Genomic DNA, 230,686 nt, shown 5'->3' with positions numbered 1-230,686 from the left:
TTCATGGCCCAGGATGGCCGGGAAGATGCCTTCCGGGTCGGCGCCCGACAGGGTGTAGTAATCGGTGTGGCAAATGCCCGTGGCTTTCAGCTCGACCAGCACTTCGCCGGCGCGCGGGCCGGCCAGGTCGACTTCTTCAATCGTCAGCGGGGCACCCGCCTTCCAGGCAATCGCGGCTTTGGTTTTCATGGGGTTTCTTCCTGCTCGGTTTCAGATGCGCCATTATCGGGCGCTTGCGGGCGCGGCAAGGCAACGGCTCCCACCCTTGTCTGAAAACGCGGCGCAATTGTCCGCTGCCGCCGTACCGTGCAGCAGCGCACACAAGCGCGGCAGGCGCGTGGCGTATGCTGGCGTCATTGCGATGTCCGTTTGCGCCTGCTCAATCTTCCCGGCATCCAGACGCGCATTCTTGGCACAAGCGACATTCATCGCGTAGCCGTTGCGTCGTTCCCGCAGGAGACTGACATGCGCAATCTATTTTCCCAACGCACGCGTATCTGGCTGGCCCTGCTGCTGGCATGCTGCCTGGCCCTGCTGGCCGCCTGTGGTGGTGGCGGCGACGACCCGCCCGGCGCGACCTCGGGCAGCCTGACGGTCAGCATCGGCGGCTTGTCGGCCGGCGTGGCGGGCGCCGTCACGCTCAGCGGACCCGCGTCCTACAGCAAGCTGCTGACGGCAAGCACCACGCTCACCGACCTGGCGCCGGGCGCCTACGCGCTCAGCGCCGCCAGCGTGGCGCACGGCACGGGAACGCTGGCGCCCACGCCCGCCACGCAGCAGGTGCAAGTTGATGCGGGCGCGACGGCCAGCGCCAGCGTCACGTATGCGGCCACAGCGCCGCTGGCCCTGGCCCTGCAAGAGGTGGTCTCCGGCCTGAGCGCGCCCATCTTCCTCACGGCGCCAGCGGGCGACAGCCGTTTGTTCATCCTCGAACGCCCCGGACGCATCCGCGTGGTGCAGAACGGCAACTTGCTGGCCACGCCCTTCCTCGATATCAACGCGCTCACCACCACCAGCGGCGAGCGGGGCTTGCTGTCGCTGGCCTTCCATCCGCAATACGCCAGCAACGGCTATTTCTTCATTTACTACACCGACCTGGCCGGCAATATCGTCATCGAGCGGCGGCAAGTGTCGGCGGGCAACGCCAACGTGGCCGATTCCCTGTCCGCGTTGGCCATCCTCACGATTCCCCATCCCACGTTCAGCAACCACTATGGCGGCTTGCTCAGCTTTGGCCCGGATGGCTATCTGTATGCGGGCACGGGCGACGGCGGCAGCGCGGGTGACCCGCCCGGCAACGCGCACAATACCAACGTCCTGCTGGGCAAACTGCTGCGTCTGGACGTCAACGCCAGCACGGTGGCCCAGCCATACGCCATTCCACCCGGCAATCCATTTGCCACGGCAGGCGGGCGCCCTGAAATCTGGGCCTACGGCTTGCGCAACCCGTGGCGCTACGCCTTCGACCTGACGGCCCAGCTGCTGTATATCGCCGACGTGGGCCAGGCCAACCGGGAAGAAGTCGATGTGCGGCCCGTGGGCCAGGCGGGCAACAACTATGGCTGGAACATCATGGAAGGCACGCAGTGCTACAACAGCGCCAGTTGTAACCAGGCGGGGCTGGTCCTGCCTGCCATCGAATACGGCCACGATATGGTCGGCGGCTGCTCGATCACGGGCGGCTATGTGTACCGGGGCACGGCCTTGCCGGAACTGACGGGGCACTATCTGTACTCGGACTACTGCAGCGGCTGGCTAAAAAGTTTCAGCTACAGCAATGGCACGGCCTCCGCAGTGACGGACTGGAACATCACCAACGTGGGCAACATCGTGTCCTTCGGCCAGGATGCGCAAAACGAGCTGTACATGCTGAGCGGCACGGGCAAGGTGTATCGCATCGTACACAAATAAGCGTACGCCAGTGTAGCGGAGCGGCGCATGCGGCTGGGGCGTTTTTCGACGGGGCGCGGGGAACCGGCTAGAATGGGTTTTTCCCGTCGCGCCCTGCGCACCAGCCCAAGAGAACACCATGGCCCGTTTGAAACTTGAATTTCCCGAAGACCAGTACTGCTATTCCTCGCAACTGACGGTACGCACCACGGACATCAATGCCGGCAACCATCTCGGCAACGATTCCATGATTTCCATGATTTCCGAAGCCCGCGCTCGCTTCCTGTTCGAATTCGGCGTGCGCGACATTGAAGCGGACGGCACCGGCATCATCGTCACCGACCTGGCCACCACCTACCGTGCCGAAGCGCATGCGCGCGACCAGCTGCTGTTCGAAGTGGGTGTCATGGATTTTAATAAATATGGCGGCGACATCACTTTTCGCATCACGCGCCCGCGCGACAACACGCTGATCGCGATGGCCAAGTCCGGCTTTGTGTTTTTCAACTACAAGCGCAGCCAAGTCGTGCCCATGCCGGAAGAGTTCGGCAGCAAATTCACGCAGGTAAACTGGATCGATTAAGGCAACGATCAAGCATGTCGCCATGCTGCATGTCTATCAGGAAAACATGAAAACTGGGGCGACAGGCAGGCAGCGATAAGGGCAAGAATGAGCCTGCCCTGACAAGGCGATGCAGGCAGCGGTGAATGCGCGCTTACTTGCGCGCCTGGCGCTGCACCTTGATACCGAAGGTGTCGGCATACCAGTCATCGATCATCAGCTTTTCATAGCGCAGCTTTTCATTGCTGAAGTAATGATTGATGCGGCTCAGGTACGCCATGTCGGACAGCGCTGCATCGGCACTGCGAATGACCTTGCCATCCTGTTCCAGCACGTAGTGCAGGCGCAGGCGCGGCCAGTCGACCCCACCATTCATGACGCGAATATCCTGGCCGGCACGCAAAGCGGGATTTTCACGGCCCGCCAGGTCCACGTCCGTGACATCGATCTTCAGGCTCTGGCCGGGCGGCAGCGATGCGCCCAGTTTCTCGAAATGCTGGCTCAGTTCCTTCAACACCTCATCGCGTTCCTGCGGCTTGAACGGGACATCGGTAAATTGATCCGGTTTGCTGAACTGCACTTGCGTTCCGGCCCAGGCCGCGCTACTGGCCAGCAAGGCCAGACCAGCGACCAGGGCGCGCGTCGTCTGCTTTTGCATGATGTCACCTTTTCAGTCAATGTGAGTGGTATGGAGCGACTGCTTACACCTGACCAATATAGCGCAGCGCATCCTACTTTGCTGCGCAATTCATACCTTGTTACTTTTTCGATTTGCTGCCAGAAAGGCGCTACGCGGTATTTTTTGCAGATTTATTGGTAATATTAATTAAAACAAAGTATTGTCTTGAAAATATAGTTGTCTAAGCGATCAATTTCAGATGATGTGAGGAGCCTGGATTTAGCATGCTTTTTTAGCATATATGTCGCATGATTTCAGTCAATTATTCTTGCTTATTGTTAATACTTAGCTGTCAGTCTACAATCGAAAAATGCGCCCGAAAAACGCGCAACGCCGTCAGTGGCGCACAGGCTAGCCTGGCGCAGGCGTCTCAGCATTGCGTCAGTTATGCCTTTTAGCGGAACTCGTCCTTATGTCATTTTTGTCTTCAGCCTCACCCACGTTACCGCCCTGGAAAGTCCTGCTCGTCGACGATGAACCCGACATCCACGACATCACCAAACTGACACTGAACCGTTTCCGCCTCGAGGGCCGCGCCCTGAGCTTCGTGCATGCGTATAGCGGCGCCGAAGCGAAGCAAGTGCTGGCGCGCGAAGAGGGCATCGCGCTGGTCTTCCTGGACGTGGTGATGGAACGCGAAGACAGCGGCCTGGAAGTGGCGCGTTGGATGCGCGAAGACCTGGGCAACCAATTTACGCGCATCGTGCTGCGCACCGGGCAGCCGGGACAGGCGCCGGAAGAGCGGGTGATCGTCAACTACGACATCAACGACTACAAGGAAAAGACGGAACTGGACCGCACCAAGCTGTTCACCACCACCTTTGCCGCGCTGCGCGCCTACCGCGACATCATGAAGGTCGAGGAAGCGCGCCTGGCCCAACTGCATTACCGCGAGGGCCTGGAAAGAGTCATCGCGGCCTCGGCGCATATTTTCAAGCAACGCAATCTGCGCGACTTTGCCAGCGGCCTGCTGCAGCAAGTCGTCGCCCTGCTGCGCCTGGAAACGAGCATGCTGCTGCGTCTGCGCGGCGCCAGCGCCATCTCGGGCGAACAGGATTATGAAATCCTCGCGCAGATCGGCGACCATGAAGCCGATGGCGGCATTCTCAGCCCTGCTCTGCTATCTCAGCTGGACCATGCGAAGAGCAATAAAATCTCGCGCCTGCACGGCGACACCTATGTCGGCTATTTCCCCAACAGCAGCGGCAAGGCTTCGGTGCTGATTTTAAAAGGCGTGGAAGAAATATCCGACCTCGACGCGCAATTGCTGGAAGTGTTCTGCTCGGGCGTGGCGATTGCCTTCGATAACATCCTGCTGACGCAGGAAATCACCGACACCCAGGCCGAGCTGATCCTGCGCATGGGCGACGTGGTCGAATCGCGTTCGCATGAAGGCGCCAACCACGTGCGCCGCATGGCAGAAGTGTGTCAGTTGCTGGCGCAGGCCTCCGGCATGTCGGAAGAGGAAACCATGGTGCTGCGCCACGCGGCACCCATGCATGACATCGGCAAGATTTCCACGCCCGACGCCGTGCTGCTCAAACCGGGCAAGCTCGACGCGGCCGAATGGGAAATCATGAAACAGCATCCGACGGTGGGCATGTCCATCCTCGACGGCTCGCAGCGCCCGCTGCTCAAAGCGGCAGCCGTGATCGCCCACCAGCACCACGAAAAGTACGATGGCAGCGGCTACCCGCAAGGCTTGGTGGGCGAAAACATCCACCCCTACGCGCGCATCGCCGCCGTCGCCGACGTCTTCGACGCCCTCATGCACAAGCGCTGCTACAAGGATGCCTGGCCCCTGGAGCGCGTGGTCAGCTATCTGCGCGAAGTGAGCGGCAGCCACCTCGACCCGCAATATGTGGAGTTGCTGATCGCGAACCTGGATGAGGCTCTGGCCCTGAACAAGCGTTTCCCTGATTAGGCGGCACATTTAACCCAAGTACGAATACTGGGGTCAGACCCTGAGGGTCTGACCCCGTACGCCGCGATTTCATGTGGCAAATCCGCGTCGCAAGAGCGCCTGAAAAACGTTCAGGGCAAGGCGCGCGGTCGCAGACAGTGCGAATAGCACGGCAAGACCAAGCAACGCAGCCATGGACGTTTTCTCAGGTGCTCTTAGGCTCCAGCGGGAACCGAATTTTATAATGTAGACCCATGCCTGGCGCGCTGACCACCTTCACCGTACCGCCCAGCGGCCCCGTTACCAGGTTGTACAAGATGTGCGCGCCCAGGCCACTGCCGCCCGAACCGCGCTTCGTCGTGAAGAAGGGGTCGAACAGCTGGCCCAGGGTGGCGCTGTCCATGCCCATGCCATCGTCACTGTAGTCGAGTTCCAGCATTTCGCCAGCCGTCCGGGCAGACAACTTGATCTTGCCCGGCTCGCCTTCCACAAAGCCATGCACCAGTGAATTGACCAGCATGTTCGTGACGATCTGCGAGACGGCACCCGGATAGCTGCGCAGCTGCACATCAGGTGGACAATCGATTTCCACCTTGATCGGTTTGCCCTTGAGCTTGGGCTGCAGCGAGAGCACGATTTCATCGAGGTATTTGCGCAAATTAAAGCTGCGCAATTCGTCCGAGGACTGGTCCACGGCCACCTGCTTGAAGCTGCGTACCAACGCTGCGGCGCGCTGCGTATTGGTCGTCATGATGCGCAGGGTTTGGTCGATGATATCGAAAAACTGCTGCAAGCCATCTGCATCGAGCTGGCCGCTGTCCAGGTCTTCGCGCGTGAGCTTCAATTCCTGCACCAGATGGCTGGTGGCGGTGACGCAAATGCCCAGCGGCGTATTGATTTCATGTGCCACGCCAGCGACCAGCCGACCCAGCGACGCGAGCTTTTCCTGGCGCACCAGTTCCGACTGCGCTTCCTGCAAGGCGCTCAGCGCGCTGTTCAGGGCCGCGTTCTGCACTTCCAGCGCTTCCTTGGCCTGGCGCATGGCACTGTCGGCCTGGATGCGGGCCATCGCCACGGCCACGTGGCTGGCCATGAAGGCCAGCACGTCGAGTTCCGCCTGGCCATACACGACAGAGCTGTCGTAGCTTTGCACGATGATCACGCCATACTTGCGCTCGCCCAACAGCATGGGCGCGCCCATCCAGCTGGCGATGCTCACATTGCCCAGTGGCTCGCCGATCTCGCCGCTGGCCACCAGCGCCGCATAGCTGTCCGCATCGAGCAGGCAGGCTTGGCGGCGCGCCAGCACGTACGAGCTCATGCCGATGCCGTAATGAAAGCGCTTCACCGGCGCCTGCGCATCTTTTTCATCGACAAAATACGGGATCGTGATGTCCTTGCTGTCCGGATGGTACAGGGCGATAAGGAAATTCTTCGCCGTGACCAGCTCGCTGATGATAGCGTGCAGGCGCGTATACAGAGTCGTCGCATCGGACGCCTGCGCCGACAGATTGGCGATTTCATACAGCGCATGCTGCAGGTTTTCCGCGCGGCGCCGCTCGGCCACCTCGTGCGCCAGCAGGGCCGTGCGCTCCTGCACCGCTTTTTCCAGACGGTCCATGCTTTGCATGCCTTGCAGAGCGCTCGACACGTGCGTGGCAATCAGCGCGAACAAGGCCTGGTCTTCCTGGCTGAAGCGGTGCTGCGCGTCGTAGCTCTGGATGACGATAACGCCCAGCCCCTGGTGTTGCTGGTCCAGCAGCGGACAGCCTATCCAGTGCTCGGCCGCCGTGCCGCCGCCCCAGGCGCCGCCATCGATGGCGCGCATGGCGTCGTCATCGGCCGTCATCACCAGTTGCTTGCCGTTGACGATGACCCATGCCGTGGGCGATTGCGCCGCGCTGGCCAGGCGCACGCCCACGTCCGGGTCGGGCGCGGCATCGAATTCATCGACAAAATACGGAAAGCGCACCAGACCGTCGTCGCGGTCGCTGAGCGCCACATAAAAATTGGCCGCATACATGATGCGACCTAGCGCCGCATGCACCGCCTGCAGGAATTCGCTGATATCGCTGCAGGTGCTCGAGCGCTGCCCGATTTCCAGCAACACGGTCTGGACAGCTTCCAGACGGCTGAGACGGCTTTCCATGGGTAGCTATATGCCTTGTGTCAATATATTCTGAAAATCAATATTATCAGTTCAGTCCAGCCTTGGCACGGCATAAAACGCAGAATCTTGCCTTAAGGCAGAGCAACACAGGCCATGCCAGCATTTGCCACGCTGGCAATACAGTGGCAGACTGGGCACCCTCCTACAGACCAGACCATACAGATGTCCGCCACGCTACGCGCCTCGCTACGCCCCTATACCCTCGCCGGCCTGCTGGCCTTTGCAGCGCTGGGCATGCCGCCGCTGTGCGCCGCGCCAGCCAAGACGCCGGCGGCCGAAACAGCCGATGGCGGACGCTATTTTGGCCCCCTCGTCGCGGGCAAGATGCATGGCAGGGGCAGGCTGGAATATGCCAGCGGTGCATTTTATGAAGGGGGCTTTGCACGCGGCGTGTTTTCCGGCCAGGGCACGCTGCGCCAGGCGTCCGGCGTCGAATACGTGGGTGCCTTCCGCCAGGGCGCCTTCGATGGCATCGGCCGCTACACCTCGCCCAAGGGCGAGATCTATGCGGGCACCTTCACCAAGGGCAGCTTCGAGGGCCTAGGCCACTTCCAGGGCGCCGATGGTGCCAGCTTCGAAGGCCATTTTAAACACTGGCGCCCGCACGGCAGCGGCAAGCTGACCGACACGGACGGCAGCGTCTTCGAAGGCGAGTTCGTCCAGGGCCAACTGCAGGGCAAGGCCAAGGTCAGCACCAGCGACGGCATCGACTACGAAGGCGAGTTGAAAGACTGGAAATTCGAGGGCGAAGGCGTGCTGCGCACGGCCGACGGCGACCAATACCGGGGCAGCTTCAAGAATGGCCAGTTCGACGGCAAGGGCGTGCTGCGTTACGCCGTGGCGCAGGCGGACGGCCGGCGCGAAGACAGCGGCAACTGGACGCAAGGCCTGTTGGACGACCCTGCCTTGGACAAGCTCACGCGCGACAATGTCGAGCTGGCCCTGTACCGCCAAGGCACCCTGCTCGACCGGGCCCTGGCGCGCATTGCGCCGCGCGATGCGGCAAAAAAGATCAATCTGTACCTGCTGGGCGTGGCCGGCGACGGCGCGCAAGAAGTATTCCACCGCGAAACGGCCTTCGTGCAGCACCAGTTCGACCGCGATTACGGCACCGCAGGCCGCTCCCTGGTGCTGGTCAACAGCCGTAATACAGTGGCGCAACAGCCGATGGCCACGCGCACCAGCATCAGCGCCAGCCTCGATGCACTGGGCGCAAAGATGGACAAGCAGAACGACATTCTGTTCCTATTCCTCACCAGCCATGGTTCGCCCGAACATGCACTGGCGCTGGCGCAAAACGGCATGGACTTGCACGGCTTGCCCGCGCAAGAACTTGCCTCCATGCTCAAGCATAGCGGCATCCGCTGGAAGGTCATCGTCGTCTCGGCCTGCTATGCCGGTGGTTTTATTGCGCCGTTGAAGGATGACAACACCCTCATCATCACGGCCGCGCGCGGCGACCGCAGCTCGTTCGGTTGCGACGACCAGAACGATTTCACGTATTTCAGCGAAGCGTATTTCAAGCAATCCTTGCCCAAGAGTGCAGGCTTTGCCGAAGCCTTCGAGCAGGCCAGGGGGCTGGTGCAGGCGCGCGAAGCGGCAGATTTCCGCGCGGGCGACATGGCAGCGCAAGAGCATTCCGAGCCACAAATGTTTCAGGGCAAGGCCATCGCCGCGCAATTGAAGGCGTGGCGCAGCCAGCAACGCTAGCCACGCCCGCCCTCTTTTCTGTACAATAGATCTCACCATGCGACGACTGTTCCTCATTTTGCTGCTGTTCGTGCTTCCGCTCCAGATGTCCTGGGCAGCGGCGAGCGCGTATTGCCTGCACGAGGAAGGCAAGGCGGCGCAGCACTTGGGCCACCATAATCACCAGCACAAGGCCGATGCGGACAAAAAACCTGTCGCCGATAAAGCTGACAAACAATCCAAAGGCCAGCCGCACAACGACTGCAACGTCTGCCATGGCATAGGCCATGCTTGGCTGCCGGCCGGCTCCAGCTTGCCCGTCGGCGACACGGCCTGCGTCAACGCCGACACCGCTCCCTTCTTCTACGCTTCCCACATCCCGGACGCTCCCAAGCGCCCTGACTGGTCGTCGGCCGCCTAGGCCGACGGGACGTCTCAATCACTAATCGCCATCGCTGCGCCGGATTAATCTTGGCGCAATGAGTCTGGCGCAAGCCTGCGCGTCCCGTCGAATTCTTTTTTCCTACCCTGGAGAATTCGATGTACCGTTCCATCTCTCTATTCTGTCTCTGCGCTGGCCTGCTGGCTGGCAATCTTACCCATGCGCAAGTACCTGCGGAGCCGGCTGCTCCTCTGACCTTGTCTGCCGCACTGCTGCTCGCCGAAGGCGGCAACGCTACCTTGTCGGGTGCACGTCATGAGCTGGCGGCGCAGGGCGGCGCCCTGCAACAGGCACGCGCCCTGCCCAATCCGGAACTGCAAACGGTGCTGGAGGATACGCGGCGTGGCGCGCGCACCACCACCGTGCAGCTCAACCAGCTGATTGAACTGGGCGGCAAGCGCGGCGCCCGCACGAGCGTCGCCCAACGCGGCGCAGACCTGGCGCAAGCGGGCCTGTCCCTGCAGCAAGCCGACACGCGCGCCGCCGTCGCCACCGCCTTTGTCGAGGTGCTGGCCGCGCAGGAAGGCTTGCGCCTCGCCGACAGCGCACAGGCGCTGGCGGCGCGCGCCAGCGACATCACGGCGCGCCGGGTCACCGCCGGCAAAGCCTCGCCTGTCGAGGAAACCCGTGCCCGCGTCGCCGAAGCGAGCGTGCGGCTGGAGCTGAACCTGGCCCGCAGCACGCTGTCGAGCGCCCGTCAGCGCCTCGCTGCCCTATGGGGCAATGCCACGCCCCGTTTCACCTTGGCTGAGGGACAACTGGAAACCTTGCCCGAGCTGCCAGCGGCCAGCGCACAAGCGGCGCGCCTAGAGCAGGCACCGGCCGTGCGCCAGGCGCGCAGCGCTCTGGCGCAGCGGCAAGCCATGTTGGACGTGGAACAGCGCCGCGCCACGCCCGACGTCACGCTCAGCATAGGCGTGAAGCGCTCGGAAGAACTGGGCCGCAACCAAGCCATCATCGGCCTGGCCTTGCCACTGCCCTTGTTCGACCGCAATGCCGGCAACAAGCTCGACGCCTTGCGCCGCAGCGACAAGGCCAGCGACGAGCTGGCCGCCGCCCGCATCGGCGTGCAAACGGCCGTGGCTGCCGCCAGCGAACGGCTGGCCACGGCCCGGCTCGACGTACAGAGCTTGCGTCAGGATATCTTGCCCGGCGCGCAAAGTGCCTACGACGCGGCTAGCAAGGGTTTTGAGTTCGGCAAGTTCGCCTTCCTCGATGTGCTCGACGCCCAGCGCACCTTGCTGCAAGCCAAAAACCAATACCTGCGCGCGTTGACTGAAGCGCAGCACGCCGCCACCGAGATCGAGCGCCTGCTTGGCGCCACCGCCACCCTGTAAGGAAGACCCGACATGCATATCAAACTCGACAAGAAACAAGCGATCGCCATCGCCTCCATCGCGGCCGCCGGCGTCGTGCTCGCTAGCCTCATCCTCGGCACGGGCAATTCCGACACCAAGAGCGCGCCGCCCGCCGCCGCAAAAACGCAAGCACAGGCTGAAAAGAAAGACGCAGACGGCCACGCAGCCGTGGAAGGCAGGCTGGAATTGAGCGCCGCGCAAAGCAAGGCGGCTGGCGTCGTCATCGCCACCGCCGCGCCCGGCCGCATCAAGACGACCGTCGCCCTGCCCGGCGAAATCCGCTTCAATGAAGACCGCACGGCCCACGTCGTGCCGCGCCTGGCGGGCGTGGTAGAAGCGGTACAGGCAGACCTGGGCCAGTTGGTAAAAAAAGGGCAAGTGCTGGCCGTTATCGCCAGCACGGAACTGTCGGAACAGCGCAGCGAACTGCTGTCGGCGCAGCGGCGTTTATCCTTGGCCCGCTCCACCTATGAGCGTGAAGAAAAGCTGTGGCGCGAGAAGATTTCGGCCGAGCAAGATTATCTGCAGGCGCAGCAAGCGTGGCGCGAAGCAGAAATCGCTGTGCAAAATGCGCAGCAAAAGCTCAGCGCGCTGGGTGCCAGTGCCAGTGGCAGCGGCACCGCGAGTGGCGCCGCTGGCGTCGGCAAAGGGCCGCTGAACCGCTACGAGATCCGCGCGCCGTTCGACGGCATGGTACTGGAAAAACACATCACCTTGGGCGAGGCCGTCAAGGAAGACGCCAACATCTTCGTCATTTCCGACCTCTCGAGCGTCTGGGCGGAAATCGCCGTACCGGCGAAAGACCTGGCCACCGTGCGCGTGGGAGGCAAGGCGGAAGTCAAGGCCAGTGCATTCGACGCCAGCGCGCAAGGCACGATCACCTATGTGGGTGCCTTACTGGGCGAGCAGACGCGCACGGCCAAGGCACGCATCAGCTTGCGTAACCCGGACATGGCCTGGCGCCCGGGCCTGTTCGTCAGCGTGGAAGTGGTGTCGGGCGAAGCGGACGCGCGCGTCACCGTGCAAAACACGGCCATCCAGACGGTGGAAGACAAGAGCGTCATCTTCGTGCAAGTCAACGGTGGTTTCCAGGCCACGCCGGTGGTGCTGGGACGCAGCGATGGCACGTTGACGCATATCGAACAGGGCCTGGCCGCCGGTACGCCGTACGCGGCGCAGGGCAGCTTCGTGCTGAAGTCCGAGCTGGGCAAGGACTCCGCCGGCCATGAACACTGATCACCTGACACCAAGGACACCAACATGTTTGAACGCTTGATCCGCTTCGCCATCGACCAGCGCTGGCTGGTGATGCTGGCCGTGGCCGCCATGGCCGGCCTGGGCATCTACAGTTATCAAAAACTGCCCATCGACGCCGTACCCGACATCACCAATGTGCAGGTACAAATCAATACCCAGTCGGCCGGCTATTCGCCGCTGGAAACCGAGCAAAGGGTTACCTTCCCCATCGAGACGGCCATGGCCGGCTTGCCGAACCTGGAACAGACGCGCTCGCTGTCGCGCTATGGCCTGTCGCAAGTGACCGTGATCTTCAAGGATGGCACCGACATCTATTTTGCCCGCCAGATGATCAACGAGCGCCTGCAAGAAGCCAAGGAAAGCTTGCCGGTCGGTATCACGCCCAAAATGGGCCCCGTTTCCACGGGCCTTGGTGAAATCTACCTGTGGACGGTGGAAGTGCAAGACGGCGCGAAAAAGCCGGACGGCACGCCGTACACGCCGACCGACCTGCGCGAAATCCAGGACTGGATCATCAAGCCGCAGTTGCGCAATGTTACGGGGGTCACGGAAATCAATGCCATCGGTGGCTACGCCAAGCAGTACCAAGTGGCGCCCTACCCGGAAAAACTGGCCGCCTACGGCATCAGCCTGCAAGAGGTGGTGACAGCGCTCGAGCGCAACAACGGCAACGTGGGTGCCGGCTACATCGAAAGGCAGGGTGAGCAGCTGTTGATACGCGCGCCGGGCCAGGTAGCGTCAAAGGACGACATCGCCAACATCATCGTCGCCAACGTGCAGGGTGTGGCGATCCGTATCCGCGACGTCGCCGACGTGGTGCTGGGACGCGAATTGCGCACGGGCGCGGCCACGGAAAACGGCCGCGAAGTGGTGCTGGGCACGGTCTTCATGCTGATCGGACAAAACAGTCGCGCCGTGTCGCAGGCAGTCGATAAAAAGATGCTGGAAATCAACCGAAGTCTGCCCAAAGGCGTGCATGCCGTCACCGTGTATGACCGCACGGTCCTGGTCGACAAGGCCATCAATACGGTCAAGAAAAACCTGCTGGAAGGCGCCGTGCTGGTGATTGCCATCCTGTTCCTGTTCCTCGGCAATATTCGCGCCGCCGTCATCACGGCCATGGTGATTCCGCTGGCCATGCTGTTCACGTTTACGGGCATGGTGCAATACCACGTGAGCGCCAACCTGATGAGCCTGGGCGCGCTGGACTTCGGCATCATCATCGATGGCGCCGTGGTGATCGTGGAAAACTGCGTGCGCCGCCTGGCCCATGCGCAGCAGAAACTGGGACGACCGCTGACCTTGCAAGAACGTTTTCATGAAGTGTTTGCGGCCTCGCAGGAGGCACGCCGCCCCTTGTTGTACGGCCAGCTGATCATCATGGTCGTGTACCTGCCGATCTTTGCGCTGACGGGCGTGGAAGGGCGCATGTTTACGCCGATGGCCCTGACGGTAGTGATCGCCCTGCTGGGCGCCATGCTGCTGTCGATCACCTTCATCCCTGCCGCCGTGGCGCTGTTTATTGGCGACAAGGTAGCGGAAAAGGAAAACGCCATCATGCGCGCGGCCAAGCGCTGGTATGCGCCGCTGCTGGACAAGGTGATGCGCAACACGCCCGTCGTGCTGACGGGAGCGGCGGTTGCCGTATTGCTGTCGGGCTTGCTGGCCACGCGCATGGGCAGCGAGTTTGTGCCCAGCTTGAACGAGGGCGATATCGCCATCCAGGCCCTGCGCATCCCCGGCACCAGCTTGACGCAATCGCTGGCCATGCAGCAGCAACTGGAACGCAAGCTGATCGACAAGCACAAGGAAATCGCCCGCGTGTTCGCCCGCACGGGAACGGCAGAAATCGCTTCGGACCCCATGCCGCCGAATATTTCCGACGGCTACATCATGCTCAAGCCGCGCGACCAGTGGCCGCAACCGAAAAAATCGCGCGAGCAATTGCTGGCGGAAATCGAAGCCACGGCCAACAGCTTGCCTGGTAATAACTACGAGTTTTCACAACCGATCCAGTTGCGCTTCAATGAACTGATTTCCGGCGTGCGCAGCGACGTCGCCGTGAAACTGTTCGGCGACGACATGGCCGTCCTCGACAGCACGGCGGCGAAGATTGCCGCAGTGCTGGGCAAGATCCCAGGCGCGACGGAAGTAAAGGTCGAGCAGACGACCGGTTTACCCATGCTGACGGTACAGATCGACCGCGAGCAGACGGCCCGTTACGGTCTCAACATTGCTGACGTGCAAGCAGCGATTGCCACGGCCATCGGCGGGCAAGAGGCGGGTACGCTATTCCAGGGCGACCGCCGCTTCGACATCGTCGTGCGCCTGCCCGACAGCCTGCGCAGCGACCTGGAACAGCTGAAACGCCTGCCCATCTCCCTGCCCCTGGGAACGGCGACGGATGGCCGCGCGCGCTTCATTCCGCTCGGCGAAGTGGCCAGCCTGCAAGTGGCACCAGGACCGAACCAGATCAGCCGCGAAGATGGCAAGCGCCGCATCGTCATCAGCGCCAACGTGCGCGGACGCGATATCGGCTCGTTTGTCGCCGACGCCACGCAGCAGCTGCAAGCGCAGGTGGCCATTCCCCCCGGCTACTGGACCAGCTGGGGCGGCCAGTTCGAGCAATTGCAGTCGGCCACGAAACGCCTGGAGCTGGTAGTGCCGGTGGCGCTGGCGCTCGTGTTCGTCTTGCTCTTCGCCATGTTCGGCAACGTGAAAGATGGTTTGCTGGTGTTCAGCGGTATACCGTTCGCCTTGACGGGCGGCATCGTCGCCCTGTGGCTGCGCGATATTCCCATGTCGATCTCGGCAGCGGTGGGCTTCATCGCCCTATCCGGCGTGGCCGTGCTGAACGGCCTGGTGATGATCGCCTATATCCGCCAGTTGCGCGAACAGGGCATGCCCCTGCAAGAGGCGATACGCGAGGGGGCAATCACCCGCCTGCGGCCTGTCATGATGACGGCGCTGGTGGCCTCGCTAGGCTTCGTGCCGATGGCCATCGCCGTGGGCACGGGCGCCGAAGTGCAGCGTCCGCTGGCCACCGTGGTGATCGGCGGCATCCTGTCGTCGACAGCCTTGACCTTGCTGGTGCTGCCGCTGCTGTACCGCCTCGCGTACCGCCGGCAAGAGGAGGTGGAGGAGGAAGAGGAATTAGGTCGGATTAGATCCGAAGGAGCGTAATCCGACACCACCACTGGCGCCAACAATAGGTAGGATGAGCGGAGCAAAGCCCCGCTCATCCGACCTACCTGGTCATGGTTTGCGGTAGCCGCCTTCGATCCAGTTCGCCGCAGATGTGGCGCTAAATTTGAAGGCGGCCGAGGTGCGCACCTTGGCAATCTGTTCGCCATCGGCGTCGTAGGCGCTCAGTTCCGCGTACGGGTGCTCTTCATCGGGCACGATGTCGAACATCACCTTGACCTGGCCGTCTTCGGTGGCGACGAACAAGTGCTTGTGCAATTGCGCATGCAGCTGCTGCTCGTGGCGGCGCAGCACTTCCGAGGCCGTCTTCACCAGGGTATTGAAAGCGTTGACATCGAGCGGCTTCGGATTTTTCTTGTCACGGCCCATGGTCCACGGCCCCACCAGCGCCGGCTCCGGTTCGCCATCCTTGATCATGGCCACGGCCCAGCCTTCATCTTCCTCGTTCTTCATCACGCGCGCCGTCCAGCCATTGCCTACCCACAGGCGCGGCTCCTGGATCGGGGCGTCATTATCGTGCTCGGCGGGTTCATCGGGAAAGGCGGGAAAATCGCTACGCATGGCGGTGCTCGTGTTGAAGGATCGGGGCTAGCATGATAGTCGAAAACGCCCTCCCGTGCCGCCTCACCAAAAGCGCGACGGCAGGTCACACGGCACGGGCCAGCCTGCCGCCACGGCAGCGCTCAACACAGCGACATGACAGGCAGCTTGGGCCAAGTCAGCGGTGGACCGGGTGGTACCCAGCGCGGGTCGATGGCTGGCAGCGGCGCATGGTAATGAAAGGGAGTAATGATGATCGGCGGTATCGCCGATGGCGCGCCAACGGGCTCGGCGCAGGACTGCGGGGCGCTACGCTGGCGCGTGGTTCGGTGGGGGGAAAGCGAGAGTGATTGATCCCCGGTATCTGCAAACAAAAGCATGTTGCCCTCCTTGCTCGACTGAGGTATTCAGTATAGGACGGCTTGCGCCTATTACAAGAAAAGAAATCTTGTTTCATATCAGCATTTTTTGTCCGTAGCGACCGTCCATGCCGTGAAAATAACCGCCTGTCGCACGCCGCTGGCTACGCCCGCCGCGAGCGCCTACAGTGTACTCATGCAACACCCGATCACCCACACACTGAGGCATCGCATGAAAAAATTACTCACCTTTATTCTCATCATCATGCTGGCCTGCCTGTTCCTCGACAAGGTCAGCGGCAGCGACATGCACATGCAGTTCCAGGGCGACGATCTCGATGGCCCGCTGGAATGGCTATTCGGCTTGGTGTTTGCGAGCGGCGGCTTGCTGGTCAGCGCCATTGCGCTGGTGTGCGCTGCGGTCGTCATGGGCGTGGTTCTGGCCGGCGTGGGCGTGGTGATGATCACCGCATTGGTGCTGTGCGTAGTGCTGCTGCTGGCGCTGAGCACGCCCGTGCTGCTGCCACTGCTGATTCCCGTCGCCATCGTCTGGCTGATCGTCAGCCGCAAGCGTCATGGCAAGCAGGCGCAAGCGCGTCAGCACAGCCTGTAATTACTGCGCCATGCACTTGCTGAGCACGCCATCGCTGCCGCAGTCGTTTTGTTCGACGCGGTTGCGCCCGCCCCGCTTGGCCCGGTATAGCGCTTCATCGGCGCGTGCCAGCACGGCGTCGCAATCGGCATCGGTGCCGGCCAGGGCGGCCATGCCGATGCTCACCGTGATACTGATCAAGATACCGCCATCGGTGGTCAAGGAACTGTCCGCCACGCGCCGGCGCAGCCGTTCGGCAAACACGGCCGCCGCAGCCAGGTCTGTGCCCGGCAGCAAGATGGCGAATTCTTCGCCGCCCATGCGGCCCGGCACATCGACCTTGCGCAGCGCCTGGCACATCAGCGCGCCCAGATGGCGTAGCACGGTATCGCCCACCGCATGGCCATACGCGTCGTTGACGCGCTTGAAGTGATCGATGTCTAGCATCAGCACGCTGGCGCAGCTGGCCAGTTCGCGCTGCAGCCGTGCATGCTCGTTTTCCAGCGCCGTCATGAAATGGCGCCGGTTCGGCAAGCCGGTCAGGAAATCGGTGGTAGCCAGCTGCAACAGTTCTGCATTCATGCGCTTGCGCTCGGTGATATCGAGGGTAGACACCATGACGAAGTCCAGGCTGTCCGCATGGCCGGGCATCACCAGCAAGCTCAATTCATTTTGACGCGCAGCACCATCGAGACGCACGAAGCTGCTCTCGCACTCGTACAGATGCGCGCCGCCCGCTAGTGCCAGTAGCGCATCGCCGAAGCGGGGCAAGGCGCTGTCATCGAAATTCTGCGCCAGGCCCAGTTTGCCGCGCCGCTGGTCGTCCTCATTGGCACGCACCTGTGCCAGTGCGGCGCCGTTCGCATCGATGATGCGCACCAGTCTGGCCAGGCGCCGCAGCGCGTCCGGATTGGCCTGAAAATAAGCACCCAGGTCGTGTACCCCCGCTTGCTCCAACGTATCAAGTGCGGCGCGCACGGCCGACCAGTCCTGTTCCCACAGGGCCACGGGTGCATGGTCGTACAGGCTGCGGAAACGCGCTTCGCCGGCGCGCAGGGCCAGTGCCACCTGCGCCTGTTCGATGGCCATGCCAGCCAGATGCGCCGCCTCGCTGAGCCGCGCCAGGTGCGCCGCGCCCGGCAAGGTGGGCTGGCGGTGATATGCCATCAGGACGCCAAGCAGCTTGCCCGAGCCGCCACGTACGGGCTCGGCCCAGCACGCTTGCAACTGGGCCCGCCACGCCAGCTCCATCGTCTCTTGCGCATCGGCAACGGCATGCAGATCGCCGACGATCACGCGCTGGCCATCATGCAGGGCTTGCGCGGCGATGCCATGCACGCCCTGCAGGCTGTCAAGGTCATGGCCATGGCTGGACAGATTGAAAAATGCGGGCAAGCTCGGCGCCGCGCCCAGCACCAGGCGGTGGCGGTTTTCATCGAGCAACAAGATGCTGCACAGCATGGCGGGATGGTCGGCTTGCACCCCCAGCACCACGCTTTCCAGCACCCGTTCCAGGGGTGCGCCCGTAGCCAGCATTTCCAGCACTTGCCGGCGCGTGTGCTCGCGCCGTTCCATCTGGCTGCGCTCGCTGATATCGCGGAAAGTCCACAGACGCGCCTGTTCGTTGCCCAGCTGCATGCTGCGCACATACTGTTCGACCACCCGTCCATCGCGCAGGCGCAGCACGTCGCGCCGCTCGCGGTGGCCGTGCGGCGTATCGGCGCGTGCTCCCAGGAAAGGCGCCGCCTCCTCCAGCTGGCCTTCCACATGGCGCACCAGCGCAGCGTCATCGGCTTGCCAGTCGAGCACGTCGGGCACTTGCCACAGGTCGCGGAAGCGCCGGTTCGAGGTGAAGATGTGGCCATCGATGTTGTCGACCAGAATGCCGTCGATCGTCGAATCGAGGATGCTGCGCAACATGGCCTGGCTGCGCTGCGCCGCCTCAGCCATCGCCAGCACGCTCGCCTGGCCCTGCTCGAGCTGTTCGGTCAGCTCGCTCGAGCGCGCCAGCGCCACCTGTGCGCGGGCGCGGCCCAGCGCCAGCCGCCAGGCAGCCAGCGCCAGCAAGACACTGGCCAGCACGCCGGTCCAGGCCACCAGGCGAGGCCGCGCCAGCAGCTCGCCATCGAAGCCAGGCTTGGCACGCACGCGCAGGGTCCACGCATGGCCGGCGATACTGATCGCTTGCTGCGACACCAAGCCGTCCGACGCGGCCAGCGACCAGGCACCGGGCACGCTGTCATGCATCAGCGTCGCCTCGGCCAATCGGGTGCCGTCATAGATTTCCAGGTCCAGCAAGCGCGCGCCCTCGCCGCCCACGCCCGCCATCAGATCGCCCATGCGAAATGGTGCAAACACCCAGGCCCGCAAGGCGGCGCGCCGCTGCGCCACGCTGGCATGCGGCAAGCCATTGTCATACACGGGCAATACCATCAGGAAACCGTGCGCCTGGACATTGCCGGCATCTTGCACCAGCGCGATCTTGCCCGTCATGGCCGCTTGCCCCGTGTCGCGCGCCTGTTCAAGCGCGGCGCGACGCACGGGGTCATGCCAGATGTCATAGCCGAGCGCCAGCAAGTTGCTCTCGCTCGAAGGTTCCAGATAGGTGATAGGCGCGTACCAGGCACGCAGGCCGGGCGGACGCACGGCATAGCCGGGATAGCCCTCCGCGCGCACGCCAGCTTCGTGCCGCGCCAGCCCGGCACCGGGCAACAGCGGCAGGTAGCCGATGCCATGGATGCCGGGAAAGAGCCGCTCCACCTGCAGCACCGCCAGATAGGCATGGAATTGGCTGCGCGCAACGTCCTGCGAACTGGCATACAGTCCCTGCACGCCTTGCAACACCTGGATGTAGGTCTGCATACGGACCACGATATTGCCCGCCAGTTGGCGCACGCGGAACTCAAAATCGGCCTGCACCTGTTGTTCGCTGGCGTCATGCGCATTGCGCCAGGCGCCATACGTCAGCCCCAGGCACAGCGACAGCACCAGCGCAGCTAGCACGCGCGGCCCCACCCAGTGCGACGCTGAGCGAACAAACCAAGACGGAGATGCGCGTGTAGGCATGACAGGCGGAAAAGCAGAACAGTTATCCAACCGCTACACGGCCAGCAGCATGACTGGCAGCGGGCTGCACGATTACCAGCGGTAGTCGATGTAAATGATAGTACGTTACAGCGGGCGCCCTTGCAATACTGAATATTGTATTAAAAAGACCACATATTTCGTGACTGCCATCACGTGTTCCGCGGCAAGTGCCGCGCTTCATTGACGAGCGCGTGCAGGTACAGCGCGGCGAAGAGAGCGTGCATGGCAAGGCGCTGGCGTGTCAAAAACACGGCATGGGCGCACAGCCTGCCGCACCGTTGGACGCAACGGCGCAAGCTTTCTGTGGCAGCCCCGCTTACTTCGCCGCCTTGCGCGCAGCGTATTGCTGGTAGCCGTTCGCGCGCAGGGCGCAGGCGGGGCAGGTGCCGCAGCCATAGCCCCAGTCGTGCAGTTCGCCGCGCTCGCCCAGGTAGCAGGTGTGCGTGCCACTGCGGATCAGGTCGACCAGCGGCTGGCCGCCCAGGTCTTGCGCCAAGTCCCAGCTTTGCGCCTTGTCCAGCCACATCAGCGGCGTTTCCAGTTTCAAGCGCGTGTTCATGCCCAGATTCAGGGCCACTTGCAGCGCCTTCATCGTATCGTCGCGGCAATCCGGGTAGCCGGAAAAATCCGTCTCGCACATGCCGCCCACCAGCACCGTCAAGCCGCGGCGGTACGCCACGGTGGCGGCCACTGTCATGAACAACAAGTTGCGTCCAGGTACGAAGGTGTTCGGCAAGCCATTTTCCTGCATGACGATCTCGACGTTCTGCGTCATGGCCGTATCGGAAATGGCAGAAATCAATGACAGGTCTATCATGTGATCCTGCCCCAGGCGGCTGTCCCACTCGGGCGACTGCTCGCGTATCTGTGCAAGCAGGCCGGGACGCACGGTCAGCTCGATCGCATGGCGCTGTCCATAGTCAAAGCCGATAGTTTCCACGCGGCTATAGTGCTTCAAGGCCCAGGCCAGGCAGGTGGTGGAATCTTGTCCACCGCTAAAGAGCACCAGTGCGGAGTCCGTTGCTAGCATAATTTCTTTCTTTTCAGTTTTACTCTGTTGCAATCGTGCGCGAGGAAACGTGATTCCCTGCGCAAAAAATACTTATCCGTCCGCCATCAGTTTACCTATTCCGGTAACATACAGTCAGCATTTACTCATCTGGAGCACCATGTTTTCTGCACGACGCATACGGCAAAGCGCTGCCGGCAAGGCGATACGATCACCAATTTTGGCACAAGTCGTGACAAAAGTAATGGGTCAACTGACACTGGCCGTCGCCGGTGGTGCGACCTTGCTGTTTCCCATCGCCGCAGCCCGCGCGCAAGAGGGAGCACAAGAGCGCGTACAAGAGCGCCCCCAAGACGCTGTCGCCGACACCAGCACGGAAGCGGCGCCCGCGCCGCTGCAGTATGAGGTCAAGATCAATGCGCCCGGCGATCTTGATGAATTGCTTGAAAAAAACCTGGACCTGGAACGCTTCCGCGGCAACCCGCGCATGGACCGCGAACAATTGCAGCGCCTCGTGCGTGATACGCCTGAGCAAGCCAAAAACCTCGTCGCCACGGCCGGCTACTACACACCCGTCATCACGGTGCGCGTCGATACGACGGGCGCCAAAACGCTCGTCATCGTCGACGTCGAAGCGGGCGCACCGGTCACTATCGACAAGGTCGAGCTGGAGTTGCGCGGCTTCGATCCCACGCCGCCGCTGGCAGCGTCCGCAGCATATGATACAGACGCGCTCAAGCGCAGCTGGCCGTTGAAGACGGGCAGCGTGTTTCGCCAGGCCGAATGGGAATCGGCCAAGCGCGCACTGCTGCGCGAAGTCGTGCAGACGCGCTACCCGCGCGCCCAGCTGGTCGATACGCAAGCTACCGTCGACCCGGAAACGCACACGGTGTCCTTGCTGGTGGTGCTCGACAGCGGCCCTGAACTGCGCTTCGGCGAACTGCGCATCGAAGGCCTGAAACGCTACCCGGAAGCGATCATCCGCAACCTCGACAAAATACGCGTGGGCGACTATTACAGCGAATCGGCGCTGCAATCGTTGCAGGCACGCCTGCAGGACACGGGCTACTTTGCCAGCGTGGAAGTGAGCACCGACATGAGTAGCATCCTGAGCGAGCAGATCGAAGCGGGCCAGGAAAGCCAGCAAGCCGAGGCCGCCGCCGCAGAAGCCAAACCCATCAACCGCGGCCCCGCGCCACTGCTGCCGCTGGTGGTGCGCGTGACGGAAAACAAGCAGCAAAACGTCAGCGCCGGTCTCGGTTTCAGTACGAATACGGGCAATCGCGCCCAGCTCAACTATGACAACCTGAATGTGTGGGGCACGCGCTTCAAGAGCGCCGTCACCATGGAAACGAAGAAACAGACGGCGCACGCCAACTTCTACTTCCCCACCACCGAACGCGGCTACAACGACAGCGCGGGCGCCTCGTTCGAGCGCAGCGATATTTCCAACGAAATCACGGCCGTCACCACCATCTCGGCCAAGCGCAACTGGGGCGGCACCAACCTTGAACGCAGCCTGACGTTCGAGTTCCTCAGCGAAGACAAGACCGTGGTGGGGCTGGAACAGACGCGCAGCAAGAGCTTGCCCCTGACCTATGCCATCACCAAGCGCAGCCTCGACAGCCTGCTGTTCCCTACCAAGGGCTATGTCATCAATGCGCAGGTGGGCGGCGCCCTGCTGCCGGTGCTGACGGACGAGCGCTTCGTGCGCGTGGCCGGCAAGGCCGTGTATTACCGTCCGCTCGGTGAAAAAGGCGAGCTGATCGTGCGCGGCGAAATCGGCGCGCTGGGTTCGAAGGAAAAACGCGGCGTGCCAGCCGTGTATCTGTTCCGTGCGGGCGGCGACCAGTCGGTGCGCGGCTATGCTTACCAGGAACTGGGCGTAAAGCAAGGCGATGCCATCATCGGCGGGCGCTACATGCTCACCGGCAGCGCCGAATACCAGTACTGGTTCCAGCCGAAATGGGCGATTGCCGCCTTCTATGACGCCGGCAATGCCGCCGACACCGTGAAAGCGGCCATGACGCCAAAATCGGGCTATGGCCTGGGCGGGCGCTACAAGAGCCCCATCGGCCCCATCAATGTCGACGTGGCATATGGCCACGCGGTCCAAAAATACCGTTTGCACTTCTCTCTTGGATTCACTTTCTGATGTCTGATATGCCTACCGAATCGCACGATGCCGCACCACCCGCAACACCAAAAAAACCACGCCGGGCGCTGCGCTATGTGCTGATCGCCATCACCAGCCTGGCCGTGCTGCTGGGCGCAGCCTTCTGGTTCCTGGGCCGCGAATCGACCTTGCAGATGCTGGTACAAAAAGTGGCCAGCGCCAGCGGCGGCGACATCGCAGTGTCGGGCGTGTCGGGCTCGCTGTACAAGCGCATGCACCTGGGCCACGTCAGCTACCGCAGCAAGACGCAGCACATTACGGCCGACAACATCGACATCGACTGGTCGCCGTTCCAGTTCTTCTCGGAAGGCATCGCCATCAGCGAACTGCACGTGGCCAGCCTGACCGTGGAAAGCACGGCGCCCTCCGAAGAGCCATCGACGATGCCGGCCAGCCTGGCTGCGCCGTTCAAGATCGGCATTTCCGACGCGCGCCTGGACAAGGTCACACTCATCAGTGCGGGCGGCAACACGGTATTTGAAAAAATCCACTTCACCTTATCGGGCGACAAGACGCAATGGCAGCTGGAAGCTGCATCAGCTCTGACGCCATTCGGCCAAGCCACGGCCAGCGCGACCATTGCCGCCACGCAGCCGTTCAAGCTCAGCGGCAAGGCGAGCTTGACGCAGCGCACTGCCGCCGCCGATGAAAAGCCAGCGGCCTTGAATCTGCAACTGGGCGGCGACCTGAACCTGCTGAACGTGACGGCCAAGGGCAGCGCGGGCGCGGCCACGGCCGATGCCCAGCTAGCGCTGGCACCGTTCGATCCCATCATCATCCTGCGCTCGGCCAGCATCCGTGGCCACAAGATCAATCCGGGCCGTTTTGAGGCCACCTTGCCGCAGGCAGACCTGAGCCTGGAGCTCGACGCCGCCATCGACACGCGCCCCAATGCGCAAACCGTGTCGGGCAAGCTGGCCATCCTTAACCACGCCACGCCCGGCCCCATCGACCAGCAAAAGCTGCCGCTGCGCCAATTCGAAGCGCGCCTGGGCGGCACCCTGACGGCGACGACTTTGGAATCGGCCATCATCGATTTCGGCAACGCAGGAAAATTCACGGGTAGCGGCAAGCTCAAGCGCAACGCCGCCGATGCGCCCATCGGCACCGCGCAGCTGACCTTGCACACAGACAAGATCGACTTGCAGCATATTGACAGCAGGATCAACAGCACAAAAATCGCGGGCGATATCGTGCTCGACAGCGACGGCAAGACGCAATCGCTGCGCGCCACACTGGGCGAAGCCAAGCTGCGCCTGGACCTGGAAGCCACCCTGGCAGATTCCCTGGTGCAACTGCGCAAGGCAAGCTTGCAAGCTGGCAAAAGCAGCGTCAACGCAACGGGCCAGATCAGCCTGAAGGACGCGCAGCCGTTCAAGGCCATGGCCAATGCCAGCCGATTGAACCCGGCCGACTTCGGCGCCTTCCCCGTGGCCGACCTGAACCTCGACGTGCGCGCCAGCGGCCACGTCACCCCGCAATGGCTGGCGAATGCGGACTTTACCGTCCGCCCCAGCAAGCTGCTCGACCAGCCTTTATCGGGCAAGGGCAAGCTGACAGCCGAGGCAAGCCATTTCAGCGGCATCGACGTGCTATTGGCGCTGGGCAAGAACAACCTGACAGCCAAGGGTAACTTTGGCGGCGCCGGCGAAAAACTCAACTGGAATGTCGATGCGCGCCAGCTCTCGGCCCTGAAAAACGACTTGCTGGGCGCCGTGCTGGCTAGCGGCGTGCTGCAAGGCAGCCTGCAGCAGCCACGCACGACGTTTGTTGCCGCTGCGAAAGGATTAGGCCTCGCCAGTGGCAAGCGCCCGGCGCCTGACAGCGCCATTCACGCCAGCGGCGAAGTGGGCTTGACGGGGCCGAAGAAGGAAGCGCAATTGAGCATGACGGGTTCCTTGCAAAAGATCAATCCGGCCGCCTTCGGCGCAACTTTACCCAACGGCAGCGTGAATGCGGACTTCAACGGCAGCAGCCGTCTAACCGGCGACTGGCAAGTGGCCCTGAACCTCAGTTTGCGCGAATCGACGCTGCAAAACGCGCCGCTGGCCGGCTATGCCAAGCTGTCGGCCAATGCGAAACGCGTCGACAGCGTCGATGCGGCACTGCGCCTGGGGCCGAACAGCCTGCTGGCCAAGGGCGCGCTGGGTGGCGCCACCGATCAACTGACGTGGAAACTCGACGCGCCGCAACTGTCGACCCTGGGTCCACGCTTTGCCGGCATGCTGCAGGCAGCCGGTTCCGTGAGCGGCAAGATGGATGCACCGGCCGCACAGTTGACGCTCGAAGGCCGTGACCTGACCTTCTTTGGCGACCAGCAACTGAAAGCCATCAAAGGCAGCGCCAGCGTAGGCGCCGGTCAAGGCGCACTCGACCCCATGGTCAGCAGCCTGGACATCGCGGGCTACAGCACCCCCACCTTCAAGCTGGCCAGCGCCCGCTTGAGCACGACGGGCACGCGCGGCAGCCATACGCTCAGTTTGACGGCGCGCAACGACGATGTCGATGCCAGCGCACACATCCGGGGCAGCCAGAGCGGCGCCAACTGGACGGGCACGCTCGATAGCCTGCAAAACAAGGGCCGCTATGCACTGGTGCTGCAAGCGCCCGTGCCTGTGAAAGTGGCCGGTCCCGCCGACAGCGGCGTGGCGGGCCTGGGCCAGCCTGAACAAATCAGCGTGGGCAACACTGTCATCAAATTACCGGCAGGCAGCATCAACATGCAAAGCCTGGCCAAGAACGGCACTCGCTGGAGCAGTTCCGGCCAGGCGGCCGGCGTGGCCCTGAGCTATCTGGCGCAAGCGATTCCGTCGCTGCAAGCCAATGCGCGCAGTGACCTGACCCTGGGCGCGCAATGGTCGCTCGACATGCAGGTAGCGACGGCCAAGCAAAAAGACCCGTCTTTGGCCGGCATGCTGCACATCTACCGCGAAAAAGGCGATGTGACGGTGGGCGTGGAACAGCCGCTGGCGCTGGGCCTGCGCACCTTCGATGCGCGCGTGGATGTGGCCAACCAGCAACTGCGCCTGGCCATGAAACTCGATGGCGCGCGCGCGGGGCAAAGCGATATCAATGCCAGCGTGCAAATGCTGGGCGGACGCATCAGCAACGACAGCGCCCTCTCCCTGACGGGCACGACCAGCATCGATACACTGGCATGGCTGGCGCCGCTGACAGGACAGCCGGGCCTGGAGCTGGGCGGGGCCTTGAAAGTGACCCTGACCGGCAGCGGCACCATCGGTGCGCCGCAATTGAATGGCGACATCAGCGGCAGCAAGTTGCTGCTGAACTGGGCCGACCAGGGCTTGAAATTGCGCAATGGCGTGCTGCAAGCAAAGCTGGCCGGCGATCAGTTGCAATTGCAGCGCCTGAGCTTTGACGGCGGCGATGGCAAGCTGCAGGCTGATGGCTGGGTACGTTTTGCCAATGGCGAAGCGAGCATGGAACTGAAATTGATGGCCGACCGCCTGCAGGCGCTGTCGCGTCCTGACCGCACCTTGATCCTGTCGGGCAACAGCAGCCTGGTGCGCAACGACAAGCGCTTCAGCTTCGAAGGCAAGTTCAAGGCCAACCGCGCGCTGATCGAACTGGCGCCGCAAGATACCCCCACGCAAAGCAGCGACGTGATCGTACTGGGCAAGCAAGTCAAGGGCAGCAAGGAAGCACCGTCGCTGCCGCTCAATATCGACCTTGAATTCGACCTGGGCAATGCCTTCCACTTGCGCGGCATGGGACTCGATGCCGACCTGGCGGGCAATGTGCGCGCCCGCGTCACCAACCGCGCCGCGCCGCGCGTGACGGGCAGCATCAAAGTGAGCAACGGCCAGTACGCCGCTTACGGGCAGAAGCTGTCGATCGAACGCGGCTTGATCGCCTTCACGGGGGCCTATGACAACCCATCGCTCAATATCCTGGCCGTGCGCAAGCGGCCCGAAGGCGAGGCGCTGTCGGAAACAAATGTGGAAGCAGGCGTGGAAGTGCGCGGCACGGCGCAGGCACCGACGGCCAAGCTCGTGTCCACGCCGAGCGTGTCGGACAGCGACAAGCTGGCCTGGCTGATCCTGGGCCACGGCGCGGAGACGACAGCGGGCGATGAAATGGCCCTGCTGACGACGGCCGCAGGCGCCCTCTTCGGCGGCTCCGGCGGCGGCTTGCAAGGCAAGCTGGCCAATTCACTGGGCCTCGATGAAGTCGGCCTGTCGCAGGCGCAAGGGCTGGAAAGCACGGTGGTCACGGTTGGCAAGCGGCTGTCGTCGCGCGCCTACCTGACGTTCGAGCAAGGCACGAGCACGGCGACGAGCCTGGTGAAACTGCGCTACAAGCTGAACCGCCGCATCACCCTGCAATTCCAGACCGGGACCAACAATGCGCTGGACGTGTTGTACACGTGGGCGTTTGATTAGAGTGGCGGCCAACAATGTTGTCGGATTACGCCCTTGCGGGCTAATCCGACCTACAGTCCATGTCCATGTCCATGTGCATGTGCATGTGCGTAGGTCGGATTAGCGGCGCAGCCGCGTAATCCGACACCACAGAAACAACAAAGGGCGCCTCGGCGCCCTTTTTCTTGATCGGCCGCAAAGGCGATCTTATTCAGCCACGTCGAGCCCCCGCTCGATCATGCCTTCGACATAGGCGCGCAAATATTGTTCCAGTGCGGGACCGGACAGCACGTTGGCCGTCAGCGTGCCGTAGGGCGAGCCTTTCAGTACGCCGTCGTGGTACACGCGCGCAATCCAGGCCACGTCCGCGCCCTGGGTGTGCTCGAGTTCATAGTTGAACGATTCTCCACTGACTTTGCGTGTGTAGACTTCCTTGAAAATTTCCATCTAAAACAGCCTTTCTTGACGAGGGTTACTGAGGATGCGGGTGCGGCACGGGATCGTCCTGCGGCACCGGATGCACGGGCCCCGGATGGTGCCCGGGCGCTTCTTGTGGCACCGGCGCCGGCATGGGTACATCGACAGGCGCCGGCTCGGGCGCGCGGTGGGCATGGATGACAGACATGGCTGGTCTCCCGGCAAACAAAGAAAGACCATACCACGAGATGCGCGCCACCTGTCCTGCGCGCCCCTTAATTTGCTGCCGGCTTGACGTCGGCGGCCGGTGGCACGGCGTTCTTCACATATTTCTCCAGCCAATTGTTGCTTTCATACAGCATCTGCATGATCGATTCGCGCGCGCGGTAGGCGTGGCTCTCGTTCGGCAGCATCACCAGACGCGCCGTGCCGCCCAGCCCCTTGACGGCCTGGAACATGCGCTCGCTCTGGATGGGGAAGGTGCCAGAATTATTGTCCTGCTCGCCGTGGATGATCAGCAGCGCGTCCTTGATCTTGTCCGCATAATTAAATGGCGACATGGCCTGGTAGACGGCCGGCGCCTGCCAGAACGAGCGCTCTTCCGCCTGGAAGCCGAACGGCGTCAGCGTGCGGTTGTAGGCACCGCTGCGGGCGATGCCGGCGCGGAACAAGCGCGTGTGCGCCAGCAAATTGCCTGTCATGAAGGCGCCATACGAGTGGCCGCCGATGGCGATGCGGTTGCGGTCAGAGACACCGCGCTTGACCACTTCCTCGACGGCCGCCTCGGCGTCGGCCACCAGTTGCGGCAAGTAGGTGTCATTCGGCTCCTGCTCGCCATTTCCCACGATGGGGAAGGATGGATTGTCGAGCACGGCGTAGCCCATGGACAGGAAGGCAGCCGGGCCCCAGTAGCTGACGGCATTGAATTTATACGGCGAACCCTTGGTCTGGCTGGCGGCACTGGCGGTCTTGAATTCCTGCGGATACGCCCACATCAGGGTCGGCAGCGGGCCGTCGCGGCGGGCGTCATAGTTAGGCGGCAGCATCAGCGTGGCCGTCAGGTCCACGCCATCGGCGCGCTTGTAGCGGATCAACTCTTTCTGCACATCCTTCAACTGCGGCAGCGGATGGGGGAAATGCGTGAGGGCCGTCAGCTGCGCGGCACCTTGCAGTTTCAGGTTACGCACAAAGAAATTTGGCTGCTCGGTCGGCGATTCGCGCGTCGACAGCAAACGGCTGCCATCCTCGTCCAGCACGGCCACCACGTTTTCATAGTAAGGCGCGGCGCTCTGGAACAGGCGCTGCTTATGTTTCGTCGCCAGGTTCAGGCGGTCGATGAAGGGACGGTCGCCTTCTTTCGAGGCACCCTGGCCGTCGAGCAGGATGGAACCGTCGGCAGCGATCAGCAAACGCGGCAAGCCGGCAGCGTCCGCGCGCATGACCGGTTGGCCCGGATCGTTGTAGCGGTCTTCGAAGGAACCGGCGTACACGAGGTCACCAGGCGTGCCCGCCACGGCGGACGGCAGGTCCGGCGCGATGCGCCACTGCTTGACGGCGCGCGTCTTGGACCACACTTCGCTGAGCAGGGCCAGGTCGCCACGGCCCCAGGCCACGCCCGCATAACGCGAACCGAGCTTGGCCAGCACGGCCGGCTTGTTGGCAAACGGCGCCGCCTGCGTGTAGACGATGTCACGGATCTCGGCCGCCCTGGCCGGGTCGCCACCATCTTGCGCCTCGGCCCACACCAGGGTGGCGGGTGCATCGACACGCCAGCTGACGGCGCGCACGCCGGCGGACACGGCATCATTACCCGGCGGCAAGCCTTCCTCCAGCGGCAGGGCCGCCACCGCATGCACCACCTTGCCATTCAGGTCGCGCACATCGATATGATGGCCGAAATCACGCGCCGGCACGCTGTAGGAGTACGGACGCACAATGCTAGTCGTGAGCAGGTGCTTGCCATCGGGCGAAGCCGAAGCGCGCGAGAACTGGCCCGGCTGGCCCACCAGGCGCTGCTTGCCCGTCACGTCGAGCAAGGCCAGCTGCACGGTGATGTAGTGTTCGAACAGCTGCGCATCCTGTTCGTTTTTCAGCAGGTCAGGATAGGTGCGCAATTGCTTGACGCCACCACCGGGTACGCTGTCCTGGATCGACGGGCCAGTCGGAATACCGCTCGGCACCGGAGCCGCACCCAGCTTGGCCGGCTTCAACTGCACCAGCAAGGTCTTACTGTCAGGCATCCAGGAAAAGCCCCGGCCATACACGGTCGACAGGGGGACGCTGGCCAGCTTGCGCGCCGCTTTCGTCTGTACGTCAAGCAGCCACAATTGAACGCCGGACTCCTTGACCCCCTTGGCCGGATCGGCAAAGGCGATATGCGTAAACGCCAGGTAGCGCTGGTCGGGCGACCAGGCCAGGTCGGCGATGCGGGGCGAGACAGGCAAGCCGCTGACCTTGATTTCCTTCTGCGTATCGATGTCGAGTAAACCCAGTCCCGTGTGGAAGCTGAAGCGGCTGGCCGAATACGTGCGCGGATTGATGCGCAGGCCCGCCAGCTTCAGTTCCGGCTGCGCCACTTCACTCATGCTGGGCAAGGATGGCGTGGCCAGCACGGCGGCCAGATTGCGTTTCGGGCTCAGGCTCAGGGTCGGCGCCCGCGGTGCATCGACGATGGCTTGCAGGGGAGCCGGCGGGGCTTGATATGCACTATCTTGCGCCATGGCGAGGGAAGATGAGGCCATCAAGCCGAGAGTGATGGGCAGCAAAGGCAAACGAGTAGACATGGAGCTCCGATGGATGAGAGTGGTAACAACAGGCGAGCGCACCGCACCGCTCATGGGGGGGGTGACAGGGCATAGTGCGTTCATGCCATGCAAATGTCAATAAGCAACCTTTACCGTTTGAGTAACGTCACCGCCTACCCCCATCTCGCTTACAATCGCTGTTTTACCCGTACCCGAATGCCGACATGGAAACCACCACCCTCGCCCTGCTGCTCCTGGTCCCGCTGCTGGTCTGGCGCATTTATTCGCGCCTGAAGAAACTGGTTGCGCGCCAAAAATCGCAACCGTGGAAGCACTGGAGCGTGGCGATCGCCTTTCCCGCGCTGCTGCTGTTCCTGGCCACGACGACGAAATTCGACGTCTTACCCCTGTCGAGCCTGGGCGCAGGCGCGCTGGCCGGTGGCTGGCTGGGCGTGCTGGGCTTGAAGCTGACCCGCTTCGAGCAAGTGGGCAAGGATTTTTTCTTTACCCAGCACCGCTATCTGGGGCCGGCCATCACGATGCTGTTCATCGCCCGCTTACTTTACCGTGGCATGGAAATCTACCTGAACACGCGCCTGGACGTGCCGGTGCCGCCACCGCCATTCGGCCAAAGCGCGCTGACCATGGCCGCCTACGGCCTCGTCATCGGCTACTACGCCGTGTATGCATGGGGCCTGCTGCGCTGGCGCCAGAGCAACAAACCGCTGCAGGCCGCCGAGTAAGGCTGGGGTCAGATACTAATGCCGCTAAGTTAGTGTTAGTGATGCTATTTTTAGCCCAAGAACAAGGACTGGGGTCGGACCCGGCGGGTCCGACCCCCGCTACACGTCAGCGCCAGCATGCTCGCGGCCAGCATGCTGACGCAGCGTATCACGCAGCCTTACTTGGTACGGGCTCGACTCTGCGCTGCAGCACGAAAATCGGTTGCGCCCATTGCATATCCTTTTTCTTCTTGCTGGTAATCAAAGTGAGCTCCGACGGATCGTAGACATCCGTGTTGTGCGTCAACGGCGTCGTCATCAGGTATTGCGCTTGCGTGTTCTTCAGGAACTCGCCCACCAACTGGATGTTGCGGATGTCGAGGTGGGCAAACGGTTCATCGATAAAGACGAAGCCGCCGGAACCGTCTTCCGATTTCAGCAAGCCGATCAGCAGCACCAGCGACTTCATCACCTGCTGGCCACCCGACGCTTCGCCATCATTCATGCCGATGATGCCCTTGCCATCGAACTTGAAACGCACGTGCAAGCCCGCCTGCGACAGCTGCACATCGTCATTTTCCAGGCGCACAGGGTCGGCATGCACTTCGATGCCGGCCAGTTCACCGAGTTCCTTGATGTTCTTGCTGTAAGTCTTGATGGTGTAGCGCAAGCGTTCCATATAGGCGCCACGCGCATTGCCCGTCGCTTCGATGGCGCGATTGTTCTGGTAGCGGCGCTCGTCCGTTTCCGACTGGCGGCCATGCAACTGCTCCGACAGGCGCTGGTGCTGGTCGATGACGGTGGCGTCGAGTTCCCAGTCGTCGCGCGCCAGGCTGTTTTGCAGGCTGGCTACGCGCAAGTCGACCTGGTGCGCATTCTGGTGTTCGGCCACGAGCGCCGCGCGGCGCGCAGGACGGCGCCAGCTTTTCGGCAAGTGGCGCCACGCATGGCGCAAGGCCAGCAAGGCACGCGCATGCTCGGCGCGCTGCTCGATTTGCTTCTTGTAGCCCAGACGCGCACCGGCTTCCGCTTCGGACAGGGCCAGGCGTGCGTTTTGCCACACGGTATCGGCGCGCGTGCGCGCTACGGTCGCGTTCTTGGTCAGATTTTGCAACTCGCCAAGGCGGCCTCCCACGTCCAGACGCTCTTCCTTGAGCGGCTTCGAATTGCGCAGCGCTTCGGCAAATTCGTCCTGGCGCGCACTGAGTTCCTTGGCCGCGTCGACGCCGGCGATGCGCGCTTTCAGGGCGCCCACGTCGGCCGCCAGTTTCGAGATCGCCAGCGTCAGCGTATCTTCCTGTCCTTCCAGGCCCGGCAGGGAGCGCAGCAGCGCTTCCAGGCGGCCGCTGCGGCCAGCCTGGCCGAAGCGGTAGCGCGATGCTTCGACGAACAGCGAGCGACCACCGCGGCGTTCACGGTGATACGCCTCGGGCGTGATCCACTCTTCATGGCTGCCCAGCTTGAAGCCCGCTTCGACGGAATCGACACGCGCAATGCGCGACAGCTGCTCGATCAGCCAGCTTGGCACGGGCGCGGAAAATTTCACCACCGCCAGCAAGCTCTCGTCTTTCGCCACCGGTGCCGTAACCAGCTCGGGCACGATGAAGTGGCGATAGCGTTCTTTTTCCGCCAAACGGTAGGCGGCAGCCGCATCCTTGGCCTGGTCCAGCAGGACCACCGAGGCGTAAGCACCCAGCACGCCTTCGACGGCGCCTTGCCAGCGGCTGTCCGTCACTTCGACGATGTCGGACAGCATGGCGTGGGCGATGCCCGCATCGCGCAGCGCGCGGCGCATGCCGCGCACATTGTCCGGTTCCGGCATGGCCGTCTTGCCTTGCAGCGCGGCGATGGTTGCCTGCTCGCCCGCGATGCGCGCCGACAAGGCGTCGCGCTGCTGGCGCTGCTGCAGCAATTGCGCTTCCTTCTGTTCCAGCTGCGCCGCCACTGCGGCGATATCGCTGCCCGAGTCCGCTGCCAGCTTGTGCAAACGGTCTTTTTGTTCCAGCAGGCTGTCGAGCGGTTTCAGTTTTGCATTGATCAGTGCGAGGCGACTCTGCAGGCCGATCGATTCCTGCTCCAGCAAAGTCTCATTCATCTGCGCGTCGGACAAGGCCTTCGCTTGCGCCGCCAGCGCATTGCGTTTATCCGTCAGTTGCTGGTCCGCCTGCGCCATCGGTTTGCGCGCATCGCGCAATTGCCGGCTGGCCGTGGCCGCCTTTTCGCGCGCCTCGTGATACTGCAGGCTGGGCAGCACTTCTTCCAACAGGTTGCGGCGCTCTTTATGCAGGCCTTCCCACTGGTGGTAATTGGCCACGCGCAGGCGCAAGCCTTCGAGGTTGGTCTTGGACGCTTCCAGTTCCGTCTCGAAGCGTTTCAGTTCCACTTCCGTATCGCGCTGGTGGCGCTTGGCTTCATCGTAGGCGTCCAGTACTTCCTTGTCGCCGAACACCTGAAATACCAGGTCGAGCAGCTGGCGCGGCGCGTATTCGCATAATTTGTCCGTTTCGCCCTGCTCCAGCGCCAGCACTTTCGACATGGCGGGCGACAGGCCCGCATTGGCCAGACGCTTGCGGTAATTTTCCACGCCGAGCCAGTCGTTGGCGTCCGTGATGTCTTCGATCTGTACATTGCCTGGACGCATCAGATACTGGCGCTTCCAGTCGCCGCCATTCTTCTGGATCTGGCAAAACAGGGTCACTTCATCGTCGCTGAAGAAGCCGGAACTGCGGAAGGGGCGATTCGACAACTGCTTGCCCACATTCTTGTTATCGACCACGGCGCGCAGCCAGGCCGTTTGCTGGCCCGAGTGGCGCGCATAGTGCTTATACGTGCGCCCCATCGAACAGTCGAGGCCGAACAGGGTGCGCAAGGCATCGAGCAAGGTGGTCTTGCCCGAGCCGTTCTGGCCCGCAATGGTGATGATCTTCGCGTCGAGCGGAATATTCTTGATGCGCTGCCAGTAATCCCAGTGCACCAGTTCAAGTGATTTGATATGAAACATGGGCGCTTTCAGTGAGGGAGGTCGGGCGAAGCTGCGTCGCCGGCATCGCCGGCGTCTGACAGGTCACCGCTATCGGCGGACAGCTCGTCGCTCAGGTCGGCATCGGGGTCGACGGCGACCAGGCGCGCGGGCGCCCGCTTGAACACGTCGGCCAGGGCGCCGTTGATGATGCGCTCTTTCAAGACGTCGGTATCCATCATCAGATCGAGCAGCGGGCCTTCCAGGATAAAGTCGCCGCGCCGCTCGATGAAGCCCAGCTTGGCCAAGGTGCCCAAATTCATGTCCATGCGCGTCTTCTTGCCCAGCTTGTCGCCGAAGTCAGATAGCAGTGCCTTGTAAGAAATGCCGATCGAGGCGTCTTCCGCGCGCGGCAGCGGTTTTTCAATGCCGAACATATCATTTTGATCATCGTCGGCGTGCTGGTGCGTTTCCTGGCGTTCACGCTTGGGCAAGATGATCTGCGCCCACAGCACTACCAGCAAGGCCACGCCATCGCGTGCCAGGCCGAAATTATTGTTTTGCCACACGTCGCGCGCGCCGAAAATCTTCGGTTCGATGGTGCGCGTCAGGGCCAAAGTCACATGGTCGGCATACACGTTGTCGAGCAGTTTCAAGCCGCAGGCCAGCAGGCGCGCATCGATCTCGGCGCGGAACAGCTCGTCGGACAGCACGCGCTTGACGAGCTTGTCGTCGCGGCGCAAGGTTTGATGCGTGAGCAGGCGCGCAATCAGGATTTGGGAATCGTCATTCATCAAAGGTGGCGCCATCTAAATCAAGTGAAACATTCAGTGAAAGCGAGGCGATCGACATGGCCGCCACGTGGGGGTCGGTCAATTGGACCATCTCGTCGGTCGGTGTAAAGGTAATCGGCAAACGTGCCAGTTCGGCCGTCGAGCCTTGCAAGCTCGCTTCGGATACATCACCGAGCAACGGCAGCATCGAGGCACGGTAGGACGCCACGGCAAAGCTGGCCGGCAGCAGCGAGTCCTGCACCGGCACGCTCTTCGGCCCCTCTTCGACGATGCTGGGGAAATTGCCCAGGCTGGCAAAGTTCGACAGGCGTTCGAGCAAGTCATCGAGTTCAAGCTGCATGGCGGGACCGTCGCTGATGGTAGTGGGCGCATCCTCGCCGCTAGGCAGGCCCGTGTTGGTGACGCCTGCCGCCCGCTCGGACAGCAGTTCCGTTTCTGCCACGTCGATCATCTCGGCCGGCGTGGCGAACAGGGGCACGACAGGCTGGTCGATGGCGCCCTCGGCCAGGCTGGCCAAGTCCTCATGCAACAAGAGCCAGCGCTTGATGTCGGTGGTCGACAAGCCTGACTGCCCCAGGTGCACGCGCTGGCGCTCGATCTGGTTCAGCGCACGCGAAAACATGCCCTGCATGTTCAGCAATTTACTTTGCGCGCGGCCGATCGCTTGCGCCGCTCTGTGCGTGGCGCTGTCCGCGTTTTCATCGGAGGTGATGGCGACGAGAATTTCCGAGCCTTTCTCGACCCAGTCGCAGGCCATATTCCATTTCGCTTGAGCCGTGCGCAAACGGAATTCGGAACCGGAGGCGATGGCGTCGGAAAACTCTTCCGTCAAGTCCACCAGGCGACCCAGCAAATGCTGGAGCTGCTCAACGGAAACGCCGCCGACGGCTTGCGCACCGGCCACCTGCGACAGCAAGAAACCCATTTCCGCTTCGTCTTCCGTCTGGCCCAGGCCCAGCAAGCTGTCGATGGCGGACAGCACATTGCGCGCCATCGGCGTGACGCGGTACACGCCCTGCTGCGCATCCCAGGCCAGCAACTGGTTCGAGCGCAAGCGCAGCAAGACCGTTTCCAAACTTTCCGGCAACAGATACGCAAGTTTCGTATTGATATCGGCGCGCGTATACGCGGAGGTGGCCGCATCGGACGCCAGCTCGCGCAACACCAGCAGACGCACCAGCACGCCATCAAAACCACCATGGAACAGGGCCGTAAACACTTGCAGCAAAGGCTGCGCCCGCTTCAAGTGAAAAACTTGCTCGATTTCATCGGCAGAAATATTGGGCTGAAAATGCGCCTGCAAGGAATCGTGATGCTCTTGCTCTGTCTGATTTGCATCCGTAGCCACGGCTGCACTTGCCATTATATCAATCATTCTTTTCCGGATGAGTGTTAAGCGGGCGGCGCAGCGGGCGAAAGCAGCGCTGCGGGGCGGGGGCGTCAGTATATCAGTTCTGACATGCAATTCGGCTTGTGGAAGAGGGGGATGGCGCTGTCGACAAATCGAGTGTTGCATCAGCAAAACAAGCAACAACGAAAATTCGGGGTCAGACCCGGCTGGGGGAATGCCTGCCAATGGAAGGCATTCCAATCCGTCAGGACTGACCCCGGCACTTGCTTTGGGGTAAGAAAATCGAATACAAGCAAGCGTAGAAACCTACTTCTTGACGATCTTTTGCAAGGTTTGCTCGACATAATCGCCGCCGTCCGCATCGGCAAACGTCACCTTCACCGGATACCATTCCAGCGACGGTGCCAGCCACAGGTCCACTTGCTGGCCCTTCTTGTCCGGCGGCGGCGCCTTGACCAGGTGAATCGCAGCAACCTCGCCCATGCCGGTGGAAACAAGCTCTTCCTTGATGACCTTGAAAGTCCACGCTTCCGCATCATGCGCGCCGGCCACGAAGAACGCCCATTCCGAGCCGGGGATGAATTTTTCGGGCACCGCACGCGCCACGCTGGCCAATTGCCAGACGGCGCTGTTGCGGTCCTGTTCGCCGCCTTTCAGCGCATAGCTCTCGTCGCCTTCGCCAAAGACGATGGTTTTGCTGTCGCGCTTGAAGGTAGTCGTGACGGCATCCTTGCGGAAGCGCTTTTCCACGAATTGCGCCGGTGCCAGGCCGAAATCGTCGACCGCGCCCTCGCTGCGCTGTTCCAATATCTTGCCGAACAGGGCAGACTTGGTTTCAGCCAGCAGCGAATACTTGCCGCCACCCACGCGCCAGTTGCTGACCGATTCGCCGGACAGCCCGATACCGCGCTGCCTGGCCTTGATCGAGTAGACGAGGTCTGCCGATGGCGCCAGCTTGTACGGGCGCTTGATGACGGGATGCTCCACGGGCGCGTCGGCCATCGCGGGAGTGAGGGGAGTGAAATTAGCGGCCAGCAAGCTGGCGAGCAAAACGCGTTTCAACGTGATCAAAGCAGTCATTTATTTTCCTGTAGCGTCATTGACGCGAATATGGGTCACGGTTTGCGTGGTCAAAGCCCCGCTCGCCTCAGTATTGCGTATTTGTACCGGATACCATTGCATGGACGGCGCCAGCCAGATATCGAGCTGCGACGAATAGGTGCCGGGCTTCGGTGGCCGGCGCAAATGCCAGGTCAGCAGACGGCCCATTTTGGTATCGAGCTCTTCCTCACCCACCAGCTGGAAGCGGAACACGGTAGCTTCCTTTTCCTCGCCGACAAGGATATCGATATTGCCAGCCAGCTGGTTGACGTCGGCGCGGCCGATGGCGGCCAGCTGGAACGGCACCGTGGCCTTGTCTTGCGCGCCCTCCTGCCACGGCGCCGTGGCCGTCGTGGCCGAAAACGTAATGACCTTGGCGTCGCGCTTGAAATGCGTTGCCGTTTGCGCGCGGCCCTTGCGTTTCTCGGTAGCCATGACGGGCACGATGCCGCTCGCATCGACCACACCTTCGCTGCTCAGCACCAGCAAGTTAATGCGCGTGATCAGCATGCTCAAGCCCACTTCCAGTGTCAGGTGGTAAGTATCGCCACTGTTTTCCCACGCCATGGTGGCCACGCCCTGCCACTTGGTACCATCCGCATCGCGCCGGTCCACGTGCAAGTCGAACTGGGCCGAGGCAGGCACATCCGTCCTGTAGTGCCGTACCTGCTCGACATCTGGCGGTGGCGCGCTGGTCGGCGCGGGCGCAGCCGCCACGGCGGCAGGCGCTGCCACGACGGCGGGCTCGGACGTAGCCGCGCCTGCCGGCACGTCGCTGGCCGGCGCCGTCCACTGTGGCGCTACGCTCGACGCCAGCACCGTCGGTGGTGGCGGTGGTGGCGGTGGTAGCGGTGGTAGCGGTGGTAGCGGTGGTGGCTTGGGCACGGGCGGCAGTTCGGGCGGCGGCGGCGGTGGCAGCGGCAAGGGCTTGGGTGGCTCGGCGATCAACACCATGCTGACCAGATGCGCATGGTCCTGCCCCGACGGCACCATGCCCGCATGCGAGGTGAGCCAATCGAGCGCCAAGTAATGCAGTGCGCCGATGAGCGCGACACAGATGACGCTGCGGCGACGCGATGGCGAAAAGAAGGAGTCAGGCATCATGAGCGGTAGTGTAACGCTTACACCCCACTTTCAGCTGCTTGCCCGCGCTCAACTCCTGATATTTTATGTAAGAAAATGTTGGCCTCTTTACGTCAGTTGCAAGCTGATATCTGCTACGCTAGGGACATCCACCTACCAGGAGATTTCGCATGGCAAACCCGCAAATGCCCCAAATGCCGGGCGCAGCAGTTGTGACCGACACCCTCGACTTCGTCAAGAACCTGTGGGGCAGCATGAGCGTGCCCGGCATGGGCATGCCTGGCATCACGGCGCCGACCATGTCGGTGGAAGAGCTGGACAAGAAAATCAGCGACCTGAAAGCCGTCGAAGCATGGCTGAACCTCAATACCAGCATGCTGCGTGGCAGTATCCAGGCGCTGGAAGTACAGCGCGGCACCATCGCCACCCTGAAATCGATGGGTGCATCACTGGCGGCGGCCATCACCCAGCCCGGCGCCAGCGAGAAAACCGTCTTGGAATCGGTGCCCTACGCTTCCGCATTTTTCCAGCAGGTGTCGCCTGCAGCACCCGCAGCACCCGCACCGGCACCAAAACCGGTGCCGGCCCCGGCGCCCGCTGCGGCGGCGCCCGGCGATGCCGGCAGCCAGGCAGCAGCCCAGCTGGCCAATCCGAGTGCCTGGTGGAATTTATTACAAGATCAGTTCAAACAGGCGGTGTCGACGGCCATGTCGCCCGACGCCGCTGCTGCGGCAGCGGCCAGCTTTGGCCAGAGCAGCGAGGCCAAGCCAGCCGCCAGCAAGCCTGCACAAACAGGCACGGCAGCCAAGGCTACGCTGCGCAAGGCGCCCGCGAAACGCGCAGCGCCCAAGTCCAAGGCACCAGGCAAGGCCCAGTAAGCGTCAGAAAATTATCGTGCCATCATGCGTCACAGCGCCCGATGCCATGCAAGGCGCTGCACAGCAGTGCGCGCACTGCCGGCAGTGGGCTCGCCTCGGCGCCATCTTGCAGGGCGCCGCTTGGGCTGGCCAGAAAGCGCAAGCATTTATTCGAGCTCACTGAATAGTCGGGCTCACTGAATAGTTCAAGCCGGCAAGGTAATCAGGCGATACGATGAATGCGGATCGCCTCGATCATGTTGTCGGCCTGGCGTTTTACGTCACCGATCGTGATCAAGCCTTCGTCGGCCAGCGCCTTGGCGTGCTCGTACGAAGACTGGAATGTTTCCAGCGTGTCTCCCTTGGCGGCGACCGGGCGTACCCAGGCAATACTGCCGACCTTCATTTTTTTGTACACTTCATTGACCACATCACGCATAGTTTCTTCCTTATTGTTGTAAAGCAACTCAGCACGGGATTACCCACGCTGACCCCTAGTTTATCATCCGGCACGCTCGCGCATGGATTTCCCGCCGTTTTCCGGCGCCGGTGGCGTTTTTCCCGGCAGCTCGGCAGCCGCTTCCACCCCGGACGGCGGCGTCAACTGCACCAGTTGCTCCATCAACTGTGCAAAGCGCTGCTGTCCTGGAGCAATTTTATCGACATACAACAACACTTCCATGGCTTCGGCCGCCAATGCCGCCTGGTAGCCGCGCTGTTCCAGGAAAGACACGATGATTTGCACAGAATTGAACAAGATGCGCAGGTTGTTGGGTAATTTTTCACGCGCCGTGCGCATCCAGGCGACCGCTTCGTTGAGCTTATCCGTCTTCCACAGCAGCACGCCCTTGTTCATCAAATCCGATGCTTCCTTGCGCGCAGCGATGATCAGGCTGCTGCCTTCATCGCCCATCTTCGCCTTGTCGAAGATTTTTTGCACCTCGTCTTGCACCACCTGGTTATCGTGGTTATTCTTCACCACATAGCACAGCAGGCCGGATGGCACATCCTTGACGCCGACGGCGAACAGCAGCGTAGCCAATTCCATGCAAATATTTTTTTCAGGCCGCGCCGGGTCTTCCAGCAGCATGGTTTCGAGTTCGTCGCCACACTTGCGCGCACGCCGGTAATCGCCGGTTTCGTGGTGCACCATGCCTTCCGTGATCTTCGCGCGCAAGCCAATTTGTTCAGGCGGAAATTCGCGCTGCGCCATCAGCAACCATTGCAGCGCCTCCTTGGCATCCTTTTTCAAGCCGCACACGCGCGCCAGCCCCAGGTAGGCGTCGGGCGTCTTCATGACGGAAAACTCGCCGATGGAAATACATTTGCGAAAAGCTTTCTCCGCCATGCTGACATTGCCGACTTTCAGGGCGGCCAGTCCCAAGTTACGCTGGCGCGGCACGGAATTGGGTGACAGGCGCGCCGCCTTTTCCAGCACCGCGCACGCTTCCTCGTGCTGGCCCATCAACTGGTAGGCGACGGCCATCTGGTCGTAAGCGTCGATGTAATACTTGTTTTCGACGATCACGCCCTGGAATATCTGTCGCGCCGCCTCATGCTCGCCGTTATTCATGCGGATCTTGCCCAGGCCCGCCCTGGCCCAGCTGTAATCGCGCTCGGCCAGCACTTTTTCATACACGGCGCGGGCCTTTTCCGGCTCGCCGCTTTTGAGCAGCAAGGATGCCTTCATGCGCAGCAATTCCAGCACGTGCAGCGCATGGACCTCGATCTGCGCATCGCATAATTTGGCCGCGCGCCGGTAGTCCTTTTCCAAGCAAGCCTGGTCGATTTCGCGAAATACCTGCTTCTTGTGCCACACGCGGTTCAATCGCGTCAGCAGCACGCCTTCCGTGATGGGCTTGATCAGGTAGGCGTCGGGCTGGTGCTCGGCCGCACCCATCACCGATTCCACGCTTTTTTCGGCCGACACCATCAGCCACACGCTGGACGGCGCGGTCAGGTTGCGCACGCGCGTCTCTTCCAGCACCTGCTGGCCATTCTTGCCTTCACCCAGGTTGTAGTCGCACAGCACCACGTCATAGCGCGTCTTGGCCAGCAGCTTCATGGCTTCGCCGCCACTGGCCGCCTGGTCGATATAGCGCGCACCCAAGTTGCGCAGCGATTCGCGCAGCAGGATGCGGATGCCGATGAAATCGTCGACCAGCAGGTAATGTTTGTCGGCCCAGTCGGTGCTACCGGCTTCGGTGGCTTGGCTGTCTGTCGTCATGGCATCCTCGTTCAGGGCAGGCGCACGATGAAACAGCCGCCGCCCAGCGCGCCGCCATTTTCCAGGGCGATGCTGCCGCTACTGCCACGGTGCTTGTGCATCTTCGCCACGACACTGGAAAAATACAGGCCCAATCCGGTGCTGTTAGTGGAAAAATCCACGCCGGCGGCCTTGCCATCCATGGCAGCGCTGCCCGCGTCGAGCAGCGCCTGCGAGTAGCCGTCGCCATTGTCTTCCACGCGCAGCTCCAGCAAGGCACCCACCTGCCGCACTGACAAGCGGATCGTGTCTTTCGTGTAGCGAATGGCATTGTTGATCGCATGCGCGAGCACGCCGATGATCAGGTCTTCATCCAGGGTCCAGATCAGCTCCGGCGGGCAGGCTATCTCCAGGCCGATGCCTTTCGATGCCAGCAGGATCTTTTCCTGGCCCACCACCTGCTCCACTACCTGGCTCACCAGTTGTGGCTGCACGTCGAAGGGGTAACCGGGCTTGCCCACTTCCTTGTACAGCGCCAGCAGCTGGATCAGGTTATCGTTGAGACGCTTGGTCTGGTACAGCATTTGCGCCATCTGCAGGTAGGCCGGGTCGGCCTGGGGCACGGGCTTGGCCTGTTCGGCCGCCAGCAAGGATTCCAGCGTGCCGCTGACCACGCTGATCGAGTTTTTCATATCGTGCACGGTCGACGCCAGGAACAGGAAAAGCTCGGGCGAGCTGTGTTGATCTTCCACCGGATATCTCCTTGGGGGCGATGCTTAAATATTGCCGAAGGTAAATTATACCGCCCGCATCTGGATGCCAGCCAGCCGCGCGCAAAGAGCGTGACATGACGCAACAAGGCCTTGCGCTTTTCAGGCGTTGCGGCGGCGTTCGCGTAACAAAAATCTGGCAGGGTCCAAAGCGGCGGCCAACTGACTCTCCAGCGGCAAGGGCTCGCCCTCTAGCTGGCAAGCGAGCAACTCGGCCGCCAGCGGTGCCCATATCAGGCCGCGCGAGGCGTAGCCGAGCAAGCCAAACAGGCCGGGCCAGCGCGGCACGTCGCGCAAGCGCTCGCAGCGGCCTGGCACGCCGGGGTCGGGCAAGGCGCCCGCCAGTGGCAGGCGGTCCGGTGCCATGCAGCGAAAGCCCGTGCGCCCGGCCAGCGGCGCCTCGAACGGGGCCACGCCAAGGATGTCGGCGATCTTCGCGATATTGTCGTGCTGGCTGGCCACGCGCAGGCTGCTGTCTGCATCGGCATCATAGGTCGCGCCCACGCATACGGCGCCCTGGTGCGCCGGCGTCATATAGGCTTCGCGGCAGACGACGAAGGGCAAGCCAGGCAAGCTGCCTTCGGCCAGATGCGTAACTTGGCCACGCACGGCGTCGAGCGGCAGGCCGGCCGCCTGTTCGAAATCCACGGCCCCCGTGCCTGCCGCCAGGATGACTGTGGGTGCCGCCGCGATCAAGTCACCGTCGGCATCGCGCACCAGCCATTGCTCATCGCCACGTTCGAGGCGCAGGGCGCTGCTGGAAAAGCGCCGCGTGAGCAAGGCGCCGCAGGCGTCGAGCATGGCCGCGCAGACGGAGGCTGGGCGCGCCCAGCCTCCCTGCGCAAACCACCAGGCGCCATCGGGCGCAGGCGCGCCCAGCATGGCGCTTGCCTCGGGTGCCTCCAGCCAGCGGGCGAACTGACGCGGATACACGCCGCTGGCGGCGATCTGCCGCTGCACCTGCGCATGCGCGCCGTCGCGCGCCAGGTGCAGCACGCCGCTTTGCACACCCTCGATAGCGGCGCCGATGCCGCCCAGGTCTTTCCAGCGATTCAGCGCGTACAGGTAAGCGGCGCGCACCAAGCGCGTGGGGATATTGTCATCCTTCGACATCAGCGGCATGAAGATGCCAGCCAGGTTGCCCGATGCCTCGCTGGCCGGCTCGGCGTGGCGCTCAATCAAGGTCACTTTCCAGCCGCGCGCGGCGAGCCGTTCGCAGGCAGCCGCGCCGGCCACACCCGCGCCGATGACGATGGCGCGACGTTCAGGCGCGGTGACGGCGGCATGCTCTGGACGCCGTGCATGAAACACGGCGCGCAAACGGCCCTCGTCGAAGACAAACCCGCTCTGTTGCAGCGCCGCGCGCTGCGCCTCGTCGAGGTGCACGGCCTGCAGCAGGCCGCCATCCACCATCAGGCGTGCCAGCACCGTCACGGCGGCGGGCACCCATGCCAGCAAGACTTCATCGATGCGCGCCGCTATCTGCGCCAGGCAGCTTAGGGCTTCGCCGATCATCAGGTCGAGGGTAATCAAGCCATCGCGCGAGACCATGCGGTGCAGGCCGGGCACGCAGGGCGGCCATTGCGTGCGCCATTGCTCGGGCAAGTCGCTGGCGTCGACGCAGCGCGGCGCCAGCGCGATGTAATGCAGGCGCCGCCCGCCATGGGCGGCACAGGCGGCGCCAAAGCGCGCGCCGTCGAAATCCGTGTCGAGCAAGACCTGCGCGCGGCGCATCAAAGCCCCGCGCGGCAAAAGCAGGTGGGCGCATGGTCGTTGACCATGCCGATACCCTGCATATAGGCGTAGACGATGGTCGAGCCGACGAACTTGAAACCCAGTTTGAGCAAGTCTTTCGACAAGGTGTCGGACAAGGCCGTCTTGGACGGGAACTGGCCCGGCTGCCAGCTGTTGACGATGGGCTGGCCATCGACATAGGCCCACAAAAAACTGTCCAGGGTCTGGCCTTGCGCGCGCAAGCGCAGGTAGGCTTGCGCATTCGTGATAGCCGCTGCCACCTTCAGGCGGTTGCGCACGATGCCGGGATCGAGCAGCAACTGCGCCACCTTGTCCGGGCCATACGCGGCGATTTTTTCGGCATCCCAGCCGTCGAAGGCGGCGCGGTAAGTGTCGCGCTTGTTGAGGATGGTTTCCCAGCTCAGGCCCGCCTGCGCGCCTTCTAAATTGAGCATCTCGAACAAGCGGCACTCATCGTGGCAAGGCACGCCCCACTCCGTATCGTGATAGTCGAGATAGCGGGGGTTGGCCGAATTGGCCCAGGAGCAGCGGGGTATGGCGGCAATAGTGTCAATAGTCGCAGTGGTCGCGGTGATCGTCATGGTCTTGGTCTTGGTGTGCAGGCAAGTGCCAGTATAGTTTATCGGCCGCGCAGGATGCGCCCCAGCTCCAGCAAGCCGTGCGCCATCTCTGCCGGGGGAATGGCGGCGAAGCCCAGCAGCAGCCCTGGTGGCGTGGCGCACGCAGGCCCCGCTGCCGGATCGGCATAGTGCCCCAGTGGGCGCAATTCGATGCCACGCTCCAGCCCCGCGCGCGCGACTATTTCTTCATCGTGGCCGGCGCGAAAATACGCACACAGCTCCAGGCCGCTATCGGCCGGGCCGCACACCAGTTGGTCGTCGAGTTCGCGCGCCAAGCCGCTCACCAGCTGGTCGCGCCGTTCTGCATTGCTGTCGCGCGTGCGGCGAATGTGCCGGCCAAAATGTCCCTCGGCGATGAAATCGGCCAGCGCCATCTGCGGCACGATGGCTGTGTGGCGGTCCATCACGGCCTTGGCCTGCACCAATGCTTCGGCCAGCGCGGGCGGCGCCACCATGTAGCCGAGGCGCAGGCCGGGGAACAGCACTTTCGACAAGGTGCCCACGTAGACCACGCAGCCAGCCCGGTCCAGACTTTGCAGCGAGGCCAGCGGCGCGCCCGTGTAGCGGTATTCGCTGTCGTAGTCATCTTCCACCAGCCAGGCTTTGTTTTGCGCGGCCCAGGCCAGCAGGGCCATGCGGCGGGGCAAGCTCATGCTCACGCCCAGCGGCATCTGGTGCGATGGCGTCACGTACGCCAGCTTCGCCTGGGGACAGTGCGCCACGCCGTACGCCACGTCCAGCCCCTGTGCATCGACGGGCACGGGAAAGACGCGCGCGCCAGCCGCGCGCAAGGGGCCACTGGCGCCCCGGTAACCGGGCGACTCCATCCAGGCCGAATCGCCCGGCGCCAGCAGGATGGTCGACAGCAAAAACAGCGCCTGCTGCGAACCGGAGGTGATGACAATCTGCTGCGGCGTGCACTGGACACCGCGCGAGGCCTTCAGGTACACGCACAGCAGCTCGCGCAGCGGCAGGTAGCCAGCCGGGTCGCTATAGCCGAAATGCTGGTCGGGCCGGCGCCAGCGCCGCGCTTCCAACCGGTTCCATACGTCGAACGGGAAATGATCGATGCGCGGCATGCCGACGCGAAAGGCGCGCAGCGGACCACGGTGGAACGCCACCTGGCGCATGGCCGCCACCACGCCTCGCCCGCGCGCCGACAGAGGTCGCAGCAGACCGGCTGCTTCGGCCTTGCCGGCCGGCGCGGCCACGGGCTGCGGCACATCGCGACTGACAAACGTGCCGCGTCCCACGGCACCGTCGAGATAGCCTTCGGCCGCCAGCAGCGCATACGCATTGAGCACCGTCTGGCGCGACACGGCCAGCAGACGGCAAAAGTCGCGCGTGGGCGGCAGCTGCATGCCGGCACTCATGCGGCCATCGAGGATGGCGGCCTTGATGGCGGCGTACAGCTGGCGGAACAGCGGCTCGGTAGCGCCGCGCTGCAGCGGCAAGGCGGCGATGATCTGGAACAGGCAGGAAGCTGACATGGCGGCGCTCTTAAATTGGTATCTGCAAAATAGCACTTATTGGCTGTTTTAAATAGCCAAGAGGGGCGCTAAGATGACACTTTCCCTCTTACTTTCGTGGAGCGCCCATGCAGCAGTTTTTCGCCACCGTGGTCTGGCAGCGCGACGGCCAGGATTTCGCCAGCCAGCGCTATAGCCGTGGCCATGCATGGCAGTTCGATGGCGGCTTGCACGTGCCAGCCTCATCATCGCCCCTGTCCGTGCCGCTACCCATGTCCGTGGCAGAGAACGTCGACCCGGAAGAAGCGCTGGTGGCCGCCACATCGAGCTGCCACATGCTGTTCTTCCTGTCGCTGGCAGCGCAGCGCGGCTACGTCATCGACGACTACCGCGACGACGCCGTCGGCGAACTGGGAAAAAATGCGGCGGGCCGCCTGGCCATGACGCGTATCGTGCTGCGCCCGCACATCGTATTTTCCGGCACGGCGCCCACGCCAGAAGCCTTGGCCAGCCTGCACCACGACGCGCACGAGCGCTGCTACATCGCCAATTCGCTCACGGCCAAGGTGGTCGTGGAAGGAGCAACCTAGATGTACACGCCCGCCAGCTTTCGCGAAGAACGCCTCGACGTGCTGCATGGCCTGATCGACGCGCATCCCTTGGGCGCGCTGGTGCGCCAGGGCGACGATGGTCTATGCGCCGACCATCTGCCGTTCGAGATCGCCGCGCCCACGCCCGAGGCCCCCTTCGGCATCCTGCGCGCCCATGTGGCGCGTGCCAACCCGCTGTGGCGCGCGCCACATGGACAAGAAGAATGCATGGTGATCTTCCAGGGGCCGCACGCCTACATCACGCCCGCCTGGTATGCGGAGAAGCAGCGCAGCGGCAAGGAAGTGCCCACTTTCAATTACGCGGTCGTACACGCACACGGTCCCTTGCGCGCCATCGACGATGCGGCGTGGCTGATGGGCTTGCTGGAGCGGCTAACGGCGCGCCATGAGGCGGATCAAGCTGCGCCCTGGCGCATCAGCGATGCGCCGGCCGAGTATATCGAGAAGATGTTAAATGCCATCGTTGGCATCGAAATTGCCCTCACGCGCATCACGGGCAAATGGAAGCTGGGGCAGAACCGCAGCATGCAAGACCAGGCCAGCATGGCGCATGGACTGTCGCTGGGGAAGCAAGCTAGTGCGGCGCGGGCGCTGGGTGCGCTGATCGCCGCCAACGTCACGCCAGCGCGCTGACGGCCGCCGACAACGTCAGGCACGATAGCGCCGTCGACACCAGAATGACGCGGCGCGCGGCGCGCCATGTTGGCCCCACAGCGCGCCGCCCACCTGCCGTCGCGCCTCAGGCCAGATGGCCTTCAGCCACCCAGCCACGGTTGGCCGGCGCGGCCTTCGGCTTGGGCGCGATGCCGCTGCTTTTCTCCGCATCGAGGATGATGCTGCGCATGCTGTCGCTGGCAGCCGGCCCTGGCGCGAACGCGTAATACTCATCATTGATGGGCAAGCCCGTCATCGCATCGACCAGCACGGGATCGGCAGCGAGGCCCGTGTCGCGGCTGGCGATGACGAGGCTGGCGCCTTCCGGCGCGAAGTTTTCATTACCCCAGGCAATAAAGGCTAGTAAGACAGGCTTGAAGGCGCGCCCGGACTTGGTCAGCACATAATCGTAGCGGGGCGGCTTGGCGCAATACAGGCGACGCGTCATCAAGCCGCCTTCCACCAGGTCAGCCAGGCGGCGCGTCAGGATAGTTGGCGCAATCTTGAGGCTTTTTTCAAATTCGTCGAAGCGTGTCTTGCCATAAAACGCTTCACGCAGGATGAGGATGCTCCACCATTCGCCCACCTTGCCCAGGCTGCGAGCGATCGGACAAGGCAAATTATTAAAGTTGGTATGTTTCATGACCATCTCCTCACATTAACTCAAGACAACAATCGAAAAATATCTCAGTTGCAACCCAAAAACTTGGCTAGGCCTAAAAGTAAACGGTGTCCGTGATAGTCGACTTGTCGCCGTCGGCGCAGGATGGGTGCGAGTGACACCCACGATCGTATTGACGTTCACGGCAATAGCCGCTACACCCTGACTTTGGCCGCAGTCGAGATTGGCCGTCGCAAGGGTGCAATTGGCGATGATTTTCAGGGCAGGGGCTATGGTCGCGGTGTTGCTGGCGTTCAAGTACACGGCTGCGTCGGCAGCGCCAGGCAAGAATGCCGTGCTGGCAAGCGCGACACTGGCGGCGGCGATACGGCGCAGGAAAATAACTCGCAACATGATACCTCCCGATGATGGAACATCATTCATGCGTCCCCTTGATATGCCGGGCGTCGAGGATCGTCACGGTGTTGCCGGCATTTTTTAAAGCACGCACACCAGAACAACACAATGTTCGCGCCGAGAGCCACGAACATCAGATCTTCAACTTTTTTGCTGCATTTACAAAACAGATTTTTTCATCATCGACGTTGCTTTAAGTCAATGGATGAATGAATTATTAGCGATCTGGGAAATCGCCGCTTCTGCTGGCGGAGAAAGCTCTTTTGAAACACGAGAAAAGCAGAAAAAAAAGAAAAAGCCGGGTACAATAAACAATAAATTGCTTTTTGGTTAAGTTATCCATGCCATGTCATTGACCAACGAAACCACCAAAAAAAACATCTTGATCGTGGACGATTCGGCGTTAGAGCAGCGCTTGCTAATGGAGCTGCTTAGAGAGCAGCCCTACCGTTTCAGCATCGCGTTCAACGGCTACCAGGGCTACCAGCTGGCATTGGCCACGCATCCCGATCTGATATTGCTCGATGTGCGCATGCCCGAGATGGATGGCTACACGGCATGTCGATTGCTCAAGGCCAACCCCGAAACGGAACAGATACCCGTGATCTTTCTCAGCGGTGCCGATAGCGCCAAGGAACGCATCACGGGCTTGCAGGTGGGCGGTGTCGACTACATTTCGAAGCCGTTCACGCCGGACGAACTGGTCGCGCGCATCCATATCCACTTGGGATTGATGCGTAAAAGCAACAGTACCTTGCCAGCCACGACGCTGACCCAAGACAGGCTGCAGCACCCCGACATGGTGTTCGTCAATGCGGTCAAACAGCTCATCGTCGACAACCTGGACAGCCTGCCCAAGCTGTCCGACATCGCCCGCAGCGTCGGCACGTACCGCGAAAAGCTGACCCACGTATTCCGCGAGCAAACGGGCATGACCGTGTTTGCCTTCATCCGCGAGGCGCGCATCGCCCGCGGCGTGGAGTTGCTACAGCAAACGGACATCGACGTGCAAGATATCGCCCTGCTGATCGGCTTTCACAACGCGGGCAACTTCGCCACCGCCTTTCGCGAACGCATGGGCGTCACGCCCAGCGCCTACCGCCAGCGCCTGCAGGAACAGACGCAGCGGCAGCGGCAGCAACAGGGTACTAGAACTTATAGTTCAACTTGAGCGATGCAAAGCGTCCACGCGGATCGGCCTGGGTAAAGTCAAAGCCGGTGGAAGCATAGTCCCAGGGCGCGCGTTTATTGGCCAGGTTTTGCACGATGAACGTGAGGTTCGCCTGCGGGGTCAGCTGCCAGCTGCTGGTCACGTCAAAGGTACTGAAGGCAGCCACCGATTCGTCGAGATGCTTCTGCTGCGCATAGCTGCCCACATGGTTCCAGGTCAGGGTCGACGACCATTTTCCCTGTTCCCAGGTGGCCGACGTAACGCCGCGCCATTTCGGGATGGAACCGAAGTAATTGCTACCGGCGCCATTGGTCAGTGGTGCGCCATCGGACAAGGGCTCGGCAAAGCGCAGCACACGGCTCAGTTGGCCAGCCAGGGTCAGCTTGCCCCAGTCCTGGTCGACAAAGCGCTGGCGCAGGTCGATATCGATACCCGACACTTCGCGCTGCCCCTGGTTGCGGAACTGACGATACAAGGTCGTGATGCGTCCGTCGGCACCGCGCGTGATCTTTTGCGGTGCCGTGTTTTCATTCGCGAGTATGGTGGTGGCGCTGGCCGTACCGATCACACCATCTTGCTTGATGCGGTAGTAATCGAGGCCGATGCTCGAGCTGCTGGTGGGTGAGACCACCACGCCCAGATTCAGGTTGTTCGAGCGCTCGGGGCGCAGGTTTGGATTGGCGATCGTCATGACCGTCACGCCGCGCGACTGCGTTGGCGTCAAGGGGTCGCGAGCATCGATCACGCTGGTGTAGCTGACGGCGGTGCTATCGGTGATTTCCGGCAGCGACGGGGCACGGAAAGCACGGGAAACGGTACCGCGCAACAACAACCATGGTGCCGCCTGATAACGGGCGCTGGCTTTGGGCGAAAACGCATTGCCAAAGTCGCTGTAATGGTCGGCGCGGCCGGCCACGTTGACGGACAAATCTTTCACCACCGGCACATTCAATTCGGCGAACAGGGCCGACACAGTGCGCGAGCCATTGATAATATTGAGTGCGGGGCGCAATTCCGTCCCCGACAGCACGGCCGTCGAGGTTTGCGAATCCATCTTCTCGCGACGCCACTGGACGCCAGCGGCAAACCCCAGCGGACCGGCGGGCAGGTGCCAGATATCCTTGGCCACCGAAAAGTCGAGCGTGTCGAGTGTCGATTCGGCCGGGCGCAGGGTCGACAGGCGCAGGCGCTGGCGCACCGCCTCGCTGTTTTGCGCTTGATCATAGAAATTGTAACTACCCTCGGCCAGTACTTTCTCGAATTCGTAGCGATTGACGAAGTTCTGCACCGTTTCCTCCAGCTTGCTACTGGAATGGGCAACGGCCGTATCCCAATCCCAGCCCGCCCAGGTACCCTTGGCACCGGCCAGCGCGCGGTAGAAGGTGACGCGGTCCTGCTTCAGGCGCGGCCCCAGGTCGAACAGGGTGGCCGTGAACGGCAAGGGCTTAATGCCCGGATTGTTCGGATGGCCCACCGGCAGCACCACGGCGATGGTATCGAGCAGCTTGGTGCTGTTGTTCCACACGCGCGTCGCGTTATTCACCGTCAGCGGCGCGCTGAAGGTTTGGTCGGCGCGCGAATAACTGTGCAGCAAGTCGACATACGCTTGCGTATCGGCGTTCAGCTTGAATGTGCCGCGCAACGCCGAGTGAATACGCTGGATGCCTGGAATCAGCGTTTTATACGGAGCCGGATTGTAGGCCAATACCTGGCCGTTGCGATCGGGATTGATGGCATTGTAGGGCACCAGTTGCAGCGGACCGCGCACGCCGCCCAGGGTCTGCGTGGGGTCGTTACCAGCGTAATTCGTGGCGATCCAGCCCAGGCTGCCGCGCTGCTGCTGGCGGTAATCGGCATCGCGCAGCCATGCTACGTCGCTTTGCTGCAGCTTGTCTCGCTGCTGGGCATCGGCCGAGAAGACCACGCTGTAGCCATCTTCCTCGAGCTTGCCGAAGCCCGTTTGCAGCGCCGCGCTCTTTTCATGCTGGCCCGTGCCTTGCGTCGAGCCGCCCCATTGCGCCGTGATGTCCGTGCCCGTGAATTGCTGGTACAGGATGATGTTAACCACGCCGGCCACGGCGTCGGAACCGTAGACGGACGAGGCGCCGTCCTTGAGCACTTCGATGCGCTGCACGGCCGCCATCGGCAAGCTATTGAGGTCAACAAAGGTTTGCTGCAAATCCTGCGCCGTGGCATAACTGGCCACGCGGCGGCCATTTACCAGGATCAGGGTATTTTGCTGGCCAATGCCGCGCAGCGACAGGCCCGAGGTGCCGGCCGAAAAGCTGCCCGTATATTGTTCATTGTAGCTATTGCCGCTGTTGGCGGAAATGGCGCGCAGCACATCGGCGACGCTGGTCTTGCCGCTGGCTTTCAATTCCTTGGCCGTGATGACCTGCACGGCGCTGGCGCCCTCCTTTTCGCTGACGCGGATATTCGATCCGGTGACGTTAACACGCAGCATGTCCTCTCCGGCGTGGGCGAGGACGGGGAAAGCGGGAAAGGCGGCGGCAATGGCAATACTGATGGCGAGTGGTTTAAACATGGTTTCCTCTTAGTGGGATTGCAGCCTTTTTTCGAAAAAAAGACCGAGCAAGGGCACGCGGACCGGTTGGGCCAGCGGGCAAACGACAACGGGATGGATGGATTGACTTACGCGATGCGTGGACGGGCACGCATCGGCATCGACTGGGCCATGCAGTGCATGGCCAGTTGGTGCCGGGCGGCGTAAAAACAGGCAAAAAGACTAAAACGCAACATAAAAAACACCGGTAAGCGGGGAAAGGCCACTATATCCCGGTGTCTTTATGGTGTGAACGAATTAAAAATTTATTGTATATACGATTTTGAATCTAAGGATTTAACATTTGGCAATATCAGGCATCGGCGATTGTCGCAGATGACGCCGTGGGCGCCGTGCGCGCCAGAGCCGCGCGGCGTGCCTGCATGCTCCACCCGTACCAGGAAATCAGGGCATTGACCCAGTAAGCCGCATACAGGACTGCCGTCAGGTGCAGGCCACGGCTGTAGTAGAGCGGCACGGCCACCGTGTTGACCAGCAGCCAGAAGGCCCAGGTTTCGATGCGCCGGTTCATCAGCAAGAATTGCGCGATGATGCTAAATACCAACACTGCAGAATCGATGAAGGGTGCATAGGCATTCGTAAAGCGGTGCAGCAGCATGCCGTAAATGACCACGGCGGCAATACCGGCCGGCACCACCCAGGCCAGGCTGCGCCAGCCCGTGCGCCTGATCGGCAAGGGCTGGCCACCGGCGCCGCGCCGCCATTGCAGCCAGCCGATGACGCAGGTGACGATGAAAAACAACTGCAGCATCACGTCGGCATACAGATTGACCTGGAAAAACAGCACAGCAAATAACACGCAGCCAGCAAAGCCAATCGACCAGGAATGAATATTATTGCGTCCGGCCAGAATGATGGAGGCGGTCATCAGTACATTGGCGGCGATCTCGAGCGGGGCAATCAAGCGGTCTTCCTTTGCGGGCAGTAGCGGTAGCGCACCACTATAGCCGATTACACCATACAGTATTCACGGCGCCGGGCGGCGGCACAGAAAATCGTTAAAAGCGTGCAAAAATCAAGTAAAAACACTGCTTTATCGGTCAAGTAGACCCTAAGCTCTTGACTTCCACGGGCATTCTGTCAAATTGAACATTAGTGTCACACCTTGGAAACACCTCTCGTATGCGCAAGCGCCATTTCTTATTTTTGTCAGTGCTCGGCATCTGCGCCCTGCCCGCCCTGGCCTGCCGCATGACGATGGCGCTCGAGCAATGGCCGCCCTACCTGTATCGCGATGCCCATGGCAAATATACTGGGCTGGACCTGGAATTGGTACAGGCTATTTTCAAAGAAGCGCGCTGCACCTTGGTAACGCTGCCGGAACTGCCCACGGTGCGGCGCCAGTTGCTGTTCCAGAAAGGCGAACTGGACATGCTGCCCGCCGCCTCCTACACATCGGAACGCCAAACATATGCGCGTTTCAGTGTGAGCTACCGCGACGAAACCGTGGGCATCTTCGGCAAGGCCGGCAGACCCGCCGTGCAGCATCCTGCCAGCAGCTTCGGCCAGCTGACGCGCGGCGCGTCCACCCTGCTGGCACCCAAGGTGGGCTGGTATGGGGCCGACTATGAAGCAGCCCGCATAGCACTGGAACAAGACGGCCGCCTGCATACTTTCGGCAGCTTCCACCAAGGCATCCTCATGCTCGACGCGGGCCGCGCCGAACTGCTACTGGGCGACGTGCTGGCCGTGCGCTATGAAGCACGCCAGCAAGGCGTGGCCCTGACCGCCCTGCCTTTCCTTGCCTTGCGCGCCCCCATTCACCTGATGCTCAATGCGCGCAACACTAGCGAGGCCGAGCTGGCGCGCCTGAACGCAGCCATCGTGCACCTGGAGCACCGCGGCGTACTGGCGGCGATACGCGCCCGCTATGAAACGCCATAGCGGCGATCAGCCCTCGATACTGACGACAATATTGTTACTTTGTCGCCTGCGCTTTTTCTTGTGCGATGCGCGCATCGAGCTTGGCTTCATTTTTGGCCGCGTAATTGCTGCACGCTTGCACATCGATGAAGGGATTCGGCGTGATGCCTTCCAGCAGTTGCGTCAGCTTGCGCTCGCCGTCGGAGTGGTCGGGGTGGGCCGAGATCAGGATATCGCACGGCAGCCTGGCAAAGTCCTGCATGACGCGGCGAAAGGCTGGCGTCAGGTCCGCATGGCGTTCATCGGCCAGGTAGTGAAAATCGTCGGCCGCCACCGGCGTGAGGCTGGCGCCAAACACCAGGTTCAAGCATTCCTTGCGCTGGGCATCCTCGCACGACACCCAGGTCCAGCTGGTGCTGCCCGGCGTATGGCCCGGCGTGTAGCGTGCCGTGATGCTCACCTCGCCCAAATGCAGGATTTCGCCATCGGCGATCTCGCGCACGTTCTCCACGGCGGGCATGGCGTCGATTTCGCCCGCTTGCGGATCCTCAGCGAGCACCGCGCCCGCGCGTAGCGCCTGCGCTCCCAGCGGGCTGGCGACGACTTGCGCGCCGCTGTCGCGGGCCAGCGCGGCAATGCCGCCCGAATGGTCGAAATGCGCTTCCGTATTGAGGATGAACTTGATGTCTTGCAGGCGAAAGCCCAGCTCGAGGATATGCTCCTTGATGGCGTCCACCGATTGCGGCAACGCGCCATCGATCAGAATCAGGCCATCGCGCGTATCGATCAACACCACGCTCAAGCCACCCACGCCCACGTAATAGGTGTCGCCATGGATGCGCGCCGGTTGCTGCGCGCGGTTCCACTGCGCCGCGTAAGGCGAGGCAATCGGCTGCGTCAGAGGGTCGATCGCGGGCGTGGCGGCATGCGTCGCCAACGGCAGCGCCATGGCGGCCAGCGCAAGGCTCAGCAAGGTCTTGGGGATGAAGAAAGGCGGCATGCGGCTCCAGGAGTAAGTATGAGGAAAGCGATGCCATAGGGTAACGTCGCCAGCGTAGCGCGGTCAAGCGGGCGGACGCAGCAACTTGCGCTACGATAGAGGCCGAATGATTGCCGCATCGTGTGCAATCGCTGCGGCGACAAACGGCCAGAAGGTACGCCGGGAAACGAGCGCTTTGACACCGGCTTCATCGTCGAACTCGCCCACACGGTTTAACTTTTTGAATAAGCCAGCTGCACCACGCCGCTGGGCAGCTGACGCGTTGCGTCCAGGCGCCAGTTGCTGCGCGGCAGCGCCGCATCGAACAGACGCACGCCCTTGCCCAGCACCACAGGCAGCATGGATAAGGTCAAGCTGTCGATGACGCTCTCGTGCAAGCCGGCGCGGATGACGGCGCCACCATCGAGATACACGTGGCGGCGGCCTTCCGCTGCCAAGCCGGCCAGCACCTGCGCCACGCAGCCTTCGCGGCGCTCTTCCCCATGGCGCGCCACGAAAGCGCGATGACTGAGCACCACCACGCGCTTGCCCGCATACGGCCAAGGTTCAAAGCCCAGCACGGCATCATATGTACTACGGCCGATCAGCAAGGTATCGACTTGCGCCATCAAGGCCGTATAGCCGGTGGCGTCAGGCGAGTCGGGCGCCAGCTCGGGCTGTGCGCGCTGTACCTGGAACTGATCAGCGCCACGCCCTATTTCGTGCGCCTGATGGCGCGCGCACTGGTAACGCAAGCCGATGTAGGCGAGCGCTTTTCTGCGCTATTCGAGTTGGCCCTGGAAGGCCTCGGCCTGGACAAGAAAACCCGGCTGCGCGGGCACGATACACTCGTCGATTTTCTGCACGGCTATACACTGGCGGGCATGGTCGCCGGAACATGCACCACGCAAGTGCGGCCTGCTCGCAGGCCGCACTAGGCGGTTATCAGGCCAGCAGCTTGAGCAGCGCCTGGGCAGCCGCTTCCGACGACGCAGGGTTCTGACCGGTGACCAGCAAACCATCGGTGACGGCGTACGGCTGCCAGTCAGCCAGCTTGGAGTAGACGCCACCGTTTTGCTTGAGCATGTCCTCGACCAGGAAAGGCACGATGGTGGTCAAACCCACGGCATCTTCCTCGGTATTGGTAAAGCCCGTCACCTGCTTGCCGCGCACCAGCGGCGTACCATCCAAGGCCTTCGCGTGGCGCAGCACGCCGGGCGCGTGGCAGACGGCGGCAACCGGCTTGCCAGCGGCGATCATTTGCTCGATCAGCGCGATCGAGTGCTGGTCTTCGGCCAGGTCCCACAGCGGGCCATGGCCACCCGGGTAGAACACGGCGTCGAAGTCGGCCGCCTTCACTTCGGACAGCTTGCCGGTGTTGGCCAGCACGGCTTGCGCAGCAGTATCGAGCTTGAAGCGGCGCGTGGCCTCTGTTTGCGAATCCGGCTCGTCGCTTTTCGGGTCCAGCGGCGGCTGGCCACCGTTGGGCGAAACCACGGTCAGCTTGGCGCCCGCTTCCTGCAAGGCATAGTAGGGCGCGGCAAATTCTTCCAGCCAGAAGCCGGTTTTCTTGCCGGTGTCACCGAGTTGATCGTGCGAGGTCAGTACCATCAGGATGTTCATGTTGTTTCCTTTTATGTCAGGGTTACAGTGCTGCTTCGAGGATACGGCGACTGCGCGCGAGGTCGATATCGCGATGTTCGCCAAGAGAGGTCATGCCATGTGCTTCCAGTTGCTGCAATACCGCTTCCACCGCTTCCTGGCCCAACTGGTAAGCGGACAAGCGGGTCGGGATACCCAGGCCCTCAAAGAAGGCGCGGGTGCGGGCGATGGCGGCGTCGATGCGCTCCTCTTCGCTACCGCTGGTGATATGCCACACGCGTTCTGCATACTGTAGCAATTTTCCGCGCTTGTGCTCGCGCTGCACGTCCAGCAGTGCCGGCAGCACCAAGGCCAGCGTGCGCGCATGGTCGATGTCGTACAGGGCCGTCAGTTCATGGCCGATCATGTGGGTAGCCCAGTCCTGCGGCACGCCGGCGCCGATCAAGCCATTCAGGGCCAGGGTGGCCGTCCACATCAGGTTGGCGCGGGTGGCGTAATCGTCGGGTACGGCGACTGCCTGCGGGGCAATCTCGACCAGCGTCTGCAGCAAGCCTTCGGCAAAGCGATCTTGCACCATCGCCTGCACCGGATAGGTCAGGTACTGTTCCGTGGTGTGGACAAAGGCGTCGACCAGGCCATTGGCCACTTGCGTGAGCGGCAAGGTGAACGTTTTGCTCGGGTCGAGCACGGAAAATTGCGGATACAGCAGCGGATTGCGAAAACTCAGCTTGTCATGCGTGGCTTTTTTCGTCACCACGCCGCCGCAATTCATTTCCGACCCCGTAGCCGGCAAGGTCAGCACCGTGCCAAACGGCAGGGCGCGCTGCACATTGGCACCGCCGCGCTCGGCGATTTCCCACGGCTCGCCGTCGTACAAGGCGGCGGCGGCGACGAACTTGGTGCCATCGATCACGGAGCCGCCACCGACGGCCAGCAGGAAGTCCAGCTTGTCGCCACGCACCTGCGCCACGGCGCGCATCAAGGTTTCATAGCTGGGATTGGGTTCAATACCACCAAACTCCTGCACACTGCGCTGGCCCAGCGCGGCCCGTACTTCGGCCAGGGTGCCGGTCTTTTCCGCGCTGGCGCCGCCGTACAGGATCAGCACGCGCGCATCGTGCGGCACCAGGGTGGACAATTTGGTGACAGTATCGGCACCGAACACGATACGGGTCGGGTTATGGAATTCAAAATTTCTCATGCTGCTGCTCCTTTATTATTAGACTGGTCGTCTATAGTGCAGTTCAAAAATACGCGAACAAGCATTATCCGCGCAGAGGGTGCCCGCTTAGTGATCGGGCGGCAGTTGCAGTATGGCCAAGGTCGCCTGCAAAGCCGTCTGCAAGGCGCTGGCGTCGCGCCGCAGCTTGGTCAGCATGGCCGCGCCCAGCCACAGCTGGTACAAGGTGGCGGCCATCTGCGCCGGATCGACAATCGCAGGCAGCGAACCATCCACCCTGCCCTGCGCCATGCACAGGGCCAGCCTGGCGATGATGCGGTGGGTGCCGTCGAGTAGCGCCACGCGCATCGGTTCAGACATGTCCGCCACTTCGCTGCTGAGCTTGACCACCAGGCAACGGCAGTCGCAGCCGCTGCCATCGAGACTCTCGCTGGTCCAGCTGGCCCAATACGCCATCAGCGACTGTGCCGCGCTCTGGCCCGGTTGGCCCAGCAGCACATCCATATCGGCCAGATAGCGGGTCACATAATCTTCCAGCATAGCCTCGCCAAACAATTCCTTGGACTTGAAGTAATGGTAGAAGGACCCCTTGGGCACATCGGCGGCCGACAAAATCTCGTTCAGCCCCACGCCGGCAAAGCCCTTGCGCGTGATGATGGCCTTGCCTTGGTCAATGATGTGCTGGCGCACGTCGGTGTATTCAGCTTTCATGCGATGATTGTAGCACAATTAGACCAGTCGTCTAGATTTAATTTAACCCAAAGAAAATGATGGGATCAGACCCTCAGGACCGCTGACGCAGAGGCTTGCCCTAACGGGCGCGGGGGGCGTGGCCCATCACACAAGTTGACATCTATACCGGTGCGGCCACTGGGCGCTTAGAGTTTACCGCGCACTGCGAAATGCCGTTGTTATTGACTTTCAGATCGCCGCGCAGCGTTGATTCGCGCTCGCGAGTAAGGAAAAATGACGCAGCCTGTTACGGACTGCGTCATTTGTGTCCAACTTTTTTAGTTATCGACATCTAGTACGAGCATGCACTGCTTGTGTTCGCAGGGATTTATCGCGACAGCGTCCTCAAAAATGCTGCGCGGGCCGCGACTGCCGTAGGCGTAAAGTCAGTGAAAATGCCGTCTACACCCGCTTGGAAGAACATCAGCATTTCGGCCACTGGGTCACCACGGAAGGCGCCAGCAAGATATTGTTTTTCGTTGCGAAACGTATAGACGTGTACAAAAAGACCGGCGCCGTGAGCGGCTGCAACCAAGCTTGTTGGTGTTGCCACAGTAGCAGATGAAAGTGAAGCGCTAGTCCTTTCTGCATCCTTAACTTTGACGGCGATCACGGCGGGCTTCCAGACGCCGATGCCGTCAGCGTAAGTCTTGATTGTAGCCAATCCCGCTGGCGTGAGCATGGCACTGTAATAGCGACCGTCACCGGCCACCGTCCAACTATAAGGGCGCCCCTCAACGAAACTATGAAAATCAGCCTGCGCATACAACACTTCGCCCGTCTTGTAGTCGACCCCGCTACCGTCTATCAACTGGACGGCCTTGGTGTGAAGACCAGCTGAACGCATATATTGGAGGCTCGCAGGGTCAAAACTCTGTATGTAGACGGGGGCGTTTTTTGTATTCAGACCATTGTCGTTAATTAACTTGATGATGGCATCTTCGAACGGATGGTTGCCGCTGCCGCAACCGTTGGCGACGGCTTGGGCATTGTTCCAATACGGATTTTTTGCCTCAGGGTAGAGCGAAATTGTCTTACCAGTAGCAGCACTTTTTTCCTTGGCGATGTCGATAATTTCCTGCATCGTTAAAATTGGATATTTGCCGTTCATCTCCGTAGGGCGTTGGTCCCCCGCATCGTAGGTCGTGCCACCTATCCATTGCTTCAGCTCGGCGACGGTGAAATCAGAAATAGACCAATCGCCTGTGTGATCCTCGCCATCGACGATCAATGACTTCAAGACAGATTTTTGTTTGTTGGGATCGCTTAGATCGCTCAAATACTGATCAGGGCCGCCATACATGGCAACCGCATATTTTACGGGCACGTATCTACCGGGGACAGTACGCTTGCGCGCGGCGACCTCGGTGTTGGTGAGTGCAACCTTAGCGATGTTGGTGTTGTCGCTCAGCCAGGGATTGTGGCGGGCGACCAGCACGCAGTCCTTGGAAAGATGAAGGTCCGCTTCGAGCGAATCTGCACCTGCGTCCGCCGCACCCTCATAGGAGGGCCGGGTTTCCTCCGGATAGAAGCCAGGCAGCCCGCGATGGCCGATGATCAGTGGTGCATTGCCATCAAGGGTCAGCAATGGAGATGACGCCTGACCGGCACTGGCTGGCTGCATGAATAAAGATAAAAGCATCATCAAGCCGAGACGATGCCGGTTTGAGAAAGAGTCGGTCATTTTTTGCATGGTGAGCCTTCGGTAAAAACAGAGGCAGTATCGCGCAGACGAGTGACTACTTCGTGACATGTCGCGCATGCGGGCTTGGCGACGACCCGTTCCAATAAATCGTTTTGGCCAGCGGGTCATTAGCTTGTCATATTCAATACCTACACTCCCGCTCTCATCTTGCTTCGTCTTTTACAGCAGCGCTGCTTTGCCGCTGGCAGTCTTTGTCTAACCTACAGGAATAAAAATGCCGATGTACTCCCGTTTGAAACCGCTGTCTTTTTTCGTCATGCAAGCATTGGCGTGCTACGCCCAAGCAGCAGAAGCTGTGAACGCGGGCGAAGCCAACGCGCTGATTACCGCGCCCCAAGTTGTCGAGGTGATGGGCCAGGGCCAGAGTCGCCAAGTTCAAAACATATCGCGTGCTGACCTTGCCAAGGCAATACCCGGCTCGAGCCCGCTAAAAGCACTCGAAAAATTGCCGGGCGTAAGTTTCCAATCGGCCGATCCGTTTGGCGCCTACGAATGGTCGACACGGATCAGCATCCGCGGCTTCAATCAGAATCAGCTTGGTTTCACATTGGATGGCATTCCGTTGGGCGATATGAGCTACGGGAATAACAACGGCCTGCACATCAGCCGCGCGATCTCGTCGGAGAATGTCGGTCGAGTCGCCGTGTCGCAAGGGGTGGGCGCGCTGGGTACGGCATCGACGAGCAACCTGGGTGGCACAGTCCAGTTTTTGACGCTGGACCCGGCACAAGAAATGGGCACCACGTTTGCCCAGACCATCGGCAGCGACCGCACATCGCGCACGTTTGTACGCGTGGACTCGGGTGAACTGGCAACGGGAACAAAATTTTATATCAGCGGCACACGCCAGCGCGCCGACAAGTGGAAGGGCTCCGGCGCGCAAGACCAGGACCAATTTAATTCGAAGTTCGTGCATGACTTTGGCGACAACACCATCAGCGGGTTCTTCAATTACTCTACGCGCACTGAAGTGGACTACCAGGATTTGTCGCTCGAAATGGCCAACCGTCTTGGCTATAACTGGGACAATTATGCCCCCGACTTTCAGCGCGCGGTCAATGCCGCAAAAGGTATATTTACCGGTAATGTGAACAGCCTGGATGATGCCTACTATCTAGGCGGCGGATTGCGCAAAGACAGCTTGGGCGGGCTGTCGCTGGACCTGCGACTGACACCTGCCACCAGCCTGAAGACCAGCATCTACCACCATGGCAATGAAGGGCAAGGGCATTGGTATACGCCATATAATGCGACGTCTGCGACGATGCCGATTTCAATTCGCACCACCGAATACTCGATCGGGCGTGACGGTGTGATCAGCAACCTGGCTTGGGAGTTCGGCAAGCATACCCTCAATGCCGGTTTCTGGGGCGAGCGCAGCTTGCACACCTTGACGCGTAATTTTTATGCGGTCAGCGGCCCGGAGGACACAAATCATTTCCTGTCAAATCCAACAAGCACAGGATTCAAGCAGGAATTTACGACCACGACCACGCAGTTTCATATCGAAGATACCGTGGTCTTGATGGATGACCGCTTGACCCTCAATGCGGGATTTAAAAGCCCCAAGGTAACGATTGATGCGATCAGTCTGGTCGGTACCCGTGCAGCCGGTTCGATCACTGCATCCAAAACCTTCCTCCCGCAAGCGGGCTTGCGCTATCAACTGAACAAGAACGACGAATTGTTTGCCTCGGCGGCGCAGAATATGCGCGCCTTCCAACCAGGCGTCAACGGTCCATTTTCACAATCTCAGACTGCCTTTAATCTGGGTACGCCCAACCTCAAGCCTGAGACATCAACGACGCTTGATCTCGGCATCCGCTTCAAGCGTGATGCCCTGCAGGGATCGCTTGCCGTCTACCACGCCGACTTCAATGACCGCCTGTTAAGTGTCGCAACTTGCGCCGGCATCGTTGGCTGCCCCAGTACCTTCGTCAATGTCGGCAAGGTTGCCACGAATGGGGTGGAGGCAATCGGAGTGTGGAAATTGTCACGCAACTTATCATGGTTCAATTCATTTACTTTCAATAACTCGAAGTACAAGTCGAACTATCTGGACAATGGCAAAACCATTGCTATCAGCGGCAAACAAGTCGTCGACGCCCCGCGCACGATGTTCGATACTGAGCTGACATATGACAACGCCACGTGGTTTACGCGGCTTGGCGCCAAACATACGGGCAAGCGCTATTACACCTATATGAATGACGGCGCTGTGCCGGCTTTCTGGGTCGGTACCTTGTCGGCAGGATACAAATTGCAAGCAATTGGCATGTTCAAGGAGATTTCACTGCAGCTCAATGTGAGTAACTTGTTCGACAAGCGATATTTCAGTACTGTTGGATCGAATGGTTTCAGCAATTCGGATCCGACCGGCACCAATCAAACGCTACTCACCGGTGCACCACGCCAGGCCTTCCTAACCATTTCCGGCAAGCTGTAAGTCGCCGGGTGCGCGCATTCGCATTCAGGACACTGAGAATTCCCGATGCGTTTGCGCGCTTCCTTTTGCGCGCAAACGCGCGTAACGCTGGATGACTCTTAAAAGGTAACTCGTGACGCACTCGCAATCGCACTCGCAATCGTGGCACATCGTTTTCGTCAGTTTTTTTGCTGTGCTTGGCTTGCCAGGTGCGCTGCATGCGGCACCTGTTGCCACCACGCCCATTGAGCACGTGATCGTGATCATCGGTGAAAACCGTACGTTTGACAATTTGTTCGGCACCTATTTGCCGCCCAAAGGACAGACAATTGATAATTTGCTGTCGAAGAAAATCGTCACGATTGATGGCTTGCCGGGTCTCAATTTTCGCGCCGCCGTGCAACGAAAAGGACTCAGCCGGGGCGCATACACCCCGACACCAGCGGCGGACGGTGAGTATACCTCGCTGCCGCAGCCGTATGCGACAGGTGCATTTGGTCAGCGTCACGACATCGCCGATCCACGTTTTCCGGCCGACTTGCCGAACGGGCCTTTTCAGATAACACGTCACGTCAGCTATGGAGCGCACACGGGCGATCCTACCCATCGTTTTTTTCAAATGTGGCAGCAAGTAAATGGTGGAAAAAACGATATGTTTGTCTGGGTTGCCGATAACACGGGACCCGGTGGCAGTAATCCTGTTCCTCTCTCCCCCGGCAAAACTTTTCAGGGCGGGGTTGCCATGGGCTACTACAACATGGCTAAGGGCGATGCCGCTTACTTCAAGCAGCTCGCCAAAGCGTACGCGATCAGCGACAATTATCACCAGCCGGTCATGGGCGGTACGGCGGCCAATTATCTTGCGCTGACTACCGCCGACGTATCGTATTACTCGGCGAAAGGCAGTCCAGCCACGCCTCCGGCCAAACAAATTGAAAATCCGGATGCCGCGCCGGGAACCAACAACTGGTATATCGAAGACGGTTATCGTGGCGGTACTTACGTGAAATGTGCGGATGTTACGCAGCCTGGCGTCGCCGGTATCCGCGATTTTCTCAGGCGCCTGCCATATCGGGCCTTTAACGACGGCAATTGTGCTGACGATACGTACTATATGGTCAATAACATGGACCCGGCATTCTCACCGCTCGGCGCAGCTTTACCGATTGATGAGGAAAAATTTTTGATGCCGCCATTGTCGATGCCGCATATTGGCGACGTCATGACAGCAGGCGGGGTGTCCTGGAAATGGTATAGCGGCGGACGCAACGACGGCATTCACACCGACAAGGAGTATTGCGGCATGTGCGACACGCCGACGTTCTTTACCTCGACCATGACCGGGCCGGATAAGGAAAAGCTCGTCGATTTGGGGCAGTTTTATGTCGATGTCAAGAATGAGGCAAGTTTCCCCGCAGTTTCGGTCATTGCGCCGTACGATAGCATCTCCGGCCACCCGGGCTACGCCGTGCAGCCAAGCTTTGAGCAGCTGGTGTCTGACGTGGTGGAGCGCGTTCGTTCCAACCCAGCACTGTGGAAAAACACGGTCATCTTTGTCACCTTTGATGAAGGAGGAGGCTATTACGACTCGGGCTATATTCAAGCGATCGACTTTTTTGGCGACGGTACCCGGGTGCCGCTGATCGCCGTGTCGCCATACGCGCGCAAAGGATACGTTGACCACACCTACTATGACCATGCATCGATTAGCAAGTTCATCGAACGCAATTGGACATTGCCACCGATCTCTGCACGCAGTCGCGACAATCTACCGAATCCGCTACACAGCGCCGACAGTCCGTACGTTCCCATGAATCGTCCCGCCATTGGTGACCTGATGAACTTGTTCGATTTTAGTAAGGGTGGACCTGCCAAGAATGCGGCCAAAGGGCGGGTTTCTATTCGCTGAGCTGTCGATGAAGGGCGCTGTCACCGCCCGTGCTTCCTCGCCGCTGACAGCGGTAGACGCCAGAGCGCCGATCTCGCTTGAGACGGCGCTCATGTCCATGAATAGCTCGAAGTGCTTAGTCCCGCCGCTGCCTTGGAACATGCACAATCGGCCCCACGAAACGTCAGGTGCAGTCAGTTTAGGCAAACTTCTTGAAATCCGGCTTCCTCTTTTCAAAGAAGGCCGTAAACGCTTCCTTCGCTTCGGCGCCACCCAGCATGGCGCTGAACAGTGTGTTTTCTTCCGCGATGGCTGTTTTCATCGGTTCCATGCGGCTCTGCTTCATCAGGCGCTTGGTGGCACGGATCGAGGCGGCGGGCAATGCCACCAGTTTGGCGGCCTGGCCTTGCGCAAACGTCATCAATTCGTACAGGGGCACGACCTTCGACACCAGACCCATTTCCAGCGCTTCGCTGGCCGGGAACGCTTCGCCCAGCATCAGCTTTTCCGCTGCGCGCGGGTAGCCTGCCAACTGCGTGAGCAGCAGGCTGGAGCCGAATTCCGGGCACAGGCCCAGCTGCGTGAACGGCATCGAGAAGCTGGCATTGTCGGCCGCGTAGACGAGGTCACAGTGCATCAGCAAAGTGGTGCCGATGCCGATGGCCGGGCCTGAGACGGCAGCGACCACGGGTTTGCTGCTGCCATACAAGGCGCGCATGAACTGGAACACGGGACGGTCATGATCGAGCGAGCCATCCTTCGGCCGCGCCGTCTTCATGAAGTCATCGAGGTCATTGCCAGCGGTGAAAATCTCGCGCTTGCCGCAGATCAGGATGGCACGCACGCCATCATCGGTCTCGGCCGCCACCAAAGCGTCGGCCAGGGTCTGGTACATGGCGCCGGTGATCGCATTCTTGCGTTCCAGGCGGTTGAATTCCAGGGTGAGGATGCCCTCGCTCTTGCTGCACAAAATATCCATGTCGTCTCCAAAAAGATAAAGGGCGCCGAGGTATCCCCAGCGCCCAAGCTTTGACCAATCTTATCTGGCCTCTTGCGTCACGACGCCTGTGTCATCAAACGCGCTCGAAGATGCCGGCGGCGCCCATGCCGGCGCCGACGCACATCGTGACCATGCCGTACTTCTGCTTGGTGCGCTGCAGTGCGTGGATCACGGTAGCGGCGCGGATGGCGCCCGTTGCGCCCAGCGGATGGCCCAGGGCGATCGCGCCGCCCATCGGGTTGACCTTCGATGGGTCCAGGCCCAGGTCGCCGATCACGGCCAAAGCCTGTGCGGCAAACGCTTCGTTCAGCTCGATCCAGTCCAGTTGGTCTTGCGTGATGCCGGCGGCGGCGCACGCTGCAGGGATCGCGAATTTCGGACCGATGCCCATGATTTCGGGCGGCACGCCGCGCACGGCGAACGAAGAGAATTTCGCCAGTGGGGTCAGGTTGTGTTCGCGCAGGATTTTTTCGCTGACGATCAACAACGCACCGGCGCCGTCGGACATCTGCGAGCTGTTGGCGGCCGTGACGGTGCCCTTGGCGGCAAATACGGGTTTGAGTTTGCCCAGCGACTCCATCGACGAATCGGCGCGCGCGCCTTCGTCGGTGTCGACGGTGCGGCGCGTCACATCAACTTGGCCGGTGGCCAGGTTCGGCGTGCGCGTGATGATTTCCACAGGCGTCGTTTCCGCCTTGAAGAAGCCCGCTTGCTGCGCGGCGATGGCGCGGCGGTGCGATTCAACGGAGAACGCATCCTGCTGTTCGCGCGACACTTTCCATTGCTGCGCCACTTTCTCGGCCGTCAGGCCCATGCCGTAAGCCATGCCGATGTTTTCATCGCTGAACATGTCCAGGTTCATCGATGGGTGGTGGCCCATCATCGGCACCATCGACATCGACTCGATGCCGCCAGCGATCATTACGTCGGCTTCGCCCACGCGGATGCGGTCAGCGGCCATGGCGATGGCCGTGATGCCGGACGCGCAGTAACGGTTAACGGTTACGCCACCCACGGTTTTCGGCAAACCGGCCAGCAGCACCGAGTTACGCGCAATATTGAAGCCCTGCTCCGCTTCCGGGAACGAACAGCCGATGATGGCGTCGGTGATCAGCGCTGGGTCGAGGCCAGGCGCTTGCGCCAGGGCCGATTGCAGCACGCGCACCAGCAGGTCGTCCGGGCGGGTGTTTCTGAACATGCCGCGCGGCGCCTTGCCGATCGGGGTGCGGGTTGCAGAGACGATATACGCGTCTTGAAGTTGTTTGCTCATTTTGTTCTTTCAAAGATGTTGAACGAAGTTCGTGTTCTGTCGAATGTCCGAAGTGGCGCTCTATCGCTTCTGCGACAAATACCAGTCCACCGTCACCTGCGCCGCCAGCGTGCCTTCGGAGTCGAAGATATCGACTTCCACGGGAAACGCCACCTTGCCATCCTGTGCCAGCTGCGCCTTCAATGCAGCCAGGTCGCCCGGTACCCGGCCTTCGGCGCGTGTCGCGCCTCGGGCCACCTTCTGGTACTGAATGCGCGACTCCTTGGCCACCGGGCGCAAACCCAGAATCAGCTCGGCGAAGCCGCCAGCCATGGCCGCGCCGGAAGCCGTTTCGGCCAGGGTGAACAAGGCGCCAGCATGCTGCGTTCCCAGGTGATTATTCAGTTTTGGATCTTCCGGCATCGACACCTTCGAGGTGCCAGCGCCGATGTTGTCGATGCTGACCCCCAGCAGCCGCACGAAGGGCAAGGTGTCCATCATCTGTTGTTTGATACGGTCATACACCATGCTTGGCCTCACGCGCAGTAATACTTTAAATACCAACGACAGGATCATCATCGACCTACGGTTTAGTTGCGTACCGGCTTACCGGTCTGCATCATGCCCATGATCCGTTCCTGGGTTTTCGGATGATTCAACAGCTCCAGGAATGCCTTGCGTTCCATATCCAGCAGCCACTGTTCGCTGACGAAACTGCCCTGGTCCACGTCGCCGCCCGATACGATCTCGGCGATCATTTCGCCGAGCTTGAAATCGTGCGCCGAAATGAAGCCGCCATCACGCATGTTGACCAGCTGCGCCTTGATGGTGCCCCAGCCGTAACGGCCCGTGACCTGGATCAGCGACGGCAGTTGCGCACGGAAGCCCGCGTCGAACATGGCGCGCGCTTCGACCTTGGCCACGTGCAGCAGCTCGTAGGCGTTGAACACGATCACGTCGTCTTCTTTCAGGTAGCCCATCTTCTTCGCTTCCAGTGCCGACTTCGACACGTTGGCGGTGGCCGCATTGGTGAAGCCGGTTTTCAGGAATTGCAGGATGTCGTTGCCCTTGGCTTCCTTGTAGGCGCGCTGCGCCGCTTCCTTCAAGCCGCCACCGGCAGGAATCAGGCCTACGCCCACTTCCACCAGGCCGATGTAGGACTCGATCGAGGCCACGCGCTTCGATGCATGCAGCGCCAATTCGCAACCGCCACCCAGCGCCAGGCCGGCCACTGCGGCGATCACCGGCACGTTCGCGTATTTCAGCGACATGAAAGTGTTCTGCAGTTCGGCGATGATAGGATCGACGGCTTTCACGCCGCCTTGCATGAACGCTGGCAGGGCCGATTGCAGGTCGGCGCCGGCCGAGAAGGCGCCGCCTTCGGCTGCGTCGGCGTGCCAGATCACCAGGCCCTTGAAGTTCTTTTCCGCTTCGGCCAGGGCCAGTTTCAAGCCATTGATGACACCTTCGCCGATGACGTGCATCTTGGTCTTGAACGAAATGATCAAGACGTCGTCGCCCGTATGCCAGACGCGCACGGATTCGTCTTCGAAGACGGTGGTGCCAAAGGTCTTGCCGTCGATGGCGCCGCTGCCCAATACTGGCGCGCGGAATTGCTGACGGTCGTACACGGCCAGCGACGAACGTGGCACGAAGCTGTTCGACACGGCCGAGTAGGAACCTTCCGGCGTATGCACGCCGCCTTTTTCAGCGACAGGACCTTCGAATACCCAGGCAGGCAAAGGTGCATTGCACAGCGCGTGGCCAGCGTCGATGTCTTCCTTGACCCAGTTGGCCACTTGCAGCCAGTTCGATGCCTGCCACGTTTCAAACGGACCGACGTTCCAGCCGAAGCCCCAGCGCATGGCGAAGTCGATATCGCGCGCATTGTCGGCCACGGTGTCGAGATGAATGGCGATGTAATGGAAAGCGTCGCGGAAGATCGCCCACAGGAACTGGCCTTGCGGATTGGTCGATTCGCGCAGCGCCTTCATCTTCTTGACCGGATCTTTTTCTTTCAGGATGCGGGCGATGATGTCGGCAGCCTTGGCGCCACCAGCCACGTATTCACCGGTGGCGAAATCGAGGCGTTGAATTTCTTTGCCGACTTTCTTGTAGAAGCCCGCGCCACTCTTCTGGCCCAGCGCGCCTTTTTCCACCAGCTTCGCCAGCACGGCCGGCGTCTTGTAGACGGCAGCGAACGGATCGTTCGGCAGGTAATCCTGCATGGTCTTGATGACATGACCCATGGTGTCCAGGCCGACCACGTCCGCCGTGCGGAAGGTGCCCGACTTGGCGCGGCCCAGCTTGGCGCCGGTCAGGTCATCGACGACGTCCACCGACAGGCCGAATTTTTCAGCTTCGTGCACGATGGCCAGGATGCCGAACACGCCAACGCGATTGGCGATGAAGTTCGGCGTATCCTTGGCGCGGACCACGCCCTTGCCCAGGGTGGTGGTCAGGAAGCCTTCCAGCTGGTCGGCAATCTCGGGCTTGGTGAACTCGGTCGGGATGATCTCGACCAGGTGCATATAGCGCGGCGGGTTGAAGAAGTGCACGCCGCAGTAGCGCGATTTCAGGTCGGCATCGAAGCCTTCAGCCAGCTTGGTGATCGACAGGCCCGAGGTGTTCGAGGCGAAGATTGCGTTCGGGCCGATGTGCGGCGCGACCTTTTGATACAGGTCGTGTTTCCAATCCATGCGCTCGGCGATGGCTTCGATGATCAAGTCGCAACCGGCCAACAGATCGAGGTTGTCTTCGTAGTTGGCTACCTGGATCAGCGCGGCGTCATCCTTGTTGCCCAGTGGCGCAGGCGAGAGTTTTTTCAGGTTCTCGATGGCGCGCAGCACGATGCCATTCTTTGGACCTTCCTTGGCCGGCAAGTCGAACAGCACGACCGGCACTTTCGCGTTGATGCAATGGGCGGCGATCTGCGCGCCCATCACGCCGGCGCCGAGGACGGCTACTTTTTTAACGATGAAATTAGTCATATTTTCCTCAAGTCTTAGAACAGGTCTGCGTCGAGTGCCATCAGGTTGGCCGAACCGGAACGCGCCTGACGAATCAGGGTTGCCGTCTCAGGCTGCAAGCGGGCGAAGTAGAAGCGTGCGGTAGCCAGTTTGGCGACATAGAACTTATCGCCTTGTGCCTCGGCAGCCGCTGTCTTTTCCAGGGCGATCTTGGCCATCTGCGCGAACAGGTAGCTATAGATCATGTGGCCGACGACGCGCAGATAAGGTACGCATGCAGCGCCCACTTCGTCCGGATTCTGGAACGCCTTCATGCCAATTTCCATGGTCAGCTTGGTGACTTTGTCGCCCAGGTCGCCCAGTGGGGTGACGAATTCGCTCATCGCTTCATCGGTGCCGTTGTCTTCCACGAAAGCCTTGATCTTTTCGCCGAACTTGCGCAACTTGGCGCCGTTGTCGCCCAGAATCTTGCGGCCCAGCAGGTCGAGCGACTGGATCGTGTTCGTGCCTTCGTAAATCATGTTGATGCGCGCGTCGCGCACGTACTGCTCCATGCCCCATTCCGAGATGTAGCCATGGCCACCGAACACTTGCATCGCCTCCGAGGTAGCGATCCAGGCATTGTCCGTGATGAAAGCCTTGACGACAGGCGTCAGCAGCGCCACTTCATCGGCAGCTTCCTTGCGCACGTCAGCGTCAGGGTGGTGCAGTTCGCGGTCGATCTGCAGCGCCACGTAGGAAGTGAAAGCGCGCGCGCCTTCGGCGTAGGCTTTGCCCGTCAACAGCATGCGGCGTACGTCAGGGTGCACGATGATGCGGTCAGCCGGCAGTTCCGGGTTCTTGATGCCGGACAGCGAACGCATTTGCGTGCGGTCCTTGGCGTAGATCAGCGCGTTCTGGTAGGCCACTTCGGTCAGGCCCAGCGACTGCATGCCGACGCCCAGACGGGCTGCGTTCATGAAGACGAACATGGCGTTAAGGCCCTTGTTCGGCTGGCCGATGATCCAGCCTTTCGCGCCGTCCAGGTTCATCTGGCAGGTCGAATTGCCGTGGATGCCCATTTTTTCTTCGATGACGCCGCAGGTGATCGGATTGCGCTCACCGATCTTGCCATCGGCGGTCGGCAGGAATTTCGGCACCAGGAACAGCGAGATGCCTTTCGAGCCTTCCGGCGCGTCCGGCACGCGGGCCAGCACCAGGTGTACGATGTTTTCCGCCATGTCGTGCTCGCCGGCCGAGATGAAGATCTTGTTGCCGGTGATGGTCCAGGAACCGTCTGCCTCAGGCAGCGCTTTCGAGCGCATCAGGCCCAGGTCGGTACCGCAGTGCGATTCGGTCAGGCACATGGTGCCGGTCCATTCGCCCGACACCAGTTTCGGCAGGTACACTTCCTTCTGATGGTCGGTGCCGTGTTCCTTCAGGCACTCGTAGGCACCGTGCGACAAGCCCGGGTACATCGACCAAGCCTGGTTCGACGAATTCAGCATTTCATAGAACGAATTGTTCAGCACCACTGGCAGGCCTTGGCCGCCGTATTGCGGATCGCAAGCCAATGCTGCCCAGCCGCCTTCGACGTACTGCTTGTAGGCTTCCTTGAAGCCCTTGGGCGTGGTGACGTTTTTTGTCACCGGATCGTGCTTGCAGCCTTCGCGGTCGCCGGAGTGGTTCAGCGGAAATAACACTTCCGAAGTGAACTTGCCGCCCTCTTCCAGCACCTGATTGATGATATCGGCGTCGACGTCGGCGTACGACGGCAGTTGTTTCAGTTCTTCTTCGACCTTCAAAAACTCATGCAGAACGAATTGCATATCCCGGATTGGCGCGACGTATTGACCCATTATTTTCTCCTGAAAGCGTTTAGCTAAAGTGTGATACTTGTGAACTGCGTGTGCGTTGCTGCGGATACAGCCTGACTGCTTATTTGCTTGTTACAGAATTCTGGTACGACGCCAGCAAGCGGACAAACCCTGCCTGCGCGCGTTCGATACTACCCGGCACGCGCAGAAAGCGCGCATCGTGATGCAGGGCCAGGATCAGGCCATACATCTCGTACACCAACTGCTGGGCGTCCGTGTCCACTTTCAGGTCGCCTGTGGAGATCGATTGCTCGACACTGCGCAGCAGCGCGCCCTGCCAAGCGCGCACCATCGCCACCAGCGAATCGCGGATGGGACCGGGGCGGTCGTCATACTCGACGGCGCCGCTGATATAGATGCAGCCGGAAGCGATTTCCACGCTGACCCGCTTGACCCAGCGCGCATACATCGATTGCAATCGCTGGATGCCGCGTGGTTCTTTCATGCTGGGGAAAAAGACTTCTTGCTCGAAACGATAGTGGTAAAGCTTCAGCACTTCCATCTGCAAGTCTTCGCGCGAGCCGAAGTGGGCAAACACGCCCGACTTGCTCATGTTCATTTTGTCCGCAAGCAGCCCAATGGTCAGGCCTTCCAGGCCGTCGCGGCTGGACAAGTCCAGCGCCACGTCGAGGATGGCGGCACGGGTCAGTTCGCCCTTGCGCATGAATTTGACTGAAGTATTCAAGAGGTCCGTTCTCAAAGTGATGTTGCCGGTTTGGCGGACTGAAGCGAGGGTAAAAAAGCACGCCTCGAAAAAATCCGAACGCTCGTACTATTATCCACTACCACGTAAAAGTCAAACGGGAACTTTAGAGCTGATATTCTATTGGTGCGCCGCAGCATTTTTTAGCTAAGTGTTTGTAGCGATTGCAGAAGAGCAAAAGCGGCGCGCGCCCTTGCTTTACAACAACAGACAGGCCTCAGGAAAGGTCGCCTGCCTTGCTCAGTTGACGGCGGTCGCGTTTGGTCGGTCGCCCTTTGATCGTGGTGCCTGGCTCGCGGAACAGCTTGCGCTCCTCGGCCAGCTGCTCGCGGCGGGCGATGCTGGCCGGTGTTTCTCCATACAGCAGGCGCGCCACGCTTGCCGCGCCGCGCTTGTCGGACAAGCCCAGCACGGCAACTTCCCACGTATCGTAGCCGTTGTCGATGGCCAGCTCGTCGCCCACGCGCAGGCTGCGCGCCGGCTTCACGCGTTCGCCGCCGGCTTTCACCTTGCCCGTGTCGACGGCCTCGCTGGCCAGCGAGCGCGTCTTGAAGAAACGCGCCGCCCACAGCCATTTGTCCAGTCTTACCGTTGTCATCTCGTTCATGCGTACTTGCCCACTGAAAAAATGCGCATCACCAGCCGGTAGGCGAGGAATGCGGCTTCGTAACCGATACGCCGGAAACGGCCGATGTGCTTGAAATCGTCCTGATGAATGACGATGCCGTCGGCCACGCCCTGCTCGATATGCCGGCGTAGGCTTTGCGCGAAAGCGACGTCCTTGATGACCACGTTCGCTTCCTGGTTCAGAAATAGGCTCAGCGCGTCAATATTGCTGGAACCGACCGTGGCCCAGTCATCGTCGACCACGGCCACCTTGGCATGCAGCTGCGTCTTGCGATATTCGACGATTTTCACCCCGGCAGCGAGCAGTTTCGGATAAAACGAGTGCGCCACGGCATCTTGCATGCGGAACTCGCCCACGCCGATCAACAGGACCACGTCCACGCCGCGCTGGGCGGCCTGGGCCAGGGCGTGGCGCAGCTTGTGTCCGGGTGCGAAATATGGATTGGCCAGCATCACGCTTTTGCGCGCCTGGCCCAGCGCCTGCAGGTAGGCGCGCTGGATGGTGCGACGGTTGCGCAAGTTATCGCGCACGACAAAGCCGGCCACCACAGGGTTGTTCGCCAGTTCATTGCTGACCACGCGCATCTTGCGATACAGCTTGATACGCCGTACCAGGTTCATCTTGCCCAGTCGCGCCCACTGCGCCTGCACCTCTTCATGGATGGCGGCCACCAACGGGCCTTGCACCTGCACGGCAAAGTCCCAGCGCGGCGCTTGCAGGCTGATGCTGTGGTCGTAGTCGCAAAACATGTCGTCATTGATATTGATGCCGCCTACCAGGGCGATCTCGCCATCGGCCACGCAAATCTTGCGGTGCGTGCGCGTGATGCCGCGCCGGAACCAGGGGTTGAAGATGCGGTGGTGCACGCCGGCCGCTTGCAGCTGTGCATGCATGGCATTCACGCGGCGATTGCCCGTGCCGAACCAGTCCGTGATCATGCACACCAGCACGCCGCGCGCGGCGGCCCGCTTGAGCGCATCGAGTACCAGGGTGCCGGTGCCGTCATCGGCGAAGATATACGTCTCGAAATACACTTCCGAGCGCGCGCCGTCGATGGCGGCGATCAATGCGGGAAAGTAATCGGTGCCGCAATACAGCAACCGGATGTCGTTGTGGGCGATGAAATTGACGGTGCGCATGCGAATAGTCTACGCGAGTTTCAAAGTTGCAACTATCGGCGCGTGGTCCGATAGTTTGGCCCACAAGGTGCCATGCATCACTTGCGCGCCTTCCACATGGAAACCGCGCACATAGATGCGATCCAGGCGGAACCACGGCAAGGCGGCGGGAAAGGTGCGCGCCGGCACGGGCACCGGAGTTTTCGTCTGGCGCCGCGCCAGGGTGCGCACCAGGTCGCCCAGGGCCGAGTTCGACGCGCGCTGGTCGAACACTTCCACTACCCCCAGCGCATTGCGCAGCTTGTCGCTGAGCGTATTGCGCCAGTCGTTGAAATCACCGGCGATGATGACCGGTTCGCCATCGGGCGCCGATGCCATGACGGCCTCAATCAGCGCCTGCGTCTGCCTTCCCCGTCCCGATTCGAACAGGCCCAGGTGCACGACATAACAGTGCACGTCGGCATGCGGCGTGTTGAGCACGCAATGCAGGATGCCGCGCTGCTCGTAAGCATGGTCGGACACATCGTGGTTGATGTGCGAGCCGATGGGAAACTTGCTCAGCAAGGCGTTGCCATGGTGGCCATGGTCGTACACGGCGTTCATGCCATAGGCGCTATGATGCTCGGCGCCAGCAAAAAATTCATGTTGCGACGCTTGCGGCCAATGCGCATGGCCGTTTTTCTCGGCGCCAAAGCGGGCCGCATTGCGATCATGCTTGCCCTGCACTTCTTGCAAAAAGGCGACATCCGCATCGAAGAGAGCGATCGCCTGCTTCAATGCATGTACTCTGGGCAAACCCCGCACGGAGGAGACACCCTTGTGAATATTATAAGTTGCTACGCGGATTTTCATGCCCTGATTCTACTCCCAGACGGGCCCCGTGCGGCAACGACTCAGGTGCGCGTGCGCACCTAATTCCTGGATTGGCTCGCCATCGGCGCCGCCAGGCTCAGGCAAACATGCGCGCCAGGCCGCTGGCGACGCTGACGCCGGCCGCCGCGATCCCGGCGGCCCACACTACCTTGACCAGCAACGGTGCGCCGCGCCAGGCCACGGTGCGCTTGCCCTTGGCAAAGGCGCCCGGATGTAGCAGCCAGCCGATCGCCATCAGCGGCAAGCCGACCGGCGGCGTGCGCTCGGGCGGCGTGTACAGACTGGCCGCCAGAATCACGACCAGGCACAGCGCCAGGCAGAATGTGCCGGCCAGTTTTTGTTGCAGCGAGAGATTAAACCAGTTCAACATGCCATGCTTTCTAGGGAAATCAGGTGGGGCGCGCCAGGCCCGTTATGGCCGGTAATTGCAAAATCGCTTCCGCGTTGGACGACGAGAAGCAGCGCTCGGCCGCCGCCAGGTAGGGCAGCCACGCGTATTGCAAGTGTTCGCGCGCACTGAGCGTGATGGCGATGTCGCGCGGCACCTGCACACTAAAGACATGCTCGGTGTTGTGCGTCACGCCGGGTGCATAGCGGTGGCGCCAGATGGGAAAAATCTCGTACACATTCGACAAGTTCCAGTCGCGCAGCACGATGTGCTGGCCATCGGCAATGATGCCGGTTTCCTCGCCCAATTCGCGCGCTGCCGTCAGCTGCAGCGGCTCATCGACGGCGTCGATGGAACCGGTTACCGATTGCCAGAAACCCGGTTGTCCGGCGCGCTCGATCAGCAAGACGTCCAGATTAGCCGTATGAATGACGACCAGCACGGAAACAGGAATTTTATCAGTCATATCAAGAATGAAAAAGGCGCCTCGTCAGCGCCTCTTGTTGCCCAGCATTATTAAACAGGGACCGCCGCAGCGGCCGCCTGATGCATTATGCTACTTTTGGCTCGGCGCCGCGCAAACGGATGTGCAGCTCGCGCAATTGCTTCTCGTCCACTTCCGACGGCGCTTGTGTCAGCAGACACTGGGCGCGCTGGGTTTTCGGGAAGGCGATGACGTCGCGGATGGAATCGGAACCCGTCATCATGGTCACGATACGATCCAGGCCAAACGCCAGGCCGCCATGCGGTGGCGCGCCGTATTGCAGGGCGTCAAGCAGGAAGCCGAACTTCAGCTGCGCTTCTTCGGCATCGATTTTCAATGCACGGAAGACCTTGCTCTGCACTTCTTCGCGATGGATACGGATCGAACCGCCACCCAGTTCCCAGCCGTTCAAGACCATATCGTACGCTTTGGCGATGCAGGCGCCGGGATTGGTTTCCAGCATGTCTTCATGGCCGTCTTTCGGCGCCGTGAACGGATGGTGGGTCGCCGTCCAGCGGTCCGCTTCTTCGTCGTGTTCGAACATCGGGAAGTCGACCACCCACAATGGCTTCCACACGTCCTCGAACAGGCCGGCTTTCTTGCCGAACTCGCTGTGACCGATTTTCACGCGCAGCGCGCCGATGGCGTCGTTGACAACTTTGGCCTTGTCCGCGCCGAAGAAGATCAGGTCGCCGTCTTGCGCGCCCGTCTGCTCGAGAATCGTGGCCAGCACGTCGGCAGGCAGGAACTTGACGATAGGCGACTGCAAGCCTTCAGGTCCCTTGGCTTTCTCGTTGACCTTGATGTAAGCCAGACCCTTGGCGCCGTAGATGGCGACAAATTGCGTGTAAGCGTCGATTTCCGAACGCGGCATGCTGCCGCCTTGCGGTACGCGCAGGGCCACCACGCGGCCGCCCTTCATGTTGGCGGCGCCGTTGAAGACCTTGAATTCGACCGTCTTCATGACTTCGGTCAAGTCCGTAAAGGCCAGCTTGACGCGCATGTCGGGCTTGTCGGAACCGTACAGGCCCATCGCTTCGGCGAAGTCCATCACCGGGAACGGGTTCGGCAAGTCGATGTTCAGGGTGTTCTTGAAAACGACGCGTATCATGTCTTCGAACAGGTCGCGGATCTCCTGTTCCGTCAGGAACGAGGTTTCGCAATCGATCTGCGTGAATTCAGGCTGGCGGTCAGCGCGCAAGTCTTCGTCGCGGAAGCACTTGGTGATCTGGTAGTAACGGTCAAAGTTAGCGACCATCAACAGTTGCTTGAACAACTGTGGCGATTGCGGCAAGGCGAAGAAGCTACCGGCGTTGACGCGCGACGGCACCAGATAATCGCGCGCGCCTTCTGGCGTGGACTTTGTCAGCATCGGCGTTTCGATGTCGATGAAGCCCAGCGCGTCGAGGTACTTGCGCACTTCCATCGTCACCTTGTAGCGCAGGCGCAGATTGTTCTGCATTTGCGGGCGGCGCAGGTCCAGCACGCGGTGCGTCAGACGCGTCGTTTCCGACAGGTTGTCGTCGTCGAGCTGGAACGGCACGGGCACGGAAGCGTTCAGCACTTCCAGTTCCGCGCAAACCACCTCGATCTTGCCCGATTTCAGGTTGTTGTTGATAGTGCCGTCGATGCGGCTGGTCACGACACCCGTCACGCGCAGGCAGAATTCGTTACGCACGGCTTCGGCGACCTTGAACATCTCCGCTTGTTCCGGGTTGCAGACGATTTGCACCAGGCCCTCACGGTCGCGCAAGTCGATGAAAATCAGGCTGCCGTGGTCGCGGCGGCGATGTACCCAGCCGCACAGGCTGACGGTTTGTCCCAGCATGGCTTCGGTGACGAGGCCGCAGTATTCAGTACGCATAGACATAAAATTCTCAGTTCAGGTTAGTGAGTGTTCAATCCGGCCACGTCCCTCATGGGACGCCTGCCTTTATTCTTTGGCTGCCGGGGCCGCTATAGCAACAACTTCCGCAGGCGCTACCACGCCCATCGAGACGATATATTTGAGCGCCGCATCGACGCTCATGTCGAGTTCAACCACGTCGCTGCGCTTCATCATCAGGAAAAATCCTGACGTCGGGTTGGGCGTAGTTGGCACATACACGCTGACATAGTCGCCCACCAGATGGTTCGCCGCATCGCCGCCCGGCACGCCGGTCAGGAAAGCGATGGTCCAGGAATTGTGGTGCGGATACGGCACCAGCACGGCCTTGCGGAAGGCATTGCCCGACGGGGAAAACAAGGTATCGGACACTTGCTTGACGCTGGAATACAGGGAATTGACGATGGGTATGCGTTGCAGCAATTTTTCCCATATTTTCACCACGTAATTGCCGACCAGGTTATTCGTCAGCAAACCGGTGAAGAAAACGATGAGTACCGTCAATACCGTCCCCAGGCCGGGAATGGAGCTCAGGGCCGGAACTTTGTGGCCGAACCAGACGCTGGGCTGTGTACTGCCGGGCACCAGCAACAGCGACTGATCCATCGTGCTGATGACCAGATTCAAGACCCAAGCAGTAATGGCCAGGGGCACCAAAATCAGTAAGCCGGTAATAAAATATTTACGCATCAATTTCTCGGTAATGGATCGTATCGGCGCGCTGCGCCTTTCAGTCCGCTTTCGCCGCAGCCGCAGCCGCAGGGGTCGCAGGCGCAGTGGCGGGAGCGCTCTCGGCCGCTGGAGCGGGCTTGGTGCTATCGGCCGGGCCCGTCGGTATCGCCGTGGTGGGCGCCGCGCCGCCGCGGAAATCGGTCGCGTACCAGCCAGTGCCCTTCAATTGGAAACCGGCGGCCGTCAATTGTTTCTTGAAACTGGGCTTGCCGCACGACAGGCACACCGTCAATACAGGATCGGAGATCTTTTGCAAGACATCCTTGGCAAAACCACACTCGTCACAACGGTAAGCGTAAATCGGCATCTCTACTCCGAGAAAATCATCAAAAACCCTGAATTATAAAGCTTTTCCGCCATTCCCAGCGGAAAATGCCAGCTCGCTCAGCCTGCCAACTCAGTGCGCCCGGCGACGCCAGCTCATCCAGCGCTCCTTGCCGGCAAAGACGGCGATGGAATCGTCCACGGCCTCATCGGCCAGGCAGTCGAAATGCGGTGCCAGCAAGGCCTGCAATCGCTCACGCGACATGCCAAACGGCGGCCCCTTGGCATTATCGTCAAAGAAAAAGTAACCGACCAGCATGGCGCCTGGTGCCAGCAACTGCGCCCAGCGGGCCGCCACCTGCGGCCACATGGCACGCGGCATCGCACACAGAAAGGCCCGCTCATAGATGAGGTCCAGCGGCGCAACAGCTTGCCAAGTGAAGAAATCGGCCTCGACCACGTGCCCTGCCCGCTCGCCTAACTGGCCGCGCGCGGCGGCCACGGCGGCCGGTGAAAAGTCGATGGCCGTGGCATCCCAGCCGTGATCGAGCATGCAAACCAGTTCATGGGCGCAACCACAGCCGGGAATCAGGCAGCGCAGCGGCGCCGGGCTAGCGGCAACGAGGCTGCGCAAACGCGACGGCGCGCCACCGCGGTCCCAGGGCATGAATTGCTTCTCGAAACGCTCGTCCCAAAAGGCGGGCGACAGCGGGTCGCGGGTTTGAAAGTCAGCCATTGCCTACGTCCTCAGTGCGTTAAAACGGTAGTTGATGCCAGCGCATGAACACTTGCAAGCCCAGCGCGCCAAGGGCAAAAGCGCCCACGAAGTAGACGATAAAGCTCAGCAATCGATTCGTCTGGCGTTGCTCCGCCAGCAAGGTTTTCATCAATTCCACGTCGTTTTCGCGCGGCACGCCATGCACCGTCAAGGCCTGGTGCAGCAAACGCGGCAGTTGCGGGAAGATGTGCGCATAACGGGGCGCCTCGGCGCGCAGACGCTCCATGAAGCCTTGCGGCCCCACCTGGTTGCTCATCCATTTTTCCAGATACGGCTTGGCGGTTTGCCACAGGTCCAGTTCCGGGTCCAGCTGGCGCCCCAAGCCTTCGATATTGAGCAGGGTTTTTTGCAACAGCACCAGTTGCGGCTGCACTTCCACGTTAAAGCGGCGCGAAGTCTGGAACAGGCGCAGCAAGACTTGACCAAAAGAAATATCTTTCAGCGGGCGATCGAAGATCGGTTCGCAGCAGGCGCGTACGGCCGCTTCCAGTTCATCGACGCGCGTGTCTTTCGGCGCCCAGCCCGATTCGATGTGCGCCTCTGCCACCCGCTTATAGTCGCGGCGGAAGAAGGCGAGGAAGTTTTGCGACAGATAATCCTTGTCGTAGTCATTCAAGGTTCCCACGATACCGAAGTCGAGGGCGATGTAGCGGCCAAACGATTCGGGCGCGATTGACACGAGAATATTACCCGGGTGCATATCTGCATGGAAAAAGCCGTCGCGGAACACTTGCGTGAAGAAAATCTCCACGCCATCGCTGGAAAGCTTGCGCAAATCCACACCGGCCTCCACCAGGCGGTCGATCTGCGACACGGGAATGCCTACCATGCGCTCCATCACGATAACGCTGCTGGAGCAATAATCCCAGTGCATTTCCGGCACCAGCAGCAAGTTCGAATTGGCAAAGTTGCGGCGCAACTGACTGGCATTGGCCGCCTCGCGCATCAGGTCCAGCTCGTCGTGCAGGTATTTGTCGAACTCGCCCACCACTTCGCGCGGCTTGAGGCGCTTGCTGTCGGCCCACAGGCGGCTGGTCCAATCGGCGGCGATATGCATCAGGGCCACGTCTTCGTCGATCAGCTTTTTCATGCCTGGACGCAAGACTTTCACGGCCACTTCGCGCCCGTCTTTCAAGGTGGCGAAGTGTACCTGGGCAATGGAGGCGGACGCCACCGGCTCGCGCTCGAAGCTGGCAAACAACTGCTCCGGGTGCGCGCCCAAAGACTTGACGATTTGCGCGATGGCCAGGTCGGAATCGAACGGTGGCACGCGGTCTTGCAGCCGCGCCAGTTCTTCGGCGATGTCGGGCGGCATCAGGTCGCGCCGGGTCGACAGCACCTGGCCGAATTTAACAAAAATGGGACCCAGCTCTTCCAGCGCCAAACGCAGGCGCACACCGCGTGGCGACGACAGGTCGCGCCAGAAAATCAGGGTGTCGATCAATTTGGCGGTGCGTGGCACTTTCAGACCAGAAATCGCTATCTCATCGAGGCCGTACTTGATGGAAACACGGATAATTTTAATCAGGCGCAGGAATTTCAATATCATGTAGGCAAATCCGGTGAGGAAGACTGCGGCTGGAGGGCGGCGGCCGCCTTTTCCAGACGGGCAAGGCGCTTGGCCAGGCGTTCGACGTCATCGCGCATGCGCGTCACGCCAGCCGAATACTCTTGCAAGGTAGAAGGACGGATCAGCATCGGCTGTTCGTCGAGAAAATATTCGGCCACGTTTTCCGCCAGCTTTTGCTGGCCCGTGCGCACAAAAGCGGCAACATCTTTCACACCGGAAACAAGCCGCGTGGCCAGCATGGGCCCTATCACCTTTTCCAGGTCGTGCTCGGCATCCCAGCGCAAGCCCTTGCTCAATTGCGAGATCGCATTGGCAAACTCGGCATCGCCTTCGATCTTCACATACGAAAATGCCCGTTCGCGGTTTTGCAGTATCAAGGGCACATCGGACAATTTGACGCCGATGGTGACATTGGCCTGTATCTCGGCCGTCGTGGGCGCCGCTTCCAGCATGCCGGCGCTGTCGACGCGCATGCGCAGGGCCACGGCGCCCGTATCGATGCAAGCCACCTTACCGGCGTGCAGCGCCAACTGCTGGCGCGCCCACGGTTCCTGCGCCAGCAAATGATTGATGGTCGCGATGACGGGCGTCATCAGGGAGAGATCGGAAAGTAGTGTCATCTGTGCCATCGGTGCCATCGGTGCCATCTATATACTGCGCGCTGCGCGCGCCCCCCTAAAAAGAAAAAACCGCCCGGAAAACAACGTGGGCGGTTTCGATCTTACCAGTTCATCAGGCAATAGCTGCTATGCATCATGCATGCACAGGAACTTAAACCACGATTGAGCAAGTTTTGACCATTAGTTCAATTGCTGTATGCCAGCCAATACCCAACCGCTATTGCCGCTGACGGGTTTCGACATATTCCATACTTCCGCGAACGGCTCGGCTGCGGCGCCCGGCGCCGAACGGATCTGGCCCGTAAATTTCACGCTGGCCAAGTAATCGTTGGCACTCGTCTCGATCCCCATCAGCTCGGCATCGATGGTAACGACATCGGTAAAGTCTGCCTGCGCACCCCGTTCCTGGATTTGCATGCGTAATTCCGCATACACTTCCGGCGACGTGAATTCACGGATATCGTTGACGTCCGCCTTATCCCAGGCCGCTTGCAGGCGAATGAAATTACTTTTCGCGTGGCGCAGGAAGGCGTCCTTGTCGAAGTCGCTTGGCACGCCCCATGGCGCAGCAAGCGGCGCCGAGACCGGGACCGGGACCGGCGCCGGCTTATCCAGGCCGACGCCGGACGAAACGGGCTGCAGCGGCGGCAGCGGCGCAATGGCCGAACCGATATCGGGCACGTTGCCGGCCGGTGCCGGCTGGTTGCCGCCAAAGCCCGCGAACGGCGTATTGCCGCTGGCATTGCCGTCACGCTTGCCGCGCACCATGCGGTAGATGAAGAAGGCTGCCCCAGCCAGCAAGGCCACCATCAGCAGCGTGCCGAGCATGCTGGCCATGGCGCCGCCCAGGCCGAAGTGCGACAGCAGCGCACCCAGCCCCAGGCCCAACAAGGCACCGCCCAGCAAGCCTTTCCAACGGCTCGGTGGCTTGGCGGCGGGTGCCGCTGCCGGTGCCGGCGCTGGTGCAGCTTGCGCCTGGCGTGGCGCGGCAGCCGGGGTCGGGGCCGGAGCCTGGCGGCCCACGTTTTGCGACTGACGACCTATCGAACGGCCACCACCCATCGGACGAGCCAGCGCTTCACCCAGCATGGATAGCGTGGTCGCGGCCAGCATCATGCCAACCATAAATTTCTTCAATTTCATTCCATCTCCTAAATTCACCGGCAACACGAAGTTAGCTCTTGCATTACATCTTGATGCCGGTATGCAAAGCGGCAATGCCTGCCGTCAAATTGTAGTACTGCACGCGCTCCAGGCCCGCCGTTTCCATCATGGTCTTCAGCGTTTCCTGGTCCGGGTGCATGCGGATCGACTCTGCCAGGTAGCGATAGCTTTCCGCATCGCCGGCGATTTTCTGTCCAAACCATGGCAAGACCGAGAACGAATACAGGTCATACGGTTTTTGCAGCGGCGCGGCCACCTTGGAAAACTCCAGCACCAGCAGCTTGCCGCCCGGTTTCAGCACGCGGCGCATTTCAGCCAGCGCCACATCCTTGTGCGTCATGTTGCGCAGCCCGAAGGCCACGCTGACACGGTCAAAATAGTTATCGGGGAAAGGCAGTTTTTCCGCATCACACAACAAGGTGGGGGTGAGCAAGCCGCGATTCAAGAGGCGGTCGCGGCCCACGCGCAACATCGATTCATTGATATCGGTCAACCAGACTTCGCCCGTGGGGCCGGCCTGCCTGGCAAACGCCTTCGACAGGTCACCTGTGCCGCCGGCAATATCGAGCACCTTGAAGCCGGGGCGCACGCCCGCGTTGGCAATGGTAAACGTCTTCCACAGACGGTGCAGACCGCCCGACATCAAGTCGTTCATCACGTCGTATTTGGCAGCGACGGAATGGAACACCTTGGCGACTTCGCGCACTTTGTCGTCTTCTGCAACTGTTTTGTATCCGAAATGGGTCGTATTGGTCATGGTAGCCAGTCTGTTTGAACTTGCGTGCATTATACAAGCGGCAGGCGCATTTTCCCCTGACGCCGGAGAAGGTATTGCCTTTCGACTGCATTCAACGCCAGCATTGCCGCCCGCGTATACGCGGCCAGCGCCAGCGCACGATGACAGCAGCCACACAGCAGGCGCAGCAGGATCAGGTCAGGCTCAGACGCTCCGCGCCTGCCTGCAAGGAAAGCCGCGGTGGCAATCCGACCACACTAGCGCATGATTTCTACTTAATGCTTGTGGCCGCAGCTCGGACCGTGGACGTGGCCGGAAGACTGCTTGATCGTCATGTCGGCCTTGGCATCGCGGCCGCTGTCGCCCGGGTAGCCGGCTGCCGTCAACTGGTCCAGGTAAGCTTGCCACAAGGTAGCCTTTTCCGCGCCCAGCTTGTACAAATAGGCCCAGGTGTACAGGCCGGAATTGTGGCCATCGCTGAAGGTTGGCTGCACGGCGTAGTTGCCGACCGGTTCCAGGCCCGTGATGCCCACCAGGCGCTTTCCTAACTGCAAGGTTTCCTGGCCCTTGCCATGGCCCTGCACTTCGGCCGATGGCGAATACACGCGCAGGTATTCGAACGGCAGCGTGAATGTGCTGCCGTCGTCAAAAGCTACGTCGAGCACGCGCGACTGGTTGTGCACGGTCAAGCCCGTCGGTTGGGGTGTTGCTGTTTTTTCAGTCATGACAATACTTTATGCGGATAAACGTTGAATGATGGCGGCGTACAGTGCCGGCAACCGGGCGCGGCGCGCGGCCAGCACCTCGGGCGCCGTCTCGCGCTGGATCACCGCCCAGCTGGGATGAGGGAAATGCGCATCGTCGCGATAACGGGGAATCACGTGCCAGTGTACATGCGGCGTCATGTTGCCGAAACTGGCCACATTGACCTTTTCCGGCTGCATCACTTCACGCACGGCCAGCTCGACTTGCCACACGGCTTGCATGACATCATGGCGCTCGCCTGGCGTCAAATCCGTCATTTCCTTCACGTGTTGGTGCCAGATCACGCGGCAAAAGCCCGGATATGCAGGCTCATCGACGGCCACCACGGACAAGCATTCGCTACGCCACAGCAAGGTCTCCAAACCCTGCCCGTTGGCGTAGCCGTCCAGCAAGTTACACAGATCGCAACTGATGGACATCACACGAGCACCCGTTCGATGCCGCCGTCGTTGGCGCGTTTGACGTAATCGGGCATCCAGTTCTCTCCCAGCAAGTGCTTGGCGAGCTCGACGACGATGTAGTCGGCCGTCGTGCCCGAATCATCATTGTAGCGCGACAGGCCTTGCAGGCACGACGGGCAGCTGGTGAGGATTTTCACATCACCGGTGAAACCATCGCCGCGCAGCTTGTCGGCACCCTTGAGCATCTCTTCTTCCTTGCGGAAACGCACTTGCGTGGAAATATCGGGACGCGTGACGGCAAGGGAACCCGATTCGCCGCAGCAACGCTCATTCTTCTCGATCTTCACGTTGTCTACCGTGCTGATCAGGGAATTGATGGTCTTGCCCGATTCCTGCAACTTCATCGGATTGTGGCAAGGCTCGTGATACATATAGCGCGTGCCGTTGACGCCTTCGAGCTTGACGTTTTTCTCCAGCAAATACTCATGGATATCCATGATGCGGCAGCCAGGGAAAATCTTTTCAAATTGATACGTCGCCAGCTGGTCATAGCAAGTGCCGCACGAGACGAGTACCGTCTTGATATCGAGGTAATTGAGCGTATTGGCCATGCGGTGGAACAAGACGCGGTTGTCCGTCATCATCTTCTCGGCCTTGTCGAACTCACCAGCACCGCGCTGCGGATAACCGCAGCACAGGTAGCCAGGTGGCAAGACCGTCTGCACGCCCACTTCCCACAGCATCGCCTGCGTCGCCAGGCCCACTTGCGAAAACAATCGCTCCGAACCGCAACCGGGGAAGTAAAACACGGCTTCGGTATCGGCCGTGGTGGTCTTCGGATTGCGGATGATAGGAATGACTTTATCGTCCTCGATGTCGAGCAGCGCGCGCGCCGTCTTCTTCGGCAGGTTGCCCGGCATCTTTTTGTTAATGAAGTGGATCACCTGTGCCTTGACGGCCGGCTTGCCCGTCGATGGCGGCGGCGCCTTGGTTTGCTTCTTGGCAAATTTCTTCAACAAATCGTGGCCCAGGCGCTGTGCCTTGTAACCCCAGCCAATCATGACCTTGCGCGTGGCATTGATAGTCACGGGATCGGTGGCGTTGAGGAACAGCATCGTCGCCTTGGTGCCCGGATTGAAGCTCTTCTTGTCCATCTTGCGCAGCAAGTTGCGCATGTTCATCGACACCTCACCGAAGTCGATGTTCACGGGGCAAGGCGTCACGCATTTATGGCAGACCGTACAGTGATCGGCCACGTCTTCAAACTCTTCCCAATGCTTGATGGAAATACCGCGCCGTGTCTGCTCTTCGTACAGGAAGGCTTCGATCAGCGATGAGGTCGCCAGAATTTTATCGCGCGGCGAATACAGCAAGTTGGCGCGCGGCACGTGAGTCGCGCACACGGGTTTGCACTTGCCACAGCGCAAGCAATCCTTGACGCTATCGGCAATGGCGCCGATATCGCTTTGCTGCATGATCAGCGACTCGTGGCCCATCAGGCCGAACGATGGCGTGTAAGCATTGCGCAAATCGGCGCCCATGCCTGGCAAGTTCAGCAATTTGCCTTTGTTAAAACGGCCCTCCGGATCGATGCGCTGCTTGTAGCTGCGGAATTCACCGATTTCTTCTTCCGTCAAAAATTCCAGCTTGGTGATACCGATACCGTGTTCGCCGGAAATGACGCCATTGAGCGAGCGGGCCAAAATCATGATGCGGCCGACGGCTTCGTGGGCATCTTGCAGCATTTCGTAATTATCCGAGTTGACGGGTAAATTCGTGTGCACGTTGCCGTCACCCGCATGCATGTGCAGCGCGACAAACACGCGCGAACGCAAGATGCGCGCATGAATCGCAGTCACCTCGTCAAGGATCAGCTTGAAGGCGGCGCCGTTGAAGATCTGGCGCAACTGGGCACGAATTTCTTGCTTCCAGGTAATGCGCACGGTGCGGTCCTGCACCACGTCAAACAGGCTGGCGCCCGGCTGCGTTTCCAGGCGCGCCTCGAACACGGGCAGCAAGCGCTCCAGGCCCAGTTCGGCCAGCTCGCCCTTCACGTCCACCAGCGGACGATCCAGCTGGGCCAGCAGATAGGTCCAGCGGCTGGTCACTTGGGCCAGCAACTGCCGTGCCTGCTCAGCGCGGTCGCCCAGCATTTCAGCATCGTCGATCCGCTCATCGGACGCATCGTCGCTCTTGCCAACTGGCAAATTACCCTTGGCAAAGAACTCGCTCAGGGCATCGGCCAGTTGCAACTTGTTCTTGATCGACAGTTCGATATTGATGCGTTCGATGCCATCCGTGTATTCGCCCATGCGATTGAGCGGAATCACGACGTCTTCATTAATCTTGAACGCGTTGGTGTGTTTGGCAATCGCCGCTGTGCGGGCGCGATCTAACCAGAATTTTTTGCGCGCTTCCGGACTGACAGCGACAAAGCCTTCGCCCACGCGGGTGTTGGCGATGCGCACCACTTCCGACGCCGCTTGTGCGACAGCATTTTCATCATCGCCGACGATGTCGCCAAACAGGGCCATCTTCGGCAGCACGCCCCGCTTCGACTTGGTGGCGTAGCCGACGGCGCGCAGATAGCGCTCGTCCAGGTGTTCCAGGCCCGCCAGGCGAATGCTCGTGTATTGCTCGCCCTTGGCCGGCAAGCCATCGAGGTAATCCTTGATTTCCACGATCGACGGGATCGCGTCGCGCGCCTGGCCGAAGAATTCCAGGCAGACGGTACGGGCGAATTTCGGCATTTTATGCAAAATCCAGCGCGCCGACGTGATCAGGCCATCGCAGCCTTCTTTCTGGATGCCCGGCAAGCCAGAGAGGAATTTGTCCGTCACGTCCTTGCCCAGGCCCTCTTTACGGAACTTGCGGCCAGGAATTTCCAGGATTTCCGTCTTGAACGGCGCGTTTGGCTTGGCCGCGTCGCGCGTGCTCGGATGACGCCATTCCAGCTGAAAGCGTGCGAGGGCGATATCGTGGATCTTGCCCAAGTTATGCTCGAGACGCGTGACCTCGAGCCAGTCGCCGTTCGGGTCGACCATGCGCCACGAAGCCAGGTTGTCCAGCGCCGTGCCCCACAGCACGGCTTTCTTGCCGCCCGCATTCATGGCGACGTTGCCGCCGATGCAAGAAGCATGCGCCGAGGTCGGATCGACGGCAAACACGAAACCGGCTTTTTCCGCCGCTTCCGAGACCTTGTTCGTGATCACGCCCGCGCCCGAATTGATGGTCGCGTAGGCATGCGTCAGGCCCGGCAAGACCGTCATTTCCACGGCGCCCAGGGTGATCAGCTTTTCCGTGTTGATGACGGCCGACATTGGCGTCAGGGGAATCGCGCCGCCCGTGTAGCCGGTGCCGCCGCCGCGCGGGATGATGGTCAGCCCCAGCTCGATGCAGCCCTTGACCAGACCGGCCATTTCCTCTTCCGTGTCGGGCGTCAGCACGACGAAGGGGTATTCCACGCGCCAGTCGGTGGCATCCGTCACGTGCGACACGCGCGTCATGCCGTCGAAGCGCACATTGTGTTTTTCCGTGTAGCGGCCAAGTACCTTGACCGTGCGTTTGCGCAAGTCATAGGTGGTGCGAAATTCGTCGCCAAAGTCAGCCACGGCCTTGCTGGCCGCCTTCAACAGCAATTCCACATTGGCGCTGCGCGCCTTGGCCATTGCCGGCGTTTCGCCGCCGGCGGCGACGTCGCCACCGGCAGCGTCGATGGACAGGCGGCGCTTGTCGACTTCGGCCAGGCGGTGATGCAAGGCATCGATCAAGCCCTGACGGCGCTTCGGGTTGTCGAGCAAGTCATCCTGTAGGTAAGGATTGCGGCGCACGACCCATATATCGCCCAGCACCTCGTACAGCATGCGGGCCGAACGGCCGGTCTGGCGGGCGCCGCGCAACTCGTCGAGCAAGCGCCAGGAATCCTCCCCCAACAGGCGTATGACGATCTCGCGATCGGAAAACGACGTGTAGTTGTACGGGATTTCGCGCAGGCGGCTTGCTGCGGAACCATTGGGCGTTTCTGCCAGTAAAGCTTGGATGTGTGCGGGAGCGTTCATGGAGTGTGGTGACGGTTTGGACTGGACCCTAAAGGACCATTTTATCTTATTGCGCCGCAGCACGCGGGAACAGCCTTAGACCGCCTAAGGTTTAAGCACAGCATCGGGCGCCATAGCAAATATGGAAAAGTTTACTTTTACATGAATAAAAAACCAGTTTTCATGATTTTTTTACGTGAAAATGCCAAGAATCAGACTCGGCCACAAACTATCACGCTGCCCAAATATAGGGCAAACAAGCGTTGCAACCACCACCATCGCCATCGCCATCGCCATCGCCATCATCCCAGCATTTGCCCGATGCGCTGCCATACGCCATCAGGCACGTATAACAGCAAAGCCGTCATGCTCAGATAGCGCGCGCACTTGCCGATGGCCATATAGGCCACGCTGGGCCAGAACGGCAGCTTGAGCCAGCCCGCCAGCGTGCACAGGGGGTCGCCCACGATGGGCAGCCAGGCCAGCAGCATGGTCTTGGCGCCATAGCGGGCCAGCCAGCGGAACCAGCGCGTGTCGCGCTCCTTGGCGAATGCCTGCTTGGCCCGGTAGCCGATCCAGTAGTCGACGATGCCGCCCAGAGTATTGCCCAGGGTGGCGACGCCGATGGCGGCCCAAAACAGCGCAGGATTGGCCTTGATGACGGCAAAGACGGCTGGCTCCGAGCCGAGCGGCAGCAAGGTGGCGGAAATAAAGCTGATCAGAAAGACCGATGTCAGCCCGACTTCCGGCGCTGCGATCAGCTGCAGCAGCCAGGCGATTGCGGATTCGATCATGGAACACTTCGCGATGCAGTAAGGCTCTCCATTATAATGAAGCGTAGCTTGCGCGCCGCACAATCGGTGCCAGGCAGCCAGGGCTCACCGGCCCCTAGTCTCATCAAGCATTATTTGTCGCCAGGCTATCCGCCGCCGCGCCACCGCTATCGACCGACACGCTCCAGACCCTTTCTGGCCCAGAATCACTTGCTAGCAGACTATGAACATCGACTACCTCAAGAAAATCCTGACCGCCCGCGTCTATGACGTCGCTACCGAAACGCCGCTGGAACTGGCCCCTGCGCTGTCGCAGCGTCTGAACAACCAGATTTACTTCAAACGCGAAGACATGCAAAGCGTGTTCAGCTTCAAGATTCGCGGCGCCTACAACAAGATGGCCCAGCTCAGCGATGCGGAACGCAAGCGCGGCGTCATTTGCGCCTCGGCAGGCAACCATGCCCAGGGCGTGGCCCTGTCGGCCGCGCGCATGGGTTGCCGCGCCGTCATCGTCATGCCAACCACCACGCCACCCGTCAAGATCGACGCCGTCAAGGCACGCGGCGGCGTGCATGTGGAAATCGTGCTGCACGGCGAATCCTATACGGATGCCTACAACCATGCGCTGACCCTGGAAAAGGAACAGAAGCTGACCTTTGTACACCCGTTCGACGATCCGGACGTGATCGCGGGCCAGGGCACGATAGGCATGGAAATCCTGCGCCAGCATTCCGGCCCCATCCATGCCATCTTCGTGGCCATCGGCGGCGGCGGCCTGATCGCCGGCGTGGCTGCCTACGTGAAACAGATTCGCCCCGACATCAAGATCATCGGCGTGCAAACGCTCGATTCGGATGCCATGGCGCGCTCGCTGAAAGCAGGCGAACGCGTCACCCTGCCCGACGTGGGACTGTTTTCAGACGGCACGGCCGTGCGCCTGGTAGGCGAGGAAACCTTCCGCCTGGCGCAGCAATATGTCGATGAAATCATCATCGTCGACACGGACGCCATCTGCGCCGCCATCAAGGATGTGTTTACGGATACGCGCTCCATCCTGGAACCGGCCGGCGCACTGGCCATCGCGGGCGCCAAGGCCTACGTGGAGCGGGCCAGCCTGAGCAAGCACCCCATCGTCAACCAGACGCTGGTGACTATTGCCTGCGGCGCCAACATGAATTTCGACCGCCTGCGCTTCGTCGCGGAACGTGCCGAGCTGGGCGAGTTCCGCGAAGCCGTGTTTGCCGTCACCATGCGCGAACAGCGGGGCAGCTTCAAACGCTTCTGCTCGCTCATCGGCGCGCGCAACGTGACGGAGTTTAACTACCGTATCAGTGACGAAAAAGCCGCGCACGTGTTCGTCGGCATCCAGATCGCCGACCGGTATGAATCCGGGGCGATGGCGAAGAAATTCGAAGAGCATGAATTCAAGACGCTGGACTTGACGCACGACGAACTGGCCAAGTCGCACATCCGCCATCTGGTGGGCGGCAAGAGCCGCCTGGCGCAAGATGAGCTGCTGTACCGCTTTGAATTTCCCGAACGCCCGGGCGCGCTGATGCGCTTCCTCGACAGCATGGCGCCGAACTGGAATATTTCTCTGTGTCATTACCGCAGCCAGGGCGGCGACGTCGGCCGCATCCTCGTGGGCTTGCAAGTGCCACCCGATGAGATGGGACAATTCGCCCGCTTCCTCGATACCCTCGGCTATCGTTATTGGGATGAAAGCAGCAATCCTGTGTATAAGCTGTTCCTCGGGCAATAAGCCCAACTGCAAATACTGGGGTCGTACCCTGCAGGGTACGACCCCAGTCGTCGCCGTTGGGTTGAAATAGGCTACCATGCGTCCTTGACTGAATTCACGCCACACGACCATGACCACCACCAACGACCTCGCCGCACTCTCGCCTCTGGGCAAAAGCTCCGCCTACCGCAGCCATTACGCGCCGGAATTGCTGTTTCCCATTGCGCGCCAGGGCAAGCGCGACGAGCTGGCACTACACGGCACACTGCCCTTCTTTGGTCTCGATATCTGGAATGCCTACGAACTGTCGTGGCTGAACCAGCGCGGCAAGCCGCAGGTGGCCATTGCCAAGGTCAGCGCGCCGGCCGATTCGCCGAACATCATCGAATCGAAATCGTTCAAGCTTTACCTGAACTCTTATAACCAGACCAAGCTGGACAGCCCGGAAGCCCTGCTGAGCTTGCTCAAGCAAGATTTATCGAACGGTTTTGGCGCGCCTGTGCAGGTGGAGCTGACGTTGCAGGAAGATTTCGGCAAGCTCAAAATGGGCGAATTCGATGGCGTTCTGCTCGACCGCCTGGACCTGGAAATCACGCAATACTCGCCTTCGCCGCAACTCTTGAAGGCCGCGCTGGATGCAGCACCGGTGGAAGAAAAACTGGTCTCGCACCTGTTGAAATCGAATTGCCTGGTGACCGGCCAACCAGACTGGGGCAGCGTACAGATCGAGTATGCAGGGCCGCAGATCGACCAGGAAAGCCTGCTGCGCTATCTGATTGGTTTTCGCGAACACAATGAATTTCACGAGCAATGCGTGGAGCGCATTTTTGTCGATATATTGCGCCAGTGCAAGCCGCAAAAACTCTCCGTCTATGCGCGCTATACGCGCCGCGGCGGACTCGATATCAATCCCTGGCGCAGCAACTACAGCACGGGCACCATGCCGGGCAATCTGCGCAATGCGCGACAGTAACACCGCGCCACAGCACAAAATCATGCTAACAGGAATGTTGGCTGTGTTTTAAAACAACGTAGCAGTCGTGCCACAGTGCATGCCAAAGACGCTGAAAAATTGGAAAATCGGCATTCGGCGGCGGAAAAACCTGTCCGCCGCGTGTTTTTAATCCAGAAATAGCCGATACACCATGGTGTTATTTTTTTACCAAAATGATGGCGGCATGGGCTGTCGCATACACTGCGCCCGCAACGGGCCTATACTGATGAGAATTGGCGTTACAGGCCGTGAAAACAGGCCTATAATTCGGCTCGCAAGCCCTCTGCGCATTGCACCATTTCATTGAGTGTCATGACTAATCTTAGCAAAATACTATCTCTCGAAAACGTCCTGCTGGACCTGGAAGTCTCCAGTAAAAAGCGCGCTTTCGAGCAAGCCGGGCTGATCTTCGAAAACAATTACGGCATCGCCCGCTCTACTGTTTCGGACAATCTGTTTGCCCGCGAACGGCTGGGCTCAACAGGCCTGGGCCATGGCGTGGCCGTGCCGCATGGCAGGGTCAAGGGTAGTAAAACCCTGAAAGCGCCACTCGGTGCTTTCGTGCGCCTGGCCGAACCGATTCCGTTCGAGTCGCCCGATGGTAAGCCCGTCAATCTGCTGTTTTTTCTGCTGATTCCCGATCATGTTACCCAGCAGCATCTGGAAATTTTGTCAGAAATTGCTGAAATGTTTTCCGACGATGCCTTCCGCACGGCACTGGCCACGGATCCAGATCCGAAATCGGTGCATGCGCGCATCGTCAATTGGCAACCCAGCCTGCAAGCGGCGGGTTAAACTTCAGGTATTCCTCCACTCCTGAAGAAGACTGCCATGTTGCAAACGCCACTGACGATACAACGCCTGTACGACGATAATCGTGAAAGTCTGCAACTGGGCTGGTTCGCCGGCTTTCCCGGCGGCGAACGCCTGATCTCGGGCGATGTCTCCTCGGCTGCCGACCAGGTGGGCCACTTGAACCTGATCCATCCGGGCCGCATCCAGGTCTTTGGTCATCAGGAAATCAATTACTATCAGCGCCTGAAGGTCAACACGCGCACCCACGTCATTGGCGAACTGATCGCTGGCGGTCCACCGGCGCTGATCATTGCGCAAGGCCTGGAAACGCCACCCGATATCCTCGCCATCTGCGACGAGCAAAACATCCCCCTGTTCTCGACCCCGCTGCCGGCCGCGCAAGTGATCGACTTCCTGCGCGTCTACCTGTCGAAAAAGCTGGCGCAGCGCATCATCATGCATGGCGTGTTCATGGACGTGCTGGGCGTGGGCGTGCTGATCACGGGCGACTCGGGCCTGGGCAAGAGCGAGCTGGGCCTGGAACTGATTTCGCGCAGCCACGGTCTGGTGGCCGATGACGCCGTGGAATTTTCGCGCATCGCGCCGAACATGATCGAAGGTCGCTGCCCACCGCTGCTGCAAAATCTGCTGGAAGTACGCGGCCTGGGCTTGCTCGATATCAAGGCCATCTTTGGCGAAACAGCCGTGCGCCGCAAGATGCGCTTGAAACTGATCGTACATCTGGTGCGCCGCAACGCGCTGGAAGAAGAAGTCGAGCGCCTGCCTTTCCTGTTCCCCACGGAAGACGTGCTCGGCTTGCCCGTGCGCAAGGTTGTCATCCCCGTCGCCGCCGGCCGCAACATCGCCGTGCTACTGGAAGCGGCCGTGCGCAACACGATTCTGCAGCTGCGCGGCATCGATACCTTGCAAGAGTTCATGGAGCGGCAGAGATTGGCAATGAGCGGCGATTAACAAGGTCGGATTAGCGGGGCAAAGCCCCGCGTAATCCGACGACATTGTTAGCGGGTGTCGGCAGGAGCCCTCGCTTGCAAGCGAGGACCGTTACGCAGGCACGCAGCCATGCTGCGTGAATTCCCTGCTGCACCGCTTTGCGCTAAGCCGACCTACGAAATACACATATGACATTGCAATAATTTGTAAAGAGAGTTGCCTCGGGGGCGCCATGCCGATCTTTATTGTATGATCGGGTTATGCATATCGTCCTTATCACCGGAATATCCGGCTCCGGTAAATCCGTCGCACTCAATGTGCTGGAAGATACCGGCTACTACTGTGTCGACAACCTGCCACCGGCATTGCTGCCCAGCCTGGTGCAAACGCTGCTCGACGAAGGCGCATCACAACTGGCCGTCGCCGTCGATGCGCGCAGCGCAGAGTCGCTGACCAGCCTGCCGCACAATGTCACCCTGCTGCGCGACCAGGGGCACGACGTCAAGGTCATGTTCCTCACGGCTACCACGCATTCGCTGGTAGCGCGCTTCTCGGAAACGCGGCGCAGCCATCCGCTGTCGCACGAATTGCGTCCGAATCAGAATCCAGCCAGCCGCCGCACCCTGATCGAATGCATCTCTGAAGAGCGCGAACGCCTGTCTGCCATCGAACAGCTGGGCCATGTAATCGATACCTCAGAGCTGAGCGCCAACAAGTTACGCGCCTGGGTCAAGGATATCGTCGCCTCGGAACGCGCGCCGCTGACCCTGTTCTTCGAATCCTTCGCCTTCAAGCTGGGCGTGCCGCTGGACGCCGATTTCGTCTTCGACGTGCGGGCCTTGCCCAATCCTTATTACGACCTGACGCTGCGCCCGCTCGACGGACGCGATGCACCCGTGATCGCCTTCCTCGACGCACAGCCCAGCGCGCTGGAACTGCTGGCCGACATCCGCGCCTTCATCGAAAAATGGTTGCCATCCTTTAAGTCCGACAACCGCAGCTACCTGACCGTGGCACTCGGCTGTACAGGTGGCCAGCATCGCTCGGTGTACATGGCGGAACGGCTGGCACAGTATTTCAGCCCGAACGAGCGCGTCGTCTTGCGACATCGCGAACGTGGGTAAGACGCGCATAAAATCTGTTGCGCATCGGCGCAGGTAGCGGGCAACGTTCACCGCCTGGGCCGCGCAGTGCCAGGCGAAGTTGCGCTACTCCAACACCTTTTCCTGCCGCTCGCCATGCTGTGATCCGGTATTCTTAATGCAGATGCGAGCCAGCAGGCCCGCCAGGCAGGAAAGAAGTCAAAGTGCACACATTCTAGCGTCTTCGGACGGAACTTTTCGCTCCCATGATGGTAGCCCGACAAGGGCGACAGGCGCAAAAAAGGGCGCAATGTGCGCCCTTAGTTGATCACAACCGTTTGGAAGTCGCGGGCCGCTTAAGCGGCGGCGATTTCTTCGTCCGAGTTGTCTGGCAGATGCTTGATCGCCTCTTTACCGTGCCCTTGCACTTTGGTTTTGTACTTCATCACTTGCCTGTCCAGCTTGTCGATCAGCATATCGATTGCGGCATACAGGTCTTGCGCCAGGCTTTCCACATAGACGGTTTTGCCACTCATACGCAGGTTCACTTCGGCCTTTTGACGTTTTTCTTTCTCTTTGAGGTTATCCACGGTCAGTATCACGGCAATATCGATAACTTGATCGAAATGCCGTTTCACGCGCTCCAGCTTCGTTTGTACGTATTCACGGATGGCTGGTGTCACTTCGAGATGATGTCCGCTGATGGTGAGATTCATACACACTCCTAAAGATGATCGGGTTCGTGCGGTCCATCCTATCCGGCCCGCAGAGGAACCGAAAAAAACTTACAAACACTTACGCAGACTCACTGGCGGAATTTTCAACGCTTCCCGGTATTTGGCAACAGTACGTCGCGCAATCACCATGCCTTGCTCGCCCAGCATGTCCGCAATCTTACTGTCGGATAAAGGATTTTTAGGGTCTTCTGCTCCTGTCAGTTGCACGATCAATGCCCGTATCGCCGTCGATGATGCTTCGCCCCCCGCTTCGGTGGCGACGTGGCTACCAAAGAAATATTTCAACTCAAACATGCCATGCGGGGTCAGCATGTACTTTTGGGTTGTTACCCGCGAGATAGTACTCTCGTGTAATCCCAGTGTATCAGCTATTTCACGGAGTACAAGGGGACGCATGGCAACGGCCCCATGCGAAAAAAAGTTCTTTTGTCTTTCTACTATCGCCTGCGCCACGCGCAAGATCGTGTCGAAACGCTGGCGCATATTCTTGATCAGCCACTTGGCTTCCTGCAACTGTGCGCCCATGGCGCCCTCGCCTTTGCCCTGCTTGAGCAAGTTGGCGTACATGGCGTTCACGCGCAGGCGCGGCATGACGTCGTTGTTCAGGGTGACTTGCCAACCATTGCGCGCGCGCTTGACGACAACGTCGGGCACCACGTAATCGGACACGTCAGAGGCGAACACGGCGCCCGGATGCGGATTGCACTGGCGAATCACCGTCTGCGCTTCGCGCAAGTCTTCATCATCGCAATTGAGGGCTTTTTTCAGCTTATTGAAATCGCGCTGGGCAAACCAGGCCAGGTGCTTTTCCACGATCACCAGGGCCATGCGCCGCGTCACCATGGCGATGTGCGGCAAGCGCCTGATTTGCAGTGCCAGGCACTCCGACGCATTACGCGCGCCCACGCCGGGCGGATCGAAACTTTGCAACAGCGACAAGGCCGTGCGCATCTCGTCGGCGTCGATTTCCAGCTCTTCCGGCAGGCGCGCCAGGATGTCGTCGAGCGATTCTTCCAGGTAGCCATTGTCATCGAGTGCATCGATGATCAGCTCAACGAGCGCGCGGTCGCGCAATTCGAGCACCGTCACGCGCATCTGCTCCATCAAGTGCTCGCGCAGGGTACAGTGATGGGCTTCGAGCTGCGGGCGGGAATCTTCGTCGTCGGGTGCCTTGCCCCGGTTCGCCTCGCTCCAGTCGCTGTCACCGGCGTCTCCAGCGGCAGGGCTGTCGCTGGCCTCGCCGTCAAAGGTTTCCGCTTCGACCGGCGCGGTGGGTGCCTCCTGGCTTGGAGGCTGCGGCGGCGCTTCGGCCGGCGCGGCCGTGGAACTCAAGGCGCCGTCGGACAGCAGGCGCAGCGAACGGTCGAGCGGATCGTCGAGGCGCTCGAGCAAGGGATTGTCCGTCAGCAGTTGCTCGAGCTCCTGGTGTAATTCCAGCGTAGACAATTGCAACAGGCGTATCGATTGCTGCAACTGCGGCGTCAGTGCCAAGTGCTGCGAAGTGCGCAGCTGCAATGATTGTTTCATTGGCTCACATGCGGAAGTGTTCGCCCAGATAGACCCGGCGTACCGACTCGTTCGCGATGATGTCGTCGGGGCGTCCCGACGCCAGTACCGAGCCCTGGTTGATGATGTAGGCACGGTCGCAGATACCCAGCGTCTCGCGCACATTATGATCGGTGATCAGGACGCCGATATTACGCTCCTTCAAGAAGCGCACGATACGCTGGATTTCGATCACGGCGATGGGGTCGACACCGGCGAACGGCTCGTCGAGCAGCACGAAACGCGGATCGGTAGCGAGCGCGCGGGCGATTTCCACGCGGCGCCGCTCACCGCCCGAGAGCGACAGCGCCGGGTTCTCACGCAACTTTTCAATCTGCAAGTCCGCCAGCAATTTATCGAGGCGTTCCTCGATCTCGGCCTTCTTCAGGGGGCGGCCTTCGACGGTCTGGATTTCCAGCACGGCACGGATATTGTCTTCCACCGTCAGCTTGCGAAATACGGACGCTTCCTGCGGCAGATACGACAGGCCCATCTGCGCGCGGCGGTGTATCGGCAGGCGGGAAATGTCCACGCCGCTGATATCGATGCTGCCGCCATCCGATGGCACCAGGCCGACGATCATGTAGAACGAGGTGGTCTTGCCGGCACCGTTCGGCCCCAATAGCCCGACCACTTCGCCGCATTCGACTTGCAGCGAGACGTCGTGCACGACTTGCCGCTTGCCATAGGATTTTTGCAGCCCGCGAACGATCAGGGTACTGCCGCAACGTGTATTGTCCATTATTTCTTTCCTGGCGCAGGCGTCGCTGGCGCTTTCTCCGCCGCCGCTGCCTTGGTCTTTGGCTGGATCACCATGCGCACGCTGCCGCCATCCGGGGTGCTGGTGCCGCTGTTGGAATTTTCCATCGCAAATTCTTCCTTGCGGCTGTCATACGAGATGAAGGCGCCATTGGCCACATCGGTCGGCTTCTTGCCTTCCAGGCGCGTCACCTTGGCATTGGAAAACAGTTTCACTACTTCCGTCTTGTTGTCGTATTCCACGCGCTCAGCTTCGCCTTCGACCCACAGGTCGCCCGCGCCATCGCGCTTCTGGCGGAAGGTGGCCAGCTTGCCAGGATCAGCCCAGAAAGTAATGAACTGGTAGCCTTGCGGATCTTCCGTGATCAGGGCCCGGCCCGCCTTCATGATCAAGCTCCCCTTGACCAGCACGACGTCGCCCGTCAGGGTACGAACCTGCTTGACGTCATCGACGTGACCGCTACGTGCCGTGATGACGGCTTCCTTCTCGGAATCGGCCTTCTCGGCATGCGCTGCGCCCATGACGGCCAGGGAAAATAGGCTCAACAGCAAGATCTTCTTCATAATATGGTTTCCTTGTTTCATTCTGTCATTTTGGCGCTGCGGCCGGGTGCGGTTTCGGCGGCAGCACTATGCGCAGGGCATTGTGCACTTCCACCACGCCGGTGGCGTTATTGGCTCGCATGCCTACGCCATTGATGCGCGAGCTGCCCGTCAGAATGTCGACAGGCACGTCCGTTTCCATTCTTTCCTCATCCGGGAACACCGTCAGCGCTTCCGTCTCGATCCTCAGGTGCTGCGCCTTCGCACTGGCCACGCGATCGATCACGACATTGCGGTGCAGTTGCAGCCGGGTGTTGTCCTGGTCGATATGCGCCAGTTCCGCATGCATATTGAGCGGCGGCATGCCTGGCGACAGCTTGCGCACGAAAGGCTGGTCGATATCGGATGAATCGTCCAGCGGATAATGCGTGAGCTTGCTGCCCGACACGATATAGCTGGGCTTGCCCGTCAAGTCCATGCGCACCATGCTGAAATTGGTGATGAAATAGTCTGGCTCGTCCAGATGCTTGCTAGCCGAGATGTCTTGGGCATTCTTGTTCATCACCGCCAGCAGCCAAAAGCTGCCCAGCGCAAAGATGATGGCCCCCAGCAAGGTAAAAATCATGCGCCAGCGATGGGCGCCTCCTGGCTTACGCATAGGGTTTCACTCTTTCAAATATCACTGGCGGCGAGGCGATGCGCCTCACGCAAGGAACGGCGCCATGACGCGCGCGTAGTTGTCCTGGGCACGCAGCAGGAATTCACAGATCTCGCGCACCGCGCCACGGCCGCCACCGGCCTGCGTCACATAGTGCGCCAGGCCCTGCACTTCGGGACGCCCGCCCGGCACGCTAACGGCAAAGCCCACGCGGCGCAGGATGGGCGCATCGATGACATCGTCGCCGATGTAGCCGCATTGCTCTTCAGTCAAGCCAGTCAGCGCCAGCAGTTCGCGAAATGGCGTCAGCTTGTCGTGACCGCCCTGGTGCACATGGGTAATGCCCAGGTCTTGCGCGCGGCGCGCCGTGATGGCCGAGCGGCGCGCACTGATGATGGCCGTCTGCACGCCCGATTCCTGCAGCAGCTTGATGCCCAGGCCATCATACACATTGAACGTTTTCATCATCTCGCCATCGGGGCCGAAATGCAGGCTGCCGTCGGTGAGCACGCCATCGACGTCAAAGATCATCAGTTTGACTTTGGCCGCGCGCGCCAGGTTGTCCGCTACGCTGTCCATCAGATCACCTTCGCTTGCGTCAGATCATGGATATGCAGGGCGCCCACCAGCTTGCCGTCGGCATCGACGACCAGCATCTGGTTGATGCGGAACTGCTCCATCACGGCCACGGCGTCGACGGCCAGGCGTTCGGGCGCGATGCTGCGCGGCTGCGCATGCATGACGTCGCGGATCGCCACTTGCGTGAAATCCTGCACACGCTCGAACATGCGGCGCAAGTCGCCATCGGTAAACACGCCCACGGGGCGGTTATCCGCATCGACGATGGCCGTCATGCCCATGCCCTTCTTCGTCATCTCTTCCAGCGCCTGCAGCAAGGAAGCGTCGACGGCTACCTTGGGTACCCGTTCGCCGCTGCGCATCACGTCATGCACGTGCGTGAGCAGGCGACGGCCCAGGGCGCCGCCCGGATGCGAGCGGGCGAAATCGTCTTCCTTAAAGCCGCGCAAGTCCAGCAAGGCCACAGCGATCGCATCGCCCAGGGCCAGGGTCACGGTGGTGCTGGCCGTCGGTGCCAGATTTAGCGGACAGGCTTCTTTCTCAACGGAAATATCCAGGTGCACGTCAGCCAATTGCGCCAGGCTGGAGTTCGGCTTGCCCGTCATGGAAATGAGCACGCCGCCCATGCGCTTGACGACAGGCATGATGGCCATCAGTTCGGTCGATTCGCCCGAGTACGATATGGCAATAAAAGCATCTTCCGAGGTGACCATGCCCAGGTCGCCATGGGCCGCTTCGGCCGGATGCACGAACATGGCTGGCGTGCCGGTGGAAGCGAGGGTGGCGGCAATCTTGCGCGCGATATGGCCGGACTTGCCGATGCCGGAGACGACGACACGTCCCTTGCATTGAAGCAACATCGCCACGGCACGGCCCACGCTATCGTCCGTGGCCAGGCGTTCACGCAGCGCAACGATGGCGTCGGACTCGATCTGCAAGGTAGTGCGGGCGAGCGCGACGGCACGCTCGGTGGTCGCTTGCATGTCAATTCGATCAAAAGCTTTCAGCATTGTTTTTTCATGGGTTACACTCATGCCCAAAGTATAAACGAATTAGGAAAGCAAAAAACTTGCCAGTCACAACAAACAACGATTTCCATTGACCGCACCGGGCAACCCATGTTTTCCTCCCTTGAACTGACCCTGATGTTACTTGGCAGCGCCGTGCTGGGCGTCGTCGCTTTCAGAATGCTGCATTTGCCGCCCATGCTGGGCTACCTGGCCGTCGGTATCGTCATCGGCCCCCACGCGCTGGGCCTGGCGGCGGAAAACGAGGCCAGCCACACACTGGCCGAATTCGGCGTTGTCTTCCTGATGTTTTCCATCGGACTCGAATTCTCGCTACCCAAATTTCTCGCCATGCGGCACATCGTTTTCGGGCTCGGCATGGCGCAGGTGGTCACCACCATCGTCGCCACCGTCATTTTCGGCTGGTTCGTCGGGCGCTACCTGTCTGCCTATATTCACCTGAGCTGGCAAGCCGCCTTCGCCCTGGGCGGTGCGCTGGCCATGTCATCGACGGCCATCGTCTCGAAAATGCTCACGGAACGGCTGGAACTGGAAAGCGAACACGGCCGCAAGATCATCGGCATCTTGCTGTTCCAGGACTTGGCCGTGGTGCCCCTGCTGATCCTGATTCCCGCCCTCACACGCGATTCGGACAACTTGGCCGAAACCCTGGTTTGGGCCGGCGGCAAGGCCCTGGTCGTCCTCATTTTGCTCTTGTTCATCGGCCAGAAACTGGTGCGGGGCTGGCTGACCATCGTCGTCAAGCGCCGCTCGCAAGAATTGTTCATGCTCAACCTGCTGCTGATCACACTGGGCGCGGCATGGATCACGGAACGTGCCGGGCTGTCGCTGGCCCTGGGGGCTTTTGTTGCCGGCATGCTCATTTCCGAGACCGAATTCAAGCACCAGGTGGAAGAGGATATCAAGCCCTTCCGCGATGTGCTGCTGGGACTATTCTTCATCACCGTCGGCATGCTACTCAATATCCGCGTGGTTTTGGATAACTGGTGGCTAGTGTTGCTGCTGCTGTGCGGCCCGGTACTGCTGAAATTCGCCCTGATCGCGGGGCTGGCCCGCCTGTTCGGGTCCAGCAACGGCGTGGCCTTGCGCACGGGGCTGGGATTGGCGCAGGCGGGCGAGTTCGGCTTCGTGCTGCTGAACCTGGCCGGCGGCATCAAGCTGATGGACCCGTTCGTCGTGCAGGTCGTGCTGGCCTCGATGGTGCTGTCGATGCTGGTGGCCCCCTTCCTCATCGCCAAATCGGATGCCATCGTCATGAAACTGGCCGCCAACGACTGGATGATGCAGTCGCTGGCCCTGACGAAAATCGCCACGCGCACCATGGCCTCGCAAAAACACGTGCTGATCGCCGGCTTCGGGCGCAGCGGACAAAGCCTGGCCACCCTGCTGGCAGAGGAAAAGATTGAATACCACGCGCTGGACCTGGACCCCGAACGCGTGCAGGAAGCGCAGCTGGCGGGCGCCCATGTCTCGTATGGCGACGCGGGCCGCCGTGAAAGCCTGGTGGCGGCAGGCATCTACCGCGCCAGCGCCGTGGTGATCACCTATGCCAACACGCCCTCGGCACTGAAGTTACTGCATTTACTCAAAGAAATGGCGCCGACCTTGCCCGTCATCGTGCGCAGCCATGACGACACCGACATCGACCAGCTGAAAAGCGCGGGCGCGGCCGAAGTCGTACCGGAATTGATGGAAGGCAGCCTGATGCTCGCGTCACACGCGCTGATCACGATGGGCGTGCCCCTGCGCCGCGTGGTACACCGGGTGCAGGCGGCGCGCGAGGAGCGCTACGCCTCGTTGCGCGGCTATTTTCATGGCTCCAGCGACGCGGACGACGATGCCGAGCTCGAACGCCTGCACACGGTCACCGTCAGCGAAGGCGCGCAGTGCGTGGGGTTGCCTTTGAGCACGATCGACGTAGCCAGCTGCGGCGCGTTTGTGACGGCCATCCGCCGCGGCCGCGGCCGCCTCGATGTCACCGAAGAAACGCAGCTGGCCGGCGGCGACGTGGTGGTGCTGCGTGGTAGCGCCGACGCCGTGGCCAAAGCCGAAACCATGCTCTTGAAATAATCAGACGATCTGCGTCAGCCGATCTGCGCCTGCCAACTGACGACCTTGTTGCGGCCGTCCGCCTTGGCCAGGTACAGGGCTTGGTCTGCGTGCGCCACCAGTTGTTGCGCCACCGTTTCGATGGCTGGCAGCACCGCGTCCGCCTCAAGGCTGGCCACGCCGATCGATACGCGGACCCAGGCTTGTGCGCCGCCCGGCAAGTCAAACATGGTGCCGGCGATGCTGGCGCGGATACGCTCGGCAACAAAGATCGCGCTGTCGAGATCAGCGTCGATCAGCAGCACGACGAATTCCTCGCCGCCGAAGCGGCCTAGCGCATCGGAGCGGCGCAATTCCGTGCGAATGCGCTGGGCCACTTCGCGCAGCACTTCATCGCCGCCCTGGTGGCCATAAGTGTCATTGACCCGTTTAAAATGGTCGATATCGATATACATGCATGAAATACAATAATTCTGCCGCCGCGCGCGCGCAATTTCTTCCAGCAACCGGCGGTCGATATAGCGCCGGTTGTAGACGCCCGTCAAGGAGTCGGTCAAGCCGATGTATTTCAGCATTTCATTGCTGATCACGTTTTCCAGGCAAATGGCGATAATGGAAGCCATGTGCTTGATAAAATCCGTGCCCAGCGCGGGCGTAAAGCGCGCCACGTCGCCGCTCGCCAGGTTCAGGCTGCCAATCAGGCGCTTGTTGCGCAGCAAAGGCACCAGTGCCACGCTGCGCAAAGGCGCGTCGATGCCAGGAAAGCGCGCGCCGTGCACGGATGCATCAAACTGCCCCAAGAGGGGCAACGGCGGCAAGGCCGCTTCCCCCTCGGCCATGCGCGCTGGCTGGGTAAAGCCCAGTTCCGCCACGGCATGCACGAACAGCAACTGCGGGAAGGCGCTGAAATCGACGCCCAGCTTTTCCATCACCAGCAAGATATCGTCATCCTCGTCGAGCAGGCTCAAAGTGACGCCGTCGAGGTCGGAAATCACGGGCAAGGTGCGAAAGATGGTGCCGATCAGTTCGGGAAACGTGGACGAACCGACGATTTCCAGATCGAACGCCTGGTGGCGGCACATGATGTCGTGATTGCGTTCAACCTGTTCCAGCAGGAATGCCATGCGCGCGCGCAAGGCCTGGTTTTCGGCTTCGAGGCTGGCAATGCGCGAGTCCGGCGGTATTGCTTGATTCATAGAAACCTTAAACCCTTGTGTACGAGCGCCATGCTTAAAATGCCAGTGCGAAACCAATATCTTGCCCCACCACGATACGCTCGTCTCCGCCTTCGGTGACGATGGCGTTCATGCCGAAGCAGATGGCGCCGTCAAGCTCGGGCTTGGCGCGATAGCCATGCATGACGTCGAGCGGGTCCGGTCCGGGCACGCCCGTGGCCTGGTCCACCGACGGGATCGGGCAGCGCGAGCACGGCTTGACCGGGGTTAACACGGTGGCGCCAAATTGCAGGAACGCGGCGTAATCTTCCTCGAAGGCGCCGATGTCGCCGATGACCAGATTAGGGCGGAAACGGTTCATCGGTAACGCCTCGCGGCCGGCGGCGCGCAGCTTGTCGTTGACATCGGCGAGCGAGGCACTGCCGGCGATCAGCACCGGATAGCCATCGGCAAACATGGTCGAGGCGGCAATGCCATTCGTCCATTCCGTGCTGGTGGCGCGCACCACGTCAGGATGAAAGCGCACCAGGCGGCAGGGCACGCCGATGGCCTTGGAAAACCAGGTGGCCGTGACCTCGTCGCAATCATAGGCGCGCACGGTATCGTCCCATACCTGTACGTCCAGCATGGGTGACAGTTGCGGATGCGGCAAGCCCAACGCGATTTCCAGGCGCAACATGCCCGGCGCGCGCAATTCCAGCGTGGTAGCCTTGATGGACGGCACGATCAGCGCCATGCACGGATGTTCGCGCTGGGTCAGGAAGCGGCCCTGCAGGTCCACCACCATCCATTCGCGATCAAACACGTGCTCGCTCATCAGCCCGGAATGCGTCAGCACTGCCTCCTGCAAGTGGATGCCGGCGCACGATTTGATCGGATACAAGATGATGTCGGACAGGATAGCCATGGACAGGGGACAAGGAACAGTGTTGCTGCTTCTGCCTGGAAGTTATTCAGAAACGCAGTATGGCAGCAAAGCGGGCATGCGTAAATCGGCCAACTCAGCCAATAAGGCTGAGTTGGCATAGCAGTGATCAATACGTGTAGAAAATACGCTGGATTTCTTGCGTGCTATTCGTTTTGGTCATGGCCAGCATCAGCAGGATGCGGGCTTTTTGCGGATTCAGGGTGTCGGAGACGACACTATCGAGTTCATCGTCGTTGGCTTCGCCATTGCGCGCAACGATACCCTGGCCAACGCGGCTAGAACGCACGATCAGCACGCCCTTCTGGCGTGCTTCCACCAAGGCCGGCTTCATTTGCGCGGCCACGCTGCCGTCGCCCACACCCGCGTGGATGATGCCCTTGGCGCCAGCGGCAATGAAGGCGTCCATGCCGATACGGTTCATATTGGCGTAGCCATACACAATATCGACTTGCGGCAGGGCATCGAGCTTGCTGATGTCAAATTCCGTTTCCAGCGTGTGCTTGCGCGTCGACTGGCGGTAAAAAAAGGCTTTGCTGCCCTGGATATAGCCAAGCATGCCCAGCTCCGGCGACTTGAAGGTGTCGGTCGTCGACGTATTCATTTTGCTGACTTCGCGCGCCGCGTTGATCTGGTCGTTCAAGGCCACCAGCACACCCTTGCCCACGGCTTCCTTGCTGCCAGCGAGCATCACGGCGTTGTACAAGTTGATCGGGCCGTCTGCCGAGATGGCAGTCGACGGACGCATGGCGCCCACCACCACCACCGGTTTATGGCTTTTCACGGTCAGGTTCAGGAAATATGCCGTTTCCTCGATGGTATCCGTGCCGTGCGTCACGACGACGCCATCGACATCGTTCGACGCCAGCAGCACGTTGATGCGCTTGGCCAGGGTCAGCCAGTGTTCATTGCCCATGCTTTCACTGGCGATCTGAAACACTTGCTCGCCTTTGACATGCGCCACTTTCTTCAATTCCGGCACGGCCGCGATCAGGCGCTCGACGCCCACGGTGGCCGAGGTGTAGCCCACGGTGGTGGTGCTGTCGGCGCCGCTGCCGGCGATGGTGCCGCCCGTGGCCAGGATCACCACATTCGGCAATTTGACGACCGCTTGCTGCGCGCGCGCGGGGGACGCGGCAATAAAGCCCACCAGAAAGGTCGCCAGCATCAGCTGTGCACAAGAATGGAATTTGCGTGAAAACATAGTGCTCCCGGAAAGTGTAGGGTCAAAAATAACAAAGTCGTGTACAAATTATATGTCATCAGTGCCGCACAAATCCCCAATTCACGCGTTCCGCGCAAAGGTGTGTGCGCAAGGTAGCTGGCGTTCACCGCCGGACAGGCACGCGCCACCCTCGCCGACCCGGGTATCGAGCCCCTGCGGCAAGCGGGAGATGATTTCGGCCACGCCCGCCTGGCGCGCCACGTCAAGCACTTCGGCATCGGTCGCATCCGGCTTACCGATGCGAATGTTATCCCAGATGCTGCCCTAGAACAGATAACTGTCCTGGAAGATCTGACTGATCTGGCCGGCCAATTGCTCGCTGAACATATCGCGCACATCGACGCCACCCACCAACGGCGCGCCTACGCTGGCGTCAAAGAAACGCGCAATCAGATGTATCAGGGTGGTCTTGCCGGAGCCGGAAGCGCCGATCAGCACCGTCATGCTGCCCGCTGCAATCTGCAGATTGATACCCGTCAATACGTCGGGCTGGTCCTCTGTGCATAGCGAAAATCCACGCCGCGCAACTTGAAATAGGAAAAACGGAAAAAACATGCATAAGTTTGATGGATAAGAGCGGCTCTCACCCTCTATCCCGAACGAGATGAAAAAACCTTCAATCAGGGCCGCAAAATTCTTAGACAGCACCCTGGATGATGGCTTGCACCGTCACCCAGTAGCGCGTGCGGGCAACGATCTGCACGGGCAAGGCCAGCGCCAGATTATGCAGCGCACGGTCCGTGTCGCGCAAGGAAAACACGCCGTTAACGGTCAGGCTAGCCACGGCCGAGTCGCAGCGCAGCAGGCCGGGACGATAGCGGGCCAGTTCCGCAAGCAGGTAGTCCAGGCGCATGTTATCGGCCACCAGCACACCCTGCTCCCAGTCCATCGCGCCGGCCGGCACGGAGGCGGCCGATTGCACGATGTGCGCCGAGAAGATGGCACTGTAGCAGGTGGCTATGCGCACGGCATGAGCGGGCGTATGCGCGAGGCGTATCTCGACTGCCCCCTCGAAGACGGCCACGCGCGTAGCATGTTCATCTTGCCGTAAAGTAAAACGCGTGCCTGGCGTCTGCACCGTGCCGTCGCGGCCCTGCACGCGGAAAGGCCGCTGCGCCGAGTCAGGATCGTGCGCCGTGGCGACGAGAATTTCGCCACGGCGCAAGACCAGCAAACGCTCGCTAGCGTCGAAGCGCACATCGATGGCAGTAGCGGAAGCGAGCGTCACGCGCGTACCGTCAGGCAAGGTCATCTTGCGGATCTCGCCCGTGCCGGTGCTATGGCCTGCGCTGGCCACTTGCCAGGTATCCGTAGCGCGCAGCATGTACGCCATGCCACCCACGGGCAGCAGCACAGCTAGCAGCTTCAGGGTACGGCGACGGTTCAGGTAGATGGCCGGCGCCAGTTCGCGCAGCGCGTGCCGGGCAGCATCGCGCGGCGCGCTATGCTGCTTGCCCTCGAACGCTTGTAAACGCTGCCAGGCGAGGTCATGGTGCGGATGTGCGGCACACCAGCGGGCGCAATCACCGCCTCCATGGCTTAGGCGTCCTGCGCGTGCAAGGCCTTATAGCAGGCCACCAAACCGCGGCGATGTATTTTTCGACGGACGAGACGGACACATGCAATGTAGCGACGATGTCGCGGTAGCTCAGGCCATCGAGTTTGCACAGCAGCAATCCACGCAGCCAGTGATGGTGGGCGGTGTACAGACTGCTGAATTGCTGCTGAAGCGCTAACTCGGCGATGCTCACGATGCCCTTCCTGTGACAATGCTCCTTGGTAAAACAGGCGCATTGAGATGCCAATGAGAATTATTTATATTAATTCTCAGCGAAAGGTCAACGTCATAACAGGCGATAGGCCTGGAGAGGTGAACCAGGCGAACATCGGGTAAGGGCCACAAGCAAGGTCGTGACCCATCTGGCGCGGCGACGCGCTTATTCCGCGTATCCGAAAGCCTGCATGGCTTCGCCAGCCTGGCGGCGACATTTCTCACGGCTCTCTTCAGTCATTGCTGTCTCGAACTGCCGCACAGATCCCGTATTAATCTCGTTATAAAGATTACTGTGATGACTGACGCCATGGTAACGGGTACTCCTGTTTTCCGGACGCAACATTCCATCGGTATATTTAACATCCATGAATTGCGCCACCCCCGTCAACACCCGGGCAGGATAGGCCACGAAGTCTTCGTAACGTATAAGCAGGTAATTCTCCGCCGCTTTTTCCATCTCGTATTTCAAGTACAGATTGGTCGACGACCAAATTCTGGGAAAATACTCGTCGAAATCTTCCGCCCACCCAGTCCGGTTCAACGACAGCATCAGATCACGAATATCGCGCACGACATGGATAACTTTGTCCGCACCGCCTAGCGTGCCAGACTCGATCAGCATGCGCATGGACATCAGGTCATTCGGTGACTTGTCGCCAGCCTTCTTTCTTCCGGCAGCCTCAGCCAGCTTGGCATAAATAACATTGACGATGGTGTTGGCATCATAGGCGGAGTCAAATACGCAAGCACGTATGTCCTTCTGGCTGACATATTGTCCTAGGCTGGCGGAAAAACGGTTCGAACTGACAATCATCTTGAAGATCAATTCCCGGCCAATGGCCTCATCCCTGACCCGGTTGATGAGAAAGGCGAGCGGCACAATGAAATCGGTTTCGTCCGGAACAACAAGATCGGGGTGGGAGCTGATGCATTGCGCCAGTAAGGTGGTACCGGAACGTGGGGAGCCAAATATATAAAACATGGGAGTGTCGCTTTCAACTTCATTGCGAGAATGATAGCCATAGAAGTGTAAAAGCCCATCGCAATAGGCTTTCCATTGCTAAGACAGATGACGAGTGTTCAGGATACCAGGGTAGACCCGGCACACTGAAGGCACTACATCATGCAACGGCAGCGTCTGTTACGTCACAACGCGCTCCCATGCTGAACCCACGCTGCACGAACGGCAGCGTGGGTTCAGTCTGGCCAGCGGTTCTCAAGCCGCTGACCTCATTGGAATTAGACGTTGAACAGGAAATTGAGCACGTCGCCATCTTTGACCACGTATTCCTTGCCTTCGGCGCGCATCTTGCCCGCTTCCTTGGCGCCGGCTTCGCCCTTAAAGGCGATGAAGTCGTCATAGGCGATGGTTTGCGCGCGGATGAAGCCGCGTTCGAAGTCGGTGTGGATCACGCCGGCCGCTTGCGGGGCTGTGTCGCCCACATGGATAGTCCAGGCGCGCACTTCCTTGACGCCCGCCGTGAAGTAGGTTTGCAGACCCAGCAGCTTGTAGGCGGCGCGGATCAGACGGTCCAGGCCAGGCTCTTGCATGCCCATATCGGCCAGGAATGCGCCCTTGTCGGCGGCATCTAGGTCGGCGATTTCCGCTTCCATCGATGCGCAGATGGCGACGATGGGCGCGTTTTGCGATTGCGCGTAGGCCGTCAGCTGGTCCAGCAGCGGGTTATTGGTAAAGCCCGTGTCCGACACGTTGGCGACGAACATGGCTGGCTTGGCCGTGATCAGGCACAAAGGCTTGATCAATTCCATTTCGTCAGCATCGAGGCCCATGGCGCGTACCGGCTTGGCATCGTTCAGGTAAGGCATCATGCGTTCCATGATGGCCAGCAGCTTGGCCGCGTCCTTGTCGCCCGAACGCGCTTTCTTGTTTTCGCGGTGGATGGCTTTTTCCACGGTGCCCATGTCGGCCAGCGCCAGTTCGGTCTGGATGACTTCGATATCGTCGAGCGGATTGATCTTGCCGGCGACGTGGATGACGTTGTCATCTTCGAAGCAGCGCACGACGTTGACGATGGCATCGGTTTCGCGGATATGCGACAGGAACTGGTTGCCCAGGCCCTCACCTTTCGACGCGCCTGCCACCAGGCCGGCGATGTCGACGAATTCCACGATGGCGTTGACCATGCGTTCCGGCTTGACGATGACGGCCAAGGCATCCATGCGTGGATCCGGCACTTCGACGACGCCGACGTTCGGCTCGATGGTGCAGAACGGATAGTTTTCAGCCGGGATGCCGGCTTTCGTCAGTGCATTGAACAGGGTGGACTTGCCGACGTTCGGCAAGCCGACGATACCGCATTGGAGACTCATGGAAAACCTTTAATAATCAAAGCACATGGCGCCGTCTATCGGCGTGCTTGCCGTGCTGTTAGGGAAAATGGGGCGCTGCTGCGCCATTTTCCGGGGATAGTGCGTGTGCTGCATTTCAAGGGGTCAATTGTACCCCTGACAGCCGCGCTTCAAAAGCCCGATGATGTCCAAATGACGCCAAAACAGCCGTATCGTGACGCCATCAGGCCCTACTCTCAGGCCGTATGCAGCTTCATGGTCGCTGCCTCGAACTTGCCTTCGACGATCTGCGGCATGAGCTGCAAGGATTTTTCAATCGCTTGCTCGATCAACTCCTGGTCTTCACGGCGCGGGCGGTGCAGCACGAAATCGGCCACCTGCTGTTGCAAGCTCAGGGTGCGAGGGTGACCGATGCCCAGGCGCAAGCGCCAGTAATCCTGCGTGCCCAGCGCTGCAGTGATATCTTTCAAGCCATTGTGGCCGCCGGCCGAGCCACCTTTTTTCAGGCGCGCAATGCCGGGCATCAGATCGAGCTCGTCGTGCACCACCAGCACTTCATCGGCGGCGATCTTGAAGAAGCGCGCCAGCGCGCCCACGGACTGGCCCGAGCGATTCATGAAGGTCAGCGGTTCGAGCAGCCAGACTTCCTTGCCGGCTATCGAGGTTTTCGCCAGCATGGCGTTATAGCGCGAATCACGCTGCAAGCGCGTGCCAGGCAAGCTGTTGGCAAGATTGTCCACCAGCCAGAAACCGGCATTGTGGCGGGTTTGTTCGTATTCGGGTCCCGGGTTGCCGAGGCCGACGATCAGGCGTATGGGCATGGCTGTGTCTGCAATGAAAAGGAAAACATTATCGGTGAAAACAGGCAGAAAAAAACCCGCGCGGCGAACCTGGCGGGTTTTTCCTTGCGACTACCGCATTGCTGCGGCGGCAAAATTACTTCTTGTCAGCGTCAACAACAGCAGCTGCTTCAGCAGCAACGTGGCCAGCCGGTACCGAAGCGGTAGCGATGGTCAGGTTGGCGCCGTGGGTGACCGCGGTCACGCCAGCTGGCAGGACCAGGTCGCCGATGTGCAAGGAGTGACCGACGTCGATGTTCGACAGGTCAACGTTGATGAATTCTGGCAGTTGGCCTGGCAGGCACGAAACTTCGATTTCGTTGGCAACGTGGCTGATGGTCGCGCCATGCAGTTTGACTGCTGGGGAAACGTCAGCGTTGATGAAGTGCAGCGCCACTTTCACGTGGACAGCTTGCTTGGAGTCAACGCGCTGGAAGTCAGCGTGCAGAACCAGTTGTTTGTATGCGTGGACTTGGAAGTCGCGCAACAGAACTTGCTGGGAAACGCCGTCGATTTCCAGATCCAGGATCGACGAGTGGAACACTTCTTTTTTCAGAGCGTGGTACAGAGCGTTGTGATCCAGCGATACCAGCACAGGGCCTTCAGCGCCACCGTAGACGATACCAGGGGTCAGGCCGGAAATGCGCAGGCGGCGGCTCGCTCCGGAACCTTGCAATTCGCGTTTAAATGCGATAACTTTCATGTGAAACTCCAAGAAGAACAAGGCTTGCGCCTTGTGTTATGAAGATTCCCGCGACCAGGAATCTTCGAAAATGGGCGCATGCGCGCCCCGAAAACTAAAACACTGCGGCGCAACAGGCAAAAAGCCGGTCGCGCCGCAGGCATTACGTCTGTTTCTATTGACCGTATCAGTCGATAAAGAGAGAAATTACCGAGTCACCCTTGATGATGCGCTTGAACGTCTCGGCCAGCAATGGCGCGCACGTCAGTTGGCGAATCTTGCCGCAGGCCAGGGCCGCTTCGGACAGGGGAATCGTATCGGTCACGACCAGCTCATCGAGTGGCGAAGCCGAAATACGTTCGATCGCCGGGCCGGACAGCACCGCGTGCGTGCAATACGCCACGACTTTTTTCGCGCCGCGCTCTTTGAGCACTTCGGCAGCCTTGGTCAGCGTGCCTGCGGTGTCGACCATGTCATCCATGATCACGCAGTTGCGCCCTTCGACTTCACCGATGATGTTCATCACTTCGGATACGTTCGCTTTTGGACGACGCTTGTCGATGATGGCCAGGTCGCAGCCCAGGCGTTTTGCCAAGGCGCGCGCACGTACCACACCGCCAACGTCAGGCGACACCACCAGCAAATCCTGGTAGTTTTTCTTTTGCAGGTCACCCAGCAAAATAGGCGAAGCGTAGATATTGTCGACTGGGATATCGAAGAAACCTTGAATCTGGTCAGCGTGCAAGTCCATGATCAGGACGCGCTCGACACCGGCTTCTTCCAGCATATTCGCTACCACCTTGGCAGAAATCGCCACACGCGCGGAGCGCGGACGACGATCTTGGCGGGCGTAGCCGAAGTAAGGGATCGCGGCGGTGATGCGGCCAGCGGAAGCACGTTTCAAGGCATCAACCATCAGCATGATTTCCATCAGGCTGTCGTTGGTTGGAGCACAGGTGGATTGCAAAACAAAAACATCCTTGCCGCGCACGTTTTCGTTAATCTCGACCATTACTTCGCCGTCGGAGAATTTCGAAACGTTTGCTTTACCGAGAGGGATGCCGAGGTTTTTTGCGACCCCCTCTGCCAACGCTGGATTCGCGTTGCCGGTAAAAACCATCAGGTTTTCGTAAGCCATGGGAGTCCCAAGAGGTGATATAGAAGTCTTGAAAAGCACTAACCGGGCATAGGCCCGGTCAGTCATTTTTTACAATATGCCGCGTGGCGACATATCTGCTTTTTCCCGCACTGGACGCTAACTTCGCATCGACAGACTACGGTGAATTGGTGGCAGGGGAAGAAGGATTCGAACCTTCGCATGCTGGAATCAAAATCCAGTGCCTTAACCAGCTTGGCGATTCCCCTACGTAACTGACTGCTTGCCGTCATGTTGGCCAGCATTATACCGACTTTTTGACGCTAAGCAAAATATTTTTTGCTACCTGCTTTTCTTTACAACAGCGTGAGCATCGGGTGTCGATTCAGCGCTTTTGCCTTCCAGGCGATCCAGACTGGTGGCACATTACTGAGCACCGCATCCGCTTCTTCCTGACTGCCAAACGCACAAAATACACAAGCACCGGAACCAGTCATCCTGGCCTCACCGTAAGCACTCAGCCATTCTACCGCATCTGCTACCGGCTTGAAAAGACCACATGCTACTTGCTGTAAATCATTTTTACCAAACCCGCCCGCATCGTTTCCTTCTGCGAGGTACCTGGAAAAGTCCGCTATTGTGACGGGTTCGGTATTTCTCGTCAAGCCTTGCGCGCAAAAAATTGCAGCGGTGGGCACTTGCACGCCCGGTTCGATCACCACATACCAGCATTCTGGCGTGCTAACCGGCTGCAAGGCCTCGCCCACGCCTTCGGCAAACGCATTCTCGCCAAAGATGAAAAACGGGATGTCAGCACCCAGCGGCAAGCCCAGCGCCATCAATTGCTCGCGCGTCAAGCCCGCTTGCCACAAGCGGTTCAGCGCCATCAGCGCGGTGGCCGCATCGGACGAGCCGCCGCCCAGGCCACCGCCCATGGGCAGCACCTTGTCGATGGCGATATCGACGCCACGCGGCAAAGCGCCCGTGCGGCGCAGCACCTGCGCCTGTAACAATCTGGCGGCGCGGATGATCAGATCCTGCTCCTCCGGCACGCCGGCCAGCGCCGTCACGCGGACAATCGCCGTGTCGTCGCGCAGCGAAAAGTGCAAGGTGTCGCCATGGTCGAGCAATTGGAACACCGTCTGCAGCAGGTGGTAGCCATCGGCGCGGCGGCCGTTGACGTGTAAAAATAAGTTCAGCTTGGCCGGGGCCGGGCAATGGTTCAGGGTCGTCAGTGTCATGGTGCAGTTGCGGAAGGGGTAGGATCGAGCACGATACGCAGCGAGACCGCATCGGCCTGCGCGCTGGCATGACGTTCGGCATCGATACGCCGCGGTTGGGGCAAGGTGCCAGCGACATTTTCGCCCGCATTTTGCCCTACTTCTTGCCACGATACATAGCGCAAACGCCAGCCGTCCTTGGTCGTCACGCTGTCATTGCCGGGGGCAGCGACAAAGCGCTTGCCGTCGGCAGCCACGGCATAGCCCTGCAGCCAGTCGCGCAAACCCGACACGGGCAAGGACCAGCCCAGCATCTGCGCGCTCAGGGTGTCGACGTCAGGCGCGCTGCGCGGCGCCTTGCCGCTTTGCGTCAACACCACCTGTTGCGGCGTGACGGCAATCGTCGCCAGGGTGCTGCCGACGGGCGAATACAGGGTCACGTCGGTGCGCTGCGCTGTCTGCTGCCAGTTGAAATTGACGGTGGCCGATTCAGGCTTGTCATCCTTCTGGTACACAACATTCAGGCGACCAGTCAGCTCCACCTGTTCGCGGTAAGGCGCGACGGTTTTACCCGATGGCGCGGTGTCGGACGAGAATGGGGAAGTCAAGGTCGAGCAGGCCGAGAGGGACAGGCACAGAACAGCGAGGGGGATGAAGTTTTTTGGCATGGGGAATTTTTTGAGTTCACCCCAAGTGCAAAACCCGGGGTCAGACCCTCAGGGTCTGACCCCAGAATTTGCCCTTGGGTTAACAATCACAAACTGACATTCAATCGCGCCAGCGTACTTTTTAGCGCGGCGTTTTTCGGGTCCTTGCTTTGCGCATCGCGCCACAGCTTTTTCGCTTCATCCTGGTCGCCCTTCTGCCACAGCACTTCGCCCAGGTGGACGGCGATTTCCGGATCACTGCGTACGGCATAGGCGCGGCGCAAGGCGTTTTCCGCCGCGGCCAGGTTGCCCATGCGGAACTGGACCCAGCCCATGCTGTCCATGATGAAAGGGTCGCCCGGCGCCATCTGCAGCGCCTTCTCGATCAGCGCATGGGCTTCCTGCAGGCGGATGCCGCGTTCGGCCAGCGAGTAGCCCAAAGCGTTGTACGCATGCTGGTTGTCGGGTGCCAGCGTCATCACGCGGCGCAGGCTGGCCTCCATTAAATCGAGTTTATCCTGGCGCTCTGCCAGCAAGGCGTAGTCGTACAGCAATTCGGGATTGTCAGGGAAGCGCCGCACAGCGTTTTCCAGCACCGTGTAGGCGCTTTGCACATAGCCTGCGTCGCGCAGAAATTGCGCATCGATCAGCAGCACCTGCGCCTGACTTGCCGGATCGTCCGTTTCGATTTCCGTCAGCGCCTTGCGGGCCGCATCGAGATTGCCGCCCAGGGCAATCAGTTGGGCGCGGCGCAAGCGCGCCTCGACATAGCCGCTTGACGCGCTGTTGTCGACCTTGTCCAGCCAGGCGATGGCGCCGTCCACGTCGCCGCGCTTCTCGGCGATCTGCGACAAAATCATCAGGGCCTTGAACGGATCGCGCGTGTCGCCAGGCGATTTTTCGAGCACCGCCAGGAAACGCTTGAAGTACTGCTCGGCGCCCTTGATGTCTTCCAGCTGCAGCGCCACGATACCCAGCGCATACAGGGCACCGACGTTATCGGGCGCACTTTTCAGCAGCAGCAGGAATTGATCGCGCGCCGGCTCCAGCTGTTTTTGCTCAACCAGCAGGCGCGCATAGGCGCTACGCACTTCGACGGCGTCCCGGTTCTTCTGCAGGAAAGTGGCCAGCAGCTTGCCTGCCGCCTCGGGTTGGCCCGTCACCTGCGCCAGCGTCAGCACAGCCAGTTCGGAATTGGGTTTGATCGCCAGTGCCTTGTTGGCTTCGCCGATGGCGCGCTCGCGCTCGTCGATCGACAAGGCACCTTGCGCCAGCACCAGGTGCGCTTCGAACATGTCCTGGTAGGGCTGCACCAGACGCGTCAGCATCGAGTAGGCATACAGCTTGTCATTCGAGCGCGACAAAATCTGCTGCATCTGGAACAGGGCCACGCCGCGCCCGCCAGCTGGCGCATTGGCCAGGCGTTCAGCAAAAACCGCTTCCGCCTCTTCGATCTTGTCCGTCAGCACGACGAAGCCGAGGAAGAACTGCGTCGCCTCGTCGGAATCGGGCGCCAGCTCGCGCCACAGGCGAATGGCCGCCAGCGCTTCGCCGCCCTGCTTGGCGGCCAGCGCCATCTCGGAAGCGCGCCGTGCCAGGCGCGGGTCGCGCGTCTGCTGCGCCGCCACCATCATCGTCACGTACGGCCCTTGCCACTGGCCGCTCTTGAATTCCATTTCAGCGCGGGTCAGCTTGTACAGCAAGTCGCTGCTCAATTCGACCTTGGGCAAGTCCTGCAACTTGGCATCGGCCTCGGACTCGGCCTCGGACTCGGCGCCCGCTTCCTGCGGCGCGGCGAGCCCGGCCGCCGAAGGGCGGGCCGCAGCATCGGCGGGGGCGACAGGCGTCTGGGCCAAGGCATGCGTGGCCATCAGGGCGGACAAGGTTACAATGGCGAAAGCGTTTTTCAAAGGCTGATCCTGGCTAAACGACAAAGTTTGATTTTACGCCCAACGCGACTATTGCGTACTTCGCGTATGTAACGAAAGTAACGAAAGTAACGAAAGTAACGAAATATTTATGGCGTGACCACATAGTCTGCCCGGACCAGCCATCTGCCGGCAAGCTGCCAGTTTTTACCCGGTTTTCAACCATGCGAGCCCTATGCCAGAATTGCCAGAAGTCGAAGTCACACGGCGCGGTGTTGCGCCCCACCTCGAGGGACGCGCCGTGCGCGCCGTCGTGCTGCGCCGCGACGGCCTGCGCTGGCCCTTCCCGCCTGCCCTGGGCGAACAATTGTCGGGGCATACCATCGGCCTGACGGGGCGGCGCGGCAAATACCTGCTGATCCATTTCCGCCACGGCACCCTGATCATCCACTTGGGCATGTCGGGTCACCTGCGCGTGCTACCGATGGGGACGGAGGCGCAAAAACACGACCATTTTGACCTCGTCGTGGAAACTGCAGACGGCGCCAGCCAGGTGCTGCGCATGACGGACCCGCGCCGCTTTGGCGCCGTGCTGTGGCACGACCAGGCCGACGGCCCGCTCGACGGCCATGCACTGCTGCGCGGCCTGGGCACGGAACCGCTGGAAGGCGGCTTCACGGGCCAACTGCTATACGAGAAAACGCGCAACAAGGGCAGCAGTATCAAGCAGGTGCTGATGGCAGGCGACATCGTCGTCGGCGTGGGCAATATCTATTGTTCCGAAAGCCTGTTTCGCGCGGGGATCAACCCGAAGACGCCGGCCCGGCGCATCGGCCTGGCGCGCTATGAGAAGCTGGCGCAGGCGATTCGCGACGTGCTGGCCGAAGCCATCGTGCAAGGCGGCAGCACCCTGCGCGACTTCATCGGCGTGAACGGCCAATCCGGCTACTTCCAGCAAACGTATTTCACCTACAATCGCGCAGGCAAGCCATGCCGCGTGTGCGGCGCGCCGATACGCCAAATCGTGCAGGGACAGCGTTCCACGTTTTACTGCGTGCACTGCCAAAAATAAGCACGCCTGACAAAACCGTCACGGGCGGCAGCCAATTATGGTCGAGAAGCGCAGCAGGTTTTGATCGGTGTTACACGCAAAGGGAGCCAGATGGTCAGGGACTTGGAACAATACAGCGCATGGCGCCAGGATGTGCTGGCCGCCTTGCAGGCATACCGGCAAGCCGCCAGCGCGGCGGGCCTGGTCGACGGCGCTTCCGCGCTACGCCTGGCACGCTGTGTCTCCCGCCTGCTTGATGATCGCCTGTCCGTGGCCTTCGTGGCGGAATTCTCGCGCGGCAAATCCGAGCTGATTAACGCCCTCTTCTTTGCCGGCTATGGCCAGCGCATCCTGCCTTCGGGCGCGGGCCGCACCACCATGTGCCCCACCGAGCTGCTGTACGACGCGGCATGGCCACCATCGATCCGCCTGCTGCCCATCGAGACGCGCGCGCAGAACCTGTCCACCAGCGACTACCGCGACCTGCCCGCCGCCTGGACCGTCCTGCCCCTGAACATCGATGCCGGTGGCGACATGCAGGCAGCCATCCGCCAGGTCAGCCTGACGAAAAAAGTCAGCGTGGAAGAAGCGGACCGCTACGGCCTGTACGACGCCGACGACGCGGATGCACCCGCCATGCTAGACGAGGATGGCCTGGTGGAAATTTCCATGTGGCGCCACGCCATCATCAACTTCCCCCATCCGCTGCTGAAACAGGGCCTGGTCATCCTCGACACGCCGGGCTTGAACGCCATCGGCACGGAACCGGAACTGACCTTGAACCTGATCCCGAATGCGCACGCGGTGCTATTCATCTTGGCGGCCGACACGGGCGTCACGCGCAGCGATATCGAGGTGTGGCGCAACCATATCGGCGCCGGCGTGGGGCGCCTGGTAGTGCTCAACAAGATCGACAGCATGTGGGATGAATTGCGCGGCGACGCCGAGGTGGCGCAAGCGATCGAGCGCCAGCAGGCCAGCGTGGCGCACCTGCTGACCCTGGACGCGGGCCAGGTGTTTCCCGTCTCGGCGCAAAAGGCCCTGGTGGGCAAGATCAACCAGGATGCGGCGCTGCTGGAAAAGAGCCGCTTGCAGGCGCTGGAAACGGCCCTGTTCGAGGAGCTGATCCCCGCGCGCAAAGACATCATCCGACGCCAGCTGGCGTTCGACCTCGATGCCATCGAAGCGGCGCAACAGGTACAGGCGGCGGCGCGCGCACGCGGCATCGCCGAGCAATTGCACGAGCTGCACAGCCTGCGCGGCAAGAACCAGAGCGTGATCGCCCACATGATGCGGCGCATCGATATCGAGAAGAAGGAATTCGACAGCAGCCTGTTCAAGCTGCAAGCGACGCGCGCCGTGTTCACCCGCCTGTCGACGGAACTATATACGAGCCTGGGCATGGACATCGTGCGCGACGATATTGACGGTGTGCGCGCGGCCATGCAGCGCAGCCGCTTTTTTACGGGCCTGCGCGAGGCCGTGCGCCAGTATTTTGAACGCATCGCCAGTAACCTGGAGCGCTCGGAAGGCAAGACAGCCGAGATCACGGAAATGATGCACGTGATGTACCGCAAATTCGCCGCCGAACACGGCCTGGCGCTAGCCATGCCGATGCCGTTTTCGCTGGCCCGTTACCGCCAGGAGATCGCCGATATCGAAGCGGTGTATCACAAGCAGTTCGGCACGGCGACCCTGCTTACCACCAGCCGGGTCGTACTGATGGAAAAATTCTTCGACACGATAGCGTCGCGCGTGCGCCGCTGTTTCACCAACGCCAACGACGACGCCAGCGCCTGGCTGAAAGTCATCATGGCGCCGCTCGAAGCGCAGATCGTCGAGTACAAGGAACAGCTGAAACTGCGCTTCGCCTCGATCCAGCGCATCCACGACGCCACCGACGGCCTGGAACAGAAAATTAGCGGCTTCGAGGCCAGCCTGGCGGCGCTCGAACGCGACAAGGTGCAGCTGGCGCAATTGCTGGCTGCCTTGCGCACCGCCAGCGCAACATAAAACAACAGAACACTGGAACCCTGCATGAAACGTTTGCTGCATCCGCTCTCGCCCGCCCCGGGCGCAGCGCACTTTGAAAATACGCTTGAAACTTATGTCGACCCGACTTTTTCTAACACCGTCATCGCCTGGCAAAAGCAGCATGGCCGCCATGCACTGCCCTGGCAAAACACGCGCGACGCCTACCTGATCTGGCTGTCAGAAATCATGCTGCAGCAAACGCAGGTCACAGCAGTACTCGGCTACTATGCGCGCTTCCTCGAACGCTTCCCCACCCTGCGCGATTTGGCAGCAGCACCGGTGGAAGACGTGATGGCGCAGTGGAGCGGCCTCGGTTACTACACGCGGGCACGCAACTTGCACAAATGCGCGCAGCGCGTGGTGGCCGAATATGATGGCATTTTTCCCAGCGACCCGGCCCTGCTGGCCGACCTGCCCGGCATCGGTCGCTCGACGGCCGCCGCCATCTCCGCGTTTTCCAGCGGCACGCGCGCAGCCATCATGGACGGCAACGTCAAGCGCGTGTTCGCGCGCACCTTCGGCATCGACGCCTATCCCGGCGAGAAACGGGTCGAGGACGCCATGTGGCGCCGTGCCGAAGCGCTGCTGCCTGAAACAGGCATCGAAGCTTACACGCAAGGCTTGATGGACTTCGGCGCCACCCTGTGCACGCGCAGCAGTCCCGATTGCGGCCGCTGTCCGCTGCAACCGCGCTGCGTGGCCTACGCCACTGGCCGCACCAAGGATCTGCCTGTGCGCAAGCCGAAGAAAACCAGTCCGGAAAAGCACGCCGTCATGCTTGCTATTATCGACGACGGCCAAGTACTGCTCGAGCAGCGCCCCGGCTCGGGCATCTGGGGCGGCTTGCTGTCGCTGCCCGAACTCGATGGCCATGTACTCGCTGATGCGCACTCGGCGCGAGAAATAGACCAGCAGACACTGACGCATGCCGTGGCGCCGTTCGGCGAGATCGAGACGCAGGAACGGCTGCTGCCCATCGTGCATGTATTTACGCACTACAAACTGCACATCGTCCCCTGCCGCATCACGCTTGCGCGCCGCCTTGCACTGGCCGGGGAAGCGACCCATGTCTGGTACGACGGCGCGAAAATTGCGGGCGCACCGCTGCCTGCGCCGATCAAGAAACTGCTGCTGGACCTATTCGGCGATACGCGTGCAGCGCAGCGCAGCATGTTCTAGTGCGCAGGCTAGTCGTACTGGCGCTGGCGCAGCCGGTCTACAACTCATCCAAAGAATACAGACGACGGTGCTCGCGGATCGCGTAGCGGTCCGTCATGCCGGCGATGTAGTCGGCGATCTTGCGCGCCTGCTGCGTGAGCTCACCCTCCTTGAGTTGATAGTCGGGTGGCAGCAGGGCCGGTTCGGCCATGAAGCTGTCATACAGTTCGCGCACGATGCGGCTCGCTTTGACGCGCATGCGATTGACCTGGTAGTGACGGTACAGGTTCGCTCGCAAAAAGCGTTTCAGGTCCGTCGCGTCACGGCGCATGGCGTCCGAAAAGCGGATCAGCGGGGCACTGGCGCGCACGTCGTTGACGTCGCGCGGCGCCGCATCGAGGATCAAGGCATTCGAGGTGACGATCAGATCGTCGGCCAGGGCGGTGATCAGGCGGCGCAGGGTTTCGTAGATGGCGCGCCGCCCCGACAGACCGGGAAATGCCTGCTGGACCTCGCGCCACAGGCGGCCGAAGAATGCTACCTCTTCCAGCTGCTGGATGGTGATCAGGCCGGAACGCAGGCCGTCGTCGATATCGTGGCTGTTGTAAGCGATTTCATCGGCCAGGTTGGTCAGCTGCGCTTCCAGGGTTGGTTGCGTGCGGTCGATGAAGCGCTGGGCCACGGGACCCAGTTCGCGCGCATGCGCCAGCGAGCAGTGTTTCAATATGCCTTCGCGCGTCTCGAACATCAGGTTCAAACCGTCAAAGGCGCCGTAATGCTCTTCCAGCGTGTCGACCACGCGCAGGCTTTGCAGGTTGTGTTCGAAGCCGCCGTGCTCGCGCATGCACTCATTGAGCACGTCCTGGCCAACGTGGCCGAATGGCGTGTGGCCCAGGTCATGCGCAAGGGCGATCGCTTCAACCAAGTCTTCGTTCAAACGCAAGTTGCGCGCGATCGAGCGTCCCACCTGCGCCACTTCCAGGCTATGCGTCAGGCGCGTGCGGAACAAGTCGCCCTCGTGGTTGAGGAAAACCTGGGTCTTGTATTCGAGACGACGGAAGGCCGAGGAATGGATGATGCGGTCGCGGTCGCGCTGGAACTGGCTGCGCGAAGCGTGCGCCGCTTCGGCAAAGCGACGTCCCTGCCCCTGTGCCGAATGGGCCGCATATGGGGCAAGGAAGTCTTCGGGGGTCATGCTTGCTGCACTCCGGCGGCCAAGGTGGCGAGCACCATTTCATGCGGCGCGGACGTGATGCACGGGCTGCCCAGTGGTTTCAACAAGATGAACTTGATGGCGCCGCCCTCGTTCTTCTTGTCCACTTCCATCAGTTCGAGCCAGCGCTCGACGCCCAGGTCCGGTGCCTTGACGGGCAGGCCGGCGCAAGCGACGAGTTTACGCACGCGCTCCACAACTGCCTGCTCGATATAGCCCATGCGGCAGGACAGGTCGGCCGCCATCACCATGCCGCAGCCGACGGCTTCGCCATGCAGCCAGTGGCCATAGCCCAGGCCCGCTTCGATGGCGTGGCCAAAGGTATGGCCGAAGTTCAGGATGGCGCGCAAGCCGCCTTCGCGTTCGTCCTGGCGCACCACGTCGGCCTTGATTTCGCACGAGCGGGCAATCGCATACGCCAGCGCGCCCTTGTCGCGTGCCATCAGCTTGCCCATGTTCGCTTCGATCCAGTCGAAGAAGTCGGCATCGATAATGGCACCATGCTTGATCACTTCGGCCAAGCCAGCCGACAGCTCGCGCGCCGGCAGGGTTTCCAGGGTCGACGTATCGGCAATCACGGCGCGCGGCTGATAGAAGGCGCCGATCATGTTCTTGCCCAGCGGGTGGTTGATGCCGGTCTTGCCGCCGACGGAGGAGTCGACCTGCGCCAGCAAGGTGGTGGGCACTTGCACAAAGCCGATGCCGCGCATATAGCTGGCGGCTGCATAGCCGGTCAGGTCGCCGATCACGCCGCCGCCCAGGGCCACCAGGGTGGTCTTGCGGTCACATTTATTGGCCAGCAGCGCGTCGAAAATCTGCATCAGGCTGGCCCAGTTTTTATATTCTTCGCCGTCCGGCAGGACGATGCAGATCACTTCGCGGCCATCGCTGGCGAGTGCCGCCTGCAGGCGGCCCAGGTACAGGGGGGCGACAGTGGTATTGGTGACGATGGCCACCTTGTGACCGCTGATATGGCGCAGCAGCGCATCAGCATCGGCCAGCAGGCCGGGACCGATGGCGATCGGATAACTGCGTTCGTCGAGATCTACGCTCAACAACATTTTGGATTGCTCGTTCATCGAAGGCTCTGCATGAATGACGCAGTTGGGCGAAGCCTCGCATTCAAGGCTGGCCAGCTGCATCAGGATGGTCTGAACCATTGATTGTACGTTAGGACGGCCGGTGTCGATCACAATGTCGGCCACTTCCATGTAATGGGGCTCGCGCTGTGACGTCAACTCTTCCAGTTTGCCGCGCGGGTCGGCCGTCTGCAGCAAGGGGCGGTTCTTGTCGTGGCTGGTGCGCGCCAGGATGTTGCTGACGCTGGCGCGCAGGTACACCACCGTGCCGCGCTCCTTCAGGTAGGCGCGACTGTCAGCATTGAGGATGGCACCGCCACCCGTGGCCATGACGATGCCCTCCTGCGCGCTCAGGTCGCGGATGACTTCGGCCTCGCGCCGGCGAAAGCTGGCTTCCCCCTCGATTTCAAAGATCCACGGGATGGTCGCCCCCGTGCGTGCCACGATTTCATGGTCGGAATCGACAAAGCGCAAGCCCAGCTTGCGGGCCAGGATGCGCCCGATCGTGGTTTTGCCTGCGCCCATGAGACCTACTAAAAACAGATTTTGCATGTGCTGCGACAATTATTTTGAATCACTACAAACATTCGCCTGCCCGTACGGACTAATCACGCCCGGTGGAGACACATCCTGGCGGTTAAAGTCCGAGAACAGCCCCGGAAGCAAAGTGTAACCGACATAAGTTGCCTCCGTCCCGGAACTATTGCCACGTATCGTCAATTCGACGTCCAGCCAGTTGGCCCTGTCGCGTGGATAAGTCAGCGTCACGGTGGTGGTGCCGCTGCTGTCGGTCTTGCCTCCGGTGGAGACATTGAGCGGAATGCCGGGATCGAGGTAGCCGTTTTTATTCTCGTCTTCGAGAGCATCAAGCATGCCGTTACGATTCTGGTCTTCATTCGTACATGTCACGCTCGGCCCACGAATCCAGCTTGTTGCCGCCGAGGAAAACTGCAGAGTGCCCTTGTAATACGACTTGGGCCAGGCAGCGGCCGTGATGATTACGTCAGGCACCGGATTGCCAGCGGCATCCGTCACAAACACAGTATAAGTCTTGCGATAGGTGCTGCTGTCCGTGCCATCGAGCACATTTCCGCTGCCGGCACTGATGAACAGCGATTTCTTCGTTACTGTCAGCCTGGCCTTGGCGCTGCTGCTCGATGCGCCCTGCAATTGGGCTTGGACGATCACGCCATCGACTCCCGTGCTGGCTTGACCGGCGATATAACTGACAGTGGCCATGCCATCGGCATCGGTATTGACCACCGATGGCGAGCTCAACGAGCCACCGCTGGCATCACTCTGGATGGTAAAGCCGACCTGAGCATTCTTGACGAGATTGTTTTGCGCCGTACCATCGCGCACGATGGCACGCAGGGCGCTGCGCTGGGAAGTGCTGCCTGCCGTATTGGCGCCGATTACTGCAGGGTCGGCCTGCAAGGTAATGGTTGCCTGTGGCGTCAGCGGGGCGACGAATTCCACATCGGCCTGCACCGACACACCCGTGCTCTCGTTCCTGGCAGTCAACGACGTCCGCCCCGCGCCATCAGCCTGCACATAGGCGATAGCATTGCCGCCAACGAGCGCCAGTGGCGCCAGTAATGGCGTGGCGCAGGCGGCGTCCCGGTAAATCGCGCCGCGCGAAGTACTGAAACGCACATTACCCGTTTGCGCGGTGCCGGCCACATCGTTGTGCACGGCAATCGCGTAGCAGGTCTGGGTTGCCAGTGTCGTCAAAGCCACACTGGCATCGGTGACGGCGTTGATCGTGAAATTGGCCGCATTGATCGCCACCGGCACTACCACGCTATCGCCCTGGCTCTTAATGGTGATCGTATCGCCGGTACCAGATTGGGCGTTGTAGCTCAATATCAGTTGGCCATTATTATCGGTCAGAGCGGGACTGCCGCCACCGCCCTTCACCATCAGCGGATTGGTTAGCGCGCTGAATGTCACCGGCTTGCCCACCAGTGGATTACCGCTAGAATCGACCAACTTGACCACCATATCCGTACTTGTCTTCAGATTCACGGAAGAAAAGGCACTCACAGCGAGCTTGGTGCCGCTGACGCCGATATCCGTGCTGGCTTTTTGCGCGCCGGCGCTGGCACTGACTTTAATCGTGCGCAAACTGGCATCGCCGCCCGTATTGAGACTGACTATCGCCTGCCCTTGCGCATTGGTACTGACCAGCGTCGCACCGAGCGCTCCCGAATCAGCGCTGAAGGTCACGCTGGCATTGGGAACGACGGCATTGTTGGCATCCTTGACAAACGCAATCACATTGACGGCCGTGCCGCCAGACGAGGCCAGCGAGCCGCCGGAAGACGTCAGCAGCAAGCTGGCAATACCCGAGGTAACAGGCACCACTTTCACCAACACCGGTGCTGAATCGATACCCCCGCTGCTGGCCTTGATGGTAATGTCGCGCAGAGTCGTGTCACCTTTCACGCTCAGCTTTTCCGTCACCGTGCCATTCGCGTCCGTGACACGAACAGTATTACTGATCGTGCCCGAACTGGCCGTAAAAGCAACAGTTTGACCCGTTATGGCATTGTTGCCGGCATTTTTAACCACGACCGTCAATGCCACTTCCGTGCCATCCTCCCCCGATGCCACTATGCTGCTCGCGCTGGCAACCAGTGCCACACTGGCAACACCAGAATTGGCGCCATCTTTGCTGCCCAGGGTCGGATCGCCGCCACCGCCACCACACGCGGCCAGCATGGTGCCCAGCGCCAGCAAGACCAGCCAATTCGATACAGCACGCCAAGAAGTATTGCCTAAAGAGAAATTTCGCATCGTCGCCATCCGTCCGTTTTCGTTTGCATTATTACTGAAACGTAAAGATGTGACATTAACGTGTTGCAGGCCGATCTGCCACTATTTTCGGCGTAATAAACACCATCAGTTCGGTTTTTTCTTGACTGCGGCCCGTGCTGCGGAAAAAAACACCGAGCAAGGGAATGTCGCCAAGAATCGGCCCCTTGCTTTCCGTACCGCGTTCGGACTGCTGGTAAATGCCGCCCAGCACCACCGTGCCGCCGTCTTCCACCATCACTTGCGTGCGCACGTGCTTGGTGTCGATGGCGAAGCCGGAGCGCGTTTCCTGGCCGACGCTGTCCTTGTTGACGTCCACTTCCAGCACCACGTTGCCATCCGGCGTGATCTGCGGCGTGACCTCCAGGCGCAGGTTTGCCTTGCGGAACGTGATTGAGGTGGCACCGCTGCTGGTGGCGACCTGATACGGCAATTCGATACCCTGTTCGATCAGCGCCAGCACCTTGTCGGCCGTCACCACGCGGGAGCTGGAAATGATCTTGCCCTTGCCGTCCGCCTCCAGCGCGGACAGTTCCAAGTTCAAAAAGCGGTTGGCAGCTGCCGAAAACAGACTCAGGGCGAAGCTGGCTGGCGGCAAGCCGTTGATGCTGGCGGCCGGCAAGTTGACGAATTGCGTGTTCGGCACGAAGGCGCCGGTGCCGGCCACCGTTTGCCCCGTCGCCTCGCCCACGCCCTGATACGTAGCGCCGACAGCCGCGCGGCGAGCGCTGCTGCCCAGCGAAAAGCCGGGCACCTGGCCCGCTGCCAGGCGCTGGTCGGTAAAACCCAGGCGCGCGCCCAGGTTACGGCTGAAACTGTCGTTCGCTTCGACGATGCGCGCCTCGATCATCACTTGTCGCGTCGCGATATCTGTCTTGGCGATCAACTGACGGATCTGCTCCAGCCGCGCCGGTACGTCAGTGACGAACAGCTGATTCGTGCGCGGCTCGATGATCACGCTGCCACGGCGCGACAACAAGCGGCTGCGCCCCTCGCCGGCATCCAGGCCGAACAAGGTGCGGAACGCTTCCGCCTTCTGGTAGTTGAGCTGGAAGATGGCTGATTGCAAGGGTTCGAGTTCCGCGATCTGCGCGCGCGTTTCGAGCTCCAGTTTTTCGCGCGCCAGCATTTCCTCGCGCGGCGCGATCCACAGCACATTGCCATTGCGCCGCATGTCCAGGCCCTTCGCCTGCAGCAGTACGTCGAGCGCCTGGTCCCATGGCAAGTCGCGCAGGCGCAGCGTCAGGTTACCTGCCACGCTGTCGCTGGCGATGATGTTTTGCCCCGAGGCGTCGGCCAGGATATGCAAGGCCGCGCGCACGCCCACGTTCTGGAAATCGACGGAAATTTTCTCGCCAGCATACAGGCGCGGCGCCGTTACCAGCACCACGGCCTCGTCCCCGGCCAAGGCGGCACCATGCAGCAATATCAAGCATAGCGAGTACATCGAGCACATCCACACCGACGCCTTCATGGCGTGGCCTCCGGCACGCCAGCTTTGGCCTCTCCCGACTTTTGCAAGGTCAGGCTGCCATGCCGTTCACGCCACTCGCCGCCCGCCTCCTGCAGCAACTCCCGGTACTGCAACGCCTGTTCGCTGATCTGTGTGACCAAGCCGTGGTCTGGCCCTAGATACTGGCCTACCGCCACCCGGTACACGCGCTGGCCCGCCATGAGCAGCGCACTCAGGCGCCCGGCCTGTTGCACGCTACCGACCATACTGATAGCCGGCAGCGCCACGTTTTCCAGCGCTTCGCGCAGGCGGCGCGGGTCGGGCCCGGCCACGCTGCCCCGCCGGCCCGGTGCGGGCGCAGGCGACAATGCGCCAAAAGGATCGGCCAAGGCGGCAGCCTCGTAGGGATGCGGCGCGACTGTGGCAAGCCGGTGCCATGCAGGCACGGCTGCGGCACCGCCCGCCTTGGGCGACAGGGCCGCTTGCGCCGCCCGTTCCCCTGCTTCGGGCAAGCGATACGCCTGCAGCACGGCATCGAGCGTCAGTACGCGATCCTTGCCCAGTGTCAAGGCAAGCTCATGCACTGTGACGATGCGCGGCAAGCGCGCCAGGTCCGCCAACAGCGCCCCCATGGCGTGGTAAGCGCCACGCAACTGTATGGCGATCGGCAAAGCGACATACTGCGCTTGCGGCCGCGCCGCGCCCGGCCTGAACAGTGAAAATTGCAAACCGCGCGACTGGCCTGCGGCGTTGATGTCGGTCAACAACACCGCCATCGCTTGCTGGTCGGGCAGTTGCTGTTCCAGCAGGGCCAGCTCGGCACCAGCCTGGCGCTGCTGCGCGCGCCACTGCGGCAACTGGCTCGCCCTGGCCTGTGCCGACAGATACTCGGCACGCAGGCGGCGCTCCTCGCCTTGCGCCACCTGTACTGCAGCCATCAAGCCATCGAGCCATGTGGCGTAAAACAGGGCCACTACCAGCGTAGCGGCCAGGGCGGCGCATGCGAGGCGCACAGGTAACGGCCACAGCGATGCGGTTTTCAAGCTCAGCATGATTGACCTCCAGGACTAAGATTGCGGAGCACCCGCCCCAACGCTTGCCAAAGCCAGCCGTATCGTCCATTCCACCGCGCCATCGACCGCGCCGCGTGCCTCCTGCCGCACTTCCAGCAATTCCGGTCGGGACCAGGGCGCTTCTCGCTCCAGCGCCAACAGCAATGCCGCGACCTGTTCCTGCGTGGCCGCGCGCCCTTGCAGGCGCACCATGGTCATTTCCTGGCGTACGCTGTGCAAGGACACGCCGGCCGGCATCGCCCGCGCCAGCACCTCCAGCATGCGCACCCAGGCATTGCGTTGCTCTTGCAAACTGGCAATGGCCTGCTGGCGCAGCAGCAATGCCGCCGTCTCGTCCTGCACCCGCTTGCCGCTGGCGAGGCTGGCATTGACCTGCAGCATGGCATTGCGCCAGCTCTCTTGGCGGCGCAGCTGCGCGTCGAGCCGGAGCTGCAGCCAGGCGCCCGCCGCCAGGGCCAGCAGCAAGCCCAACAACGCCCCGCCAGCCAGTTGCCACAGCAGTCGCTGAATACGCCGCTGCCGCGCCGCCTGCCGATGCGGCAAGAGGTTGATGCAAGGCACTTGCGCCACGCTCTTCATCGGACGTACCGGTGCAAGGCCAGCCCCCACGCCAGCTGGAATGCCAGGCCACTGTCCGGCAGGGCTTGCCATCCCCCTTGTGCAACGGCCGCTTCGCGCGCCAGCGCCTCGCTATCCATGACGACGGGCGTCAAACCGGCCGCCGTGGCCGCATCGAGACGGCGCTGCACGCTGGCGCGCCGTGCCGCCACCAGCAGCACTTCGATTTCCTGCCCCTTCTGGCCCGCAAGCGGTGGCACCGGCCCCAGCTGGAAAAAATCCAGGCTGGCGTCTTCCAGCGCAAACGGCATGTATTGCGCCGCCTCCAGCTCCACCAGGATTTCCAGTTGTTCCTCCGGCAAGCCCGCCTGCAGGCGTAGTACATGCGTGATCAGGGCCGTGGCCGGCATGGCCAGCGCCACGCGGGTGCAAGCACTGCCACTATTGCGCCATGCCAGGCGCACGGCGGTGGCCAGCCCCTGCAGATCTTCGACATTGCCATCAACCATGACTCCGGCAGCCAACGCCGCGCTGCCGCAATGCCGACACAAGAGCTTGCCCCGCCGGCGACTCAACTCGACCACGCGCACGGCATCGTCCGCCATGTCGACGCCCAGCAAGCCGATGCCAAGAAAACTGCGGATGGACATGTTTTTTATCGGGAAACGCGGCCGTGGGAGGGAGCCTGCCATACGCAAGCCTAGTGCTGACAACGCAGGCCTGTAAATGGATTTCACACCGGTGTTTGCGGCGCGCGGCAGCTATCTGGCCCGACTGTGATCTGGCGCAGAATAATTGTTACCAAATCCTGGTTGCCAACATGCCAATACATGCTTATATAGAGTGTCGACAAGTGTCGGCACGCTGCCCGGCAAGGGCCACGGCACGCTGCCATCGCGGCAAGCTCGCTTATAATTGGCCGGCATAATTAACCGAAAGACATACGACGCATGACATCTTCAAACTCCGCCGGCTCCGCTGGCTCGCAGCCGCCCGCCAAGGGCAGCAAACCCAAACGTTTTCTGCTGATGGCGCTGGTATCGCTGCTGGGCCTGGGCATCGTCGGCGTCTTGCTGGTGGTTTTTGGCCTGGCCATGGCATATCCAAACCTGCCGGCGCTCGATACCTTGACCGATTACAAACCGAAAATGCCGCTGCGCGTGTTCACGTCCGACAGTGTGCTCATTGGCGAGTTCGGCGAAGAGCGGCGCAACATGGTGCATATCAAGGATATCCCCGATGTCATGAAGAAAGCCGTGCTGGCCATCGAAGATGATCGCTTCTATGAACATGGCGGTGTCGACTATCTGGGCATCACGCGCGCAGCCGTGCACAACCTGATGGGCGGCGCCAAGCAAGGTGCCTCGACCATCACGCAGCAGGTGGCGCGCAATTTCTTCCTGTCCAGCGAACAGACGCTGAAACGCAAGGCGTATGAAGTCTTGCTGGCCTGGAAGATCGAGAAAAACCTCAGCAAGGACCAGATCCTCGAAGTGTATATGAACCAGATTTATCTGGGACAGCGCGCCTACGGCTTCGCCTCGGCTGCGCAAATCTATTTTGGCAAGCATATCCAGGACCTCACCGTGGCCGAAGCAGCCATGTTGGCCGGCTTGCCGAAAGCGCCATCGGCCTACAATCCGGTCGTCAACCCGAAACGTGCGCGCATGCGCCAGCAATACATCCTGCAGCGCATGGCGCAGCTGGGCTACATCACGCCGGCGCAGTTCGAAGTAGCGAAAAATGAAGAGCTGAAAGTAAAAACCGATAGCAGCGCCTTCGGCGTGCATGCCGAATACGTATCGGAAATGGCGCGCCAGCTGGTCTACGAGCAATTCAAGGAAGACACCTACACGCGCGGCCTGAACGTCTACACCACTATCACCAAGGCCGACCAGGACGCCGCCTACATTGCCTTGCGCAAGGGCGTGATGGATTACGAGAAACGCCACGGCTACCGCGGCCCGGAAGCCTACATCGACATTCCGAAAACCAAGGCCGAAGCCGATGACGCCATCGAAACGGAGCTGGCCGACCACCCGGACAGCGACGACATCATCGCCGCCATGGTGCTGCAAGCGTCGCCCAAATCGTTGCAGGCGGTCACGTCGGCCGGCGAGGAAATCACTATTACCGGCCCAGGGCTGACCTTTGGCGCGGCCTGGCTATCGGAAAAAGCGGCGCCGAACCGCCGCATCAAGCGTGGTGCCGTGATCCGCGTCATGCAGGAAAACAACAGCTGGGTCCTGACGCAGATGCCGGAAGTACAATCGGCGTTCGTGTCGGCCAGCACGACCGACGGCGCCATCCGCGCCATGGTGGGCGGCTTCGATTACAACCGCAACAAGTTCAACCACGTCACACAGGCCTGGCGCCAGCCTGGTTCGGCCTTCAAGCCCTTCATCTATTCCGCGTCACTGGAACGTGGACTGTCGCCGGCCACCATCATCAACGATGCGCCGATCTCGTTCGATGCGGGCCAGACCGGTGGACAGGCGTGGGAGCCGAAGAACTACGACAGCAAATACGATGGTCCGCTGAGCATGCGCAAGGGTTTGATGAAGTCGAAGAATATGATTTCCATCCGCATCTTGCACAAGATCGGCGCCAAGTATGGCCAGGAATACGCGACGCGCTTCGGCTTTGACGCCGACAAGAACCCGCCGTACCTGACCTTGGCACTGGGCGCGGGCAACGTCACGCCGCTGCAAATGGCGGGCGCCTACGCCGTGTTCGCCAATGGCGGCTACAAGATCAACCCGTATCTGATCGCCAAGGTGACCGATAGCGATGGCAATATCCTGTCGCAAGCCAAGCCGGACCTGGCAGGCGAGGAAGCCAACCGCGTCATCGACGAGCGCAATGCCTTCATGATGAACAGCATGCTCAACGACGTCGTGCGCTTCGGTACGGCGAACAAGGCCATGGCCTTGAAGCGCCCTGACCTGGCCGGCAAGACAGGCACGACCAACGACTCCATCGACGCCTGGTTCGCCGGATACCAGGCCAAGCTGGTGGGCATCGCCTGGATAGGCTACGACCAGCCGCGCAACCTGGGCAATCGGGAAACGGGTGGCGGCCTGGCCTTGCCGATCTGGATCAGCTACATGGCGAAAGCGCTGAAAAGCATTCCCGTCGAGGAACGCGCCGTGCCAGAAGGCCTGATCCGCGTGGGCGACGAGTATTACTATGCGGAAAATCCGCCGGGCACAGGCGTAGGCAGCCTGGAAGGCGCAGCGCGCGGCACGCCAGAGGAAGAAAAAGCCAAAGAAGCTGTCAAGAACGAACTCTTTTAAGATCTTTGATGCAAAAAGGGCAGACTGCAAAGTCTGCCCTTTTTTTATTCCCGTGGCGAAACGATTACTTCAGCACGACAGGTGCGCCCGCCTGCTCGCTGGCCATGCGGGACAAGGCAGCAAACAGTTCCGAGCCGTCGCGCGTGTTGAGCCAGACATCGCCGTCGCGCTTGTAGTGAAACCCGCCGGAACGGGCGGCCACCCACATTTCGCGCATGGGGGCCTGGCTGTTGACGATGATTTTCGTGCCGTTATCGATGAATTCGATTTCCAGCACATTACCGCTGCGGCTGCATTCGACGTCGAGCACGTCTTCATCGTTCAGCCGGTCCAGCGCCGCCTCGATCTGGGTCAGGGTGGCTTCGGCCAGGACCAGGAATTCCGATTCGCTCATGCTACACTCCAAATATCTTAATCAAACCGTGATTCTAATCGTGAAGTCATCCTCAGCGTTTTATACCGGCATCGCCATTGTGGTCTCTAGCGTCTTGGCCGGCTGCGGCCAGCCCGGCCCCCTGTACCTGCCCAAGCCGCCCACAGCCAAGGGCGCGCCAGCCAAAGTCCCGGTCGAACCGGCCACCGTGCCACCGCCACCCTTGATCGTGCCGGCAAGCTAAGTTGAACGTAGCGCGGTAGCGGCATGCGCCGCCCTGGCGCTCTTTACGCGCTTACTCCAGGCAAAATACACACGAATTAACAATAGTAGCGCGACGATGCTGCCAAAAATGATCGGTTGCGTGAAATTGTGCTTGCCCGCTTTCATCCACCAGAAATGCAGGATGGCCAGCGGCGCGATGAGGTAAATCAAGCGGTGCAACCACTGCCAGCGCTTGCCACCCAGGCGTTTCACCATGCCGTTCGTGCTCGTCACGGCCAGGGCAATGAGCAAGACGAAGGCGATGAAACCCACCGTGATGAACGGGCGCTTGAGCACATCGTTCCACATGGCCTGCACATCAAAAAAGTGATCGAACCACAGGAAGGTGGTGAAATGCAGCGCCGCGTAGAAAAACGCGAACAGGCCCAGCATGCGCCGCAACTTGATCAGCCAGTTCCACTGCGTGACGCGCCGCAAGGGCGTCACCGCCAGGCTGATGCAGAGAAAATACAGGGTCCAGTCGCCCGTGCCACGCGTGATGAATTCCAGTGGCTCCACCAGTTGCCCCGTGTACGTGAGCCATACCATGCGCGCAAACGGCAGCAGCGCCAGCAAAAAGACCAGGCTTTTCAGCAGCGACAATTGCCTGCTCGTGGGATGGATGGCCATGGTCTTTCCTTAAAAGAACTTCTTCAGATCCATGCCCGCGTACAGCGAGGCCACGTCGTTATAACCGTTGAACATCAGGGTCTTGCGCTTGCGCGCGAGAAAACCGTCTTCGCCGATGCGCCGCTCGGAAGCCTGCGACCAGCGCGGATGATCGACGTTCGGGTTCACATTCGAATAAAAACCGTATTCGGACGGTGCCGACAGATTCCAGGACGTGCGCGGCTGTTCCTTGACGAAACGGATCTTGACGATGGATTTGGCCGACTTGAAACCATATTTCCACGGCAAGACCATGCGCACGGGCGCGCCATTCTGGTTTGGCAAGGTTTCGCCATACATGCCCAGGGTCAGCAGCGCCAGCGGATGGTTCGCTTCATCGATGCGCAAGCCTTCCGTATACGGCCATTGCAGCACGCGGCTGCCCACGCCCGGCATTTGCTTCTTGTCGGCCAGGGTGATGAACTCCACATACTTGGCATTTCCCGTCGGCTCGACCTTCTTGATGATTTCCGAGAAGGAGTAACCGACCCAGGGAATCACCATCGACCAGCCTTCTACGCAGCGCAAGCGGTACACGCGCTCTTCCAGCGGCGCCAGCTTCAGCAGCGCGTCCAGATCCAGCGTCATGGGCTTCTTGATTTCGCCTTCTATACTCACCGTCCATGGCCGCGTGCGCAAGGTGCCAGCGTTTTGCGCCGGCTCGCTCTTGTCCGTGCCAAATTCGTAGAAATTATTGTAGGTGGTGGCGTCTTTGTAGGCGGTCTGCTTTTCCAGCGCCGAATAGGCGGGGTTGAGCTTGCCGGCCAACTTGGGATTGATGCCTTGCGCGAAGGCTTCGCGACTGGCCATTTCCAGCAAGGCCGCGCTGGACACGGAGCCCAACGCCACTTGCTTGATGAAGCTACGGCGCGATTCAAACACGGCGCGCGGCGTGATTTCGGAAGAATACGGCAATTCAATGCCGTTGGGACTGCGCTTGATCAACATGGCGGCTCCGGAAAAAAGGTAAGTGTTTATACCTTACACCAGTTTTCCCTCGCCGTTCATGACGCTTCCGTCATGCAGAAATCCATTACAACTTGCCGTAAGAATGCAGGCCGGAGAGGAACATATTCACGCCCAGAAAGGCAAACGTCGTCACCAGCAAGCCCACCAGCGCCCACCATGAGGCAATGCGGCCGCGCAAGCCCGTCATCAGGCGCATGTGCAGCCAGGCCGCATAGTTGAGCCAGACGATCAGCGCCCAGGTTTCTTTCGGGTCCCACGACCAGTAGCCGCCCCACGCTTCGGCCGCCCACAGGGCACCGAGGATGGTCGCTACCGTGAAGAAAGCAAAGCCGACGGAAATGGCCTTGTACATGACATCGTCGAGCACTTCCAGCGACGGCAGGCGGTCGACCAGATAGCCGCTCGATTTGAGCAAATACGCCGCCGCCACCATGGCCGACAGGGCAAACGTGCCGTAGCCGATGAAGTTGGCCGGCACGTGTATCTTCATCCACCAGCTTTGCAGGGCCGGCACCAGCGGCTGGATCTCGGCCGCGTCGCGCGTGACCGTGTACCACATCAGGAACACCACGGCCGCTGAAATGACCAGCATGACGAAGGCGCCCAGCTGGCGCGTCGCATAATGCTGTTCGTAATACAGGTAGAACATGGCTGTGATCAAGGAAAACAGGATGAACACTTCATACAGGTTCGACACCGGAATATGGCCCACGTCGGCACCGATCAGGTAAGACTCGTACCAGCGCACCAGCATGCCCGTCAGGCCCAGCACCACGCCGGCCCAGCACAGCAGGGAGCCGACGGACGAGCCGAATTCCGAGCGCGCCACCAGGCCGATCCAGTAGAACAGGGTCGACAGCACGAACAGGGTGCCCATCCACAGAATGGCGGATTGGCTAGACAAGATGTATTTGAGGAAGAATTTCTGGTTCGCCATCTCAAGGTTGCCGGCGTACAGCTCGATGGCGAACAGCGACAGCACGGCCGCCACAGGGATCAGCCAGCGCACGGGCTTCCAGTACCAGCCCAGCCACGCAAACGTGGGCGCCGCCGCCAGCAAGATGACTTTTTCATAGATGTCCATGAAGGCGCCAAAGCGCATCAGGCCGAACAGGGAGGCCGCCAGCAAGCCGGCGCCGTACAGCCAATCGACCAGGCTCAGGCGCTTGAAAAATCCTGGTTCCTGCGTATATATTTGCTTGTTTGCCAATTCCATATTTTCTCCATTCCCGGCGACGCGCAAGCGCCCCGAAACTCAGCCAATCGAACTCAGCGCAGCTTACGCCGATTGCGGCAGCTTTGCCTTCAAAGTCTCAAATTCTTTTTCAAAATCCAGCGTCTTGCGTTGCGTGCTCATGGCCATCAGGGCCACGCTGCCTCCTTCGCCATCCTTGATCCACACCCACAGGCGGCGCTCGCGGATATAAAACATGGAAAACACGCCGATCACCAGGAACAGGCAACCGAGATAGACCACGCCCTTGCCCGGCGAACGCGTCACTTGCAGCACGGAAGCCTTGATTTCCGTAAAGTCGTCGAGCTGCAGATACACGGGCGCGCCATAGAAGAAGCTGTCGGACAGCGCATTCGTGGCCAGTTGCAGGAAGCGGCCGTGCTTGTCATCAGCCTCGATGGCTGGCAAGCCATCGCGCGCGCGCGCCGCCTGCCACAAGTCCCACAGGCTGCCATTCAAGATCTTCATGAAGATATCGGCCGCTTTTTCTTGCTCGGCGGCAGGAACTTTCTCCAGGAAACGTGAAATGGCCAGGAAACCACCGTCTTGCCCGTTGCCGGCAAAGATGCCCAGACTTTTCGCCGCCGATTCCTGCAACTGGCTGCGCAGGGCTTGCGCGCCCGCCTGCGGCATGGCGCGCGCCGCATAGCCCGCTGCGGCCTGCTGGCGCAGCGCGGGATCTTGCAGCGCGGCACGCAAACGCATCCACTCGTTCACGCTGTAATTGTCATCGACGGGAATACGCAGATAGCTGAACGGGTCGCCGGGGTTGACGCGCATGCCGGCCAGGAACACCGTCGTGCCATCCACGGTGACCGGCTGCATATAGTTCTGGTATTCGCGCGCCTGGCCCGTCTTGTCGCGCAATTTATATTGCACCGAGGGACCGACGTTCTTGAGATCCTCGTTATTCACGTTCTTCGCGGCCGAACCGAGGCGCTTGTCCAGGCCGACGGCAAATTTATCGTTGAAACTGTCCGCCTTATTGACGGCGCGCACATCCTGGCCGGCGCTGAGATTTTCCACGTTGAAGGGACGGAAAGCCGACCATTCCACCGTGTAGGAATTGCCATCGCTACGCTCGAGCGGCGTGCTGCCGCCCACTTCACCGCCGATATCGAAGCGTTTCGTCGTCTTGCCCGTCATGGGAAAACCCGTCAACTTGAGCTTGCTGCCGCCATCTTCAAAGCTGGACTGGTACAGGGCCAAGCCCTTGTACAGCAGCGGCTGATTGACTTTGATGGTGGCAGGAAAGGTCTCGCCCGTTGCATGATCCGTGATGACGACGTCGCTGGCAAACAGCTTGGGCATGCCCGTGCTGTAGAAATCGATATGGAATTTTTTCAGCAGGATGGTGATCGGCAAATCCTGGATCAGCACGCCATCGGCCTGGGGAATGATGGCCGTATTGCTCGACGCGCCTTCCGGAATCATGGTGTTGCCGCGGAAAGTCGGGTTCGACAGGCTCAAACGGTGCTGGGCCGGAATGTCAGCGATTACGCCGCTACCGGCAAATGGCGTCTTGCCAAAGAACCATTGCTGTACGCGGATCGGCATTTCCGAATCGAGCAAGCCCCCCACGCAGATGATGACGATAGCGCCGTGGGCAAAGATATAGCCCCATTTATTGGCGGCGCCCCGCTTGGCTGCCACCAGGGTGGCGTTATCCTTCTCGACCACTTTGGCCGCATAGCCGCTGTCCTTCAGACGCATCACCATCTGCTGCGCCAGCACAGCAGGTGGCAGCGGCGCTTGCCATTCCATCTTGTGATGGAAATTGCGCAAGGATTGCTCGCGCACATTGTCGCGCCAGCTGCGCATATCCTTGATCATCTTCGGCGCATTGCGCACGATGCATAGCGAGGTCGAAGCGACGAGGAAGGCCATGATCACCAGGAACCACCAGGCCGAATACACGGAATACAGGCTCAGCTTGTCGAACACAGCGAACCAGAACGGACCGAACTGGTTCACATAATTGGGCATGGGCTCGTTCTGCTTGAGCACGGTGCCGATGATGGAGGCGACGGCGATCAGGGTCAGCAGACTGATGGCAAAGCGCATCGACGAGACCAGCTCGACGAATTCAGCCAGGCCGCGGCGTTGGGTCTTTAACTCGATTCCGGTCGTGCCTGTGCTCATACGTTGATATTCATACGGGATATGCAATCTTCAAGAAAATGAGGCATGGAGCAGATAGTTCTGCGCACCTGGCGGCAGCATACTCCTGTTCGGCCCCTACTAAAAAAGGGCAGCCCGTCGCAGCGGCCGCCCTCTTCATTTACACTGCTGCCCTTAGGGCAATATTAGCGCTATGGCAGTTATTTCAGGCCGGCGATATAGTCTGCGACAGCGGCGATTTCGTCATCCGACATGCGCGCCGCAATGGTGTGCATTTGCGCGCTATTCTTGCGCGCATCGGCCTTGGTGCTGCGGAACATGGTCAGCTGGGCCATCGTGTAATCCTGGTGCTGGCCAGCGATGCGCGGATACTGGACGGGCATGCCATTGCCCGTTGCGCCATGACAGCTGGCGCAGGCAGCAACTTGCTTGGAAGCAATACCAGCACGGTAAATTTTCTTGCCCAAGTCGATCGTATCCTTGTTCTTCGCGGCACCCGGCTTGGACAGCTGCGCGCCCAGGTAGGCGGCGATATTCTTCTTGTCGGCGTCGCTGAGCATCTTCGCGTACGTCGTCATGACGGGCTGGTTACGCTGTGGCGTGGTGAAGTCGACCAGTTGCTTGTAGATGTAGCTTTCGTGCTGGCCGGCCAGCTTCGGATTGATCGTGATGGTCGAATTGCCAGCCGCGCCATGGCACGATACGCAGGCAGGCAAGCCGCGCGCCGCATCGCCATCGGCGTACAGGGTAGCGCCCTTGGCAGCGTCGACATTGACGGCCGGTTTCGGTGCTTCGACCGCCGAAGCAGTTGCCGATACAGCCAGCAAAGCGAGCAGCATGGATTTGATAAACGGTGAAAACGCACGATTCATTCAGGCACCCTGAGACAGTGAGAAATTAGTGGTGGACATTGCCGCGCCCTGTGGATTTTTGCATTATTTTCAGGGCCGCAAGCCGCATCGCTGCTACGCCGGCAACAATAAACAACCCCTTATTGTACAATAGCTTCTTGGCGTTTTCGCTCCCTTATCGCTCCCTTTTGTTGCTTTACTACTCCCATGTCAAAACTCTGGCAAGCCCGCTTCTTTACGACCGTCAACCAATTGCGTGACCTGCCCGATACCACGGTGCCGGAAATCGCCTTTGCCGGCCGCTCCAATGCCGGTAAATCGACCGCCATCAACATCTTGTGTAATCAGAAAGGCTTGGCCTTCGCCTCCAAGACACCTGGCCGTACCCAGCACATCAACTACTTCTCCATCGGCGGCGCCCACGTGGCGCAGCACCGCAAGGATGCCACCATCGTCGAAGAGATCGAATGCCTGCTGGTCGACTTGCCGGGCTACGGCTACGCGGAAGTCTCGGGCTCGGCCAAATTGCACTGGCAGCGCCTGCTGGGTGACTACGTGCAGCGCCGCGAGCAATTGGCCGGGTTGATCCTGATCATGGATTCGCGCCGTCCGTTCACCGACCTGGACATTCAGATGCTGGAATGGTTCGCCCCAACGGGCAAGCCGATCCACTGCATCCTGACCAAAGTCGATAAGCTGAACCGTAATGAATCCGTCAATGCCTTGCGCCAGGCGAAAGCCAAGCTCGACAGCTATGTCGATGAAGACGGCATCGGCTTCCCATTCACCGTGCAACTGTTCTCGGCTTTGAAGCGCGTCGGCATCGACGAAGCCAACGACAAGATCATGGAACTGGCGGGCATCAGCGAAGATGGCGCCGCCCAGATGGTCGAATTGATCGACATGGAAGACGACGTCGAACCAGAAAGCGACAAACCGGCTTGATCTACATCAACGCTGCGTAAAAAAAAAGGCTGCCCGTTCATTCACACGGTGCAGCCTTTTTTATTGCACTCCGCGTCTAGCGCCGGCCCGGCCCGGGTCGCTTCTCCGAAAAGAATTCCTGGCGCAGGAAGGCAGTCAGCTCGGCCGTGTCTTCCACGCGGGCGCTGAGGTTGACGTTGCGCCCGAGGCGCCGCGATTCCCAGACAAAATCACCGGGTTTTTCGGCGCGGATCAGCTGGATCATCTTCTTGATAATGGCCGATTCGATATCGGGTTCATTGCCCAGTTCTACTTTTTCCTGCTTCAGCCAATTGCGCTTGAAGTTGCCATTCCAACCCTTGAACTTGACTTCGGCGCTGAATGAGCTCTGGTTGACGATAGAAAACACGCCACCCGAATCCTCGCGGTCGCTGCCGGAATTGCGTCCCTGCGCGCCGGCGATATTTGCCTTCGCCACGCGCATGGCGCGGTCGTTCTCGCTTTCCTCGGCCGGTGGCGCAGGATTGTTCGCCTCGCGCTGCTTGCGGCGCTGTTCGATCATCGAGCTCATGTCTTCGGCCGGCGGCGGCGGCAACGGCACTTTCGACACCAGCGGCGGCGTGAACGTTTCCAGTTTTGGCTTGTCGCGCGGTACGTCCTTGCTCACCACGCGCTTGCTCGGGGCCGGCGGCGGTTTCACCTTGGCTACTTTCGTGTCCTTCGGTTTCGGCGTGGGTTTCGGCTGCGGCTTCGGCTGCGGCTTGTCCTTCAGCGGCGCGATATAGACCATCGCGCTTTCCTTCTTCGGCGGCGGAATTTTGTCGATCGTGTCGCTGCGAAACAAAGCATACGCCGCCAGCAACACGTGCAGCAAGACAGATACGCCCAGCGCAACCTTGCGCATGGTGCTGGTCCTGGACCCGTAGGCCGGTGGTGGCTGGATCACTTGTCCGCAAGTGGGACAAACGTCGGAATCGGCAGCCATCAAATGGGTCATGTCATGCAAAATGAATCATGCTTTCTGTGTAGCGAAGAAATAACATTACAGGGCAGCCATAGTGCCAGAGTCCCCCGCTTTTGGGAACACTTCCTCGACATTTCCAAGCCGAAGCGTACACGATAGCGGCCTTCCTTGCCCTGCCAAACAGCGTACCCGAACCGCCGCTTAACGGTTGTTACCGTATGTATCACTGCCCATACAAAAACGGCGCCCCATTCACCCAGGAATGGCGCGCCGGCCACGGCTGGCGCAAACGCTCAAGCCTTGTTGTCGAGCGCGAGCAATTGCGCGTCCGTCACCGGCCCCGTGCCGCTGTACTTATCGAGGAATAAATAGATGACGGGTGTGATGAACAGGGTGATGACTTGCGAAAACAATAAGCCACCGACCACGGCCAGGCCCAGCGGTTGGCGCAGTTCGGCGCCGGCGCCCAGGCCCAGGGCGATGGGCAAGGCGCCCATCAGGGCCGCCGCCGACGTCATCATGATGGGGCGGAAACGCAAGATGCAAGCCTGGCGGATCGCCTCAGGCGGGCTCATCCCTTCATTGCGCTGCGCATGCAGGGCAAAGTCGATCATCATGATGGCGTTTTTCTTGACGATACCGATCAGCATCAAAATACCGATGATGGCGATCATGGTCAGGTCCATGCCGAACAGGCGCAAGGTCAGCAAGGCGCCCACGGCCGCCGACGGCAAGCCGGCCAGGATGGTCAGCGGGTGGATGTAGCTTTCATACAGGACACCGAGCAAGACATAGATCACGGCCAGCGCGGCGATGATGAGCATAATCTGGCTCGCCTGCGAATCCTGGAACACGGCCGCGTCGCCGCCGTAACGCGTGATGATGGAGGCCGGCAAGCTCATTTCCTTGCCCATCACGTCGATCTTGCCCGTAGCGATGCCGAGCGGCACGTCCGGCGCCAGGTTGAAGGCGATCGTGACGGCCTGCAACTGCCCCTGGTGATTGACGGCGGTGGGACCGATGGTGCGTTCCACATAGGCAATACTCGACAGTTTCACCAGCGCGCCCGTCTTGCTGCGCACGGACACGCGCGTGAGTGCATCGTCATACTGGCGGTCGGCCGTGGCCGCTTCCAGGATCACGTAATAGCTCGCTGCCGAGGAATAGATGGTCGACACCTGCCGCTCGCCAAAAGCGCTGTACAGGGCGGTGCGGATATCGGACATTTGCACGCCCAGCAGATTGGCCTTGTCACGGTCGATCCGCAGGGACGCTTGCAAGCCCTTGATCTGCGAATCGCTGGTGACGTCGCGGAAAGCAGGGTCGGCGCGCATGCCTGCAATCAACTTTTCCGCCCAGTCATTCAAGGCATCGGGACTGACGCTTTGCAAAGTGTACTGGTAACGGCTCTTGCTCTGGCGTCCGCCCAGCTGCAAGTTTTGCACGGGGCGGAAATACACGGCCATGCCCGGCACAGCCTTCGTCGCACGGCGCAGGTTTTCCAGCACCACGGGCATTTTCGGCCGTTCGCTGCGCGGCTTCAAGACCATGAACATGCGGCCAGTGTTACCACCGCCGACGAACGAGGTCACATCCTGCACGCTAGGGTCCGCCTTGAGCACGGCTGCCACGCGCGCCTGCAAGTCTTGCAATGCCGCCGAGGAGATATCCTCCGACGCTTCCGTATTCACCTGGATCTGGCCCAGGTCTTCCTCGGGGAAGAAACCTTTCGGAATGGTGGCATACAGCAACACCGTCAGCGCAAAAGTAGCCACGGCGATCAACAGCACCACGTTGCGATGCGCCAGGGCCTTGTCGAGCAAATGCACGTAAGCGTTGCGCAATGCGGTGAAACCCGACTCGAAGTGGCGGCCGATGAAGGACTTTTCGCCATGCGTGGGGTCGCTGTCGTTGTGTTCACGCGTATCGGCCGGCAGGAAGCGGCTGGCCAGCATCGGCACCAGGGTCAGCGACACGATGGCCGACACCAGCACGGCCAGCGAGACGACGACGGCGAACTCATGGAACAGCAAGCCGATCACGCCCGGCATGAAGAAGATGGGAATGAATACGGCCACCAGCGAGACGGAAATCGAGATGATGGTGAAGCCCATCTCCTTGGCACCCACCAGGGCTGCCTGGATCGGCTTCTTGCCCATCTCGATATGGCGCACGATGTTTTCCAGCACCACGATGGCGTCGTCGACGACGAGGCCGACGGCCAGCGTAATGCCCAGCAGGGAAACGTTGTCGAGGCTGTAGCCGAGCCAGTACAGCAAGGCCAGGGCGCCGAGCAGGGAAATGGGCATGGTGACGGCCGGAATGAAGGTCGCTGCCGCGCGGTGCAGGAACAGAAAGATCACCAGCACCACCAGCACCACCGTCAGGGCCAGGGTCAGGTTGACGTCGTGGATGGCTTCTCGGATCGAGACGGAGCGGTCATTGACTAGGCTGATCTGTATCGACTGGGGCAATTGTTCCTTGAAGCCCGGTAGCAAACGGCGCACGCCATCGACTACTTGCACGGTGTTGGCGTCCGGTTGGCGCTGCACCATCAGGCTGATCGAGCGCTCGCCATTGAAACTGCCGACGGCCTTGATCGATTGAAAACTGTCTTCCACCTCGGCCACGTCTTTCAGACGCACGGCTTGGCCATTGCGCGTCGCGACGATAAGTTCGGCAAAATCGGCCGCTTTCATCATCTGCGGATTGCCCTGGATGGTCAGCGTCTGGCTCGGGCCGTCGAGGATGCCCAGCGGGGAATTTGTGTTCGAGGTGCGCAAGGCAACAGCCAGCTCGTCCATCGTCAGGTTGCGCGCATTCATCAGGTCGGCACGCGCACGCACGCGCACGGCAAAGCGTTTCTGGCCATTCACGATGACCTGGGCTACGCCAGGCAAGGTCGACAGGCTGGGCGCGATCAGGTTTTCCGCATAGTCATTCAGATCCGACAAGTTCAGCGAGGGCGACGTCAGCTGGATGAACAGCACGGGCGCATCGGCCGGGTTGACCTTGCGGTAGGACGGCAAATCCGTCATTTCCGTCGGCAACTGGCGCTGCGCGCGCAGCAGGGCCGCCTGCACGTCGACGGCCGCCTCGTTGACATTGATGCTGGCGTCAAATTCCAGGGTCAGCGAGGTATTGCCCAGCGTGCTCGTGGAGGTGATCAGGCTGAGGCCAGAAATGGTGGAAAATTGTTTCTCCAGCGGCAAGGCTACCGACGAGGCCATGGTTTCCGGGCTGGCGCCGGCCAGATCGGCGCTGACGTTGATGACGGGTGTGTTATAGCTCGGCAAGGCCGCCACGGGAATGTGGCCATAGGCCAGTACGCCAGCGAGGATGATGGAGAGGGACAGCAACACCACCATCACGGGGCGGCGAATGCTCAATTCGGACAGGTTCATGCTGGCTTGCCCTGCGGTGCGGCGGCGCCATCGGCAGCCTTGTGTTTTTCCACCAGGCGTACCTTGCTACCCGGACGCAGGTTTTGCTTGCCATCGACGATGACTTTTTCATCACCGTTCAATCCGGTGACGACGGCATTCGGGCCGAACGCATACACGCGGGCAATCTTGCGCATCTTGGCCGTATTGTCGGCCTCCATCGAGTACACGAAGGTACCGGAGGTACTCATAATGATGGCATTTTGCGGGATCACCAGTGCATCCTTGAGCGTGCGCACGGTCATCTGCGTATGCACATATTGACCAGGCCACAGGTCGGTGCCAGCATTATTGAAACGGGCCTTGATCTTGATCACGCCGGTGGCGGGATCGACGGCATTGTCGATAAAGTTCAGTTTGCCATCGAGCTGTTTGCCGCCGGCATCGGCCAGCAGCGCCTTGACCGCCACCTCACCGGCCTTCTGCGCCGCCAGCAAACCCGACAGACTGCTTTCCGGCAAGCTGAAGACCACATCGATCGGGTCAAGCTGGGTAATGCTGGTCAGCGACGTGCTCGGCTGCACCAGGCTGCCCGCGTAGACACTGATGGCACCCACGCGCCCCCCCTGCGGCGCGCGCAGCACGGTGTAGCTGGAGTCGACCTGGGCGGCGCGCAAGGCGGCCTGGCTGGCGGCCAGCAAGGCACGCGCGGCATCGAGTCCGCTTTGCAGGGTGTCCACGGCGCCCTGGGCGATGAAGTTCTTGCTCAGCAAATCCTGGCTGCGCTTGAGCTGACGTTCAAGATCGAGTACCGCGGCGCGGTCGCGCAACACTTGCGCCTGCGCCTTGTCGACATTCGCGTGCTCGCTGCGCGCATCGAGCGTAAACATCAGCTCTCCCTGCTTGACGAACTGGCCTTCACGGATGTGCACCTTGCTAATCGTACTGGTCGTCTGCGGATGCAGATCGACGCTGCTGATCGGCATCACGCTGCCATTCGCTTGCAACAGCATAGGCACATCCTGGCGCAGCGGCGCGACGACGCTCACCGTGGTCGACACCTGTCCGCCCTTGCCGCCCTTGCCCCCTTTGCCATCTTGCGCATCGGCCGCCATGCCGGGCTGATGATTGAAATACCAGATGCCGCCACCGATACACAGGGCCGCACCAACGAGGATTGCCAAGCTAGTCTTTTTCATTATTCTGTCACGCTGTTGCAGCGCAAGGCTGCAGGTTGAATGTGGTTGCCAGGGGGCATAAAGCACAATATTGTCGCATGGAAAAGCTTACTTCCCGGCGTAATACTCTGGCACGATCAGGGTAACTTCCAGTCCACCGTCAACATGATTGGCCAACAAGAGCGTGGCACCATGCTGATCGGCGATATTGCGTGCGATGGTCAGGCCCAGACCGGTGCCGCCCGATTCGCGCGAACGCGAAGTCTCGATGCGGTAAAACGGTTCGAACACCTTGGCCAGTTGATCTGGCGCAATACCTTGCCCGCCATCACGGATACGGATGCGTGCCGCACCGTCGAGGCGCTCGACGCTCACCTGCGCGTACCGGCCATATTTGACGGCATTGTCGATCAAATTCACCAGACAACGCTGCATGGCGATGGGACGAGCCATCAAGGCCATGCCGGCCTGCCCGACCAGGGTCACATTTTGGCCGGCATCGGCGGCGTCCGAGCAAACGCTGTCAAGCAGGGAGTCGAGGTCGAGCGCCTGCATCGCTTCCGTGCTATCCATCGAGCGGGCCAGGTCGAGCCCTTCCTTGACCATGCTCTGCATGGCCGACAAGTCACCCACCAGGCGCTCATACAATTCGGTATCGGCCACCTTTTCCAGGCGCAGGCGCAGGCGCGTCAGCGGGGTTTGCAAATCATGCGTGATAGCAGCCAGCATTTGTGTGCGTTGGGAAATGTGCTGGCGTATGCGCGCCTGCATGGCATTGAAGGCGGCGCTGGCCTGGCGGATCTCGCTGGCACCCGACAAGGTCAGCGGCGGATGGTTGATGTCGTTGCCCAAGTCTTTCGCCGCCTGCGCCAATTGTTTGAGCGGACGCATGGTCATGCGCGTGACCAGGTAGGCGAGGATGGCAATGCTGATCAGGAAAGGCAGCAAGGTCATCCAGTCGTTATGTTCATTGAATGATGGCTGCTGGCGTGGCGGCAATACCATCAGGCGCAGCACGTGGCCGTCCTGCATGCGCACGTCGAGGTTTTCACAAGTGCCGCCCCATGGCTTGGCACCGAACTTGCCAGGCGACTGGCGCGGCTTGACGCAGGCAAGAGGGCGTTCGGCCAGCGCGCTGACCTTGAAGCCCTCGCCCAGCTTGGCTTGCAGGGCACTGGAAAACGCCGTCGCTGCGCCGGACGCCGGCTCTGTGTCGGGACGCAATTCCAGGCGCACGCTGCCCTTGTTGGCCACTTTCAGGTAAGCGGCGCGCGACCCCAGCGGCACCACGTCAGCCGCCATCACCAGCTGCTCGGCCCGCTCGACGGCGTGGTAGTCGCGGTATTGCTCGATGGCGCGCTGGCGTTCGCCCACAGCCAACCACTGCGTCAGCGCGGCCGAAGCGACGATGCCGATCAGCAGAAACATGAACACACGGCCCGTCATCGACCCCAGGAAAGCCTTCACGCGTGCGGCTCCACGTTAACTTGCCCGGCCAGCACGTAGCCGCCATTGCGCACGGTCTTGATAATTTGTGGCAAACGGGCATCTTCACCGAGTTTTTGCCGCAGGCGACTGATCTGGATATCGATAGAACGATCGAACGGGTCGGCGTCGCGCCCCTGTGTCAGGTTGAGCAACTGGTCGCGGTTGAGCACGCGGTTCGGGTGTTCCAGGAATACGCGCAGCAAGCGAAATTCCGCGCCCGACAGCATGATCACCAGGCCGCTGGGATTGAGCAGGTGGCGCGCCGTCAAGTCCAGGGTCCAGCCGGAAAAACGGATTTGCTGTGCCTTGTCGGGCGGCGCATTCGATGGCATCGCATGGCTGCGGCGCAACACGCTGCGTATGCGCGCCAGCAATTCACGCGGCTCGAACGGTTTCGGCAAATAATCGTCGGCGCCCATTTCCAGGCCCAGGATGCGGTCCAGTGGCTCATTGCGCGCCGTCAACATAATCACCGGCACCGTCGATTGGGCGCGCAGCTTGCGGCACAAGGTCAGGCCGTCGTCGCCAGGCAGGTTCAAATCGAGCACGATCAGGTCGGGCCGCGTCTCGTCGAGAATTTTCCACATGGCCGTGCCATCTGCCGCGCCCAGCGTGCGATAGGCGTTCGTTTCCAGGTAATCCGCCAGCAAGCTGCGGATGTCGCGGTCATCGTCGACGATGAGAATTGTAGAAGTGGGTTCCATAGTACGAATTATCCCCACTTCCCCCACCCTTGCACAACGCATTTGTATCGTCTTGTATATAGGCGAGCCGAAGAAACATATCGATACAAACTGTGTGGCAGCGGACACTTCGGGGAAACATGGCGCGGCCAACATAGATGCCTGTGCAGCAGTATGTACATCCCTCACTTTACAAAGGAATCCAGATGAACGCCTCAATGACAAGCTTGCGCAAGAATTTCATCATCGCCATGAGCGTACTGGGCATGGGGGCGGCATCGCTGGCCGTCCACGCTCAGGAAGCGGCCATCAGCGCGCCTGCTCCCAGCAGCAAGATGCAACATGATGGCCAACGCGGCCAACATGGCCAGCACCGCAGCGGCAATCCCGCCGAACGCATGGCGAAATACCAGGCCCGTCTGCACGACAAGCTGAAACTGACAGCCGCGCAGGAACCAGCCTGGGCCGCCTTCACGGCGGCCAACGCGCCGAACAAGCCGATGGGCGACTGGAAGGCCAGGCACGAAGCGATGGCCAAGCTGTCGGCGCCGGAACGTATGGAGCAATGGATCGCCATGTCGAAGGAACGCATCGTCGGCCAGGAAAGCCGTTTGGCCTCGCTGAAAACCTTCTATGCCGTACTGACGCCGGAGCAAAAGAAAGTATTTGATGACAACGTGCCTGGCGGCATGCATGGCGGCCATCGTGGTGACCACCATAACGCAGGCTGAGCGTAGGTCGGATTAGCGGCGGAACGCCGCGTAATCCGACAACATTGTTGCCGACGAACGTGGTGGTGTCGGATTACGGCCCGAAGGACCTAATCCGACCTACTCGCCGAGCTTACGCAGCGAGGTCAGGAAAGTGGCTGCGTTCTGGAAACCAATCACGCGCGACTGGGCGATCTCCTGCCCTTGCGGATTGAACATGATGATGCCAGGCGGGCCGAACAGCTGGAAACGCTTCAGCATGGCCTTGTCGTCGGCGTCATTGGCCGTCACGTCCACTTGCAGCAGCACGGCTTGCCCCATCTTCTCGCGCACGGCGGGATCGACAAAGGTCAGCTTTTCCATCTCGATGCAAGACACGCACCAGTCCGCATAAAAGTCCAGCAAGGCTGGCTTGCCGCCCAGCTGCGCCAGCGCCGCGTCGAGCTGCGCCACGGTTTTCACGCGCGTAAACGGTTGCGCATGTACCTGGCCACCACCCAGGTGCGCCAGCGGCGCCAGCGGGTCGCGGCCGCCACTGGCCACGCCAACCAGTTGCAGCACGCCCAGCACGGCAAACACCAGGCCGAAGGCCTTGGCCACCCAAACGTTCTTCGCGCCGCTCTTGCCGACCAGTAAATACATACCGTAAGCGATTAACAGCAGCATCCAGCCCAGCATTTGCACGGCACCCGGCAGCACGGGCGAGACCAGCCACCAGGCCACGCCCAGTTGCAGCACGCCAAAGAAGCGCTTGACGGCATCCATCCAGGCGCCGGCACGCGGCAACAAAGTGCCGGCCGACACGCCCACCAATAGCAAAGGCACGCTCATGCCCACGGCCATGGCAAACAGCGCGCTGCCGCCGATGACGACGTCGCGCGTCTGGCTGATGTACAGCAAGGCGCCGGCCAGCGGCGCGGCCACGCATGGCCCCACGATCAGGGCAGAAATAGCGCCCATGACAAACACGCCCGCCAGGCGACCCGACGATTGCTTATTCGAGACGGACGTCAGCTTACCCTGCAGGAAAGCCGGCACTTGCAGCTCATACAAGCCGAACATCGACAGCGCCAGGGCCGCCATCAGCAAGGCAAAAACTCCCAGCACCCAAGGATTTTGCAGCTTGGCCGCCAAGCCTTCGCCCGCCAGGCCGGCCGCCACGCCCAGCGCCGTGTAGACGATGGCCATGCCCAGCGCATAGGTGAGCGACAACAGCAAGCCACGCGAGCGGCTGACCTTGGTGCCATCGCCGATGATGATCGATGACAAAATCGGCACCATCGGCAGCACGCAAGGAGTAAAGGCCAGACCCAAGCCCAGCAGCATGAACAGGGGCACGATGACGAGCAGCTTGCCGCTCTTCAGCGCTGACTCGATCTTGCCCAGCTCATTTTGCGCCGGCGCCGGACTTGCCGCCATGGCGGCCTCAGACACCGGATCGGACACAGCCGTGATGGCGGGATCAGGGATGCTCATCACGGACACACCCGGCGACGCTTGCGCCTGCGGGCCGTTGACGGCCGCCGTGTCAATTGCCGGCGCGGCCGGCAAGGCAAACTTCGACGCCACGCCGCCCGCTGCCATGCTCTGGCCGCCGCCACCGCCCACCAGCTGGGCCGTGGCATCCTGCGGCGCATAGCACAGGCCTTTGTCAGAGCAGCCCTGTCCCGTCGCCTTCAAGGTAAAGGGGCCGACCGCCTGGACGGGAATCGTGATGGTGAGAGTCTTGCGAAACGTTTCCACGTTTTTTTGGAACGTCTCGTCAAACTTGACCTTGCCAGCTGGATACACGGGCTTACCCAGCTTGGCGCCCGCAGCGTCGAACTTGAAGCGCTCGAGATACATATAGTAGCCATCAGCAATCACATAGGTGACGGCGATGGTGGACGGGTCCTGCATGCGCGCTGAAAACTTGAAAGCCAGTTCGGGATCGAGGAATTCATCGTCGGCGCGAGCATGGCCGGCACCAAAAACGGCAATCAACAGGAAAAAACCGGCAGCAAACCAAGTGAGTAAAGGATGGCGTGGCGCGGCGCGCGCAGTGGCGCTGGAGGAGAAACGGGACATGAACTACCTTTTCGACCATTCGACAGAGGACGCGCGGAGCAGGCAGCGCTTGTGCCGGGCCGGCGCGAAAGAAGAATAGTACACCGCTGAAAGGATAGCTGCAGCAGAAAACAAAAAAGCCAGGCTAGGCCTGGCTTTCTTAGATGCAATTACTGGGATTACTCGCCAGCGATTTCAACTGCTTCGGTCGTATCTGGACGATCCATCAGTTCAACGAACGCCATAGGAGCGTTATCGCCGACGCGGAAACCCATTTTCAGGATACGCACATAGCCGCCGTTACGGTTGGCGTAACGTGGGCCCAGTTCAGCGAACAACTTCAAGACCATTTCACGATCGCGCAGGCGGTTGAAAGCCAGACGCTTGTTTGCCAGGCAGTCAGTTTTGCCCAGGGTCAGAATTGGCTCGACAACGCGGCGCAGTTCTTTTGCTTTTGGCAGGGTGGTTTTGATCGCTTCGTGACGCAGCAGCGATACTGTCATGTTGCGCAGCATTGCCAGACGGTGGGACGAGGTACGATTCAGTTTACGGAGGCCGTGACCGTGACGCATGATAAATCCTTTCGGTGAGTGTTTAAATTCCAGCTCTTCGATCGATGAAGCTAATGCAACATCGCGGGCCGGTTTGGTGCTTCAAAATAAAAGCCTGGGACACCTGTCCCAGGCAGTTTGCTACAAAGACTAATTACTTTTCCAGGCCTGCAGGCGGCCAGTTTTCCAGCTTCATGCCCAAGGTCAAGCCCCGCGATGCCAGCACTTCCTTGATTTCGTTCAGGGACTTGCGGCCCAGATTTGGCGTTTTCAGCAGTTCGTTTTCCGAACGTTGGATCAGGTCGCCGATGTAGTAGATGTTTTCCGCTTTCAGGCAGTTAGCCGAACGCACGGTCAACTCCAGATCGTCGACTGGACGCAACAGGATAGGATCGACCAGCGGAGCGCGCGATGGCGCTTCGGCGGCAGCTTCCGTGCCTTCCAAGGCAGCGAACACATTCAACTGGTCCACCAGGACGCGGGCCGACTGGCGGATCGCTTCTTCCGGCGAGATCACGCCGTTGGTTTCGATGTTGATGATCAGCTTATCCAGGTCGGTACGCTGTTCGACGCGAGCCGATTCAACGAAGTACGATACACGACGCACTGGCGAGAACGACGCATCAAGGATGATGCGGCCGATGGTCTTGTTCGTGTCTTCCGACAGACGACGCACGTTACCAGGAACGTAGCCGCGGCCTTTTTCAACCTTGATCTGCATGTCCAGCTTGCCACCGGCGGTCAGGTGGGCGATCACGTGGTCAGGGTTGATCAGTTCGACGTCATGCGGCAGGTCGATATCGGAGGCCAGGATCGCGCCTTCGCCTTCTTTTTTCAGCGTCAGGGTTACCGAATCGCGGTTGTGGACTTTGAAAACCACACCCTTCAAGTTCAGCAACAGATCGACGACGTCTTCTTGCACGCCATCGAGGGAGGAATATTCGTGGACGACGCCAGCGATCGTCACTTCGGTCGGCGCGTAGCCTACCATCGACGACAGCAGAACGCGGCGCAACGCGTTACCCAATGTGTGGCCATAGCCGCGCTCGAACGGCTCCATCACGACTTTGGCGTGACCTGGACCGAGAGCTTCAACATCGATAATACGTGGCTTTAACAAACTGTTTTGCATGAAATGTCCTTTTCAATACCCTCGGCTCATTACACCGATAAGGCTGATGGCATTAGTAAAACGCCCACTCATTTGAATTGAGTGGGCGGAGATGGTGCTAACTACTATTAACGCGAGTACAGCTCGACGATCAGCGATTCGTTGACGTCGTTAGCGATTTCATTACGCTCTGGCAGGGACTTGAAGGTGCCTTCCATTTTCTTGGCATCAACCGAAACCCAGCTAGGCATACCAACTTGTTCGGCCAGCGACAGCGCTTCAACGATACGCACTTGCTTTTTCGATTTTTCACGAACAGCAACGATGTCGCCAACTTTGACCGCGTACGAAGCGATGTTGACAACGATACCGTTCACGGTGAACGCTTTGTGGCTGACCAATTGACGCGCTTCAGCGCGGGTCGAACCAAAGCCCATGCGGTAGCAAACGTTGTCCAGACGCGTTTCCAGCAACTTCAACAGCGTTTCGCCGGTGTTGCCTTTACGACGGTCTGCTTCAGCGAAGTAGCGGCGGAATTGACGTTCCAGCACGCCGTACATGCGCTTTACTTTTTGCTTTTCGCGCAGTTGGTTACCGTAGTCCGAGGTGCGGGCGCCGGATTTAACACCGTGCTGGCCTGGTTTGACGTCCAGTTTGCACTTGCTGTCCAGCGAGCGACGGGCGCTCTTCAGGAACAGGTCAGTACCTTCACGGCGGGAGAGTTTTGCTTTAGGTCCGATATAACGTGCCACGATGCTTCCTTTTTTTTAATGATAACGCCCCAGCCACATGCATGATCAAACACACTGATGCGGTTAGGCGCTAGTCTGATTTGGTTTCAATCAGACGGTGGCTGAAAACGAAAAACCCGTCAAATTGAATTTGACAGGCAAGAACAGCCGGGCAGTATAACCGTTTCCGGCTCCCTGCTCCAGCGTTTTCACACAACTGTACTGAGTTACAACAGATAGCAAAGCAGCTGGCGCCGAAGCGCCCTCTGCAACACTATCTTAGATACGACGACGCTTCGGTGGACGGCAACCGTTGTGCGGTACCGGCGTCACGTCCTGGATCTCGGTGATCTTGATGCCCAGGTTGTTCAGCGCGCGAACGGCGGATTCACGACCAGGACCTGGGCCCTTGATACGTACTTCCAGGTTCTTAACGCCACACTCAACAGCCACTTTACCAGCGGCTTCCGCGGCGACCTGCGCTGCGAACGGGGTCGATTTACGCGAACCCTTAAAGCCTGCACCGCCGGAGGTAGCCCACGACAAGGCATTGCCTTGACGATCGGTGATGGTAATGATGGTGTTATTGAACGAAGCGTGGACATGTGCAATGCCTTCAGCGACGTTCTTTTTAACTTTTTTACGCACGCGTGCTGATGCGGCGTTATTTTGCGACTTAGCCATAATTATTCCCTAGCGGATTATTTTTTCAGCGATTGAGCGGCTTTACGCGGTCCCTTGCGGGTACGTGCGTTCGTACGCGTACGCTGGCCACGGCAAGGCAGACCCTTACGATGACGCATGCCGCGGTAGCAACCCAGATCCATCAAACGCTTGATGTTCATGGACAATTCACGACGCAGATCGCCTTCGACGATGAATTTACCTACTTCATCGCGCAGTTTTTCCAGTTCGCTGTCATCCAGATCTTTGATCTTTTTGTTGGTTGCTACACCGGTCGATGCACAGATTTTCTCTGCGCGTGGACGGCCCACACCGTAGATGGCCGTCAGGCCGATAACGGTATGCTGATGATTTGGGATATTAACCCCTGCAATACGTGCCATTTGTTATTCCTCGATTAACCTTGACGCTGCTTGTGACGTGGTTCCACGCAGATTACGCGGACTACGCCTTTGCGCTTGATGATCTTGCAGTTGCGGCAGATCCGCTTGACTGATGCGAGAACTTTCATTTTTGGGCTCTTTCTTTCGCTTCTTTGGTTTGATTCAGTGTGTTACTTGGTACGGAACACAATGCGGGCTCGGCTCAGGTCATACGGCGTTAACTCTACCGTCACCTTGTCTCCAGGGAGAATGCGAATATAATTCATCCGCATTTTACCTGAAATATGCCCGAGCACCACGTGTCCGTTCTCCAGCTTCACTCGAAATGTTGCATTTGGGAGATTCTCAAGAATCTCGCCCTGCATCTGTATGACGTCGTCTTTTGCCATTCGGTATGTTTACCGCGCTTAACGCGTCGGAATTCCGCCCTTGAAGTTTGCTTTGCGCAGCAGCGAATCATATTGCTGCGACATCACGTAGTTCTGTACTTGCGCCATGAAATCCATGGTGACAACTACAATAATCAATAAAGAAGTACCGCCGAAATAGAATGGTACTTTCCACTGGGCTTGCATAAATTCCGGCAATAAACACACCAGGGTGATGTAGACTGCGCCGGCAAGTGTCAAGCGTGTCAGGATCTTGTCGATGTAACGGGCTGTCTGCTCTCCTGGACGAATCCCGGGAATGAACGCACCGCTTTTCTTCAAGTTATCCGCTGTTTCCTTGCTGTTAAATACCAGCGCTGTATAGAAGAAACAGAAAAACACGATCGCCACTGCGTACAACAGCGCATGGATAGGCTCACCAGGCCCCATCGATGCTGCCAAATCTTTCAAGAACCGCACCGCAGGGTTAGCGTTGTCGGCGCCCTTTGAAAACCAGTCCACGATAGTGGCCGGGAACAAGATGATCGAAGAAGCAAAGATCGGCGGGATCACGCCGGCCATGTTCAGCTTCAACGGCAAATGGCTGGTTTGACCGCCATAAATCTTGTTGCCTACCTGGCGCTTCGCATAGTTGACCAATATTTTGCGCTGACCACGTTCGACAAATACGACGAAGTACGTTACCAGTGCTACCAGAATCACGATGAAAATCGCGCTGAAGCTGCCGATCGAACCATTCGACACCTGAGTGAACAAACCACCCAACGCCGACGGCAGACCTGCTGCAATCCCGGCAAAAATGATGATCGAGATGCCATTACCTAAACCACGCTCGGTAATTTGCTCACCCAACCACATCAAAAACATTGTTCCGGTCAACAAAGTGACGACCGTTACGAAGCGGAATGCAAGACCAGGTTCCAACACCAGACCAGCTTGCGACTCCAGTGCGACTGCAATGCCTAACGCTTGAAACAGTGCCAGGGCAACCGTGAAATACCGGGTGTACTGGGTGATCTTGCGACGACCTGCTTCGCCTTCTTTTTTCAACGCTTCCATCTGCGGTGACACGATCGACAGCAATTGCATGATGATCGAGGCCGAGATATAAGGCATGATGCCCAGCGCAAACACTGTAAAACGAGACAAGGCACCGCCCGAGAACATGTTAAACATGCCCAGGACGCCGCCTTCGTGCTCCTTGAACAGCGAGGCTAATTGTGTCGGGTCAATCCCGGGAACCGGGACGTGAGCACCGATACGATAAACCACCAATGCGCCAAGCAAAAACCAGAGCCGTCCCCAAGGGAAACCGGCCGCTGCACTTTTAGCAAGTTGTGGATTAGTCGCCAATTTTCGCTCCGATCAAGCTGTTAGCGGTCAACTCAGGCTACCGAGCCGCCGGCTGCTTCGATGGCTGCTTTCGCGCCAGCGGACACTTTCAAGCCCTTCAAATTCACCGCTTTGGTGATTTCGCCGGACAAGATCACGCGCACGTCACGGGCCAACACGCCCAGAACGCCAGCTTGCTTCAAGACCAGAATGTCGACATCGCCAACAGCCAGGTTGTTCAGATCGGACAGGCGCACTTCAGCTTTGAAGGTTGCGTGCATCGATTTGAAACCGCGCTTAGGCAGACGGCGTTGCAGAGGCATCTGACCGCCTTCGAAACCGACTTTATGAAAGCCGCCCGAACGCGATTTCTGACCCTTGTGACCACGACCCGAGGTTTTACCCAGGCCGGAGCCGATACCGCGACCGACGCGACGCTTGTAGTGCTTAGCGCCTTCGGCTGGTGCAATAGTATTCAATTCCATGATTTGCTCCGTTCGTGTAAGCCCGAAGGCTTACCCGACAACTTTAACGAGATACGATACTTTATTGATCATGCCGCGTACGGATGGGGTGTCTTGCAATTCGGAAACCGAATTTACACGACGCAGACCCAGACCGCGCACGGTAGCGCGATGCGATTCGCGCGTACCGATCAAGCCCTTGACCAATTGCACTTTGACTGTGTTTGTCATTTTGTCCACCTTAAGCCAGAATGTCTTCGACCGACTTGCCGCGTTTGGCAGCGATATCGGAAGCAGTGCTCATTTTCGACAGGCCGTCCAGCGTAGCGCGTACCAGGTTGTATGGGTTGTTCGAACCGGTGGATTTCGCCACTACGTCCGTCACGCCCATCACTTCGAAGATAGCGCGCATTGCGCCACCAGCGATAACGCCAGTACCAGGCTTAGCTGGGTTCATCAGGACCTTGGAGGCGCCGTGACGACCAACAACCGTGTGATGCAAGGTACCGTTTTTGAGCGGTACTTTGATCAGGTTGCGACGGGCTTCTTCCATTGCCTTCTGCACGCCAACTGGCACTTCTTTCGATTTGCCCTTGCCCATGCCGACGCGGCCATCGCCATCACCAACTACGGTCAGCGCGGCGAAACCCATGATACGACCACCCTTGACCACTTTGGTCACGCGGTTGATCGCGATCATTTTTTCGCGCATGCCATCATCCGGCTTGTCGCTTTGCATTTTTGCTTGCATTTTTGCCATGATTGATCCTTAGAACTTCAGACCGGCTTCGCGTGCGGCTTCTGCCAACGCTTTCACACGGCCGTGGTAACGGAAACCGGAGCGGTCGAACGCAACTTCGGTAATTCCTGCTTTCAACGCTTTTTCAGCGACGCGCTTGCCGATCAAGGCTGCAGCAGCGGCATTGCCGCCTTTGCCGGATTGGCCTGCCAGTTCAGCGCGAACTTCCGCTTCAGCCGTCGAGGCCGAAACCAGAACTTTAGCGTCCGGGCTGATCAGGTTAGCGTAAATGTGCAGGTTGGTGCGATGCACCGACAAGCGATTTACTTTCAATTCCGCAATCTTGATGCGGGTTTGGCGTCCGCGGCGAAGCCGTGATTCTTTCTTATCCATCGTCAGCCCCTAATTACTTCTTCTTGGTTTCTTTAAGCTTAACCACTTCGTCCGCATAGCGAACGCCCTTGCCTTTATAAGGCTCAGGAGCGCGGTAAGCACGAACTTCAGCGGCTACCTGGCCAACCTGTTGACGGTCGATACCTTTAATCAGGATCTCGGTCGGGGTTGGTGTTGCGCAGGTAACGCCAGCTGGCATGTCATGCACTACAGGGTGCGAGAAACCCAGGGACAGATTCAGCTTGTCGCCTTGAGCTTGCGCCTTGTAACCCACGCCTACCAGGTTCAGCTTTTTCTCGAAACCCTTGGTGACGCCAACAACCATGTTGTTGACCAGTGCGCGCAGCGTGCCGGACATGGCATTGGCTTCGCGGCTGTCGTCTGCCACGTCGAAACTCAGGGTTCCTGCATTGTTTTCCACTTTAACCTGACCGGTGAGGGCCTGGGAAAGTACGCCCAGCGGGCCTTTTACGGTGATCGCTTGTGCGGAGATGGCGACTTCGGCGCCAGCTGGCACTACGATAGGCATTTTAGCTACTCGAGACATGTGTAACTCCTTAAGCCACGTAGCAAATAACTTCGCCGCCGACACCGGTAGCGCGTGCTTTGCGGTCAGTCATGACGCCTTGCGGAGTCGACACGATCGCCACACCCAAGCCATTCATCACAACAGGGATCTCGTCTTTACCCTTGTAGACGCGCAGACCCGGACGGGACACGCGCTCCAAGCGCTCAATAACGGGACGGCCAACATAATACTTCAAACCGATTTTCAGTTCCGCTTTGCCACCAGCTTCGGTAACAGCGAAATCTTCAATGTAACCCTCGTCCTTCAGGACGCTGGCAATCGCAATTTTGACTTTCGACGATGGCATAGCCACGGTCGTCTTTTGCACGCCTTGTGCATTGCGAATGCGGGTCAGCATATCGGCGATAGGATCGCTCATACTCATTGCATATTCTCCTATTACCAGCTTGCTTTTGTCATACCCGGAATTTCACCACGCATGGCGAATTCACGGAGCTTGATACGACCCAGACCGAATTTACGGAATGTGCCGCGCGGACGACCAGTGATGGCGCAACGATTACGTTGACGCGTCGGGTTCGAGTTACGTGGCAGCGCCTGCAATTTCAGGCGAGCTTCGTAGCGCTCTTCTTCCGATTTCGATTGATCATCGACGATGGCCTTGAGAGCTTCGCGCTTAGGGGCGAATTTCGCCACCAGGTCAGCACGCTTGATCTCACGATTAATCAGTGACAGTTTGGCCATGATCAGTTCCTGAAAGGGAATTTAAAGGCGGCGAGCAAAGCTTTGGCTTCGTCATCGGTCTTAGCGGTTGTCGTGATGCTGATATTCATACCGCGCAACGCGTCAATCTTGTCGTATTCGATTTCAGGGAAAATGATCTGTTCCTTGACACCGATGTTGTAGTTACCACGACCATCAAATGCACGGCCGTTCACACCACGGAAATCGCGTACGCGCGGCAGAGCCACGGTAATGAAGCGATCCAGGAACTCGTACATGCGAGCGCCGCGCAGGGTGACCATCGTACCGATCGGGTAACCTTCACGGATTTTGAAGCCTGCGATCGCTTTGCGGGACTTGGTGGTCACTGGCTTCTGGCCGGCGATCTTGGTCAAGTCAGCAACTGCGTGCTCGAGAACTTTTTTATCCGCGATTGCCTCACCAACACCCATGTTCAGGGTGATTTTGGTCAGGCGTGGAACTTCCATTACCGACTTGTAACCAAACTTGCTGGTCAGGTCGGCAACGACTTTTTCTTTATAGAATTCTTGGAGACGTGCCATGATTTCTTAAGCCTTCACTACTTCGCCGGAGGATTTAAAGACGCGGACTTTTTTGCCATCCACTTCTTTGAAACCCACGCGATCTGCCTTGCCAGTCGCTGCATTAAACAATGCAACGTTGGACACGTGAATTGGCATGGTCTTATCGACGATACCACCAGTTACGCCAGTCATCGGGTTTGGCTTAGTCGCTTTTTTAGCGATGTTAATGCCGTCAACCACGATATGTTCAGCATCGATACGCTGCTGTACCACACCACGTTTGCCCTTGTCTTTCCCGGTCAGAACGATGACTTCGTCGTTTTTACGAATCTTATCCATTACGACTCCTTACAGGACTTCCGGTGCCAGGGACACGATTTTCATGAACTTCTCAGTACGCAGTTCGCGTGTGACAGGTCCAAAAATACGGGTACCGATCGGCTCCAACTTGGCGTTCAACAGAACGGCGGCATTGCCGTCGAACTTCACCAGGGAACCGTCTTGGCGGCGAACACCTTTAGCGGTGCGCACAACCACGGCGTTATAAATTTCACCTTTTTTGACACGGCCACGTGGCGCAGCAACCTTAACGGTTACCTTGATCACATCGCCAATGCCAGCATAACGGCGCTTGGAGCCGCCCAATACCTTGATGCACATTACTTCTTTGGCACCGGTATTGTCAGCCACTTCGAGCCGGCTTTCAGTTTGAATCATAGTATTCTCTTTCCCAACTTAAGCCGAAGAATCCACACAATGTAGACCCACGGTCAGTCTTGGTCCCGCCAGAGCCGCCCTGCTGGGCTTCACTGTTTGGGTGCATGACCTTCATACATCAACTGACCGCGAATGCTACTGTCTGTGGCCAGACACTTTGCGGCGTTACATGAACGAAGCCCGCAAGTATTACATACAATTTGCGGGCCTGCAAGTACTAATTAAAACCCACCGCCGAAACGGTGGTTTTTATTTAAACGGTTGGTGCGGCTTGAACCACACGTGTCACCGTCCATGCCTTCGTTTTGGAGATCGGGCGACCTTCCTGGATCTCGACCGTATCACCGGCCTTGACTTGGTTGGTCTCGTCATGCGCGTGATACTTGTTCGAGCGCATGATGATCTTGCCATACAAAGGATGTTTTACGTGGCGCTCGATCAGAACAGTAACGGTCTTGTCCATCTTGTCCGAAACCACTTTACCGATCAGCGTGCGCTTGAGCGACTGTTTCACTGGTTCGTTCATTTGGCTTCCTTCAGATTCATTACCGTCTTCACACGCGCGATATCGCGGCGTACCTTCTTGAGCTGCGAAGTGTTGCTCAGCTGCTGCGTAGCGATTTGCATGCGCAGGCCGAACTGTGCCTTCAACAGGTCATTCAGCTCTTTTTGCAGAGCTGGCTGGTCCTTGCCGCGGAGTTCAGATGCTTTCATATACAACTCCAATTATTGGCCGACTTGGCGGATGACAAACGTCGTCGCCAGTGGCAGTTTAGAGGCGGCAAGACGGAATGCTTCCCGTGCCAGCGCTTCATCAACGCCATCCATTTCGTACAGTACTTTACCTGGCTGAATTTCAGCGACGTAGTACTCAGGATTACCTTTACCGTTACCCATACGAACTTCAGCCGGTTTGTTCGAAATCGGCTTGTCTGGGAAAATACGGATCCAGATACGGCCACCGCGCTTGATGTGACGCGTCATTGCACGACGCGCCGCTTCAATTTGACGCGCAGTGATACGACCGCGCGCAACTGCCTTCAGACCGAATTCGCCAAACGACACGGCGGTGCCGCGGCTGTGCGAAATACCGGTGTTACGGCCTTTCTGCTCTTTACGATACTTTCTGCGTGCTGGTTGCAGCATGATTATTCTCCTGCTTTCTCAGCTGGTGCTGCTGCGGCGGCCGGTTTAGCGGCGGTACGCACACGTGCACCTGGTGCTGTGGATGGTTTCGCACCGGCACCTGCTGGACGTGGACGGCCAGCTGGCTTGCCATCGTCACGACGTGGGCCGCGGCTTTTCTTCTCGTCAGCTGGGGTATCGATGACTGGTGCATCGCCGTTAGGCGCGCGGTCACCTTTGTATACCCACACCTTGACACCGATGATGCCATAGGTGGTCAGCGCTTCGCTGGTACCGTAGTCGATATCGGCGCGCAGGGTATGCAGAGGCACGCGGCCTTCGCGGTACCACTCTTTACGCGCGATTTCGATACCGTTCAGACGGCCGGACGACATGATCTTGATACCGAGAGCACCGAGGCGCATTGCATTTTGCATTGCACGCTTCATGGCGCGGCGGAACATGATCCGTTTTTCCAGCTGCTGAGCGATCGAATCGGCGATCAGTTGCGAGTCGATTTCTGGCTTGCGAATTTCTTCGATGTTCACGTGAACAGGTACGCCCATGATCTTGGTCAGCGCCGACTTCAGTACTTCGATGTCTTCGCCTTTTTTACCAATGACCACGCCTGGACGCGAGCTGTAGATCGTGAAGCGCGCGTTCTTGGCTGGGCGCTCGATAACGATGCGGCCAACGGAAGCGTTCTTCAGTTTCTTTTTCAGGTAAGCACGTGCTTTCAAGTCTTCGTTCAGCATGGCAGCGAAATTACCGTTGCCTGCATACCAGCGCGAAGCCCAGTTACGGGTGACCGCCAGACGGAAACCGGTTGGATGAATTTTCTGACCCATCGTGGCTCCTTAGTTACCGACAGTCACGTAAACGTGACAGGATTGTTTCGAAATACGGTCGCCACGGCCTTTTGCACGCGCGGTGAAGCGCTTCAGGACCGGGCCCTTTTCGACGTAGATCGTTTTCACGAACAGTTCGTCGATGTCCGCACCATCATTGTGCTCGGCATTCGCAATAGCGGATTCCAGAACGCGCTTGATGATCGCAGCACCTTTTTTCGGGCTGAATTGCAAGATGTTGAGTGCAGCGTCAACTTTCTTGCCACGGATCAGGTCAGCAACCAGGCGGCCCTTTTGGTCCGACAGGCGCACACCTTTGAGGATAGCTTTAGTTTCCATTATTTCTTAGCCTTTTTGTCAGCTGCATGGCCCTTGAACGTACGGGTCAGTGCGAATTCGCCGAGCTTGTGACCAACCATGTTTTCGGAAACATAAACCGGCACGTGCAGCTTGCCGTTATGCACCGCGATCGTCAGGCCGATGAAGTCAGGCATGATTGTCGAACGACGCGACCAGGTTTTGATTGGCTTTTTGTCTTTGGCTGCTTGCGCGGCTTCAACTTTTTTCACCAGGTGGGCGTCACAGAACGGCCCTTTTTTCAATGAACGTGTCATGTGCTACCCCTTATTTCTTGCCGCGGCGCGAGACGATCATGGAAGTCGTACGCTTGTTGCTGCGTGTTTTCTTACCCTTGGTCTGTTGGCCCCATGGCGAAACTGGATGACGACCAGCTGCTGTTTTACCTTCACCACCACCGTGCGGGTGATCGACCGGGTTCATGACCACACCGCGAACGGTAGGACGAACACCGCGCCAGCGCATCGCGCCAGCTTTACCGATTTTACGCAGGCTGTGCTCGGCATTGCCGACTTCACCAACCGTTGCACGGCACTCGATGTGCACGCGACGTACTTCACCCGAGCGCAGACGCACTTGAGCATAGGTACCTTCACGTGCCATCAGCACAACACCGGCACCAGCGGTACGTGCCATTTGGGCACCTTTACCTGGCAGCATCTCGACGCAATGCATCACGGTGCCGACTGGGATGTTACGGATTGGCAAGCAGTTACCCGATTTGATCGGTGCTTCCGAACCGTTCATCACGCTGTCGCCAACGGCCATGCCTTTGGTTGCGATGATGTAGTGACGTTCGCCATCGGCGTAGCACAACAGAGCGATATTCGCGGTGCGGTTTGGATCGTATTCGATACGTTCCACTTTCGCTGGAATACCATCTTTGGTGCGCTTGAAGTCGATCAAGCGATAGTGTTGCTTATGACCACCACCGATATGACGGGTGGTGATGTGACCGTTGTTGTTACGACCAGCGGTCTTGGATTTCTTTTCAACCAGGGCAGCGAACGGACGACCTTTGTACAGGTCTGGGTTCACCACCTTTACCATGCCGCGACGGCCTGGCGAGGTTGGTTTCATCTTAACGAGTGCCATTATGCAGCCTCCTCGGAGAAGTTGATTTCCTGGCCAGGCTTCAGGCACACGAAAGCACGCTTGGTATGGTTACGACGACCGTTGAACTTGCCGGTGCGCTTTTGCTTACCTTCGCGGTTTGCAGTTTGCACGGACAGAACTTCAACCTTGAACAGCAGTTCGACCGCTGCCTTGATTTCAGGCTTGGTTGCATCCGGCAGTACGCGGAATACAATTTGCTCGTTCTTTTCCGCGACCATGGTGGCCTTTTCGGAAATGACCGGCGCCAACAGCACCTTCATCAAGCGTTCTTCGCTATGTTTCAAAATCGCGCTCATGCCAGCATCTCCTCAATCTTAGCCAGTGCAGCTTTGGTGACCAAGATCTTCTTGTAGAACACCAGGGACATCGGGTCTGCGTGACGTGGCTCAACGACGAGTACGTTAGGCAGGTTGCGCGATGCCAGTTCCAGGTTTTCGTTCAGAACGTCGGTGATGATCAGAACCGAATCAAAGCCCAGGCCGTTCAATTTTTGCGACAACAGCTTGGTTTTTGGCGCGTCGATCGTCAGATCGTCGATGACGATCAGGCGCTCTTCGCGAGCCAGCTGCGACAGGATCGAGCAGATACCTGCGCGATACATTTTTTTGTTCACTTTATGGGTGAAGTTTTCGTCAGGCGAGTTCGGGAAAATCCGACCACCGCCGCGCCACAGTGGCGACGACGACATACCAGCACGAGCGCGGCCGGTACCTTTTTGGCGCCATGGCTTTTTCGTCGTGTGGTGAACTTCTTCACGGTCTTTTTGCTTGCGGTTACCGCTACGTGCATTCGCTTGATAAGCGATGACGACTTGGTGGATCAGCGCTTCGTTGTAGTCACGGCCGAAAATTGTATCGGCTGCAGCAACGTTCGAGGCGACTTGACCTTGCGCATTCAGAAGCTTGAGTTCCATCGTTTAAGCTCCCTTCTTGGCTTTGGTTTTGATGGCTGGCGAGACAACTACCTGGCCATTTTTCGCACCTGGAATCGCGCCTTTGACCAGCAACAGCTGACGGTCGGCATCGATACGGGCGATCACGAGGTTCTGGATCGTACGGTTAACGTCACCCAGATGACCGGTCATGCGCTTACCAGGGAAAACGCGACCTGGATCTTGTGCCATACCGATGGAACCTGGAACGTTGTGCGAACGCGAGTTACCGTGCGTTGCACGGCCAGAAGCGAAGTGGTAACGTTTGATAACGCCTGCATAGCCTTTACCAATGGTAACGCCTTGCACGTCGATCTTTTGACCGACCTCGAACAGGGAAGCAGCGACAACATCGCCAGCTTTCAGTTCAGCGGCTTTAGCAGCGTCGACACGGAACTCTTTCAACAGAGTACCGGCTTCAACACCAGCTTTAGCGTGATGACCAGCAACAGCTTTGGTCACGCGGGAAGCGCGACGTTGACCGAATGCGACCTGAACAGCGGAATAGCCATCTGTTTCAGGGGTTTTGATTTGCGCAACACGGTTGTTCGATACGTCCAACACGGTGACCGGGATCGAATCCCCTTCATCCGTGAAAATGCGCATCATACCAACCTTGCGACCGAGAAGGCCTAGGCTCATTTTTTCTCCATTCCCACCTGCGATTGGGCGGGGCTTGTTTAACTACAAAGTAACGTAGGACTCAAAAAAGACGAATCCATACCGAAGCCGATCAGTATATAGCACAAAAACCCTTGACGCAACAAGTTAACACGGGGTATGTCAAAGTGTTGCGCGACGCCGCTGCAGGAGTTGTAGGCGCACCTGAAAAACACTGTCGCAAGGCGGCTTAATCGGTGCAAAGCACGATTGCATGCGCCCTCCGCGCTGCACATACGAGCGAGCTCGCATCGCCCCGGATGACGCACTGCAAGACTTAAGCATCACCGGCAAACACTTACGCAACATTCAGAACCAGCGCAAACAGGATGGCCGCGGCTTTACAGACCAAGGCAGACCCAAGGCTGGGCAATGTGAACGCTGGCCTTGCCATGTTTGAGGTGGGCCACGACAGTGAACGTCATCATCACCAGTGTAGGCGAAGTCGAGATAGCTCCACGACTGGAGGAGTCCCCGATAGCTTGAATGCCCCCTGTACGATGCCGGCCGCATGCAACAGATAGATGGCCTTGCACTCATCCCACGTTTCGAGGCCGCGCCAAAGCATCACACCCCGGACCGCCAGCACTGCCAATGGCAGCACGTCATAGCGCGGCAGAGCTAACAGAGCAGTGCGCAACAGCAGGAACACGGCAGACAAAAGCAGTCCCGCGAACAGGCGTGAGCGGGCCTCGTTGATACCAAAATGCAGGAATGCGGTCAGCGAGCGCAGCCAGCCGCGCAAACGGCTACGCTGGGCGGCATTTGACAGGTGAGCATCGGGGGCATTGAGCATGCAGCGACTCTATCGAGCGAGCGCAATACTCAAAGCAATTTTGCTTGCGTCAGGCCGTGCAGCCAGTGTCTGCCAGGCACAAATAGCAATGGGGCCGGGCGCACTCACGATCGTGAGCAGGCCCGGCCCCATCATCAGGCAGCGGGACACCCCGCCTGCCTGGAACAACTAGCAACACCTGATGCTACGGTGCTGTCAGCTGCCCTAGAAATTATTATTGCAGTTTGATTTCAACATCAACACCAGCTGGCAGGTCCAGCTTCATCAGCGCGTCAACGGTTTTGTCCGTTGGGTCAACGATGTCCATCAGGCGTTGGTGCGTACGGATCTCGAACTGATCGCGCGAAGTTTTGTTGACGTGCGGGGAACGCAGCACATCGAAACGCTGAATACGGGTAGGCAGTGGTACTGGGCCTTTGACGACAGCGCCGGTGCGCTTCGCGGTTTCAACGATTTCCAGAGCGGACTGGTCGATCAGCTTGTAATCGAAAGCCTTCAGGCGGATACGGATTTTTTGGTTTGGTGCCGACATGATATTTCCTTAAAAGAACGAACCGCGCAGTCTGCACGGCAATGAGGTCATACGGGAATTTCTGACGCAACAACCGTCAGGGTCGACATGATAGCACCAAAATGCTTGCCAACCCCGGCAGTTGAATAAAAAGAAGGGCGCCGGGCGACGACGCGTCTTCTTTTATGCAGACTTAAGAATTAAGCCAGGATTTTTGCAACCACGCCGGCGCCGACGGTACGACCGCCTTCACGGATAGCGAAGCGCAGGCCTTCTTCCATGGCGATCGGGTTGATCAGCTTGACGGTGATCGACACGTTATCGCCTGGCATGACCATTTCTTTGTCTGCTGGCAACTCGATCGAACCAGTTACGTCCGTCGTGCGGAAGTAGAACTGTGGACGATAGTTGTTGAAGAATGGCGTATGACGGCCGCCTTCATCTTTCGACAGAACATAGATCTCGCCGGTGAAGTGCGCGTGTGGCTTGATCGAGCCTGGCTTTGCCAGAACTTGACCACGTTGCACGTCTTCACGCTTGGTGCCGCGCAGCAGCAGACCAACGTTGTCGCCTGCTTGACCTTGGTCCAGCAGTTTGCGGAACATTTCCACGCCGGTGCAAGTCGTTTTGACGGTATCGATAATACCGACGATTTCGATTTCTTCGCCGACTTTGACAATGCCGCGCTCGATACGACCGGTCACAACAGTACCGCGACCCGAGATCGAGAACACGTCTTCTACTGGCATCAGGAATGCACCGTCAACAGCGCGCTCTGGCGTTGGGATGTACGAATCGAGGGCATCGGCCAGACGCAACACTGCATCCACGCCCATTTCGCCTTCTTTGCCTTCCAGCGCCATACGTGCCGAACCTTTGATGATAGGCACGTCGTCGCCAGGGAACTCGTACTTCGACAACAGCTCGCGCACTTCCATTTCAACCAGTTCCAGCAGCTCTGCGTCGTCGACCAGATCGCACTTGTTCAGGAACACGATGATGTATGGAACACCAACTTGACGCGCCAGCAGGATGTGCTCGCGGGTCTGTGGCATTGGGCCGTCAGCTGCCGAGCATACCAGGATCGCGCCGTCCATCTGCGCAGCACCGGTAATCATGTTTTTGATGTAATCGGCGTGGCCTGGGCAGTCAACGTGCGCGTAGTGACGCGATGCCGTTTCGTACTCGACGTGGGCGGTGTTAATCGTAATACCGCGCGCTTTTTCTTCTGGTGCTGCATCGATCTGGTCGTATGCTTTAGCTTCGCCGCCGAATTTCTTCGACAGAACCGTTGCGATTGCAGCGGTCAGCGTGGTTTTACCGTGGTCGACGTGGCCGATGGTGCCGACGTTGACGTGCGGCTTGGTCCGTTCGAATTTACCTTTTGCCATTTTATTCTTCCTTAGAACAATGATTTAAATGTAGGGACCGGCATTCTCGTGAAAGCCGGCCCGGAACTTCTATTACTTAGCTTTCGAGCTTACGATTGCTTCAGTCACATGCTTAGGTGCTTCAGCATAGTGCTTGAATTCCATCGTGTAAGTCGCACGACCTTGGGTCGACGAACGCAACGATGTGGCGTAACCGAACATTTCCGACAGAGGCACTTCGGCCTTGATGATCTTGCCGCCACCGCCAGCAATTTCATCCATGCCTTGTACCATACCGCGACGCGACGACAGATCGCCCATCACGGTACCGGCGTAGTCTTCCGGCGTTTCCACTTCCACGGCCATCATCGGCTCCAGGATGACTGGCGATGCTTTGCGGCAGCCATCTTTGAATGCCATCGAAGCGGCCATGCGGAATGCATTTTCGTTCGAGTCAACATCATGGTAAGAACCGAAGAACAGCGTGACTTTAACGTCAACGACTGGGTAGCCAGCCATCACGCCCGAAGTCAGCGTGTCGCGCACACCTTTTTCAACTGCAGGGATGTATTCGCGCGGAACGGTACCGCCCTTGATCGCGTCAACGAATTCGAAGCCCTTGCCCGGTTCTTGCGGTTCGATCTTCAGAACCACGTGACCGTATTGACCACGACCACCCGATTGCTTGACGAATTTGCCTTCCGACTCTTCGCACACTTTACGGATCGTTTCGCGGTAAGCCACTTGTGGCTTGCCGACGGTCGCTTCAACGTTGAATTCGCGCTTCATGCGGTCAACGATGATGTCCAGATGCAACTCGCCCATACCGGCAATGATGGTCTGGCCCGATTCTTCATCGGTACGCACGCGGAACGATGGATCTTCTGCTGCCAGGCGGTTCAGTGCCAGGCCCATTTTTTCCTGGTCAGCCTTGGTTTTTGGCTCGACTGCCTGCGAAATCACCGGCTCAGGGAAGACCATACGCTCCAGAACGACGCTCGCTTTTTCGTCGCAAAGCGTATCGCCTGTGGTGGTGTCTTTCAGACCCACGACGGCAGCGATGTCGCCAGCGCGCATTTCTTTGATTTCTTCGCGCTCATTGGCTTGCATCTGAACGATACGGCCAATACGCTCTCTCTTTTGCTTGACGGAGTTCAGGACCGAATCGCCCGAATTCAACGTACCCGAATAGCAGCGGATAAAGCACAGCTGACCGACGAACGGATCGGTTGCGATCTTGAACGCCAATGCGGAGAATTTCTCATTGTCGTCAGCGGCGCGCTCGACTGGCTGCTCGTCCTCGTCCAGACCTGGGACAGGTGGAATGTCGATTGGCGATGGCAGGTACTCGATGACCGCATCCAACATTGCCTGCACGCCCTTGTTTTTAAACGCGGTGCCGCACAGCATTGGAACGATTTCGCTGGCGATGGTACGCTGGCGCAGAGCAGCCTTGATCTCGTCTTCCGACAGGTCGCCTTCTTCCAGGTACTTGTTCATCAGGTCTTCGGACGCTTCAGCAGCAGCCTCAACCATGTTTTCGCGCCACTTGGCAGCATCAGCCGCCAGGTTTGCTGGAATGTCGCCGTATTCGAACTTCATGCCTTGCGAAGCGTCGTCCCAGATGACTGCTTTCATCTTGACCAGATCGATAACACCGGTGAAGACGTCTTCAGCGCCGATAGGAATCTGGATAGGCACTGGGTTGGCCTTCAGGCGCGAACGCATCTGATCGTAGACCTTGAAGAAGTTGGCGCCGGTACGGTCCATCTTGTTCACGAAGGCCAGACGTGGCACTTTGTACTTGTTAGCCTGACGCCATACCGTTTCCGATTGTGGCTGCACGCCGCCGACTGCACAGTAAACCATGCAAGCGCCATCCAACACGCGCATCGAACGTTCTACTTCAATGGTGAAGTCAACGTGGCCTGGGGTGTCAATGATGTTGATGTGGTGCGCTGGGAAGTTGTTTGCCATGCCTTTCCAGAAGCACGTAACAGCAGCCGAGGTAATCGTGATACCGCGCTCTTGCTCTTGAGCCATCCAGTCAGTAGTAGCAGCGCCATCATGCACTTCGCCCAGCTTGTGGTTGACGCCTGTGTAGAACAGGACGCGCTCGGTGGTGGTCGTCTTACCTGCATCGATGTGAGCGGAGATACCGATATTACGATAGCGCTCAATGGGGGTCTTGCGGGCCATAATTAATCCTAAATGAATGGACAAAACCGAGCAGCATTTTTTTGCAAAAATGAGCCCGGCCTCGAACAACAGATGCTTGACAGCCGCCTTGCGGTAGCTGGCTTTATATTAGAAGCGGAAATGCGAGAACGCTTTGTTCGCTTCAGCCATACGATGGACTTCGTCGCGTTTTTTCATCGCGCCGCCGCGGCTTTCAGCCGCTTCCATCAGCTCACCGCCAAGGCGTTGTGGCATCGATTTTTCGCTGCGCTTGTTAGCAGCTTCACGCAACCAACGCATGGACAAAGCCATACGACGGACTGGGCGAACTTCGACCGGCACCTGGTAGTTTGCACCACCGACGCGACGGGATTTCACCTCAACCAACGGCTTAGCGTTGTTGATTGCGGTAGCGAAAACTTCGAGCGGATCTTTGCCCGATTTTGCTGCGATGTGCTCGAAAGCACCGTAGATGATGTTTTCTGCAACCGATTTTTTACCGGACAGCATCAGTACGTTTACAAATTTAGCGACATCAGTGTTGCCGAATTTTGGATCTGGCAAAATTTCGCGCTTGGGTACTTCACGACGACGTGGCATATCAATTCCTTTCAATCTTCAGTTGAGCGCGCGTTCTTCGCACACTCGCGGACGACCATCATAGCCTTCCACTTACTCGACCAGATGCGGTCGACTACATTCACTTAGCTAGTTGCCACTGAGCGAAACTTGGGTTTGCTGCGTACAACTTATTACTTCTTGCCTGCTTTAGCGCGCTTGGTACCGTACTTCGAACGCGATTGCTTACGGTCTTTGACGCCTTGGGTATCCAGAGCACCGCGAACCATGTGGTAACGCACACCCGGCAAATCCTTGACGCGACCGCCGCGCAACAGCACAACACTATGCTCTTGCAGGTTATGGCCTTCACCGCCAATGTACGAAATAACTTCGAAACCATTGGTCAGGCGAACTTTAGCGACTTTACGCAGAGCCGAGTTAGGCTTCTTTGGAGTCGTGGTGTAAACACGTGTGCATACGCCACGTTTTTGCGGGCTGTTTTCCAGCGCCGGCGATTTGCTCTTCACGGTCAAAGCGACGCGTGGATTGCGAATCAATTGATTGATGGTTGGCATCGTTATAAATCCAACAAAAAACTACGATTAATAACCCGGGCAAGATGCCCGGCGACTAAAACCTCGCCCGCTTTTATCTACTGCGCACCGGAGGCGCCCGCAGCCACTCGGTAAGGAGCGGCCATGAAATGCCAGACAATACGTAAACGATGAGCAGAATAAAATCGAGAACTCGCTAGTTTAGACCTTGTGCCACAGGGGGTCAATCAGTTTACCGCTTTTTGCTATAAAAAAAGGCAAAAAAGCGGCAATTTCGTGGCATATTGAATAATATCTGGCTGCGCAGCGCGGAGACGAACACCTGCCGACGCTAGATCATTTGACATTCTTTCCCTGAAACCAAGCATCACAGGCGCGCATTCTTATGCGACCGCAAGACAACAAAAGGATTGATAATGGCGGACATTTTTCGCTGCCTGCCTTTATGCACTCCTTGCTTCGCCCTCACTATCTGTTCTTGCTCCTGACATATGCCTTGTTGACGGCCGTGCCCTTCCTGCCCGCGCTGCTGGGGCGTGCGCCCGAACATCCGTGGCACATGCTCACCTTCGAGCTGCTGGCCTGGCTGGCCGTCTGGAGCGTCTGCAAGCGCCCCGCGTACTTCCACTGGCTGCTGCTGCCCGCCTTCCTGGCCCTGCCGACGGAAATCTACCTGTTCATCTTCTATGGCCAGGGCATTTCCACGCACCACCTGGGCATCATCTTCGAAACTAGCCCCAAGGAAGCGCTGGAATTCCTCGGGCAAAAAGTATGGCTAATGGGTGCCGTCATGCTGGGCGTAATCGCCTGGTACTTACTTGGCTGGTATGCGGCCACGCGCACGCGCGGGCTGGACTGGCGCGGCAAGACGCGCCCGGCCACCTTCCTGCTACTACTGCTGCTGGGCGGCTTCTGGTGCTATGGCTACGAATTCGGTTTCGACGCCAAGGTTGTGCATCGCGCGCCCGCATCCGCCAAGGCCAGCCAACCGGCGGCCAGCGGCAAGCCGGGCGCCTCCGGCTTCGGCGACGCCAGCTCGGCCGACGACGAGACAGCCGAAGAAGAGGAAGAAAGCACCAAGCCGGAGCACGCCAGCATTGCCGGCGCCGATGAAACGGGCCTGGGCTGGCCCAGCCTGCCCCACTGGGCGCGCCTGCCTTACAGCTTCGATACCGTGAGCAATTCCTGGCCCTTCGGCCTGGGCGCACGCGGCTTCGATTTCTATAAGGAACGTCGCTACCTGGCCGAGCTGGGACAGAAAAGCAGCAGCTTCCGTTTCGGCGCGCACCAGCAACAGCCCGATCCCCATCCGGAAGTGGTCGTCATGGTGATCGGCGAATCGTCGCGCTACGACCGCTGGAGCCTGAACGGCTATGAGCGCGACACCAATCCCCTGCTGAAACAGGAAAGCAATCTGCTACCGCTGGCCGACGTCATCACGGCCGTTTCCGCTACGCGCCTGTCCGTGCCCGTCATCATTTCGCGCAAGCCGGCCACACAAAGCCTCAAGGATGGGTTCTCGGAAAAATCCTTCCTCACCGCCTACAAGGAAGCGGGCTTCAAGACTTACTGGCTATCGAACCAAAGCTCGTTCGGCCAGTTCGATACGCCCGTCTCCGTGTTTGCCAAGGAAGCGGAGGTGGTGCAATTCCTTAACCTGGGCGGCTTTACCAACAATTCCAACTTCGACCAGATCCTGTTAGATCCGTTCAAGAATGCGCTGGCCGACCCGGCACCGAAAAAGCTCATCGTGCTGCACACCCTGGGCAGCCATTGGAATTACAGCCAGCGCTATCCGAAGTCCTTCGACAAGTGGCAACCGTCGCTGTTCGGCGTCGACAAACCCGTCTACACGAACACGGCCATCAAGCCTCAGCTGAACAACAGCTACGACAGCTCCATCCTGTACACGGACTGGTTTCTATCGCAGGTGATCGGCATGCTGAAGGACGGTGGCCAGCGCACCGCCCTGCGCAGCTCACTCGTCTACGTGGCAGACCATGGCCAGACCCTGTATGACGGCAGCTGCCGCCTGGCCTTCCACGGCCATAACACGCAGTTCGAGTTCCACGTGCCCGCCTTCGTCTGGTATTCCCCACAATTCCAGCGCCACTATCCGGACAAGGTAACGCAGCTACGGCGCCATCAAAAAGCGCGCCTGTCGACGGAAAACATGTTCCACACCCTGCTCGACCTGGGCGACATCCGCTTTGCCGGCGAACAGCCCGAATGGAGCATCGCCAGCTCCCGCTTCAAGCAGCACAAGCGCTACGTCGACAGCTACGGCTGGACCAACTACGACAACGCCATCATCCGTGGCGATTGCCGCGAAGTGATCGACAAGAGCACGCCGGAGAAGCAGGACAAATAAAGGGCAGCCATCAGGCCCGTTCCAGCACGCCGGCGCAATCGGCCGGTTGCGCCATGTGCGTACTGAGCCAGTCGAAGACGCGCCCGGCCTTGTCCGCGATGCCAGCGTCAAAACCGCGCTGCGCCACGCAGACCAAGTTCAAGCCTATGCAACGCAGCAAGGTGCTCTTGCCGATACCGTTCTGGCCGAAGATGAAGCCCCCCTTGCCTTGCACGCCGAATGACAACGGCGCGGCATGCTCCAGCAGGGGATGCCGCATGCCCTGCAAGGCCAGCGCGCGTGGCGCCCCGGTACCCGCCCAGCAGTACACGGGCGCAGCGCGTAGCTGCCGCGCCAGTGCCAGATCCGCCTCCAACTGGGCCACTTGAATGAAGCTGTCACGCAGAAATGGCAGCCGCTGCGCCACTAGCTGGCGCGTGCGGAAGTAGCGCTTGACGTTTTTCAGCAGGAGCCAGTCGCCATACTCGACCAACAGCGTATCGACAAAGGGCACGTAATACAGCAGCGAACGCTCGATGGCGCGGGTCAACTTGGCCACCTGTGCGCTGCCGGGAGCCAATGACAAGGCTGCCCCAACAGGTAGCTGCGCCAGCGCGGTTCGAGTTTTCAGCAGGTGGCGCAAGGTATCGAGCGTGCGTTCCCATAGCTTGGCGCTTTCGTAAAAACGCACCTGCACCGTCATCAGCGCAACACAGGCGGCCAACACGCCAAACAGCGCTGGCCAGTGGCAGTAACCATAGCCAGGCACTCCACCAAGGTTCCGCTGCCAGCGGCGCACCGAACAGGGTTTCGCTGACCTCCGTATCAGCCTGACGCAAGGGCAGGCAGGCCCGCTGCAGGCTGGCCGTCTGGACCGGATCGTCCAGCAATTGTCGGACGCGGCGATGGAGGCAGAATAGGCCTGACCACCGTGATGATTATTAATTAATCAAGTACAAGCTGCGCGTGCGGACATACTGGACAGCGCGGACACGACGGACAGCCGGACACCTGAATTTTTTACCATTAAAATCAGTTACTTAAGCACTGGCACGGATCGTGCATTACAAAAGCTATTCTCCACGAGACCCGACCATGATCCGCGATACATCGGCGCAAGACGCCTTACTCTCCGCACCGCCGGGCCAGCGCCACAAGCGACGCGCCCTGCTGCTGGCCGGTGCCATCATCGTCATCGGCGCCGCCATCGCTGTCGTGACCGGCTGGCGCAACAGCGAGCATTCCGTCAACAGCAGCCGCCTGCGCATCGCCGACGTCACGCGCGGCACCCTGATCCGCGACGCCGCCGTGAATGGCCGCGTGGTCGCCGCGATCAGCCCCACCCTGTATTCGACCACGGTGGCCACCGTGACCCTGAAGGCCAAGGCGGGCGACACCGTCAAGAAGGGTGACATCCTGGCGGTACTGGAGTCGCCTGACCTGTCCGACGCCCTCAAGCGCGAACAATCGAGCGTGCAGCAGCTGGAGGCGGAAGTGGCGCGCCAGCAGATCCTGGCCAAGAAGCAAAACTGCTGGCGCGGCGTGACGCCGATACGGCCGAGATCGAGCGCCTGTCAGCGCAACGCACACTGGAGCGCTATGAAAGCGTGGCGCAGGTGGGCATCATCGCCAAGATCGATTACCAGAAGGCCAAGGATGCCTTAAATTCAGCAGACATCCGCAGCAAACACGCTTCCCAGGCGGCCGGCCTGGAAAGCGAAGACGTGAGCCTGGCACTGAAGACCAAGGTCAATGAACTGGAACGCCAGCGCCTCGTCCGCGACAACGCCCAGCGCAGGGTCGATGAACTGACCGTGCGCGCTCCCGTCAACGGCTTTATCGGCACGCTGTCGGTGGCCAACCGCAGTGTGGTGCAAGCCAATACTGCCCTCATGACTCTGGTCGACCTGTCGCAGCTGGAAATAGAGCTCGAGGTGCCTGAAACCTATGTGGCCGACATGGGCCTGGGCATGCGCGCCGAGATCGAAACGGGCGCCATCAAGGCGACCGGAAAACTGTCGGCGCTGTCGCCCGAAGTGGTGAAGAACCAGGTACTGGCACGTGTGCGTTTCGATGGTGCGCAGCCGGCCGGCCTGCGCCAGAACCAGCGCGTGGCGGCGCGCCTCTTGATCGACGAAAAGCCGAATGTGCTGATGCTGGCGCGCGGCTCCTTCGTCGAAGCCGAGGCTGGTCGTTTCGCCTATGTGGTGCGCGACGGCGTGGCCATGCGCACCCCCATCAAGCTGGGCGCGACCAGCGTCACGGCAGTGGAAATTGTCGACGGTTTGAAGCTGGGCGACAAGGTCGTGGTCGCCGGTACGGAAAACTTCGCGAACGCCGCCCGCGTTTCCCTCAATTAGTCAGCTGCACCCACTTCATTCCATCAAGAGGTCCACCATGCTGCGCATGCAAAATCTGAACAAAGTCTATCGTACCCACATGATCGAAACCCACGCGCTGCGCGGCTTCGACATCCATGTGCAACAAGGTGAATTCGTCACCGTCACCGGGCCTTCGGGCTCGGGCAAGACGAGCTTTTTGAATATCGCCGGCCTGCTCGAGGAATTCACCGACGGCGAATATATACTCGACGGCGTCAACGTCAGGGGCATGGATGACAATGCCCGCTCGCGCCTGCGCAATGAAAAACTCGGCTTCATCTTCCAGGGCTTCAACCTGATTCCCGACTTGTCGCTGTTCGACAACGTCGACGTGCCGCTGCGCTACCGGGGCTTCAACCGCGCCGAGCGCAAGGAGCGCATCGAGGAAGCGCTGGCCAAGGTCGGCCTGGCGTCGCGCATGAAGCATTATCCGGCCGAATTGTCGGGCGGCCAGCAGCAGCGCGTGGCGATCGCGCGCGCTCTGGCCGGCTCGCCCAAGCTGCTGCTGGCCGATGAACCGACGGGCAACCTGGACACGCAAATGGCGCGCGGCGTGATGGAACTGCTGGAAGAAATCAATGCGCAAGGCACCACCATCCTGATGGTCACGCACGATCCGGAACTGGCGCTGCGCAGCCAGCGCAATGTACACATCATCGACGGCCAGGTGTCGGACCTGGTGCAACACGGCGCCACCCTGTCTGCCAGCGCGCAGCACACCGTGAGCGCCTGAGGAGAAAACATGTTTCGCTACTATTTCACGCTGGGCCTGCGCAGCCTGCGCCGTAACCGCGCGCTGACCGCATTGATGATACTGACCCTGGCCGTTGGCGTGGCCGCCAGCGTCTCCACGGTCACCATCTTGCACGCCATGTCCGGCGATCCGCTACCGCACAAGAGCGACCGCATGTTCGTGCCGCTGATCGACATACTGCCCGTCAAAGGCTATGTCCCCGGCGAAGAGCCGGGTTTTTCGCAAGCCCAGATGAGCTATGTCGATGCACGTAATTTCATGGCCAGCAAAATGGGCGTGCGCCGCACCGTCATGTACGGCGTGGCCGGTCCGGTCGAGCCGGCACGCAAGGATATCGGGTCTTTCAACTCCCAGGGCATGGCGCCCACACGCGATTTTTTCAGCATGTTCGAAGCGCCCTTCCTGTACGGCCAGGCGTGGAGCGAAGCCGATGATGCCAACGGCGCCGATGTGATCGTCCTGAGCCGCGCACTGGCCGAAAAACTGGTGGGTACAAGCAACCCGGTCGGCCAGCGCGTCACGCTGCTGGGCCGTCCCTACATGGTGACAGGCGTGCTGGCGACCTGGAACGTGGTGCCACGCCCACACCGCATCATCGGCAGCAAGGGCGCCTTTGGCGCCGAAGACGAATTCTTCATCCCGTTTGCCAGCGCAATTCGGCACGAAACGGAGCACGACGGCGGCATGAGCTGCAATAGCGACCAGAGCGTCCCACCCGGCTTCCAGGGCCGGCTCGTTTCCGGCTGCACCTGGCTGCAGTTCTGGTTCGAAATGGCCAGCAGCGGCGAACGCGGCCAGTTGCAGCAATACCTGGACGCCTATGCGGGCGAGCAGCGCAAGCTGGGGCGCATGAAGCGCAATGCGCCGAACCGGCTGTACGACCTGAACGAATGGATGAACTATTTGCATGTGGTCGACAACGACAACAAGCTGGCAGCCTGGCTGGCCTTCGGCTTCCTGTTGCTCTGCCTGGTCAACACCATCGGCCTGCTGCTGGCGAAGTTTTCCGTGCGCGCCAGCGAGGTAGGCATCCGCCGGGCACTGGGCGCCACGCGGCGCGATATCTTCCGCCAGTTCCTGATCGAAAGCAGCGTGATCGGCCTCGCTGGCGGCGTGATCGGCCTCTTGCTGGCATTTGGCGCGCTGGCCGTGGTCAGTCAGCAGTCGGAAGAATTGGGCAGCGTGGCACACATGGATATAGCAATGCTATTGCTGACGTTTGCCATGTCGGTGCTGGCAGCCGTGCTCGCTGGCCTCCTGCCTACCTGGCGTGCCTGTCAGGTAACGCCGGCGATACAGCTCAAGTCGCAATGAAGCCGCCCCCCCCCCCCTTTACCCAACATGAGGTCCAGCATGGAAATCCGTCCCATCGTGTCGGCGCTGATGCGCAGCAAAACCGGCGCCATCCTGGTGGCGCTGCAGATCGCTATCAGCCTGGCCATCCTGGCCAACGCCCTGCACATCGTCAACCTGCGCCAGGCGGTGGCTGCCAGGCCCACCGGCGTGGCCGCTGAAAACGACATTTTTTACGTCAATATTCAAAACATGGATCGCGGCGGACACCAGCGCCAGCTGTCGGAGCAAAAACGCCAGGCAGCCCTGCTGCGCGCCTTGCCGGGGGTGCTGTCGGTGGCGCAAACGTCGCAGGCAGTGCTGTCACGCTCCGGCAACTCGACCAGCGTGGCGGCCAAGCGCAATCAGGTCACGCCCAGTGCCAATATATCGACTTACTACACGCCCGATTCGCTGGTCAAGACCTATGGCTTGCAACTACTGGAAGGACGCGACTTCCGGCCTGATGAAGTGTCCGAGATCGACGAAGATGTCGACGGTAGCGATCCCAAGGTGGCCATCGTGACGCGCGCGGCGGCACAAAAAATCTGGCCCGGCGAAACCAGCTTTATCGGCAAGACGCTATACAAGGGCACCGGCGCCGACGATCCCGAGCTGCGCGTGGTCGGCGTCGTCGAGCGGCTGCAAACGCAGGTCGGCCAGGTCAAGGCCGAAGGCGAATACTCGCTCCTGTTGCCGGCACGCCTGACGGGCGGGCGCGATTCCCTGCTGTATGTCGTGCGTGCCGAACCGGGCCAGCGCGATCGCCTGATCAAGGAAGCGCAACAGGCCATCCGCAGTGCCAGCAGCGACCGCCTGCTGGTGCGTACCGACACCCTGGAACAGCACCGTCAATTGCGCTACCGGGCCGACCGCGGCCTGTCCTGGATGCTGATCGCCGTATCGGCCCTGCTGCTGCTGGTGACCGCCAGCGGCATCGTCGGCATTGCCAGCCTGTGGGTGACGCAGCGCAGGAAGCAGATCGGCGTGCGGCGCGCATTGGGTGCGCGCCGCAGCGATATCCTGCGCTACTTCTTGACGGAAAATTTCATGATCACCAGCGTCGGCGTGGCTTGCGGCGTGCTGCTGGCGCTAGGCTTAAATCAGCTGCTGGTGAGCCAGCTGGAAATGGCGCGCCTGCCACCGGGCTACCTGCTGGCCGGTGCGCTGGTGTTCTGGCTGCTGGGCGTGGGCGCAGTGTATGGACCGGCATGGCGCGCGGCCAGCATTTCGCCGGCCACTGCCACGCGCAGCACCTGAAGCGGCACCTCAGTGATATGCTGCGCGCATGCCTACCGTACTGATTATTGACGACAATGCCGCCGTGGCCATCGCCCTCGACGTGCTGTTCTCCCTGCATGAGATCGACGCCATGCGTGCCACCTCGCCCGAGGAAGGCCTGCATCTGCTCGAGCACCACGCCATCGACCTGGTGGTGCAAGATATGAACTTCACGGCCGACACCACCTCGGGCGAAGAAGGCAGCGCGCTGTTCCACGCCATCCGCGCGCGCTACCCTGACTTGCCCGTGATCTTGCTGACGGCATGGACCCAGCTCGACGCGGCCGTCGAGCTGATCAAGTCTGGCGCGGCCGACTACCTGGCCAAGCCATGGGATGACCGGCGCCTGATCGCCAGCGTGCAGAACCTGCTGGAACTGGGGCAAGCCAACCGCGCATTGCGCCAGCGCGTGGTAGCTGAGCAGCGCCAGCGCCACGCGCTGGAGCACGAATTCGACCTGCGCGGCATGGTATGGCAAGATCCGGCCACCGAACGCGTGGTGCACCTGGCCTGCCAGGTGGCGCGCGCCGACGTGCCCGTGCTCATTTCCGGGCCGAACGGCAGCGGCAAGGAACGCATCGCCGCCATAGTGCAAGCCAATTCACAGGTCGCCAACGGTCCCTTCGTCGTGCTCAATTGCGGTGCCGTGCCAGTCGATCTGATCGAGGCGGAACTGTTCGGCGCCGAGGCGGGCGCCTACACCGGCATCACGCGCGCACGCGATGGCAAGTTCGACGCGGCCGATGGCGGCACCTTGTTCCTCGACGAAATTGGCAACCTGCCGCTGGCCGGGCAAATGAAACTGCTGCGCGTGCTGGAAACGGGACGCTTCGAGCGCCTCGGCTCGAACCGCGAGCGGCAGGTGACAGTGCGCGTCATCAGCGCCAGCAATGCCGACTTGCCGGCGATGATCAAGGCTGGCACCTTTCGCGAAGACCTGTTTTACCGCCTGAACGTGATCGAACTGCGCCTGCCGCCGCTGGCCCAGCGGCCGCAAGATATTCTGGTCCTGGCGCGGCATTTCCTGGGCGGCGAAAAAAGCCTGGCCGCGCAGACGCAGGCCACCTTGCTGGCCCACGCCTGGCCGGGCAATGTGCGCGAACTGAAAAACGTCATGCAGCGCGCCAGCCTGCTGACGGCTGGTCCGATCATCCATGCGCAGGAAACGGGCTTGCCGCTGGCGGGAATGCCATCGCTGCGCGCGCCGCAAGATGCCACCACGACGGAGCCGGACCGCGACAGCGTCAGCGCCGCTCTGGCGCGCGCGCACGGCGTAGTGGCGCAGGCGGCGCAGGAACTGGGGCTGTCGCGCCAGGCGCTGTACCGGCGCATGGAACGCCTGGGCATTGCACGCGGCTGATGGCATACGGCCCCATGCGCCTCTCCCTGCTCACGCGCTGGACGGCCCTGATCGTCACCTTGCTGGTGCTGGGCATCGTCATCGCCCTGCTGCTGACGCATTTTTTGCCAAGCCAGCCGCTGCTGGTGCTGGCCGGTACCCTGCTGTGCGTGCTGCCCATGGCCATCATGACCATCCGCGCGCAACTGCAAGCGATGCTGTCGCTGTTTCGCGCCTTGAGCGGCACGGTCGCCAGCTACCAGGACGGTGACTTCGGCTTTAGCTTGCGCTGGCCGCAGAACGATGAACTGGCCGACCTGGTGGCGGCCCACAATGCGCTGGGCGACGTGCTGCGCAAGCAGCGCCTGGACCTGGTGCAGCGTGAACTGCTGCTCGACACCATGGTGCAAAACACTCCGGTAGCCATGCTGCTGGTGGCCGAGGGCAGCGCCATCGTCTACGCCAACCTTGCTGCGCGCCAGTTGCTGCACCACGGCCGCCGTCTCGAAGGACGCCACCTGGCAGACATTGTGCGCGAGGCGGCACCGGCCTTGGCCGAGGCGCTGGCGCGCCGCAACGATGGCCTGTTTACCAGCGGCGAAGGGGAACAGGAAGAGGTGTATCACTTGGCGCGGCGCAGCTTCAGCCTGAACGGGCGCAAGCATGAACTGCTGCTGTTGCGCCAACTGACCCTGGAACTGCGGCGCCAGGAAGTGCAAACCTGGAAAAAAGTCATCCGCGTCATCAGCCATGAACTCAACAACTCGCTGGCGCCGCTGGCCTCGCTGGCCCATTCCGGCGCCGAGCTGGTGCGCCGCGGCCAGACCGAACGCCTGCCGCAAATCCTCGCCACCATCGAGGAGCGCACGCGCCACCTGGAAACCTTCATCCTCGGCTATGCGCGCTTTGCCAAGCTGCCCGCACCGCGCCCGGCGCCGTGTGAATGGCAACCGTTCCTCTGCAGCCTGGCATCGCAAGCAGTCTTCACGCTCGACGGCACGCCGCCCACGCAGTCAGCCGTGTTCGATGCGGCGCAAATGCAGCAGGCGCTGCTGAACCTGCTCAAGAATGCGCTGGAGTCCGGCTCCAAGCTCCAGCATATCGGTTTGCACGTCAGCCAGGCGCATGGACAGCTGCGCATCGAGGTGCGCGACCGGGGGCCGGGCATGAGCGGCGCCGTGCTGGAAAACGCCTTAGTGCCGTTTTATTCCACCAAGCGCAGCGGCACGGGCCTGGGCCTGGCCCTGGCGCGCGAAATCGCCGAAGCGCATGGCGGACGCATCACGCTGGCCAACCGTGAAGGCGGTGGCCTGGCGGTGATGCTCATTCTTCCTTTGCCGGAGGGAAATTAGTTCCTCGTCTAACGATTTTTAAATCACACATTCCGCCATTATTTTTCGGTGCTATATTGATAATTAGAAATATTAATATGGCCATTTATTAATACCACGCCCGTGTGTTAGAAAAAAGCTATTTAGGTTTGCATAATGATATAAAAATATCTCATTGACAATGAATTGTCTTGGCGATAATTTGTCTGAGCGGCACGGTTTTTTTGGAACATCAATCGTTTTCTCGCAAGGATAAATATGAAACTGAAATCACTCATCGCAGCACTGGTGCTGGGCGCTGCAACCATCGGCAATGCATCTGCTGCTGCGTACAACGTCACCCTGACCAACACCTCGGGCAACCTGTGGGTAGGCGGCTTCAACGCCACGCCCAATCCGCTCGGCGACTTTACCGATACCTTCACCTTCTCCCAGAATGCGACCTTCGGTTCGACCGCGCAAGCCTTCCTGGCCAACCTGTCGGTCACGGGCAGCGATGCTTCCTCGATCAACTTCAGCTGGGCCAACCTGAATAACATCTACCTCAATGGCTTTGGCGGCGCCACCGTCTTCGGCTATGCCCAGGGCCAGGTACTGGCGCCAACCAACCTGCTGTTCAACGCCCCGTTGGTCCTCACGGTCAAAGGCAACAGCAAGGGCGGCAGCTACAGCGGCAACTTCAACCTGACCCTTGCCCCGGTCCCAGAACCGGAAACGTACGGCATGCTGCTGGCCGGCCTCGGCGTACTGGGCTTCCTGGCGCGACGCCGCAAGCAATCTTGAGTTGCGATCACAAAAGACGCTGCGGCGTCTTTTGTCTGCCGGCTGCTAAACTGCTGCCATGACGACCGACTTTACCTCCACCAGCCATACCGCTTTCAGCCACCCGGGCCACCCGCCGGCCACCACCACCGAACACCGCGGCATCCGCTACCTGCACCTGGGTACCAAATGGGTGCAAGGCGCCATGCGCCTGGACAAACCCGACGCCATCGAACTCGAATACGTGCAAATGATGATGATGTGGATGCTATTCAAGACGCAGCCCAAACGCATCGTGCAACTTGGCCTTGGCAGCGCCGCACTGACCAAATTCAGTTACCGCCGCTTCCCCGACGCCACGGTCACGGCCATCGAACTCAATCCGAACGTGATCGCCATCTGCGGCGCCCAATTTGCGCTACCGCCGAATGACAAGCGCCTCGACGTGCGCGAAATGAATGCGCTCGATTTCGTACTCGATCCGGCCAACCACGGCACGGTCGATGCACTGCAAGTGGACCTGTACGACGAAGACGCGCGCGGCCCCGTTCTCGACACGCCCGAGTTCTACCAGGCTTGCTTCGACTGCCTGGCAGCCGATGGCATCATGTGCACGAATGTCTTCGGCGACTTCCCCAACTACGACAAGAATTTGCAGGCCATGGAACTGATCTTCGACGCCGTCGTCTGGGTACCGGAAATGGAAGATGAAAACATCGTCGTGCTGGCCTTCAAACAATCGCCGTCACTCGATTTCAGCGACTTGTACGAACGCGCCGCCAGCATCAAAAAGCAGTTCAATCTGCCGGCCAAGAACTGGGTCAACGGCTTGAAGCAATGGATGCAAGATCAGCAGTAAAGCAGTGGCGCAGGATCACGCCGGCGGCAGCATGCCAAGGGCGGCCAGCGCCGATGCGCTCACCAACAGCGAATTACCTGCGTATGCCGCCTGGGGTACGGAATCCGCTTGACCGGCCAGCGTGCTTGCCCGATGATCGGCGTTGACGGCGTTCACCGCCAATTTACCCACCGATCCAATCACACATGGAGCATATGATGATGAAGCGAGTATCCCTGGCTGCGGCCCTGACGGTCATGCTGGCCTGTGGCGGCAGTAGTGCGGCACTGGCAGCTGAGGCGGGCGACGCGGCCCTGACGGCGGCTATCGCCGGCAGTGCGCGCACGCCGGCCAACGCGCTACGCGACAGTGCCCGCCACCCGTATGAAACACTGACGTTTTTCGGTATCAAACCGAACATGACGGTAGTGGAACTGTCGCCCGGCGGCGGCTGGTACACGGAAATCCTGGCACCCTATCTGCGCGACAACGGCAAGCTGATCGCCGCTGGCAACGACCCGCAGTCAAGCAGCGAAGGTGCACGCCGTGGCGCGGCGCGCTTCCAGCAAAAACTCGACGCCAATCCAGCCGCTTTCGGCAAGGTGGAACTGGGCGCCTTCGCGCCGCCCACCACCTACCGCATTGCGCCCAAAGGCACGGCCGACATGGTGCTCACCTTCCGCAATATCCACAACTGGATACCCATCGGCCAGGACGGCATGCAAACGCTGTTCAAGGAAGTGTATGACAGCCTGAAACCGGGTGGCGTGTTCGGTATTGTTGAACACCGCCTGCCAGCGAACAAGGTACAGGATGCCACCGCCAGCAGCGGCTATATGCACGAAGCGTACGTGATCAAGCTGGCCGAAAGCGCAGGCTTCAAGTTGGCAGCGAAGTCCGACATCAACGCCAATCCCAAGGACACCGCCGACCACCGTAACGGCGTCTGGGCCCTGCCGCCCTCCTACGCCAACAAGGATGTGGAGCGCGCCAAATACACGGCCATCGGCGAGAGCGACCGCATGACCCTGAAGTTCGTCAAGTAAGTCGGCTTAGCGCGGCGACGCCGCGCGTAATCCGACAACATCGTTGGCGCCGGTGATGGCGTCGGGTTACGGGTTACGCGCGGCGCGCTAACCCGACCTACCGGTTTATTTCTTCGTGTCCTTCGGTTTCACCGGCACCAGGCTCAGGTCCTGGAAGTCGTAGCTGAAATCCGTCTCGGCCGACACCGGTGCCATTTTCACCCTGTCGATGCTGCCATCGGGATTGAGCGAGAACGTCACATAGGCGTCGGCGTTGAAGTTGCGCTCCTTCCAGCGCACGATGAAGGTATCGTGCTGCCAGTGTTCCAGCTCGCCCGTCAAGTCCGGCGTGCGGGTAAAGCTGAGGATATGTTTTTTCCCCTCCGGCTTGATCACAACCTTGCCATACCAGGCATCTTCATACTCGCCGTCATACGCTGCCAGCGGCAGCGATGGCTGCGATTTGGCCGCGCGCGCGCTCGATGCCTTGCCCTGCTTCTTGACTTCTTCGGCATGCTGGTCCTGCTCCACCTTGGCCACCAGCGCCAGCCAGTCCGACGGTGCCGCCTGCAGATAATGGTCGAGGATGCGCCATTGCAGCGCCGTCATCGAACCGCCATTTTCCGCATTGGTGAGGATAGCTACGCCCAGTTTCGCTTCCGGCACCATCACTACGCGCGAATAAAAACCCTGCAACGCGCCACCATGCATGGCCACTTTCATGCCCTTGTAGTCGCGCAGCTGAAAGCCCAGGCCATACGCGCTGAAGTTCGGCTTGGTCGCGGCCAGCGTTGGCTTCGGTTCGCCAATCTTGATCGGCGTTTGCGCCGCCCACATTTCGCGGCCCTGCTTTTCGCTGAACAGACGCGCTGGCTTGCCATCCTTGTCCGTCACGCCGGCGATCTTGCCTTCGTCGAGCAATACCATCATCCACTTGGCGATATCTTCCGCATTCGTGTTAATGCCGACGGCGCCCACGGCGTTCGGCACCGGCATCGATTTGACGGCCGTGATCTTGCCATCGATCTTGCTGTGCGCACTGGCGACATCAGGGTTAGCAACGTTCTCGGCCAGGCTGGTGGTGGTGCCCTTCATGCCCAGCGGCGCCAGGATGCGTTCATGCATGGCCTCACCCCAGCTTTTCCCGGCCTTGTCGGCGATGATTTTGCCAGCCACGATGTACAGCAGGTTATCGTAAGCATAGCTGTTGCGAAAACTCGTGGCCGGGCGGATGTAGCGCAGCTTCTCGATGATCTCGTCGGTGGAAAACGTGGTGGTAGGCCACCACAGCAAGTCGCCCGCGCCCAGGCCCAAGCCACTGCGGTGCGTCAGCAAATCGCGGATGGTCATGGCGCCCGTCACGTAGGCATCGTACATCTGAAAGCCGGGCAAGTGCTTGGTGACGGGGTCGTCCCAGGCCAGCTTGCCTTCGTCAACCAGCATGGCCAGCGCAGCGGCCGTGAAGCCTTTCGAGTTGGACGCCACTTCGAACAAGGTCTGCGCATCGACGGCAGCCGGTTCGCCCAGCTTGCGTACGCCAAAGCCCTTGGCGGTGATGACCTTGCCATCCTTGACGATGGCGATCGCCATGCCGGGCACGTCGAATACTTTCAGGGCGGTGGCGACATCACGCTCAAGATCGAAGGCAGGCGCGGGCGCGGGGACCACAGCAGCGGCAACGGCGGGAGCGGCGTCAAACGCCAGCGCCGGCACGGTGATGCTGGAAAACGCCAGCACGATGGCGGCGGTGAGACGGTTCATGGTATGCATGGTCAGGATGTCCTAAGAAGGTTCAATGTGCTTGCGCGGCCATCAATTTATCGACGCTTTCCTGCGTCACCGGGTGGTAGCGTGCGCGCGCCTGCGCATACACGTCCCTGGCCCAGGCCTGGCCCGGCGGCGTCTTCATCAAGGCACTGTACAGTGGAACGACGAACTTTTGGCGGCCCACGCTCATCAGGAATGCCTGCAGCGGCTCGCGTACATCGTAACCGGCGTTTACGGCAGCGAGGTAAAAGCGGTAAGCCACCTCATTGTTGCCGCTCTTACTCACGCCGTATGCCTGGTCCAGCTCACGCAGCTGCGCGGCGCTGGCCTTGTTGTTGATGTCGTTCAGGAAGTGCATCGATTCGATGGCGATCCACTTGTCCATGCCCAGGTCTTTGGTCGCCAGTTCGCCTTTCAACCAGGCGTCGCGGTGCTGGTCCAGCAGCGCTAAGCGCGGCGAGACGACGCGCTGCGCGCTGGCCGGCACGCCGGTGCCATACAACCATTCTTCGAGTTCCGCTGGCGGCATCACCTCTGGGTGCTGCGCCAGCAGGTTCTTGCGCAGATAGGCGATGAACTGCTCCGTCGTCACGCTCTGGAACGCGTGCTGGTCGAACCAGCCGCGCAGGAAGGGGTCGAACACGGCACGCCCCGCGCGCCGTTCCATGGTCGCCAGGAACCAGGCACCTTTCGGGTAGATGATACCGTCGTCCGTATACGTTTGCGCCGGGTTGACATCGGCATCGCGCGTAATCAGCGCCGTTTTCGCCGCCGGCAATTCCTTGATCGACGCCGCCAGTTCTTCCTGATCGACCTGCACGCCCATCTGCGCTACTTCGCTGCCATACAGCTGCTCGACGATGCGCGTGGTGACGTAAGTGGTGAAACCTTCATTGAGCCACATGTGCTTCCACGACGCGTTGGTGACCAGGTTGCCCGACCACGAGTGGGCCAGTTCATGCGCGATCAGGTCGACCAGGCTGCGGTCGCCGGCGATCATGGTCGGCGTGAGGAAGGTCAGGCGCGGGTTTTCCATGCCGCCGTAGGGGAACGATGGCGGCAGCACGATCATGTCGTAGCGCCCCCAGCCATACGGACCATACAGCGCTTCGGCTGCCTGGATCATCTTTTCCGTGTCGGCCAGCTCGTATTCGGCGGCCTTGATGCGCGGCGGCTCCGCATACACGGCCGAACGGGGACCGAGTTTGCGCACTTCCAGTTCGCCGATGGCAATGGCCAACAGATACGATGGAATCGGCTGTGGCATCCTGAATTTCCAACCGCCCTTGCCGGTCGCCTTGTCGTCATTCTCGGCGCTCATCACGACGCGCATGCCGCGCGGCGCCTCGATGCGCGCGCTATAGGTAAAACGCACGGCTGGCGTATCCTGCGACGGCACCCACGAGCGGGCGTTGATACTTTGCGACTGACTGAACATGAAAGGCAGCTTACCCGACATGGTCTGCTGCGGCGTAAGCCACTGCAGCGCGATGGCGTTGGGGGCCGTGTGATAGTAGACGCGCACTTTGCCTGGCTGGCCCGTGGTGGTGATGCGCAGCGCCTGGCCCTTTTCCGGGTCGGCCTTGTCCAGCTGATACGGCGCCATCTGCCATGCGCCGCGCTTGTCTTGCACCTGCACTTTCGCGATCGACAAATCGCGCGTATCGAGCACCAGAGTGCGTGCCGCCGGGTCGATCCAGTTCAGCGACAGCTCGGCATAGCCGGAGAGGGTCTTTTGCTTGAAATCGGCTTTCAGGTCCAGCTGCAGGTCGCGCGTGCGCACCTGGTCGTAGCGCGCGTAACTGAGGGGATCGGCGTGCGCGGCCAGTGTCAGCTGGCACAGTAGCGCACAGCCCAGGGCGCGCAGGAAGGTCAAAGTTTGCATGGTCGTCTTTTGAATGATTTGCGAAAGCCCCGGTCCGTGTGCGCCGGGGCGTCGCGCAGAATAGCACTTCCGGCGCGGACCGGCAGAAAAAAGCGCCGGACTGTGCCGGCGCTGTTTTACTGTGTCGTTTCTGATCGGGCTTCAGGCTTGGTCTCGGATGCCTTGAGCGGCGTACTCAAATCCTTCATCAGGTTGTTTTTGTCGCGCTCCAGCTTGAACAGCTCCAGGCGCGATGCGGTGATTTTTCGCGGCCAGGCGTTGTTGCTGATATCGATATCGGCCGTTTCCCAGTACGGGTCTTGCACCAATCCCACCATCGGCTCATCCGTGATGATGACCTTGCTGATTTTGTGCGGCGAATAACGCCATACTTCGGCCGGCACGCGCTCGATGATCTTCTTGCCGCTTTCTAGTTCGATTTCCAGGATCAGCGGCATCACCAGGCCGCCAATGTTCGAAAAGTCGACCAGGTACAGATGCTTGCCCAGCTTATGCTGCTCCAGCAATTTTCGCTCCCATGGTTCCAGCGCTTCCTGCTCCTCCGCGTAGCTGTTGCGGTCCTTGTTGCTCACCGTGAAATCGTCGTGCCGGTTATAGAAATCCTTCAGCGTCGGATCCAGCTCAACCTTCTTCGGCAGCGCCTTGTTGCGTTGCTCGGAGATCGAGATGGGCTGCGCCGCCTTCTGCGCCTTCTTCCAGGCTTGCTCGACTTCCGGATTCTTCGTACTCACGCGATATTCGCTGATGCCGTCGATGCTGATGTCAACCGCGTCGGTGGTATAAAACCAGCCGCGCCAGAACCAATCGAGGTCGGTGCCAGAAGCGTCTTCCATGGTGCGGAAAAAATCGGCTGGCGTGGGCCGTTTGAACTTCCAGCGCAAGGCGTATTGCTTGAAGGCGAAGTCGAACAGTTCACGCCCAAGTATCGTCTCGCGCAGGATGTTGAGGGCCGTGGCCGGCTTGTCGTAGGCATTCGCCGTGAACTGCAGCAAGGACTCGGAATTGGTCATGATGGGTACCTGGTTCTGGCTGCGCATGTAATCGACAATCTTGCGCGGCTCGCCATTCCAGGATGGAAAATGCTCTTCCCATGCCTGCTCGGCAAGGTACTGCAGGAAGGAATTGAGGCCCTCGTCCATCCACGTCCACTGGCGCTCGTCGGAGTTGACGATCATGGGGAAATAGTTGTGCCCCACTTCGTGAATGATCACGCCAATCAGGTCGTATTTCGTCGTCTTCGAATACGTCAGCTCGCCCGTCTTCTTGTCCTTCACCGGGCGTCCGCCGTTGAACGAGATCATCGGATACTCCATGCCGCCCACGGCGCCATTGACGGAAATCGCATTCGGATACGGATAATCAAAACTGTACTTGTTGTACTGTTCGATCGCATGCACGACGGCACGCGTGCTGTACTGCTGCCACAGCGGATTGCCCTCGTTCGGATAGTAGGACATCGCCATCACGCGCTTGCCGCCGCTATTCAAGCCCTGCGCATCCCAGATGAACTTGCGGCTCGATGCCCACGCCACGTCGCGCACATTGGCCGCCTTGAAGTGCCAGGTCTTCGTCCCCGCCACGCGGTCCTTTTCCGCCGCCAGCGCCTCAGCAGGCGTGATCACCAGCAGCGGCGTGGCGCTATTTCGCGCCCGTGCCAGACGCTCGCGCTGCACCGCGCTCAGCACACTGGAAGGATTCTGCAATTCCCCCGTGGCCGCCACCACATGGTCAGCCGGCACCGTCAGATACAGCTCATAGTCGCCAAACTCCAGCGTGAATTCACCGGAACCGAGGAACTGCTTGTGCTGCCAGCCGACGGCGTCGTAATACGCAGCCATGCGCGGGAACCACTGCGCAATCTGGAAAATCGTGTTCTTGTCGTCTTCAAAATATTCATAGCCGGAGCGCTCGACCAGTACCTTCTGATCATTGACTCGATAAGACCAATCGATGCCAAAGCTGATGCTCTGGCCGGGCGCCAGCGCCACGGGCAAATCGATGCGCAGCATGGTCTGGTTGACGACATGCGGCAGCGGCTTGCCGTTGGCCGCTTTCACGGCGGTGAGCTTGAAGCCGCCGTCGAATTCGCGGCCCGCGTGGATGGCGCGCAAGTCTTCGAATTTGAGCGCTTCGTCTTCATTGCCGCTGAGCCAGGCCTGGCGCGACGGCGCGCTCAGCACGCGGCGCTGGTCGGCATCCTGGCGCAAGCCATTCTGGTCCAGTTGCAGCCACAAATACGCGAGGCTGTCGGGTGAGCGATTGTGGTAGGTGATCTGTTCACTGGCCGTGATTTCGCGACGCGCTTCGTCCAGGGTGGCGCGAATCACATAGTCGGCGCGTTGCTGCCAATAGGCGTGGCCGGGCGCGCCGGACGCAGTGCGGTAAACGTTGGGCGTGGGCAGCAATTCTTCGAGCTGGCGGAACTTGTCGTCGAAGGGTGCGGCAGCGCATAGGCCGGGCAAGGGGGCAAGCAAGGTCAAACACAAGGCAAGCAAGCGGGCAAGAAGCGGCATGGCGCATTCCCTATAGGAGTCGTGGACAGACTGCATTCTAAGTCGAGTCTGTTTTCAAATCGCCCATTGTTGTGGAAGTTCCACACATACCGTCGCGCCGCAGCGGCACTGGTGCCGCTGCGGGCATTGACGCATGATGCGCCTCGAACATTAGGGAGTAGTCGTCCTGCGGACATGCGCACTGGCGCGGCGCCTCCCAAGGGGCGCCGCGCAGAGCACGACACGTGGCTAGGCTAGGCTAGACCAGCAGTAGTACCGCATACTCGCGGCCCTCGTCACGCAGGGTGATGCTGTTGCCATCGAGCGCCACGCCATCGAGCGCCAGCCCGGCAGGCCGCCCCTGCGCCCGCTCCACCGTGATGGCGTAGCTGCTGCTGCCGAAGCGGTACTGCAGCTTGAAGCCACTCCATTCGGCCGGCAGAGTCGGCGTCACGCGCAGCACGTTCGCTTCACGCGTCAAGCCGAGCAGGGATTCGACGATCAGGCGGTACAGCCAGCCAGACGATCCCGTGTACCAGCTCCAGCCGCCGCGCCCCACGTGTGGCGCCACGGCATACACGTCGGCAGTCACCACATACGGTTCCACCTTGTAGCGCGCCACTGCCTGCGCGTCGACACCGTGGCGCACGGGATTGATCATGCGCAGCAGTTCCCACGCCTTTTCGCCATCACCCATTCGGGCAAAGGCCATCGCCGTCCAGATGGCCGCATGCGTGTACTGGCCGCCGTTCTCGCGCACCCCGGGCACATAACCGCGGATATAGCCGGGATTGAGGTCGGCTTTGTCGAACGGTGGATCGAGCAGCTGGATCACGCCGGAGTCGCGCCGCACCAGCCGCGCATCGACTTGGCGCATGGCACCGGCCACGCGCTCCTTGTTGGCCGCGCCCGACAGCACGCCCCAGCTTTGCGAAATCGAATCGATCTGGCATTCCTCGTTCGTGTGCGATCCCAATGGGGTGCCGTCGTCGAAATACGCGCGCCGGTACCACTCGCCATCCCAGGCATGCTGCTCGACATTGGCCGCCAGCTTGACGGCTTCGTCGCGGCAGAATTGGGCAAACGCCACGTCGCCGCGCAGCACGGCCACCTCGGCGAAGCGCTGCAGCACGTCATACAGGAAGAAGGCTAGCCAGACGCTCTCGCCCTTGCCATGTTCGCCCACCTTGTCCATGCCGTCGTTCCAGTCGCAGGAACCCATCAGCGGCAAGCCGTGCACGCCCAGGCGCAGGCCATGGCGGATGGCGCGCACGCAGTGCTCGTACAGGTCGGCCGACTCGTCCGAACGCAGGGGCTGGTCGTAATACGAGTCCTCTTCCGGCTTGACGGCGCGCCCTTCGATGAAGGGCACCACTTCCGACAGCACGCTGACGTCACCGGTGGCGATCACATAGCGGCAAGCGGCCAGCGGTAGCCACAGGTAATCGTCAGAGCAGTGCGTGCGTACGCCCCGGTCCGATGGCGGATGCCACCAATGCTGTACGTCGCCTTCCACAAACTGGTGCGCCGCGCACAGCAGCAAATGGCCGCGCAACAGTTGCGGCGCTGTGTGGACCATGGCCATCGCATCTTGCAGCTGGTCGCGGAAACCATACGCGCCACCCGACTGGTAATAGCCGCTGCGCGCCCACAAACGGCAGGCGATGGTCTGGTACATCAGCCAGCCATTGGCGATCACATCCAGCGACGGATCGGGCGTTTCGATGCGCACCGCACTCAGTGTGCTCTCCCAGTGCGCGCGCACCGCGTCGAGGGCGGCGCGTGCCGCACCTTTGCCCGCATGGCGCTGCACCATGGTGCTGGCATCGGCATTGCGGCGCCCACCCACGCCCAGGAGGAAGACGATTTCGCGCTCCTGCCCAGGTTGCAGTTCAAACGGCACCTGGATGGCCGCGCACGGGTCCAGCCCGGTACCGGCCTTGCCGGACAGGCGCACGCGCCGCAGCGCTGCCGGCTGCGCCAGGCTGCCGTTGCGGCCGATGAATTCATTGCGGTCGCAGGTGATGGAACGGATGCTGGCGTCCGTATGGAAAAAGCCGACACGGCCTGAAAACTCCGTGTTGTAGTTATTGCGTGCAAACAGCGCGCCGCTGATGCTGTCGACTTCAGTCGCCACATGCATGGCAGACTTGGCGCGCAGGTCAGCCAGCACCCATTCCACGTAGCCCGTGACGGACAGGCGGCGCGCCACGTCGCTATCGTTGCGCACCTTGATGACAGAGTATTTGATGGCTGCATCGAGCGCCACATAAGTGCACAGTTCAGTGGCGATACCACCCTCGCTGTGTTCAAAAATGCTGTAGCCGAAACCGTGACGCGTCACGTAGTCGCCGCTGCCGCGCGCCGGTAGCGCCGATGGCGACCAGAACTGGCCACTGTGCTCGTCGCGCACGTAAAACGCTTCGCCGGACAAGTCGGAAACGGGGTCGTTTTGCCACGGCGTCAAACGAAATTCATGCGCATTCTCGCTCCAGGTGTAGGCCTGGCCGCTTTCGGATACTACCGTGCCAAATTGCGCATTAGCCAGCACGTTCGACCATGGTGCCGGCGTCTGTTTGCCTGCGTCCGTGGTGATCACGTATTCGCGCCCGTCGGGCGTGAATCCGCCCAGGCCATTTTCCAGGATCAACTCGCGCGCCTGCGCCCGGTGCGGCACGCCGCCATGATCGCGCACCGGTTCCTGCAACAGCGGCGGCATGCGCAGCACGGGGCTCGGCGGGCGCTTGATCTGTTCGGCCAGAGTGCCACGCAAGTCGCTAATGATGGCGCGCGCCACCGATTGCAGCAAGATGTAGTCTTCATTGGCAATCTGCTCGGCCAGGCGCACGAAGATGCCGCCTGGACGGTCGATCGCTTGCGCATCGATGCCCGAGGCGATCAAGCCCATGATCTGGTCGTGCAGCAGTTGGCGGTAGCCCGACTGTTCCTCGTACAAAATCACCAGATCCACCACCAGCCCTTTCAGGCGCCAGTAGGCGTGCGCCTGCACCATCTGGCGCGCCAGTTCGATATTGGCAGCGTCGCGTATCTGCAGCAGCACGATGGGCAGGTCGCCCGAGATGGCGTACGCCCACAGGCCAGATTGGCCGCGCTGGTTCTTGATCAGGATGCCGGCCTCGGCGCGCAAGGCCGCATTCGGATAGATCACGGCATTGGCCAGGCGCGCATACAGCTGCGCATCGGCCTCGCTGGCATTCAACTGGCGCAGCACCACCTGGCTGTGCGTCCAGGCCAAGCCGAACACGCGGTCGGCCAGGTGCCGGTCTTGGTATTTGTCGATCAGGTGCAGCGCCGCCTCGCGCTGCTCCACCATGCCGATCACGCTGTCGACCGTCACTGCCTGGTCGGGGGCCAGGATAATGACATAGCGGATGGCCACGATGGGGTCGAGCACGGAACCTTGGCCGCCACCGAGCGGACCACTCTCCTGCAGCGCTTGCGGCAGTTGCGCCGTATTGCCACGGCCGATGAAACGCGCGCGGTCCGTTTCGAACGACACGGTATAGTGCTCGCTATCGTGCACCGTCATCACATGCAGCAGCCACGGCATCTGCTCGTCCTTCGAGCGCGGCCGACGCGTGCACAAAATTGCATTTTCATGCGCGAGGATTTCCGTCTGCACGAACAGCTTGCTGAACGCGGGATGGGCTGCGTCAGCCGCCGCCGGTGCCATCACCACTTCGGCAAAGCTGGTGATCTCGATGCGCCGCTGGCGGTTCGAATTATTGCTGATGCGCGTACGCCGGATTTCGATGTCGTCCTCGGGCGAGACCACGATTTCCGTGTACAAGTCGAGGCCATGGTCGGCACGGCGAAATTCAGCGCGCCCCTCGGAAAATATCACTTCGTATTTATTCGGTTCGGCCAAGGTGGGCTGGTACGTGGTGGACCAGACGGCACCGTCGTCGAGGTCGCGCAGGTAGCAGAAGTTACCCCAGTTGTCGCGCGTGATGTCCTCGCGCCAGCGCGTCACGGACAAGTCCTTCCAGCGGCTGTAGCTTCCGCCCGCATTGCTCACCATGACGTGGTAGCGGCCATTCGACAGCAACTGCGTTTCAGGCACGGCGCTGTTGGCCTGCGTGAGTATGCGCATCGGCATGGCCTGCTCGGAGGCGCCGCTGCGCAGCACCGCCAGTTCGGCCGTATTCGAGTAAAACGCACCTGCCTGCGGCGTACGTTCCTGCAGCACCAACAAGGCCGATTGCAGCAGCGGATCGGACTCGAAGCGGCGCTGCATGGGACGGTCGTGCAACAGGTAGCTGAGGGCCAGGAAACCCATGCCCTGGTGATGCACCATGAACGAGCGGATGACGGCACTGCTCTGCCCTCGCGGCAGGCGCGCGGTAGTAAAGTCGATCGCTTCAAAAAATCCATAGCGGCCCATGTAGCCGGCCGCCTGCATGCGCTGCAGGTTCTGGCACGCCGCTTCCGGCTGCACCATCAGACCCATCATGCTGGCGTACGGCGCCACCACCAAGTCGTCAGCCAGACCACGCTTCAAGCCGAGTCCCGGCACGCCAAAGGCGCGGTACTGGTAATTCAGGCTGGCATCGACCGTGTTGTAACCGGACTCCGAAATTCCCCACGGAACATCGCGCTGGCGCCCGTAGTCGATCTGCGCCTCAATGACGGATTGATAAGTCTGGTCGAGTAGGGTGTTCGGATAATTCGGCATCACCAGCAGCGGCATCAGGTACTCAAACATGGAGCCGCTCCACGACAGCAGCACGGGCTGGCCGGCCACCATGCACAGCTGGCGGCCCAGTGCGAACCAGTGCTCCTGTGGCAGTTGGCCCTGGGCGATGGCAACGAAGCTGGCCAGACGCACTTCGGAAGCGAGCAAGTCGTAGTAGCTGGGGTCCAGGCGCCGTTCGCCGACGTTGTAGCCGATGGCCAGCAATTTGGTCGATGGGTTGTACAGGAACGTGTATTCGATCTGCGCGAAGTCGCGTGCCTGGCCCGCCGCGTGAGCGATGTCGCGCATGCGACAGCCAGCCTGCTCGCGGCCTTGCGCCAGCCATGCTGCCAGTTCGGACGGCGTATCTTGCACCACCTCCAGGTTGGCCAGTTCGCGCAGGGTCGGCACGCGCAGCCATGCCGCATCGATGCCCGTTTGCGCCGCCCACGGCGCCAGTTGCAGCAATTCGGCCAGCGCCACGCGGCACTGTCGCGCCAGCGCGTCGCGCCACATGGCCAGCTCGCCATCCTCGCTGCGCAAGTTCAACGACAGCAGCGCGTCGGCCGCGCCATTGACGGCACTGAGGTAGCTATGCCATTCGGGCAAGCTGGCTGGCACGGCCGGCATCTGCAGCAGCGCCAGCGATGCAAGCACCGCCTGGCCTTCGCCTTCGGCAGCGATGAACTCCTGCAGCACTTGCGCCGTCGTGCGAATGCCATCGACGATCTGTAGTCCCATGATGGGGGCGTCGTACAGTTCCACCAGGCCGGGCTGCAAAGTCAACAGGTGACCGGCCAGATTGCCGCTGTCGACCGTCGAAATATACATGGGCTGCAGGGCCTTGAGCGTTTGTGTGTCGTACCAGTTGTAGAAATGGCCCTGGAAGCGTTCCAGCTCGCCCATGCTGTGCAAGGTGGCGCGGCTGCGCTCGATCAACTGGCCCATGGTGAGATAGCCGAAGTCATAGGCCGTCAGGTTGGCCAGCAGCGCCAGGCCGATATTCGTGGGCGAGGTGCGGTGCGCCACCGCCAGGTTCGGATGCTCCTGCATGTTGTCGGGTGGCAGCCAATGATCGTCGGGGCCGACGAAGGTCTCGAAATACGCCCAGGTCTTGCGCGCCACGCCATGCAGGAAACGCCCCTGCTCGGGCGACAGGCGGGCCACGGCCCGTTCGATGGGGCGACTGATCCACCAGGCTATGGCGGGCGCGGCCAGCCATAGCAGCAGCACCACGGCGGCGGCCGGCAACGCTGCCGGGCGCCAGTGCAGCAAGGCGGCAAAGGTGGCCAGCGCCAGCGCCGGTGAGCACCACATGGCGCGCCAGCTGTCGGCCTGCGCGCCGGAAGACGCATGCAGGTTCGAGGCCCGCCAGTCGAGCAAATGCTTGTGTGACACGCCCAGGCGCCACAAGGTGCGCACGATGGCGTCCAGGCTGATCCACGCCTCATAGGGCAGGAAAACGAGAGTCAGCATGGCATGCGAAAACTGCACGCCGCAGCGCCGCTCGAACGCGGCCAGATGCTGGCGCCACAGGGTGTCGCGCGGCTTGCGCAACAGGTCGTACAAGGCCGAGAAGACGGGCGGCAGGAAGATGATGGCAAGCACCGCCGCGCTCCAGAAGGCCACGTGCGGCAAAAATCCCCACACCAGCAGCAGCGACACGGTGGTAGCGGGCGCCACGACGCTGCGGCGCAGATTGTCGAACAGCTTCCAGCGCGACAGCATCGACAGAGGATTACGTTCGCGCTTGCCGGCGCGGCCCGGCACGCGCCCCAACAGCCAGCCTATCAGTTGCCAGTCGCCGCGTATCCAGCGCTGGCGGCGACTCACGTCCGCATCATAGCGGGCAGGATATTGCTCATACAATTGCGAGTCGCTGAGCAGGCCGGCGCGCAGATAGCAACCTTCCAATAAATCATGACTGAGGATTTTATTGTCGGGCAGGCGCTGGCCCAGCACGCGCTCGAACATGTCGAGATCGTAGATGCCCTTGCCGATGAAGGAGCCTTCATAAAACACATCCTGGTACAGGTCGGAGACGGTGCGCGTATAGGGGTCGATGCCCGGTTCCCCACCGCACAGCAGCTCATAGCGTGAAGCATTCGCGCTCGGCAGCACTACGGCAACACGCGGCTGCAAGATGCCGTAGCCGGCGATCACACGCGTACCGGCTGCATCGAGCACGGGGCGGTTCAGCGGGTGCATCATGGTGGCGATGAATTCGCGCGCCGCGTCGCGCGGCAGTTGCGTATCGGTGTCGAGCGTGATCACATATCTGATGCTGTGCAGGCCGCCCAATTCGCCTTCCACCAGCGAGAATTTGTCGCGCGCGCCGCCGCGCAGAAAGGCGTGCAGGTCGGACAATTTACCGCGCTTGCGCTCCTGCCCCATCCACGCATTCTGCTGCGAATTCCACAGGCGCGGACGGTGCAGCAACAGGAACGGTCCCACCTGTCCCAGCGCTTCGCGTTCGCTCGGGTCGGCGTTTTCCTTGAACTCGCTGCCCGCCACGCGGTACTTGTCGTTCAAGCCGCGGATGGTCTCCTGCGCCTGGCGTAGCAAGGCATCATCGCCGGGCATCGTTTGCGCGGACGCGTCGACAAAATCGGTCAGCAGGCAAAAACGCAAGTTCGGATCGCGGTTGGCCAGGTAACGCACTTCCAGCGCCTCGCACAAGGCGGCCACGTTTTCCTCGCTGTAGATCAGGGTCGGCACCACCACGATGCCACGCCCGTCCGGCGGAATGCCGGCCTGGTAATCCATGCGCGGCAGCGGATGCGGCGACGTCATCAGGGTCGCCAGCCAATTCACCACGGCCACGGACAGCTGGCTGCTGCCCAGCAGCGCCAGCGCACCCAGCGCGACCAGCGGCCAGCCCTGCACGCCATGGCGCACGGCGCGCTCAAGCAGCAATGCGCTCGTCGCCAGGCTCAGGAAGCAGATTGCGCCCAGGTAGACGGCCAGCGGCGCAGCGCGCGCCGTGTGCTGCAGCGCCACGATGAAGGGCAGCTTTGCACCGGCCTGCTTTTCCAGTACCAGCACGCCGCGCCCTACCAAATAAAAACCGATGTGGCCGCGACGCGCATCATTGCCATTGCCATGCGTGTGCGCCAGTTGCAGCACCATCTCGGCGACTTCCACTTCGCTGCGCGCGCTGCACTTGGCGATGCGCTCGATCACGTGCCGATAGCTGTCGCGCGTGGCGAAGTCCATCAGGCCATACGTGCCGGCCGGGTCCAGCCGCAAGGTCTGCTCGACCACGCTCATGGTCTCGACAAATTCCTGCCAATCCATGCTGCCCAGAAAACGCAGGCTGCCGATGCTGTTGGCGATCGACACCTGGTCGGCTGCCTGCTGTCCGATTTCAGCCTGGATCTGCTGCTCGATGGTAAGGCCCGACTCGGCCAGCTTGTGCGTCAGCCACGACAGCGCCAGGCTCAGCGACGAACTTTGTCCCTGCAGCCGGCGTGACAATTCGGCCACAAAGGCGCTGCTCATCGGCGGATTCGAGCGCGCCATGTCGGCCACCAACAGTATCAAGCCGCTGGGATTGCGCTCGGCGATGTCTGTCATCTGGTCGGCCCACATATTGGCCAGGTCGCGCTGCAGGCGGTCGTCGGCCACGCGCACGGCGACGCGGCGCAAGTTTTCGATCAGGGCCAGGCGCAGCATGATGGGCACCGCCCATAGTTCACCCAGGGTGAGCGTTGCCACATCCTGGTAAGCGTCGATGAAATGGCGCAGGTTTTCCAGGTCGACCCGGCCGTCGCCATGCGAGATGATTTCCAGCGCGATTTTATACATACGCGGACAGCCCGCATCCACGCCGGAGGTCAGCCGTGGCAATTCCTTGCTGTAGTTCTTCGGCAAGTGGCGCCGCGTGGTGCGGATCTGCTCCTCGATCAGGTAAAAATTATCCAGCAGCCACTCCGAGGCCGGCGTGACCTGGCGCCCGCTCTTGACGGTGGCGGTCAGTTCGTTGACGGTGGCCGTGATCAGCGCCGCATTGTCAGCCAGGCGCGCCAGCAGGCGGTCGCGGCCATGCTGCCGTCCCACCGCGTGGCCGGCAGCGACATGTTTGCCATGGGCGGCCATCTGCATGGCGCTGAACAATTCGGAGCGCAGGGGCAAGGCATCGTCGCGCGCGGCGTCGAAACTGTCCGGTGCATGGGGACGGTCGCGGAAGATTGCCTTGCATTTCGAAAGCCCTTCCTTGATCTGCTGCGTGACTACTGCGGTGTACTTTTTCAACTTGGCCTCGCTAGGTGCGCGCTTGCAGCCAGCGCCAGACGGCCGGCGTCACGCTGGCCGAGTCTGGAAGAACACAATCGGACACTGGCGAAGACGGCAGACGAAGCGCCGGAGCGTTGCGACGAATCTCAGGGTATCGGGAGATTTTCTGAACTTCATCGTAGGTGCGCCCCGCGCGCAAGACCGTGCGCTAGCGTACGTAGCCAAGGTTTTAGGGGTGTGTGATTAAAGAAAACAGCGAGCGGCAGCTCAGAAAAATGCTGGAAGGAAATGAAGCGCGAAAATGAATTGAAACACCGTGCCATTGGCGACACGGTGTTTCATTCCATGGGAGAAACTTCAGCCCCGTCAGGCTGCCATCGCCAGCGGATGACGCGTCGTTTCCGCCATCGCCATGCCACCGTTGAGTTGCCAGGCCGCAGCATGGCCCAGGCGGCGCAGGCAGGCGGCGGCGCGCGCGCTGCGGTTGCCACTACGGCAGAAAAAAATCAGGGGGCGCTGTGGTTGCTGCAGCCAGGCCGCCACCTGCCCTGCCAGGCGGCTCAGCGGTACGCTGTGCACGGCGCAGCCCTCGAACACCGTGCCGACGCAGGCCGCATGTTCATACGCTTCGCGCACGTCAACGAGGATGGCGTCGCGATGCTGGCGCAAGAAGGCCGGCAACGTGGCCGCATCGAGCTGCAGCTCGGCCGTGGACGCTGCGATTATGCGTGTGGCACGCACGCTGCTGCAGATGGCGCCGTCGTCGCGTGCGCCGCACAGCACCGTGTCGGGCGTCATCCGCGCCGCATCCAGCAAGGGCGCCAGCGCCTCGGGTGCGAGGCTGCCGATGAAGGCAAAACGCTGCCCCAGCAGGTACACATGGGTTGCGCCGCACTCGATCCGGCAAAGACGCTGCCGGCCCAGTTCCAGCTCACCGTCGATATCGATGCGGCCCACCTGTTCGATGGCGAGCTCCTGTAGCAGCGCCAGGCGCGCCGCGCCATGATCGGTCGGCGCCGTCGTGTGCACGATGGCGCGCAAGGCCAGGTGCTGGCGGCGGATGAACGCGGCCAGGCGCGGCACGAGCGCCGCGGCGGGGTCGATGACGACGCAACTGGCGCTGTCAGCGTCGCTGAGCAGCCAGGTGCACTGACCATCCACATTCAGCTGGATTATGCCGTCCTGCGCGCCGTCCTGCTGCGATGGCGTCAGCGCCGACGGCAGCAAACAGCTGCTGCGCAGCGCTTCACCGCAGCGTGTAATGCGCGCGCAAGCGGCGGCCACCGTCGCCGCATCGATCAGGGGGCCGAACGACAGGCGGATAGCCGAGCTGGCACGCCATTGCGGCACATGCATCGCTTCCAATACATAGCTGGGCAAGGCCTTGGCGGCGGAACAGGCGCTGCCCGAGCTGACGCGCACACGCGCCGCATCGAACAGGTCCAGCAATTCCTTCGAAGACAGGCCAGGCACCGAGAAATTGAGCGTGGTCGGCAGCGACAACTGGAACGGCATATTGAAAACGATGCCTGGGAAAGCCTGTTCCAGGCTGGCCACCAGTTGCGCGCGGAAAGCGGCCAGTTCCGTATGGCTGCAGAAGGTCTTGTCATCGTCCAGCGCGGCCAGCACGGCGCCCAAGGCGGCGATGCCGGCCATGTTCTCCGTGCCCGAACGCAGCCCTGCTTCCTGGCCGCCACCCATCATCAATGGTGTAAATGGGGCGCCGGCGCGCACATACAGCATGCCGATGCCCTTGGGCGCATACAGCTTGTGACCGGAGAACGGCGCGTAATCGATGCGCGTGGCGGCCAGGTTCAGTTTCAGCTTGCCCAGCGCCTGCACGCAATCGACCATCCAGTAAACGTCCGCGCCGCGTTCCTGCAGCAGTTGCGCGATGGCGGACAAATCGCTGATGACGCCCGTTTCATTATTGGCCGCCATGGTGCACAGCATGGCGGCGTCGCCGATCAGTGCGTCGAGTGCCTGCAGATCGTGGCGCCCCTGTGCATCGACGGGCAGCTTGCGTACTTCCAGGTCCAGGCCCAGCAGGCGGTTCCAGTGCGCCAGGCTTTCCGGCACAGCCTTGTGCTCGGTCGCGCCATACAGCAGCAGGCTCCCGATGCGCTTGCCCTGTGCGCGCCGCTCGCGCAACGCACACAGGGCCGACAGCACGGCCGTCTGGATGCCTTCGGTAGCGCCGCTATTGAACATCAGACGGCCGTCGCCCACGCCCAGCAGGCCGCTGGCGCGCTGGCGTACCCCATCGAGCATGGCCTTGGCCTGCAATCCCGTGGCATGGGTGCTGCTGGGATTGCCATAGCCCAGCTCCATCGCTTGCCGGGCGGCGGCAATGGCGGCGGGCAGAACGCAGGTAGTGGCATTGCTGTCGAGGTAGATTTCTTTCATGATGGCAGTCCGAGTATTGTATAAAAAGAGCGCAGCGCAAGCGGCTGTAACGTTTGAATAGTCTAGCTGCATGCCACCGTAAAGATATGCCAAAAGACACTACAACTACGCTAATATGCAGCATATTCATACTCTAAAAGATAAAATAAGCAAATGAATTCACCAAATACTTCGCTAGACAAATTCGACTGCGCCATTCTGGCGGCCCTGCAGCAGGACGGCACCCTGTCGATCGCCGCCCTCAGCGAAAAGATCGGTCTATCCAATACGCCTTGCTGGAAGCGCGTCAAGCGCCTGGAAGAAGACGGCTATATCGAGAGTCGCGTGGCCATCGTCAACCGACAAAAAGTGGGTTTGCCAGTGACCGTCTTCGTCAGCGTGCGCACGGGGCAGCACGATGAAAAATGGCTGCGGCGCTTCGCCGCCGCCGTCATTGTCTTGCCAGAGGTACAGGAATTTCACCGGATGAGCGGCGACATCGACTACTTGCTGAAAGTGGTCACCACCGACATCAAGGGTTACGATACTTTCTATAAAAAGCTCATCAAGGCGGCGCAACTGACAGGCGTTTCATCCGCCTTTTCCATGGAGCAAATCAAGTGCAGCACGGAACTGCCATTGGAATTGATCGCCCACGGCTTGACTACCTGAACGTTTTTCGAGCCGGCGCCGATGTACATGAAAATTACACATGTTGACGTACGGAAATCGTTGCCTAAAAGCAACACATTTCATTAAATACGACATACACCGACTATATACCTCCCATCCGTCGCTATACTGCGCACTTGCCTGTGTATTTCTGACAACCCATGCCAGTCGCGCGGGCCCATACCTAGGGTCTCCCATGCATCTGCTTCGCTATCTCTCCATCCAGAAAAAACTGATGTTCAGCATGGGCTTATGCCTGCTGCTTTTCATGGCAATTTCATCGTTCCTCAGCGTGCGCATGAGCAGTGACTATGTACGCGAGCGTGTCGTCGGACAGGAGTTGCCAGCGCAAGTGGGCGAGATCCGCAATGACGTGCTGCGCCAGATCAGCCAGCCGCTGTCGGTGGTGCAAACGATGGCCAATGATGTCTTCCTGCAAGATTGGGAAGACGCGAACCTGGCGGAAAGCGGCTGGCCCACTTTCCAGCGCTACGCCAAGATGCTCAAGGAAAAAAACAAGGCGGCCATCGTCAGCTGGAGTTCGCAAACTGCGTCCAGGCACATGACCGATGCGGGTCTGATCCGCACACTGGACAAGCAAAATCCAGCCGATCATTGGTTCTTCAGCATGCTCGACGAAAATAAACAGTACGCGATCAATCTGGACCGCGATCCAACCTCGGGTAGTTTCATGCTGTTTCTGAATGCGCGCAGCCAGACGGCCGGCGGCAAAGCCAGCATTGCGGGCATGGGCTTGAGCGTCAATGCCATGGCCGACACCATCCGCAGTTACAAGGTCGGCCAGACCGGCCATGTCTACCTGCTGCGCGCCGACGGCACCTTCTTGATCCACCACGACACGGCCATGGCCGACGGCAAGCATCAACTCAAGGATATGCCGGGCTTTAGCGATACCCTGAGCAAGAGCCTACTGACGGGTAAAAAATACACGTACGCCATCTACGATGCGCCTGCAGGACGCCAGTTCGTCGCCGCCTCCTTCGTGCCCGAACTCAACCTGTATGTGATGGCAGAGGTGCCGGAAACGGAAGTGCTGGGCAATGTGACACGTTCGGCCCTGATCGCCGCCTTGATCGCCGGCCTGGTCGGTGGCGGTATCGCCCTTTGCATTATTTATGTCATCAGCCGCGCCATCGCCGCGCCCGTCGCACGCGCGGCCGACATGCTCAGCGAGATCGCCAGCGGGAACGGCGACCTGAGCCGCCGCATGCCGGTCGAATCAGAAGACGAAGTCGGTGCACTGGCTGCCGCCTTCAACCGTTTCATCGCGTCGCTGAACGTGACGATACGCGAAGTTCGCGACAGTACCACGGCCATTGCCAGCGCATCGAGCCAGATCGCCTCGGGCAACCTGGACCTGTCGGCGCGCACGGAAACCCAGGCGTCGAGCCTGGAAGAGACGGCGGCGGCCATGGAAGAGCTGACGTCCACCGTGAAACAGAACGCGGATAACGCGCGCCAGGCCAACCAGTTGGTGGTATCGGCTTCGAGCCATGCCGTCAAGGGTGGTGACGTCGTGGGTCAAGTGGTGCAGACGATGGGCGCGATTACGGAAAGTTCGCGCAAGATCGCCGACATTATCGGCGTGATCGATGGCATTGCCTTTCAAACCAATATCCTCGCCCTGAACGCGGCAGTCGAGGCGGCTCGCGCGGGCGAACAGGGTCGCGGCTTTGCCGTGGTGGCGACAGAAGTGCGCAATCTGGCGCAACGCTCGGCAGCGGCGGCCAAGGAAATCAAGGACTTGATCGTCGACTCGGGCAGCAAGGTAGAAGCCGGCAGCAAGCTGGTCGACTCCGCCGGCGCCACCATGCAAGACATCGTCGTGTCGGTACAGCGAGTCGCCGACCTGATGGGAGAGATCGCTTCGGCCAGCCAGGAGCAAAGCCAGGGCATCGCGCAAGTCAATGCCACCGTCACGCAGATGGATGACGCCACCCAGCAAAATGCAGCCCTGGTAGAACAAGCCGCCGCCGCCGCCCAATCCTTGCAAGATCAGGCTGGCAAGCTGGCACAGGTGGTGAGCGTCTTCAAACTCGAAGAAAGCGCGCATGCGGCGCCGTCGCAGCAACCGGCCCACAAGCCCGCGCCGTCCAAGCCGCCCCGTCCGGCAATACTCAAAACGGCGATCCCGGCCGCAAGCCAGAAAGCGCCGGCCAGCGATGCGTGGGAAGAGTTTTAAAAGCGATTACATCGCTGGCGCTTTGACGCTCGCCGCTTGCTTGAAGAAATCATAAATGCCGCTCTCGCTCATGCGGCGCGCATTGGCCAGTTCGCCGCCCTTGGTGGCGTACAGCACCGAGTTATTGTCGCTCGATACGATCACGGCCGCGGGAATGCCTTTCTTGAGCGGATTGCCATAGGCCTGCGCCACGTCCTGGTTATGGTCGAAGTTGCCCACATCGACCTTGACGACCTTGAAATGCTGTTGCATCAACTCGGCGTTTTTGCCTTCCTTCAACGCTTTGTCGAGCGCGCGGCAATCCTCGCACCAGTTGGCGCCAAAGATCAGCAAGACGGGTACCTGGGCCGCCTTGGCTTCGGCCAGCGCGCGGGCCACGTCGGCCTTGGCGTCAGCCGCCGCGTTATACGGTAAATGCGGCGTGGCGACAGGGTTAGCCGATATCGGGGCGGGGGCGGCGGCAATGGCGGTGCCGGCCAGCAGCAGGCTGGCCAGAAGAAGGGAAAAGCGCATGCAGGCTCCTGGGAGAAATCGTGAAACCAGCTGGACAGCTGCCAGCTGGTGTGATTGTCTAGAATAAGCCGGCCTGAGCGAAAGATCCACACTTTAATTGCACTGTGCTTATGCGAAAAACGTCTATGCGCCCCCAGGAAGGAACCGCCTGAGCGTGCCAGACACCCTCCGGCGCGGCGCAGTGCGTCTCCCGGCCGGCAGCGAAATGGAACGCATGGGATAATGTCGGGCTAACACTGAGCAACGCGGCCCGAACGCGTCCTCCTTTATGACGACTTCTTTCCTGGCACGCTGGCTGCCGCAACCGAACAACGGCAGCCGCCGAGAGCAATTGCGCGCCTGCGCGGGCGCCATCTGCGGCTTGCTGCTGACCGGACTCATCTGCCACTTCCTGCTGGCCCCCGATAGCGCCAGTGTCTACCTGATCGCGCCCATGGGCGCCTCGGCCGTTCTGCTGTTCTGCCTGCCGGCCAGCCCGCTGGCGCAACCATGGTCCGTGGTGGGCGGCAATGTGGTGTCCGGCCTGGTGGGCATGGCTTGCGTCAAATGGCTGGGGTCCGGCGTGAGCGTGGCGGCGCTGGGCGCCTGCCTGGCCATCGGCGCCATGTTCGCCATGCGCTGCCTGCATCCGCCGGGCGGCGCCGTGGCCTTGACCACCGTGATCGGCGGCGCCAGCGTGCATGCGGCCGGCTTTGAATTCGTCTTCATTACCGTGCTGTTCAATTCAGTCGTGCTGGTCGCCTGCGCCGTGCTGTACAACAACCTGACGGGGCGTCGCTACCCGCATATCGCGCCACTGCTCGCACCACATCCGCACGCCACCAACGATGCTGTGCCCAGCAAGCGCCTGGGCTTTTCGCCGGACGACCTCGATGCCGTCCTGCGCCAGCACAGCGAAGTACTCGACATCAGCCGCGACGATTTGCAGGCCATCTTCCTGCAAACTGAAATGCGCGCTTACCAGCGCCGCTTTGGCGTCGTCACTTGCGCCGACATCATGTCGAAGGACGTGCTCAGCGTGGAATTTGGCACGCCGCTCGATGTTGCCTGGCGCACCATGCGCAGCCACCAGGTGGGTGCCTTGCCCGTCGTCAACCGGGCGCGCAGGGTCATCGGCATCATCACGCAAACGGATTTCCTGTGCCATGGCGGGCTCGACGATTACCAGGGCGTGCGCCAGCGTCTGCGCGACCTGCTGCAACGCAGCGGCCTGTCCCACAGCGACAAGCCGGAGGCGGTGGGACAGTTGATGACGGCGTCGCCACACACGGCCCGCCTGGACACGCCCATCATCGATCTGCTGCCACTGATGGCCGACGCCGGCTATCAGCATATTCCCATCCTCGACGCAACAGAGCGCCTGGCCGGCATCATCAGCCAATCCGACCTGATGGCTGCCCTGTACCAAAGCCGCTTTGCCGAGGCGGCGTGACGCCCTGCCAGGCACGCCTGCATCGCATCGACCAGCAAGCATTGGCAAGCGATGAAAGCGGCCGTCTCACCTAAGGCGAAATAGCAACATTCCTCCATACAATTTGCCCAAACGCACTGGGCGATGGCGTATGCTTACGCCCCGACTGTTCCTTCGCGAGCGGCCACCCCGACCTCGCTACGCCCCCGTTCATTCCCCTCCTTACAAAGGACATCGCGCATGAAGCATCGTATTGCCGCCGGCACCCTCGGCACCTTGGCCGTCTCCCTGTTACTCGCCTATGCGCCCTTGGCGCAAGCGGCCCAGCCCGCAGCTAACACCGTGGCCGTCAGTACGCCGCAAGCGAAGCAGCGATTGCAGATCGTCGCTGATCAATACTACGATGCCCTGGCCCGTTTCGAGCCTATCAACGCCACCGAAAGCGGCGACAACCGTTTTGATGATCAGCTCGGTTCTGCCATCGTTCCCGCCGCGCGCGTAAAACAGTTCGCCCTGTACCGCCAGTACCAGAAGACCCTGCGCAGCATTGCACGCGCGCAGCTGTCGCCCCAGGACCAGATCAACTACGACATTCTCGACTATGAACTGGCCACGGCACTACGCTTCGAGCGCTTCCCCGAATACCTGCTGCCACTGAACCAAATGGACAGCATGCCCGTCACGCTGGCAAATTATGCGGGCGGCGAGGCATCGCAGCCTTTGACGACGCGCAAAGAATATGACGCATACCTAAGCCGTATCGGCCAATTGCCAGGCTGGATAGACCAGGCCATCGCCAACATGAAAGTCGGCATGCAAAAGGGCATTGTGCTGCCGAAGGCGCTGACGGAGTCGGCCCTGCCACAATTCAAGAAACTCGTCAGCGCCACGCCGCAGGACAGCGTCTATTACACGCCCATCAAGAACTTACCTGCCAGCTTTTCGGAGCTGGACAAGGCACGCCTGACGCAACAGTACACTGCCACCATCGAAGACAAGCTGATGCCGGCGCTACAGCGTCTGTCCACCTTCATGGAACAGCACTACCTGCCGGCCAGCCGTACGAATAGCGGCTGGAGCGCCCTGCCTGATGGCGCTGCCTGGTACCAGGCGCGCGTAGCCAGCAGCACCACCACGGACCTGAAGCCGGAGCAAATCCACGCCATCGGCTTGAAGGAAGTGGCGCGCATCCAGGAGCAGTATGCGATCGTGGGCCCGAAGATGGGCTACAACGGCCGCGCCGCCGGCTTGCCCGTCTGGGTCTCGGAACAGGCGAAATACCGTCCGTTCAAGACGGAGCAGGAAGTGCTCGATGTCTACCGCAAGCTGAACGTGCTGCTCGATAGCAAGTTGCCTGCGCTATTTACCCTGGTGCCGAAAGCCCCGCTGGACTTGCGTCTGGAGCCTGAACTGAGCCGCGACACGGCCGCCGACCACTACACGGCGCCCGCAGCCGACGGTTCGCGCCCAGGCGTGTTCTGGTCCGTCGTCACCGATCCCACACTCTATGGCGATACGGGCATGACCACCTTGTTCTTGCACGAAGGCAAGCCGGGCCACCATTTCCACTTGGCGCTGGTGCAAGAGATGGACGTGCCGAATTTCCGCCGTTTCGGCGGCAACAATGCCTACACGGAAGGCTGGGCCCTGTACGCGGAAACCTTGGGCAAGGAAATGGGCCTGTTCGAGGACCCGGCGCAGTATTTCGGTCACTTGAACGACGAGATGCTGCGCGCCGTGCGCCTGGTGGTCGACACGGGCTTGCACACCAAGGGCTGGACGCGCGAGCAGACGATCCAGTATATGCGCGACACCCTCGGCTATGACGCCGTGGCGAAAAGCGAAACGGAACGCTACATGGCCTGGCCGGGCCAGGCGCTGGGCTACAAGATCGGCGCGCTGAAGATCGTCGAACTGCGCCAGCGCGCGCAGCAGGCGCTAGGCGAGAAGTTCAGCCTGCCGAAATTTCATGAAGTCGTACTCAGCGACGGAACCCTGCCCTTGAAACTGCTGGAAGCCAAAGTCGACCGGTGGATCGCGCAGCAGAAGTAAGACGCAGCGCCTGAAGGCAAAACGGCAGCTCCTGAACGGGCTGCCGTTTTTTTCGCCGCCAGCATGTTCAGCTACACCAGCAGCGCCGCACTCATCGAACGCACTTCCTCGGCCGATTCAGCGAGTATGCTTTGCAAGGTTTCATTATCGACAATGAAATCGATGACGGAATCTGAAGGCGTGAGCATTTCCACATACGTCGCCTGCAACGGCGACGGCACGGGCGACAGTTGCTTGGCCAACAATAAGGTGTCGAGCAGGGAATCGGGCGGGATCGACAGCAAGCCATCGTGCAAGCCTTCGATGGCGGCACTCACGGCAAGCGGGATCAGCAGCTTCTTCATGACTTCACGGACAATGATTTCTTCGGCGGACTCCATCCAGTGATCGCCATCGTCGTCGAGCAGGCCAGGAAATTCATCGGCACGCGACAACAAATAAAAGCCGCCCACCTCATGCACGATGCCGGCGAACAACGCCGTGTCAGCATCGACGTGCGTCACGCGGCGTGCAATCACGTGCGCCAGCGCAGCCACGTGCGCCGTGTGCTCCCACAGCTGTGTCGCCTTCTGGCGCAGGACGGGATCGATGATCTTACTGCCGAACTGGCGCACCACCATGGCCGCCACCAGCGCATACAAATTACGGTAACCCATGCGCATGACGGCGGCGCGCACGCTGGTCACGGGCCCCCCATCGCTGCGGCTATACACGGCCGAGTTGGCCAGCGCGACCGTGCGCGCCGCCAGCAAGGGCTCGCCCAGTACCAGCTTGATTGCATGGTCGATATGGCAATCTGCTTCGGCCAAGGCCAATTGCAATTGCAAGGCGGAATTAACACTCGTGGGGAAGCTTAATTCTCCGCGCGCTGCCTGGGAAACAATCAAACCGAAAGCCTGCAATTTATTCAACATACGATCAATCCGCCTCAGGTATTTTTCCAAGCAATAATTACATGAATCAGAAATTGAATGTCAGATCTGGTCTTTAAAAAATAGATGGCATGCCATTCGCTTGCGCGGCAGAATCCGGCAATGCCAGAGCATGCAATAGCGATGCATCGCCGATGACAAACAATTTAGGCTGCTGTAATACCTGCAACAGAAATGGCTGGCCTTCACGCAGACGCCGGCGATAATCGGCCAGCGTGTATAAGTTAGGATTGATTTTACGCCGCAAGGTTCGCTCAGCCGGCGCCAATCGCGTCAAGAGATCGCCATAATTGGCTTCTTCGCCCACCAGCAGCAAGTCAATGGCGCTACCGGGCAGGTCCTGGCCCTTCGCCGTGGCGCCAGAAACGAATGCCAAATGCAACTGGGCACGCAAAGGCGCCAGACTCGTGCTGAGCACGCCGACGATGCCGAAGGTTTTCTGCACCAGTGCGCTCAACTCGGGATACACGAGGCTTTCTTTGTTAGGCCAGAAGCGCCGCACATTGCCGATCCGCTCGGACGTGATCAAGCCGGACTCATGCAGGCGCCGCAGTTCACGCTGCGCCGAGGCGCTGCCCAGCCCGGTCAAACGCATGATCTCATTCAAATGAAAACCTTCGTTGACACGGACAAACAGCAAGCCCAGCAGCTTCTGCTGGGCTGGAGTAAACAGGGCTTGGGCAATCATGCGCCAAATATTAGCATGAATGAACTGGAAACTGGCGTGATGAGGGAAATAGTGCATGACAGTACAACACGCCCTCGCAAACGGTTTGGCGTACACATGCGCTGCGATGTGGTGATGAGGGACCGCCCAATGGCAACGAGCAATCTACGCTGTGAGCGCTCACTTCAAATTCGCGCGTACGCCGCATAGATGCCCCAGTACACCATCGTCATCGCCACCAGTCTTGCGCCAACGGCGACCCAGCTTTAGCCCATCAACTCAAGCATTCCCGATGCAACAGTCATTCGGCCATATTGATATCGATACAAACACGAATATGGCATAGCGTATTAATTATCAATCCCGGCCTTTTCTGATAGTCAGACTTGGCAGAAATCTCGATGCATCGTTGGTCTTCCATTCATCCACACTGCCAATACCAAATGACAGACATAAACCAGTCATCTGGAAATTACGGCGTTTCTAATCCAGTGCGTAATTTACGTTTTACAATGATGAGAGTTTCTAAAGCCAATTGCAGCACTGGCTTCATTCATAGTATTGACGGGATATGCAGTAAGGTAATGTGCTGAGTATCAACGACCAGCGGCAATTCATCATTGAAGCGAGCGTATGGCACACGCGCCTTCAGTGCCGCGTTGTACTGCTTCCAGTTGCTCTATTCCTTGCTTTGGTTTGGCCGGTATTTTCAACACAGTGACAGCCGCGCCTAGCCCCAGGGGTATCTGGCGGGGATGTGTGCAACAGAGCCATTGAGCTTGTTCTCTGCTTATATTTTTCCCAGCCGCACTGGCCACGGGTCGATACGACACCCTCGGCAAGCGCTGAAAATTTGCTCGCTGCGGTTATGGCTGGAGCGCGTTTGCCTACCTCGCGGACGCCAGCGCTGTGGTACGCGGCGGCGCGGCCAGATAGGCAGACTGTCCGGCCAGCTTGAACAAGCTGACTGCTTGTGCCAGCAGGTCTGCCTGGTCACGCATGCTTTGCGCGGCAGCGGCGGCCTCTTCCACCAGCGCGGCGTTTTGCTGTGTTGCATCGTCGATAGAAACGATGGCCTGGTTGACCTGCTCGATGCCAATACTCTGCTCGCTACTGGCAGCGCTGATCGCTGTCATGATATCAGCCACCTGCTTGACCGAGGTGACGATGCTGTCCATGGTGATGCCGGCCTGATCGACCAGCAAGGTGCCGGCGCTGACGGTTTCCACCGAACGACCGATCAGTTCCTTGATTTCCTTGGCGGCGCTGGCCGAACGCTGCGCCAGGGTACGTACTTCAGAGGCGACCACCGCAAAACCGCGTCCCTGCTCTCCGGCGCGCGCCGCTTCCACTGCGGCATTGAGCGCGAGAATGTTGGTCTGAAACGCGATGCCGTCGATCACACTGATGATATCGACAATCTTGCCTGAACTTTCCTTGATCTCGCCCATGGTCGTCACCACCTGACTCACCACTTGGCCGCCCCTGGTGGCGAACTCCGACGCAGCGACCACCAGGGTGCTGGCCTTGTGCGCATTCTCGGCGTTCTGCCTGACGGTAGAGGTGAGCTGCTCCATCGATGATGCGGTCTCTTCCAGACTGGAAGCCTGCTGCTCGGTGCGCGACGACAAATGCTGGTTGCCGCTTGCGATCTCGCCGGACGCGTTGGTGATGGTTTCAGTACCGGAGCGTACCTGGCCTACGGTGCGCGCCAGGCTGGCGTTCATTTCGATCAGCGCGGTCAGCAATTGGCCGGTCTCATCGGTTGTATCGGACTGCATCCGCATGGTTAGGTCGCCGCCGGCAACAGCTTTGGCCATCCCGACCGCACGGTTGAGCGGCTGCGTGATGCTGCGCGTGATCCACCACAGCACCCACCCTGACAGCACGGCAGCAATCAGCGTCATCACGATGATCATGTTGCGCGAAGTGGCATAGGCGCGCTCGGCGACGGCGCTGGTGTCCTCGATCGCTGCGGTCTGAAATTTGACCATCTCGGTGAGCGCGTTCATGTAAGCGCTCTGTTCCTTGCGCACCGTGCTGAGCAGATACACGATCGCTTGCTCGCGTTTGCTCTGGTCGGCCGACATGTTCACAAAACTCGTTTGCACCAGCTGGTATTTTTCGCGCGCGCTCAACACGGCTTGCAGCTTGGCCTTGCTGTCCTTGTCGTCGTCATCGTCGATCAGCTTGCCGAGTTGTTGCAGCCGTGCCGCGTTTTCCACCTTGCGCTTGTCGACGCGTTCCAGCTCGGCTTTGACGACGGCGGGATCGCTGGAGAGCATGGCGTTGCGCATGGCGCGCGCGACATCGTTGAGACCGCCTATGGTTTCGTAAGCCAGAATGACCTTGGGCACTTTGTCAACCGCGAGATCGCGGGTGTTGTCATTCAATTTGCCAAGATTACTCACGCCGATGCCGGCGATGCCCAACATGAAGATGATGGTCACGCACAAACCGGCGGTCAGACGGACGCCGATTTTCAAGTTACCGATTTTCATTGTTTGCTCCCGGAGTCAGACGGATTGAAACATCGAGGTAATGAAGTACGCGCAGACGCCATGTCGGCTACTAGATCGTGTGGCAAAGTAGTGCTATCGGTCAAGACAATTGTTCGTCTAGTTTCAACCGTAGTCGTTTCCAGCGTGCTTGCGGCTCCCTTGCTGCACGGCTGCGCTTGGGCGAAGGGGGGCGAAATGATGCTGTAGGTAGTTTGCAACAGTGACCGCCCCACTGCTTACTTTACAAGGCATATCGGCCAAGATCGCTCGATAGCCGATTGCACCAGCATGGTGCGGCTGACAACGGCCTTGATCCGGCGCGCTGGCTGGCCGATGTCTAGTCAATGCGCCCTGCCGGGCGCACCCATAAAAAAAACGGCACCCTAAGGTGCCGTTCTTGTCAGCTAGCAGCGTAGATTACGCTTCGTCGCCGTGGTGTTGCTGGGTCTCGATGTCCTGCAGGGCTTCGGCAGCTTCGCCAGCCATCGAGGCTTTCTCGGCCAGCAGCAGCGCTTGACGCTCTTCCACTTCCCACGCTTCTTTCTCTTTGCGTGCGCGGTGGAAGGCCAGGCCCGTACCGCCAGGAATCAGACGGCCGACGATGACGTTCTCTTTCAGGCCGCGCAGACCATCGCGCTTGCCCATGATCGCCGCTTCGGTCAGCACGCGGGTGGTTTCCTGGAACGATGCGGCCGAGATGAACGAATCGGTCGACAGCGATGCCTTGGTAATACCCAGCAAGACGTTTTCGTAGGTCGCTGGAATCTTGTTCTCAACGGCCATGCGATCATTCTCGTCCAGCAGTTCCGAACGCTCTACCTGCTCGCCAACGATGTAGTTGGTGTCGCCGGCATTGACGATCTGAACACGGCGCAGCATCTGACGCACGATCACTTCGATGTGCTTGTCGTTGATCTTCACGCCTTGCAGACGGTACACGTCTTGCACTTCGTCAACGATGTAACGTGCCAGCGCTTCGATACCCAGCAAGCGCAAGATGTCTTGCGGATCGGCCGGGCCGTCCACGATCATCTCGCCCTTGTTCACGACTTGGCCGTCATGCACCAGCACTTGTTTGTCCTTGGTAATCAAGAACTCATGCTTGTTGCCGTCCATGTCCGTGATTTCCAGACGCTGCTTACCCTTGGTTTCTTTACCGAAGGCAACCGTACCCGTGACTTCCGCCAGCATACCGGCATCTTTCGGCGAGCGCGCTTCGAACAGTTCCGCAACGCGTGGCAGACCACCGGTAATATCGCGCGTTTTTTGCGATTCGGTAGGAATACGTGCCAGCACTTCACCAACCGATACCTGTTGACCGTCCTTGACCATGATCAGCGCGCCGACCTGGAAGCCGATCGCTACCGAGTGTTCGGTGCCAGCGATCTTGACTTCTTCGTTCGCGTCATTGATCAGCTTGACTTGTGGACGCAGGGTCTTGGTCAGCGAACCGCGACGTTTCGCATCGATCGCCACCAAGGTGGACAGACCGGTCACTTCGTCGACCTGACGCGCTACGGTGACGCCTTCTTCGACGTTCTCGAAACGCACTTGACCGGCGTATTCGGTAATGATCGGACGGGTCAGCGGATCCCACGTTGCCAGCGCCGTACCGGCCTTGATGACCAGGCCGTCCTTGACGATCAGGGTCGCGCCGTACGGTACTTTATGACGCTCACGCTCACGGCCATGGTCGTCGGTGATCAGTACTTCGCCGGAACGGGAAATAACGATTTGCGCGCCCTTGCCGTTCGTCACGTAACGCATGGTTGCCGTGAAACGGATGGTACCGTTCGACTTTGCTTCCACCGACGATGCCACTGCTGCACGCGATGCCGCACCACCAATGTGGAACGTACGCATGGTCAGCTGGGTACCCGGCTCACCAATCGACTGTGCTGCCACCACACCGACAGCTTCGCCGGCGTTGACCAGCATGCCACGGCCCAGATCGCGGCCATAGCACTTGGCGCACAGGCCGAAGCGTGTGTCGCAAGTCAGTGGCGTACGCACCTTGACTTCATCGATGGACAGACGTTCGATCTCTTCGACCATGTCTTCGTCCAGCAGCGAACCGGCTTCGTACAGCGTTTCCTGGGTTTCAGGATTGACGACATCGTGCACGGTAACGCGGCCGAGGATACGGTCACGCAACGCTTCGATGACTTCACCACCTTCGACCAGCGCCTTCATCAGCGCGCCGTTCATGGTGCCGCAATCGTCCTCGATCACCACCAAGTCTTGCGTCACGTCAACCAGACGACGCGTCAGGTAACCGGAGTTAGCCGTTTTCAGCGCCGTATCGGCCAGACCTTTACGCGCACCGTGGGTCGAAATGAAGTACTGCAAAACGTTCAGACCTTCGCGGAAGTTCGCGGTAATCGGCGTTTCGATAATCGAGCCATCCGGTTTGGCCATCAGACCACGCATACCGGCCAACTGACGAATCTGGGCTGCGGAACCGCGCGCGCCGGAGTCGGCCATCATGTAAATGGCGTTGAACGATTCTTGCGTCGACTTGGTGCCGTCGCGGCGGATCACGTCTTCGACTTTGAGCTGGTCCATCATGGCCTTGCCGACTTCATCCGAGGTTTTGCCCCAGATATCGACTACCTTGTTGTAACGCTCGCCGGCGGTCACGAGACCCGAGGCGTATTGCTGTTCGATCTGCTTGACTTCCGACTCGGCCGTCGCGATCAGCGTGACTTTTTGTGGTGGTACCAGCATGTCGTCGACGCAGATCGAGATACCGGCGCGTGTCGCCAGGCGGAAACCCGATTGCATCAGTTTGTCTGCGAACACCACGGTGGCGCGCAGGCCGCACTTGCGGAACGACGTGTTGATCAGCTTGGAAATTTCTTTCTTTTTCAGCGCGCGGTTCAGGACGGAGAACGGCAAGCCTTTCGGCAGAATTTCCGACAGGATCGCACGGCCGATCGTCGTTTCGTAACGCGTGATCGTTTTCTCGAATTCGCCCGTTTCGGCGTTCTTCGGGTATTCAGTAATACGCACGGTAACGCGGGTCGTCAGTTCGACTTCCTTGTTATCGTAGGCGCGGATCACTTCCGATACGTCAGGGAACATCATCCCTTCGTTCTTCGCATTGATCGCTTCGCGGGTCGCGTAGTACAGACCGAGCACGATATCTTGCGACGGCACGATCGACGGTTCGCCGTTCGATGGGAACAGGATGTTGTTCGATGCCAGCATCAGGGTGCGTGCTTCCATCTGCGCTTCGATCGACAGAGGAACGTGGACCGCCATTTGGTCACCGTCAAAGTCGGCGTTGAATGCGGCGCAGACGAGCGGGTGCAACTGGATGGCCTTGCCTTCAATCAGCACTGGCTCGAAAGCCTGGATACCCAGACGGTGCAGCGTAGGTGCGCGGTTCAACATGATCGGGTGTTCGCGAATCACGTCTTCCAGGATGTCCCACACGACCGGCTCTTGAATCTCGACCAGCTTTTTCGCGGCCTTGATCGTGGTCGCCAGACCCATCAGTTCCAGTTTATTGAAAATGAATGGCTTGAACAGTTCCAGCGCCATCAGTTTCGGCAAGCCGCACTGATGCAGTTTCAATTGCGGGCCCACGACGATGACCGAACGACCGGAGTAATCGACGCGTTTGCCCAGCAAGTTTTGACGGAAACGGCCGCCCTTGCCCTTGATCATCTCTGCCAAGGACTTCAGCGGACGCTTGTTGGCGCCAGTCATCGCTTTGCCGCGACGGCCGTTGTCCAGCAGCGAATCGACCGCTTCTTGCAGCATGCGCTTTTCGTTGCGCGTGATGATCTCTGGAGCGCGCAGCTCCATCAGGCGTTTCAGACGGTTGTTACGGTTGATGACGCGGCGATACAGATCGTTCAGATCCGAGGTCGCAAAACGGCCGCCATCGAGCGGTACCAGTGGACGCAGTTCCGGCGGCAGCACTGGCAGCACTTCCATGATCATCCAGTCAGGCTTGATGCCTGAGCGTTGGAACGCCTCTAAAACTTTAAGACGTTTGGCGTATTTCTTGATCTTGGCTTCGGATTTCGATTCCTTCAGTTCCACGCGCAGGGTTTCGGCATCGCGGTGGATGTCGATCGAGCGCAGCAGTTCGCGGATACCTTCGGCGCCCATGAAGGCGGTGAAGTCGTCGCCGTACTCTTCGTACTTGGCGGCGTAGTCGTCTTCCGACATGATCTGGCACTTCTTCAGCGGGGTCATGCCTGGATCGGTCACAACGTATGCTTCAAAGTACAGCACGCGTTCGATGTCCCGCAGGGTCATGTCGAGGACCATGCCCAGACGCGACGGCAGCGACTTCAGGAACCAGATGTGCGCGGTTGGCGAAGCCAGTTCGATGTGGCCCATGCGCTCGCGGCGCACCTTGGCCAGCGTGACTTCAACGCCGCACTTTTCGCAGATCACGCCGCGGTGTTTCAGGCGCTTGTACTTGCCGCACAGGCATTCATAATCCTTGATCGGGCCAAAGATCTTGGCGCAAAACAGGCCATCGCGCTCAGGCTTGAAGGTACGGTAGTTGATGGTTTCCGGCTTCTTGACTTCGCCGTAGGACCACGAACGGATTTTCTCAGGCGAAGCGAGACCGATCTTGATTGCATCGAAGGTCTCGTTGGTCTGTACTTGCTTGAATAGATCGAGCAGTGCTTTCATGTATCACTCCAGAGGTGATTAAATTTCTATATTCCTGAGACTACATTGCCCGGCATGGTTTCCCAGCCGGGCTTTGTGTTTCCCAAACCAAATGACAGGTGGCTGTCTTTTAGTTGCGTTCGAGGTCGATATCGATACCCAGCGAACGGATTTCCTTGACCAGCACGTTGAACGATTCCGGCATGCCGGCGTCGATCACGTGGTCGCCCTTGACCAGGTTCTCGTACACTTTGGTACGCCCGTTCACGTCATCGGACTTGACCGTCAACATCTCTTGCAAGACATACGACGCGCCATACGCTTCCAGTGCCCACACTTCCATCTCACCGAAACGCTGACCACCGAACTGGGCTTTACCACCCAGCGGCTGCTGCGTTACCAGCGAGTAAGGACCGGTCGAACGCGCATGCATCTTGTCATCAACCAAGTGATGCAGTTTCAGCATGTGCATGACGCCGACGGTGACCTTGCGCTCGAATGCTTCACCAGTGCGACCGTCATACATGGTCACCTGATTTTTCGAGGCGGTCATGCCCAGGTTCTTGGCGATGTCGTCCGGATACGCCAGGTCCAGCATGCGGCGGATCTCTTCTTCATTGGCGCCGTCGAACACTGGCGTGGCAAATGGAACACCTTTTTTCAGGTTTTCCGCCAGCTTCATGATTTCTTCGTCGTCAAAGTTATCCAGATCTTCCGGACGGCCGTTGTCGTTGTAGATCGTCGTCAGGTACTTGCGTACTTGCTCGACCTTGGTTTGCGCCTTCAGCATTTCGCCGATGCGGATACCCAGACCCTTGGCAGCCCAGCCCAAGTGAGTCTCGAGAATCTGACCAACGTTCATTCGCGAAGGAACGCCCAGCGGGTTCAGCACCACGTCGGCTGGCGTGCCGTCGGCCATGTATGGCATGTCTTCCACAGGAACAATACGGGAAACCACACCCTTGTTACCGTGGCGACCGGCCATCTTGTCGCCCGACTGCAGGCGGCGTTTCACGGCCAGGTACACCTTGACCATTTTTTGCACGCCTGGTTGCAGCTCATCGCCTTGCGTCAGTTTCTTGCGCTTCTCTTCGAAGGCCAGATCGAACTGGTGACGTTTTTCGTTGATCGATTCCTTGATCGCTTCCAGCGCTACCGCCGCATCGTCGTCCGCAGGGCGGATGTCGAACCAGTGGTATTTATCCAGATCGGCCAGGTATTCCTTGGTGATCTTGGCGCCTTTAGCCAGCTTTTTAGGGCCGCCGTTGACAACTTTGCCGATCAGCATTTTTTCCAGACGCTGGAAGGCATCGCCTTCAACGATACGCATCTGGTCGTTCAAGTCCAGACGGAAGCGTTTCAGTTCGTCATCGATAATTTGCTGGGCACGCTTGTCGCGCACGATGCCTTCACGGGTGAAGACTTGTACGTCGATCACGGTACCGATCATGCCCGAAGGCACGCGCAGCGAGGTATCTTTCACGTCCGACGCTTTTTCGCCGAAAATCGCGCGCAGCAGCTTCTCTTCCGGAGTCAGCTGGGTTTCGCCTTTAGGCGTCACTTTACCGACCAGGGTGTCGCCGGCTTGTACTTCAGCGCCGATGTAGACGATACCGGACTCATCCAGACGTGCCAGCTGATTTTCAGCCAGGTTCGAGATGTCGCGCGTAATTTCTTCCGCGCCCAGTTTCGTATCACGGGCAACCACCGACAACTCTTCGATGTGAATCGAGGTGTAGCGGTCGTCCTTGACGACGTTTTCCGAGATCAGGATCGAATCTTCGAAGTTCAGACCATTCCATGGCATGAAAGCCACGGTCATGTTCTGGCCCAACGCCAACTCACCGAGGTCGGTCGATGCGCCATCGGCGATCACGTCGCGCTTGGCAACACGGTCGCCCACTTGCACGATAGGACGCTGGTTGATGTTGGTGTTCTGGTTCGAACGCGTGTACTTGATCAGGTTGTAGATGTCGACGCCCACTTCACCAGCGGTAGCTTCGTCATCGTTGACGCGAATCACGACACGGCCCGCATCGATGTAATCGACGATACCGCCACGCAAGGCTTGCACGGTGGTGCCCGAGTCGACCGCAACGGTGCGTTCGATACCGGTACCGACCAGCGCTTTTTCAGGACGCAAGCAAGGCACAGCCTGGCGTTGCATGTTGGCACCCATCAATGCGCGGTTTGCATCATCGTGTTCGAGGAACGGAATCAGCGAGGCAGCGACGGAGACGATCTGGCCTGGGGCCACGTCCATGTACTGGATGCGCTCTGGCGATACCAAGATGGTTTCGCCGGCTTCACGGGCCGACACCAGTTCATCGGACAAGGTGCCTTCATCGCTGATGGTCGCATTCGCCTGAGCGATGATGTAGCGGCCTTCTTCGATGGCGGACAAATAGTCGATCTGATCGGTGATCTTGGAGCCTTCGACCTTGCGGTACGGGGTTTCCAGGAAGCCGTATTCATTCAGGCGGGCATACAGAGCCAGCGAGTTGATCAGACCAATGTTCGGACCTTCCGGTGTCTCGATCGGGCAGACGCGGCCGTAGTGGGTCGGATGCACGTCGCGCACTTCAAAGCCGGCGCGTTCGCGTGTCAGACCGCCGGGTCCCAGAGCCGATACACGACGCTTGTGGGTAATTTCCGACAGAGGATTGGTTTGGTCCATAAACTGCGACAGCTGGGACGAACCGAAGAACTCGCGAATCGCAGCCGAAATCGGCTTCGAGTTGATCAGGTCGTGCGGCATCAGGTTGTCCGCTTCGGCTTGGCCGAGGCGTTCCTTGACGGCGCGCTCAACACGCACCAGACCGGCGCGGAATTGATTCTCTGCCAGTTCGCCCACGCAACGTACGCGACGGTTACCCAAGTGATCGATATCATCGACTTCGCCGCGACCATTGCGCAGTTCCACCAAAATCTTGATCACGGCCAGCACGTCTTCGTTCGACAGGGTCATGGCGCCGGTCAGTTCATCACGGCCGATGCGGCGGTTGAACTTCATGCGGCCCACGGCCGACAGGTCGTAGCGGTCCGAGTTGTAGAACAGACCGTTGAACAGCGCTTCAACGGAGTCTTCCGTTGGCGGTTCGCCTGGACGCATCATGCGGTAGATCGCCACTTTCGCGGCCATCTGGTCGGCGGTATCGTCGATACGCAGCGTTTGCGAGATGTAGGCGCCTTGATCCAGGTCGTTGGTGTACAAGGTCTGGATTTCGGAAATGTTGGCATCGCGCAGGCGACCCAGCAAGTCTTCGGTCAGCTCATCGTTCGCGGAGGCAACGACTTCGCCGGTGTCGCCATCGACGATGTTCTTCGCCAATACGCGGCCCAGCAGGTAGTCTTCCGGTACGGAAATGTGCTTGATGCCGGCAGCTTCGATATCACGCACGTGCTTGGCGTTGATACGCTTGTCTTTCAGCACCAGGGTCTTGCCCGACTTGTCGACGATGTCAAAGCGCGCCACTTCGCCGCGCAGACGTTCGGCGACGAATTCCATTTCCGCGCCTTCGGAGCGCAGGTTGAAATTGTCGAAGACAAAGAAATTGGCCAGGATTTGCTCATGCGACATGCCGATGGCTTTGAGCAGTATCGTTACGGGCATCTTGCGGCGGCGGTCGACACGGAAGAACAGGATGTCTTTCGGGTCGAACTCGAAGTCCAGCCACGAACCGCGGTAAGGAATGATACGCGCCGAGAACAGCAGTTTACCGGACGAGTGAGTCTTGCCGCGGTCGTGCTCGAAGAACACGCCAGGCGAACGGTGCAACTGGGAAACGATAACCCGTTCCGTGCCGTTGATGACGAACGAACCGGTGGTCGTCATGAGCGGCAATTCGCCCATGTAGACTTCTTGTTCTTTCATTTCCTTGACGACAGGCTTGGTTGGCGATTCCTTGTCCAGAATCACCAGACGCACTTTCGCGCGCAGCGGCGACGCGAACGTCAGGCCACGTTGTTGACATTCTTTGACGTCAAAGGCAGGGTCGCCCAAAACGTACGACAAGAATTCGAGACGCGCAAAACCATTGTGCGACACGATAGGGAAAATCGAGGTGAAAGCCGACTGCAGGCCATCATTCTTGCGGCCGGACGGTGCTATGTCCTCTTGCAAGAAGCTATGATAAGACTCGAGCTGGGTCGCCAGCAGGAACGGAACGTGGTGAACGTTGGCGCGCTTCGCGAATGATTTGCGAATGCGTTTCTTCTCAGTAAATGAGTAGTGCATGGACACTCCGTGAGTGACAGAAAGGATAGAAAATTCAGGTTTTGCAAGTGTTCGTTTGCACCGCTGCGTGTGACACAGACGAAACCTCAAGGCTCTGCTTTCCGGCTTGAATCGAATAAAAACTGCTGCTACAACTACATGACAAATACGATGCAGACGACAAAGGAGCCAAAGTCGGATTCCCCCCCTTGCGAGGGGGAACCTCAGACTTTGACTCGGGCGCTAACTGCCGCCGGTACAGATATTACTTGATCGAAGCGGTTGCGCCGGCTTCTACCAATTTCTTCTGTGCTGCTTCAGCGTCAGCTTTCGACACTGCTTCTTTCACAGTTTTTGGTGCGCCATCGACCAGGTCTTTAGCTTCTTTCAAGCCCAGGCCGGTGATTTCGCGAACTGCTTTAATGACGCCAACTTTGTTTGCGCCGAAGCTGTCCAGGATGACGTTGAATTCGGTTTGCTCTTCAGCAGCTGCTGCTGGGCCTGCTGCAGGACCGGCCGAAGCCATCGCTGCTGCGGATACGCCGAATTTTTCTTCGAATGCTTTAACCAGGTCGTTCAGGTCCATTACGGACATGGCGCTAACTGCTTCCAGGATATCGTCTTTGCTAATTGCCATTTTGAAACTCCTAAATTTATTACGTTAGTTACATCAGATTGGTACTGAGAGAAAAAAGCGCACGCAATTAAGCGGCTGCTGGGGCTTCTTCTGCTGCTGCTTCTTCTGCAGGAGCTTCGGCGCCTTCGCCTTTTTTCGCTGCCAGGGCAGCCAGACCACGTGCAAAGCCCGAAACCGGAGCCAGCATAACGCCCAACAACTGCGAAATGAGGACTTCACGGCTAGGAATGCTCGCCAACGCGGTGACAGCAGCTGTATCCAGCGGCTTGCCTGCGTAGTTACCTGCTTTGATGACCAGTTTGTCGTTGGTTTTAGCGAAGTCAGCGATGACTTTAGCTGCTGCAACGGCATCGGCCGAGATCGAGTAGATCAACGGGCCGGTCATGGCATCTGCCAGGCTGGCGAATGCGGTACCTTCAACGGAGCGACGAGCCAGAGTGTTTTTCAACACACGCAGGTACACGCCTTGGGCACGCGCTTTAGCACGCAGTTGCGTCAAGTGACCAACCTGGATGCCACGATATTCGGCCACGACGATCGTTTGCGCATTTGCTACTTGTGCGGAAACTTCGGCGACAACGGCCTTTTTGTCATTCAGATTGAGACTCACGGTCAACCTCCTTAAATGATGTTCGGCAATCACAACCGAGTGGTTGAGCGCCTTGCATCGGTTCGAACACGGCGTCCGAAGTCAAGAAGTACTAAACTGAGCGGATGAATTCACGCAGCATGAGGACTACAAAACTTGTTCGGGTACACCATCTGCGTTGGGCACTTGCCGTTGCCGGCAAGCCTATTAACCTTCTGCATATGCGATCACAGTCGGCCCAACGGTCTTTGATTGTCTGCCTGCCTGGCGCGAACGCCGGACAGACAGCCCAAAGATGCGCCCACAGCGCCCGAAGGCGCATGGGACTTGATTCTGTTACTTAAGCTGCCAGGCTAGTCTGGTCAACACGGACGCCAGCGCCCATGGTCGACGACAGCGAAACTTTGCGCAGGTACACGCCTTTGCTCGATGCTGGCTTGGCTTTGTTCAGTGCGTCGATCAGTGCGACCAGATTCGACTTCAGATCTGCGTCAGCGAACGATTTACGACCGATGGTAGCGTGGATGATACCTGATTTGTCGGTACGGTACTGAACTTGACCAGCTTTCGCGTTTTTCACGGCGGTAGCGACGTCAGGAGTAACAGTGCCAACTTTCGGGTTAGGCATCATGCCGCGTGGGCCCAGGATCTGACCCAGGGTACCAACGATACGCATGGTATCTGGCGAAGCGATGACGATATCGAAAGGCATGTCGCCGGCTTTGATACGCTCGGCCAAGTCTTCCATACCAACGATGTCGGCACCAGCTGCTTTAGCAGCTTCTGCTTTGTCGCCCGACGCGAATACTGCCACGCGCACGGTTTTGCCGGTACCAGCTGGCAGCACGACGGAGCCGCGCACCACTTGATCGGATTTCTTAGGATCAACGCCCAGTTGTACCGATACGTCGATCGATTCATTGAACTTGGCCGTTGCGCACTCTTTGATCAGAGCGACAGCGTTGTCGAAAGCATACACTTTGGTACGGTCGACTTTGGCTTTCAAAGCCTTGATACGTTTGGATAACTTAGCCATTATACAACACCTTCCACCGTGATACCGATCGAACGAGCGGAACCAGCGATGGTGCGTACAGCAGCATCCATGTCGGCAGCGGTCAGATCAGGGGTTTTCAATTTAGCGATTTCTTCAGCTTGTGCGCGGGTCAGCGTACCGACTTTGTCGGTATGTGGCTTCGGCGAACCTTTGGTGATCGCTGCAGCTTTTTTGATCAGGTAGGTTGCTGGAGGCGTCTTCATCACGAACGTGAAGGACTTGTCCGCAAACGCGGTGATCACGACTGGAATCGGCATGCCTGCTTCCAGACCTTGGGTCTGTGCATTGAAAGCTTTGCAGAATTCCATGATGTTCAGACCACGTTGACCCAGAGCTGGACCGATTGGTGGGGATGGGTTTGCTTTACCAGCTGGCACTTGCAGCTTGATAAAACCAATGATTTTCTTTGCCATGATGGCTCCTATCTTGGATTGAGTAGTAGCGCCCCGCCGATCCTACCCTGGCGGGGCTCCTCTGACCGGATTTCGCTGATACAACCGCAACGCTCCTGGTGGCGCTTTCAAACCTACTGCGCGGCGCGATTTGCGGCTTCCGATGTTCACTGTGCATTTGCACAGCTCCGCCTCTCAGCCACAACTCACATCCGCTCGCTACGGTTTTGTGAACCGCCTTAAACTTTTTCGACCTGGCCGAATTCGAGCTCTACCGGAGTAGCGCGACCGAAAATGGTGACCGAGACACGCACTTTGGATTTTTCGTAATTGACTTCTTCGACATTGCCGTTGAAATCGGTGAACGGACCATCCTTGATGCGTACTTGCTCGCCCACCTCGTACAAGGTTTTTGGACGGGGCTTTTCAACACCCTCTTGCATCTGCTTCATGATGCCGTCGATTTCGCGCGCGGAAATAGGCGTCGGCTTATTCGACTTGCCACCGATGAAACCGGTAACCTTGCTGGTGTTCTTGACCAAGTGCCAGCTCTCGTCCGTCATTTCCATTTCAACCAGCACATAGCCAGGATAGAAACGACGCTCGGTAACGGACTTCACACCATTCTTGACTTCGACCACTTCTTCGATCGGCACCAGGATCTGGCCAAACTGGTCTTGCATGCCCGCGCGCTCGATGCGCTCGGTCAATGCGCGCATGACGCTTTTTTCCATGCCGGAATAAGCATGCACGACATACCAGCGCTTGCTACTGACTGGCACGCTCAGCGCTGCACCAGTATCCGCTACCGGAGCGTCACCCGGAACGGACTCGCCCGCCGCTTCATCATGCACATTTTCGCTCATTATTTTTTCCAACCCAGAATTACGTCATACAACAAAAATTCGAGCAATTTATCCGTGCCCCACAGGAAAATCGCCATGACCAACACAAAGGCAAACACGATCGCAGTAATCTGCGTGGCTTCTTTGCGGGTAGGCCAAACAACTTTCTTGGTCTCGCGCACAGCTTCTTTGGCGAAATTGAGAAATTCACGGCCGGTCGTCGAGACATACAAGAGCGCAACAGCAATAACCAAACCAGCCACAAGCGCGCTTGCACGCACCAGAGCTGGTTGGCCTGCCAGGTAATAAAACCCGACTACTCCTGCAATCGCAGCCACTATTGCCAGCGCGACTTTTATCTTGTCACTCGACGTGCTAACGGTTTGCACGGATTGATTTGACATTTTTCTACTTTCGGTGCCCTGCACCTTGACGGTGGCAGGGACGGAGGGCATCGAACCCCCAACCTTCGGTTTTGGAGACCGACGCTCTGCCAATTGAGCTACGTCCCTACGTAAAACTTTCGAGGAGTGCTATTCTACCACCTAGGACGCCCCAGGTGGAAGCATAACATTTCCTTATGCGAGGATTTTTGCAACCACGCCGGCGCCGACGGTACGACCGCCTTCACGGATAGCGAAGCGCAGACCTTCTTCCATGGCGATCGGGTTGATCAGCTTGACGGTGATCGACACGTTATCGCCTGGCATGACCATTTCTTTGTCTGCTGGCAACTCGATCGAACCAGTCACGTCCGTCGTGCGGAAGTAGAACTGTGGACGATAGTTGTTGAAGAATGGCGTATGACGGCCGCCTTCGTCTTTCGACAGAACATAGATCTCGCCGGTGAAGTGCGCGTGTGGCTTGATCGAGCCTGGCTTTGCCAGAACTTGACCACGTTGCACGTCTTCACGCTTGGTGCCGCGCAGCAGCAGACCAACGTTGTCGCCTGCTTGACCTTGGTCCAGCAGTTTGCGGAACATTTCCACGCCGGTGCAAGTCGTTTTGACGGTATCGATAATACCGACGATTTCGATTTCTTCGCCGACTTTGACAATGCCGCGCTCGATACGACCGGTCACAACGGTACCGCGACCCGAGATCGAGAACACGTCTTCTACTGGCATCAGGAATGCACCGTCAACAGCGCGCTCTGGCGTTGGGATGTACGAATCGAGGGCATCGGCCAGACGCAACACTGCATCCACGCCCATTTCGCCTTCTTTGCCTTCCAGCGCCATACGTGCCGAACCTTTGATGATAGGCACGTCGTCGCCAGGGAACTCGTACTTCGACAACAGCTCGCGCACTTCCATTTCAACCAGTTCCAGCAGCTCTGCGTCGTCGACCAGGTCGCACTTGTTCAGGAACACGATGATGTATGGAACACCAACTTGACGCGCCAGCAGGATGTGCTCGCGGGTCTGTGGCATTGGGCCGTCAGCTGCCGAGCATACCAGGATCGCGCCGTCCATCTGCGCAGCACCGGTAATCATGTTTTTGATGTAATCGGCGTGGCCTGGGCAGTCAACGTGCGCGTAGTGACGCGATGCCGTTTCGTACTCGACGTGGGCGGTGTTAATCGTAATACCGCGCGCTTTTTCTTCTGGTGCCGCATCGATCTGGTCGTATGCTTTAGCTTCGCCGCCGAATTTCTTCGACAGAACCGTTGCGATTGCAGCGGTCAGCGTGGTTTTACCGTGGTCGACGTGGCCGATGGTGCCGACGTTGACGTGCGGCTTGGTCCGTTCGAATTTACCTTTTGCCATTTTGAACTCCTAATGATTTGATTAGATTGCTCAGGCACACGCCCGACGGTCTGGTTTGAATTGCTTCTGTGCTGCCTGCTGCGAATTCTGGTGCCCTTGACGTGGATCGAACACGTGGCCTCTCCCTTACCAAGGGAGTGCTCTACCACTGAGCTACAAGGGCTGTAATTTGTTGCATGCGATGCATTAGCATCTGAACGGAACTGGAGCGGGTGAAGGGAATCGAACCCTCGTCGTAAGCTTGGAAGGCTTCTGCTCTACCATTGAGCTACACCCGCGAGGTATCGTTCACTTATCTTCACTTGCTTGCTGCTACCCAGTTTTTGTTGCAAAAACTTGGTGGAGGGGGCTGGATTCGAACCAGCGTACTCATAGAGAACAGATTTACAGTCTGTCGCCTTTAACCACTCGGCCACCCCTCCGCGGGAACCGCAGAGTATGAAGCATCTACTCACAACTGTCAACCTTATTTACTGATGCCTGACTGCTGCATTTGCGTATAAAGAAGAAGTTGGCTGCTTCGGGGCGTGATTATAAGCTCTCGATTTGAGAATGTGCAAGGGTTGGCGTGAAAAAGTCGACTTTTTTTCGCATTTTTTTATCCACCCTGGCTGCAAGCCGCATTTTTCCGTCATTCGCCCCCCATTTTTCCTGTTTACCGGGCGTCAGACGGATGCATCCACGAGTTGCCCAGCGGCTTATATTTACGCAATAACTGCTGATGCAAGCCCGATAGCACGGGCAATTTGGGGTTGCGTGGGTCCAGGCGGCGCACACCGGCAATAAAAGTCAACGCCTGCTGCCCCATGCGCTCATCCCAGCCCTCGTGTTCCAGGCATTTCAGCACGGCCACGGCTGCATTGAACACCACTTGCGGATTATCGGGCAGGCGCGTGACGGCCTCGCCCATCAGATCGACCGCGCCGCGGAAATCGCCGTCTCCCGCCTTGGCGGCGCCCGCCGCGACCATGTCGGCCACTTCCTGGCGGCTTTGGCGCGCCAGCACCTTGGCCAACTCCTCGCGCCCCGCCTGCTCGAACACGGCCATGGCGCGCGTCATGGCGGCGCTGTCGGGCGCATTGCGCATGACTTCACGCATCACCTCGGCGGCGCCGTCTTCGTGCCCGTGCGCCAGGCAATGGCGCGCCAGCTCCGTTTTCAAGGCATTCGAGCCGCCGACACTAAGGCGGTTGGCGGCCAGGGCGGCGACTAGCGATTGCTGCAGGCGTTCCTCGTTGCCCGTATGCGCGTGCAGCATGGCGCTGCACAGGGCGCTGCACAATGGCGCATTCTTTTGGCTGCCCATCGACTTGTCGAGGTCGCGGATCACGGCGCCCACCTGCAAGGGGTCACCCTTGCGTACCAGGGTCTGCACCAGGCGCACATGATCTTCCGGGTCGCGAAATTCTGAATACTTGGCCTTGCTGACCACCAGCTTCAGGGCTTTTTCCGCCATCTCGAGATCGTCGGCCGCGAGGGCCGCCTCGCCCAACCGGCGCAAGCGGCGCACGGCATGCGGTGACAGGGCCACCGCATCGCTCAGGGCCGCCTGCGCCAGTTCCGGCTTGCCTCGCGCCAAGTGCGTGCGCGCCAGCCAGTCATAGGCATCGAGAAAGCGCTTATTGTTTTCCAGTAGCCCCTCCAGCATGCCCTGCGCTGCTGCGTACTCGCCCAGCAGGAATTGCGTCTTGGCCTGCCCCAGGCGCGCCCAGCCGATGGCCTTGGCGCCGTACAGGGCTGCGTAAATCGGCTCCGCGTCGGCCGCCTCGCCCAGCAGCAAATGCAATTCTGCGCGCAGGCGCAGGAAATCGGTCGCGTAACGCGGGTACAGGCTGGCGCCCTCGGCGCAGGCGGCAATCGCCGCACGCTCATTGCCCACGTCGATCAATTCATACACGGGCAAGAAGGCATTGCGCTTGTCGAGTGCGCGGGCTATGCGCTCCAACATGTTGTCAGCGGTAAACGGCTTGAGGATGTAATCAGTGGGCAACAGCTCGACGGCGCTGACGACCTTGGCGAAGCTGCCCTCGCCCGTGACCATGAAAAACATGGTCGACGCATGCATCAGCCTATGGTGGCGCAAGTCTTCCAGCAGCTGCTGGCCATCCTGTCCGCCGTCGAGGTCATATTCGCACAGGATCAAATCATAGGATTTGCCAGCCAGCATGCGGATCGCCTGGCCCGAGCTGCCTGCGTCATCGATCATTGCCAGGCCGCACAGATTGAGCATATTGTGCAGGCTGGCACGCATGCCCGGATGCGGCTCGATAATCAGTGCGCTAAGGCCCTTCAGTTCTTTCATGTCGTGATGTCCGAAAACTCAGCGGCGCGCCACACTGGTGCGTGGCGCCGGCCAGCATGAGGCTGCCGAGTATATGACGACGCCGCGTGCAAGGGAATGGTGTGGCACCGAAAAACGCCGACGAAGTTGGCCAGGCAGTTGCAACTCAAGCGGCGGCGTACTCCGGATGCCACAGTTGCGGCTCGTGGTCGATCAGATCGAGCAGCGCCGTCACCACTTCCGGATCGAACTGGCTGCCGCTGCGCTGTTCGATATATGCACGCACCTGCGGATACGGCCATGGCTCCGTGTAAGGCCGCTCGTGCAGCAAGGCATCGAAGACATCGACCACGGCAACGATGCGCGCGGCCACCGGAATATCGCGCCCCACGAGGCCGTTCGGATAGCCGGCGCCATCGAAATGTTCGTGGTGGCCGCCAGCGATCTGCGCGCCATACGTGAGATAGCTGACGCCGTCGACCATATTGGCGGCGCGCTCGAGGATGGTGCACCCGACACTGGCATGCAGCTGCATCTGCGCCCGCTCCTCGTCCGTATGCCTGCCCGGCTTGAGCAGCAAGGCGTCCGACGTGGCCACCTTGCCGACGTCGTGCAAGATGCTGGCCAGGCCGATCATGTCAAGCAGCTGCGGCGTGAGTTCGTCGGCATACACGCCGCGCTGATGCATGCGTCGGGCGATGGCGTCGGATAATTGCTGCACCCGCCGTACATGGCCACCCGAGTTGCTGTCGCGGAACTCGGCCAGATCGGCCAACGCCACCACAGTCGCTTCCTGCGCCTTGCGCAGCTGGCCGAACATGTACAGGTTGTCGAAGGCAGCGGCGATGCGCTGGCAAAATACTTCCAGCAAGTCGCGCTGGATCTGCGCCAGCGGCCACGGCGGCGTGACGGAGATGGCCAGCTCGCGGTTGCCTTCCGTATGGATGAACAGCACATTGGCCGGATGCTCGAACTGGCTGCGCTTTTCCGCAAATGCCTTGGCGATGGTGGGGGTGAGCGCATGGTCAATCGGCAGGGCTGCCGTCTCTGCCAGCATGGCATACGTGCCCGTAGCGGCGACCACCTCGGGCCGCCCGGCACCGCCCTGCATCAGGCATAGCACGCCGTCGGCACCCACGTCGAGGATGGCGCTAACCTGGTTGAGCACGCCGGAAGCGAATTCGCGCAGCGAACGGATCTGGTACAGATTGGTGGCGCCGGCCAGGATCTTGACCAGGCCTATGCGGCTGCGCTCAAGCATCATCAGGCTCTCGTAGGCACGCAAAGCCGAGATGATGGTGGTAAACAGCTTCTGCGTCGTCAGTTCCGTCTTGGCCTTGTAATCGTTGATATCGTATTCGATGATGACGCGCTGCTCGGGCGCCTGACCGGGCTGGCCCGTGCGCAGCACGACGCGCACGATGGCGTTGTTCAGATCGGCGCGGATGCGCTTGGCCAGGATCAGGCCTGCATCATCCGTTTCCATCACCACGTCGAGCAGCACCAGCGCGATATCGGGCGTATCGCGCAAGATGTCATACGCTTCGCTGCCGCTATAGGCGGAGAACAGTTCCAACTCGCGGCCCTTGAAACTGACATTGCGCAGCGCCAGCCGCGTGACCGCATGCACATCGACGTCATCATCGACGATCAAGACACGCCACAGGCGCTGGTCGGGCGCGGCCAGCCCGGCAGGGCTGGCCACCGGCTCATCCTCGTCGAGCAGCCAGTTATCATCTGCATCGGCTTTGAGGTCGGTCATGGATACTCCTAATGAATAAGGTCGATATGGACGC

Annotated in this window: 194 protein-coding genes, 5 tRNA genes and 3 pseudogenes (1 of these 202 cut by a window edge); 49 read left to right on the top strand and 153 right to left on the bottom strand. The window is 60.0% G+C overall.

Annotated elements, in window-relative coordinates; translation table 11 throughout:
• Nucleotides 1-189: part of an alcohol dehydrogenase catalytic domain-containing protein coding region (locus tag ACQ4V8_RS06095; protein WP_436571079.1), annotated on the bottom strand (this coding region is incomplete at its 3' end). 471 nt of the annotated region lie to the left of the window's left edge; the window shows 189 of its 660 annotated nt.
• 276 nt (nucleotides 190-465) lie between these two features.
• On the opposite strand from ACQ4V8_RS06095, the gene ACQ4V8_RS06090 reads away from it, so the two are divergent.
• Together ACQ4V8_RS06090 and ACQ4V8_RS06085 are read left to right on the top strand one after the other, a co-directional pair.
• A complete protein-coding gene (locus ACQ4V8_RS06090; RefSeq protein WP_436571078.1) occupies nucleotides 466-1,911 on the top strand; it encodes a PQQ-dependent sugar dehydrogenase in 1,446 nt (481 codons plus the stop codon).
• Between the two features lie 118 nt (nucleotides 1,912-2,029).
• Entirely contained in the window at nucleotides 2,030-2,473 is a 444-nt protein-coding gene (locus ACQ4V8_RS06085) for a thioesterase family protein (RefSeq protein WP_010394760.1), read from the top strand.
• Between the two features lie 133 nt (nucleotides 2,474-2,606).
• Here ACQ4V8_RS06085 and ACQ4V8_RS06080 read toward each other — a convergent pair whose 3' ends face one another.
• A complete protein-coding gene (locus tag ACQ4V8_RS06080) occupies nucleotides 2,607-3,110 on the bottom strand; it encodes a DUF3016 domain-containing protein (RefSeq protein ID WP_010394757.1) in 504 nt (167 codons plus the stop codon).
• A 433-nt stretch (nucleotides 3,111-3,543) separates the two neighbouring features.
• Here ACQ4V8_RS06080 and ACQ4V8_RS06075 point away from each other — a divergent pair, with 433 nt between their 5' ends.
• On the top strand, nucleotides 3,544-5,055 hold the full coding sequence (locus ACQ4V8_RS06075; protein WP_010394755.1) for a response regulator: 1,512 nt from the start codon (nucleotides 3,544-3,546) through the stop codon (nucleotides 5,053-5,055).
• Between the two features lie 184 nt (nucleotides 5,056-5,239).
• Here ACQ4V8_RS06075 and ACQ4V8_RS06070 read toward each other — a convergent pair whose 3' ends face one another.
• Nucleotides 5,240-7,183 (bottom strand): GAF domain-containing sensor histidine kinase, encoded by a 1,944-nt coding sequence (locus ACQ4V8_RS06070; protein WP_196856732.1) that lies wholly within the window; start codon nucleotides 7,181-7,183, stop codon nucleotides 5,240-5,242.
• Nucleotides 7,184-7,366: 183 nt separating this feature from the next.
• Between ACQ4V8_RS06070 and ACQ4V8_RS06065 the strand changes: the two genes are divergently transcribed.
• The 5 genes from ACQ4V8_RS06065 to ACQ4V8_RS06045 all read left to right on the top strand — a co-directional run bounded on the left by ACQ4V8_RS06065 (nucleotide 7,367) and on the right by ACQ4V8_RS06045 (nucleotide 15,133).
• Nucleotides 7,367-8,914 (top strand): C13 family peptidase, encoded by a 1,548-nt coding sequence (locus tag ACQ4V8_RS06065; protein WP_436571077.1) that lies wholly within the window; start codon nucleotides 7,367-7,369, stop codon nucleotides 8,912-8,914.
• 37 nt (nucleotides 8,915-8,951) lie between these two features.
• Nucleotides 8,952-9,314: a cation efflux protein, CzcI family gene (gene czcI / locus ACQ4V8_RS06060; RefSeq protein ID WP_010394747.1), complete on the top strand. Its 363-nt coding sequence runs from the start codon at nucleotides 8,952-8,954 to the stop codon at nucleotides 9,312-9,314.
• A 119-nt stretch (nucleotides 9,315-9,433) separates the two neighbouring features.
• A complete protein-coding gene (locus ACQ4V8_RS06055; protein ID WP_436571076.1) occupies nucleotides 9,434-10,672 on the top strand; it encodes a TolC family protein in 1,239 nt (412 codons plus the stop codon).
• A gap of 12 nt (nucleotides 10,673-10,684) precedes the next feature.
• Nucleotides 10,685-11,929, top strand: a complete 1,245-nt coding sequence (locus tag ACQ4V8_RS06050; protein ID WP_436571075.1) for an efflux RND transporter periplasmic adaptor subunit — start codon at nucleotides 10,685-10,687, stop codon at nucleotides 11,927-11,929.
• 24 nt (nucleotides 11,930-11,953) lie between these two features.
• On the top strand, nucleotides 11,954-15,133 hold the full coding sequence (locus tag ACQ4V8_RS06045; protein ID WP_436571074.1) for an efflux RND transporter permease subunit: 3,180 nt from the start codon (nucleotides 11,954-11,956) through the stop codon (nucleotides 15,131-15,133).
• Nucleotides 15,134-15,205: 72 nt separating this feature from the next.
• Here the strand turns inward: ACQ4V8_RS06045 and ACQ4V8_RS06040 are convergent, their stop codons facing one another.
• On the bottom strand, nucleotides 15,206-15,715 hold the full coding sequence (locus ACQ4V8_RS06040; protein WP_436571073.1) for a hypothetical protein: 510 nt from the start codon (nucleotides 15,713-15,715) through the stop codon (nucleotides 15,206-15,208).
• Between the two features lie 570 nt (nucleotides 15,716-16,285).
• Between ACQ4V8_RS06040 and ACQ4V8_RS06035 the strand changes: the two genes are divergently transcribed.
• Entirely contained in the window at nucleotides 16,286-16,666 is a 381-nt protein-coding gene (locus tag ACQ4V8_RS06035) for a hypothetical protein (RefSeq protein WP_010394737.1), read from the top strand.
• On the opposite strand, the gene ACQ4V8_RS06030 is transcribed toward ACQ4V8_RS06035, so the two are convergent.
• Nucleotides 16,667-19,648 carry a sensor domain-containing diguanylate cyclase gene (locus tag ACQ4V8_RS06030; protein ID WP_261980786.1) on the bottom strand — a complete coding sequence of 994 codons (2,982 nt, stop codon included), beginning with the start codon at nucleotides 19,646-19,648 and terminating at the stop codon, nucleotides 16,667-16,669.
• A gap of 400 nt (nucleotides 19,649-20,048) precedes the next feature.
• Nucleotides 20,049-20,762, bottom strand: coding sequence for a 7-cyano-7-deazaguanine synthase QueC (gene queC, locus ACQ4V8_RS06025; protein WP_010394734.1), 714 nt, complete (start codon nucleotides 20,760-20,762; stop codon nucleotides 20,049-20,051).
• A gap of 223 nt (nucleotides 20,763-20,985) precedes the next feature.
• Between queC and ACQ4V8_RS06020 the strand changes: the two genes are divergently transcribed.
• Complete coding sequence (locus ACQ4V8_RS06020; protein WP_070345857.1) at nucleotides 20,986-22,896, top strand: autotransporter assembly complex protein TamA; 1,911 nt, start codon at nucleotides 20,986-20,988, stop codon at nucleotides 22,894-22,896.
• Nucleotides 22,896-27,320 carry a translocation/assembly module TamB domain-containing protein gene (locus tag ACQ4V8_RS06015; protein ID WP_436571072.1) on the top strand — a complete coding sequence of 1,475 codons (4,425 nt, stop codon included), beginning with the start codon at nucleotides 22,896-22,898 and terminating at the stop codon, nucleotides 27,318-27,320. Before ACQ4V8_RS06020 ends, ACQ4V8_RS06015 begins: the two co-directional genes overlap by 1 nt.
• A gap of 186 nt (nucleotides 27,321-27,506) precedes the next feature.
• On the opposite strand, the gene ACQ4V8_RS06010 is transcribed toward ACQ4V8_RS06015, so the two are convergent.
• From ACQ4V8_RS06010 to ACQ4V8_RS06000, 3 genes are all read right to left on the bottom strand, one after another.
• Entirely contained in the window at nucleotides 27,507-27,746 is a 240-nt protein-coding gene (locus tag ACQ4V8_RS06010) for a hypothetical protein (RefSeq protein ID WP_010394727.1), read from the bottom strand.
• A gap of 25 nt (nucleotides 27,747-27,771) precedes the next feature.
• On the bottom strand, nucleotides 27,772-27,924 hold the full coding sequence (locus tag ACQ4V8_RS06005; RefSeq protein ID WP_436571071.1) for a hypothetical protein: 153 nt from the start codon (nucleotides 27,922-27,924) through the stop codon (nucleotides 27,772-27,774).
• A 67-nt stretch (nucleotides 27,925-27,991) separates the two neighbouring features.
• Complete coding sequence (locus ACQ4V8_RS06000) at nucleotides 27,992-30,499, bottom strand: alpha/beta hydrolase family protein (protein WP_436571070.1); 2,508 nt, start codon at nucleotides 30,497-30,499, stop codon at nucleotides 27,992-27,994.
• 185 nt (nucleotides 30,500-30,684) lie between these two features.
• On the opposite strand from ACQ4V8_RS06000, the gene ACQ4V8_RS05995 reads away from it, so the two are divergent.
• Complete coding sequence (locus ACQ4V8_RS05995) at nucleotides 30,685-31,203, top strand: CcdC protein domain-containing protein (RefSeq protein WP_436571069.1); 519 nt, start codon at nucleotides 30,685-30,687, stop codon at nucleotides 31,201-31,203.
• A 148-nt stretch (nucleotides 31,204-31,351) separates the two neighbouring features.
• Here ACQ4V8_RS05995 and ACQ4V8_RS05990 read toward each other — a convergent pair whose 3' ends face one another.
• The 5 genes from ACQ4V8_RS05990 to ACQ4V8_RS05970 form a co-directional block, all read right to left on the bottom strand.
• Nucleotides 31,352-34,183, bottom strand: a complete 2,832-nt coding sequence (locus ACQ4V8_RS05990; RefSeq protein WP_436571068.1) for an ATP-binding protein — start codon at nucleotides 34,181-34,183, stop codon at nucleotides 31,352-31,354.
• A gap of 8 nt (nucleotides 34,184-34,191) precedes the next feature.
• A complete protein-coding gene (locus ACQ4V8_RS05985) occupies nucleotides 34,192-34,935 on the bottom strand; it encodes a hypothetical protein (protein WP_010394717.1) in 744 nt (247 codons plus the stop codon).
• Entirely contained in the window at nucleotides 34,928-36,298 is a 1,371-nt protein-coding gene (locus tag ACQ4V8_RS05980; protein ID WP_010394714.1) for a hypothetical protein, read from the bottom strand. Before ACQ4V8_RS05980 ends, ACQ4V8_RS05985 begins: the two co-directional genes overlap by 8 nt.
• Before the next feature lie 294 nt (nucleotides 36,299-36,592).
• Nucleotides 36,593-37,366, bottom strand: a complete 774-nt coding sequence (locus tag ACQ4V8_RS05975; RefSeq protein WP_010394712.1) for a DUF3108 domain-containing protein — start codon at nucleotides 37,364-37,366, stop codon at nucleotides 36,593-36,595.
• Nucleotides 37,367-38,491: a DUF3108 domain-containing protein gene (locus ACQ4V8_RS05970; RefSeq protein ID WP_436571067.1), complete on the bottom strand. Its 1,125-nt coding sequence runs from the start codon at nucleotides 38,489-38,491 to the stop codon at nucleotides 37,367-37,369. It lies immediately after the preceding gene.
• A gap of 149 nt (nucleotides 38,492-38,640) precedes the next feature.
• Here ACQ4V8_RS05970 and ACQ4V8_RS05965 point away from each other — a divergent pair, with 149 nt between their 5' ends.
• Nucleotides 38,641-39,348: a PhaM family polyhydroxyalkanoate granule multifunctional regulatory protein gene (locus ACQ4V8_RS05965; protein WP_010394695.1), complete on the top strand. Its 708-nt coding sequence runs from the start codon at nucleotides 38,641-38,643 to the stop codon at nucleotides 39,346-39,348.
• A 202-nt stretch (nucleotides 39,349-39,550) separates the two neighbouring features.
• Here the strand turns inward: ACQ4V8_RS05965 and ACQ4V8_RS05960 are convergent, their stop codons facing one another.
• From ACQ4V8_RS05960 to pdxR, 6 genes are all read right to left on the bottom strand, one after another.
• Nucleotides 39,551-39,766, bottom strand: a complete 216-nt coding sequence (locus ACQ4V8_RS05960; RefSeq protein WP_010394693.1) for a hypothetical protein — start codon at nucleotides 39,764-39,766, stop codon at nucleotides 39,551-39,553.
• 63 nt (nucleotides 39,767-39,829) lie between these two features.
• Nucleotides 39,830-41,554 (bottom strand): response regulator, encoded by a 1,725-nt coding sequence (locus ACQ4V8_RS05955; RefSeq protein ID WP_010394692.1) that lies wholly within the window; start codon nucleotides 41,552-41,554, stop codon nucleotides 39,830-39,832.
• Between the two features lie 11 nt (nucleotides 41,555-41,565).
• Nucleotides 41,566-42,285, bottom strand: a complete 720-nt coding sequence (locus tag ACQ4V8_RS05950) for a sensor histidine kinase (RefSeq protein WP_010394690.1) — start codon at nucleotides 42,283-42,285, stop codon at nucleotides 41,566-41,568.
• A 120-nt stretch (nucleotides 42,286-42,405) separates the two neighbouring features.
• Nucleotides 42,406-44,037, bottom strand: coding sequence for an FAD-dependent 5-carboxymethylaminomethyl-2-thiouridine(34) oxidoreductase MnmC1 (gene mnmC1, locus ACQ4V8_RS05945; RefSeq protein WP_436571066.1), 1,632 nt, complete (start codon nucleotides 44,035-44,037; stop codon nucleotides 42,406-42,408).
• Nucleotides 44,037-44,639, bottom strand: coding sequence for a DNA-3-methyladenine glycosylase I (locus ACQ4V8_RS05940; protein WP_010394687.1), 603 nt, complete (start codon nucleotides 44,637-44,639; stop codon nucleotides 44,037-44,039). Before ACQ4V8_RS05940 ends, mnmC1 begins: the two co-directional genes overlap by 1 nt.
• 38 nt (nucleotides 44,640-44,677) lie before the next feature.
• Nucleotides 44,678-46,168, bottom strand: coding sequence for a MocR-like pyridoxine biosynthesis transcription factor PdxR (gene pdxR, locus ACQ4V8_RS05935; protein ID WP_436571065.1), 1,491 nt, complete (start codon nucleotides 46,166-46,168; stop codon nucleotides 44,678-44,680).
• A 107-nt stretch (nucleotides 46,169-46,275) separates the two neighbouring features.
• Between pdxR and ACQ4V8_RS05930 the strand changes: the two genes are divergently transcribed.
• Nucleotides 46,276-46,737, top strand: a complete 462-nt coding sequence (locus ACQ4V8_RS05930; RefSeq protein WP_436571064.1) for an OsmC family protein — start codon at nucleotides 46,276-46,278, stop codon at nucleotides 46,735-46,737.
• Nucleotides 46,738-47,391: an FMN-binding negative transcriptional regulator gene (locus tag ACQ4V8_RS05925; protein ID WP_070345861.1), complete on the top strand. Its 654-nt coding sequence runs from the start codon at nucleotides 46,738-46,740 to the stop codon at nucleotides 47,389-47,391. It begins immediately after the preceding gene.
• 106 nt (nucleotides 47,392-47,497) lie between these two features.
• Here ACQ4V8_RS05925 and ACQ4V8_RS05920 read toward each other — a convergent pair whose 3' ends face one another.
• Both ACQ4V8_RS05920 and ACQ4V8_RS05915 read right to left on the bottom strand, forming a co-directional pair.
• Nucleotides 47,498-48,055: a winged helix-turn-helix transcriptional regulator gene (locus tag ACQ4V8_RS05920; RefSeq protein WP_010394680.1), complete on the bottom strand. Its 558-nt coding sequence runs from the start codon at nucleotides 48,053-48,055 to the stop codon at nucleotides 47,498-47,500.
• Nucleotides 48,056-48,070: 15 nt separating this feature from the next.
• Nucleotides 48,071-48,457, bottom strand: a complete 387-nt coding sequence (locus ACQ4V8_RS05915) for a hypothetical protein (protein ID WP_142303277.1) — start codon at nucleotides 48,455-48,457, stop codon at nucleotides 48,071-48,073.
• 178 nt (nucleotides 48,458-48,635) lie between these two features.
• Here ACQ4V8_RS05915 and ACQ4V8_RS05910 point away from each other — a divergent pair, with 178 nt between their 5' ends.
• Together ACQ4V8_RS05910 and ACQ4V8_RS05905 are read left to right on the top strand one after the other, a co-directional pair.
• Nucleotides 48,636-48,764, top strand: coding sequence for a hypothetical protein (locus tag ACQ4V8_RS05910; RefSeq protein ID WP_436571063.1), 129 nt, complete (start codon nucleotides 48,636-48,638; stop codon nucleotides 48,762-48,764).
• A gap of 12 nt (nucleotides 48,765-48,776) precedes the next feature.
• Entirely contained in the window at nucleotides 48,777-49,601 is an 825-nt protein-coding gene (locus tag ACQ4V8_RS05905) for a response regulator transcription factor (protein ID WP_436571062.1), read from the top strand.
• Here ACQ4V8_RS05905 and ACQ4V8_RS05900 read toward each other — a convergent pair.
• Together ACQ4V8_RS05900 and pnuC are read right to left on the bottom strand one after the other, a co-directional pair.
• Entirely contained in the window at nucleotides 49,579-52,146 is a 2,568-nt protein-coding gene (locus ACQ4V8_RS05900) for a TonB-dependent receptor (RefSeq protein ID WP_436571061.1), read from the bottom strand. The genes ACQ4V8_RS05905 and ACQ4V8_RS05900 overlap by 23 nt on opposite strands.
• Before the next feature lie 331 nt (nucleotides 52,147-52,477).
• On the bottom strand, nucleotides 52,478-53,089 hold the full coding sequence (gene pnuC, locus ACQ4V8_RS05895) for a nicotinamide riboside transporter PnuC (RefSeq protein ID WP_436571060.1): 612 nt from the start codon (nucleotides 53,087-53,089) through the stop codon (nucleotides 52,478-52,480).
• Between the two features lie 218 nt (nucleotides 53,090-53,307).
• Here pnuC and ACQ4V8_RS05890 point away from each other — a divergent pair, with 218 nt between their 5' ends.
• Nucleotides 53,308-54,069 (top strand): substrate-binding periplasmic protein, encoded by a 762-nt coding sequence (locus ACQ4V8_RS05890; protein ID WP_010394668.1) that lies wholly within the window; start codon nucleotides 53,308-53,310, stop codon nucleotides 54,067-54,069.
• A 34-nt stretch (nucleotides 54,070-54,103) separates the two neighbouring features.
• On the opposite strand, the gene bla is transcribed toward ACQ4V8_RS05890, so the two are convergent.
• Entirely contained in the window at nucleotides 54,104-55,048 is a 945-nt protein-coding gene (bla, locus tag ACQ4V8_RS05885) for a subclass B3 metallo-beta-lactamase (RefSeq protein WP_436571059.1), read from the bottom strand.
• 212 nt (nucleotides 55,049-55,260) lie between these two features.
• Nucleotides 55,261-55,656, bottom strand: coding sequence for a dihydrofolate reductase family protein (locus ACQ4V8_RS05880; RefSeq protein ID WP_436571082.1), 396 nt, complete (start codon nucleotides 55,654-55,656; stop codon nucleotides 55,261-55,263).
• Here ACQ4V8_RS05880 and ACQ4V8_RS05875 point away from each other — a divergent pair.
• Nucleotides 55,648-55,965: a hypothetical protein gene (locus ACQ4V8_RS05875; protein ID WP_436571058.1), complete on the top strand. Its 318-nt coding sequence runs from the start codon at nucleotides 55,648-55,650 to the stop codon at nucleotides 55,963-55,965. The genes ACQ4V8_RS05880 and ACQ4V8_RS05875 overlap by 9 nt on opposite strands.
• A 7-nt stretch (nucleotides 55,966-55,972) precedes the next feature.
• Here ACQ4V8_RS05875 and ACQ4V8_RS05870 read toward each other — a convergent pair whose 3' ends face one another.
• The 4 genes from ACQ4V8_RS05870 to ACQ4V8_RS05855 form a co-directional block, all read right to left on the bottom strand.
• Complete coding sequence (locus ACQ4V8_RS05870) at nucleotides 55,973-56,650, bottom strand: type 1 glutamine amidotransferase domain-containing protein (protein WP_010394662.1); 678 nt, start codon at nucleotides 56,648-56,650, stop codon at nucleotides 55,973-55,975.
• 22 nt (nucleotides 56,651-56,672) lie between these two features.
• The gene (locus ACQ4V8_RS05865) at nucleotides 56,673-57,830 is read right to left on the bottom strand and encodes an iron-containing alcohol dehydrogenase (protein ID WP_070345867.1); all 1,158 of its coding nucleotides are present in this window, start codon (nucleotides 57,828-57,830) and stop codon (nucleotides 56,673-56,675) included.
• Between the two features lie 87 nt (nucleotides 57,831-57,917).
• A complete protein-coding gene (locus ACQ4V8_RS05860) occupies nucleotides 57,918-58,520 on the bottom strand; it encodes a TetR/AcrR family transcriptional regulator (protein ID WP_010394658.1) in 603 nt (200 codons plus the stop codon).
• 349 nt (nucleotides 58,521-58,869) lie between these two features.
• Entirely contained in the window at nucleotides 58,870-60,234 is a 1,365-nt protein-coding gene (locus ACQ4V8_RS05855; protein ID WP_010394656.1) for a glycerophosphodiester phosphodiesterase family protein, read from the bottom strand.
• Between the two features lie 226 nt (nucleotides 60,235-60,460).
• On the opposite strand from ACQ4V8_RS05855, the gene ACQ4V8_RS05850 reads away from it, so the two are divergent.
• Both ACQ4V8_RS05850 and ACQ4V8_RS05845 read left to right on the top strand, forming a co-directional pair.
• Nucleotides 60,461-62,692, top strand: coding sequence for a TonB-dependent receptor (locus tag ACQ4V8_RS05850; protein ID WP_436571057.1), 2,232 nt, complete (start codon nucleotides 60,461-60,463; stop codon nucleotides 62,690-62,692).
• A gap of 112 nt (nucleotides 62,693-62,804) precedes the next feature.
• On the top strand, nucleotides 62,805-64,580 hold the full coding sequence (locus ACQ4V8_RS05845) for an alkaline phosphatase family protein (RefSeq protein WP_436571056.1): 1,776 nt from the start codon (nucleotides 62,805-62,807) through the stop codon (nucleotides 64,578-64,580).
• A 178-nt stretch (nucleotides 64,581-64,758) separates the two neighbouring features.
• Here the strand turns inward: ACQ4V8_RS05845 and ACQ4V8_RS05840 are convergent, their stop codons facing one another.
• The 23 genes from ACQ4V8_RS05840 to ACQ4V8_RS05730 form a co-directional block, all read right to left on the bottom strand.
• Nucleotides 64,759-65,538 carry an enoyl-CoA hydratase gene (locus tag ACQ4V8_RS05840; protein ID WP_010394651.1) on the bottom strand — a complete coding sequence of 260 codons (780 nt, stop codon included), beginning with the start codon at nucleotides 65,536-65,538 and terminating at the stop codon, nucleotides 64,759-64,761.
• Between the two features lie 94 nt (nucleotides 65,539-65,632).
• Nucleotides 65,633-66,829 carry an acetyl-CoA C-acyltransferase gene (locus tag ACQ4V8_RS05835; RefSeq protein ID WP_010394649.1) on the bottom strand — a complete coding sequence of 399 codons (1,197 nt, stop codon included), beginning with the start codon at nucleotides 66,827-66,829 and terminating at the stop codon, nucleotides 65,633-65,635.
• Nucleotides 66,830-66,889: 60 nt separating this feature from the next.
• Nucleotides 66,890-67,387 (bottom strand): PaaI family thioesterase, encoded by a 498-nt coding sequence (locus tag ACQ4V8_RS05830; RefSeq protein ID WP_436571055.1) that lies wholly within the window; start codon nucleotides 67,385-67,387, stop codon nucleotides 66,890-66,892.
• Nucleotides 67,388-67,398: 11 nt separating this feature from the next.
• Nucleotides 67,399-69,798, bottom strand: coding sequence for a 3-hydroxyacyl-CoA dehydrogenase/enoyl-CoA hydratase family protein (locus tag ACQ4V8_RS05825; RefSeq protein ID WP_010394644.1), 2,400 nt, complete (start codon nucleotides 69,796-69,798; stop codon nucleotides 67,399-67,401).
• A 14-nt stretch (nucleotides 69,799-69,812) separates the two neighbouring features.
• Entirely contained in the window at nucleotides 69,813-71,615 is a 1,803-nt protein-coding gene (locus tag ACQ4V8_RS05820) for an acyl-CoA dehydrogenase C-terminal domain-containing protein (RefSeq protein WP_010394642.1), read from the bottom strand.
• Between the two features lie 79 nt (nucleotides 71,616-71,694).
• The gene (locus ACQ4V8_RS05815) at nucleotides 71,695-72,297 is read right to left on the bottom strand and encodes a TetR/AcrR family transcriptional regulator (RefSeq protein WP_029496131.1); all 603 of its coding nucleotides are present in this window, start codon (nucleotides 72,295-72,297) and stop codon (nucleotides 71,695-71,697) included.
• Between the two features lie 256 nt (nucleotides 72,298-72,553).
• A complete protein-coding gene (locus tag ACQ4V8_RS05810; protein WP_010394638.1) occupies nucleotides 72,554-72,943 on the bottom strand; it encodes an RNA-binding S4 domain-containing protein in 390 nt (129 codons plus the stop codon).
• A complete protein-coding gene (gene clsB / locus ACQ4V8_RS05805; RefSeq protein WP_196856269.1) occupies nucleotides 72,940-74,103 on the bottom strand; it encodes a cardiolipin synthase ClsB in 1,164 nt (387 codons plus the stop codon). Before clsB ends, ACQ4V8_RS05810 begins: the two co-directional genes overlap by 4 nt.
• A 9-nt stretch (nucleotides 74,104-74,112) precedes the next feature.
• Complete coding sequence (locus tag ACQ4V8_RS05800) at nucleotides 74,113-74,934, bottom strand: endonuclease/exonuclease/phosphatase family protein (protein WP_029496130.1); 822 nt, start codon at nucleotides 74,932-74,934, stop codon at nucleotides 74,113-74,115.
• Between the two features lie 97 nt (nucleotides 74,935-75,031).
• Nucleotides 75,032-75,325: a hypothetical protein gene (locus tag ACQ4V8_RS05795; protein WP_070345870.1), complete on the bottom strand. Its 294-nt coding sequence runs from the start codon at nucleotides 75,323-75,325 to the stop codon at nucleotides 75,032-75,034.
• A 19-nt stretch (nucleotides 75,326-75,344) separates the two neighbouring features.
• A complete protein-coding gene (nudB, locus tag ACQ4V8_RS05790; RefSeq protein WP_070345871.1) occupies nucleotides 75,345-75,809 on the bottom strand; it encodes a dihydroneopterin triphosphate diphosphatase in 465 nt (154 codons plus the stop codon).
• Between the two features lie 85 nt (nucleotides 75,810-75,894).
• Nucleotides 75,895-77,697, bottom strand: a complete 1,803-nt coding sequence (gene aspS / locus ACQ4V8_RS05785; RefSeq protein ID WP_010394624.1) for an aspartate--tRNA ligase — start codon at nucleotides 77,695-77,697, stop codon at nucleotides 75,895-75,897.
• 63 nt (nucleotides 77,698-77,760) lie between these two features.
• Entirely contained in the window at nucleotides 77,761-78,402 is a 642-nt protein-coding gene (locus ACQ4V8_RS05780; RefSeq protein WP_436571054.1) for a DUF502 domain-containing protein, read from the bottom strand.
• Between the two features lie 40 nt (nucleotides 78,403-78,442).
• A complete protein-coding gene (locus tag ACQ4V8_RS05775; RefSeq protein WP_010394620.1) occupies nucleotides 78,443-78,751 on the bottom strand; it encodes an FmdB family zinc ribbon protein in 309 nt (102 codons plus the stop codon).
• A gap of 90 nt (nucleotides 78,752-78,841) precedes the next feature.
• Nucleotides 78,842-79,444 carry a methyltransferase gene (locus tag ACQ4V8_RS05770; protein WP_010394618.1) on the bottom strand — a complete coding sequence of 201 codons (603 nt, stop codon included), beginning with the start codon at nucleotides 79,442-79,444 and terminating at the stop codon, nucleotides 78,842-78,844.
• A gap of 19 nt (nucleotides 79,445-79,463) precedes the next feature.
• Nucleotides 79,464-81,035 (bottom strand): ubiquinone biosynthesis regulatory protein kinase UbiB, encoded by a 1,572-nt coding sequence (ubiB, locus tag ACQ4V8_RS05765; RefSeq protein ID WP_010394616.1) that lies wholly within the window; start codon nucleotides 81,033-81,035, stop codon nucleotides 79,464-79,466.
• Complete coding sequence (locus ACQ4V8_RS05760; protein ID WP_436571053.1) at nucleotides 81,032-81,676, bottom strand: ubiquinone biosynthesis accessory factor UbiJ; 645 nt, start codon at nucleotides 81,674-81,676, stop codon at nucleotides 81,032-81,034. The genes ubiB and ACQ4V8_RS05760 overlap by 4 nt, the downstream gene beginning before the upstream one ends.
• 180 nt (nucleotides 81,677-81,856) lie before the next feature.
• Nucleotides 81,857-82,819, bottom strand: a complete 963-nt coding sequence (locus tag ACQ4V8_RS05755) for a Tim44 domain-containing protein (RefSeq protein WP_436571052.1) — start codon at nucleotides 82,817-82,819, stop codon at nucleotides 81,857-81,859.
• Between the two features lie 43 nt (nucleotides 82,820-82,862).
• The gene (gene ubiE, locus ACQ4V8_RS05750) at nucleotides 82,863-83,597 is read right to left on the bottom strand and encodes a bifunctional demethylmenaquinone methyltransferase/2-methoxy-6-polyprenyl-1,4-benzoquinol methylase UbiE (protein ID WP_010394608.1); all 735 of its coding nucleotides are present in this window, start codon (nucleotides 83,595-83,597) and stop codon (nucleotides 82,863-82,865) included.
• A 254-nt stretch (nucleotides 83,598-83,851) separates the two neighbouring features.
• Nucleotides 83,852-84,301, bottom strand: a complete 450-nt coding sequence (locus ACQ4V8_RS05745; RefSeq protein WP_010394606.1) for a gamma-butyrobetaine hydroxylase family protein — start codon at nucleotides 84,299-84,301, stop codon at nucleotides 83,852-83,854.
• A 9-nt stretch (nucleotides 84,302-84,310) separates the two neighbouring features.
• Nucleotides 84,311-84,760, bottom strand: a complete 450-nt coding sequence (locus ACQ4V8_RS05740) for an HIT family protein (protein WP_010394604.1) — start codon at nucleotides 84,758-84,760, stop codon at nucleotides 84,311-84,313.
• Nucleotides 84,760-88,800 (bottom strand): DUF3683 domain-containing protein, encoded by a 4,041-nt coding sequence (locus ACQ4V8_RS05735; RefSeq protein WP_010394602.1) that lies wholly within the window; start codon nucleotides 88,798-88,800, stop codon nucleotides 84,760-84,762. Before ACQ4V8_RS05735 ends, ACQ4V8_RS05740 begins: the two co-directional genes overlap by 1 nt.
• A gap of 281 nt (nucleotides 88,801-89,081) precedes the next feature.
• Nucleotides 89,082-89,573, bottom strand: a complete 492-nt coding sequence (locus tag ACQ4V8_RS05730; protein ID WP_010394600.1) for a YqaA family protein — start codon at nucleotides 89,571-89,573, stop codon at nucleotides 89,082-89,084.
• Nucleotides 89,574-89,775: 202 nt separating this feature from the next.
• On the opposite strand from ACQ4V8_RS05730, the gene ilvA reads away from it, so the two are divergent.
• The 5 genes from ilvA (at nucleotide 89,776) to rapZ (ending at nucleotide 95,157) form a co-directional block, all read left to right on the top strand.
• Complete coding sequence (ilvA, locus tag ACQ4V8_RS05725; protein WP_196856276.1) at nucleotides 89,776-91,314, top strand: threonine ammonia-lyase, biosynthetic; 1,539 nt, start codon at nucleotides 89,776-89,778, stop codon at nucleotides 91,312-91,314.
• A 109-nt stretch (nucleotides 91,315-91,423) separates the two neighbouring features.
• Nucleotides 91,424-92,266 carry an NADPH-dependent 7-cyano-7-deazaguanine reductase QueF gene (queF, locus tag ACQ4V8_RS05720; RefSeq protein WP_010394593.1) on the top strand — a complete coding sequence of 281 codons (843 nt, stop codon included), beginning with the start codon at nucleotides 91,424-91,426 and terminating at the stop codon, nucleotides 92,264-92,266.
• 333 nt (nucleotides 92,267-92,599) lie between these two features.
• Nucleotides 92,600-93,082 (top strand): PTS sugar transporter subunit IIA, encoded by a 483-nt coding sequence (locus tag ACQ4V8_RS05715; RefSeq protein ID WP_010394591.1) that lies wholly within the window; start codon nucleotides 92,600-92,602, stop codon nucleotides 93,080-93,082.
• 36 nt (nucleotides 93,083-93,118) lie between these two features.
• The gene (gene hprK, locus ACQ4V8_RS05710; protein WP_034753337.1) at nucleotides 93,119-94,054 is read left to right on the top strand and encodes an HPr(Ser) kinase/phosphatase; all 936 of its coding nucleotides are present in this window, start codon (nucleotides 93,119-93,121) and stop codon (nucleotides 94,052-94,054) included.
• Between the two features lie 239 nt (nucleotides 94,055-94,293).
• Nucleotides 94,294-95,157, top strand: coding sequence for an RNase adapter RapZ (gene rapZ, locus ACQ4V8_RS05705; protein ID WP_010394589.1), 864 nt, complete (start codon nucleotides 94,294-94,296; stop codon nucleotides 95,155-95,157).
• 314 nt (nucleotides 95,158-95,471) lie between these two features.
• Here the strand turns inward: rapZ and hpf are convergent, their stop codons facing one another.
• The 7 genes from hpf to ACQ4V8_RS05670 all read right to left on the bottom strand — a co-directional run bounded on the left by hpf (nucleotide 95,472) and on the right by ACQ4V8_RS05670 (nucleotide 100,970).
• Nucleotides 95,472-95,831, bottom strand: coding sequence for a ribosome hibernation-promoting factor, HPF/YfiA family (gene hpf / locus ACQ4V8_RS05700; RefSeq protein WP_010394587.1), 360 nt, complete (start codon nucleotides 95,829-95,831; stop codon nucleotides 95,472-95,474).
• A gap of 69 nt (nucleotides 95,832-95,900) precedes the next feature.
• Nucleotides 95,901-97,379, bottom strand: a complete 1,479-nt coding sequence (locus tag ACQ4V8_RS05695) for an RNA polymerase factor sigma-54 (RefSeq protein ID WP_010394585.1) — start codon at nucleotides 97,377-97,379, stop codon at nucleotides 95,901-95,903.
• Between the two features lie 4 nt (nucleotides 97,380-97,383).
• Nucleotides 97,384-98,139 carry an LPS export ABC transporter ATP-binding protein gene (lptB, locus tag ACQ4V8_RS05690; RefSeq protein WP_010394583.1) on the bottom strand — a complete coding sequence of 252 codons (756 nt, stop codon included), beginning with the start codon at nucleotides 98,137-98,139 and terminating at the stop codon, nucleotides 97,384-97,386.
• A complete protein-coding gene (gene lptA, locus ACQ4V8_RS05685) occupies nucleotides 98,139-98,720 on the bottom strand; it encodes a lipopolysaccharide transport periplasmic protein LptA (protein WP_010394581.1) in 582 nt (193 codons plus the stop codon). Before lptA ends, lptB begins: the two co-directional genes overlap by 1 nt.
• A gap of 25 nt (nucleotides 98,721-98,745) precedes the next feature.
• Nucleotides 98,746-99,357 (bottom strand): LPS export ABC transporter periplasmic protein LptC, encoded by a 612-nt coding sequence (gene lptC / locus ACQ4V8_RS05680; protein WP_029496128.1) that lies wholly within the window; start codon nucleotides 99,355-99,357, stop codon nucleotides 98,746-98,748.
• A gap of 45 nt (nucleotides 99,358-99,402) precedes the next feature.
• A complete protein-coding gene (locus ACQ4V8_RS05675; protein WP_070345878.1) occupies nucleotides 99,403-99,936 on the bottom strand; it encodes a KdsC family phosphatase in 534 nt (177 codons plus the stop codon).
• On the bottom strand, nucleotides 99,936-100,970 hold the full coding sequence (locus ACQ4V8_RS05670; RefSeq protein ID WP_043460659.1) for a KpsF/GutQ family sugar-phosphate isomerase: 1,035 nt from the start codon (nucleotides 100,968-100,970) through the stop codon (nucleotides 99,936-99,938). Before ACQ4V8_RS05670 ends, ACQ4V8_RS05675 begins: the two co-directional genes overlap by 1 nt.
• Before the next feature lie 84 nt (nucleotides 100,971-101,054).
• Here ACQ4V8_RS05670 and ACQ4V8_RS05665 point away from each other — a divergent pair, with 84 nt between their 5' ends.
• The gene (locus ACQ4V8_RS05665; RefSeq protein ID WP_010394570.1) at nucleotides 101,055-103,034 is read left to right on the top strand and encodes a monovalent cation:proton antiporter family protein; all 1,980 of its coding nucleotides are present in this window, start codon (nucleotides 101,055-101,057) and stop codon (nucleotides 103,032-103,034) included.
• A 14-nt stretch (nucleotides 103,035-103,048) separates the two neighbouring features.
• Here the strand turns inward: ACQ4V8_RS05665 and ACQ4V8_RS05660 are convergent, their stop codons facing one another.
• From ACQ4V8_RS05660 to ACQ4V8_RS05590, 15 genes and pseudogenes are all read right to left on the bottom strand, one after another.
• Nucleotides 103,049-104,209: a GGDEF domain-containing protein gene (locus ACQ4V8_RS05660; RefSeq protein ID WP_010394566.1), complete on the bottom strand. Its 1,161-nt coding sequence runs from the start codon at nucleotides 104,207-104,209 to the stop codon at nucleotides 103,049-103,051.
• Between the two features lie 34 nt (nucleotides 104,210-104,243).
• Nucleotides 104,244-105,095 (bottom strand): MOSC domain-containing protein, encoded by an 852-nt coding sequence (locus ACQ4V8_RS05655; RefSeq protein ID WP_010394564.1) that lies wholly within the window; start codon nucleotides 105,093-105,095, stop codon nucleotides 104,244-104,246.
• 127 nt (nucleotides 105,096-105,222) lie between these two features.
• The gene (locus ACQ4V8_RS05650; protein WP_010394554.1) at nucleotides 105,223-106,317 is read right to left on the bottom strand and encodes a type II asparaginase; all 1,095 of its coding nucleotides are present in this window, start codon (nucleotides 106,315-106,317) and stop codon (nucleotides 105,223-105,225) included.
• 117 nt (nucleotides 106,318-106,434) lie between these two features.
• A pseudogene (locus ACQ4V8_RS05645) lies at nucleotides 106,435-106,865 on the bottom strand (ATP-binding cassette domain-containing protein); the annotation flags it as partial.
• A gap of 110 nt (nucleotides 106,866-106,975) precedes the next feature.
• Nucleotides 106,976-107,662 (bottom strand): FecR domain-containing protein, encoded by a 687-nt coding sequence (locus ACQ4V8_RS05640; RefSeq protein WP_436571051.1) that lies wholly within the window; start codon nucleotides 107,660-107,662, stop codon nucleotides 106,976-106,978.
• A gap of 215 nt (nucleotides 107,663-107,877) precedes the next feature.
• A pseudogene (locus ACQ4V8_RS05635) lies at nucleotides 107,878-108,020 on the bottom strand (sigma factor-like helix-turn-helix DNA-binding protein); the annotation flags it as partial.
• A gap of 255 nt (nucleotides 108,021-108,275) precedes the next feature.
• A complete protein-coding gene (locus ACQ4V8_RS05630) occupies nucleotides 108,276-109,094 on the bottom strand; it encodes a sulfotransferase family protein (RefSeq protein WP_436571050.1) in 819 nt (272 codons plus the stop codon).
• A 257-nt stretch (nucleotides 109,095-109,351) separates the two neighbouring features.
• On the bottom strand, nucleotides 109,352-110,443 hold the full coding sequence (gene ychF / locus ACQ4V8_RS05625; protein WP_010394545.1) for a redox-regulated ATPase YchF: 1,092 nt from the start codon (nucleotides 110,441-110,443) through the stop codon (nucleotides 109,352-109,354).
• A 215-nt stretch (nucleotides 110,444-110,658) separates the two neighbouring features.
• The gene (pth, locus tag ACQ4V8_RS05620; protein ID WP_010394542.1) at nucleotides 110,659-111,243 is read right to left on the bottom strand and encodes an aminoacyl-tRNA hydrolase; all 585 of its coding nucleotides are present in this window, start codon (nucleotides 111,241-111,243) and stop codon (nucleotides 110,659-110,661) included.
• Nucleotides 111,244-111,358: 115 nt separating this feature from the next.
• On the bottom strand, nucleotides 111,359-111,964 hold the full coding sequence (locus tag ACQ4V8_RS05615) for a 50S ribosomal protein L25/general stress protein Ctc (RefSeq protein WP_010394539.1): 606 nt from the start codon (nucleotides 111,962-111,964) through the stop codon (nucleotides 111,359-111,361).
• A gap of 166 nt (nucleotides 111,965-112,130) precedes the next feature.
• Nucleotides 112,131-113,081 (bottom strand): ribose-phosphate pyrophosphokinase, encoded by a 951-nt coding sequence (locus tag ACQ4V8_RS05610; protein ID WP_070345902.1) that lies wholly within the window; start codon nucleotides 113,079-113,081, stop codon nucleotides 112,131-112,133.
• Nucleotides 113,082-113,231: 150 nt separating this feature from the next.
• A tRNA-Gln gene (locus ACQ4V8_RS05605) sits at nucleotides 113,232-113,308 on the bottom strand.
• Nucleotides 113,309-113,395: 87 nt separating this feature from the next.
• Entirely contained in the window at nucleotides 113,396-114,280 is an 885-nt protein-coding gene (ispE, locus tag ACQ4V8_RS05600; RefSeq protein ID WP_436571049.1) for a 4-(cytidine 5'-diphospho)-2-C-methyl-D-erythritol kinase, read from the bottom strand.
• Nucleotides 114,277-114,927: an outer membrane lipoprotein LolB gene (locus ACQ4V8_RS05595; protein WP_436571048.1), complete on the bottom strand. Its 651-nt coding sequence runs from the start codon at nucleotides 114,925-114,927 to the stop codon at nucleotides 114,277-114,279. The genes ispE and ACQ4V8_RS05595 overlap by 4 nt, the downstream gene beginning before the upstream one ends.
• An 86-nt stretch (nucleotides 114,928-115,013) precedes the next feature.
• The gene (locus ACQ4V8_RS05590; RefSeq protein ID WP_436571047.1) at nucleotides 115,014-116,816 is read right to left on the bottom strand and encodes a tetratricopeptide repeat protein; all 1,803 of its coding nucleotides are present in this window, start codon (nucleotides 116,814-116,816) and stop codon (nucleotides 115,014-115,016) included.
• 193 nt (nucleotides 116,817-117,009) lie between these two features.
• On the opposite strand from ACQ4V8_RS05590, the gene mutM reads away from it, so the two are divergent.
• The 3 genes from mutM to mutY all read left to right on the top strand — a co-directional run bounded on the left by mutM (nucleotide 117,010) and on the right by mutY (nucleotide 121,038).
• Nucleotides 117,010-117,846 carry a bifunctional DNA-formamidopyrimidine glycosylase/DNA-(apurinic or apyrimidinic site) lyase gene (mutM, locus tag ACQ4V8_RS05585; protein WP_436571046.1) on the top strand — a complete coding sequence of 279 codons (837 nt, stop codon included), beginning with the start codon at nucleotides 117,010-117,012 and terminating at the stop codon, nucleotides 117,844-117,846.
• A 90-nt stretch (nucleotides 117,847-117,936) separates the two neighbouring features.
• The gene (locus tag ACQ4V8_RS05580) at nucleotides 117,937-119,838 is read left to right on the top strand and encodes a dynamin family protein (protein ID WP_436571045.1); all 1,902 of its coding nucleotides are present in this window, start codon (nucleotides 117,937-117,939) and stop codon (nucleotides 119,836-119,838) included.
• A 24-nt stretch (nucleotides 119,839-119,862) separates the two neighbouring features.
• Entirely contained in the window at nucleotides 119,863-121,038 is a 1,176-nt protein-coding gene (gene mutY, locus ACQ4V8_RS05575) for an A/G-specific adenine glycosylase (RefSeq protein WP_436571044.1), read from the top strand.
• A gap of 37 nt (nucleotides 121,039-121,075) precedes the next feature.
• Here the strand turns inward: mutY and ACQ4V8_RS05570 are convergent, their stop codons facing one another.
• From ACQ4V8_RS05570 to pilM, 7 genes and pseudogenes are all read right to left on the bottom strand, one after another.
• Nucleotides 121,076-122,212 carry a deoxyguanosinetriphosphate triphosphohydrolase gene (locus ACQ4V8_RS05570; RefSeq protein WP_010394521.1) on the bottom strand — a complete coding sequence of 379 codons (1,137 nt, stop codon included), beginning with the start codon at nucleotides 122,210-122,212 and terminating at the stop codon, nucleotides 121,076-121,078.
• Nucleotides 122,209-123,834, bottom strand: coding sequence for a bifunctional shikimate kinase/3-dehydroquinate synthase AroKB (gene aroKB, locus ACQ4V8_RS05565; protein WP_043460653.1), 1,626 nt, complete (start codon nucleotides 123,832-123,834; stop codon nucleotides 122,209-122,211). The genes ACQ4V8_RS05570 and aroKB overlap by 4 nt, the downstream gene beginning before the upstream one ends.
• Nucleotides 123,835-123,873: 39 nt before the next feature.
• Nucleotides 123,874-126,108 carry an Ig-like domain-containing protein gene (locus tag ACQ4V8_RS05560; RefSeq protein WP_436571043.1) on the bottom strand — a complete coding sequence of 745 codons (2,235 nt, stop codon included), beginning with the start codon at nucleotides 126,106-126,108 and terminating at the stop codon, nucleotides 123,874-123,876.
• 55 nt (nucleotides 126,109-126,163) lie between these two features.
• A pseudogene (locus tag ACQ4V8_RS05555) lies at nucleotides 126,164-127,489 on the bottom strand (type IV pilus secretin PilQ); the annotation flags it as partial.
• 107 nt (nucleotides 127,490-127,596) lie between these two features.
• Nucleotides 127,597-128,631, bottom strand: coding sequence for a pilus assembly protein PilP (locus ACQ4V8_RS05550; RefSeq protein ID WP_436571042.1), 1,035 nt, complete (start codon nucleotides 128,629-128,631; stop codon nucleotides 127,597-127,599).
• A 15-nt stretch (nucleotides 128,632-128,646) separates the two neighbouring features.
• Nucleotides 128,647-129,231 (bottom strand): PilN domain-containing protein, encoded by a 585-nt coding sequence (locus tag ACQ4V8_RS05545; RefSeq protein ID WP_436571041.1) that lies wholly within the window; start codon nucleotides 129,229-129,231, stop codon nucleotides 128,647-128,649.
• The gene (gene pilM / locus ACQ4V8_RS05540; RefSeq protein ID WP_436571040.1) at nucleotides 129,228-129,860 is read right to left on the bottom strand and encodes a pilus assembly protein PilM; all 633 of its coding nucleotides are present in this window, start codon (nucleotides 129,858-129,860) and stop codon (nucleotides 129,228-129,230) included. The genes ACQ4V8_RS05545 and pilM overlap by 4 nt, the downstream gene beginning before the upstream one ends.
• 300 nt (nucleotides 129,861-130,160) lie before the next feature.
• On the opposite strand from pilM, the gene ACQ4V8_RS05535 reads away from it, so the two are divergent.
• Nucleotides 130,161-132,506 carry a penicillin-binding protein 1A gene (locus ACQ4V8_RS05535; protein WP_010394507.1) on the top strand — a complete coding sequence of 782 codons (2,346 nt, stop codon included), beginning with the start codon at nucleotides 130,161-130,163 and terminating at the stop codon, nucleotides 132,504-132,506.
• A gap of 64 nt (nucleotides 132,507-132,570) precedes the next feature.
• On the opposite strand, the gene cyaY is transcribed toward ACQ4V8_RS05535, so the two are convergent.
• Nucleotides 132,571-132,900 (bottom strand): iron donor protein CyaY, encoded by a 330-nt coding sequence (gene cyaY / locus ACQ4V8_RS05530; RefSeq protein ID WP_010394505.1) that lies wholly within the window; start codon nucleotides 132,898-132,900, stop codon nucleotides 132,571-132,573.
• A gap of 40 nt (nucleotides 132,901-132,940) precedes the next feature.
• Here cyaY and lptM point away from each other — a divergent pair, with 40 nt between their 5' ends.
• Nucleotides 132,941-133,123, top strand: coding sequence for an LPS translocon maturation chaperone LptM (gene lptM / locus ACQ4V8_RS05525; RefSeq protein WP_162097123.1), 183 nt, complete (start codon nucleotides 132,941-132,943; stop codon nucleotides 133,121-133,123).
• Here the strand turns inward: lptM and msrQ are convergent.
• The 5 genes from msrQ to ACQ4V8_RS05500 all read right to left on the bottom strand — a co-directional run bounded on the left by msrQ (nucleotide 133,120) and on the right by ACQ4V8_RS05500 (nucleotide 139,008).
• The gene (msrQ, locus tag ACQ4V8_RS05520; RefSeq protein WP_010394501.1) at nucleotides 133,120-133,773 is read right to left on the bottom strand and encodes a protein-methionine-sulfoxide reductase heme-binding subunit MsrQ; all 654 of its coding nucleotides are present in this window, start codon (nucleotides 133,771-133,773) and stop codon (nucleotides 133,120-133,122) included. The genes lptM and msrQ overlap by 4 nt on opposite strands.
• A 9-nt stretch (nucleotides 133,774-133,782) precedes the next feature.
• The gene (gene msrP, locus ACQ4V8_RS05515; RefSeq protein WP_010394500.1) at nucleotides 133,783-134,760 is read right to left on the bottom strand and encodes a protein-methionine-sulfoxide reductase catalytic subunit MsrP; all 978 of its coding nucleotides are present in this window, start codon (nucleotides 134,758-134,760) and stop codon (nucleotides 133,783-133,785) included.
• Between the two features lie 85 nt (nucleotides 134,761-134,845).
• Nucleotides 134,846-135,997 carry a c-type cytochrome biogenesis protein CcsB gene (gene ccsB / locus ACQ4V8_RS05510; protein ID WP_010394499.1) on the bottom strand — a complete coding sequence of 384 codons (1,152 nt, stop codon included), beginning with the start codon at nucleotides 135,995-135,997 and terminating at the stop codon, nucleotides 134,846-134,848.
• Nucleotides 135,998-136,060: 63 nt separating this feature from the next.
• Nucleotides 136,061-138,157, bottom strand: a complete 2,097-nt coding sequence (locus ACQ4V8_RS05505) for a cytochrome c biogenesis protein ResB (RefSeq protein ID WP_436571039.1) — start codon at nucleotides 138,155-138,157, stop codon at nucleotides 136,061-136,063.
• Nucleotides 138,158-138,336: 179 nt separating this feature from the next.
• A complete protein-coding gene (locus ACQ4V8_RS05500; RefSeq protein WP_010394497.1) occupies nucleotides 138,337-139,008 on the bottom strand; it encodes a c-type cytochrome in 672 nt (223 codons plus the stop codon).
• Nucleotides 139,009-139,194: 186 nt separating this feature from the next.
• Between ACQ4V8_RS05500 and yihA the strand changes: the two genes are divergently transcribed.
• Nucleotides 139,195-139,932 (top strand): ribosome biogenesis GTP-binding protein YihA/YsxC, encoded by a 738-nt coding sequence (yihA, locus tag ACQ4V8_RS05495; RefSeq protein ID WP_010394496.1) that lies wholly within the window; start codon nucleotides 139,195-139,197, stop codon nucleotides 139,930-139,932.
• A gap of 76 nt (nucleotides 139,933-140,008) precedes the next feature.
• Here the strand turns inward: yihA and ACQ4V8_RS05490 are convergent, their stop codons facing one another.
• The 5 genes from ACQ4V8_RS05490 to ACQ4V8_RS05470 form a co-directional block, all read right to left on the bottom strand.
• Nucleotides 140,009-140,815, bottom strand: coding sequence for a hypothetical protein (locus ACQ4V8_RS05490; RefSeq protein ID WP_082260927.1), 807 nt, complete (start codon nucleotides 140,813-140,815; stop codon nucleotides 140,009-140,011).
• A 353-nt stretch (nucleotides 140,816-141,168) separates the two neighbouring features.
• On the bottom strand, nucleotides 141,169-144,279 hold the full coding sequence (locus ACQ4V8_RS05485; RefSeq protein WP_010394494.1) for an efflux RND transporter permease subunit: 3,111 nt from the start codon (nucleotides 144,277-144,279) through the stop codon (nucleotides 141,169-141,171).
• Complete coding sequence (locus ACQ4V8_RS05480; protein ID WP_436571038.1) at nucleotides 144,276-145,457, bottom strand: efflux RND transporter periplasmic adaptor subunit; 1,182 nt, start codon at nucleotides 145,455-145,457, stop codon at nucleotides 144,276-144,278. The genes ACQ4V8_RS05485 and ACQ4V8_RS05480 overlap by 4 nt, the downstream gene beginning before the upstream one ends.
• Nucleotides 145,458-145,544: 87 nt before the next feature.
• On the bottom strand, nucleotides 145,545-146,903 hold the full coding sequence (locus ACQ4V8_RS05475) for an ATP-binding protein (protein ID WP_010394490.1): 1,359 nt from the start codon (nucleotides 146,901-146,903) through the stop codon (nucleotides 145,545-145,547).
• On the bottom strand, nucleotides 146,900-147,628 hold the full coding sequence (locus ACQ4V8_RS05470; RefSeq protein ID WP_436571037.1) for a response regulator: 729 nt from the start codon (nucleotides 147,626-147,628) through the stop codon (nucleotides 146,900-146,902). Before ACQ4V8_RS05470 ends, ACQ4V8_RS05475 begins: the two co-directional genes overlap by 4 nt.
• Nucleotides 147,629-147,813: 185 nt before the next feature.
• Here ACQ4V8_RS05470 and ACQ4V8_RS05465 point away from each other — a divergent pair, with 185 nt between their 5' ends.
• Nucleotides 147,814-148,338, top strand: a complete 525-nt coding sequence (locus ACQ4V8_RS05465) for a Spy/CpxP family protein refolding chaperone (RefSeq protein WP_436571036.1) — start codon at nucleotides 147,814-147,816, stop codon at nucleotides 148,336-148,338.
• A 99-nt stretch (nucleotides 148,339-148,437) separates the two neighbouring features.
• On the opposite strand, the gene dsbD is transcribed toward ACQ4V8_RS05465, so the two are convergent.
• The 35 genes from dsbD to rpsL form a co-directional block, all read right to left on the bottom strand.
• Nucleotides 148,438-150,384 (bottom strand): protein-disulfide reductase DsbD, encoded by a 1,947-nt coding sequence (gene dsbD, locus ACQ4V8_RS05460; RefSeq protein ID WP_436571035.1) that lies wholly within the window; start codon nucleotides 150,382-150,384, stop codon nucleotides 148,438-148,440.
• Between the two features lie 158 nt (nucleotides 150,385-150,542).
• A complete protein-coding gene (gene rplQ / locus ACQ4V8_RS05455) occupies nucleotides 150,543-150,935 on the bottom strand; it encodes a 50S ribosomal protein L17 (RefSeq protein WP_010394482.1) in 393 nt (130 codons plus the stop codon).
• A 133-nt stretch (nucleotides 150,936-151,068) separates the two neighbouring features.
• A complete protein-coding gene (locus ACQ4V8_RS05450; RefSeq protein ID WP_010394480.1) occupies nucleotides 151,069-152,046 on the bottom strand; it encodes a DNA-directed RNA polymerase subunit alpha in 978 nt (325 codons plus the stop codon).
• A 107-nt stretch (nucleotides 152,047-152,153) separates the two neighbouring features.
• A complete protein-coding gene (gene rpsD / locus ACQ4V8_RS05445; protein WP_010394478.1) occupies nucleotides 152,154-152,777 on the bottom strand; it encodes a 30S ribosomal protein S4 in 624 nt (207 codons plus the stop codon).
• 258 nt (nucleotides 152,778-153,035) lie between these two features.
• On the bottom strand, nucleotides 153,036-153,440 hold the full coding sequence (gene rpsK, locus ACQ4V8_RS05440; protein WP_010394475.1) for a 30S ribosomal protein S11: 405 nt from the start codon (nucleotides 153,438-153,440) through the stop codon (nucleotides 153,036-153,038).
• Nucleotides 153,441-153,457: 17 nt separating this feature from the next.
• Entirely contained in the window at nucleotides 153,458-153,823 is a 366-nt protein-coding gene (gene rpsM / locus ACQ4V8_RS05435; protein WP_046681666.1) for a 30S ribosomal protein S13, read from the bottom strand.
• 14 nt (nucleotides 153,824-153,837) lie between these two features.
• Nucleotides 153,838-153,951, bottom strand: a complete 114-nt coding sequence (gene rpmJ / locus ACQ4V8_RS05430) for a 50S ribosomal protein L36 (RefSeq protein ID WP_010394471.1) — start codon at nucleotides 153,949-153,951, stop codon at nucleotides 153,838-153,840.
• A gap of 42 nt (nucleotides 153,952-153,993) precedes the next feature.
• On the bottom strand, nucleotides 153,994-154,212 hold the full coding sequence (gene infA / locus ACQ4V8_RS05425; protein ID WP_005663428.1) for a translation initiation factor IF-1: 219 nt from the start codon (nucleotides 154,210-154,212) through the stop codon (nucleotides 153,994-153,996).
• Between the two features lie 18 nt (nucleotides 154,213-154,230).
• Nucleotides 154,231-155,565, bottom strand: coding sequence for a preprotein translocase subunit SecY (gene secY, locus ACQ4V8_RS05420; protein WP_010394438.1), 1,335 nt, complete (start codon nucleotides 155,563-155,565; stop codon nucleotides 154,231-154,233).
• 32 nt (nucleotides 155,566-155,597) lie between these two features.
• Nucleotides 155,598-156,029, bottom strand: a complete 432-nt coding sequence (gene rplO, locus ACQ4V8_RS05415; protein WP_034753211.1) for a 50S ribosomal protein L15 — start codon at nucleotides 156,027-156,029, stop codon at nucleotides 155,598-155,600.
• A gap of 30 nt (nucleotides 156,030-156,059) precedes the next feature.
• A complete protein-coding gene (rpmD, locus tag ACQ4V8_RS05410) occupies nucleotides 156,060-156,239 on the bottom strand; it encodes a 50S ribosomal protein L30 (protein ID WP_010394435.1) in 180 nt (59 codons plus the stop codon).
• A 10-nt stretch (nucleotides 156,240-156,249) separates the two neighbouring features.
• On the bottom strand, nucleotides 156,250-156,768 hold the full coding sequence (gene rpsE, locus ACQ4V8_RS05405) for a 30S ribosomal protein S5 (protein ID WP_010394433.1): 519 nt from the start codon (nucleotides 156,766-156,768) through the stop codon (nucleotides 156,250-156,252).
• A gap of 9 nt (nucleotides 156,769-156,777) precedes the next feature.
• Nucleotides 156,778-157,140, bottom strand: a complete 363-nt coding sequence (gene rplR, locus ACQ4V8_RS05400; RefSeq protein ID WP_010394431.1) for a 50S ribosomal protein L18 — start codon at nucleotides 157,138-157,140, stop codon at nucleotides 156,778-156,780.
• Between the two features lie 13 nt (nucleotides 157,141-157,153).
• Nucleotides 157,154-157,687 carry a 50S ribosomal protein L6 gene (rplF, locus tag ACQ4V8_RS05395; RefSeq protein ID WP_010394427.1) on the bottom strand — a complete coding sequence of 178 codons (534 nt, stop codon included), beginning with the start codon at nucleotides 157,685-157,687 and terminating at the stop codon, nucleotides 157,154-157,156.
• 10 nt (nucleotides 157,688-157,697) lie between these two features.
• On the bottom strand, nucleotides 157,698-158,093 hold the full coding sequence (gene rpsH, locus ACQ4V8_RS05390; RefSeq protein WP_010394425.1) for a 30S ribosomal protein S8: 396 nt from the start codon (nucleotides 158,091-158,093) through the stop codon (nucleotides 157,698-157,700).
• A 14-nt stretch (nucleotides 158,094-158,107) separates the two neighbouring features.
• A complete protein-coding gene (gene rpsN, locus ACQ4V8_RS05385) occupies nucleotides 158,108-158,413 on the bottom strand; it encodes a 30S ribosomal protein S14 (RefSeq protein WP_010394423.1) in 306 nt (101 codons plus the stop codon).
• Nucleotides 158,414-158,415: 2 nt separating this feature from the next.
• Nucleotides 158,416-158,955 (bottom strand): 50S ribosomal protein L5, encoded by a 540-nt coding sequence (gene rplE, locus ACQ4V8_RS05380; protein WP_010394421.1) that lies wholly within the window; start codon nucleotides 158,953-158,955, stop codon nucleotides 158,416-158,418.
• Nucleotides 158,956-158,961: 6 nt separating this feature from the next.
• Nucleotides 158,962-159,276: a 50S ribosomal protein L24 gene (gene rplX / locus ACQ4V8_RS05375; RefSeq protein ID WP_010394419.1), complete on the bottom strand. Its 315-nt coding sequence runs from the start codon at nucleotides 159,274-159,276 to the stop codon at nucleotides 158,962-158,964.
• A gap of 9 nt (nucleotides 159,277-159,285) precedes the next feature.
• Entirely contained in the window at nucleotides 159,286-159,654 is a 369-nt protein-coding gene (gene rplN, locus ACQ4V8_RS05370; protein WP_008444317.1) for a 50S ribosomal protein L14, read from the bottom strand.
• A gap of 253 nt (nucleotides 159,655-159,907) precedes the next feature.
• Nucleotides 159,908-160,180 carry a 30S ribosomal protein S17 gene (gene rpsQ, locus ACQ4V8_RS05365; RefSeq protein ID WP_010394415.1) on the bottom strand — a complete coding sequence of 91 codons (273 nt, stop codon included), beginning with the start codon at nucleotides 160,178-160,180 and terminating at the stop codon, nucleotides 159,908-159,910.
• The gene (gene rpmC / locus ACQ4V8_RS05360; RefSeq protein ID WP_010394412.1) at nucleotides 160,177-160,368 is read right to left on the bottom strand and encodes a 50S ribosomal protein L29; all 192 of its coding nucleotides are present in this window, start codon (nucleotides 160,366-160,368) and stop codon (nucleotides 160,177-160,179) included. The genes rpsQ and rpmC overlap by 4 nt, the downstream gene beginning before the upstream one ends.
• 12 nt (nucleotides 160,369-160,380) lie before the next feature.
• Complete coding sequence (gene rplP / locus ACQ4V8_RS05355) at nucleotides 160,381-160,800, bottom strand: 50S ribosomal protein L16 (protein ID WP_010394411.1); 420 nt, start codon at nucleotides 160,798-160,800, stop codon at nucleotides 160,381-160,383.
• Between the two features lie 2 nt (nucleotides 160,801-160,802).
• Entirely contained in the window at nucleotides 160,803-161,627 is an 825-nt protein-coding gene (gene rpsC, locus ACQ4V8_RS05350) for a 30S ribosomal protein S3 (protein ID WP_010394410.1), read from the bottom strand.
• A 9-nt stretch (nucleotides 161,628-161,636) separates the two neighbouring features.
• Nucleotides 161,637-161,969 (bottom strand): 50S ribosomal protein L22, encoded by a 333-nt coding sequence (gene rplV / locus ACQ4V8_RS05345; protein ID WP_170840583.1) that lies wholly within the window; start codon nucleotides 161,967-161,969, stop codon nucleotides 161,637-161,639.
• Complete coding sequence (rpsS, locus tag ACQ4V8_RS05340) at nucleotides 161,966-162,241, bottom strand: 30S ribosomal protein S19 (protein ID WP_008444295.1); 276 nt, start codon at nucleotides 162,239-162,241, stop codon at nucleotides 161,966-161,968. Before rpsS ends, rplV begins: the two co-directional genes overlap by 4 nt.
• A 10-nt stretch (nucleotides 162,242-162,251) precedes the next feature.
• A complete protein-coding gene (gene rplB, locus ACQ4V8_RS05335) occupies nucleotides 162,252-163,079 on the bottom strand; it encodes a 50S ribosomal protein L2 (protein WP_010394400.1) in 828 nt (275 codons plus the stop codon).
• Nucleotides 163,079-163,396, bottom strand: a complete 318-nt coding sequence (gene rplW, locus ACQ4V8_RS05330) for a 50S ribosomal protein L23 (RefSeq protein ID WP_010394398.1) — start codon at nucleotides 163,394-163,396, stop codon at nucleotides 163,079-163,081. The genes rplB and rplW overlap by 1 nt, the downstream gene beginning before the upstream one ends.
• Nucleotides 163,393-164,013, bottom strand: coding sequence for a 50S ribosomal protein L4 (gene rplD, locus ACQ4V8_RS05325; RefSeq protein WP_010394395.1), 621 nt, complete (start codon nucleotides 164,011-164,013; stop codon nucleotides 163,393-163,395). Before rplD ends, rplW begins: the two co-directional genes overlap by 4 nt.
• 3 nt (nucleotides 164,014-164,016) lie before the next feature.
• Nucleotides 164,017-164,673 (bottom strand): 50S ribosomal protein L3, encoded by a 657-nt coding sequence (gene rplC, locus ACQ4V8_RS05320; RefSeq protein WP_010394393.1) that lies wholly within the window; start codon nucleotides 164,671-164,673, stop codon nucleotides 164,017-164,019.
• Between the two features lie 445 nt (nucleotides 164,674-165,118).
• Entirely contained in the window at nucleotides 165,119-165,487 is a 369-nt protein-coding gene (locus ACQ4V8_RS05315; RefSeq protein ID WP_436571034.1) for a DUF817 family protein, read from the bottom strand.
• Nucleotides 165,488-165,701: 214 nt separating this feature from the next.
• Nucleotides 165,702-166,019 carry a 30S ribosomal protein S10 gene (rpsJ, locus tag ACQ4V8_RS05310; RefSeq protein WP_010394389.1) on the bottom strand — a complete coding sequence of 106 codons (318 nt, stop codon included), beginning with the start codon at nucleotides 166,017-166,019 and terminating at the stop codon, nucleotides 165,702-165,704.
• Nucleotides 166,020-166,198: 179 nt separating this feature from the next.
• Nucleotides 166,199-167,389: an elongation factor Tu gene (gene tuf, locus ACQ4V8_RS05305; protein WP_070345915.1), complete on the bottom strand. Its 1,191-nt coding sequence runs from the start codon at nucleotides 167,387-167,389 to the stop codon at nucleotides 166,199-166,201.
• Nucleotides 167,390-167,461: 72 nt separating this feature from the next.
• Nucleotides 167,462-169,567 carry an elongation factor G gene (fusA, locus tag ACQ4V8_RS05300; RefSeq protein ID WP_010394380.1) on the bottom strand — a complete coding sequence of 702 codons (2,106 nt, stop codon included), beginning with the start codon at nucleotides 169,565-169,567 and terminating at the stop codon, nucleotides 167,462-167,464.
• Between the two features lie 108 nt (nucleotides 169,568-169,675).
• On the bottom strand, nucleotides 169,676-170,146 hold the full coding sequence (gene rpsG, locus ACQ4V8_RS05295; protein ID WP_010394377.1) for a 30S ribosomal protein S7: 471 nt from the start codon (nucleotides 170,144-170,146) through the stop codon (nucleotides 169,676-169,678).
• A 152-nt stretch (nucleotides 170,147-170,298) separates the two neighbouring features.
• Nucleotides 170,299-170,682, bottom strand: coding sequence for a 30S ribosomal protein S12 (gene rpsL / locus ACQ4V8_RS05290; protein WP_010394376.1), 384 nt, complete (start codon nucleotides 170,680-170,682; stop codon nucleotides 170,299-170,301).
• Between the two features lie 457 nt (nucleotides 170,683-171,139).
• On the opposite strand from rpsL, the gene ACQ4V8_RS05285 reads away from it, so the two are divergent.
• Nucleotides 171,140-173,032 (top strand): phosphoethanolamine transferase, encoded by a 1,893-nt coding sequence (locus ACQ4V8_RS05285; RefSeq protein WP_495542703.1) that lies wholly within the window; start codon nucleotides 171,140-171,142, stop codon nucleotides 173,030-173,032.
• A gap of 10 nt (nucleotides 173,033-173,042) precedes the next feature.
• Here ACQ4V8_RS05285 and ACQ4V8_RS05280 read toward each other — a convergent pair whose 3' ends face one another.
• The gene (locus ACQ4V8_RS05280) at nucleotides 173,043-173,780 is read right to left on the bottom strand and encodes a P-loop NTPase family protein (RefSeq protein ID WP_070345916.1); all 738 of its coding nucleotides are present in this window, start codon (nucleotides 173,778-173,780) and stop codon (nucleotides 173,043-173,045) included.
• Nucleotides 173,781-174,106: 326 nt separating this feature from the next.
• On the opposite strand from ACQ4V8_RS05280, the gene ACQ4V8_RS05275 reads away from it, so the two are divergent.
• From ACQ4V8_RS05275 to ACQ4V8_RS05230, 10 genes are all read left to right on the top strand, one after another.
• The gene (locus tag ACQ4V8_RS05275; RefSeq protein WP_436571032.1) at nucleotides 174,107-174,676 is read left to right on the top strand and encodes an efflux RND transporter periplasmic adaptor subunit; all 570 of its coding nucleotides are present in this window, start codon (nucleotides 174,107-174,109) and stop codon (nucleotides 174,674-174,676) included.
• Nucleotides 174,619-175,371, top strand: a complete 753-nt coding sequence (locus tag ACQ4V8_RS05270; RefSeq protein WP_436571031.1) for an efflux RND transporter periplasmic adaptor subunit — start codon at nucleotides 174,619-174,621, stop codon at nucleotides 175,369-175,371. The genes ACQ4V8_RS05275 and ACQ4V8_RS05270 overlap by 58 nt, the downstream gene beginning before the upstream one ends.
• Before the next feature lie 37 nt (nucleotides 175,372-175,408).
• Entirely contained in the window at nucleotides 175,409-176,125 is a 717-nt protein-coding gene (locus tag ACQ4V8_RS05265; protein WP_436571030.1) for an ABC transporter ATP-binding protein, read from the top strand.
• 9 nt (nucleotides 176,126-176,134) lie between these two features.
• On the top strand, nucleotides 176,135-177,460 hold the full coding sequence (locus tag ACQ4V8_RS05260) for an ABC transporter permease (protein ID WP_010394364.1): 1,326 nt from the start codon (nucleotides 176,135-176,137) through the stop codon (nucleotides 177,458-177,460).
• 39 nt (nucleotides 177,461-177,499) lie between these two features.
• Nucleotides 177,500-178,738 carry an ABC transporter permease gene (locus ACQ4V8_RS05255; protein ID WP_436571029.1) on the top strand — a complete coding sequence of 413 codons (1,239 nt, stop codon included), beginning with the start codon at nucleotides 177,500-177,502 and terminating at the stop codon, nucleotides 178,736-178,738.
• Nucleotides 178,739-178,766: 28 nt separating this feature from the next.
• A complete protein-coding gene (locus tag ACQ4V8_RS05250; protein ID WP_436571028.1) occupies nucleotides 178,767-180,119 on the top strand; it encodes a sigma-54-dependent transcriptional regulator in 1,353 nt (450 codons plus the stop codon).
• Nucleotides 180,120-180,133: 14 nt separating this feature from the next.
• Nucleotides 180,134-181,450 (top strand): sensor histidine kinase, encoded by a 1,317-nt coding sequence (locus ACQ4V8_RS05245; RefSeq protein WP_050855857.1) that lies wholly within the window; start codon nucleotides 180,134-180,136, stop codon nucleotides 181,448-181,450.
• Nucleotides 181,451-181,687: 237 nt separating this feature from the next.
• Nucleotides 181,688-182,212: an FxDxF family PEP-CTERM protein gene (locus ACQ4V8_RS05240; protein ID WP_070345921.1), complete on the top strand. Its 525-nt coding sequence runs from the start codon at nucleotides 181,688-181,690 to the stop codon at nucleotides 182,210-182,212.
• Nucleotides 182,213-182,270: 58 nt separating this feature from the next.
• Complete coding sequence (locus ACQ4V8_RS05235; protein ID WP_436571027.1) at nucleotides 182,271-183,050, top strand: spermine/spermidine synthase domain-containing protein; 780 nt, start codon at nucleotides 182,271-182,273, stop codon at nucleotides 183,048-183,050.
• A gap of 197 nt (nucleotides 183,051-183,247) precedes the next feature.
• Nucleotides 183,248-184,075: a class I SAM-dependent methyltransferase gene (locus tag ACQ4V8_RS05230; protein WP_010394351.1), complete on the top strand. Its 828-nt coding sequence runs from the start codon at nucleotides 183,248-183,250 to the stop codon at nucleotides 184,073-184,075.
• A 105-nt stretch (nucleotides 184,076-184,180) separates the two neighbouring features.
• Here the strand turns inward: ACQ4V8_RS05230 and ACQ4V8_RS05225 are convergent, their stop codons facing one another.
• The 5 genes from ACQ4V8_RS05225 to ACQ4V8_RS05205 form a co-directional block, all read right to left on the bottom strand.
• Entirely contained in the window at nucleotides 184,181-185,824 is a 1,644-nt protein-coding gene (locus ACQ4V8_RS05225; RefSeq protein WP_010394348.1) for a serine hydrolase, read from the bottom strand.
• 22 nt (nucleotides 185,825-185,846) lie between these two features.
• Entirely contained in the window at nucleotides 185,847-187,706 is a 1,860-nt protein-coding gene (locus tag ACQ4V8_RS05220; RefSeq protein ID WP_436571026.1) for a M1 family metallopeptidase, read from the bottom strand.
• A gap of 116 nt (nucleotides 187,707-187,822) precedes the next feature.
• Nucleotides 187,823-190,219, bottom strand: coding sequence for a M1 family metallopeptidase (locus tag ACQ4V8_RS05215; protein WP_010394343.1), 2,397 nt, complete (start codon nucleotides 190,217-190,219; stop codon nucleotides 187,823-187,825).
• Between the two features lie 238 nt (nucleotides 190,220-190,457).
• Nucleotides 190,458-199,085: a glycoside hydrolase family 94 protein gene (locus tag ACQ4V8_RS05210; RefSeq protein ID WP_436571081.1), complete on the bottom strand. Its 8,628-nt coding sequence runs from the start codon at nucleotides 199,083-199,085 to the stop codon at nucleotides 190,458-190,460.
• A 411-nt stretch (nucleotides 199,086-199,496) separates the two neighbouring features.
• Nucleotides 199,497-201,536 (bottom strand): aminotransferase class V-fold PLP-dependent enzyme, encoded by a 2,040-nt coding sequence (locus tag ACQ4V8_RS05205; RefSeq protein ID WP_010394340.1) that lies wholly within the window; start codon nucleotides 201,534-201,536, stop codon nucleotides 199,497-199,499.
• A gap of 153 nt (nucleotides 201,537-201,689) precedes the next feature.
• On the opposite strand from ACQ4V8_RS05205, the gene ACQ4V8_RS05200 reads away from it, so the two are divergent.
• Together ACQ4V8_RS05200 and ACQ4V8_RS05195 are read left to right on the top strand one after the other, a co-directional pair.
• The gene (locus ACQ4V8_RS05200; protein WP_010394338.1) at nucleotides 201,690-202,187 is read left to right on the top strand and encodes an Lrp/AsnC family transcriptional regulator; all 498 of its coding nucleotides are present in this window, start codon (nucleotides 201,690-201,692) and stop codon (nucleotides 202,185-202,187) included.
• A gap of 196 nt (nucleotides 202,188-202,383) precedes the next feature.
• Nucleotides 202,384-204,390, top strand: coding sequence for a methyl-accepting chemotaxis protein (locus tag ACQ4V8_RS05195; RefSeq protein ID WP_436571025.1), 2,007 nt, complete (start codon nucleotides 202,384-202,386; stop codon nucleotides 204,388-204,390).
• Nucleotides 204,391-204,396: 6 nt separating this feature from the next.
• Here ACQ4V8_RS05195 and ACQ4V8_RS05190 read toward each other — a convergent pair whose 3' ends face one another.
• A complete protein-coding gene (locus tag ACQ4V8_RS05190; RefSeq protein ID WP_010394334.1) occupies nucleotides 204,397-204,903 on the bottom strand; it encodes a thioredoxin family protein in 507 nt (168 codons plus the stop codon).
• A 268-nt stretch (nucleotides 204,904-205,171) separates the two neighbouring features.
• On the opposite strand from ACQ4V8_RS05190, the gene ACQ4V8_RS05185 reads away from it, so the two are divergent.
• The gene (locus tag ACQ4V8_RS05185) at nucleotides 205,172-206,335 is read left to right on the top strand and encodes an HPP family protein (RefSeq protein ID WP_070345923.1); all 1,164 of its coding nucleotides are present in this window, start codon (nucleotides 205,172-205,174) and stop codon (nucleotides 206,333-206,335) included.
• A gap of 219 nt (nucleotides 206,336-206,554) precedes the next feature.
• Entirely contained in the window at nucleotides 206,555-208,366 is a 1,812-nt protein-coding gene (locus tag ACQ4V8_RS05180; protein WP_436571024.1) for a DUF885 domain-containing protein, read from the top strand.
• A gap of 71 nt (nucleotides 208,367-208,437) precedes the next feature.
• Here the strand turns inward: ACQ4V8_RS05180 and ACQ4V8_RS05175 are convergent, their stop codons facing one another.
• From ACQ4V8_RS05175 to ACQ4V8_RS05090, 18 genes are all read right to left on the bottom strand, one after another.
• On the bottom strand, nucleotides 208,438-209,280 hold the full coding sequence (locus tag ACQ4V8_RS05175; protein ID WP_010394329.1) for an HDOD domain-containing protein: 843 nt from the start codon (nucleotides 209,278-209,280) through the stop codon (nucleotides 208,438-208,440).
• Nucleotides 209,281-209,353: 73 nt separating this feature from the next.
• Nucleotides 209,354-209,986, bottom strand: a complete 633-nt coding sequence (locus tag ACQ4V8_RS05170; protein WP_070345925.1) for a transcriptional regulator — start codon at nucleotides 209,984-209,986, stop codon at nucleotides 209,354-209,356.
• An 866-nt stretch (nucleotides 209,987-210,852) separates the two neighbouring features.
• Nucleotides 210,853-212,466 carry a methyl-accepting chemotaxis protein gene (locus ACQ4V8_RS05165; protein ID WP_010394324.1) on the bottom strand — a complete coding sequence of 538 codons (1,614 nt, stop codon included), beginning with the start codon at nucleotides 212,464-212,466 and terminating at the stop codon, nucleotides 210,853-210,855.
• A gap of 417 nt (nucleotides 212,467-212,883) precedes the next feature.
• Complete coding sequence (gene rpoC / locus ACQ4V8_RS05160) at nucleotides 212,884-217,125, bottom strand: DNA-directed RNA polymerase subunit beta' (RefSeq protein ID WP_070345926.1); 4,242 nt, start codon at nucleotides 217,123-217,125, stop codon at nucleotides 212,884-212,886.
• A gap of 109 nt (nucleotides 217,126-217,234) precedes the next feature.
• The gene (gene rpoB, locus ACQ4V8_RS05155) at nucleotides 217,235-221,341 is read right to left on the bottom strand and encodes a DNA-directed RNA polymerase subunit beta (protein ID WP_010394322.1); all 4,107 of its coding nucleotides are present in this window, start codon (nucleotides 221,339-221,341) and stop codon (nucleotides 217,235-217,237) included.
• 244 nt (nucleotides 221,342-221,585) lie between these two features.
• Nucleotides 221,586-221,957, bottom strand: a complete 372-nt coding sequence (gene rplL / locus ACQ4V8_RS05150; protein WP_010394320.1) for a 50S ribosomal protein L7/L12 — start codon at nucleotides 221,955-221,957, stop codon at nucleotides 221,586-221,588.
• A gap of 67 nt (nucleotides 221,958-222,024) precedes the next feature.
• Nucleotides 222,025-222,567: a 50S ribosomal protein L10 gene (gene rplJ, locus ACQ4V8_RS05145; protein ID WP_029496119.1), complete on the bottom strand. Its 543-nt coding sequence runs from the start codon at nucleotides 222,565-222,567 to the stop codon at nucleotides 222,025-222,027.
• A 319-nt stretch (nucleotides 222,568-222,886) separates the two neighbouring features.
• Nucleotides 222,887-223,582, bottom strand: a complete 696-nt coding sequence (gene rplA, locus ACQ4V8_RS05140; protein WP_010394314.1) for a 50S ribosomal protein L1 — start codon at nucleotides 223,580-223,582, stop codon at nucleotides 222,887-222,889.
• Entirely contained in the window at nucleotides 223,582-224,016 is a 435-nt protein-coding gene (gene rplK / locus ACQ4V8_RS05135; protein WP_010394312.1) for a 50S ribosomal protein L11, read from the bottom strand. Before rplK ends, rplA begins: the two co-directional genes overlap by 1 nt.
• Nucleotides 224,017-224,234: 218 nt before the next feature.
• A complete protein-coding gene (gene nusG, locus ACQ4V8_RS05130; protein ID WP_010394310.1) occupies nucleotides 224,235-224,861 on the bottom strand; it encodes a transcription termination/antitermination protein NusG in 627 nt (208 codons plus the stop codon).
• Nucleotides 224,861-225,244, bottom strand: a complete 384-nt coding sequence (secE, locus tag ACQ4V8_RS05125) for a preprotein translocase subunit SecE (RefSeq protein ID WP_010394308.1) — start codon at nucleotides 225,242-225,244, stop codon at nucleotides 224,861-224,863. Before secE ends, nusG begins: the two co-directional genes overlap by 1 nt.
• Before the next feature lie 32 nt (nucleotides 225,245-225,276).
• A tRNA-Trp gene (locus ACQ4V8_RS05120) sits at nucleotides 225,277-225,352 on the bottom strand.
• A 66-nt stretch (nucleotides 225,353-225,418) separates the two neighbouring features.
• On the bottom strand, nucleotides 225,419-226,609 hold the full coding sequence (gene tuf, locus ACQ4V8_RS05115) for an elongation factor Tu (protein ID WP_070345915.1): 1,191 nt from the start codon (nucleotides 226,607-226,609) through the stop codon (nucleotides 225,419-225,421).
• Between the two features lie 88 nt (nucleotides 226,610-226,697).
• Nucleotides 226,698-226,772 (bottom strand) — tRNA-Thr (locus tag ACQ4V8_RS05110).
• A 41-nt stretch (nucleotides 226,773-226,813) separates the two neighbouring features.
• Nucleotides 226,814-226,887: transfer RNA gene (locus ACQ4V8_RS05105), tRNA-Gly, on the bottom strand.
• Between the two features lie 59 nt (nucleotides 226,888-226,946).
• Nucleotides 226,947-227,031: transfer RNA gene (locus ACQ4V8_RS05100), tRNA-Tyr, on the bottom strand.
• A gap of 233 nt (nucleotides 227,032-227,264) precedes the next feature.
• Nucleotides 227,265-228,911, bottom strand: a complete 1,647-nt coding sequence (locus tag ACQ4V8_RS05095; protein WP_436571023.1) for a response regulator — start codon at nucleotides 228,909-228,911, stop codon at nucleotides 227,265-227,267.
• 145 nt (nucleotides 228,912-229,056) lie between these two features.
• Complete coding sequence (locus ACQ4V8_RS05090) at nucleotides 229,057-230,652, bottom strand: DUF3369 domain-containing protein (RefSeq protein WP_010394279.1); 1,596 nt, start codon at nucleotides 230,650-230,652, stop codon at nucleotides 229,057-229,059.
• Nucleotides 230,653-230,686: the final 34 nt, after the last annotated feature.

Origin of the sequence: Janthinobacterium paucivorans (assembly GCF_051380805.1) — a bacterium.
In the GTDB taxonomy this organism is placed as follows: Bacteria; Pseudomonadota; Gammaproteobacteria; order Burkholderiales; family Burkholderiaceae_D; genus Janthinobacterium; species Janthinobacterium lividum_D.
The sequence above is the reverse complement of the archived record's forward strand: the minus strand, read 5'-3'. Positions and strand labels throughout refer to the sequence as shown.

What these genes read in the sequence shown, in the direction of transcription:
- ACQ4V8_RS06090 (WP_436571078.1), top strand. Translation starts at nt 466, where the DNA reads ATGCGCAATCTATTTTCCCAACGCACGCGTATCTGGCTGGCCCTGCTG.
- ACQ4V8_RS06085 (WP_010394760.1), top strand. Translation starts at nt 2,030, where the DNA reads ATGGCCCGTTTGAAACTTGAATTTCCCGAAGACCAGTACTGCTATTCC.
- ACQ4V8_RS06080 (WP_010394757.1), bottom strand. Translation starts at nt 3,110, where the DNA reads ATGCAAAAGCAGACGACGCGCGCCCTGGTCGCTGGTCTGGCCTTGCTG.
- ACQ4V8_RS06075 (WP_010394755.1), top strand. Translation starts at nt 3,544, where the DNA reads ATGTCATTTTTGTCTTCAGCCTCACCCACGTTACCGCCCTGGAAAGTC.
- ACQ4V8_RS06070 (WP_196856732.1), bottom strand. Translation starts at nt 7,183, where the DNA reads ATGGAAAGCCGTCTCAGCCGTCTGGAAGCTGTCCAGACCGTGTTGCTG.
- ACQ4V8_RS06065 (WP_436571077.1), top strand. Translation starts at nt 7,367, where the DNA reads ATGTCCGCCACGCTACGCGCCTCGCTACGCCCCTATACCCTCGCCGGC.
- czcI (WP_010394747.1), top strand. Translation starts at nt 8,952, where the DNA reads ATGCGACGACTGTTCCTCATTTTGCTGCTGTTCGTGCTTCCGCTCCAG.
- ACQ4V8_RS06055 (WP_436571076.1), top strand. Translation starts at nt 9,434, where the DNA reads ATGTACCGTTCCATCTCTCTATTCTGTCTCTGCGCTGGCCTGCTGGCT.
- ACQ4V8_RS06050 (WP_436571075.1), top strand. Translation starts at nt 10,685, where the DNA reads ATGCATATCAAACTCGACAAGAAACAAGCGATCGCCATCGCCTCCATC.
- ACQ4V8_RS06045 (WP_436571074.1), top strand. Translation starts at nt 11,954, where the DNA reads ATGTTTGAACGCTTGATCCGCTTCGCCATCGACCAGCGCTGGCTGGTG.
- ACQ4V8_RS06040 (WP_436571073.1), bottom strand. Translation starts at nt 15,715, where the DNA reads ATGCGTAGCGATTTTCCCGCCTTTCCCGATGAACCCGCCGAGCACGAT.
- ACQ4V8_RS06035 (WP_010394737.1), top strand. Translation starts at nt 16,286, where the DNA reads ATGAAAAAATTACTCACCTTTATTCTCATCATCATGCTGGCCTGCCTG.
- queC (WP_010394734.1), bottom strand. Translation starts at nt 20,762, where the DNA reads ATGCTAGCAACGGACTCCGCACTGGTGCTCTTTAGCGGTGGACAAGAT.
- ACQ4V8_RS06020 (WP_070345857.1), top strand. Translation starts at nt 20,986, where the DNA reads ATGGGTCAACTGACACTGGCCGTCGCCGGTGGTGCGACCTTGCTGTTT.
- ACQ4V8_RS06015 (WP_436571072.1), top strand. Translation starts at nt 22,896, where the DNA reads ATGTCTGATATGCCTACCGAATCGCACGATGCCGCACCACCCGCAACA.
- ACQ4V8_RS06010 (WP_010394727.1), bottom strand. Translation starts at nt 27,746, where the DNA reads ATGGAAATTTTCAAGGAAGTCTACACACGCAAAGTCAGTGGAGAATCG.
- ACQ4V8_RS06005 (WP_436571071.1), bottom strand. Translation starts at nt 27,924, where the DNA reads ATGTCTGTCATCCATGCCCACCGCGCGCCCGAGCCGGCGCCTGTCGAT.
- ACQ4V8_RS06000 (WP_436571070.1), bottom strand. Translation starts at nt 30,499, where the DNA reads ATGTCTACTCGTTTGCCTTTGCTGCCCATCACTCTCGGCTTGATGGCC.
- ACQ4V8_RS05995 (WP_436571069.1), top strand. Translation starts at nt 30,685, where the DNA reads ATGGAAACCACCACCCTCGCCCTGCTGCTCCTGGTCCCGCTGCTGGTC.
- ACQ4V8_RS05990 (WP_436571068.1), bottom strand. Translation starts at nt 34,183, where the DNA reads ATGTTTCATATCAAATCACTTGAACTGGTGCACTGGGATTACTGGCAG.
- ACQ4V8_RS05985 (WP_010394717.1), bottom strand. Translation starts at nt 34,935, where the DNA reads ATGAATGACGATTCCCAAATCCTGATTGCGCGCCTGCTCACGCATCAA.
- ACQ4V8_RS05980 (WP_010394714.1), bottom strand. Translation starts at nt 36,298, where the DNA reads ATGGCAAGTGCAGCCGTGGCTACGGATGCAAATCAGACAGAGCAAGAG.
- ACQ4V8_RS05975 (WP_010394712.1), bottom strand. Translation starts at nt 37,366, where the DNA reads ATGACTGCTTTGATCACGTTGAAACGCGTTTTGCTCGCCAGCTTGCTG.
- ACQ4V8_RS05970 (WP_436571067.1), bottom strand. Translation starts at nt 38,491, where the DNA reads ATGATGCCTGACTCCTTCTTTTCGCCATCGCGTCGCCGCAGCGTCATC.
- ACQ4V8_RS05965 (WP_010394695.1), top strand. Translation starts at nt 38,641, where the DNA reads ATGGCAAACCCGCAAATGCCCCAAATGCCGGGCGCAGCAGTTGTGACC.
- ACQ4V8_RS05960 (WP_010394693.1), bottom strand. Translation starts at nt 39,766, where the DNA reads ATGCGTGATGTGGTCAATGAAGTGTACAAAAAAATGAAGGTCGGCAGT.
- ACQ4V8_RS05955 (WP_010394692.1), bottom strand. Translation starts at nt 41,554, where the DNA reads ATGACGACAGACAGCCAAGCCACCGAAGCCGGTAGCACCGACTGGGCC.
- mnmC1 (WP_436571066.1), bottom strand. Translation starts at nt 44,037, where the DNA reads ATGCGCCGCGCGCAGGTCTTGCTCGACACGGATTTCGACGGCGCGCGC.
- ACQ4V8_RS05940 (WP_010394687.1), bottom strand. Translation starts at nt 44,639, where the DNA reads ATGACGATCACCGCGACCACTGCGACTATTGACACTATTGCCGCCATA.
- pdxR (WP_436571065.1), bottom strand. Translation starts at nt 46,168, where the DNA reads ATGTCAGCTTCCTGCCTGTTCCAGATCATCGCCGCCTTGCCGCTGCAG.
- ACQ4V8_RS05930 (WP_436571064.1), top strand. Translation starts at nt 46,276, where the DNA reads ATGCAGCAGTTTTTCGCCACCGTGGTCTGGCAGCGCGACGGCCAGGAT.
- ACQ4V8_RS05925 (WP_070345861.1), top strand. Translation starts at nt 46,738, where the DNA reads ATGTACACGCCCGCCAGCTTTCGCGAAGAACGCCTCGACGTGCTGCAT.
- ACQ4V8_RS05920 (WP_010394680.1), bottom strand. Translation starts at nt 48,055, where the DNA reads ATGAAACATACCAACTTTAATAATTTGCCTTGTCCGATCGCTCGCAGC.
- ACQ4V8_RS05915 (WP_142303277.1), bottom strand. Translation starts at nt 48,457, where the DNA reads ATGAATGATGTTCCATCATCGGGAGGTATCATGTTGCGAGTTATTTTC.
- ACQ4V8_RS05910 (WP_436571063.1), top strand. Translation starts at nt 48,636, where the DNA reads ATGAATGAATTATTAGCGATCTGGGAAATCGCCGCTTCTGCTGGCGGA.
- ACQ4V8_RS05905 (WP_436571062.1), top strand. Translation starts at nt 48,777, where the DNA reads ATGTCATTGACCAACGAAACCACCAAAAAAAACATCTTGATCGTGGAC.
- ACQ4V8_RS05900 (WP_436571061.1), bottom strand. Translation starts at nt 52,146, where the DNA reads ATGTTTAAACCACTCGCCATCAGTATTGCCATTGCCGCCGCCTTTCCC.
- ACQ4V8_RS05890 (WP_010394668.1), top strand. Translation starts at nt 53,308, where the DNA reads ATGCGCAAGCGCCATTTCTTATTTTTGTCAGTGCTCGGCATCTGCGCC.
- bla (WP_436571059.1), bottom strand. Translation starts at nt 55,048, where the DNA reads ATGCCGCCTTTCTTCATCCCCAAGACCTTGCTGAGCCTTGCGCTGGCC.
- ACQ4V8_RS05880 (WP_436571082.1), bottom strand. Translation starts at nt 55,656, where the DNA reads ATGGCGCAAGTCGATACCTTGCTGATCGGCCGTAGTACATATGATGCC.
- ACQ4V8_RS05870 (WP_010394662.1), bottom strand. Translation starts at nt 56,650, where the DNA reads ATGAACATCCTGATGGTACTGACCTCGCACGATCAACTCGGTGACACC.
- ACQ4V8_RS05865 (WP_070345867.1), bottom strand. Translation starts at nt 57,830, where the DNA reads ATGAGAAATTTTGAATTCCATAACCCGACCCGTATCGTGTTCGGTGCC.
- ACQ4V8_RS05860 (WP_010394658.1), bottom strand. Translation starts at nt 58,520, where the DNA reads ATGAAAGCTGAATACACCGACGTGCGCCAGCACATCATTGACCAAGGC.
- ACQ4V8_RS05855 (WP_010394656.1), bottom strand. Translation starts at nt 60,234, where the DNA reads ATGCAAAAAATGACCGACTCTTTCTCAAACCGGCATCGTCTCGGCTTG.
- ACQ4V8_RS05850 (WP_436571057.1), top strand. Translation starts at nt 60,461, where the DNA reads ATGCCGATGTACTCCCGTTTGAAACCGCTGTCTTTTTTCGTCATGCAA.
- ACQ4V8_RS05840 (WP_010394651.1), bottom strand. Translation starts at nt 65,538, where the DNA reads ATGGATATTTTGTGCAGCAAGAGCGAGGGCATCCTCACCCTGGAATTC.
- ACQ4V8_RS05835 (WP_010394649.1), bottom strand. Translation starts at nt 66,829, where the DNA reads ATGAGCAAACAACTTCAAGACGCGTATATCGTCTCTGCAACCCGCACC.
- ACQ4V8_RS05830 (WP_436571055.1), bottom strand. Translation starts at nt 67,387, where the DNA reads ATGATGATCCTGTCGTTGGTATTTAAAGTATTACTGCGCGTGAGGCCA.
- ACQ4V8_RS05825 (WP_010394644.1), bottom strand. Translation starts at nt 69,798, where the DNA reads ATGACTAATTTCATCGTTAAAAAAGTAGCCGTCCTCGGCGCCGGCGTG.
- ACQ4V8_RS05820 (WP_010394642.1), bottom strand. Translation starts at nt 71,615, where the DNA reads ATGGGTCAATACGTCGCGCCAATCCGGGATATGCAATTCGTTCTGCAT.
- ACQ4V8_RS05815 (WP_029496131.1), bottom strand. Translation starts at nt 72,297, where the DNA reads ATGCGCAAGGGCGAACTGACCCGTGCCGCCATCCTCGACGTGGCGCTG.
- ACQ4V8_RS05810 (WP_010394638.1), bottom strand. Translation starts at nt 72,943, where the DNA reads ATGAACGAGATGACAACGGTAAGACTGGACAAATGGCTGTGGGCGGCG.
- clsB (WP_196856269.1), bottom strand. Translation starts at nt 74,103, where the DNA reads ATGCGCACCGTCAATTTCATCGCCCACAACGACATCCGGTTGCTGTAT.
- ACQ4V8_RS05800 (WP_029496130.1), bottom strand. Translation starts at nt 74,934, where the DNA reads ATGAAAATCCGCGTAGCAACTTATAATATTCACAAGGGTGTCTCCTCC.
- ACQ4V8_RS05795 (WP_070345870.1), bottom strand. Translation starts at nt 75,325, where the DNA reads ATGTTGAACTGGTTTAATCTCTCGCTGCAACAAAAACTGGCCGGCACA.
- nudB (WP_070345871.1), bottom strand. Translation starts at nt 75,809, where the DNA reads ATGACTGATAAAATTCCTGTTTCCGTGCTGGTCGTCATTCATACGGCT.
- aspS (WP_010394624.1), bottom strand. Translation starts at nt 77,697, where the DNA reads ATGTCTATGCGTACTGAATACTGCGGCCTCGTCACCGAAGCCATGCTG.
- ACQ4V8_RS05780 (WP_436571054.1), bottom strand. Translation starts at nt 78,402, where the DNA reads ATGCGTAAATATTTTATTACCGGCTTACTGATTTTGGTGCCCCTGGCC.
- ACQ4V8_RS05775 (WP_010394620.1), bottom strand. Translation starts at nt 78,751, where the DNA reads ATGCCGATTTACGCTTACCGTTGTGACGAGTGTGGTTTTGCCAAGGAT.
- ACQ4V8_RS05770 (WP_010394618.1), bottom strand. Translation starts at nt 79,444, where the DNA reads ATGGCTGACTTTCAAACCCGCGACCCGCTGTCGCCCGCCTTTTGGGAC.
- ubiB (WP_010394616.1), bottom strand. Translation starts at nt 81,035, where the DNA reads ATGATATTGAAATTCCTGCGCCTGATTAAAATTATCCGTGTTTCCATC.
- ACQ4V8_RS05760 (WP_436571053.1), bottom strand. Translation starts at nt 81,676, where the DNA reads ATGACACTACTTTCCGATCTCTCCCTGATGACGCCCGTCATCGCGACC.
- ACQ4V8_RS05755 (WP_436571052.1), bottom strand. Translation starts at nt 82,819, where the DNA reads ATGAAATTGAAGAAATTTATGGTTGGCATGATGCTGGCCGCGACCACG.
- ubiE (WP_010394608.1), bottom strand. Translation starts at nt 83,597, where the DNA reads ATGACCAATACGACCCATTTCGGATACAAAACAGTTGCAGAAGACGAC.
- ACQ4V8_RS05745 (WP_010394606.1), bottom strand. Translation starts at nt 84,301, where the DNA reads ATGACTGAAAAAACAGCAACACCCCAACCGACGGGCTTGACCGTGCAC.
- ACQ4V8_RS05740 (WP_010394604.1), bottom strand. Translation starts at nt 84,760, where the DNA reads ATGTCCATCAGTTGCGATCTGTGTAACTTGCTGGACGGCTACGCCAAC.
- ACQ4V8_RS05735 (WP_010394602.1), bottom strand. Translation starts at nt 88,800, where the DNA reads ATGAACGCTCCCGCACACATCCAAGCTTTACTGGCAGAAACGCCCAAT.
- ACQ4V8_RS05730 (WP_010394600.1), bottom strand. Translation starts at nt 89,573, where the DNA reads ATGATCGAATCCGCAATCGCCTGGCTGCTGCAGCTGATCGCAGCGCCG.
- ilvA (WP_196856276.1), top strand. Translation starts at nt 89,776, where the DNA reads ATGAACATCGACTACCTCAAGAAAATCCTGACCGCCCGCGTCTATGAC.
- queF (WP_010394593.1), top strand. Translation starts at nt 91,424, where the DNA reads ATGACCACCACCAACGACCTCGCCGCACTCTCGCCTCTGGGCAAAAGC.
- ACQ4V8_RS05715 (WP_010394591.1), top strand. Translation starts at nt 92,600, where the DNA reads ATGACTAATCTTAGCAAAATACTATCTCTCGAAAACGTCCTGCTGGAC.
- hprK (WP_034753337.1), top strand. Translation starts at nt 93,119, where the DNA reads ATGTTGCAAACGCCACTGACGATACAACGCCTGTACGACGATAATCGT.
- rapZ (WP_010394589.1), top strand. Translation starts at nt 94,294, where the DNA reads ATGCATATCGTCCTTATCACCGGAATATCCGGCTCCGGTAAATCCGTC.
- hpf (WP_010394587.1), bottom strand. Translation starts at nt 95,831, where the DNA reads ATGAATCTCACCATCAGCGGACATCATCTCGAAGTGACACCAGCCATC.
- ACQ4V8_RS05695 (WP_010394585.1), bottom strand. Translation starts at nt 97,379, where the DNA reads ATGAAACAATCATTGCAGCTGCGCACTTCGCAGCACTTGGCACTGACG.
- lptB (WP_010394583.1), bottom strand. Translation starts at nt 98,139, where the DNA reads ATGGACAATACACGTTGCGGCAGTACCCTGATCGTTCGCGGGCTGCAA.
- lptA (WP_010394581.1), bottom strand. Translation starts at nt 98,720, where the DNA reads ATGAAGAAGATCTTGCTGTTGAGCCTATTTTCCCTGGCCGTCATGGGC.
- lptC (WP_029496128.1), bottom strand. Translation starts at nt 99,357, where the DNA reads ATGCGTAAGCCAGGAGGCGCCCATCGCTGGCGCATGATTTTTACCTTG.
- ACQ4V8_RS05675 (WP_070345878.1), bottom strand. Translation starts at nt 99,936, where the DNA reads ATGGACAGCGTAGCGGACAACCTGGCGCGCGCGGCCAAAGTCAAACTG.
- ACQ4V8_RS05670 (WP_043460659.1), bottom strand. Translation starts at nt 100,970, where the DNA reads ATGAGTGTAACCCATGAAAAAACAATGCTGAAAGCTTTTGATCGAATT.
- ACQ4V8_RS05665 (WP_010394570.1), top strand. Translation starts at nt 101,055, where the DNA reads ATGTTTTCCTCCCTTGAACTGACCCTGATGTTACTTGGCAGCGCCGTG.
- ACQ4V8_RS05660 (WP_010394566.1), bottom strand. Translation starts at nt 104,209, where the DNA reads ATGAATCAAGCAATACCGCCGGACTCGCGCATTGCCAGCCTCGAAGCC.
- ACQ4V8_RS05655 (WP_010394564.1), bottom strand. Translation starts at nt 105,095, where the DNA reads ATGGCTATCCTGTCCGACATCATCTTGTATCCGATCAAATCGTGCGCC.
- ACQ4V8_RS05650 (WP_010394554.1), bottom strand. Translation starts at nt 106,317, where the DNA reads ATGTTTTCACGCAAATTCCATTCTTGTGCACAGCTGATGCTGGCGACC.
- ACQ4V8_RS05640 (WP_436571051.1), bottom strand. Translation starts at nt 107,662, where the DNA reads ATGCTGCGCGCTACGGATACCTGGCAAGTGGCCAGCGCAGGCCATAGC.
- ACQ4V8_RS05630 (WP_436571050.1), bottom strand. Translation starts at nt 109,094, where the DNA reads ATGTTTTATATATTTGGCTCCCCACGTTCCGGTACCACCTTACTGGCG.
- ychF (WP_010394545.1), bottom strand. Translation starts at nt 110,443, where the DNA reads ATGAGTCTCCAATGCGGTATCGTCGGCTTGCCGAACGTCGGCAAGTCC.
- pth (WP_010394542.1), bottom strand. Translation starts at nt 111,243, where the DNA reads ATGCCCATACGCCTGATCGTCGGCCTCGGCAACCCGGGACCCGAATAC.
- ACQ4V8_RS05615 (WP_010394539.1), bottom strand. Translation starts at nt 111,964, where the DNA reads ATGAAAGTTATCGCATTTAAACGCGAATTGCAAGGTTCCGGAGCGAGC.
- ACQ4V8_RS05610 (WP_070345902.1), bottom strand. Translation starts at nt 113,081, where the DNA reads ATGGCTTACGAAAACCTGATGGTTTTTACCGGCAACGCGAATCCAGCG.
- ispE (WP_436571049.1), bottom strand. Translation starts at nt 114,280, where the DNA reads ATGACACTGACGACCCTGAACCATTGCCCGGCCCCGGCCAAGCTGAAC.
- ACQ4V8_RS05595 (WP_436571048.1), bottom strand. Translation starts at nt 114,927, where the DNA reads ATGCCAAAAAACTTCATCCCCCTCGCTGTTCTGTGCCTGTCCCTCTCG.
- mutM (WP_436571046.1), top strand. Translation starts at nt 117,010, where the DNA reads ATGCCAGAATTGCCAGAAGTCGAAGTCACACGGCGCGGTGTTGCGCCC.
- ACQ4V8_RS05580 (WP_436571045.1), top strand. Translation starts at nt 117,937, where the DNA reads ATGGTCAGGGACTTGGAACAATACAGCGCATGGCGCCAGGATGTGCTG.
- mutY (WP_436571044.1), top strand. Translation starts at nt 119,863, where the DNA reads ATGAAACGTTTGCTGCATCCGCTCTCGCCCGCCCCGGGCGCAGCGCAC.
- ACQ4V8_RS05570 (WP_010394521.1), bottom strand. Translation starts at nt 122,212, where the DNA reads ATGACCCCCGAAGACTTCCTTGCCCCATATGCGGCCCATTCGGCACAG.
- aroKB (WP_043460653.1), bottom strand. Translation starts at nt 123,834, where the DNA reads ATGGGCGCAGGCAAAACCACGATCGGGCGCATCCTGGCCCGCAAGCTG.
- ACQ4V8_RS05560 (WP_436571043.1), bottom strand. Translation starts at nt 126,108, where the DNA reads ATGCGAAATTTCTCTTTAGGCAATACTTCTTGGCGTGCTGTATCGAAT.
- ACQ4V8_RS05550 (WP_436571042.1), bottom strand. Translation starts at nt 128,631, where the DNA reads ATGCTGAGCTTGAAAACCGCATCGCTGTGGCCGTTACCTGTGCGCCTC.
- ACQ4V8_RS05545 (WP_436571041.1), bottom strand. Translation starts at nt 129,231, where the DNA reads ATGAAGAGCGTGGCGCAAGTGCCTTGCATCAACCTCTTGCCGCATCGG.
- pilM (WP_436571040.1), bottom strand. Translation starts at nt 129,860, where the DNA reads ATGTCCATCCGCAGTTTTCTTGGCATCGGCTTGCTGGGCGTCGACATG.
- ACQ4V8_RS05535 (WP_010394507.1), top strand. Translation starts at nt 130,161, where the DNA reads ATGACATCTTCAAACTCCGCCGGCTCCGCTGGCTCGCAGCCGCCCGCC.
- cyaY (WP_010394505.1), bottom strand. Translation starts at nt 132,900, where the DNA reads ATGAGCGAATCGGAATTCCTGGTCCTGGCCGAAGCCACCCTGACCCAG.
- msrQ (WP_010394501.1), bottom strand. Translation starts at nt 133,773, where the DNA reads ATGGCCATCCATCCCACGAGCAGGCAATTGTCGCTGCTGAAAAGCCTG.
- msrP (WP_010394500.1), bottom strand. Translation starts at nt 134,760, where the DNA reads ATGTTGATCAAGCGCAGTCCCAACGGCATTGAATTGCCGTATTCTTCC.
- ccsB (WP_010394499.1), bottom strand. Translation starts at nt 135,997, where the DNA reads ATGGAATTGGCAAACAAGCAAATATATACGCAGGAACCAGGATTTTTC.
- ACQ4V8_RS05505 (WP_436571039.1), bottom strand. Translation starts at nt 138,157, where the DNA reads ATGAGCACAGGCACGACCGGAATCGAGTTAAAGACCCAACGCCGCGGC.
- ACQ4V8_RS05500 (WP_010394497.1), bottom strand. Translation starts at nt 139,008, where the DNA reads ATGAATCGTGCGTTTTCACCGTTTATCAAATCCATGCTGCTCGCTTTG.
- yihA (WP_010394496.1), top strand. Translation starts at nt 139,195, where the DNA reads ATGTCAAAACTCTGGCAAGCCCGCTTCTTTACGACCGTCAACCAATTG.
- ACQ4V8_RS05490 (WP_082260927.1), bottom strand. Translation starts at nt 140,815, where the DNA reads ATGCGCAAGGTTGCGCTGGGCGTATCTGTCTTGCTGCACGTGTTGCTG.
- ACQ4V8_RS05485 (WP_010394494.1), bottom strand. Translation starts at nt 144,279, where the DNA reads ATGAACCTGTCCGAATTGAGCATTCGCCGCCCCGTGATGGTGGTGTTG.
- ACQ4V8_RS05480 (WP_436571038.1), bottom strand. Translation starts at nt 145,457, where the DNA reads ATGAAAAAGACTAGCTTGGCAATCCTCGTTGGTGCGGCCCTGTGTATC.
- ACQ4V8_RS05470 (WP_436571037.1), bottom strand. Translation starts at nt 147,628, where the DNA reads ATGGAACCCACTTCTACAATTCTCATCGTCGACGATGACCGCGACATC.
- ACQ4V8_RS05465 (WP_436571036.1), top strand. Translation starts at nt 147,814, where the DNA reads ATGAACGCCTCAATGACAAGCTTGCGCAAGAATTTCATCATCGCCATG.
- dsbD (WP_436571035.1), bottom strand. Translation starts at nt 150,384, where the DNA reads ATGTCCCGTTTCTCCTCCAGCGCCACTGCGCGCGCCGCGCCACGCCAT.
- rplQ (WP_010394482.1), bottom strand. Translation starts at nt 150,935, where the DNA reads ATGCGTCACGGTCACGGCCTCCGTAAACTGAATCGTACCTCGTCCCAC.
- ACQ4V8_RS05450 (WP_010394480.1), bottom strand. Translation starts at nt 152,046, where the DNA reads ATGCAAAACAGTTTGTTAAAGCCACGTATTATCGATGTTGAAGCTCTC.
- rpsK (WP_010394475.1), bottom strand. Translation starts at nt 153,440, where the DNA reads ATGGCTAAGTCGCAAAATAACGCCGCATCAGCACGCGTGCGTAAAAAA.
- rpsM (WP_046681666.1), bottom strand. Translation starts at nt 153,823, where the DNA reads ATGGCACGTATTGCAGGGGTTAATATCCCAAATCATCAGCATACCGTT.
- rpmJ (WP_010394471.1), bottom strand. Translation starts at nt 153,951, where the DNA reads ATGAAAGTTCTCGCATCAGTCAAGCGGATCTGCCGCAACTGCAAGATC.
- infA (WP_005663428.1), bottom strand. Translation starts at nt 154,212, where the DNA reads ATGGCAAAAGACGACGTCATACAGATGCAGGGCGAGATTCTTGAGAAT.
- rplO (WP_034753211.1), bottom strand. Translation starts at nt 156,029, where the DNA reads ATGGAATTGAATACTATTGCACCAGCCGAAGGCGCTAAGCACTACAAG.
- rpmD (WP_010394435.1), bottom strand. Translation starts at nt 156,239, where the DNA reads ATGACAAACACAGTCAAAGTGCAATTGGTCAAGGGCTTGATCGGTACG.
- rpsE (WP_010394433.1), bottom strand. Translation starts at nt 156,768, where the DNA reads ATGGCAAAAATGCAAGCAAAAATGCAAAGCGACAAGCCGGATGATGGC.
- rplR (WP_010394431.1), bottom strand. Translation starts at nt 157,140, where the DNA reads ATGGATAAGAAAGAATCACGGCTTCGCCGCGGACGCCAAACCCGCATC.
- rplF (WP_010394427.1), bottom strand. Translation starts at nt 157,687, where the DNA reads ATGTCTCGAGTAGCTAAAATGCCTATCGTAGTGCCAGCTGGCGCCGAA.
- rpsH (WP_010394425.1), bottom strand. Translation starts at nt 158,093, where the DNA reads ATGAGTATGAGCGATCCTATCGCCGATATGCTGACCCGCATTCGCAAT.
- rpsN (WP_010394423.1), bottom strand. Translation starts at nt 158,413, where the DNA reads ATGGCCAAACTGTCACTGATTAATCGTGAGATCAAGCGTGCTGACCTG.
- rplE (WP_010394421.1), bottom strand. Translation starts at nt 158,955, where the DNA reads ATGGCACGTCTCCAAGAATTCTATAAAGAAAAAGTCGTTGCCGACCTG.
- rplX (WP_010394419.1), bottom strand. Translation starts at nt 159,276, where the DNA reads ATGGATAAGATTCGTAAAAACGACGAAGTCATCGTTCTGACCGGGAAA.
- rplN (WP_008444317.1), bottom strand. Translation starts at nt 159,654, where the DNA reads ATGATTCAAACTGAAAGCCGGCTCGAAGTGGCTGACAATACCGGTGCC.
- rpsQ (WP_010394415.1), bottom strand. Translation starts at nt 160,180, where the DNA reads ATGAACGAACCAGTGAAACAGTCGCTCAAGCGCACGCTGATCGGTAAA.
- rpmC (WP_010394412.1), bottom strand. Translation starts at nt 160,368, where the DNA reads ATGAAAGCATCTGAACTCCGCGGCAAGGACCAGCCAGCTCTGCAAAAA.
- rplP (WP_010394411.1), bottom strand. Translation starts at nt 160,800, where the DNA reads ATGCTGCAACCAGCACGCAGAAAGTATCGTAAAGAGCAGAAAGGCCGT.
- rpsC (WP_010394410.1), bottom strand. Translation starts at nt 161,627, where the DNA reads ATGGGTCAGAAAATTCATCCAACCGGTTTCCGTCTGGCGGTCACCCGT.
- rpsS (WP_008444295.1), bottom strand. Translation starts at nt 162,241, where the DNA reads ATGACACGTTCATTGAAAAAAGGGCCGTTCTGTGACGCCCACCTGGTG.
- rplB (WP_010394400.1), bottom strand. Translation starts at nt 163,079, where the DNA reads ATGGCACTCGTTAAGATGAAACCAACCTCGCCAGGCCGTCGCGGCATG.
- rplW (WP_010394398.1), bottom strand. Translation starts at nt 163,396, where the DNA reads ATGAGCGCGATTTTGAAACATAGCGAAGAACGCTTGATGAAGGTGCTG.
- rplD (WP_010394395.1), bottom strand. Translation starts at nt 164,013, where the DNA reads ATGGAACTCAAGCTTCTGAATGCGCAAGGTCAAGTCGCCTCGAACGTT.
- rplC (WP_010394393.1), bottom strand. Translation starts at nt 164,673, where the DNA reads ATGAGCCTAGGCCTTCTCGGTCGCAAGGTTGGTATGATGCGCATTTTC.
- ACQ4V8_RS05315 (WP_436571034.1), bottom strand. Translation starts at nt 165,487, where the DNA reads ATGCTCAATGCCCCCGATGCTCACCTGTCAAATGCCGCCCAGCGTAGC.
- rpsJ (WP_010394389.1), bottom strand. Translation starts at nt 166,019, where the DNA reads ATGTCGGCACCAAACCAAAAAATCCGTATCCGCCTGAAGGCTTTCGAT.
- tuf (WP_070345915.1), bottom strand. Translation starts at nt 167,389, where the DNA reads ATGGCAAAAGGTAAATTCGAACGGACCAAGCCGCACGTCAACGTCGGC.
- fusA (WP_010394380.1), bottom strand. Translation starts at nt 169,567, where the DNA reads ATGGCCCGCAAGACCCCCATTGAGCGCTATCGTAATATCGGTATCTCC.
- rpsG (WP_010394377.1), bottom strand. Translation starts at nt 170,146, where the DNA reads ATGCCACGTCGTCGTGAAGTACCCAAGCGCGAAATTTTGCCAGATCCA.
- rpsL (WP_010394376.1), bottom strand. Translation starts at nt 170,682, where the DNA reads ATGCCAACCATCAATCAATTGATTCGCAATCCACGCGTCGCTTTGACC.
- ACQ4V8_RS05275 (WP_436571032.1), top strand. Translation starts at nt 174,107, where the DNA reads ATGATCCGCGATACATCGGCGCAAGACGCCTTACTCTCCGCACCGCCG.
- ACQ4V8_RS05265 (WP_436571030.1), top strand. Translation starts at nt 175,409, where the DNA reads ATGCTGCGCATGCAAAATCTGAACAAAGTCTATCGTACCCACATGATC.
- ACQ4V8_RS05260 (WP_010394364.1), top strand. Translation starts at nt 176,135, where the DNA reads ATGTTTCGCTACTATTTCACGCTGGGCCTGCGCAGCCTGCGCCGTAAC.
- ACQ4V8_RS05255 (WP_436571029.1), top strand. Translation starts at nt 177,500, where the DNA reads ATGGAAATCCGTCCCATCGTGTCGGCGCTGATGCGCAGCAAAACCGGC.
- ACQ4V8_RS05250 (WP_436571028.1), top strand. Translation starts at nt 178,767, where the DNA reads ATGCCTACCGTACTGATTATTGACGACAATGCCGCCGTGGCCATCGCC.
- ACQ4V8_RS05245 (WP_050855857.1), top strand. Translation starts at nt 180,134, where the DNA reads ATGCGCCTCTCCCTGCTCACGCGCTGGACGGCCCTGATCGTCACCTTG.
- ACQ4V8_RS05240 (WP_070345921.1), top strand. Translation starts at nt 181,688, where the DNA reads ATGAAACTGAAATCACTCATCGCAGCACTGGTGCTGGGCGCTGCAACC.
- ACQ4V8_RS05235 (WP_436571027.1), top strand. Translation starts at nt 182,271, where the DNA reads ATGACGACCGACTTTACCTCCACCAGCCATACCGCTTTCAGCCACCCG.
- ACQ4V8_RS05230 (WP_010394351.1), top strand. Translation starts at nt 183,248, where the DNA reads ATGATGAAGCGAGTATCCCTGGCTGCGGCCCTGACGGTCATGCTGGCC.
- ACQ4V8_RS05225 (WP_010394348.1), bottom strand. Translation starts at nt 185,824, where the DNA reads ATGCATACCATGAACCGTCTCACCGCCGCCATCGTGCTGGCGTTTTCC.
- ACQ4V8_RS05220 (WP_436571026.1), bottom strand. Translation starts at nt 187,706, where the DNA reads ATGCAAACTTTGACCTTCCTGCGCGCCCTGGGCTGTGCGCTACTGTGC.
- ACQ4V8_RS05215 (WP_010394343.1), bottom strand. Translation starts at nt 190,219, where the DNA reads ATGCCGCTTCTTGCCCGCTTGCTTGCCTTGTGTTTGACCTTGCTTGCC.
- ACQ4V8_RS05205 (WP_010394340.1), bottom strand. Translation starts at nt 201,536, where the DNA reads ATGAAAGAAATCTACCTCGACAGCAATGCCACTACCTGCGTTCTGCCC.
- ACQ4V8_RS05200 (WP_010394338.1), top strand. Translation starts at nt 201,690, where the DNA reads ATGAATTCACCAAATACTTCGCTAGACAAATTCGACTGCGCCATTCTG.
- ACQ4V8_RS05195 (WP_436571025.1), top strand. Translation starts at nt 202,384, where the DNA reads ATGCATCTGCTTCGCTATCTCTCCATCCAGAAAAAACTGATGTTCAGC.
- ACQ4V8_RS05190 (WP_010394334.1), bottom strand. Translation starts at nt 204,903, where the DNA reads ATGCGCTTTTCCCTTCTTCTGGCCAGCCTGCTGCTGGCCGGCACCGCC.
- ACQ4V8_RS05185 (WP_070345923.1), top strand. Translation starts at nt 205,172, where the DNA reads ATGACGACTTCTTTCCTGGCACGCTGGCTGCCGCAACCGAACAACGGC.
- ACQ4V8_RS05180 (WP_436571024.1), top strand. Translation starts at nt 206,555, where the DNA reads ATGAAGCATCGTATTGCCGCCGGCACCCTCGGCACCTTGGCCGTCTCC.
- ACQ4V8_RS05175 (WP_010394329.1), bottom strand. Translation starts at nt 209,280, where the DNA reads ATGTTGAATAAATTGCAGGCTTTCGGTTTGATTGTTTCCCAGGCAGCG.
- ACQ4V8_RS05170 (WP_070345925.1), bottom strand. Translation starts at nt 209,986, where the DNA reads ATGATTGCCCAAGCCCTGTTTACTCCAGCCCAGCAGAAGCTGCTGGGC.
- ACQ4V8_RS05165 (WP_010394324.1), bottom strand. Translation starts at nt 212,466, where the DNA reads ATGAAAATCGGTAACTTGAAAATCGGCGTCCGTCTGACCGCCGGTTTG.
- rpoC (WP_070345926.1), bottom strand. Translation starts at nt 217,125, where the DNA reads ATGAAAGCACTGCTCGATCTATTCAAGCAAGTACAGACCAACGAGACC.
- rpoB (WP_010394322.1), bottom strand. Translation starts at nt 221,341, where the DNA reads ATGCACTACTCATTTACTGAGAAGAAACGCATTCGCAAATCATTCGCG.
- rplL (WP_010394320.1), bottom strand. Translation starts at nt 221,957, where the DNA reads ATGGCAATTAGCAAAGACGATATCCTGGAAGCAGTTAGCGCCATGTCC.
- rplA (WP_010394314.1), bottom strand. Translation starts at nt 223,582, where the DNA reads ATGGCTAAGTTATCCAAACGTATCAAGGCTTTGAAAGCCAAAGTCGAC.
- rplK (WP_010394312.1), bottom strand. Translation starts at nt 224,016, where the DNA reads ATGGCAAAGAAAATCATTGGTTTTATCAAGCTGCAAGTGCCAGCTGGT.
- nusG (WP_010394310.1), bottom strand. Translation starts at nt 224,861, where the DNA reads ATGAGCGAAAATGTGCATGATGAAGCGGCGGGCGAGTCCGTTCCGGGT.
- secE (WP_010394308.1), bottom strand. Translation starts at nt 225,244, where the DNA reads ATGTCAAATCAATCCGTGCAAACCGTTAGCACGTCGAGTGACAAGATA.
- tuf (WP_070345915.1), bottom strand. Translation starts at nt 226,609, where the DNA reads ATGGCAAAAGGTAAATTCGAACGGACCAAGCCGCACGTCAACGTCGGC.
- ACQ4V8_RS05095 (WP_436571023.1), bottom strand. Translation starts at nt 228,911, where the DNA reads ATGAAAGAACTGAAGGGCCTTAGCGCACTGATTATCGAGCCGCATCCG.
- ACQ4V8_RS05090 (WP_010394279.1), bottom strand. Translation starts at nt 230,652, where the DNA reads ATGACCGACCTCAAAGCCGATGCAGATGATAACTGGCTGCTCGACGAG.